Origin of the sequence: Paracoccus ravus, from assembly GCF_004522175.1 — a bacterium.
Classification (GTDB): Bacteria; Pseudomonadota; Alphaproteobacteria; order Rhodobacterales; family Rhodobacteraceae; genus Paracoccus; species Paracoccus ravus.
In genome coordinates this window covers 1-226,702 of sequence record NZ_SDEB01000003.1, presented here as the reverse complement: position 1 = coordinate 226,702, position 226,702 = coordinate 1, and the positions used below count along the sequence as shown (strand labels likewise).

211 protein-coding genes and 2 pseudogenes (1 of these 213 cut by a window edge) are annotated in these 226,702 nt (G+C 63.5%); 103 read left to right on the top strand and 110 right to left on the bottom strand.

Going from position 1 to position 226,702, the window contains the following annotated elements; all coding sequences use genetic code 11:
• The 6 genes from ESZ60_RS04445 to ESZ60_RS04420 all read left to right on the top strand — a co-directional run.
• Window positions 1-282, top strand: the end of a protein-coding gene (locus ESZ60_RS04445) for an FAD-binding oxidoreductase (protein ID WP_134679208.1). The gene continues 1,149 nt to the left of window position 1, outside the view; 282 of the gene's 1,431 nt are visible here — the last part of the coding sequence; its start codon lies beyond the left edge, outside the window; the stop codon is at window positions 280-282.
• Window positions 283-314: 32 nt separating this feature from the next.
• Window positions 315-1,031, top strand: coding sequence for a FadR/GntR family transcriptional regulator (locus tag ESZ60_RS04440; protein WP_134679207.1), 717 nt, complete (start codon window positions 315-317; stop codon window positions 1,029-1,031).
• 133 nt (window positions 1,032-1,164) lie between these two features.
• Window positions 1,165-2,331, top strand: coding sequence for a fumarylacetoacetate hydrolase family protein (locus ESZ60_RS04435; RefSeq protein WP_134679206.1), 1,167 nt, complete (start codon window positions 1,165-1,167; stop codon window positions 2,329-2,331).
• Window positions 2,332-2,333: 2 nt separating this feature from the next.
• Entirely contained in the window at window positions 2,334-2,873 is a 540-nt protein-coding gene (locus ESZ60_RS04430; RefSeq protein ID WP_134679205.1) for a TRAP transporter small permease, read from the top strand.
• A complete protein-coding gene (locus ESZ60_RS04425) occupies window positions 2,870-4,147 on the top strand; it encodes a TRAP transporter large permease (RefSeq protein ID WP_134679204.1) in 1,278 nt (425 codons plus the stop codon). The genes ESZ60_RS04430 and ESZ60_RS04425 overlap by 4 nt, the downstream gene beginning before the upstream one ends.
• 33 nt (window positions 4,148-4,180) lie before the next feature.
• Window positions 4,181-5,194, top strand: a complete 1,014-nt coding sequence (locus ESZ60_RS04420; protein WP_134679203.1) for a TRAP transporter substrate-binding protein — start codon at window positions 4,181-4,183, stop codon at window positions 5,192-5,194.
• Window positions 5,195-6,069: 875 nt separating this feature from the next.
• Here ESZ60_RS04420 and minE read toward each other — a convergent pair.
• From minE to ESZ60_RS04400, 4 genes are all read right to left on the bottom strand, one after another.
• Entirely contained in the window at window positions 6,070-6,345 is a 276-nt protein-coding gene (gene minE / locus ESZ60_RS04415; protein ID WP_134679228.1) for a cell division topological specificity factor MinE, read from the bottom strand.
• A gap of 2 nt (window positions 6,346-6,347) precedes the next feature.
• The gene (minD, locus tag ESZ60_RS04410; RefSeq protein WP_134679202.1) at window positions 6,348-7,166 is read right to left on the bottom strand and encodes a septum site-determining protein MinD; all 819 of its coding nucleotides are present in this window, start codon (window positions 7,164-7,166) and stop codon (window positions 6,348-6,350) included.
• A gap of 23 nt (window positions 7,167-7,189) precedes the next feature.
• Window positions 7,190-7,948, bottom strand: coding sequence for a septum site-determining protein MinC (gene minC / locus ESZ60_RS04405; RefSeq protein ID WP_134679201.1), 759 nt, complete (start codon window positions 7,946-7,948; stop codon window positions 7,190-7,192).
• A 72-nt stretch (window positions 7,949-8,020) separates the two neighbouring features.
• Entirely contained in the window at window positions 8,021-8,704 is a 684-nt protein-coding gene (locus ESZ60_RS04400) for a TetR/AcrR family transcriptional regulator (RefSeq protein ID WP_134679200.1), read from the bottom strand.
• Window positions 8,705-8,817: 113 nt separating this feature from the next.
• On the opposite strand from ESZ60_RS04400, the gene ESZ60_RS04395 reads away from it, so the two are divergent.
• Genes ESZ60_RS04395 through ESZ60_RS04375 form a run of 5 tightly spaced genes read left to right on the top strand, consistent with a single transcriptional unit; the run spans window position 8,818 to window position 13,253 of the window.
• On the top strand, window positions 8,818-9,870 hold the full coding sequence (locus tag ESZ60_RS04395) for an ABC transporter substrate-binding protein (RefSeq protein WP_134679199.1): 1,053 nt from the start codon (window positions 8,818-8,820) through the stop codon (window positions 9,868-9,870).
• A 5-nt stretch (window positions 9,871-9,875) separates the two neighbouring features.
• Entirely contained in the window at window positions 9,876-10,730 is an 855-nt protein-coding gene (locus tag ESZ60_RS04390) for an ABC transporter permease (RefSeq protein WP_134679198.1), read from the top strand.
• Window positions 10,730-11,500 carry an ABC transporter permease gene (locus tag ESZ60_RS04385; RefSeq protein ID WP_134679197.1) on the top strand — a complete coding sequence of 257 codons (771 nt, stop codon included), beginning with the start codon at window positions 10,730-10,732 and terminating at the stop codon, window positions 11,498-11,500. Before ESZ60_RS04390 ends, ESZ60_RS04385 begins: the two co-directional genes overlap by 1 nt.
• Window positions 11,497-12,528, top strand: a complete 1,032-nt coding sequence (locus ESZ60_RS21815; RefSeq protein WP_134679196.1) for an ABC transporter ATP-binding protein — start codon at window positions 11,497-11,499, stop codon at window positions 12,526-12,528. Before ESZ60_RS04385 ends, ESZ60_RS21815 begins: the two co-directional genes overlap by 4 nt.
• Window positions 12,525-13,253, top strand: a complete 729-nt coding sequence (locus ESZ60_RS04375) for an MBL fold metallo-hydrolase (RefSeq protein WP_134679195.1) — start codon at window positions 12,525-12,527, stop codon at window positions 13,251-13,253. The genes ESZ60_RS21815 and ESZ60_RS04375 overlap by 4 nt, the downstream gene beginning before the upstream one ends.
• Here ESZ60_RS04375 and ESZ60_RS04370 read toward each other — a convergent pair.
• From ESZ60_RS04370 to ESZ60_RS04340, 7 genes are all read right to left on the bottom strand, one after another.
• Complete coding sequence (locus ESZ60_RS04370) at window positions 13,222-14,049, bottom strand: hypothetical protein (protein WP_134679194.1); 828 nt, start codon at window positions 14,047-14,049, stop codon at window positions 13,222-13,224. The two genes, ESZ60_RS04375 and ESZ60_RS04370, sit on opposite strands and share 32 nt — an antisense overlap.
• Window positions 14,050-14,576: 527 nt before the next feature.
• On the bottom strand, window positions 14,577-15,722 hold the full coding sequence (locus ESZ60_RS04365) for an iron-containing alcohol dehydrogenase (RefSeq protein WP_134679193.1): 1,146 nt from the start codon (window positions 15,720-15,722) through the stop codon (window positions 14,577-14,579).
• Entirely contained in the window at window positions 15,719-17,107 is a 1,389-nt protein-coding gene (locus tag ESZ60_RS04360) for an aldehyde dehydrogenase family protein (RefSeq protein ID WP_134679192.1), read from the bottom strand. Before ESZ60_RS04360 ends, ESZ60_RS04365 begins: the two co-directional genes overlap by 4 nt.
• Window positions 17,108-17,118: 11 nt before the next feature.
• On the bottom strand, window positions 17,119-18,477 hold the full coding sequence (locus ESZ60_RS04355) for a glutamine synthetase family protein (RefSeq protein ID WP_134679191.1): 1,359 nt from the start codon (window positions 18,475-18,477) through the stop codon (window positions 17,119-17,121).
• 51 nt (window positions 18,478-18,528) lie between these two features.
• Window positions 18,529-19,566 (bottom strand): TRAP transporter substrate-binding protein, encoded by a 1,038-nt coding sequence (locus tag ESZ60_RS04350; RefSeq protein ID WP_134679190.1) that lies wholly within the window; start codon window positions 19,564-19,566, stop codon window positions 18,529-18,531.
• A 20-nt stretch (window positions 19,567-19,586) separates the two neighbouring features.
• Complete coding sequence (locus tag ESZ60_RS04345; RefSeq protein ID WP_134679189.1) at window positions 19,587-20,912, bottom strand: TRAP transporter large permease; 1,326 nt, start codon at window positions 20,910-20,912, stop codon at window positions 19,587-19,589.
• Entirely contained in the window at window positions 20,909-21,445 is a 537-nt protein-coding gene (locus ESZ60_RS04340) for a TRAP transporter small permease subunit (protein WP_134679227.1), read from the bottom strand. The genes ESZ60_RS04345 and ESZ60_RS04340 overlap by 4 nt, the downstream gene beginning before the upstream one ends.
• 201 nt (window positions 21,446-21,646) lie before the next feature.
• On the opposite strand from ESZ60_RS04340, the gene ESZ60_RS04335 reads away from it, so the two are divergent.
• The 4 genes from ESZ60_RS04335 to ESZ60_RS04320 all read left to right on the top strand — a co-directional run bounded on the left by ESZ60_RS04335 (window position 21,647) and on the right by ESZ60_RS04320 (window position 28,382).
• Complete coding sequence (locus tag ESZ60_RS04335) at window positions 21,647-22,540, top strand: MurR/RpiR family transcriptional regulator (protein ID WP_134679188.1); 894 nt, start codon at window positions 21,647-21,649, stop codon at window positions 22,538-22,540.
• 109 nt (window positions 22,541-22,649) lie between these two features.
• A complete protein-coding gene (locus ESZ60_RS04330; protein WP_245155572.1) occupies window positions 22,650-25,721 on the top strand; it encodes a response regulator in 3,072 nt (1,023 codons plus the stop codon).
• Window positions 25,718-26,581, top strand: a complete 864-nt coding sequence (locus tag ESZ60_RS04325) for a CheR family methyltransferase (protein WP_134679186.1) — start codon at window positions 25,718-25,720, stop codon at window positions 26,579-26,581. The genes ESZ60_RS04330 and ESZ60_RS04325 overlap by 4 nt, the downstream gene beginning before the upstream one ends.
• Window positions 26,571-28,382 (top strand): response regulator, encoded by a 1,812-nt coding sequence (locus ESZ60_RS04320; protein WP_134679185.1) that lies wholly within the window; start codon window positions 26,571-26,573, stop codon window positions 28,380-28,382. The genes ESZ60_RS04325 and ESZ60_RS04320 overlap by 11 nt, the downstream gene beginning before the upstream one ends.
• Before the next feature lie 13 nt (window positions 28,383-28,395).
• On the opposite strand, the gene ESZ60_RS21225 is transcribed toward ESZ60_RS04320, so the two are convergent.
• Window positions 28,396-29,511, bottom strand: coding sequence for a Hint domain-containing protein (locus ESZ60_RS21225; protein ID WP_245155571.1), 1,116 nt, complete (start codon window positions 29,509-29,511; stop codon window positions 28,396-28,398).
• A gap of 391 nt (window positions 29,512-29,902) precedes the next feature.
• On the opposite strand from ESZ60_RS21225, the gene ESZ60_RS04310 reads away from it, so the two are divergent.
• Window positions 29,903-31,549, top strand: a complete 1,647-nt coding sequence (locus tag ESZ60_RS04310; RefSeq protein ID WP_134679184.1) for an OpgD/OpgG family glucan biosynthesis protein — start codon at window positions 29,903-29,905, stop codon at window positions 31,547-31,549.
• 90 nt (window positions 31,550-31,639) lie between these two features.
• Window positions 31,640-33,151: a phospholipase D-like domain-containing protein gene (locus tag ESZ60_RS04305; RefSeq protein WP_134679183.1), complete on the top strand. Its 1,512-nt coding sequence runs from the start codon at window positions 31,640-31,642 to the stop codon at window positions 33,149-33,151.
• Here ESZ60_RS04305 and ESZ60_RS04300 read toward each other — a convergent pair.
• From ESZ60_RS04300 to ESZ60_RS04280, 5 genes are read right to left on the bottom strand one after another with little or no spacing between them, the layout of a single operon-like run.
• Complete coding sequence (locus ESZ60_RS04300) at window positions 33,138-33,827, bottom strand: fumarylacetoacetate hydrolase family protein (RefSeq protein ID WP_134679225.1); 690 nt, start codon at window positions 33,825-33,827, stop codon at window positions 33,138-33,140. The two genes, ESZ60_RS04305 and ESZ60_RS04300, sit on opposite strands and share 14 nt — an antisense overlap.
• Before the next feature lie 17 nt (window positions 33,828-33,844).
• Complete coding sequence (locus ESZ60_RS04295; protein WP_134679182.1) at window positions 33,845-34,597, bottom strand: ABC transporter permease; 753 nt, start codon at window positions 34,595-34,597, stop codon at window positions 33,845-33,847.
• Window positions 34,598-34,603: 6 nt separating this feature from the next.
• On the bottom strand, window positions 34,604-35,416 hold the full coding sequence (locus ESZ60_RS04290) for an ABC transporter ATP-binding protein (protein ID WP_134679181.1): 813 nt from the start codon (window positions 35,414-35,416) through the stop codon (window positions 34,604-34,606).
• Window position 35,417: 1 nt separating this feature from the next.
• A complete protein-coding gene (locus ESZ60_RS04285; RefSeq protein WP_209021231.1) occupies window positions 35,418-36,239 on the bottom strand; it encodes an ABC transporter permease in 822 nt (273 codons plus the stop codon).
• A 10-nt stretch (window positions 36,240-36,249) separates the two neighbouring features.
• Window positions 36,250-37,239 (bottom strand): ABC transporter substrate-binding protein, encoded by a 990-nt coding sequence (locus ESZ60_RS04280; protein WP_134679179.1) that lies wholly within the window; start codon window positions 37,237-37,239, stop codon window positions 36,250-36,252.
• Between the two features lie 198 nt (window positions 37,240-37,437).
• Between ESZ60_RS04280 and ESZ60_RS04275 the strand changes: the two genes are divergently transcribed.
• A complete protein-coding gene (locus ESZ60_RS04275) occupies window positions 37,438-38,109 on the top strand; it encodes a FadR/GntR family transcriptional regulator (protein WP_209021230.1) in 672 nt (223 codons plus the stop codon).
• A 133-nt stretch (window positions 38,110-38,242) separates the two neighbouring features.
• Window positions 38,243-38,980, top strand: a complete 738-nt coding sequence (locus tag ESZ60_RS04270; RefSeq protein ID WP_134679177.1) for a calcium-binding protein — start codon at window positions 38,243-38,245, stop codon at window positions 38,978-38,980.
• Between the two features lie 129 nt (window positions 38,981-39,109).
• Here the strand turns inward: ESZ60_RS04270 and ESZ60_RS04265 are convergent, their stop codons facing one another.
• The 9 genes from ESZ60_RS04265 to paaN form a co-directional block, all read right to left on the bottom strand.
• Window positions 39,110-40,516, bottom strand: a complete 1,407-nt coding sequence (locus ESZ60_RS04265; protein ID WP_134679176.1) for an aldehyde dehydrogenase family protein — start codon at window positions 40,514-40,516, stop codon at window positions 39,110-39,112.
• A gap of 117 nt (window positions 40,517-40,633) precedes the next feature.
• On the bottom strand, window positions 40,634-41,563 hold the full coding sequence (locus ESZ60_RS04260; RefSeq protein ID WP_134679175.1) for a helix-turn-helix domain-containing protein: 930 nt from the start codon (window positions 41,561-41,563) through the stop codon (window positions 40,634-40,636).
• Between the two features lie 69 nt (window positions 41,564-41,632).
• Window positions 41,633-43,576, bottom strand: a complete 1,944-nt coding sequence (locus tag ESZ60_RS04255) for a 3-hydroxyacyl-CoA dehydrogenase NAD-binding domain-containing protein (RefSeq protein ID WP_134679174.1) — start codon at window positions 43,574-43,576, stop codon at window positions 41,633-41,635.
• 2 nt (window positions 43,577-43,578) lie between these two features.
• Entirely contained in the window at window positions 43,579-44,280 is a 702-nt protein-coding gene (locus ESZ60_RS04250) for an ABC transporter ATP-binding protein (RefSeq protein WP_134679173.1), read from the bottom strand.
• Window positions 44,267-45,043, bottom strand: coding sequence for an ABC transporter ATP-binding protein (locus ESZ60_RS04245; protein ID WP_134679172.1), 777 nt, complete (start codon window positions 45,041-45,043; stop codon window positions 44,267-44,269). The genes ESZ60_RS04250 and ESZ60_RS04245 overlap by 14 nt, the downstream gene beginning before the upstream one ends.
• Window positions 45,040-45,996, bottom strand: coding sequence for a branched-chain amino acid ABC transporter permease (locus ESZ60_RS04240; RefSeq protein ID WP_134679171.1), 957 nt, complete (start codon window positions 45,994-45,996; stop codon window positions 45,040-45,042). The genes ESZ60_RS04245 and ESZ60_RS04240 overlap by 4 nt, the downstream gene beginning before the upstream one ends.
• A gap of 1 nt (window position 45,997) precedes the next feature.
• On the bottom strand, window positions 45,998-46,870 hold the full coding sequence (locus ESZ60_RS04235; RefSeq protein ID WP_134679170.1) for a branched-chain amino acid ABC transporter permease: 873 nt from the start codon (window positions 46,868-46,870) through the stop codon (window positions 45,998-46,000).
• 63 nt (window positions 46,871-46,933) lie between these two features.
• A complete protein-coding gene (locus ESZ60_RS04230) occupies window positions 46,934-48,079 on the bottom strand; it encodes an ABC transporter substrate-binding protein (protein WP_134679169.1) in 1,146 nt (381 codons plus the stop codon).
• A 27-nt stretch (window positions 48,080-48,106) separates the two neighbouring features.
• Window positions 48,107-49,756, bottom strand: coding sequence for a phenylacetic acid degradation protein PaaN (gene paaN / locus ESZ60_RS04225; protein WP_134679168.1), 1,650 nt, complete (start codon window positions 49,754-49,756; stop codon window positions 48,107-48,109).
• 101 nt (window positions 49,757-49,857) lie between these two features.
• On the opposite strand from paaN, the gene paaG reads away from it, so the two are divergent.
• From paaG to ESZ60_RS04205, 4 genes are all read left to right on the top strand, one after another.
• Window positions 49,858-50,646 carry a 2-(1,2-epoxy-1,2-dihydrophenyl)acetyl-CoA isomerase PaaG gene (gene paaG / locus ESZ60_RS04220; protein WP_134679167.1) on the top strand — a complete coding sequence of 263 codons (789 nt, stop codon included), beginning with the start codon at window positions 49,858-49,860 and terminating at the stop codon, window positions 50,644-50,646.
• Between the two features lie 14 nt (window positions 50,647-50,660).
• On the top strand, window positions 50,661-51,092 hold the full coding sequence (gene paaI / locus ESZ60_RS04215; RefSeq protein ID WP_209021240.1) for a hydroxyphenylacetyl-CoA thioesterase PaaI: 432 nt from the start codon (window positions 50,661-50,663) through the stop codon (window positions 51,090-51,092).
• 30 nt (window positions 51,093-51,122) lie between these two features.
• On the top strand, window positions 51,123-52,433 hold the full coding sequence (gene paaK, locus ESZ60_RS04210) for a phenylacetate--CoA ligase PaaK (protein WP_134679165.1): 1,311 nt from the start codon (window positions 51,123-51,125) through the stop codon (window positions 52,431-52,433).
• Between the two features lie 112 nt (window positions 52,434-52,545).
• Entirely contained in the window at window positions 52,546-53,145 is a 600-nt protein-coding gene (locus tag ESZ60_RS04205; RefSeq protein ID WP_134679164.1) for a TetR/AcrR family transcriptional regulator, read from the top strand.
• On the opposite strand, the gene ESZ60_RS04200 is transcribed toward ESZ60_RS04205, so the two are convergent.
• From ESZ60_RS04200 to ESZ60_RS04120, 17 genes are all read right to left on the bottom strand, one after another.
• Complete coding sequence (locus tag ESZ60_RS04200; protein ID WP_134679163.1) at window positions 53,129-53,749, bottom strand: acyltransferase; 621 nt, start codon at window positions 53,747-53,749, stop codon at window positions 53,129-53,131. The genes ESZ60_RS04205 and ESZ60_RS04200 overlap by 17 nt on opposite strands.
• On the bottom strand, window positions 53,746-55,809 hold the full coding sequence (gene paaZ, locus ESZ60_RS04195; protein ID WP_134679162.1) for a phenylacetic acid degradation bifunctional protein PaaZ: 2,064 nt from the start codon (window positions 55,807-55,809) through the stop codon (window positions 53,746-53,748). The genes ESZ60_RS04200 and paaZ overlap by 4 nt, the downstream gene beginning before the upstream one ends.
• Before the next feature lie 39 nt (window positions 55,810-55,848).
• Complete coding sequence (locus ESZ60_RS04190) at window positions 55,849-56,595, bottom strand: Phenylacetic acid catabolic protein (RefSeq protein ID WP_134679161.1); 747 nt, start codon at window positions 56,593-56,595, stop codon at window positions 55,849-55,851.
• Window positions 56,596-56,612: 17 nt separating this feature from the next.
• Window positions 56,613-57,689 (bottom strand): 1,2-phenylacetyl-CoA epoxidase subunit PaaE, encoded by a 1,077-nt coding sequence (gene paaE, locus ESZ60_RS04185; protein WP_134679160.1) that lies wholly within the window; start codon window positions 57,687-57,689, stop codon window positions 56,613-56,615.
• A gap of 34 nt (window positions 57,690-57,723) precedes the next feature.
• Entirely contained in the window at window positions 57,724-58,248 is a 525-nt protein-coding gene (gene paaD, locus ESZ60_RS04180) for a 1,2-phenylacetyl-CoA epoxidase subunit PaaD (RefSeq protein ID WP_134679159.1), read from the bottom strand.
• Window positions 58,249-58,253: 5 nt separating this feature from the next.
• Window positions 58,254-59,027 (bottom strand): 1,2-phenylacetyl-CoA epoxidase subunit PaaC, encoded by a 774-nt coding sequence (paaC, locus tag ESZ60_RS04175; RefSeq protein ID WP_134679158.1) that lies wholly within the window; start codon window positions 59,025-59,027, stop codon window positions 58,254-58,256.
• Window positions 59,027-59,314, bottom strand: a complete 288-nt coding sequence (gene paaB / locus ESZ60_RS04170) for a 1,2-phenylacetyl-CoA epoxidase subunit PaaB (protein WP_134679157.1) — start codon at window positions 59,312-59,314, stop codon at window positions 59,027-59,029. The genes paaC and paaB overlap by 1 nt, the downstream gene beginning before the upstream one ends.
• Before the next feature lie 39 nt (window positions 59,315-59,353).
• Complete coding sequence (locus ESZ60_RS04165) at window positions 59,354-60,796, bottom strand: amidase family protein (protein WP_209021229.1); 1,443 nt, start codon at window positions 60,794-60,796, stop codon at window positions 59,354-59,356.
• A gap of 2 nt (window positions 60,797-60,798) precedes the next feature.
• Window positions 60,799-61,785, bottom strand: a complete 987-nt coding sequence (gene paaA / locus ESZ60_RS04160; protein ID WP_134679155.1) for a 1,2-phenylacetyl-CoA epoxidase subunit PaaA — start codon at window positions 61,783-61,785, stop codon at window positions 60,799-60,801.
• A gap of 14 nt (window positions 61,786-61,799) precedes the next feature.
• Window positions 61,800-63,005 (bottom strand): 3-oxoadipyl-CoA thiolase, encoded by a 1,206-nt coding sequence (gene pcaF, locus ESZ60_RS04155; RefSeq protein WP_134679154.1) that lies wholly within the window; start codon window positions 63,003-63,005, stop codon window positions 61,800-61,802.
• A 158-nt stretch (window positions 63,006-63,163) separates the two neighbouring features.
• Window positions 63,164-64,144, bottom strand: coding sequence for a PaaX family transcriptional regulator C-terminal domain-containing protein (locus ESZ60_RS04150; RefSeq protein ID WP_245155570.1), 981 nt, complete (start codon window positions 64,142-64,144; stop codon window positions 63,164-63,166).
• Window positions 64,095-64,538 carry a cytochrome c family protein gene (locus ESZ60_RS04145; RefSeq protein ID WP_134679153.1) on the bottom strand — a complete coding sequence of 148 codons (444 nt, stop codon included), beginning with the start codon at window positions 64,536-64,538 and terminating at the stop codon, window positions 64,095-64,097. The genes ESZ60_RS04150 and ESZ60_RS04145 overlap by 50 nt, the downstream gene beginning before the upstream one ends.
• A complete protein-coding gene (locus ESZ60_RS04140; protein ID WP_167620056.1) occupies window positions 64,538-64,987 on the bottom strand; it encodes a c-type cytochrome in 450 nt (149 codons plus the stop codon). Before ESZ60_RS04140 ends, ESZ60_RS04145 begins: the two co-directional genes overlap by 1 nt.
• A gap of 11 nt (window positions 64,988-64,998) precedes the next feature.
• The gene (locus ESZ60_RS04135; protein WP_134679151.1) at window positions 64,999-65,529 is read right to left on the bottom strand and encodes a methylamine dehydrogenase light chain; all 531 of its coding nucleotides are present in this window, start codon (window positions 65,527-65,529) and stop codon (window positions 64,999-65,001) included.
• 24 nt (window positions 65,530-65,553) lie between these two features.
• Complete coding sequence (locus ESZ60_RS04130) at window positions 65,554-66,144, bottom strand: thioredoxin domain-containing protein (RefSeq protein WP_134679150.1); 591 nt, start codon at window positions 66,142-66,144, stop codon at window positions 65,554-65,556.
• A complete protein-coding gene (locus ESZ60_RS04125) occupies window positions 66,144-66,695 on the bottom strand; it encodes a MauE/DoxX family redox-associated membrane protein (RefSeq protein WP_134679149.1) in 552 nt (183 codons plus the stop codon). Before ESZ60_RS04125 ends, ESZ60_RS04130 begins: the two co-directional genes overlap by 1 nt.
• Window position 66,696: 1 nt before the next feature.
• Window positions 66,697-67,827, bottom strand: a complete 1,131-nt coding sequence (locus ESZ60_RS04120) for an amine dehydrogenase large subunit (RefSeq protein ID WP_134679148.1) — start codon at window positions 67,825-67,827, stop codon at window positions 66,697-66,699.
• Window positions 67,828-67,977: 150 nt separating this feature from the next.
• Here ESZ60_RS04120 and ESZ60_RS04115 point away from each other — a divergent pair, with 150 nt between their 5' ends.
• On the top strand, window positions 67,978-68,916 hold the full coding sequence (locus tag ESZ60_RS04115; RefSeq protein ID WP_134679147.1) for a helix-turn-helix transcriptional regulator: 939 nt from the start codon (window positions 67,978-67,980) through the stop codon (window positions 68,914-68,916).
• On the opposite strand, the gene ESZ60_RS04110 is transcribed toward ESZ60_RS04115, so the two are convergent.
• From ESZ60_RS04110 to ESZ60_RS04080, 7 genes are all read right to left on the bottom strand, one after another.
• Complete coding sequence (locus ESZ60_RS04110) at window positions 68,913-69,236, bottom strand: hypothetical protein (protein ID WP_134679146.1); 324 nt, start codon at window positions 69,234-69,236, stop codon at window positions 68,913-68,915. The genes ESZ60_RS04115 and ESZ60_RS04110 overlap by 4 nt on opposite strands.
• Window positions 69,237-69,291: 55 nt before the next feature.
• On the bottom strand, window positions 69,292-70,578 hold the full coding sequence (locus ESZ60_RS04105; RefSeq protein ID WP_134679145.1) for an amidohydrolase family protein: 1,287 nt from the start codon (window positions 70,576-70,578) through the stop codon (window positions 69,292-69,294).
• Window positions 70,579-70,588: 10 nt separating this feature from the next.
• On the bottom strand, window positions 70,589-71,536 hold the full coding sequence (locus tag ESZ60_RS04100; protein WP_134679144.1) for an ABC transporter permease: 948 nt from the start codon (window positions 71,534-71,536) through the stop codon (window positions 70,589-70,591).
• Entirely contained in the window at window positions 71,533-72,582 is a 1,050-nt protein-coding gene (locus tag ESZ60_RS04095; protein ID WP_134679143.1) for an ABC transporter permease, read from the bottom strand. Before ESZ60_RS04095 ends, ESZ60_RS04100 begins: the two co-directional genes overlap by 4 nt.
• A complete protein-coding gene (locus tag ESZ60_RS04090; RefSeq protein ID WP_134679142.1) occupies window positions 72,572-74,095 on the bottom strand; it encodes an ABC transporter ATP-binding protein in 1,524 nt (507 codons plus the stop codon). Before ESZ60_RS04090 ends, ESZ60_RS04095 begins: the two co-directional genes overlap by 11 nt.
• A gap of 8 nt (window positions 74,096-74,103) precedes the next feature.
• On the bottom strand, window positions 74,104-75,114 hold the full coding sequence (locus ESZ60_RS04085) for a BMP family protein (RefSeq protein WP_245155569.1): 1,011 nt from the start codon (window positions 75,112-75,114) through the stop codon (window positions 74,104-74,106).
• Between the two features lie 189 nt (window positions 75,115-75,303).
• Entirely contained in the window at window positions 75,304-77,220 is a 1,917-nt protein-coding gene (locus ESZ60_RS04080) for a multiheme c-type cytochrome (protein WP_245155568.1), read from the bottom strand.
• Between the two features lie 166 nt (window positions 77,221-77,386).
• Between ESZ60_RS04080 and ESZ60_RS04075 the strand changes: the two genes are divergently transcribed.
• Window positions 77,387-77,770, top strand: coding sequence for a DUF6152 family protein (locus tag ESZ60_RS04075; RefSeq protein ID WP_134679139.1), 384 nt, complete (start codon window positions 77,387-77,389; stop codon window positions 77,768-77,770).
• Between the two features lie 3 nt (window positions 77,771-77,773).
• On the top strand, window positions 77,774-78,244 hold the full coding sequence (locus tag ESZ60_RS04070) for a DUF2214 domain-containing protein (RefSeq protein ID WP_134679138.1): 471 nt from the start codon (window positions 77,774-77,776) through the stop codon (window positions 78,242-78,244).
• Between the two features lie 17 nt (window positions 78,245-78,261).
• On the opposite strand, the gene ESZ60_RS04065 is transcribed toward ESZ60_RS04070, so the two are convergent.
• From ESZ60_RS04065 to ESZ60_RS04020, 10 genes and pseudogenes are all read right to left on the bottom strand, one after another.
• A complete protein-coding gene (locus tag ESZ60_RS04065) occupies window positions 78,262-78,672 on the bottom strand; it encodes a hypothetical protein (RefSeq protein ID WP_134679137.1) in 411 nt (136 codons plus the stop codon).
• Between the two features lie 80 nt (window positions 78,673-78,752).
• Entirely contained in the window at window positions 78,753-78,914 is a 162-nt protein-coding gene (locus ESZ60_RS20685; RefSeq protein WP_167620055.1) for a hypothetical protein, read from the bottom strand.
• Between the two features lie 22 nt (window positions 78,915-78,936).
• On the bottom strand, window positions 78,937-80,358 hold the full coding sequence (locus ESZ60_RS04060; protein WP_134679136.1) for a TRAP transporter large permease: 1,422 nt from the start codon (window positions 80,356-80,358) through the stop codon (window positions 78,937-78,939).
• 33 nt (window positions 80,359-80,391) lie between these two features.
• Window positions 80,392-80,970, bottom strand: a complete 579-nt coding sequence (locus tag ESZ60_RS04055; RefSeq protein WP_134679135.1) for a TRAP transporter small permease subunit — start codon at window positions 80,968-80,970, stop codon at window positions 80,392-80,394.
• A gap of 61 nt (window positions 80,971-81,031) precedes the next feature.
• On the bottom strand, window positions 81,032-82,174 hold the full coding sequence (locus ESZ60_RS04050; RefSeq protein WP_134679134.1) for a TRAP transporter substrate-binding protein: 1,143 nt from the start codon (window positions 82,172-82,174) through the stop codon (window positions 81,032-81,034).
• Window positions 82,175-82,287: 113 nt separating this feature from the next.
• Complete coding sequence (locus ESZ60_RS04045) at window positions 82,288-82,863, bottom strand: c-type cytochrome (RefSeq protein ID WP_134679133.1); 576 nt, start codon at window positions 82,861-82,863, stop codon at window positions 82,288-82,290.
• On the bottom strand, window positions 82,860-84,110 hold the full coding sequence (locus tag ESZ60_RS04040) for a PQQ-dependent sugar dehydrogenase (protein ID WP_134679132.1): 1,251 nt from the start codon (window positions 84,108-84,110) through the stop codon (window positions 82,860-82,862). The genes ESZ60_RS04045 and ESZ60_RS04040 overlap by 4 nt, the downstream gene beginning before the upstream one ends.
• A 360-nt stretch (window positions 84,111-84,470) precedes the next feature.
• Window positions 84,471-85,114, bottom strand: a pseudogene (locus tag ESZ60_RS04035) (transposase); the annotation flags it as partial.
• A 230-nt stretch (window positions 85,115-85,344) separates the two neighbouring features.
• Window positions 85,345-86,217: pseudogene (locus ESZ60_RS04030) on the bottom strand (IS110 family RNA-guided transposase).
• A 642-nt stretch (window positions 86,218-86,859) separates the two neighbouring features.
• Window positions 86,860-87,066, bottom strand: coding sequence for a hypothetical protein (locus ESZ60_RS04020; RefSeq protein WP_134679129.1), 207 nt, complete (start codon window positions 87,064-87,066; stop codon window positions 86,860-86,862).
• Between the two features lie 242 nt (window positions 87,067-87,308).
• Here ESZ60_RS04020 and ESZ60_RS20680 point away from each other — a divergent pair, with 242 nt between their 5' ends.
• The 3 genes from ESZ60_RS20680 (at window position 87,309) to ESZ60_RS04010 (ending at window position 88,707) form a co-directional block, all read left to right on the top strand.
• Complete coding sequence (locus tag ESZ60_RS20680) at window positions 87,309-87,458, top strand: hypothetical protein (protein WP_167620053.1); 150 nt, start codon at window positions 87,309-87,311, stop codon at window positions 87,456-87,458.
• A gap of 209 nt (window positions 87,459-87,667) precedes the next feature.
• Window positions 87,668-87,985 carry a hypothetical protein gene (locus ESZ60_RS04015; protein WP_134679128.1) on the top strand — a complete coding sequence of 106 codons (318 nt, stop codon included), beginning with the start codon at window positions 87,668-87,670 and terminating at the stop codon, window positions 87,983-87,985.
• Between the two features lie 245 nt (window positions 87,986-88,230).
• Window positions 88,231-88,707 carry a hypothetical protein gene (locus tag ESZ60_RS04010; protein WP_134679127.1) on the top strand — a complete coding sequence of 159 codons (477 nt, stop codon included), beginning with the start codon at window positions 88,231-88,233 and terminating at the stop codon, window positions 88,705-88,707.
• Window positions 88,708-88,916: 209 nt separating this feature from the next.
• Here ESZ60_RS04010 and ESZ60_RS04005 read toward each other — a convergent pair whose 3' ends face one another.
• Entirely contained in the window at window positions 88,917-89,969 is a 1,053-nt protein-coding gene (locus ESZ60_RS04005) for a ParB/RepB/Spo0J family partition protein (protein ID WP_134679126.1), read from the bottom strand.
• Window positions 89,966-91,276 (bottom strand): AAA family ATPase, encoded by a 1,311-nt coding sequence (locus ESZ60_RS04000; RefSeq protein WP_134679125.1) that lies wholly within the window; start codon window positions 91,274-91,276, stop codon window positions 89,966-89,968. The genes ESZ60_RS04005 and ESZ60_RS04000 overlap by 4 nt, the downstream gene beginning before the upstream one ends.
• Before the next feature lie 370 nt (window positions 91,277-91,646).
• Between ESZ60_RS04000 and ESZ60_RS03995 the strand changes: the two genes are divergently transcribed.
• The 3 genes from ESZ60_RS03995 to ESZ60_RS03985 all read left to right on the top strand — a co-directional run bounded on the left by ESZ60_RS03995 (window position 91,647) and on the right by ESZ60_RS03985 (window position 95,881).
• On the top strand, window positions 91,647-92,339 hold the full coding sequence (locus ESZ60_RS03995) for a DnaA N-terminal domain-containing protein (protein ID WP_134679124.1): 693 nt from the start codon (window positions 91,647-91,649) through the stop codon (window positions 92,337-92,339).
• Between the two features lie 70 nt (window positions 92,340-92,409).
• The gene (locus tag ESZ60_RS03990) at window positions 92,410-93,462 is read left to right on the top strand and encodes a patatin-like phospholipase family protein (protein ID WP_245155566.1); all 1,053 of its coding nucleotides are present in this window, start codon (window positions 92,410-92,412) and stop codon (window positions 93,460-93,462) included.
• Window positions 93,463-93,595: 133 nt separating this feature from the next.
• Complete coding sequence (locus ESZ60_RS03985; RefSeq protein WP_134679123.1) at window positions 93,596-95,881, top strand: arginine/lysine/ornithine decarboxylase; 2,286 nt, start codon at window positions 93,596-93,598, stop codon at window positions 95,879-95,881.
• A 33-nt stretch (window positions 95,882-95,914) separates the two neighbouring features.
• On the opposite strand, the gene ESZ60_RS03980 is transcribed toward ESZ60_RS03985, so the two are convergent.
• From ESZ60_RS03980 to ESZ60_RS03960, 5 genes are all read right to left on the bottom strand, one after another.
• Window positions 95,915-96,742 carry a metal ABC transporter permease gene (locus ESZ60_RS03980; RefSeq protein ID WP_134679122.1) on the bottom strand — a complete coding sequence of 276 codons (828 nt, stop codon included), beginning with the start codon at window positions 96,740-96,742 and terminating at the stop codon, window positions 95,915-95,917.
• Entirely contained in the window at window positions 96,739-97,602 is an 864-nt protein-coding gene (locus tag ESZ60_RS03975; RefSeq protein WP_134679121.1) for a metal ABC transporter permease, read from the bottom strand. The genes ESZ60_RS03980 and ESZ60_RS03975 overlap by 4 nt, the downstream gene beginning before the upstream one ends.
• A complete protein-coding gene (locus ESZ60_RS03970; protein ID WP_134679120.1) occupies window positions 97,599-98,471 on the bottom strand; it encodes a manganese/iron ABC transporter ATP-binding protein in 873 nt (290 codons plus the stop codon). Before ESZ60_RS03970 ends, ESZ60_RS03975 begins: the two co-directional genes overlap by 4 nt.
• On the bottom strand, window positions 98,468-99,376 hold the full coding sequence (locus ESZ60_RS03965; protein WP_134679119.1) for a metal ABC transporter substrate-binding protein: 909 nt from the start codon (window positions 99,374-99,376) through the stop codon (window positions 98,468-98,470). Before ESZ60_RS03965 ends, ESZ60_RS03970 begins: the two co-directional genes overlap by 4 nt.
• 1,010 nt (window positions 99,377-100,386) lie before the next feature.
• Window positions 100,387-101,166 carry an IclR family transcriptional regulator gene (locus ESZ60_RS03960; RefSeq protein WP_134679118.1) on the bottom strand — a complete coding sequence of 260 codons (780 nt, stop codon included), beginning with the start codon at window positions 101,164-101,166 and terminating at the stop codon, window positions 100,387-100,389.
• 98 nt (window positions 101,167-101,264) lie between these two features.
• Here ESZ60_RS03960 and ESZ60_RS03955 point away from each other — a divergent pair, with 98 nt between their 5' ends.
• The 6 genes from ESZ60_RS03955 (at window position 101,265) to ESZ60_RS03930 (ending at window position 107,664) form a co-directional block, all read left to right on the top strand.
• Window positions 101,265-102,002 carry an SDR family oxidoreductase gene (locus ESZ60_RS03955; protein WP_134679117.1) on the top strand — a complete coding sequence of 246 codons (738 nt, stop codon included), beginning with the start codon at window positions 101,265-101,267 and terminating at the stop codon, window positions 102,000-102,002.
• Window positions 102,003-102,046: 44 nt separating this feature from the next.
• Window positions 102,047-103,552, top strand: coding sequence for a sugar ABC transporter ATP-binding protein (locus ESZ60_RS03950; RefSeq protein ID WP_134679116.1), 1,506 nt, complete (start codon window positions 102,047-102,049; stop codon window positions 103,550-103,552).
• Entirely contained in the window at window positions 103,549-104,550 is a 1,002-nt protein-coding gene (locus ESZ60_RS03945; RefSeq protein WP_134679115.1) for an ABC transporter permease, read from the top strand. Before ESZ60_RS03950 ends, ESZ60_RS03945 begins: the two co-directional genes overlap by 4 nt.
• Window positions 104,551-104,582: 32 nt before the next feature.
• Window positions 104,583-105,527 (top strand): ABC transporter substrate-binding protein, encoded by a 945-nt coding sequence (locus tag ESZ60_RS03940; RefSeq protein WP_134679114.1) that lies wholly within the window; start codon window positions 104,583-104,585, stop codon window positions 105,525-105,527.
• Window positions 105,528-105,622: 95 nt separating this feature from the next.
• Window positions 105,623-106,900, top strand: a complete 1,278-nt coding sequence (locus ESZ60_RS03935; protein ID WP_134679113.1) for an L-fuconate dehydratase — start codon at window positions 105,623-105,625, stop codon at window positions 106,898-106,900.
• Window positions 106,900-107,664: an L-fucose dehydrogenase gene (locus ESZ60_RS03930; protein WP_134679112.1), complete on the top strand. Its 765-nt coding sequence runs from the start codon at window positions 106,900-106,902 to the stop codon at window positions 107,662-107,664. Before ESZ60_RS03935 ends, ESZ60_RS03930 begins: the two co-directional genes overlap by 1 nt.
• 3 nt (window positions 107,665-107,667) lie before the next feature.
• Here ESZ60_RS03930 and ESZ60_RS03925 read toward each other — a convergent pair whose 3' ends face one another.
• Window positions 107,668-109,170 (bottom strand): NCS1 family transporter, encoded by a 1,503-nt coding sequence (locus tag ESZ60_RS03925; RefSeq protein ID WP_134679111.1) that lies wholly within the window; start codon window positions 109,168-109,170, stop codon window positions 107,668-107,670.
• A 190-nt stretch (window positions 109,171-109,360) separates the two neighbouring features.
• Here ESZ60_RS03925 and ESZ60_RS03920 point away from each other — a divergent pair, with 190 nt between their 5' ends.
• Window positions 109,361-110,362, top strand: coding sequence for a Fic family protein (locus ESZ60_RS03920; RefSeq protein ID WP_134679110.1), 1,002 nt, complete (start codon window positions 109,361-109,363; stop codon window positions 110,360-110,362).
• Window positions 110,363-110,365: 3 nt separating this feature from the next.
• Here the strand turns inward: ESZ60_RS03920 and ESZ60_RS03915 are convergent, their stop codons facing one another.
• The 8 genes from ESZ60_RS03915 to ESZ60_RS03880 all read right to left on the bottom strand — a co-directional run bounded on the left by ESZ60_RS03915 (window position 110,366) and on the right by ESZ60_RS03880 (window position 118,122).
• The gene (locus tag ESZ60_RS03915) at window positions 110,366-111,271 is read right to left on the bottom strand and encodes a nucleoside hydrolase (RefSeq protein WP_134679109.1); all 906 of its coding nucleotides are present in this window, start codon (window positions 111,269-111,271) and stop codon (window positions 110,366-110,368) included.
• Window positions 111,272-111,334: 63 nt separating this feature from the next.
• Window positions 111,335-112,081 (bottom strand): glucosamine-6-phosphate deaminase, encoded by a 747-nt coding sequence (locus ESZ60_RS03910; RefSeq protein ID WP_134679108.1) that lies wholly within the window; start codon window positions 112,079-112,081, stop codon window positions 111,335-111,337.
• 8 nt (window positions 112,082-112,089) lie between these two features.
• A complete protein-coding gene (locus ESZ60_RS03905; RefSeq protein WP_134679107.1) occupies window positions 112,090-113,211 on the bottom strand; it encodes an ABC transporter ATP-binding protein in 1,122 nt (373 codons plus the stop codon).
• Between the two features lie 51 nt (window positions 113,212-113,262).
• Window positions 113,263-114,471, bottom strand: a complete 1,209-nt coding sequence (locus tag ESZ60_RS03900; RefSeq protein WP_134679106.1) for an extracellular solute-binding protein — start codon at window positions 114,469-114,471, stop codon at window positions 113,263-113,265.
• 33 nt (window positions 114,472-114,504) lie between these two features.
• Window positions 114,505-115,347 (bottom strand): carbohydrate ABC transporter permease, encoded by an 843-nt coding sequence (locus ESZ60_RS03895; RefSeq protein WP_134679105.1) that lies wholly within the window; start codon window positions 115,345-115,347, stop codon window positions 114,505-114,507.
• Window positions 115,344-116,222 carry a carbohydrate ABC transporter permease gene (locus ESZ60_RS03890; protein ID WP_134679104.1) on the bottom strand — a complete coding sequence of 293 codons (879 nt, stop codon included), beginning with the start codon at window positions 116,220-116,222 and terminating at the stop codon, window positions 115,344-115,346. The genes ESZ60_RS03895 and ESZ60_RS03890 overlap by 4 nt, the downstream gene beginning before the upstream one ends.
• A complete protein-coding gene (locus tag ESZ60_RS03885) occupies window positions 116,219-117,370 on the bottom strand; it encodes a Gfo/Idh/MocA family protein (protein WP_134679222.1) in 1,152 nt (383 codons plus the stop codon). Before ESZ60_RS03885 ends, ESZ60_RS03890 begins: the two co-directional genes overlap by 4 nt.
• A gap of 8 nt (window positions 117,371-117,378) precedes the next feature.
• Complete coding sequence (locus ESZ60_RS03880; RefSeq protein WP_134679103.1) at window positions 117,379-118,122, bottom strand: copper homeostasis protein CutC; 744 nt, start codon at window positions 118,120-118,122, stop codon at window positions 117,379-117,381.
• 162 nt (window positions 118,123-118,284) lie between these two features.
• Between ESZ60_RS03880 and ESZ60_RS03875 the strand changes: the two genes are divergently transcribed.
• From ESZ60_RS03875 to ESZ60_RS03815, 13 genes are all read left to right on the top strand, one after another.
• The gene (locus tag ESZ60_RS03875; RefSeq protein ID WP_134679102.1) at window positions 118,285-119,181 is read left to right on the top strand and encodes a DeoR/GlpR family DNA-binding transcription regulator; all 897 of its coding nucleotides are present in this window, start codon (window positions 118,285-118,287) and stop codon (window positions 119,179-119,181) included.
• The gene (locus ESZ60_RS03870) at window positions 119,178-120,236 is read left to right on the top strand and encodes an AgaS family sugar isomerase (RefSeq protein ID WP_134679101.1); all 1,059 of its coding nucleotides are present in this window, start codon (window positions 119,178-119,180) and stop codon (window positions 120,234-120,236) included. The genes ESZ60_RS03875 and ESZ60_RS03870 overlap by 4 nt, the downstream gene beginning before the upstream one ends.
• Window positions 120,233-121,144 carry an ROK family protein gene (locus tag ESZ60_RS03865; RefSeq protein WP_134679221.1) on the top strand — a complete coding sequence of 304 codons (912 nt, stop codon included), beginning with the start codon at window positions 120,233-120,235 and terminating at the stop codon, window positions 121,142-121,144. Before ESZ60_RS03870 ends, ESZ60_RS03865 begins: the two co-directional genes overlap by 4 nt.
• The gene (locus ESZ60_RS03860) at window positions 121,141-122,394 is read left to right on the top strand and encodes a class II D-tagatose-bisphosphate aldolase non-catalytic subunit (RefSeq protein WP_134679100.1); all 1,254 of its coding nucleotides are present in this window, start codon (window positions 121,141-121,143) and stop codon (window positions 122,392-122,394) included. Before ESZ60_RS03865 ends, ESZ60_RS03860 begins: the two co-directional genes overlap by 4 nt.
• On the top strand, window positions 122,388-123,482 hold the full coding sequence (locus tag ESZ60_RS03855) for an N-acetylglucosamine-6-phosphate deacetylase (RefSeq protein ID WP_134679099.1): 1,095 nt from the start codon (window positions 122,388-122,390) through the stop codon (window positions 123,480-123,482). Before ESZ60_RS03860 ends, ESZ60_RS03855 begins: the two co-directional genes overlap by 7 nt.
• Window positions 123,479-125,359, top strand: coding sequence for a beta-N-acetylhexosaminidase (locus ESZ60_RS03850; protein WP_134679098.1), 1,881 nt, complete (start codon window positions 123,479-123,481; stop codon window positions 125,357-125,359). Before ESZ60_RS03855 ends, ESZ60_RS03850 begins: the two co-directional genes overlap by 4 nt.
• A 9-nt stretch (window positions 125,360-125,368) precedes the next feature.
• Window positions 125,369-126,739, top strand: coding sequence for a M81 family metallopeptidase (locus tag ESZ60_RS03845; RefSeq protein WP_134679097.1), 1,371 nt, complete (start codon window positions 125,369-125,371; stop codon window positions 126,737-126,739).
• 117 nt (window positions 126,740-126,856) lie between these two features.
• Window positions 126,857-127,816, top strand: a complete 960-nt coding sequence (gene ytfQ, locus ESZ60_RS03840; RefSeq protein WP_134679096.1) for a galactofuranose ABC transporter, galactofuranose-binding protein YtfQ — start codon at window positions 126,857-126,859, stop codon at window positions 127,814-127,816.
• A gap of 54 nt (window positions 127,817-127,870) precedes the next feature.
• Window positions 127,871-129,382: a sugar ABC transporter ATP-binding protein gene (locus ESZ60_RS03835; protein WP_134679095.1), complete on the top strand. Its 1,512-nt coding sequence runs from the start codon at window positions 127,871-127,873 to the stop codon at window positions 129,380-129,382.
• Window positions 129,379-130,377 carry an ABC transporter permease gene (locus ESZ60_RS03830; RefSeq protein WP_134679094.1) on the top strand — a complete coding sequence of 333 codons (999 nt, stop codon included), beginning with the start codon at window positions 129,379-129,381 and terminating at the stop codon, window positions 130,375-130,377. The genes ESZ60_RS03835 and ESZ60_RS03830 overlap by 4 nt, the downstream gene beginning before the upstream one ends.
• Window positions 130,374-131,357 carry a galactofuranose ABC transporter, permease protein YjfF gene (gene yjfF / locus ESZ60_RS03825; RefSeq protein WP_134679093.1) on the top strand — a complete coding sequence of 328 codons (984 nt, stop codon included), beginning with the start codon at window positions 130,374-130,376 and terminating at the stop codon, window positions 131,355-131,357. Before ESZ60_RS03830 ends, yjfF begins: the two co-directional genes overlap by 4 nt.
• Before the next feature lie 2 nt (window positions 131,358-131,359).
• Window positions 131,360-132,103, top strand: coding sequence for a FadR/GntR family transcriptional regulator (locus tag ESZ60_RS03820; RefSeq protein WP_134679092.1), 744 nt, complete (start codon window positions 131,360-131,362; stop codon window positions 132,101-132,103).
• Between the two features lie 56 nt (window positions 132,104-132,159).
• Entirely contained in the window at window positions 132,160-133,440 is a 1,281-nt protein-coding gene (locus tag ESZ60_RS03815) for a lytic murein transglycosylase (protein WP_134679091.1), read from the top strand.
• Between the two features lie 91 nt (window positions 133,441-133,531).
• On the opposite strand, the gene ESZ60_RS03810 is transcribed toward ESZ60_RS03815, so the two are convergent.
• The 3 genes from ESZ60_RS03810 to ESZ60_RS03800 all read right to left on the bottom strand — a co-directional run bounded on the left by ESZ60_RS03810 (window position 133,532) and on the right by ESZ60_RS03800 (window position 135,552).
• A complete protein-coding gene (locus ESZ60_RS03810; RefSeq protein ID WP_134679090.1) occupies window positions 133,532-133,948 on the bottom strand; it encodes a type II toxin-antitoxin system VapC family toxin in 417 nt (138 codons plus the stop codon).
• 3 nt (window positions 133,949-133,951) lie between these two features.
• On the bottom strand, window positions 133,952-134,194 hold the full coding sequence (locus tag ESZ60_RS03805; RefSeq protein ID WP_134679089.1) for a type II toxin-antitoxin system Phd/YefM family antitoxin: 243 nt from the start codon (window positions 134,192-134,194) through the stop codon (window positions 133,952-133,954).
• 110 nt (window positions 134,195-134,304) lie between these two features.
• On the bottom strand, window positions 134,305-135,552 hold the full coding sequence (locus ESZ60_RS03800; protein WP_245155565.1) for an MFS transporter: 1,248 nt from the start codon (window positions 135,550-135,552) through the stop codon (window positions 134,305-134,307).
• A gap of 271 nt (window positions 135,553-135,823) precedes the next feature.
• Between ESZ60_RS03800 and cyoA the strand changes: the two genes are divergently transcribed.
• From cyoA to ESZ60_RS03775, 5 genes are read left to right on the top strand one after another with little or no spacing between them, the layout of a single operon-like run.
• Window positions 135,824-137,032 carry a ubiquinol oxidase subunit II gene (cyoA, locus tag ESZ60_RS03795; protein WP_134679087.1) on the top strand — a complete coding sequence of 403 codons (1,209 nt, stop codon included), beginning with the start codon at window positions 135,824-135,826 and terminating at the stop codon, window positions 137,030-137,032.
• A gap of 13 nt (window positions 137,033-137,045) precedes the next feature.
• Window positions 137,046-139,055: a cytochrome o ubiquinol oxidase subunit I gene (gene cyoB, locus ESZ60_RS03790; RefSeq protein ID WP_134679086.1), complete on the top strand. Its 2,010-nt coding sequence runs from the start codon at window positions 137,046-137,048 to the stop codon at window positions 139,053-139,055.
• Between the two features lie 4 nt (window positions 139,056-139,059).
• Window positions 139,060-139,680, top strand: coding sequence for a cytochrome o ubiquinol oxidase subunit III (cyoC, locus tag ESZ60_RS03785; protein ID WP_134679085.1), 621 nt, complete (start codon window positions 139,060-139,062; stop codon window positions 139,678-139,680).
• On the top strand, window positions 139,680-140,072 hold the full coding sequence (gene cyoD, locus ESZ60_RS03780) for a cytochrome o ubiquinol oxidase subunit IV (RefSeq protein ID WP_134679084.1): 393 nt from the start codon (window positions 139,680-139,682) through the stop codon (window positions 140,070-140,072). The genes cyoC and cyoD overlap by 1 nt, the downstream gene beginning before the upstream one ends.
• Window positions 140,069-140,812, top strand: a complete 744-nt coding sequence (locus ESZ60_RS03775; RefSeq protein WP_245155564.1) for an SURF1 family protein — start codon at window positions 140,069-140,071, stop codon at window positions 140,810-140,812. Before cyoD ends, ESZ60_RS03775 begins: the two co-directional genes overlap by 4 nt.
• Here the strand turns inward: ESZ60_RS03775 and ESZ60_RS03770 are convergent.
• Genes ESZ60_RS03770 through otsB form a run of 3 tightly spaced genes read right to left on the bottom strand, consistent with a single transcriptional unit; the run spans window position 140,787 to window position 144,702 of the window.
• Window positions 140,787-142,175 carry an alpha,alpha-trehalose-phosphate synthase (UDP-forming) gene (locus ESZ60_RS03770; protein WP_134679083.1) on the bottom strand — a complete coding sequence of 463 codons (1,389 nt, stop codon included), beginning with the start codon at window positions 142,173-142,175 and terminating at the stop codon, window positions 140,787-140,789. The genes ESZ60_RS03775 and ESZ60_RS03770 overlap by 26 nt on opposite strands.
• Window positions 142,172-143,968 carry a glycoside hydrolase family 15 protein gene (locus ESZ60_RS03765; protein WP_134679082.1) on the bottom strand — a complete coding sequence of 599 codons (1,797 nt, stop codon included), beginning with the start codon at window positions 143,966-143,968 and terminating at the stop codon, window positions 142,172-142,174. Before ESZ60_RS03765 ends, ESZ60_RS03770 begins: the two co-directional genes overlap by 4 nt.
• A complete protein-coding gene (gene otsB, locus ESZ60_RS03760; protein WP_167620051.1) occupies window positions 143,965-144,702 on the bottom strand; it encodes a trehalose-phosphatase in 738 nt (245 codons plus the stop codon). The genes ESZ60_RS03765 and otsB overlap by 4 nt, the downstream gene beginning before the upstream one ends.
• 261 nt (window positions 144,703-144,963) lie before the next feature.
• Here otsB and ada point away from each other — a divergent pair, with 261 nt between their 5' ends.
• Window positions 144,964-146,028, top strand: coding sequence for a bifunctional DNA-binding transcriptional regulator/O6-methylguanine-DNA methyltransferase Ada (gene ada, locus ESZ60_RS03755; RefSeq protein ID WP_134679080.1), 1,065 nt, complete (start codon window positions 144,964-144,966; stop codon window positions 146,026-146,028).
• Between the two features lies 1 nt (window position 146,029).
• On the opposite strand, the gene ESZ60_RS03750 is transcribed toward ada, so the two are convergent.
• Window positions 146,030-146,209: a hypothetical protein gene (locus ESZ60_RS03750; protein ID WP_134679079.1), complete on the bottom strand. Its 180-nt coding sequence runs from the start codon at window positions 146,207-146,209 to the stop codon at window positions 146,030-146,032.
• 130 nt (window positions 146,210-146,339) lie between these two features.
• Here ESZ60_RS03750 and menC point away from each other — a divergent pair, with 130 nt between their 5' ends.
• Genes menC through ESZ60_RS03735 form a run of 3 tightly spaced genes read left to right on the top strand, consistent with a single transcriptional unit; the run spans window position 146,340 to window position 149,702 of the window.
• Window positions 146,340-147,470: an o-succinylbenzoate synthase gene (gene menC / locus ESZ60_RS03745; protein ID WP_134679078.1), complete on the top strand. Its 1,131-nt coding sequence runs from the start codon at window positions 146,340-146,342 to the stop codon at window positions 147,468-147,470.
• Window positions 147,467-148,198, top strand: a complete 732-nt coding sequence (locus ESZ60_RS03740) for a GNAT family N-acetyltransferase (RefSeq protein WP_134679077.1) — start codon at window positions 147,467-147,469, stop codon at window positions 148,196-148,198. The genes menC and ESZ60_RS03740 overlap by 4 nt, the downstream gene beginning before the upstream one ends.
• Window positions 148,199-148,241: 43 nt before the next feature.
• A complete protein-coding gene (locus tag ESZ60_RS03735; RefSeq protein WP_134679076.1) occupies window positions 148,242-149,702 on the top strand; it encodes an APC family permease in 1,461 nt (486 codons plus the stop codon).
• Between the two features lie 10 nt (window positions 149,703-149,712).
• Here the strand turns inward: ESZ60_RS03735 and ESZ60_RS03730 are convergent, their stop codons facing one another.
• Window positions 149,713-150,822: an alpha/beta hydrolase gene (locus ESZ60_RS03730; protein ID WP_245155563.1), complete on the bottom strand. Its 1,110-nt coding sequence runs from the start codon at window positions 150,820-150,822 to the stop codon at window positions 149,713-149,715.
• A gap of 245 nt (window positions 150,823-151,067) precedes the next feature.
• On the opposite strand from ESZ60_RS03730, the gene ESZ60_RS03725 reads away from it, so the two are divergent.
• Window positions 151,068-153,014, top strand: coding sequence for a DEAD/DEAH box helicase (locus ESZ60_RS03725; RefSeq protein ID WP_134679075.1), 1,947 nt, complete (start codon window positions 151,068-151,070; stop codon window positions 153,012-153,014).
• Between the two features lie 40 nt (window positions 153,015-153,054).
• Here ESZ60_RS03725 and pobA read toward each other — a convergent pair whose 3' ends face one another.
• The 4 genes from pobA to ESZ60_RS03705 all read right to left on the bottom strand — a co-directional run bounded on the left by pobA (window position 153,055) and on the right by ESZ60_RS03705 (window position 157,579).
• Complete coding sequence (gene pobA, locus ESZ60_RS03720) at window positions 153,055-154,221, bottom strand: 4-hydroxybenzoate 3-monooxygenase (RefSeq protein WP_134679218.1); 1,167 nt, start codon at window positions 154,219-154,221, stop codon at window positions 153,055-153,057.
• 111 nt (window positions 154,222-154,332) lie between these two features.
• Window positions 154,333-155,223: a helix-turn-helix domain-containing protein gene (locus ESZ60_RS03715; protein ID WP_134679074.1), complete on the bottom strand. Its 891-nt coding sequence runs from the start codon at window positions 155,221-155,223 to the stop codon at window positions 154,333-154,335.
• Between the two features lie 51 nt (window positions 155,224-155,274).
• Window positions 155,275-156,552, bottom strand: a complete 1,278-nt coding sequence (locus ESZ60_RS03710) for an MFS transporter (RefSeq protein WP_134679073.1) — start codon at window positions 156,550-156,552, stop codon at window positions 155,275-155,277.
• A 112-nt stretch (window positions 156,553-156,664) separates the two neighbouring features.
• Window positions 156,665-157,579 (bottom strand): LysR substrate-binding domain-containing protein, encoded by a 915-nt coding sequence (locus ESZ60_RS03705; RefSeq protein WP_167620050.1) that lies wholly within the window; start codon window positions 157,577-157,579, stop codon window positions 156,665-156,667.
• Window positions 157,580-157,645: 66 nt separating this feature from the next.
• On the opposite strand from ESZ60_RS03705, the gene pcaD reads away from it, so the two are divergent.
• The 5 genes from pcaD to ESZ60_RS03680 all read left to right on the top strand — a co-directional run bounded on the left by pcaD (window position 157,646) and on the right by ESZ60_RS03680 (window position 161,545).
• Window positions 157,646-158,425: a 3-oxoadipate enol-lactonase gene (gene pcaD / locus ESZ60_RS03700; protein WP_134679071.1), complete on the top strand. Its 780-nt coding sequence runs from the start codon at window positions 157,646-157,648 to the stop codon at window positions 158,423-158,425.
• Window positions 158,422-158,802: a 4-carboxymuconolactone decarboxylase gene (pcaC, locus tag ESZ60_RS03695; protein ID WP_134679070.1), complete on the top strand. Its 381-nt coding sequence runs from the start codon at window positions 158,422-158,424 to the stop codon at window positions 158,800-158,802. The genes pcaD and pcaC overlap by 4 nt, the downstream gene beginning before the upstream one ends.
• Window positions 158,799-159,530, top strand: a complete 732-nt coding sequence (pcaH, locus tag ESZ60_RS03690) for a protocatechuate 3,4-dioxygenase subunit beta (protein WP_134679069.1) — start codon at window positions 158,799-158,801, stop codon at window positions 159,528-159,530. Before pcaC ends, pcaH begins: the two co-directional genes overlap by 4 nt.
• On the top strand, window positions 159,530-160,135 hold the full coding sequence (gene pcaG / locus ESZ60_RS03685) for a protocatechuate 3,4-dioxygenase subunit alpha (RefSeq protein ID WP_134679068.1): 606 nt from the start codon (window positions 159,530-159,532) through the stop codon (window positions 160,133-160,135). The genes pcaH and pcaG overlap by 1 nt, the downstream gene beginning before the upstream one ends.
• Before the next feature lie 99 nt (window positions 160,136-160,234).
• Window positions 160,235-161,545, top strand: a complete 1,311-nt coding sequence (locus ESZ60_RS03680; protein WP_134679067.1) for a class-II fumarase/aspartase family protein — start codon at window positions 160,235-160,237, stop codon at window positions 161,543-161,545.
• Here the strand turns inward: ESZ60_RS03680 and ESZ60_RS03675 are convergent.
• The gene (locus tag ESZ60_RS03675) at window positions 161,542-162,369 is read right to left on the bottom strand and encodes a DUF6635 family protein (protein ID WP_134679066.1); all 828 of its coding nucleotides are present in this window, start codon (window positions 162,367-162,369) and stop codon (window positions 161,542-161,544) included. The two genes, ESZ60_RS03680 and ESZ60_RS03675, sit on opposite strands and share 4 nt — an antisense overlap.
• A 233-nt stretch (window positions 162,370-162,602) precedes the next feature.
• Here ESZ60_RS03675 and ESZ60_RS03670 point away from each other — a divergent pair, with 233 nt between their 5' ends.
• The 3 genes from ESZ60_RS03670 (at window position 162,603) to ESZ60_RS03660 (ending at window position 165,641) form a co-directional block, all read left to right on the top strand.
• On the top strand, window positions 162,603-163,193 hold the full coding sequence (locus tag ESZ60_RS03670) for an ANTAR domain-containing response regulator (RefSeq protein ID WP_134679217.1): 591 nt from the start codon (window positions 162,603-162,605) through the stop codon (window positions 163,191-163,193).
• Entirely contained in the window at window positions 163,184-164,359 is a 1,176-nt protein-coding gene (locus ESZ60_RS03665) for a CmpA/NrtA family ABC transporter substrate-binding protein (protein WP_134679065.1), read from the top strand. Before ESZ60_RS03670 ends, ESZ60_RS03665 begins: the two co-directional genes overlap by 10 nt.
• A gap of 319 nt (window positions 164,360-164,678) precedes the next feature.
• Window positions 164,679-165,641, top strand: a complete 963-nt coding sequence (locus ESZ60_RS03660; RefSeq protein WP_134679064.1) for a SphA family protein — start codon at window positions 164,679-164,681, stop codon at window positions 165,639-165,641.
• Window positions 165,642-165,673: 32 nt separating this feature from the next.
• Here ESZ60_RS03660 and ESZ60_RS03655 read toward each other — a convergent pair whose 3' ends face one another.
• From ESZ60_RS03655 to ESZ60_RS03630, 6 genes are all read right to left on the bottom strand, one after another.
• A complete protein-coding gene (locus ESZ60_RS03655) occupies window positions 165,674-167,098 on the bottom strand; it encodes a gamma-aminobutyraldehyde dehydrogenase (RefSeq protein WP_134679063.1) in 1,425 nt (474 codons plus the stop codon).
• Between the two features lie 21 nt (window positions 167,099-167,119).
• On the bottom strand, window positions 167,120-167,929 hold the full coding sequence (locus ESZ60_RS03650) for an ABC transporter permease (RefSeq protein WP_134679062.1): 810 nt from the start codon (window positions 167,927-167,929) through the stop codon (window positions 167,120-167,122).
• Window positions 167,919-168,860, bottom strand: a complete 942-nt coding sequence (locus ESZ60_RS03645; RefSeq protein WP_134679061.1) for an ABC transporter permease — start codon at window positions 168,858-168,860, stop codon at window positions 167,919-167,921. The genes ESZ60_RS03650 and ESZ60_RS03645 overlap by 11 nt, the downstream gene beginning before the upstream one ends.
• Entirely contained in the window at window positions 168,857-169,840 is a 984-nt protein-coding gene (locus ESZ60_RS03640; protein ID WP_134679060.1) for an ABC transporter ATP-binding protein, read from the bottom strand. The genes ESZ60_RS03645 and ESZ60_RS03640 overlap by 4 nt, the downstream gene beginning before the upstream one ends.
• A gap of 53 nt (window positions 169,841-169,893) precedes the next feature.
• Window positions 169,894-171,048, bottom strand: coding sequence for an ABC transporter substrate-binding protein (locus tag ESZ60_RS03635; protein WP_134679059.1), 1,155 nt, complete (start codon window positions 171,046-171,048; stop codon window positions 169,894-169,896).
• 120 nt (window positions 171,049-171,168) lie between these two features.
• Complete coding sequence (locus tag ESZ60_RS03630) at window positions 171,169-172,071, bottom strand: LysR family transcriptional regulator (RefSeq protein ID WP_134679058.1); 903 nt, start codon at window positions 172,069-172,071, stop codon at window positions 171,169-171,171.
• Between the two features lie 173 nt (window positions 172,072-172,244).
• On the opposite strand from ESZ60_RS03630, the gene ilvD reads away from it, so the two are divergent.
• On the top strand, window positions 172,245-174,080 hold the full coding sequence (ilvD, locus tag ESZ60_RS03625) for a dihydroxy-acid dehydratase (protein ID WP_134679057.1): 1,836 nt from the start codon (window positions 172,245-172,247) through the stop codon (window positions 174,078-174,080).
• 41 nt (window positions 174,081-174,121) lie between these two features.
• On the opposite strand, the gene ESZ60_RS03620 is transcribed toward ilvD, so the two are convergent.
• Window positions 174,122-174,577, bottom strand: coding sequence for an Lrp/AsnC family transcriptional regulator (locus ESZ60_RS03620; RefSeq protein ID WP_134679056.1), 456 nt, complete (start codon window positions 174,575-174,577; stop codon window positions 174,122-174,124).
• 134 nt (window positions 174,578-174,711) lie between these two features.
• Here ESZ60_RS03620 and hppD point away from each other — a divergent pair, with 134 nt between their 5' ends.
• Window positions 174,712-175,809, top strand: coding sequence for a 4-hydroxyphenylpyruvate dioxygenase (gene hppD / locus ESZ60_RS03615; RefSeq protein WP_134679055.1), 1,098 nt, complete (start codon window positions 174,712-174,714; stop codon window positions 175,807-175,809).
• A 3-nt stretch (window positions 175,810-175,812) separates the two neighbouring features.
• On the opposite strand, the gene fahA is transcribed toward hppD, so the two are convergent.
• On the bottom strand, window positions 175,813-177,066 hold the full coding sequence (gene fahA, locus ESZ60_RS03610; RefSeq protein ID WP_134679054.1) for a fumarylacetoacetase: 1,254 nt from the start codon (window positions 177,064-177,066) through the stop codon (window positions 175,813-175,815).
• A 101-nt stretch (window positions 177,067-177,167) separates the two neighbouring features.
• Entirely contained in the window at window positions 177,168-178,529 is a 1,362-nt protein-coding gene (gene hmgA, locus ESZ60_RS03605) for a homogentisate 1,2-dioxygenase (protein ID WP_134679053.1), read from the bottom strand.
• A gap of 89 nt (window positions 178,530-178,618) precedes the next feature.
• Between hmgA and ESZ60_RS03600 the strand changes: the two genes are divergently transcribed.
• Both ESZ60_RS03600 and ESZ60_RS03595 read left to right on the top strand, forming a co-directional pair.
• Window positions 178,619-179,047: a MarR family winged helix-turn-helix transcriptional regulator gene (locus ESZ60_RS03600; protein WP_134679052.1), complete on the top strand. Its 429-nt coding sequence runs from the start codon at window positions 178,619-178,621 to the stop codon at window positions 179,045-179,047.
• Window positions 179,048-179,140: 93 nt separating this feature from the next.
• Window positions 179,141-180,631 (top strand): alanine/glycine:cation symporter family protein, encoded by a 1,491-nt coding sequence (locus ESZ60_RS03595; protein ID WP_245155562.1) that lies wholly within the window; start codon window positions 179,141-179,143, stop codon window positions 180,629-180,631.
• Between the two features lie 65 nt (window positions 180,632-180,696).
• On the opposite strand, the gene ESZ60_RS03590 is transcribed toward ESZ60_RS03595, so the two are convergent.
• Window positions 180,697-181,404, bottom strand: a complete 708-nt coding sequence (locus ESZ60_RS03590) for a GntR family transcriptional regulator (protein WP_134679051.1) — start codon at window positions 181,402-181,404, stop codon at window positions 180,697-180,699.
• Window positions 181,405-181,559: 155 nt separating this feature from the next.
• On the opposite strand from ESZ60_RS03590, the gene araD reads away from it, so the two are divergent.
• From araD to ESZ60_RS03525, 13 genes are all read left to right on the top strand, one after another.
• On the top strand, window positions 181,560-183,296 hold the full coding sequence (gene araD, locus ESZ60_RS03585; protein ID WP_134679050.1) for an L-arabinonate dehydratase: 1,737 nt from the start codon (window positions 181,560-181,562) through the stop codon (window positions 183,294-183,296).
• A gap of 10 nt (window positions 183,297-183,306) precedes the next feature.
• Window positions 183,307-184,497 (top strand): L-talarate/galactarate dehydratase, encoded by a 1,191-nt coding sequence (locus ESZ60_RS03580; protein ID WP_134679049.1) that lies wholly within the window; start codon window positions 183,307-183,309, stop codon window positions 184,495-184,497.
• Window positions 184,498-184,499: 2 nt separating this feature from the next.
• Window positions 184,500-185,210 (top strand): ribonuclease activity regulator RraA, encoded by a 711-nt coding sequence (locus ESZ60_RS03575; protein WP_134679048.1) that lies wholly within the window; start codon window positions 184,500-184,502, stop codon window positions 185,208-185,210.
• 49 nt (window positions 185,211-185,259) lie between these two features.
• Window positions 185,260-186,333 (top strand): Ldh family oxidoreductase, encoded by a 1,074-nt coding sequence (locus ESZ60_RS03570; RefSeq protein ID WP_134679047.1) that lies wholly within the window; start codon window positions 185,260-185,262, stop codon window positions 186,331-186,333.
• A 143-nt stretch (window positions 186,334-186,476) separates the two neighbouring features.
• Window positions 186,477-187,379, top strand: a complete 903-nt coding sequence (locus tag ESZ60_RS03565) for a DMT family transporter (protein ID WP_245155561.1) — start codon at window positions 186,477-186,479, stop codon at window positions 187,377-187,379.
• 87 nt (window positions 187,380-187,466) lie between these two features.
• Entirely contained in the window at window positions 187,467-188,969 is a 1,503-nt protein-coding gene (locus ESZ60_RS03560; RefSeq protein WP_134679046.1) for an ABC transporter substrate-binding protein, read from the top strand.
• Between the two features lie 79 nt (window positions 188,970-189,048).
• Entirely contained in the window at window positions 189,049-189,963 is a 915-nt protein-coding gene (locus ESZ60_RS03555; RefSeq protein WP_134679045.1) for an ABC transporter permease, read from the top strand.
• Between the two features lie 9 nt (window positions 189,964-189,972).
• A complete protein-coding gene (locus ESZ60_RS03550) occupies window positions 189,973-190,890 on the top strand; it encodes an ABC transporter permease (protein WP_209021227.1) in 918 nt (305 codons plus the stop codon).
• Complete coding sequence (locus ESZ60_RS03545; protein WP_134679043.1) at window positions 190,883-192,514, top strand: ABC transporter ATP-binding protein; 1,632 nt, start codon at window positions 190,883-190,885, stop codon at window positions 192,512-192,514. The genes ESZ60_RS03550 and ESZ60_RS03545 overlap by 8 nt, the downstream gene beginning before the upstream one ends.
• Window positions 192,511-193,461 carry a 2-hydroxyacid dehydrogenase gene (locus tag ESZ60_RS03540; RefSeq protein ID WP_134679042.1) on the top strand — a complete coding sequence of 317 codons (951 nt, stop codon included), beginning with the start codon at window positions 192,511-192,513 and terminating at the stop codon, window positions 193,459-193,461. Before ESZ60_RS03545 ends, ESZ60_RS03540 begins: the two co-directional genes overlap by 4 nt.
• 11 nt (window positions 193,462-193,472) lie before the next feature.
• Window positions 193,473-194,207: an SDR family oxidoreductase gene (locus ESZ60_RS03535; RefSeq protein ID WP_134679041.1), complete on the top strand. Its 735-nt coding sequence runs from the start codon at window positions 193,473-193,475 to the stop codon at window positions 194,205-194,207.
• An 83-nt stretch (window positions 194,208-194,290) separates the two neighbouring features.
• The gene (locus ESZ60_RS03530; RefSeq protein WP_134679040.1) at window positions 194,291-195,313 is read left to right on the top strand and encodes a four-carbon acid sugar kinase family protein; all 1,023 of its coding nucleotides are present in this window, start codon (window positions 194,291-194,293) and stop codon (window positions 195,311-195,313) included.
• The gene (locus tag ESZ60_RS03525; RefSeq protein WP_134679039.1) at window positions 195,310-196,017 is read left to right on the top strand and encodes a FadR/GntR family transcriptional regulator; all 708 of its coding nucleotides are present in this window, start codon (window positions 195,310-195,312) and stop codon (window positions 196,015-196,017) included. Before ESZ60_RS03530 ends, ESZ60_RS03525 begins: the two co-directional genes overlap by 4 nt.
• A 9-nt stretch (window positions 196,018-196,026) precedes the next feature.
• Here the strand turns inward: ESZ60_RS03525 and ESZ60_RS03520 are convergent, their stop codons facing one another.
• Genes ESZ60_RS03520 through ESZ60_RS03510 form a run of 3 tightly spaced genes read right to left on the bottom strand, consistent with a single transcriptional unit; the run spans window position 196,027 to window position 199,275 of the window.
• Window positions 196,027-197,133 carry an iron-containing alcohol dehydrogenase gene (locus tag ESZ60_RS03520; protein WP_134679038.1) on the bottom strand — a complete coding sequence of 369 codons (1,107 nt, stop codon included), beginning with the start codon at window positions 197,131-197,133 and terminating at the stop codon, window positions 196,027-196,029.
• Window positions 197,130-198,086 carry a 4-hydroxythreonine-4-phosphate dehydrogenase PdxA gene (pdxA, locus tag ESZ60_RS03515; protein ID WP_134679037.1) on the bottom strand — a complete coding sequence of 319 codons (957 nt, stop codon included), beginning with the start codon at window positions 198,084-198,086 and terminating at the stop codon, window positions 197,130-197,132. Before pdxA ends, ESZ60_RS03520 begins: the two co-directional genes overlap by 4 nt.
• Before the next feature lie 10 nt (window positions 198,087-198,096).
• Window positions 198,097-199,275, bottom strand: coding sequence for a sialidase family protein (locus tag ESZ60_RS03510; protein ID WP_134679036.1), 1,179 nt, complete (start codon window positions 199,273-199,275; stop codon window positions 198,097-198,099).
• A 319-nt stretch (window positions 199,276-199,594) separates the two neighbouring features.
• Here ESZ60_RS03510 and ESZ60_RS03505 point away from each other — a divergent pair, with 319 nt between their 5' ends.
• The gene (locus tag ESZ60_RS03505) at window positions 199,595-201,109 is read left to right on the top strand and encodes an ABC transporter substrate-binding protein (RefSeq protein WP_245155560.1); all 1,515 of its coding nucleotides are present in this window, start codon (window positions 199,595-199,597) and stop codon (window positions 201,107-201,109) included.
• A gap of 60 nt (window positions 201,110-201,169) precedes the next feature.
• Window positions 201,170-202,075, top strand: a complete 906-nt coding sequence (locus ESZ60_RS03500) for a dihydrodipicolinate synthase family protein (protein ID WP_134679035.1) — start codon at window positions 201,170-201,172, stop codon at window positions 202,073-202,075.
• 29 nt (window positions 202,076-202,104) lie between these two features.
• Here ESZ60_RS03500 and ESZ60_RS03495 read toward each other — a convergent pair whose 3' ends face one another.
• Entirely contained in the window at window positions 202,105-202,842 is a 738-nt protein-coding gene (locus ESZ60_RS03495; protein WP_167620049.1) for a FadR/GntR family transcriptional regulator, read from the bottom strand.
• Between the two features lie 326 nt (window positions 202,843-203,168).
• Here ESZ60_RS03495 and ESZ60_RS03490 point away from each other — a divergent pair, with 326 nt between their 5' ends.
• The 10 genes from ESZ60_RS03490 to ESZ60_RS03445 all read left to right on the top strand — a co-directional run bounded on the left by ESZ60_RS03490 (window position 203,169) and on the right by ESZ60_RS03445 (window position 215,404).
• On the top strand, window positions 203,169-204,506 hold the full coding sequence (locus tag ESZ60_RS03490; RefSeq protein ID WP_280633992.1) for an MFS transporter: 1,338 nt from the start codon (window positions 203,169-203,171) through the stop codon (window positions 204,504-204,506).
• A gap of 78 nt (window positions 204,507-204,584) precedes the next feature.
• Window positions 204,585-206,135 carry a galactarate dehydratase gene (gene garD, locus ESZ60_RS03485; protein WP_134679033.1) on the top strand — a complete coding sequence of 517 codons (1,551 nt, stop codon included), beginning with the start codon at window positions 204,585-204,587 and terminating at the stop codon, window positions 206,133-206,135.
• 351 nt (window positions 206,136-206,486) lie between these two features.
• Complete coding sequence (locus tag ESZ60_RS03480) at window positions 206,487-208,064, top strand: arylsulfatase (RefSeq protein ID WP_134679032.1); 1,578 nt, start codon at window positions 206,487-206,489, stop codon at window positions 208,062-208,064.
• Window positions 208,065-208,185: 121 nt separating this feature from the next.
• Window positions 208,186-209,172: an HAD family hydrolase gene (locus tag ESZ60_RS03475; RefSeq protein ID WP_134679031.1), complete on the top strand. Its 987-nt coding sequence runs from the start codon at window positions 208,186-208,188 to the stop codon at window positions 209,170-209,172.
• A gap of 13 nt (window positions 209,173-209,185) precedes the next feature.
• Window positions 209,186-210,190 (top strand): AAA family ATPase, encoded by a 1,005-nt coding sequence (locus tag ESZ60_RS03470; protein ID WP_134679030.1) that lies wholly within the window; start codon window positions 209,186-209,188, stop codon window positions 210,188-210,190.
• A gap of 7 nt (window positions 210,191-210,197) precedes the next feature.
• On the top strand, window positions 210,198-211,184 hold the full coding sequence (locus ESZ60_RS03465) for a DUF58 domain-containing protein (protein ID WP_134679029.1): 987 nt from the start codon (window positions 210,198-210,200) through the stop codon (window positions 211,182-211,184).
• Window positions 211,184-211,660, top strand: a complete 477-nt coding sequence (locus ESZ60_RS03460) for a DUF4381 domain-containing protein (protein ID WP_134679028.1) — start codon at window positions 211,184-211,186, stop codon at window positions 211,658-211,660. Before ESZ60_RS03465 ends, ESZ60_RS03460 begins: the two co-directional genes overlap by 1 nt.
• Window positions 211,657-212,643 carry a VWA domain-containing protein gene (locus ESZ60_RS03455; protein WP_134679027.1) on the top strand — a complete coding sequence of 329 codons (987 nt, stop codon included), beginning with the start codon at window positions 211,657-211,659 and terminating at the stop codon, window positions 212,641-212,643. The genes ESZ60_RS03460 and ESZ60_RS03455 overlap by 4 nt, the downstream gene beginning before the upstream one ends.
• Entirely contained in the window at window positions 212,640-214,151 is a 1,512-nt protein-coding gene (locus ESZ60_RS03450; protein WP_134679026.1) for a VWA domain-containing protein, read from the top strand. Before ESZ60_RS03455 ends, ESZ60_RS03450 begins: the two co-directional genes overlap by 4 nt.
• Window positions 214,148-215,404: a BatD family protein gene (locus ESZ60_RS03445; protein ID WP_167620048.1), complete on the top strand. Its 1,257-nt coding sequence runs from the start codon at window positions 214,148-214,150 to the stop codon at window positions 215,402-215,404. The genes ESZ60_RS03450 and ESZ60_RS03445 overlap by 4 nt, the downstream gene beginning before the upstream one ends.
• Here ESZ60_RS03445 and brnQ read toward each other — a convergent pair.
• The gene (brnQ, locus tag ESZ60_RS03440; protein ID WP_167620047.1) at window positions 215,401-216,780 is read right to left on the bottom strand and encodes a branched-chain amino acid transport system II carrier protein; all 1,380 of its coding nucleotides are present in this window, start codon (window positions 216,778-216,780) and stop codon (window positions 215,401-215,403) included. The two genes, ESZ60_RS03445 and brnQ, sit on opposite strands and share 4 nt — an antisense overlap.
• A gap of 283 nt (window positions 216,781-217,063) precedes the next feature.
• On the opposite strand from brnQ, the gene ESZ60_RS03435 reads away from it, so the two are divergent.
• From ESZ60_RS03435 to ESZ60_RS03425, 3 genes are all read left to right on the top strand, one after another.
• Window positions 217,064-217,558, top strand: a complete 495-nt coding sequence (locus ESZ60_RS03435; protein WP_134679023.1) for a DMT family transporter — start codon at window positions 217,064-217,066, stop codon at window positions 217,556-217,558.
• Window positions 217,558-217,977: a DMT family transporter gene (locus ESZ60_RS03430; RefSeq protein ID WP_134679022.1), complete on the top strand. Its 420-nt coding sequence runs from the start codon at window positions 217,558-217,560 to the stop codon at window positions 217,975-217,977. Before ESZ60_RS03435 ends, ESZ60_RS03430 begins: the two co-directional genes overlap by 1 nt.
• Before the next feature lie 174 nt (window positions 217,978-218,151).
• Window positions 218,152-219,366 (top strand): CAP domain-containing protein, encoded by a 1,215-nt coding sequence (locus ESZ60_RS03425; RefSeq protein ID WP_245155559.1) that lies wholly within the window; start codon window positions 218,152-218,154, stop codon window positions 219,364-219,366.
• Window positions 219,367-219,693: 327 nt separating this feature from the next.
• Here ESZ60_RS03425 and ESZ60_RS03420 read toward each other — a convergent pair whose 3' ends face one another.
• The 4 genes from ESZ60_RS03420 to ESZ60_RS03405 all read right to left on the bottom strand — a co-directional run bounded on the left by ESZ60_RS03420 (window position 219,694) and on the right by ESZ60_RS03405 (window position 224,141).
• Window positions 219,694-220,296 carry a PRC-barrel domain-containing protein gene (locus tag ESZ60_RS03420; RefSeq protein ID WP_134679021.1) on the bottom strand — a complete coding sequence of 201 codons (603 nt, stop codon included), beginning with the start codon at window positions 220,294-220,296 and terminating at the stop codon, window positions 219,694-219,696.
• A 304-nt stretch (window positions 220,297-220,600) separates the two neighbouring features.
• Window positions 220,601-221,473, bottom strand: coding sequence for an alpha/beta hydrolase (locus tag ESZ60_RS03415; protein WP_134679020.1), 873 nt, complete (start codon window positions 221,471-221,473; stop codon window positions 220,601-220,603).
• Between the two features lie 268 nt (window positions 221,474-221,741).
• On the bottom strand, window positions 221,742-223,058 hold the full coding sequence (locus ESZ60_RS03410; protein ID WP_134679019.1) for an MFS transporter: 1,317 nt from the start codon (window positions 223,056-223,058) through the stop codon (window positions 221,742-221,744).
• 48 nt (window positions 223,059-223,106) lie between these two features.
• A complete protein-coding gene (locus ESZ60_RS03405; RefSeq protein WP_245155558.1) occupies window positions 223,107-224,141 on the bottom strand; it encodes an Ldh family oxidoreductase in 1,035 nt (344 codons plus the stop codon).
• 322 nt (window positions 224,142-224,463) lie between these two features.
• Here ESZ60_RS03405 and ESZ60_RS03400 point away from each other — a divergent pair, with 322 nt between their 5' ends.
• Window positions 224,464-225,072: a helix-turn-helix domain-containing protein gene (locus ESZ60_RS03400; RefSeq protein WP_134679017.1), complete on the top strand. Its 609-nt coding sequence runs from the start codon at window positions 224,464-224,466 to the stop codon at window positions 225,070-225,072.
• Between the two features lie 194 nt (window positions 225,073-225,266).
• On the opposite strand, the gene ESZ60_RS03395 is transcribed toward ESZ60_RS03400, so the two are convergent.
• Together ESZ60_RS03395 and ESZ60_RS20675 are read right to left on the bottom strand one after the other, a co-directional pair.
• A complete protein-coding gene (locus ESZ60_RS03395; protein WP_134679016.1) occupies window positions 225,267-225,926 on the bottom strand; it encodes a hypothetical protein in 660 nt (219 codons plus the stop codon).
• 302 nt (window positions 225,927-226,228) lie between these two features.
• Complete coding sequence (locus tag ESZ60_RS20675; protein WP_167620046.1) at window positions 226,229-226,387, bottom strand: hypothetical protein; 159 nt, start codon at window positions 226,385-226,387, stop codon at window positions 226,229-226,231.
• Window positions 226,388-226,702 lie beyond the last annotated feature (315 nt).

Sequence of the window (226,702 nt, the reverse complement as noted above, 5' to 3'; positions counted from 1 at the left end):
GGCCATGTCGGCGACGGCAACGTGCATTTGAACGTGCTGCCCGATCCCTCGCTGGGTCAGGACAGTTTCGATGCTCAGATCCTGAAATCCAAGAAGATCGTGAACGCGGTTCTGGACCGTTTCAACGGCTCGATCAGCGCCGAGCATGGCATCGGTCGGCTTAAGAAACTTGATTTCGAGCAGCGCCTGCCCGAGACGCGGCGTCGGCTTCTGCTGGCAATCAAGAATGCCATCGATCCGCGCTGGACCATGAATCCCGGTTGCCAGATCGACCGGACCTGACGAGGCTCAGGATGGAAACCAAGGGAGGAACCATGGTTCAGGGATTCCGGCAGATCGCTCGCAATGAGCATTTGCCCGCGCGCATCGCCGCGCAATTCGCCGAGCGCATCCATCGCGGCGACATCAAGCCGGGCGACAAGCTTCCGACCGAAAACGCCCTGTCGCAGACCTTCGGGGTCAGCCGCACGGTCATCCGTGAGGCCATCGCGCAACTGCGCAATGAGGGCCTTGTCGAGACCCGGCAGGGCGTCGGCGCCTTCGTCATCGAACGTCAGGCACGCCATATCCGGCTGGGCGATGGCGGCCAGATGGACAAGCATGCCTTCACCGACCTCTACCAGCTGCGCGTTCCGCTGGAAATCGAGGCCGCGGGGTTAGCCGCCCTGCACCGCTCGGACGAAGAGATGCAGCGGCTGGACGCGGCACTCGCCAAGATGAACTCGTCGATCGACTGGAACACCGAAGGCGTGGCGGCGGATCTGGAGTTTCACCGCATCATCGCACTGGCGACCGGCAACCATTATTTCGACCAGTTCATCAGCGCCGTCGCCGACCGGGTCGGCCATGCCATCGTGACCGCGCGTGAGCAGATCATGTTCGACGAGATCATGGCGATCACCATCGACGAGCACAGCGCGATCCGCGACGCGATTCTGGCACGTGACCCCCTCGCGGCACGCGATGCAATGCGCCGTCACCTGAAAGGCTCGGCCAACCGCGTCGGATTGGAACTGGAATTCTTCGGCTAGTTTCTTGTGCGATCTTCCGATTGACGGTGGACATAAAAGAAGCCTGCGGATAATCATCTGGTCATAATGTTGTCTGACACCATTGTGTGTCTGCGTGACGCGTGGAGGTGTCACGGAAGAATGGGAGGTTGCGATGTTGGCAACTCAATTGTTGAAGGCCGAGGGCATTCTGCCCGTCGACGCGGAAAGCGCAGTCCTTATCGGCCGCGTCTGGTCGAATGTGGCAAACGGCCCCTGCCCCGTCACCCTTCGCAATGGCCGCGTTCTGGATCTGAGCCAGATCGCCGCGACGGTCTCAAGTCTGCTGGAACGTGATGATCTGCTGGGGCTTGTCGCCTCGGGCGACCTGCCCGATCTTGGCGCGCTGGATGATTTCCTGAACGGCTCGGCCGGTCGTCTTCTGGCTCCGATCGACTTGCAGGCCGTCAAGGCGGCAGGCGTGACCTTTGCCGACAGCATGTTGGAACGCGTGATCGAGGAACAGGCCCGCGGCGACAGCGCCCGCGCCAATGAGATCCGCGCCCGCCTTGCGCCCGTGATCGGCGAAAGCCTGCGCGGCGTCGCCGCCGGGTCCGAGAAAGCCGCTCAGGTGAAAGCGCTGCTGCAGGAAATGAACCTGTGGTCGCAATATCTCGAAGTCGGCATCGGGCCGGACGCCGAGATCTTCACCAAGGCTCAGCCGATGTCCTCGGTCGGATGCGGCGACAAGGTCGGACTGCATCCGATCTCGGAATGGAACAACCCCGAGCCGGAAGTGGTCATGGTCACCCGCTCGGATGGCACCATCCTTGGCGCGACCTTGGGCAATGACGTGAACCTGCGCGATGTCGAGGGCCGCTCGGCGCTGCTCTTGGGCAAGGCCAAGGACAACAACGCCTCCTGTTCGATCGGTCCGTTCATCCGTCTGTTCGACGGCAGCTTCACCCTTGCCACGGTCGAGCAGGCCGTTGTCACCCTGCTGGTGCAGGGCGAGGACGGGTTCGAGATGACCGGCGAAAGCCCGCTCGCCGCGATCAGCCGCAAGCCCGCCGACCTCGTCGGGCAGATGCGCAACCGCTCGCATCAATATCCGGATGGTGCGGTTCTGTTCCTCGGCACCATGTTCGCGCCCGTCAAGGATCGTCGCGGCGCGGGACAGGGTTTCACCCATGAAATCGGCGACCGGGTCGAGATTTATGCCCCTTCGCTCGGCCGCCTCGTGAACTGGGTCGATCGTTCCGACGTTTGCCCGGAATGGGTCTTCGGGACCCGCGAACTGCTGCGCAACCTGGTGGCGCGCGGCCTGGGGGAGAAGGTCTGACAATGGTCAAATCCGCGATCGACCTGTTCTATCGCCTGCTCGACATCATCCTCGTCGTCCTGATCGGCGGCATGGCCCTGATGGTCTTTGTCAATGTCGTCATGCGCTACAGCATGAATTCGGGCATCCCGGTGACCGAGGAGCTGTCGCGCTTCTTCTTCGTCTGGCTGACCTTCATCGGCGCGGTCGTCGCCCATCGCCACAACTTGCATATGGGAATGGAGACCTTTGTCTCCATGCTCGGCAAGGGCGGGCGCAAGCTGATGATGGGTCTGTCGGACCTGATGATCATCGGCTGTTCGGCGGTGCTGTTCGTCGGCACATGGAAGCAGCTTCCGATCAACAATTCGATGACGGCGCCGGTTTCGGGAATCCCGATGTCCTGGGTCTATGGCACGGGCCTGTTCACCGCGACCTGCATCATCCTGATCACTCTTGAGCGCGTGATCCGTCTTCTGACCGGCAAGGTCAGCGACGCCGAGGTCGCCGCCTTCGCGGGCGAACGTCACAGCGCCGAAGAACTGGCGGAGCGCGCCCTATGACCCTTGTCGTCTTTATCGTCTCGCTCATCGGCGCGATGGCCATCGGCGTGCCCGTCGCCTTTGCCCTGATCTTCTGCGGCGTCATGCTCATGACCTATATGGGCATGTTCAACACGCAGATCATCGCCCAGAACATGATGATCGGCGCGGATACGTTCACGCTGCTCGCCATTCCCTTCTTCGTCCTTGCGGGGGAGTTGATGAATGCGGGCGGGCTGTCGAAACGCATCATCGACTTTTCGATCGCCTGCGTCGGCCATATCCGGGGCGGTCTGGGTTTCGTGGCGATCTTTGCCGCGATCATCATGGCCTCGATCTCGGGCTCTGCGGCGGCGGATACCGCAGCTTTGGCCGCGATCCTGATCCCGATGATGGCGAAGGCGGGCTATAACGTGCCGCGCTCGGCCGGGTTGATCGCCGCGGGCGGCGTCATCGCCCCCGTCATTCCGCCCTCGATGGCCTTCATCGTCTTCGGCGTCGCCGCGAATGTCTCGATCTCGAAACTGTTCATGGCGGGCGTGGTTCCGGGCATCCTGATGGGCCTGGTCCTGATGGCAACCTGGTCGATCGTCGCGGGCAAGGACAATGTCGAGACATTGCCGAAGGCTGGCTGGGCCGAGCGTGGCCGCGCTGCGTCCAAAGCGGTCTGGGCGCTTGGCATGCCGGTCATCATCCTTGGCGGAATCAAGCTGGGTGTGGTCACGCCGACCGAGGCCGCCGTCGTCGCCGCCTTCTACGCATTGTTCGTCGGCCTGTTCGTCTATCGTGAATTGAAGCTGAAGGACCTGCCCGCCGTGCTGCTTTCCGCAGGCCGGACCACGGCAGCGATCATGTTCCTCGTCTGTGCGGCGCTGGTTTCCGCCTGGCTCATCACCGCGGCGAACATCCCGAACGAGATCTCGTCCTATATCGAACCGCTGATCGACCGTCCCAAACTGCTGATGGCCGCGATCATGGTGCTGATCCTGATCGTGGGCACGGCTCTGGACCTGACGCCGACCATCCTGATCCTGACGCCAGTGCTCTTGCCGATCGTCGTCAAGGCCGGGATCGACCCGATCTATTTCGGCGTGATGTTCATCATGAATTGCTGCATCGGCCTCTTGACCCCGCCCGTGGGCGTCGTCCTGAACGTGGTCAGCGGCGTCGGCAAGATCCCCTTGGGACGTGTCATCACCGGCGTCTGGCCCTTCCTGATCGCCGAGGTGCTGGTGCTATTCCTGTTCGTCCTGTTCCCCGAGCTGATCACCATCCCGGCGAACTGGCTCTACTAATTACCGCTTTTCCATCACTTGGGAGGAAACCAAATGAAAAGCTCTGCACTCAAGGCCGTCCTGTTGGTCTCGACCGTTCTTGGCGCGGCGACCCCCGCCATGGCCGAGTTCCAGGACCGCAACTTCCGCGTTTCGAACGGCATCAACGAGGATCACCCGGTCAATAACGGCATGAAGGCCATGCAGGTCTGTCTGGACGAAAAGACCGGCGGCAAGATGAAGATGACCGGCTTCTGGGGCGGCGCGCTTGGCGGCGACCTGCAAGCAACCCAAGCGCTGCGCTCGGGCGTGCAAGAGGCCGTCGTGACCTCGTCTTCGCCGCTGGTCGGCATCGTTCCCGCACTCGGCGTCTTCGATCTGCCTTTCCTCTTCCGCAGCAACGAGGAAGCCTATGCCGTCATGGATGGCGAATTCGGCAACTTCCTGAACGAGAAGCTGGACGAGGCGGGCCTCGTGAACCTCGCCTATTGGGAAAACGGCTTCCGCAACGTCTCGAACTCGAAACAGCCGATCACCAAATGGGAAGACTTCGAGGGTCTGAAACTGCGCGTGATGCAGAACAACATCTTCCTCGACACCTTCTCGAACTTCGGCGCGAACGCGACGCCGATGGCTTTCGGCGAGGTCTTCTCGGCGCTGGAAACCAAGGCGATCGACGCGCAGGAAAACCCCTATGTCACGCTCGACACCTCGAAATTCTACGAGGTGCAAAGCTATGTCAGCGAGACCAAGCACGCCTATACGCCGTTCCTGTTCCTGTTCTCGAAAGCGATCTTCAACACCTACTCGCCCGAGGAACAGCAGGCCCTGCGTGACTGCGCCGCGGTCGGCCGTGACGAAGAGCGCAAGGTCATTCAGGACCTGAACAAGGCATCGCTGGCCAAGGTCGAGGCCGCCGGTCTGAAGTTCAACACCGTCGCCCCGGAAGAACAGGCCCGCATGCTGGAAAAATCGCAGGTCGTCTACGAGAAGCACAAGGCAGCGATCGGCGAGGATGTCGTCGATCAGGTCCAGAAAGCTCTGGAAGAGATCCGCGCCAAGAACTGAGGCCGGTACTGAGCCACTTCGCCGCGCTGTCTTTCTGGCAGCACGGCTCTCTTCCGGCGCCGTCCTTGTGACGGCGCCGTTTTCTGATCTGCGACAAAATGTGGCGCGTCATGCTCGGCAGGCGGAACAGGTCGATGCGGCGCTGAAGGGTCGCAGACACCAGACTTCATGCCCTTGCCGTTCTCGATCTCCCGCAGGGAGACGTCTTCTCGGCGGCGGTCGCAGATGGCCGAGCGGCGCGCCTCGGCCGGGCATGGGGACATTTATCGACAATGGGTCCATGATGGGGCGGGATTCACGGCCCACATTGCGCATCAAGACTATCTTGCAGCCCTTCTTTTGATCAGCTTCGCGACATTGGCGTCGCCCGGAGCACGCCTCCGCAGCTTGCCAGCAGAGCGGGGTCCGTTCCGGGAGAAGCCCTGCCAGTTCGGCGGCCCGGCCGGAGCCGGGATACACGATACTGGTAGATCGTTTCACGGCTGAGCTTGTGCGGAGCGATCAAGGACCAGCTTCGCTCAGATCCGGAAGCGGTTCGAATATGCGCCGCCAGCACTTGCGCACTGAAATGCCAGTAACCGTCCGATTGCGGCACATCGCAATCGTGCCACCAGTTGCACTTGAACTCAGGCCGTATCGCCGAACGATCTCGGCGTCTAGCCTGCCGAAGAGTGGCAATCCTGCGCCGCTCGTCAGGCGGCAAGTTTCTGAAGGCGCGCATCATGGCAGGCTCCTGAACTGCATCAGGACATCATGCCAAGGGCATTCCAGAGAAACTGCCAGTTAAATCCAGTAAGATCGGTACTTGCGTCACCGGCGTATCGGTCAAGGCCGACAAGCTGCCCAGCCCGCAAGAACCGTCAAAGGCTCCGCAATCAGGTGGCTGGCCTCCCGCGAAGTTTGCTGGCTCCGGGCAATTCGATGTTGATTTCGAGGCTGCTCAGTTCCTCACCGCGTTCCAGGGTGACTTCGACGGAATCCTGGCTGATCTCCATATGCCGGCGAACGACTTCGAGAATGTCGCGCTGCAGCAGCGGCAGAAAATCGGAACTCGTCCCGCCGGCGCGCTCATGCGCGAGCAGGATTTGCAACCGCTCCTTGGCGGTCTGGGCCGGGCTGGCCTTGCGAGGGCGGAAACTGATGCCGAACATGGTCATGCCGTCCGTTTCAAGAGACGCTGAAGGAAGCCCCGCTTTTCGGCCGGGTTGATCCGCATCTCGATCTGCTCGCCGACAAGGCGGCCAACTGCGTCCTCATAGGCCCGACCGGCAGGAGATTTGTCGTCCAGCACGACCGGCATGCCGACATTCGAGGCGCGCAAAACCGTGGTGCTTTCCGGGATGATGCCCAATAGCGGAATTGCCAGGATCTCGAGCACGTCCTCGACGCTCATCATCTCGCCGCCAGCGACGCGCTGAGGATCAAAGCGCGTCAGCAGCAATTGCGCCTTGACCGCGCGCCCATCCGCCTTTTCGGCAAGATAGGTCTTGCTGTTCAACAGCCCCAGAACCCGGTCGCTGTCGCGGACCGACGACACTTCGGGATTGGTGACGACGACGGCCTCATCGGCAAAATACATCGCCAGATGCGCGCCGCGCTCGATACCTGCCGGGCTGTCGCAGATGATGTAGTCGAATTCCTGGCGCAACTCGTCGAGCACGGCCTTGACGCCATCCTGCGTGAGAGCGTCCTTGTCGCGGGTCTGCGAGGTCGGCAGCACGAAGAGATTCTCGAGCCGCCGGTCCTTGATCAGCGCCTGTTTCAGCTTGGCGTCGCCCTGGATCACATTGATGAAATCGAACACGACCCGGCGCTCGCAACCCATGATCATGTCGAGATTGCGCAGCCCCACGTCGAAATCGACGACGACCGTCTTATGCCCGCGCATCGCGAGCCCGGCGCTGATTGCGGCAGAAGAGGTGGTCTTGCCCACACCGCCCTTGCCGGAAGTGACTACGATGACCTTGCTCACGAACGCTTCCTTTCGATGTGACGTTACTTCAGGGATTCCACGCAGAGCTTCTCGCCTTCGAGATAGATCTGCACGTTCTGCCTTGGGGTATCGGGACCCAATGTTTCACTGGTGCGGTAAAGCCCCGCGATCGCCAGCAACTCCGCATCAAGCGCATGGCAAAAGATCCGCGCCGCGCCATCGCCATTCACGCCAGCGAGCGCGCGGCCGCGCAGTCGGCCATAGATATGGATATTGCCGGTGGCGATGACCTCTGCCCCCGAACTGACCGAGCCGATCACCACCAGATCGCCGCGATCGGCAAAGACGGTCTGGCCGGAACGCACGGGCTGGGTGATCAGCTTAGTAGCAGCAGGCGGCGGCTCGGGTTCGGCTGCGAGCAGCTTGACCGGGCGAGCGGATCTGGCCGGAGACCGGCTCACACGTTCGATCGGGACATCCCGCCCTCCGGGCAGGACGATCAGGCCCGCAGCAAGTGCCGCCGATGCCTGCTCTGCGGTGGCATTCTGCGCGGCAAAGACCGACAGACGCCGCCGGCGCAATTCGGCGACCAGCGCGGAAATCGCCTCGGGGCTGGCGACCGAACTGTGTTCAAGATCGATGACCAGCGGCGCATTCTCGAAAAACAGCGGCGTTTGCCGCAGCTTCGCATCCAGCGCATTGTAGAAATTGGCATCCGCCGCGCCCTCCAGATGCAGCGCAACCGCTGTCAACGAGCGGCCTCGGATCTGGATCGGCTTGACCGTCGCGCCTTCGCGCTCATCCGCTTTTGGTGCCTGCACGCCCTGTTCCTGCTCGGTTTCTTGGCGCACGCTTCTGTGGCGCGCGTCTGGCTCTGAGACATTTAATATGTCTCAGCCCCGGGGCGCAATTACAATCCCGGCTTGCATGCCTTCGGCGGGTTCATGCCGCCGCTCTGGTTCTTCACTGGCGATCAGGCTGGTGACGGTGACGAGTTGGGCGCGAAGCCGCTGGTGCAACCTTTCCAGGCTCTGCCCTTCGTCCAGCGCAAATTCGGTGAAAAGCGCGTTCAGGTCGTTGAAGACCAAGCCCCCCAACGCCGCGCTGTCCAGCGATGGGCGGATATCGCCCCGCGCCTGGAGCACGGCGATGAGACGGCGAACCTGCGACGCCAGCGCCGCGTCAAGTTCACGATAGCGCCGCGAGAACGGTGCCTCGGGCTGCTGGATCGAGATGGCCATCGCCTGCCGCCACATGCGCTTGGTCAGATAGATCAGCGAGTGGTCATAGTAGCCGTGGATCAATGTTTCGAAAGCCCCAAGCGCGGTTTCCGGCGGGGCAATTAGCACCTCTTCGCCCTGCGCAAGCACTTCTTCGACCTCCATCGAGACGATTGCCAGAAGCAGATCGGCCTTGTTCTCAAAGTAATTGTAGAAGGTTCCGACCGAAACCTCGGCACGTTGCGCAATCGCATCGATCCGCGCGGCATCGAATCCCATCTGCCCAAAGAGTGCGCTGGCGGCCGCGAGAATTCGCCTTTTTCGATCCGCCTTCTGCCTTTCGCGCAGCCCTGCCATCCCGACCCCGTCTTTCCGTTAAATTATCATTGACTGTAAAAATGAACTCATTCAACTTTTTTCCAAGGCCCCCGCAGAGGTTGCCCTTTTTCCCGACAGGAGAGTTGACGACGATGAAGAAAACCGCCCGCGCCGCCATCTTGCTTGCGACCGCGCTCGTCCCCGTCTCGGCCCAGGCCGCCCAAGAACTCAATGCTCTGATCTGGTGCGATCATGGCGATCCCGCCTTGCTCGAACCCTTTGAAAAAGCCCATGATGTCAAGGTCAACATCAAGGAATACCAGGGTACGGCCGAGGCTCTGACGATCCTCGAGCAGTCCCGCCCCGGAGATTGGGACGTGATGGTGATCGACGCCGTCGATGTCGGGCGTGCGGTCGACCGGGGCATTTTGGCCCCCCTGCCCGCTGACGCGCTTCCGACGGCCGATTTCTTTCCCGAACTGGTCATGGAATCGCATAACAGCCGCGACAGCGTCATCTATGCCGTGACCGACAAGTTCGGCTATAACACCATTGCCTATGACAAGACCAAGGTAGAACCCGCCGACATGGCCAGCCTGAAGGCCTTGTGGTCGGAGAAATATGCCGGTCGCATAGGTCTTTATGATTATTACCTGCCGATGCTGGGGCTGGTCGGGATCGCGCAGGGTGTTCCGACCAGCGCACTTGGCGCGGAGAAGATCGAGACGCTGCGCGATCCGCTGATGGCGCTGAAAAAGAACACCAAGCTGGTCGCCGATGTCGTCGGCAGCCAGACCGCTTTGGCCACGGGCGAGGTCGATATCCTGCTGGGCGGCGGCGAGTTTCTGACCGCGACGCTGCATGCCGAGAACCCCAATCTGGACTGGACCATCCCGACCGAGGGCGCGGCGCTCTGGGCGCAATCCCTTGCCGTGTTGAAGGATTCCGGACAGCCGGAACTGGCGCTGGAATTCGTGAAATACGTGACCTCGCCCGAGGGGCAGGCGCGGCTCGCGACCTCGTCCTGCTACTGGGGCATGCCCGCGAATGCCAAGGCCGGCGAGCACCTGAGCGCCGAGCAGAAGGCGGTGCTGCGCTGGGACGAGCAGGCCGAATACCTGAAGCGCGCCCAGCTCTACCCGATCCCCAGCGCCGAGGATGACGCGGCAATGCAGGATCTCTGGACCGACATGCTGCAGAACTAAGCGCCATGAGCATCGAGCGTATCGAACGCAGACAGGGGGCGGCCTTGGTCGCCCCCGCAATGCTCTGGACCCTCGCGTTTTTCCTGCTGCCCTTCCTCGCGATGATCTGGATGAGCCTCTCGCATCTCGAAGGCCGCGAGGTGGTCAGCGGGCCGGGGCTCGAGAATTACCAGCGCATCTTCACCGATCCCTCGCTGCGGCGCGGGATCTGGGTCTCGCTGCAGATCTCGGCGGTGGTCACGGTGATCTCGGTGATCCTAGCCTGGCCGCTGGCCTGGATCATCGCGACCCGCGTCCCCGAGAAATGGCGCAGGCTGGCGCTGCTGCTGGCCGTCCTGCCCTTCTGGACCTCATATGTCGTGCGCTCCTATTCTTGGGCGCTGGTGCTGGGCGAGAACGGGCTGATCATGCAAAGCCTGATCGGCGCGGGCCTGCTGGAGGCGCCGATCCAGATCATGGCGACGCGCAGCGCCACGATCATCGGCTTCGTGCATTTCTTCACCATGCTGCTGACGCTGACGATCTATTCGAACCTCGTGCAACTTCCGCCGAACTATGCCCGCGCGGCAGAGGATCTGGGCGCGTCGCGCTGGCAGGTGATCCGGCTGGTCATCCTGCCCCTGACCCTGCCCGGCATGGTCACGGGGGCCTTCCTGACCTTCGTCCTGTGCATCGGCGACTACATCACCCCGCAGATCCTCGGCGGGAATTCGGAACTGACCCTGCCGCAGCTCATCATGCTGCAACTGGGGCGGCGCGGGGATTACCCGATGGCCTCGGCGCTCGCGGTGGTGCTGATGGTGCTGGTCACGCTGGCCTATGCCGCCTGCGCGCGCTGGCTCAGGATGGAGCGGGTCTGATGCGTTTTCTTTCATGGGCCTATCTCGGCCTGATGTTTCTTTTCATCCTGCTGCCGGTGCTGGCACTGGTGGCCTTCTCGTTTCAGGACGGTCGCCTGCCGGTCCCGCCCCTCAAGGGCGTCACGCTAGAATGGTATGCCAAGGTTCTGGCCGACCGCGATTTGATGGCCGCCTTGTGGCACAGCTTCCTCGTGGCCTTCGGTTCTTCTGCCATGGCCTTGCTCTTGGGCTTCCTCGCGGCCTCGGGTCTGGCGCGGGCGGTTCTGCCCGGCTCGGCTTTGATGCGCGGCCTGCTGATCGCCCCGCTGACGGTCAGCTACCTCATCATCGCGCTGGGGCTCTTGCAGGTCTTCAATGCGACCGGGGTGCGGCCCTCGCTTTTCGCGACCGGGATCGGGCATGTGGTGATCAACCTGCCGCTCTGCTTCTCGATCATCTATGCCGCGATGGGCGAGCACCAGCGCAGCGCCCTGCGCGCCGCGCGCGATCTCGGCGCGCGGGAATGGCAGGTACTGGCGCTGGTCTCGGCGCCGACGCTGGCCCCGGCGCTGGCCGCGGCCTTCTTCCTGTCGGTGACCTTCAGCTGGGACGAGTTCATCATCGCCTTCCTGCTGACCCGCTTCGAGGTCACCTTGCCGGTCGAGATCTGGTCCATGCTGCGCTCGGGCCTCTCGCCCGCGACCAATGCCATCGGCTCGCTGGTGTTCCTCGTCTCGGTCGCCATCCTGCTGGCGCTTGAATTCACCCTGTTCAGAAAGTCCCGGCCATGACCGCCGATGTCCATTTCGATTCCGTCCGTCACCGTTTCGGCAAGTTCACCGCGCTGCATCAGATAGACCTGAAGATCGCGGCGGGCGAGTTCATCGTGCTGCTCGGTCCCTCGGGCTGCGGCAAGACCACGCTGCTCTCGATCCTCGGCGGTTTCGTCACCCCGACCGAGGGGCGGATTCTGATCGGCGGCAAGGACATGACCCATGTCCCGCCGCGCGAGCGCCCGACCACGACCATGTTCCAGGATTACGCGCTGTTTCCGCATATGAGCCTGCTCGACAATGTGGGCTTCGGCCTCAGGATGCGCGGAATCGGGCGCGGCCCCCGCCGCGACCGCGCGCAGGAGATGCTCGACATGGTCGGCCTTGGCGACAAGGCCGCGCGCCGCCCGCATGAATTGTCGGGCGGCCAACGGCAGCGGGTGGCGCTGGCCCGTGCGCTTGCCGTCTCGCCCGAGGTGCTGCTGCTCGACGAGCCGCTCGGCGCGCTCGACCTGAAGCTGCGCCGCCAGATGCAGGAGGAGTTGAAGGCGATCCAGCGCCGCCTCGGCACGACCTTCGTCCATGTCACCCATGATCAGGAAGAGGCCATGGCCGTCGCCGACCGTATCGTGGTGATGAATCACGGCAGGATCGAGCATTGCGGCACGCCAGAAGAGGTCTATCTGCGCCCACAAAGCCTGTTCTCAGCCGGTTTCATGGGCGAGATGAACCGCATTCCGGCCCGCGCCGGGGCGCAGGGCGTCGAGACCCCCCTCGGCCCCCTGCCGCTTGCGATGGAGGGCGCGCGCGGCGTCCTGTGCCTGCGTCCCGAAAGCATCGGGCTTGCCGGGGAATTGCCGCTCGGCCCGGCGCGGCTGGTGGAATCCGCCTTTTTCGGCATGCATCACCGCTGCCATTTCCAGCCGCTGGCCGCGCCCGATCTGCGGCTGGTCGCGCATCTGGCGCAGGGCGCGCAGCCGCAACCCGGCGCAGAACTGCCGCTTTATGCCAGCAATGCCGTGATCCTGCCCGAGGAACCCGCATGAGACGCATCCCGCCGCAGGACTGGTATCGGACCCGGCGGGTCGGCGACGATATCACTTGGATCGACGAGCCCCATATCCGCGAATTCTATCGCTGCAATATATGGCATGTGCGCGGCCGCGACCGCGACATGCTGGTCGATAGCGGCATGGGCGTGGTCAGCCTGCGGCAATGGGTGCCGCTGGTCACCGAAAAGCCCCTGGACGCCGTGGCCAGCCATACCCATTTCGACCATGTCGGCTGCCATCATGAATTCGACTGCCGCCTCTGCCACGCGGCCGAGGCCGATATCCTCGCCGCACCCTCGCGGGCCGCAACGCTGGCCGATCCCTACGTGACCGATAACATATTCGACGCCCTGCCGCCCGCGCCCTACTGCTCGCAAAGCTATGGCGTCACGCCCGCCCCCGCGACGCGGCTTCTGGCCGATGGCGATCTCATCGATCTGGGCGACCGCAGCTTCGAGGTGATCCACACGCCCGGCCATTCCCCCGGCGGTATTGCGCTTTGGGAAGAGTCCAGCGGAGTGCTGATCTCGGGCGATATCCTCTATGACGGGCCGCTGATCGAGGATTGTTACCATTCCGACGCCGCCGATTATATCGCGTCGATGCGGCGGTTGCTGGCCTTGCCGGTGCGGGTCGTCCATGGCGGGCATTTTCCGTCCTTTGACGGCGCACGTCACCGCGAGCTCATCACGGATTGGCTGGTCTTACGGAATCGGTGACGACTGGCTGATCTGCGATGTCGAACCCCTCCATCGCCCAGACATAGGCCCGCGCATCGGTGCGAAAGGTCCAGATCCGGCCGGACCCGATATCAATGATCGCCGTCACGATCGTGGACCATAAAATCGACAGCACGATTCCCGCCAACTGGCCCTTGCGATTGGTCAGACCGAATTGATAGCCGACCGTCGCGCCGCCCAATATGCTCATCACCAGCAGCAGCAGAACCAGCTGCGCGGGCAGCTTGTAGCCCATCGCAAGCCGCACCCGCGTCGTCGCGTCGAAGGCATTGTTCAACGCATTCATCAATGAAGTGACCGGTGGCGTCGGACTTTCCGCGACTCGCTGTTCCAGACTGGTCCAGATCCGTGCCTGCAATTGGTCCGTAGCCGCCGTCACCTCGGCCAGTTCTGCCGAATGAGGCTCGGCGCGGATGAAGCGATAACGCAGGGCAAGATAAGCCTTGAGGTCCTCGGTGATGGGACCGGCCTGCGCGCCGCCAACGGCTTCGGCCTGCATCAGGGCGGTGCCGATGGCATTGACCTCTTCGAGGCCGGAATTCATCCGTGTCTCTTGCCGGGATGTCGCATTCGAGAGGTTCAGAGCCAGCACGAAGGCCAGCAGGCTCAGCACGCTGCCGACGACAAGCGTCGCACCCTCATCCGCGCCCTCGCCGATGATTTTGCGACGGTGCCGACCGATCAGCAGCCCCAATTCAAAGAAGACGATCAGCCCCAGCAACAATCCGCCGACAAAGATCAACGGATTGCGTTCAATAATTGAAAGCAGGGTCACTTCGACCTCATCCCGAGCCTGTTCCTGCGGCCAAGATAGCGGCCCTTTGGCAAACGGCAAGTGGGCGGGCAGGCTCTGAGAGCCCGGTTAGCGTCCGACCTTTTCAAGACCCATGCGGTTTGGGGTCGGCATGGCTGCCATCGGCAAGGACCTAGCGCGATTTGCGAGAGGCCACTGGGATGGCTTTCAGCAGGTCTGCCCGCGCCCCGTAACCCTGAATATCCGCGTCGTGCACGGAAATGGGGCGACAAAAAAACGGCGGTTCCGGCCCGTGATCCGCTTGCCGGCGTCATCGCGACGTATTTCATCTCGCCGAGAAAAGCGAAGGGGAGCGCTCGGCAGCAGACGCCACTCTCATCCACCTGTCGCGCCATAGAGGACTGCATCGAGCATGTCGCGCAGATCGTCTCGCGCCGACCAATCTTCCGACCGGTCGGCTACGGGGTCGTCATCAGACCCCATGCGCCTTGCTCACATCGCTTGCGCGACCAATGCGCTGACCTTGTTCACCGAATTTTGGTTCCGCCTCAGAGGCAGAGTTCGAACAAGGCGCGGGTATTCTCGCGCGTCATCTCGACGGGATTGCCGCCGCAGGACGGGTCCTCCAGCGCCATCTCGGTCAGTTCATCCAGCCGATCCGCCGTCACGCCAAGCGCGGTGAGGCTTGCCGGGATGCCGAGTTCATCTCGAAGCTCCATCACCCGCGCGCGGAACCCGTCAAAGCCTCCCGCAATGCCCAGATAGGCGGCGGCCTGAGCAAGTCGAGAGTCGATGGCCGAACGGTTGAAATCCAGCACCATGGGCATGACGACCGCATTTGTGGTGCCGTGATGCGTGCCGTAAACCGCACCGACCGGATGGCTCAGGCTATGGATCGCGCCAAGTCCCTTCTGGAAGGCGACCGCGCCCATCGCGGCGGCGGCCATCATCTGGGCGCGTGCCTCAAGATCATCCGGTTTGGCATAGGCGCGGGGCAGGTATTCATTGACGAGACGCATTCCCTCCAGCGCGATGCCCTGGCTCATCGGGTGGAAGAACGGGCTGCAATAGGCCTCGAGGCAATGGGCAAATGCGTCCATCCCGGTTCCGGCGGTGATCGCGCCAGGCATGCCCACGGTCAGTTCCGGGTCGCAGATCGTGACCGAGGGCATCAGTTTGGGGTGGAAGATGATCTTTTTCTTATGGGTCGCGGAATTGGTCAGGACCCCTGCCCGCCCCACCTCGGAGCCCGTCCCCGCCGTCGTCGGCACGGCTATGATCGGCGCGACTTTCGACGCATCGGCGCGGGTCCACCAGTCGCCGATATCCTCGAGATCCCAGACCGGGATGCTTTGCCCTACCATCAGGGCGACCAGCTTGCCCAGATCCAGAGCCGAGCCGCCGCCAAAGCAGACCACCCCGTCATGCCCGCCCGCCTTATAGGCCGCGATGCCCGCCGCAAGGTTGTGCTCGTTCGGGTTGGGATCGACCTCGCTGAAGATCGCGCGACCAAGCCCTGCGCCCTCCAGCACATCCAGAGCCGCCGCCGTGATCGGCAGCGCGGCCAGCGCCTTGTCGGTGACGAGCAAAGGGCGCGCAATGCCCGTGGCCCTGCACTGCTCGGCAAGTTCCGCGATGCGGCCCGCCCCGAATTTGACTGCGGTCGGATAGGACCAATTGGCGCGCAAGCTCATGTCGTGACCTTTTTCAGATGGTAGGATTTCGGCCGCGTCACCGAGAGGTAACCGAGCGCCGAGAGCGCGGCCCCCCGCCCGGTATCCTTGCAGCCCGTCCAGCAAAGCGCCGGGTCGAGATAGTCGCAGCGGTTCATGAAAACGGTGCCGGTCTCGAGCCGCGCGCCAATCTCCGAGGCCGCCTCGGGATCGGCGGTCCAGATCGAGGCCGTCAGCCCGTAATCGCAGTCATTCATCAGCGCGATGGCCTCATCGTCACCCGAAACGGGCATGATGCCGACCACGGGGCCGAAGCTTTCCTCGCGCATCACCCGCATATCGTGATGCACATTCACGAGGATCTGCGGCGCAAGATAGGCCCCGCCATCGTCCGCCGGGAAAGCCTCCGGATCGATGAGCGGTATCGCGCCATCGGCAATGGCGTCCGCGATCTGGCTGCGGACGACCTCGGCAAAGCGGCGATGCGCCATCGGACCCATCGTCGTCTCGGGGTCGAAGGGATTGCCAAGCCGCTGCGCCTTGACCCAAGTGACCGCCTTTTCGACAAAGGCGTCATATAGGGTCTCATGGACATAGATGCGCTCGATGCCACAGCAGCATTGGCCGCTATTGAACATCGCGCCATCCATCAGCCCATCGACCGCCGCATCCAGATCAGCATCGGCGCGAACATAGCCGGGGTCTTTACCCCCCAGTTCCAGCCCGGTCGCGGTGAATGTCCCTGCCGCCGCGCGCTCGATCGCCTGCCCGCCTTTGACCGAGCCGGTGAAATTCACGAAACCGAAGCTGCGGGATGCGATCAGCTCTTCGGTCGTATCGTGATCCAGAACCACATTCTGGAACACGCCCTCTGGGATTCCGACCTGCGCCATAGCTTCGGCGATGCGTTCACCAGCCAGAAGGGTCTGGCTGGCATGTTTCAGGATCACCGTATTTCCCGCGATCAGCGCCGGAACGATCGTGTTGAGCGCGGTCAGAAACGGATAATTCCAAGGCGCAATGACAAAGACGACCCCGACAGGTTCGCGCCGGATTTCGCGGCGGAAGCGGTCACTCTCTTCGACCACGGTCGGAGCAAGGGTGTCTTCGGCGATGCTTGCCATATAGTCCGCGCGCTCGTTTACACCCCCGAATTCGCCACCATAGCGGATGGGGCGACCGATCTGCCCGGCAAGTTCCTGTACGATGTCAGCTTTCATGCGATTGAGAGTCTCGATGCCGGCTTGGACCAGCCCGATGCGCTCCGCCAAGGGCCGCGCCGCCCATTCGCTTTGTGCGGCGCGCGCGCGGGCGACGGCATCCTGCGCCTCGATGGCGGACAGGACCGGGCGCTCGGCATAGACCTCGCCATTGACGGGGGAAATCAGCTTGATTGTCTGGGTCATCTCATCCTCGTTCAGGCGCGCTCGAAGCCACGGGAAACCTCCCAATCGGTCACGACGCGGTTCTGTTCCTCAAGCTCCCAATGGGCGGCATGCAGATAATGCTCGACCACCTCATCGCCGAATGCCGCGCGCAGCATGGCCGAGCCGTTCAGCGTCTCGGCGGCTGCGCCAAGGGTTTTGGGAATCTCGCGGGCGGCCTGCGCGCCATAGATGTCGCCCGAGACGGCGGACTCCAATTCCATACCCTTTTCGATCCCATCGAGACCCGCCGCCAGAAGCGCGGCGCAGGCCAGATAGGGGTTCAGGTCCGAGCCGCCGATGCGGCATTCGACGCGGATCGCGCGGCTCTCCTCGCCGCAGACGCGGAAACCGGCGGTGCGGTTGTCGATGGACCAGACCGCGCGGGTCGGCGCGAAAAGCCCGGTCACGAAGCGCTTGTAACTGTTGACATATGGCGCAAGGAAATAGGTCAACTCGCGCGCACGGGTCAGTTGTCCGGCGAGGTAGCTTTGCATCAGCCTGGACATGCCATGTGGCGCGTCCGGGTCATGAAAGGCATTCGCCCCGTCCCGGAACAGCGACTGGTGGACATGGCTCGACGAGCCCGCCTTGCCATGGGCGTATTTCGCCATGAAGGTCGCGGATTGGCCGTGAAGTTGCGCGATTTCCTTGGTGGCCGATTTGACGATGACATGCATGTCTGCCGTATCCATCGCGTCGGAATATTTGACATTGACCTCGTGCTGCCCGGCCTCAGCCTCGCCCTTGGTATTCTCGACCGGGATGCCCGCGCCATAAAGCCCATTGCGCAAGGCGCGCATCAAGGGTTCCTCGGCAAAGGTCCCTGTCAGCCCGTAATCGACATTGAAGCGGGCGGTCGGGACAAGGCCGCGATAGCCGTCGTCGAAAAGCTCCTTGTAGCCCTTGGTGAAAAGGAAGAACTCCAGCTCGGTCGCCATCATCGGCGTGAAGCCCATGGCCTCGGCGCGATCAATCTGGCGGCGCAGGATATTGCGCGGGGCATGAGGGACGGGCGCGCCGTGATGGTCGTAAAGATCGGCCAGACAAAGCGCCGTACCCGGAGACCAAGGCACGCGGCGCAGCGTCGCAAGATCGGGCTTCATCACGTAATCGCCATAGCCCGAGGCCCAGCTGGTCGCCTTGTACCCCTGCACCGTCTCCATTTCGAGATCGGTCGCCAGAAGGTAATTGCAGCAATGAGTCTCATGCGGGTTTTCGATGAAATGCTGGGCATGGAAGCGCTTACCCATCAGGCGGCCCTGCATGTCGATCAGGGCAACCACGACGGTATCCACCTCGCCACTGGCAACAGCGGCTTTCAGGGCATCGAAATCAAGATTGGCAGGCATTCTTCACCTTTGAATTCGGGCGCGCCAAAGCGGCGCGTCCCTTGGGCCAGGTCACGCGTCACGATAGGGCGGACCGGCCTTGGTCATCGAGTCGTTATATTCCTTGATCTTGGCGACGACTTTCGCCTTGATCTCTGATTCTGCGGCGATTTCGTCCCAGAATTCCTTGGCTGCTGCCTCGACCGTCGCCCATTCGGCGGCGGGGATGGTGGTCAGCTTCATCTTGTCGCCGGTGACGCGCAACTTGGCCTCTCCGGCCCAATACCAGTGTTGGCGGTAGTAGTGCGACTGGTCGAAGACCGCCTTCATCAGTTCCTTGAGGTGATCGGGCACCTCGTCCCAGCGTTTCTGATTGGCGAAGAAATGCCCGATCCACGCGCCCGAGATGCTGTTCGTCAGGAAATGCCCGGTCGCCTCGGCCCAGCCGACGGTGTAATCCTCGGTGATGCCGGACCATGCAACGCCGTCAAGCTCGCCGGTCTGCAGGGCGACCTCGATATCCTCCCAGGGCAGGGTGACAGGCACGACGCCGAATTTTGCAAGGAAGCGCCCGGCTGTCGGGAAGGTAAAGACGCGCTTGCCCTTGAGATCTTCGAGGCTGTTGATCGGCTGCTTGGTCGCGAAGTTGCAGGGGTCCCACGACCCGGCCGAGATATGCTGGATGCCCTGCTTGGCATATTCCTCCTTCCAGATCTCATCGAGCCCGTAATGGTTGAAGAGCGCCGGCACATCGAGCGAGTAGCGCAGCGCGAAGGGGAAATAGCCGCCAAAGACGGTGACCTCGGTCGGGCTCGCCATGCTGTCATCGTCGGATTGCACCGCGTCGATCGTGCCGTTCTGCATGGCGCGGAACAGTTCGGCCGTGGGCACGAGCTGGTCGGCATAGAAGAGCTCGATCTCCATCTGGCCATTGGCGATCTTGTTGAAGGCGTCGATCGCGGGCTTGCAGACATGCGCGCCGAGCGTCGCCCCGGCATAGGTCTGCATCCGCCATTTCAGGGGCGCGCCCTGTGCGATGGCAGGCGCGGCAAGCGCGCTGGCACCGGCCGCAAGCGCGCCCGAGGTCAGGAAAACTCGTCTGGTCGTCATCTTCATTCTCCCTGTTGGTTTTATTGTCCGTAGATCGAATGCGGCAGCCACATGGCGATGCCGGGAAAGGCGATGACCAGCACCAAGGTCAGCAGCATGATCATCACGAAGGGCAGGACCGAGCGGTAGATCACGCCCAAGGTGAAATCGCTCGGGGCCATGGCGCGCATCAGGAACAGGTTATAGCCGAAGGGCGGCGTCAGATAGGCGATCTGGCAGGTGATGGTATAAAGGATGCCGTACCAGACCAGATCGAATCCTAGGCTGCGCGCCAAGGTCACATAGATCGGCGCGACGATGACCAGCATGGCGGTATCGTCAAGGAACATCCCCATGATCAGGAACGAGGCCTGCATCAGCAGCAGCACCTGCAGCGGCGTCAGGTGCATTTCCTGCAGGAACAGGTTCTCGATGGCCCGGCCCGCGCCCAAGCCGTCAAAGACCGCGCCGAAGCTCAGCGCCGCCATGATGATCAGCATGAACATGCAGGTGATGGCGAGGGTCTGGCGCGTGGCGACCTCGAAGACCTGCTTTGTGAAGCGGCCCTTGATGATGGCGGCGGCGACAGCGGCAAGCGCGCCGATCACGCTGCTTTCGGTAAGCGATGTCCAGCCCTTGACGAAGGGGATCATCATCGCGGCAAAGATGACCAGTGGCAGAATGCCCGACCGCAGCAGCGCGAAGCGCTCGGGCCAGGTGATTGCGGCGCGCTCCTCGGCGGGCAAGGGAGGGGCAAGCGCCGGGTTAAGCTTGGTGCGGATCAGGATATAGACGATGAACAGCGCGGCCATCAGCAGTCCCGGACCGATGCCTGCCAACCAAAGCTGGCTGACGGGTTGGCGCGCGATCAGCGAATAAAGCACCAAGACGACCGAGGGCGGGATCAGGATGCCAAGGCTCGACCCGGCCTGGATCACCCCCGAGATCATCGGCTTGTCATAGCGCTGCTTGACCAGTTCGGGCAGAGCGATGGTGGCACCTATCGCCATGCCCGCGACGGAAAGCCCGTTCATCGCCGAGATCATCACCATCAGAAGGATCGTCCCGATGGCAAGCCCCCCCGGCAAGGGACCGAACCAGACATGGAACATCCGGTAGAGATCCTCGGCGAGGCGCGATTCCGACATGACATAGCCCATGAAGACGAACATCGGCAGCGTCAGCAGCGCGTTCCACTTCATCACCTTCATCACGGCGGAAAAGCCCATATCCGTCCCGCCCGGCCCCCAAAGCGCCAGCGCCGCGACCACCGCGACAAAGCCGATCGCGCCAAAGACCCGCTGCCCCGTGATCATCATCAGGAGCATGGTCGAGAACATCAGCGTGGCGATCAATTCGTAGCTCAACGACCGACCCCGCCCTTGAACGGCAGGGGAATATCGACACCCCGGATGATCGCGACGTCCCGGATCAGATGCGCAACCGCCTGCAAGAGCAGCAGGAAGAAGGCCAAAGAGATCACCAGCTTGATCGGCCAAAGCGGCGGCCGCCATGCGCTGGGGGCGCGTTCGCCGATGCTCAGGCTATAGGCGGTGGAATCGACCGCCCCCCAGAGCATCACCCCAAGATAGAAGATCAGGCAAAACACGGTGAACATGTCACAGACCGCCTGCCGCCGCACCGGCATCCGCGCATAAAGCAGGTCCATTCGCACATTCGCGCCCATCTGCATCGAATAGGGCGCACCCAGCAGATAATAGGCGACGAGCGTGAACTGAGCCATTTCCAGCGTCCAGAGCGACGGAACCTTCAGGATCTTCGTCACCGAGGACCACAGCAAAATCCCCATGATGACAAACAGCAGATACATCGCCAGCCGACCGACGCGATAATTCAGCGCCTCGATGCGCCTGACATAGGCGATGGCCCAGCCCGGCATCATGCCTCTCCCGAACGGGCCGGCACGGACAGACCGCGACTCCCGAACCATGAAATCCCGAAAAATGACGCAAGATCAGACATTCGGCGCTCCCCAGCGGGTTCAGGCTGGCGCAGGGCCGCAGGCTCTGTCAATATTTTTTCAGAGTTCGCCAGTGCTGTTACGATCTTAACCACCAGCGCGGCCGGAGGGACAAGCGCGATGCCTCAGGATGCGGCCGGTTCCGAACAGATCGAGCAGCGCATCACCGCGCGCTATGACCTGCTCAGCCCGGCCGAGCGGCTGTTGGCCGACCACCTCATGCGCCATTATCCGGTTGCGGGCCTTTTCTCGATGCCGCATCTGGCCAAGGAGGCTGGCATTTCGACCCCGACCGTTCTGCGGCTTGTCCAGAAACTGGGCTTCCGCGGCTATCCCGATTTCCAGAGCCAGTTGCGTCACGAGGTCGAGACAAGGCTGGAATCCCCCCTCGCCAAGCATGAGCGCTGGACCCAAGGCGTGCCGGGCAGCCATATCCTCAACCGTTTTGCGGATGCGGTTCTGGCCAATCTGACCTCCACGCTGGGCCGGATCGACCATGCCGAATTCGATGCCTGCGCCGATCTTCTCGCCGATCCGCAACGCCAGCTGCGGGTCACCGGCGGGCGGATCACCCATGCGCTCGCGGATTATCTGGTGCGCCAGCTTGGCATCGTGCGGCCGGGGGTGGCGGCGCTCCCGGCACTGTCCTCGGCCTGGCCCCCGGCGCTTCTGGATCTCAGGCGCGGTGACGTGCTGATCGTCTTTGACATCCGACGCTACGAATCCGGGGTCCTGCAAATCTGCGAGCTCGCCGCCGATTGCGGGGCCGAGATCGTGCTGTTCACCGACCCCTGGACCAGCCCCGTAGCGGATCTGGCCCGCTTTCGGTTTTCGGCCCAGATCGAGGTTCCCTCGGCCTGGGACAGCACCGTGGCGCTGCTGGTTCTCGTCGAGACCTTTCTGGCCGCCGTGCAAGAGCGCAACTGGCCCACGACTCGCGACCGGATGGAGCGCCTGGAAGTGCTCTATGCACAGGCCCGGCTCTTCCGGCGCGGGCGCGGCAGCCGGGGATGACCTAGGGTCAGTTTGGAACTTCCTGACGAAATGTCGCGTTTGGTCGGGTTGCCATATAATGGTGATCGGTTCATTCAGAAGACCGAATATTCGACAGGAGCAGAACAGCGTGAACCCGATCGCCGAGCGAGCCCTTTATCCCGTCATCATCGCGGGAACCATTCTGGTGTTTACGCTCGACGTCATGTTGCCGCTCGGCACGGCGATCTGGCTCATCTACCTGTTCCCGCTGGTGCTGTCTTTTGCCTCGCGCCGTGCTTGGGTTCCTGTCGCCGTCGCACTGACCTTGATTGTGCTCACGACGATCGGCTTTTTTCAGGCCCGGGACGGGATCGACCCGACCGTGGCCGCGCTGAACCGGCTGCTGGCCAGCGTCATCATCCTGCTTCTCGGTGCCGCGGGGCGGGCACTGATCCTGAGCCGCACGGCATTGGCCGAAGCCTCATGGATCCAGCGCGGACAGGTCGAGACGGCGCGCCTGCTACAGGGCGATCATGACATTCCCGAGCTTGGCAGCCGGGTGCTGCGCGACCTTGCCAACCGCTTCGAGGCCCGGGCCGCCGTCGCCTATGCCGATTGTGGTCACGGGTTCAGCCGCATCGCCGATTGGGGCGCGGATCAGTCGCGCCTGCCCGAGGTGCTTTCCCGCTCCGACGGCCACCTGCAGCGCGCCATCGACGAGAACCGCATCTTGACCATCCAGGGCACCGCCGAAGAGGCGCTGGGATGGACCAGCGGCCTGATGCGCGGCAAGGCCGCCTATTCCATCCTGTTGCCGCTTCACGAATCCGGCAAGGTGAATGGTGTCATCGAGCTTGGGCTGGACCAGCCGCCCGGAGCGCGGCACCTGGAATTGCTGGAACGCGTCGGCGAAAAGATCGGAATCGCGCTGCGCTCGGCGCGGTATCGCGAAGAACTGGGCGAACTGCTCGAAGAAAGCCGTCGTCAGGCCGAAGAGCTTGCGGCCACGAATGAAGAACTCGAAGAGCAGACCCATGCCTTGCAGGAAAGCGAAAGCCGCCTCTCCCTGCAGCAGGCCGAACTCGAGCAGCAGAACGCCCAGCTTGAAAACCAGACCCAGCAGCTTGAGGAACAGCGCGACGCGCTTGCCCAATCGCGTCGGCAACTGGTCGTGCAGGCCGAGCGCCTGGAACGCGAAAGCCGCTACAAGTCCGAATTCGTCGCCAATATGTCGCATGAGTTGCGCACGCCGCTGAACGCGCTGCTGATCATGGCCAGGCTTCTGGGCGAAAACCGCAGCCGCAACCTGACCGACGAACAGGTTCGCTGGGCCGATACGATCGAAAGCGCGGGACAGGATCTGCTGACGCTGATCAATGACATTCTCGACCTGGCCAAGATCGAGGCCGGTCGTCTGGATGTGAGCCTCGAGGCTGTTTCGCCCAGTGACATGATCTTGCGGCTCGTGCGCAAGTTCGAGGCCCAAGCCCGCGAGAAAGGGCTTGAGCTGAAGGTCGAGATCGAACCCGGCCTGAGCGAGATCCAGACCGACCCCGCACGCCTGGACCAGATCCTGCGCAATTTCATGTCGAACGCGTTGAAATTCACCGATCATGGCGGCATCACGCTGCGCGCCAACCGTCAGGGCGACGACCTGACCTTTGCCGTGAGCGATACGGGCATCGGCATCGCCCAGGCAGAGCAGGACAGCGTCTTCGAAGCTTTCCATCAGGCCGATGGAACGATCTCGCGCAAATATGGCGGAACCGGGCTCGGGCTTTCGATCTCGCGCGAGTTGGCGGGGCTGCTGGGCGGACGGATCAGCCTGGAGAGTCAGCCGGGCAAGGGCAGCACCTTCGCAATTTCGGTGCCCCGCGATCCGGCGGGAGCGGCTGAGCGTGCGGCGCCACCCTCGCCCCCTGCTCCGAGACCTGCCCCGCGACCTGCGACGACAATGCCCGCGCCGGTCAACCTGCAGGCCGAACCCGCCGCGATCGAGGGGATCGAGGATGACCGGACCAATCCCGATGCCGGTCGGACGATCCTTATCGTCGAGGACGACGCGCGCTTTGCCCGTCTGGTTCTGGACGTGATCCGCGAACTGGGCTTCAGCGGCATCGTCGTGGGAACGGCGGATGACGCGGTGCGCGCGGCCCATCGCTATCTGCCGCTTGGCATCGTTCTGGACATGGGCCTGCCCGATCACACCGGCCTGTCGGTTCTGGACCGTCTGAAACGGGATGTCGCGACAAGGCATATCCCCGTCCATGTCGTCTCGGCCAATGACTTCACCCGAGATGCGCTTTCGCAAGGCGCGGTGAGCTACCTCGTAAAGCCGGTCGAGCGGGCCGCGCTCAGCCGGATGATCCGCGATCTGGGCGAACAGAATGCCCGGCCGATGCGTCGGGTGCTGATCGTCGAGGACGACCCCGCCCAGCTGGACGGGCTGAAATCCCTTCTGGGCAATGAGCATGTCGAAACCATCGGCGCGACGACCGCGGCCGAGGCGCTGGCGGCCTGCCGGGAATCCAGCTTCGACTGCATCGTTCTGGACATGACGCTGCCCGATGCCTCTGGCTTCGACCTGTTGGAGCAGTTGCATGCCGACGAGAACAGCGCCTTTCCGCCGGTGATCGTCTATACCGCCCGGGCACTGGACGGCGATGAGGAATTGCGCCTGCGCCGCTATTCGCAATCCATCATCATCAAGGGGGCGAAATCCCCCGAGCGGTTGATCGACGAGGTGACGCTGTTCCTGCATCAGGTGGTCTCGGACCTGCCGCCGCGCCAGCGCGAGATGCTGACGACCTCGCTCAGCCGCGACAACCTGCTCGAGGGACGCCGCATCCTTGTCGTCGAGGATGACATCCGCAATGTCTATGCCCTGACGGGGATCTTCGAGCCGCATGGCACCGAGGTCCAGATCGCCCGCAACGGACGCGAGGCGCTCGAGATTCTGGGCCGTGTGGCCGATGGGGGCGCGCCCCCGATCGACCTCGTGCTGATGGACGTCATGATGCCCGAGATGGACGGGCTGACCGCGACCCGCGAGATCCGCAAGATCGAGCGCTGGCGTTCCCTGCCGATCATCATGCTGACCGCCAAGGCGATGGCGGATGATCAGGCCCAATGCCTTGCGGCAGGTGCAAACGACTATCTTTCGAAGCCCATCGAAATCGGCAAGCTGTTGTCGCTTGCCCGTGTCTGGATGCCGCGATGAACACGATGCCGGTCCCGACCCAATCGGTCGATCAGATCGAAATGGACCTGTTCCTCGAGGCGCTCCATCGACGTTACCATTACGATTTCCGGTCCTACTCCCGCGCTTCGCTGGTGCGTCGCGCCGAGGTCGTGCGGGAAAGGCTGGGATGCGAAACGCTTTCGCAGGTCCAATCCCGGCTGCTGCACGATCCCGCGGTTCTGCCCGAAGTGATCGACGCCATGACGGTGCAGGTCAGCGAATTTTTCCGCGACCCGGCCTATTACCGCGCGCTGCGCCATGACGTGCTGCCGCATCTGCGAACCTTTTCTTCGCTCAAGGTCTGGGTCGCGGGCTGCGCCAATGGCGAAGAGCTTTACTCCATGGCGATCCTCTTTCGCGAAGAGGGGCTTCTGGACCGCACGATCTTCTATGCCACCGAGATCAACCGCCGCGCGCTCGCCAAGGCGGCTGCCGGCATATACGAGATCGACCGGCTTCCGGGATTCTCGGCGAACTACCAGAAGGCGGGGGGTCGGGCCTCGCTCTCTGATCATTACACCGCCGCCTACGGTCACGCCGCTTTCGACCGCAGCTTGCGAAATCGCGTGGTTTTCAGCGAGCATGATCTGGCGACCGACGAGGTGTTTTCAGAGGTTCACCTCGTCTCCTGCCGCAACGTACTGATTTATTTTGACGACAAGTTGCAGAACCGCGCGCTTCGGCTATTTTCGGACTCGCTGGTGCGGGGCGGCTTCCTGGGACTTGGCGCGCATGAGACGCTGCGCTTCTCGGATCATTCGGCCGCCTTCTCGGCCTTCAACGAGAGGGAACGTATTTGGCGTCGCAGCGCCCATCAAGAGGTTCAACATGCCACATAATCCGATCCGCTTTCTCATCGTCGACGACATCCGCGAGAACATGATCGCGCTAGAGGCCCTGCTGCGCCGCGATGGGCTGGTAATGGATTTCGCGTCTTCGGCCGCCGAGGCCCTGGAACTGATGCTGGTGCATGATTACGCGCTGGCCTTTCTGGACGTGCAGATGCCCGAGACGGATGGATATGAGCTGGCCGAACTGATGCGCGGCGCCGAGCGGACCCGGGGGATACCGATCATTTTCGTGACCGCCGCGGATCGCGACGAAAGGCGGCATTTCCGCGGCTATGAGGCGGGCGCGGTCGATTATATCTTCAAACCGCTGGACCCCCTCGTGCTGAAATCCAAGGCCGAGGTGTTTTTCCGCATCGGCCAGCAGGCCCGCGAGCTTGCCCGCCAGCGTGACGAATTGCGGGTCATTGCGCATCACCGCGATATCGCCATCTCGCGCCTCAAGGCCCATGCCGATAATTCTCCGCTTGCGCTGGTCGAATGCGATCCCGGCCTGACCATCCGGGCCTGGTCCAAGGGTGCCGAGCGGATGTTCGGGCTCGACGCCCCGCAGATGCTGGGACGCAGAATTGGTGCCTGCAACTGGCTCGACCCCGATGCGGCGGCCATGCTTGAAAGCTGGCTCAACAGCGACAGCCCCGCCCCGCGTCACAGCGCCGAAGTTCTTGCCGTGACCGCCGATGGCGACAGCCTGAATTGCGAACTCCACGGCTCGATCCTGCAGGACCCCGTCGATGGCAATCTGTCGCTGTCGCTCCAGATCCTCGACATCACCCAGCGGCGCCGCGCCGAAGAGGTCCGCAACCTGCTGGTCGGCGAGTTGAACCATCGCATCAAGAACACCTTGGCCAATGTTCAGGCCATCGCGCGTCAGACCCTGCGGCAATCCGCGGATCTGGCCGGGTTCGAGCGCGGTTTTACTGGTCGGCTGCTGGCATTGTCGCGCGCCCATTCGATCCTGTCGGATATCAACTGGACCAGCGCGCCGCTGGATCAGCTGATCGATGAACTGGTGCGCAGCGGCACGCTTGATGCCGCGAGACTGCACCGCAAGGGTCCGGCGGTGCAGCTTTCCCCCGAAAACACGCTCAGGCTCGCCCTGAGCCTGCATGAATTGGGCACGAATGCTGCTAAATACGGCGCGCTTTCTGTCCCCGAGGGCGAGGTCCGCCTGCAATGGGAAATCAGACAGGGCCGGTTGGTCCTGACCTGGCGGGAATCGGGCGGGCCGACGGTGGTTCCTCCCTCGCGCAGCGGCTTTGGCTCGACGCTGATTCAGGCCAGCGCCGGAGGCGATGCCGATACAGTCCAGGTTGAATGGCGTCCCGAAGGGGTGGTCTGGACCATCACCCTGCCGCATGGTTTTTCGACCACGACCAGCACCTGCACCGCCGCAGCGGAAAGCTCGGCCCGCCCGCAGGCGGGATCACGCGAACTGGGCGGACAAAACGTTCTGGTGGTCGAGGACGAGCCCCTGGTCGCGCTTGATATCAGTCACGAGTTGAAAGCCGCCGGGGCAGGCCGCATCGATATCGCCCGGACCATCGGTCAGGCCTTGAGCGCCATTGAAACCGGACCCCAGATCGATCTTGCCCTGCTCGATGGCAACCTTTCCGGCGAGCCGGTGGACCGTGTCGCCAGCGCCTTGAGCAGTCGGCAGATCCCTTTCTGCTTCGTCTCGGGCTATGGACGTCAGCATCTACCGCCGGATTACCCGAATGCGCCAGTGATCGAGAAACCGTTTCGCGCGGATACCTTGGTGCCCGTGTTGACGGGCCTGATCCGAGGCTGAAGGGATCGCGGCGTCAGGCCAGAAGCGGCTCGGCCCGGCGGGCATGGCGCGCGGCAAGATTGCGCCCATGTCTGCCCGCCAGGATCATCCGCGCGGCCTGAGGCAAGAAACCCGGCTCGCGCAATGCAGGAAAGAGCGCGTGGATTTCGGCCAGCGCCGCAGGCCCAACCGCGCGCAGGGCCGCACCGCCCGGATAAAGCGATTCCGTGGCCGCCCCATTCGAGGTCACGATCTCGTGCCGGTCGAACAGCAGGTGAAAATACTCGACTTCGGGAATATCCGTGGCAATCGTCACGCCCCCGAGGGCAAGCAATTGCTTGGCGGCGACCAGAACCTCGCATGCGCCGAAAAGCTTTTGCGCAAGGCGCGAGCGCAGCAGGATGCGATGCTGCGGCGAAACCACGAGATCCCGTGCCGGGCTGTTCAAGCCAAGCGCGCCGGCGGCAATCCGGATCGGCTGCATGTTCGGCATCGCGCGCAGATCCGCCGCGCCAATCTGCACGGATCCGATCCAGCGGATCGCCTGAAGCCCATGATCCTGCGTCAGCACCAGATCTCCCGCCCGCAGATTTTCGATGGCGACCTCTCCGCGAGGGGTCGCGATCATCACGCCGCGGGCAAAGCAGGGTGCCGGCAACGACGGCGCGACGGGTTGCGGCATTTCCTGATAATCACTGTCGCCCGTGCCGGTATAGTTCGGGTATAGCGCGACGCCCTCGGGCGGCCATTCGCCTTGAAAGGTATAGCCCGCGATCTTGCCGTCATTCACGCCCAGGGCAACAAGGCGGTATTCCCGGCTCTCGCCATCGACGGTCGCCCGCAGCGCTATCTCGAACTCATCCTCAATGACAGTCCCTGCGGGGTATCCCAAAAAGGACGAGACCAGTCTCTGGGTGGTTTCGCCATGGTCATAATCATCCAGCGTCATGCCGTTTTTGTCCGTGTCATCGACGGTAACGGATACGAGCAAATCGCGGGAATAGGTAAAAAAGCCATTTGCATATTGCCAACCCGATCCGCTTGGCGAAATGTAGCTGTCGTGAAAGGGCTGATAGGAGGTCTGCCATTCAGACAGTTTCCCGGAGGTGAATGCCGAAGGAGGAAGTGCATCAAAACTATAGATTGCCATGCTTTTTCCAATCGAACATGAGCTATCGGACGCCCGTGAAAGCACGAGCGCCTGCTATAGATGGACATGTCCGGAAAGGTCAGCGTGCGGCCAGAACGCACTTACCAAACATATGTGACCACCCGCCGGCGTCCCAGTCGCTCAGCGTAGTGTAGTCGTATTATATGTTTTACTCTCCAAACAGTTGTCGAATTGGACAGTGTCGAATTGGACAGGGTGGCGGCTGCTCTGCGCGCGTGCAGATCCGCCGGAACATGCCGGTCGCGAAATGGAAAACGCGCGAGTTTTCGCGGCTCGGCTCGTGAAACACTTGCCACGGACCCGGTGATCCAATTAGCGATGGCGCATCGAATTTCCGTCCCTTCCGGGGCCGCTTCCACGGAGACCTTCCTTGCGCCTTCGCTCATATGTCCTGACCGGCATCGCGGGCCTCGCCCTGCTTCTCGGCCAACCCTTGCTGCCCGGATCTGGCGCCAGGCTGGCTGCGCAGGAGGCAACCTCGGCATTCAAAGCCACCTTGGGTCCGTCGCAACCTTTCAGCTTCGACCTTCTTGCGGATGAGGCACGAAATCTGGCCGCGACACCTTATGTCGCCCCCGTCGTGGCCCAGCCCGAAGTCCTGGAGCGGATCGACTATGATGCGCATTGGAAGATCCGTTTCCGCCCCGAGACGACCGTTCGGGTCGGGGACGTTCCGGTCCAGTTCTTTCATCTGGGAACCTATTTCCGCAACCCGATCACCGTCGGCGTCGTGGAAAACGGCAAGGCCCGTCGCATCGGCTATGATCCGCGCTTTTTCGAGATCCCCCCGGGCAGTCCCGCCCATGACCTGACCGAAGGAACCGGCTTTGCTGGTTTCCGGCTGATGGACCCCGATCTCAAGACCGACTGGATCAGCTTTCTGGGCGCATCCTATTTCCGCACCTCGGGGCCGGTCGGGCAATATGGGATGTCAGCCCGTGGCCTAGCGATCAATTCGGGCATGTCCACGCCCGAAGAGTTTCCCCTGTTCACCAAGTTCCTCATCGAAAAGCCCAAGGACGGCGAGGCCGATGTCACGATCTATGCCTTGATGGACAGCCCCTCGGTCGCGGGGGCTTACCGCATGGACATCACGCGGGGCCAGCCGGGCATCGGTCAAACGATGCGGATTTCCTCGCGCCTGTTCTTCCGAAATCCCGTCGAGCGCCTGGGGATTGGCCCGCTGACCTCGATGTATTGGTATTCGGAGACCAATCGCGTGCTGGGTTTCGACTGGCGGCCCGAAGTTCATGACGCGGACGGGTTGATGATGGTGATGGGAAATGGCGAACAGGTCTGGCGGCCGCTGATGAACCCGCCCCGCGTCGTTACTTCTAGCTTCATGACCGAAAACCCCAAGGGTTTCGGCCTGATGCAGCGCGATCGGCGCTTCGAGAATTACGAGGATGACGGCGTGTTCTACGAAAAGCGCGCCTCGGTCTGGATCGCCCCTCGCGGCGATTGGGGTCCGGGACAGATCCAGCTTGTCGAGATCCCGACCGATGACGAGATCTATGACAATATCGTGGCTTTCTGGAATCCCGCCGAACAGCCTGTCGCGGGACAGGAGAGGCGCTTTGATTACGATCTGACCTGGATGGAGGATGCCCCGGTGCCGCAGCCTCTGGCTAAGACGGTCGCGACGCGGATCGGGGCTGGCGGCGTGCCCGGTCATCCGCGACCCGCGGGCCATCTCAAGCTCGCGATCGACTTCGAGGGGCCGGCCCTGGCCGGCTTGGGCCAGACGGATGGGGTCACGCCGAACATCTCGGTGCCCGAGGGCGTGCGCCTGGTGCAATCCTATGCCCTTCCCGTCGTGGGAACCCATCGCTGGCGGCTGATCTTCGATATCGCCGCCGAAGGCGTCGAAACCGCCGATCTGCGCGCCTATCTGGCCCGTGACGGCAAGCCCCTGACGGAAACCTGGCTGGGTCAGGTCCACCCCACCCAGTTCGATCGCGCCCGGGCCGGGCATGGCACCGGCACGCCCGCAAACGGATCGGCCGAGGCGAATTGATGCGGGGGATGCCCAAAGGCATCCCTTTCCGCTTGGAACCCGCTTGATCCCGGCGTGTTGGGAAACACCAAAGGTCAAGCGGATTGGACAATGTCTGAACTTTCCTTCCGGCCGGGCCGGAACTGTTGGCGCGTTGCAGATGCGCGTTGTTTTTCCTTCATCATCGACGGGCAGGACTATTTCCGCGCGCTGCGACAGGCCTTTCTGGGGGCGGAACGCTTCGCGCTCATGGTCGGATGGGATTTCGATTTCGAGATCGAGATGCTGCCGGGCGAAAGCGACGACGAGGGCCTTGCGCCGGACGGTTTTCCCAACCGGGTGGGACCTTTCCTCGAGGCACTCGTCGAAGCCCGCGAGGGGCTCGACATCTATCTGTTGAAATGGAGCGGCGGGGCGCTGGTCGCGCCCGGGCGGGTTCTGCCCGGCGCAAAGATGAAGTTGCTTGCGCCCGGCCAGATCCATCTCGCCTTTGACGGCCGGCATCCTATCGGGGCCTGCCATCATCAGAAGATCGCGGTTTTTGACGACTCGCTGGCCTTTTGCGGGGGCATAGACATGACCGACGGGCGCTGGGACCGGCCGGCGCATCGCCATGAGGATCCGCGGCGACTGTCGCGCGATGGCACGCCTGCACCGCCCTGGCACGATGCCTCGGCGGTGATCTCTGGACCGGCGGCCGCGGAACTGAGCCGTCTGGCGCGCGAGCGCTGGCTGCGGGCCAATGACGAGCCCCTGCGCGAGACGTTCAGCCCGGGCGCGGACCTCTGGCCCAAGAGTATTTCGCCGGACCTTTCCGACGTCCCGCTTGCGATTGCGCGCACCGAACCACCCCAGAGCGATCAGCCGACGATTGCCGAAATCGAGCAGCTTTATCTGGACGCGATCGCCTCGGCCAAAGAACATATCTATTTGGAATCTCAGTATTTCTGCGCCGACAGCATCGCACGGGCCATCGCGCGGCGGCTATCCGAGCCAGACGGTCCCGAGATTGTCCTGGTGAATCCCATCGCGGCCTATGGCGCGATAGAGGATCAGGCCATGCATATCACCCGATCGCGCATGGTGCGCGCCATGCGCGAACTGGACCGGCATGATCGGTTCCGCATCCTTTATCCGATGAACGAAGCAGAGGATCCGATCTATGTCCATGCCAAGATCTGCATCGTGGATGACCGGCTGCTGCGCGTGGGCTCAAGCAATCTTGACCGCAGATCGATGGGTTTCGACACGGAATGCGACGTGGCGATCGCGGGGGATACGCCCCGGTCCCGCGATTTCATAGCAACTCTGCGCAATCGTCTGCTTGCCGAACATCTTGGCAGCGAGCCTTCCAAAGTCGCCGATGTGCTGGCCAAAACCGGCTCGCTGATCGAGGTGATCGAGACGCTGAACCCGCGCGAGGGGCGCGGGTTGCGCGAACTGCCCTTGCGTCGGGAAAATCTGATTGGAGCTTTGCTGGCCGATACCCGGTTCTTCGATCCGCGATATCGGCGTAGCGCGAGGGCAAGGCTGGGCCTGACCTCGCGCCATGTCATGCTGGGGGCCGCCGCCGTCGTCCTGGCGGGCGGCCTTTTTCTGCGCCGCCGCGTCAGACGACCTTGACCGAGATGCTGTCCACCCCGTCAACGCTGCCCTCGATCAGATCGCCACGTTCGACCTGACCCACCCCGGCGGGGGTTCCGGCAAAGATCACGTCGCCGGGTTTCAGCTCGAACAGGCGCGACAGATAGGCGATCATTTCCGGCACTTTCCAGATCATCTGGTTCAGATCCCCGGTCTGGCGCGTCTCGCCATTGACGGCGACACGCAGCCCGCCTTCGGTCGGATGGCCGATCTCGGAAACCGGATGGATGGCGCTGCAGGGGGCCGAGGCCTCGAAGGATTTCGCGATCTCCCATGGCCGGCCCATCTTCTTGGCCACCGCCTGCAGGTCGCGCCGGGTCATGTCCAGGCCGACGCCATAGCCAAAGACGCAATCCAGCGCGGCTTCGACCGGGATGTCCACGCCGCCGGATTTCAGCGCGACGACCAGTTCGATCTCGTGATGGACGTCGCTGGATTCCGAGGGATAGGGAAAATCACCGCCCGGAGGCACGATGGAATCGGGGTTTTTCTGGAAGAAGAAGGGCGGCTCCTTGTCCGGATCATGGCCCATCTCGATCGCATGCTCGGCGAAATTGCGGCCGACACAATAGATCCGGCGCACCGGGAACAGCGCGTCGCTGCCCGCGACCGGAATGGTCGGCGTGGGTTCCGGCGCGAAGGCATAATTCGCCACCTGGGTCATGTCGTTCATCATCTTGCTCCTGCGTAATATTCGATGCGTTTTTCGGCTCGTTCGACGATCGCGGAGAGCAGCATGGCCGCCGCGAACAGAACGATGGTCAGTGCCCAGAAGCGCTCCATGTCGAAGCTTCTGGAGTAAAGTTCGAACAATTCGCCATAGCCGATCACGGCCACGAGGATCTGTCCGATCACGACGCCCTTGACCCCCCGGATCAGTCCGATGCGGATGCCGGCAAGGATTTCGGGAAGGGCGGAGAGAAGGATGATCTTGCGCAGGATCACCCCGCGCGACGCGCCGTAAGAGCGCGCCATTTCGATCAGAGATTGCGGGACCTGCATCACCCCTGCCCGCGCGTCCAGGACGATGATCCAGACCGCGAAGAGGAAGACGGTGACGACGATGGTCGTCTCGCCCATGCCGAACAGGATCATCAGCACCGGGACCAGCGCGGAAAGCGGCGCGCTGACGAACATGTTCACCCAGAGGCCGCAGATATTGTCGATGATCCGGAACCGGCCCATCAGCACGCCCAAGGGCACGCCGATCGCGATGGCCAGCGACATGCCGATGACAAAGGATTTCACGGTGATCCAGGTCGCATTCTGCCAGGAGGCGGTCTGCACAAGACCCAGCCCCGCAGAAAAGATCGAACTCATCGGCGGGATCAGGAAGATCAGATCAAGCTGGCCGACGATTTCCCACAGCAGGGCCCAGACGAGCAGCGAGGCCATCATCGGAATGCGGAAACCAAAGACTGTCATGGCCGCTCACTCCGCATAATGGCGCAGGCTCTGCCAGATATCCTCGACGACATCGAGATAGGCCGCATCGCGGCGGATCTCGTCGGGGCTGGCCGAGCGGTCGATCCGGGGTTCGATGATGCGCGCAAGCCGTCCCGGACGCGGCGACAAGAGCACGATCCGGTCCGAGACATAGACCGCCTCTTCGATCGAATGGGTCACGAAGATGAAGGTCTTGCGCTCGATCTCGACCAGTCGGAGCAGATCCTCCTGGAACTTGCGACGGTTCTGTTCGTCCACGGCCGAGAAGGGCTCGTCCAGCAGCAGCACATCGGCATTGACCGCGAAGGCCCGCGCAATGCCGACCCTCTGGCGCATGCCGCCCGACAATTCATGCGGGAATTTGTCCTCAAAGCCCTGCAACCCGACCTGCTCGATGTAATTGCGGGCAATGCGGTTGCGTTCGCCCTCGGCCACGCCCTTCAACTCGAGCCCGAAGCCCACATTGCGCAGCACCGTGGCCCAGGGCATCAGCGCGAAATCCTGAAAGACGAAGGCGCGCTCAGGGCCGGGACCGGTCACCACGCGGTCATTGATGACGATCTGTCCCGATGTTGCGGGGATCAGCCCGGCGATGATCTTCAATAGCGTGGTCTTGCCGCAGCCCGAGGGACCAAGCAGCGTGGTCAGCTTGCCGCGCTCGAATTGCAGGTCGATCCCGCGCAGCGCCTCGACAGCGCCATAGCGTTTGCAGATCCCCTCGACCCGGACGACAGAATCATCGGTGGTGACGCTTTCGGGGTCGAATTGCGCAGCGGCAGTGCTGGCTTGGATGGTCATGTCACTTCCTCCTCTTTTCGGGGCGGAGAATATTCGTCTCGAACCATTGCAGCCCGGCCAGCGTCAGGGTCGAGACCGCGATGATCGAGGCGACGGCTGCGTACATATGCGCGTAATTCGCGACCGAGCGGTGATAGGTGATCAGATCGCCGATCCCGGTTGGCGTGATCAGCAATTCCGCGAGCATCACCCCGATGAAGCCCGCCGCCACGCCCAGCCGCAGCCCGGCGAAAAGGACGGGCGAGGCATCGGGGATGATGATCTTGAAGATCTGCTGTCTGCGCGAGCCCTGAAACGAGCGGCACATATCCACGAGAGAGGGGTTCACATGCCGCACGGCCTTATAGGAATTCAGCACGATCACCGGCAAGGCCAGCATGATTACCGCGAGCGTCTTGGCCGTCAGCCCGATGCCATAGATGAAGGTCACCAGCGGCACCAAGGCGGCCATGGGTGCGGCCTGCAAGACGATGAAGACGGGGGCGAGCAGCCATTCCGCCTTGTCCGAGAGTCCCATCAGGATGCCGATCCCGATCCCGCACAGGGCCGAGATGACCACACCCAGAACCAAGGGCTGCAATGTCAGGAAATAGGCCCGGATCATCGTGCCGTCGCCGACCATCTCGAAAAAGGCCGCGACCGTGTCCGAAAATGTCGGAAAGGCATAGCTGATCGGAATGCGGCCTGCGATCTCCCATGCGGTGAACAGGCAGGCAAGCGACAGGACGACCCAGAAGGATCGCCGCCTCTCGGCGAAAAGCCGGATCGCCTCGAGGGTGGTTGGCGCCTCACGGGGAAGCGCCAGCTTGGTTTCCTGTGACATCAAAGCCATCTCACATGGTCCCGATGCGGCCGACCACCGTGTTCAGGATGCCGAGATCCCAGAAATCCTCGACCTTCAATTCCTTGGGATCACCCGTCAGCGCGCCGGATACGGTATAGAAGTCGAAATCGCTTTTCGCCGCGGCCTCACCGCCGCCATTCAATGGCAGCGCGTCCTTGAGTCCCGCGAAATAGGGCTCGATCTCGGCCACCATCTCGGGCGTCGCATCTGGCAAGAGCTTGTATTGGTCGCGTAGTTTGGTCACGACGGCAGGATCGGCGGCGATCTCGCGCCAGGTCGTCAGGATCGAGTCGACGAGGATCTCGGCATCCTTGGCATTCTTTTCGAGATACTCGGTATTGGCGAAAAGCGCCTCATCGGTCGCTGCGATATCTCCCAGAGGCAGGAAGGTGAACTTGTCCGGCGCCTCTGCCTCAAGCACGCGCTTGCCCGAGGAATCCACGATGGTCGCCTTGACATTGCCCTGAAGCAGCGCGCCGGTCCGGACCTCGGCCCCCGGAACATAGGCGACGCTGGAATATTTGATGCCGTTCTTTTGCGCCATCATCTGCATGATGGCCTCGGTTCCCGAGCCACGGGAATGGACAGCGATCTCTTGCCCGTCCAGATCGGCCCAATCCTTGTAAAACTCGGAATTGACGACCGGATACATCTGCAATTCACTGAGTTGCAGGAACATCCGGATCGGTGCCTTGACCTTTTGCAGCAGCGCATAGGGTCCGCCGATGCCGATATCGGCCTGACCGCTGACCACGGCCTGCGCCGCGATATCCTCGCTTTTCAGGAAGACCGTCTCGACCTCGACGCCCTGCTCCTTGGCGCGCTCGAGTGCAATCAAGAGGCCCAATGTCTCGACCGTCGCAATATCGCCGAAGGCGACGCGCATCGGATCAGCAATGGCCGTCGCCGGAATGGCGACCGTCAGGCTGAGTGTCGAGATGACGGCGGCAGTCCTGATCCGTTCAGCAAGATAACCCATTTCTTCCTCCCCATCGCTCGGGCTCTCCTCAAAGCCCAATGCAAACCAATGTTGCATTCGATTCGGAATGATTGTCAACGAATTGCTTTCTACTTGGCCTAAACTTAAGAAATATCCTTAAATCACTGACGTATTGACACGCAGAACGGGCCGAGCAATTATACAACCAATCTTACATTGGTTTCGCAAATGCAGAATATGATGCCCCTCTCTCCGGTCGAAAAGCTGCGTGGCTTTCTGGAATCAGCCGAGCTTGGCGAAGACGGCCGCTTGCCGCCCGAACGTGAACTGGCCGAGACGCTGGACATGGGCCGTACTGCTCTGCGCAAGGCGATGGCGGTGCTTCAGGGACAGGGTGTGGTCTGGCGACATGTCGGCAAGGGCACGTTCATGGGCGATCGCCCGGTCGAGACGCCGACGGACCTCAACGCGATGATCCGTCGCACCAATCCCCTTGAGGTGATGGCGGCCCGCGTCGCCTTCGAGCCCGAGATCGCCCGTCTTGCCGCCGTGAACGCCACGGCGGCGCAGGTGTCAGAACTGCGCAATTGCGCCCAGAAATGCCGCCTTGCGACGAGCTGGAGGCTATATGAGCAATGGGACAACCGGCTGCATCGCAGTTTCGGCGAGGCCGCGCAGAACAGCCTGCTCCTGGGCCTGCTGGATACGATGACGGCGGTGCGCCGCGCGGTCACCTGGGGCCGTCGGCGCGTGCATCCCGAGCGCCCCCCGCGCGAACATCACAGCTTCGAAGAGCATGACCGGATCGTCGAGGCCATCGCCGAGCGCGACGGCCCCGGCGCCGCCGAGGCCATGCGCCGTCATCTGCGCAGCGTCGAGATTAAGCTGCGTGAAACATTGGGATATTGACCGGCATGTCGGCGGTTTCATGCCGGGGCCCGGAAGTTTTTCGTCCGACCGTGGAATGAACCATCTTCGGGCTTCGTCTGTCTGATGGGGGCAAGTCAAAAGCCGCCCGCGAACCGACATGATGGAGAATCCCATGGCGATCATCCGAGGCAATGACGACGACAACCGCATCAACGGCACCAGCGCGGCCGACAGCCTGTACGGCATGTCCGGTGACGACACGATTTACGGCTATGATGGAAATGATCTGGTCGATGGCGGCGAAGGCAATGACCGGCTGGATGCCGGATCGGGCAGCAACCGTGTCCTTGGACGCAGTGGCAATGACCAGATCTGGGCAGGCAATGGCACGGATACGATCGACGCGGGCGAGGGCAATGACGATGTTCGCGCCGGAAACGGGCATAACAGCATCACTCTGGGATCGGGAAACGACCGCTCATGGTCCGGAAATGGCCGCGACACGATCAATGCGGGCGAGGGCAATGACATCGTCTATGCCGGAGGCGGCTGGGACGTGCTCATCGGCGGCGAAGGCGACGACCTGCTGTCGGGTCAGGGCGGAGCAGATCGCATCACCGCCGCAGACGGCAACGACACCCTCAATGGCGGCACCGGCAATGACACCATGACCGGCGGTGAGGGGGCGGATGATTTTTATTTCAACGGCGGAGTCGATCGCATCACCGATTTCGAGAATGGCGACGACGAGATCGACGTCTCGTATTACGCCCGTTTCGACAGCTATGCGGATATCCGCGCGGCAGCGAGCCAAAGCGGCAGCGACGTGGTGATCAGGGCCGGAACCGACCGCCTCGTGATCGAGGGTATTTCGATCAACCAGCTCAGCAGCGACGATTTCAACTGGTGAAGCCGCTTCACCCCTGAACAAGACCGCCGCCGGCCTCCCAACCGGCGGCGTCCCGGCCCTTTCCCGACGAGCGGGCGGCCATGGGTTGCGCAGGGTCAGCGCCTAGGCGCAAGACCCCTGCGCAGGTCATCAGCTGAACACGACCTGAATGTCGGTATATTCCGCCAACCCCTCTTCGGTGAACTCGACGCCCAGACCCGAGGATTTCACCCCGCCAAAGGGCGCGTTCGGCTGGATCATGCCATGCTTGTTGATCCAGACCGAGCCGCATTCCATGCGCGCGGCGAGCTTGCGGCCAGCCTCGATATCCGAGGTCCAGATCGAACCGCCCAGCCCGTTCTCGCTGTCATTCGCCGCGGCGATGACTTCATCGAGATCGGTATAGCGGATCACCGGCAGGACCGGGCCGAACTGCTCTTCATCGACCAGCGGATCGCCATTCTTCAGGCCCGAGATGATCGTGGGCTTGAAGAACAGTTCCTCGCCCGCCTCGCCGCCCAGCAGCACCTGCCCGCGGGTTTTTGCGTCCGCGACAAGGCCTGCCACCTTGTCGAACTGCATCTTGTTCTGGATCGGACCAAGGACCGAACCCTCTTCCAGCCCGTTCCCGACCGGGATCTGCGCGGCATAGGCGACGAGTTCCTTGCAGACCTCGTCATGGATGCTGTCATGGACGTAAAGACGCTTCATCGCGGCGCAGGTCTGGCCGTTATTGATGAAGGCGCCCCAGAACAGACCCTCGGCGATGGTCTTGGGATCGGCATCGGGCAGGACAATGCCCGCATCATTGCCGCCCAGTTCCAGCGTCAGGCGCTTCATCGTGGCGGCGGCGGATTGCATCACGCGCTTGCCCGTCCCGGTCGAGCCCGTAAAGACGATCTTGCGAATGTCCGGATGGCTGGACATCGCCGCGCCAAGATTGACCTCGCGATCCTCGCCAGTGACGATATTGACCACCCCTGCGGGCAGAACCTCGTTCATCAGCTCGACCAGACGCAGCGTCGCAAGCGGTGTGTAGGGCGAGGGCTTGATCACCACCGTATTGCCGGTGCGCAAGGCGGGCAGGACATGCCAGATCGCGATCATCAGAGGGAAGTTCCAGGGCGTGATCGAGCCGACGACACCCAGCGGCTTGCGGTGCATTTCGACGCGGCCGGCATTGTCATCCTGCAAGACCTTCACGGGCAGCGACAGGCCCGCTGTATATCCGGCCCAGGCCTGTGCCCCGCCTACCTCCCAGCGCGATCCAAGGCCATTCAGCGGCTTGCCTTGTTCGAGCGTGATCAGACGGGCAAGCTCCTCGGCATGCTCGCCGATCTTGGCAGTGACCGCCTCGCAGGCGGCCTGCAATTCGGCATCGGATTTCTGCGACCAGGTCACGAAAGCCGTCTTGGCCGCGGCGACCGCCAGATCCAGATCGGCCAGCGTGGCATTCGGCGCGGTGCCCGCAACCTCGCCCGTCGCCGGGTTGATCACGTCGAAACGCGCCGCGACCGAATGGGTCTTGCCGTCGATAGTCAGGTTCAATTCGCTCATGTGTTTTTCCTCCCGTCCGATGACTGCCGGATCGTTTCGCGCCAATTTGCCCGATTTCGGGCCATGGGTCTTGGGCGCGCGCGCCACCGGACTTGGCCCGATGCGCCAGAAGCGGCCCTAGTGGCGCGCCTGTCCCGGCGGCATCCCGAAGCGCGAGCGGAACGCCCGGTAGAAATGCGACAGGTCGTTGAAGCCGCAATCATAGGCGATGGCCGCAATGCCGCCCCGATCCCGATCATTCAGCGCGACCAGGCGCGAGCGCGCCAGATCCAGCCGTGCCGCGAGGAGCGCCCCTGTGACCGAGCCGCCCTGCCGCGTGAAGGCGCGCTGCAAGGTCCGGCGCGAGACCCCCAGATCGCCCGCCAAGGCATCCAGATCCAGCGCCGCGTCCCCTGCCCGCGCCGCGATGCGCGCGAGCGCGCGCTGATGCAAGAGCGCGGTGCGGTCCGCCTCGCCGGTCGCGCGGGAATGGCAATATGCGGTGAGGATGTTCATAAGCGCCTCGGACAAGGCCGCCCCGCCGCAATCGTCGATCATCATGCGCGTGATAATGCCCTGAATCGCGGGCAAGAGGGGGTCCATCCGGTCAATCGCCAACCCGCCGGTGCAGAGCGGCCCCAGTCGCCGGACCGCCTCGCCGCGCGGCAGATGCAGCGAAATCTGCCTAGACTGCGCAGTTTCATAGAGAAATTCCGAAGGGATGGAGGAATCCGCGATATAAACATCGCCGGCCCTCAAGACGGTCTGGCAGTCGCGCTGCACGATCCGGCTGGTTCCGGCATGCTGCAGCAGCAGAAACAGGTGTTCTCCCGGATCGCGGCGGATCATCGCCTGATCCCGCTCGACCCGTAGGGCGTCGAGCGAAATCACTGCCGCCTCGAAGCGCGCAAGCCTGCGCGCCTCGACAAAGCCCCGGATGCGACCCACCTTGCCTTCGCGCGCATGGATGCGGAAACTGCCGCAGACCTCCTCGATCCGGCGGGAATATTCCTCGAGGCTGCTGACCCGGTCGCAGTCAAGGCCGAGCGTCACAGTCTGATGCAGCATGGCAGCCCTTTCTCAGCCCCGGCCTCAGCCCCGATTAACCGATCCGCCCGATGCCCGGCAAGCGTCCGGTCACAACCGCGCACGGGTCGCGAACATCGGCCCACCCCGCCAGCGCGGGAAGCCATAGCCATGGATCTTGACCAGATCGATATCGGTGGGGCTGGCAGCAATGCCCTCGTCGAGGATGGCCTGCCCCTCGGCCGCCATCTCGCCGACCAGCGCGGCGGCAATCTCGGGCTCGGTCATTGCCGAGGGCGGCGCGATCTCGGCGGCGAGCAGTTCCGCCACCTGATCCGAGACCAGCGGCTTGCGCTCGCCGGCCGCGTAATCATACCAGCCGCCGCCGGTCTTCTGGCCCTTGCGGCCGGCGCGGACAAGGATGTCGCCCAGCGTCTCGGGCACGTCCTGACCCGCCGCCCGCGCGCCCTCGCGCTGCAGATAGGCGATGTCGAGCCCGCCGAGATCCTGCGCCTCGAACGGCCCCATGGCGAGGCCATGCCCGCGCATCGCGGCATCGATCCGCGCGATCGGCACGCCCTTGCGCACCAGCCCCTCGGCGGCGGCGCGGTAGCGCTTGAGGATGCGATTGCCGATGAAGCCCTCGCAGATGCCCGATTGGACCGGGATCTTCTTCAGCAGCCGGCCAAGCGCGAAACCGGTCGCGAGAGTCGCGGACGAGGTCTCGGGGGTCGGCACGATTTCCAGCAATTTCATCACATTGGCCGGGCTGAAGAAATGCAGCCCGATGAAGCGCGCGGGGTTCGGCAGGCCCTCGGCGATGGCGCGGGGGTCAAGATACGAAGTATTCGTCGCCAGCACCGCGTCCGGGCGGCAGACCGCGCCGAGTTGGGCAAAGACCGCGCGCTTGACGCCGATTTCCTCGAAGACGGCCTCGATCACCATGTCGGCATCGGCCAACGCGGCGTAATCGGTGGTGCCGGTGACGCCGTCCTTCAGCGCCCGGGCATGGGCCTCGGACAGCTTGCCGCGCTTGACCCCGCCGTCAAAGACCTTGGCGACATTGGCGAGGCCGCGCGCGACGGCCTCGTCGTCGCGCTCGATCAGGATGACCGGCAGCCCGGCATCGCGCAGCGCGGCGATGATGCCCGCGCCCATCGTGCCGCCGCCGATCACCGCGACCGTCTTCAGCGGCAGGGGCGCGACATCGCGCAGGGCGGCGGGACGCGGCGCGGCGCGCTCGGCGAAGAAGACCGCGCGCAGGGCGGCCGCCTGTTCGGTGCCGCGCAGTTCGAGGAAGGTCTCGCGCTCGAAGCCCATCGCCTCGTCGAAGGACGCCTCGGCGGCCTTGCGGATCGCGGCCAGCGCGCGCAGCGGCGCGACAGCGCCCTTGGCGGATTTGGCGACGGATGCCTCGGCCTCGGCCCAGAAGCCTGCCTCGGGGGCCGCGGTCCCGCGCTGCGAGACCGGCAGCGGCAAGGGTTGCGCGATCGCCGCGCGGGCGAATTCGACCGCGCCGGCCAGTAGATCGCCCTCGATCACCGCGTCGATCAGACCGGCGGCCAGCGCCTTCGGCGCGCGCACGGGTTTGCCGGTCGTCGCCATGTCGACCGCCGTTTCGACGCCGCACAAGCGCGGCGTGCGCACCGTGCCGCCCGCGCCGGGGATGATGCCTAAGGTCACCTCGGGCAGGCCGACCGAGGCCTCGGGCAGGGCGACGCGGAAGCGGCATCCCAGCGCGACCTCGAAGCCGCCGCCAAGCGCCGAGCCGTGGATCGCCGCGATCCAGGGCTTTTCGGCCGCCTCGATCCGGGCCACGAGGTCGGGCAGGTGCGGCTCGACCGGGGGCTTGCCGAATTCGGTGACATCCGCCCCGGCGATGAAGGTGCGGCCGGCGCAGATCAGCACGACGGCGCGCACCGCCGGATCGGCGTCGAGCGTTGCGACCGCGTCCCACAGCCCCTGGCGCAGCGCCAGACCCAGCGCGTTGACGGGCGGGTTGTCCACGGTGACGGTGGCGATATCCCCTTGGCGGGCAATGGTGACGACGGACATGTTCAAATTCCCAGGTAAGCTTCGCGAATGCGGGGATCGGCGATGAGTTCCGCCGCCGCGCCCTGCATGGTAATTTGGCCGGTTTCCATGACATAGCCACGGTCGGCGATCTTGAGCGCCCCGAAGGCGTTCTGTTCGACCAGCAGCACGGTGACGCCAAGCGCCTTCAGGCCGCTGACCACATCGAAGATCTGCTGCACGATGATCGGCGCAAGCCCCATCGAGGGCTCATCAAGCAGAAGGCAGCTTGGCCGCCCCATCAGCGCGCGGGCCATGGCCAGCATCTGCTGCTGGCCGCCCGACAGGCCGCCCGCCGCCAGATTGCGCTTCTCGCGCAGGATCGGGAACATCTGGAAGGCGTCTTCCATGTCCTTGTCCACGCGCGCATCGCTGTAAAGGAAGGCCCCGAGCCGCAGGTTTTCCTCGACCGAGAGATTGGTGAAGATCTGCCGCCCCTCGGGCGATTGCGCCAGCCCCCGCGACAGCCGCTTGTAGGCGGGGACGGTGGTCAGCGCCTCGCCGCGGAAGGTGATCTTGCCGCCCGAGACCGGCTGCACCCCGGACAGGCAGCGCAGAAGCGTGGTCTTTCCCGCGCCATTCGCCCCGACAACGGTGACGATCTCGCCGCTGTCGACATGCAGGTCCAGCCCGTGCAGCACCTCGATGCGCCCGTAGCGCGAGCGCAGTCCCTCAACGGTCAGCATCGGCGGCCTCCGTGCCCAGATAGGCGGCGATCACCGCCGGGTTGCGGCTGACCGCCTCGGGCGGGCCTTCGGCGATCTTCTCGCCGTGATCCAGCACGACGACATGATTCGAGATGCGCATGACCATCTTCATGTCATGCTCGACCAGCAGGATGGCGACGCCGGATTTCGCGACCTCGGCGATCAGGTGGTCGATTTCCTCGGTCTCGACGGCATTGCAGCCGGCGGCCGGCTCATCGAGCAGCAGGACGGCGGGATTCATCGCCAGCGCGCGGGCGATCTCCAGCCGCTTGAGCGAGCCATAGGAGAGGTTCCCGGCCTCGCGGTCGGCGGCGCGCTCAAGACCCACGCGGGCGAGAAGCGCGCGCGCCCCCTCCTCGGCCATGCGGGTGCGCTTGCGCGACGAGGGCAGGTTCAGCAGGTCCGCGAGCACGGGGCCGCGCTCCTGCAGGTGGAACCCGGCCATGGCGTTTTCCAGCACGGTCATGTTCTGGAAGATCTGGAGGTTCTGGAAGGTCCGGGACATGCCGCGGGCGGCCAGCAGGAACGGCTCCATCCCGGTCACGTCCTCGCCCTTCAGGCGCACCTTGCCCGAACCGGGGCGATAGACCCCCGAGATCATGTTGAAAAGCGTGGTCTTGCCCGCGCCGTTCGGGCCGATGACCGAGACGATCTCGCCCGGCTCGACGGAAAAGCTGACGTCATGGACAGCGCGCAGCCCGCCAAAGGCGATGCCGAGGCGCTCGATCTGCAACAGGCTCATTCGCCCCTCCCCCGGATCTTGCGCAGGATAGACGGAACCAACCCCTCGCGCAGGAAGATCATCACCAGCATCATGACAAGCCCAAGGATCAGCTGCTCATATTCGGCAAAGACCGTCAGCACCTGCGGCAGCAGCGTCAGGATGCCCGCGCCGAGGATCGCGCCCGGCACCGAGCCGACCCCACCCAGCACGGCCATGGTGACCATCTCGACCGAATGCATGAAGCCCGCAATGTCGGGCGTCACGAACTTGTTCTGCAAGGCCGTCAGCGAGCCCGCGACCGAGGCATAAACCGCCGATATCACGAAGGCCTGCAGCTTGACCCGCGCCACGTCGATGCCGACGGTTCCGGCGGCGATCTCGGAGCCGTGCAGGGCGCGCAAAGCGCGTCCGCTCGGGCTGTTGAAGAGGTTCAGCGCGATCCATGCCCCGATGACGAGGCAGAGGCCGGTAAAGGCATACCAGAACTCGCCGTTCGAAAGGTTCAGCCCCCAGTCCTTCAGCAGCCCGCGCAGACCGAGATCGGCGACCTCGATCCCGTCCGGACCCTTGGTCAGTTCGCGCTCATTGTTCAGGACCATGGCGACGAGGATGCCGAAACCCAGCGAGGCGACGCCGAGGTAATAGCCCTTGAGCCGCAGGATCGGCCGCCCGACCAGGTAGGCGAGCGCCGCCGAAACCGCCGCGCCCAGCACCACGGCCAGCGCCGGGGGCAGGCCCCAATGCACCGGGGCGAGCGCGCAGGCATAGCCGCCGATCCCGGCGAAACCGGCATGGCCAAGGCTGATCTGCCCGGCATAGCCGGTCAGGATGACGATGCCGGTGACCGCCAGCGCATTGACGAAGATCAACGCGCCGACGCGGAAGTAATAGCCCGAAGGAAAGAAGAACGGGGCCGCCACGATCAGCGCGGCCATGATGATCAGGGTCAGGTGCTTACTGGACAGTCGCATCTTACACCCGATCCGTCGATTTGGACCCGAAGAGGCCCTGCGGCATGAAGAACAGCACCGCGAGGATGACGACGAAGGCCGCGGCCTCCTTGTATTGCGAGGACAGGTAGCCCGCCGTCATCGCCTCGAAAAGGCCGAGCAGCAGCCCGCCCGCGAAGGCGCCCTTGGGATTGCCCATGCCGCCCAGCATCGCGCCCGCGAAGCCCTTCAGCGCAAGGCCGAGGCCGACATCATACGAGGTCATCGTGATCGGCGTGATCAGCACGCCTGCAAAGGCCCCAATGGCGGCGGAGAGCGCAAAGGACAGCGTCATCACGAAATCCGTGTTGATGCCCACAAGCTGCGCCGCGAGGCGGTTGTTCGAGGTCGCCAGCACCGCGCGGCCAAGGATCGTACGGGTGAAGAACAGCCACAGCCCAACAAAGACCGCGAAGGCCCCACCGATCGCCCAGAGGCTTTGCGTGAGGATCGTCGCGCCCAGAACATGGATCGGATCGTCACCGGAAAAGGCCGGGAAGCTGTGGATCTGCTTGTCGAAGATCAGCTGCGCCGCGCCCCGGATGAAGATCGACGCGCCGATGGTGATGATGATGAGCGAGACGACCGGCGCGCCGCGCGCGGGCTCGATCGCGAGCTTGTTCAGCGCGACACCGACGGCCGCCGTGGCCGCGATGGCGGCAAGGGCGGCCAGCGGCAGCGGCAGACCGGCTGCATGGGCAAAGACGGTGATCATGCCGCCCAGCATGACGAATTCGCCCTGCGCGAAGTTCACCACGCCCGAGGCGTTGTAGATGATGGTGAAGCCAAGCGCGACAAGCGCATAGACCGCACCCACGGTCAGTCCCGAGAACAGGAACTGCAGGAACTCGGACATGCTGGGGTCCTTCTCTTCAGGGCTCCGGGCGGAAGGCGGCCCCTTGCGGGGCCACCTCGACGATCACTCGACGATGGTCCAGCCGCCGTCCTTGATCTCGAGCATCCGGAAGGCCGACAGGTCGAGCCCCAGGTGGTCCTCGGCGGACATGGCATAGACGCCGGTGGTCCCGGCAAGGCCGGTGATGCCTTCGAGCGCGTCGCGGATTGCCTCGGGTTCGCTGCTGCCGGCCTTGGTGATCGCCTCGACCATCAGGGCGAAGCCGTCATGGGCATAGCCGCCGAAGGTGCTGACCGGCATCTTGTATTTCGCTTCATAGGCCGCCTTGTAGGCCGCGACGACCGACTTTTGCGCATCGCCATCGGCCAGCAGGTCCGCGACCAGAAGCGCCGTGCCCGGCAGGCGCACGCCCTCGGCGGCGTCCTTGCCTGCGAGCTCGATGAAGCCGTCCGAGGCGACGCCATGCGACTGGTAGAGCGGCAGGTCGATCGCCAGCTGCTTGTAGTTCCGGGTCACGATCGACGGGCCCTGGCCGAAGCCGGGGTTCAGCACGGCCTGAATGCCCGCCGCGTTCTTGATCTTGGTCAGCTGCGCCGTCATGTCGGCGTCTTTCGGATCATAGGTCTCGTCGGCGACGATCTCGATGCCATATTCACCGACCACGTCCTTGCACTGTGCGTGCATCGAGGCGCCGAAACCGTCGGTCCCCGAGATCAGGCCGACCTTGGCGATGCCCTGCTTCTTCATGTCCTCGAAGATCTTCTGGCAGGCCATGCGGTCGGTATGCGGGGTCTTGAACGTATAGGGCTTGACCGGCTGGATGATGTCGATCGCCCCGGCCAGCGAGATGAAGGGGATCTCGGCATCCTCGGCCACGGCGAGGATCGACATCGAGGCGCCGGTGGTGGTGCCGCCGATGATCGCATTGACCTCGTCATCCTCGATCAGGCGGGTGGCGAAGGTGCGCGCCTTGTTGGCGTCGCCGCCATCGTCATAGAGCACCAGTTCGACCTTCTCGCCATTGATGCCGCCCTTGGCGTTCAGCTCTTTGACCAGCATTTCGAGGGTCTTGGCCTCGGGATCGCCAAGGAAGGCCGCCGGGCCGGTGGCCGAGATCGAGGCGCCGATCTTGATGTCGGCATGGGCCGCCGCAGCAAGGCCGAGCGCGATCAGCGCGGCGGGAACGGTCGTGGTCAGGGTCTTGATCATGGGTTCCTCCTCCCAGATGTAAACGGTTCAGGCGGCCGCGGGGCGGCGCCACATCACCCGCCGGAAACGGCTGGCGACGAAAGCAGTATCGGTCAGGCTGGCATTTCCGGCCGGGTTGGCCCCGGTGACGTGGAAATCGCTGAAGGCCGCCGATTGATTGACGAAGATATTGCCGGTCAAGTTGATCGACAGGTTCACCCCGGCCTGCGCGAAGGCGCGGACAGCGCGGGTGATCCGCGCCTCATCCGTGTCGTAAAGCGCCGCCGTGATCGCGCCCTTATGCCGCGCAATACCAGAAGCGCGGGTGATGCCGGTGTCAGCATCGTCAACTGCGATCAGGAAGGCGATGGGGCCGAAGCATTCCTCCTCGGCACTCGCATCGCCATCCTCAAGCGCCAGCAGCAGTGGGCTTGCGGAGCGCCCCTCGCCCACGGGAGCGGAGTCGCGGATGATGCGGCCCGTGGCGCGGGCGGTTTGCACACGCTCCAGCGTCGCCGGGTTGGCGATGGCCCCGCAGACCCCTGCCGCGCGGGCCGCGTCCGAGAGCAGCGCGTCAATGGCCGAGGCGATGCCCACCGCGACTTCATCAAAGCTTTTCGGCCCCTGATCGGTCGTGATCCCGCCGCGCGGGATATAGATATTCTGCGGCGCGGTGCACATCTGGCCCGAATAGAGCGCCAACGAAAACGCAAGATTCGCACACATGCCCGCAAAGTCATCGGTCGCGGCGATGGTGACGGTGTTCACTCCCGCCTCTTCCGAGAAAATCTGCGCCTGCGAGGCATTGGCTCGCAGCCAATCCCCGAAGCCCGAGGAGCCGGTATAGTCAATCAACCGTACCGCCGGATTGGTCGCCAAATCCTTGGTGATCTCGGCCCCCGCTTGGTCCACGGCCAGCAGGATGGAATCGGCGGGCAGACCGGCCTCGGTCAGAACCTCGCGCAGCACGCGCACGGTCAGCGCCAAGGGCAGGATCGCCGCAGGATGCGGCTTCACGATGACCGGATTGCCGGATGCGAGGCTCGCAAGGATGCCGGAATAGGAGTTCCACGTCGGGAAAGTATTGCAGCCGATCGCCAGCGAAATACCGGTCGGAATCACGGCCCAGTTCTTTTCCAGCACGATGGGCGCGGATTTGCCCTGCGGCTTTTCCCAACGCGCGGAACCGGCAAAGCGGGTCATCTCGTCAAATGCGACGGCGACGGCTTCCAGCCCACGATCCTGCGCGTGAGGGCCGCCCGCCTGAAAGGCCATCGCAAAAGCCTGCCCTGTCGTGTGCATGGTCGCATTGCCGATCAGGAAGCTCATCCGGTTCAGACGGACCAGTGCCTCAAGGCAGACGCCCACACGCGCCTCGATCCCGGCCTCGGCCAAAGCCGGGGCGGCGGCATCAGACGCGGCAATCAGCGTCGCCGCGCTGGCTGCCGGATAGGTGATTCCCAAGACCGGGCCAAAGGGTGATTCCTCGCGGCCCAGATGGGTTTCCTCGGGGTGACCGGGGATTGCGAAAGCTGCCCCGCACAGTTCGGCAAAAGCAGCCTCGCCGTCGGAACGCGCGGTTTCTCCATAGATCTTACCGCTGGGAACCTCGGGGAAAGGTGTCCAGAATTCGCGCGTGCGAAGCGCCTGCAAAGCAGCCTCAAGCATCGGCCGATGGCGTTCGAACAAATCTGACATGAACCCCTCCCAAGATTTGAACATTATCATTGACCGACCGGTCGGTTTATGCAACACAAATCTTCAATAGCCTCGGGGAGAGCGAGGCTGGGGAGTTCCAAATGACAGAAACGGTCCTGACCACGCTGGTCGATGGCGTCCTGACGCTGACGCTCAACCGCCCGGAAAAGCTCAATTCCTTCAACGAGGAAATGCATCTGGCCCTGCGCGCGGGAATCGAGCGCGCCCATTCCGACGCCGCCGTCCGCGCAGTCCTTCTGACCGGCTCGGGGCGCGGCTTCTGCGCGGGCCAAGACCTCGGCGACCGCGATCCGAGGAAGGGTGGACCCGCCCCGGATCTAGGCCACACGCTGGAGACCTTCTACAATCCGACGCTGCGCCTGATCCGCAACCTGCAAAAGCCGGTGATCTGCGCGGTGAATGGCGTGGCGGCGGGCGCGGGTGCGAACCTCGCATTTGCCTGCGATATCGTGCTGGCCGCGAAATCCGCGAAATTCATTCAAGCCTTTGCCAAGATCGGACTGGTTCCCGATGCCGGTGGCACTTGGAGCCTTGCCCGCATTCTGGGCGAGCCGCGCGCCAAGGCGCTGGCCATGACCGCCGAGCCGCTTATGGCCGAAAAGGCCGCCGATTGGGGTCTGATCTGGAAAGCCGTCGAGGACGAGGCGCTTCTGGCCGAAGCCACCGCACTGGCCTCCCAGCTTGCTGCTGGTCCGACCTTGGGCCTCGGCCTGACCAAGCAGCTGATCCAGGCCGCCGCGACCAACAGCCTGGACGAGCAGCTTGACCTTGAACGCGACTGCCAGCGCAAGGCAGGCCGCTCGCGCGACTATGCCGAAGGCGTCACCGCCTTCCTCGAAAAGCGCAAGGCGGAGTTCATCGGCGAATGAAACATGTCCGCGAGATGAGCCCGCAGGAACTGGCCGAGGCCTCGGCCGCGGCGATGTGGAACGACGATTCCGCCAGCCAGCGCCTTGGCATGAGCCTCGATCACATCGCGCCGGGCGAAGCTGATCTGGCCATGACCATCACGGCAGACATGTCCAACGGCCACGGCAATTGCCATGGCGGCTACATGTTCACGCTGGCCGACAGCGCCTTTGCCTTTGCCTGCAACAGCTACAACCAGATGGCGGTCGCGCAGCATTGCGCGATCACCTATCTCATCCCCGGCCGGATCGGAGACCGGCTGACGGCGCAGGCGCGCGAAGTCTCGCGCCGTGGCCGCTCGGGGATCTACGACATTCGCATCACCAACCAGGACGGCGCCCATGTGGCCGAATTCCGCGGCCATTCGCGCACCGTCAAGGGCACCCACCTGCCGGTCGAAGACTGACCGGACCGCATTTTGCATAGGGAGGAAACCATGCAAGACCTGTCCCCGATCAATGCCGGCCTTGAGCCGATTGAAACCGCCTCGCGCGATGAAATCGCCGAGCTTCAGTTCCACCGCATGCAATGGTCGCTGCGCCATGCCTATGAGAACTCGCCCTTCTACCGCAAGCGCTTCGACGAGAACGGCGCCCATCCCGAGGACCTGAAAACCCTCGCCGATATCGCCAAGTTCCCCTTCACCGTGAAGCAGGACCTGCGCGAGACCTATCCCTTCGGCATGTTCGCCACCCCGCGCGAGAAGCTGGTGCGCATCCACGGCTCGTCGGGCACCACCGGCAAGCCCACGGTCGTCGGCTATACCCAGCGCGACATCGACACCTGGGCCAACCTGATCGCGCGCTCGATCCGCGCGGCGGGTGGCCGTCCGGGCGACATGCTGCACAACTCCTATGGCTACGGGCTGTTCACCGGCGGCCTCGGCGCGCATTACGGCGCCGAGAAGCTCGGCTGCACCGTGGTCCCGATGTCGGGCGGCATGACCGAGCGTCAGGTGACGCTGATCAACGACTTCAAGCCGCGCATCATCATGGTGACGCCGAGCTACATGCTGTCGATCCTGGACGAGTTCCGCCGTCAGGGTCTCGATCCGCGCGAAAGCTCGCTGGAGATCGGCATCTTCGGGGCCGAGCCCTGGACCAACTCGATGCGCGAAGAAATCGAGGAAGCCTTCAACATGCATGCCGTGGACATCTACGGCCTGTCGGAAATCATGGGCCCCGGCGTCGCGCAGGAATGCGTCGAGACCAAGGACGGGCTGCATGTCTGGGAAGACCACTTCTATCCCGAGATCATCGACCCGGTCACCGGCGAGGTCCTGCCCGACGGCCAACTTGGTGAACTGGTGTTCACCACGCTGACCAAGGAAGGCCTGCCGATGGTGCGCTACCGCACCCGCGACCTGACCCGCCTGCTGCCCGGCACCGCCCGCAGCATGCGCCGGATCGAGAAGATCACCGGCCGCAGCGACGACATGATCATCCTGCGCGGCGTCAACGTCTTCCCGACCCAGATCGAGGAGCAGATCCTGAAATGTCAGGGCCTCGCGCCGCATTTCCAAATCGAGCTTTCCCGCTCGGGCCGGATGGACAACATGACCGTCCATGTCGAATGCACGCCCGCGATGTGCGACGAGAGCGCCCGCGCCCATTCGGCCAAGGAACTCGCGCATCACATCAAGTCGGTGGTCGGCGTCTCGACCAAGATCAATGTCACCGATCCGAACGGCGTCGCCCGCTCGGAAGGCAAGGCGAAACGCGTCGTCGACAATCGCCCCAAGGAATAGGAACACGAAGCGGCGCGGGCATGACAGCCCGCGCCGAAACCAATAGAGAAGGTCGGGGGTTGGCCCCCGTCCCATTGACCCGACGCTGAACAGGGCGGTCGAAAGGAATTTCATGGCTCGGACACGGGCAGTCGATTTCGATGAGAAGCGGCGCGGTTTGCTCGACAGCGCAGCCGCCGTTTTTGCCGAACAGGGCATGGAAAAAGCCTCGATGGCGCAGATCGCCGCGCATGGCCAAGTTTCCAAGGCGCTGCTTTACCATTATTATCCCAGCAAGGGCGAATTGATCTTCGAGATCATCATCACCCATCTGGAAGAGGTCGAAGAGGCTATCGAGGCCGCCGACGACCCCGCTTTGCCGCCACAGCAACGCCTGCGCAAACTGGTCGGCACGGTGCTTGATGCCTATAAGGGCGCGGATAACCAGCACAAGGTGCAGTTGAACGCAAGTGCGGCCCTGACTGATGAGCAAAAGGCCGAAATCCTCGGCATTGAAAAGCGCATCGTGCGGCATTTCGCGGTGGTTCTGCGCGAGATCAATCCCGATCTGGACAATCCCGAGCGCCCCCTGCTGACCCCGGTCACCATGTCTTTGTTCGGTATGATGAACTGGGTCTATATGTGGTTCCGCGAGGGTGGCCGCATCTCGCGCGAAGATTATGCCGATGTGGCGACAACCCTGATCCTCGAAGGGATCAAGGCCGTTCGCTGAAACCTCGGCGCTCCAACAGCAAAGGATCGTAGCGCGGGGCCTCGGCCCTGCGCCGATCCGTTTCCGGCTCCGATAGCGGCTCTGCCGGTTTCAGCTTGTCCCGCGCCTCCAGCGCAAGCTGCTGATAGACGCCCGTGCCGCGCCGTTTCCAGTCGATTTCCTCGGCAGACAGTTCCCGTACCACGCGCGCGGGCGAGCCAACGGCCAAGCTGTTCGCCGGGATCCACGCTCCCGCCTTCACGAAGGCCATAGCGGCGACGATGGTATTCTCGCCGATCACCGCTTCATCCATCACCACGGCATTCATGCCGACCATCGCATTGCGCCCGATTTGGCAGCCATGCAGCACGGCGCCGTGGCCGATATGGCCCAGTTCCTCGACCACGACATCCTTGCCGGGGAAGGCATGGATGACGCAGGTCTCCTGTACATTGCAGCCCGCCTGCAGGATGATGCGCCCGAAATCGCCGCGCAAAACGGCACCCGGCCCGACATAAACTGTCGGGCCGATGATTACGTCGCCGATCACCACCGCCTCGGGATGCACGAAGGCGGCGGGATCGATCACCGGGACGATGCCGTCCCAGGCATAGGTTCGGCTCATTCCGCAGCCTGGGCGACGGCGGGCCAAGTCTTGGCGACCATGGTCAGCACGTCATATTGCGCGACCACCGCCCCGTTCTGGTTGGAGACTTGGCAATCCCAGCGCACCTCGCCATGCTCGGCATTGGCGCGCGGGTTGATCTCCTTGCAGGTCAGGCGGACCTGCAGCGTGTCGCCGAAATAGACCGGGGTCAGGAAGCGCAGGTTGTCGACGCCGTAATTCGCCAGCACCGGGCCGGGATTGGGCTCGACGAAGAGGCCCGCCGCGAAGGAGGCGATCAGGTAGCCATGCGCCACGCGGTCGTCGAAGAACGGGTTCGCCTTGGCCGCCACCTCGTCCATATGGGCATAGAAGGTGTCGCCGGTGAAATGGGCGAAATGCTCGACATCCTCGCGGGTGATGGTGCGGGTCGCGGTCACCAGCTGGTCGCCGATGCTGAGCTCGGCCAGGGACTTGCGGAACGGATGCACGCCCTGCTGCGCCGGCGCGCCCTCGATCCAGCGCCCGGTCACTGCCGAAAGCAGGCGCGGCACGCCCTGCACGGCAGTGCGCTGCATGTAATGCTTGACGCCGCGCATGCCACCCATTTCCTCGCCGCCACCGGCACGGCCCGGACCGCCATGGACCAGCGCCGCCAGAGGCGAGCCATGCCCGGTCGAGGTCTTGGCCGAGGCGCGGTTGCCGATCATGACGCGGCCATGGAAGGGCGCGGCCCCGATCACCACCTCTTCGGCGACCTTGGGATCATCGGTGAAGACCGAGGAAACCAGCGAGCCCTTGCCCATCCGCGCCAGCTCGACCGCCTCGCCCAGATCGTCATAGGGCATCAGGGTCGAGACGGGACCGAAGGCCTCGACATCGTGGATATTCTTCGCGGCGAAAGGCTTGTCGGCGTAAAGCAGAACCGGGTTCAGGAAGGCACCGGCCTCGGCATCGCCCGAGGACAGGCGGACCTCGTCGGGATTGCCCGCGACGATCTCGGCATCGGCTTGCAATTCGCGGATGCGCTCGCGCACCTCGTCGCGCTGCTCGAAGCTCGCCAGCGGGCCCATGCGGGTCGCCTCATCCCCCGGCAGGCCGACGGCGGTCTTTTCCAGCCGTACGCGCAGCGCCTCGACCAGCGCCTCGACCTGCGCGCGGGGCGCGATGACGCGGCGGATGGCGGTGCATTTCTGCCCGGCCTTGGTGGTCATCTCGCGCGCCACCTCCTTCACGAAAAGGTCGAATTCCGGCGTGCCCGCGACCGCGTCGGGGCCGAGGATGGCGGCGTTCAGGCTGTCCGCCTCCATGGTGAAGCGCACCGAGTTCTCGACGATCGCCTTGTGCGATTTCAGCTTGCGCCCGGTCCAGGCCGAGCCGGTGAAGGTCACCGCGTCCTGCCCCGTGACATGGTCCAGCAGGTCGCCGACCGAGCCGCAGATCAGCTGCAGCGCGCCTTCGGGCAGGATGCCGGTCTCGATGATGCGGCGCACCATCAGTTCGGTCAGGTAGGCGGTCTGCGAGGCCGGCTTGACGAGGCAGGGCACGCCCGCCAGCAGCGTCGGCGCGATCTTCTCGAGCATCCCCCAGATCGGGAAGTTGAAGGCGTTGATATGGACCGCGACGCCCTGCAGCGGCGTCAGGATATGCTGGGCGCTGAAGGTCGAATCCTTGCTGAGCGTCTCGACATCCCCATCGGTCAGCACGCGGGTATTGGGCAGTTCGCGGCGGCCTTTCGAGGCGAAGGTCAGCATCGTGCCGATGCCGCCCTCGATGTCGATCCAGCCATCGGTGCGGGTCGCGCCGGTTTTCAGGCTTTCGGCGTAGAATTCCTCTTTCATGCCCATCAGCGCCAGACCCAGCGCCTTGAGCATGGCGGCGCGGTCATGGAAGGTCATGGCGCGCAGCTTTGCTCCGGCAACCTCACGACCGTAAGCCAGCGTCGCAGCAAAATCGACACCGGTTGAATCGATCAGGGCGACGGGCTGACCGGTCGCTGCATCCAGAAGGGTCTGCCCGTCCTTCGCGCCGGGGGTCCAGCTGCCACAGACATAGCTTTCAAGCCGACGCAGAGTGGTCATGTGTCAATTCCTCGATCAGTTCTTGGGGGCCACGGCCAGTCAAAGGCCGATTGCGGCCAGACGTTCGGTGACAAGCGCCTGCCAGCGGGCAAGCAATGTTTCGTTAGGGGTATGGCGCAGCCCGAACCGCGCCAGAATGTCGTAGCGGGTGGATGCAAGGCAGCCAAAGCCCACCGCCACCCGGAGTTGCCAATAGGCAATGGACGCGCGGGCGGCGTCTGGGTCGTTCGCGGCGATGCGTTCCAGCCCTTCAAGACCCAGTTCCGCGTGGCGCGCCTCGCGCGGGGCGATATCGCGGAAAACCTCGGCCAAGGGCGCATAGGAAACGCGGGTCAATTCCGTCATCTGCACGCCGGTCGCAAGGCCCTGAAGCACGTTCAGGACGACCGCATCGATCCAGCCGGTGATCGGGTAATGCAGCACCGAAAGGCGCATGTCGCCGCCGGTCCGAGTGCCACCCAAATCCTCGTCGCGACCGACCCGCGCAGCCCAGTCATGCTGGGTTTCATATCGCGCCGTATCCGTACCAAAATCGGCCATCACGCTCAGAACACGCTCGGCGTGGTCGGCTTTTTCCAACGTGATCCGGCTGGCGGCAATGCGTTCCTTGATACCCGGCGCGTAATTGATCGAGGCGGCAAATCCGGCAGATGCTGCCAGTTCGCTGTCGACAAAGCTCGACATCAGCCGCAAAAGCTCGCCACGATAGCGGGCCGGCACGTTTTCCGGCGCGGTCAGAACACCGCCTTGCGCCAGATATTCCTCGATATTCATCGTTTCGGACATGTCGGCCCCCTTCGGGTTCATTCGTCGTAGCTGACGACCACGCGTTCGCTCAGCGGATAGGCCTGACAACTCAGGACATAGCCCGCGCGGACCTCGTAATCTTCCAGCGCGTGGTTCACGGCCATTTCCACCTCGCCCTCGATCACCTTGCAACGGCAGGTCGAGCAGACGCCCGCCTTGCAGGAATAGGGCGCGTCCATGTTATTGGCGATGGCGGCGTCAAGGATCGTCTCGCCCTGCCGCGCCATTTCAAAGCTACGGGTCGCGCCGTCCAGCGTGACGGTGGCGGCAGTCCCTGCCCCCGGGACGATGGCGTCACGCGAGACGGCGCGGGCCTTGGCGCGTCCATGCTGGCCGCTGGCGAACAGTTCAAACTTGATCTGTGCTTCCGTCAGGCCGTGCTCTTTCAGCGATCCGGCAATCGCCAGCATCATCGGCTCGGGACCGCAGATAAAGGCAGTGTCGATGGACTTGGCATCCAACCAGTGCTGGAACAAAGCCGTCATCTTGTCGGCGTCGATCCGACCGGTGAACAGGTCGATTTCCTGCCCTTCCTGCTCAAGGACATGGATGACCGAGAAGCGGCCCAGATAAAGGTTCTTCAGATCGTCCAGTTCCTCGCGGAACATGATCGTGTTGATCTGGCGGTTGGCATAGACCAGCGTGAATTGCGAGCCCGGCTCGCGCGCCAGCACCGTCTTGATGATCGAAAGAAGCGGCGTGATGCCCGAACCGCCGGCGAAGCCCAGATATTGCTTTTCCGCCCCCGCCTCGATCGGGGTATAGAACTTGCCCATCGGCGGCATGGCGTCGATTTCATCGCCGGGGGCGAGGTTTTCGTTGGCCCAGGTCGAGAAGGCGCCGCCATCGACGCGCTTGATCCCGACCTTGAGGCAGCCCTCGTCGAGGCCGGCGCAGATCGAATAGCTGCGGCGCAACTCCTCGCCGTCGAAATCGCGGCGGAAGGTCAGGTATTGGCCTTGGGTGAAGTCGAAGAGCGCGCGATCCTCGTCGCGCGGGGCAAGGGTCACGACCACGGCATCGCGAGTCTCGCGGCGCACATCGGTGACCTTCAGCGGGTGGAAGCGTGCCATTTGGGTATCCTTCCTGAAGAAGCGGGATGCATCCTCAGATGCATTTGAAATAGTCGAAGGGTTCCAGACAGTCGGTGCAACGATAGCTTGCCTTGCAAGGCGTCGAGCCAAACTGGCTGAGTTTCTCGGTCTTGGTCGAGCCGCAGCGCGGGCAGGCGATGGTCAGGTTCGAGGATCCGGCCAGCCGCGCGATCCGCCCGGCCAGCCTGCCATCGGCGGCGGTGCCGTCGATGGGCGGCGCGATGCCATAGGCGCGCAGCTTCTCGCGGCCTTCCTCGGTGATCCAATCCGTCGTCCAAGCGGGCGAAAGCTGACGCTCCAGCCGCAGCTTGTCGATGCCGTGGCCGCGGAGCGCCGTCTCGATATCAAGGTTGATGATCGAGGTCGCCGGGCAGCCGGAATAAGTCGGCGTGACGGTAACGACCAGCGTGTCATCAGCCCAAGCAACATCGCGGATAATGCCGAGGTCGGTCAAGCTGATGACCGGGATCTCGGGGTCCGGGACCTGCGAGAGCCAGTCCCAGACCTGATCCGTGCCGGGGTGCTGCGCGGCGTTCATCGCACTTACCAGCTTGCGCCCGGATAGGCGCGCTGCAGGAACTGCATCTCGGCCAAAAGGAAGCCCAGATGTTCCGAATGGATGCCCTGCTTGCCACCTTTGTGCTGCCAAGCCTGACCCGGATTTTCCAAAGTCGCCTCGGCCAGAACGGCGTTCACGGTCGCCTCCCAAGCGGCTTTCAGGCTGGAGGGCAGCGGCGCGATGCCTGCCTCGGCCACGGCCTGATCGGTCGCGTCGTCAAGGAACATCTCGCCGGTATAGACCCAAAGCGATTTCAGCGCCTTGGCCATACGCTCATGGCTTTCCGCCGAGCCGTCGCCCAGACGGATCACCAGATCGGCCGACCGTTCGAGGTGGTAAGCCACCTCTTTCTCGGCCTTGGCGGCAATCTCGGCGACGCGGCTGTCGGTGGATTTCGCCAGAGCGCGCAGCAGTTCGATATGGAAGGCGTCAAACAGGAATTGGCGCATCAGCGTCACGCCGAAATCGCCATTCGGGCGCTCGACCAGCAGAAGGTTGCGGAAACCGCCCGCGTCACGCAGGAAAGCCAATTGGTCGGCGGTGCGACCTTTGTCCTCGACCTCGGCGGCAAGGCCGAGCCAAAGCTGGCACTGCCCGATCAGGTCGAGCGCGGTATTCGCCAGCGCAATGTCCTCTTCCAGCGCGGGCGCATGGCCGCACCATTCCGAGACCCGGTGGCCAAGGATCAGGGCATTGTCCCCGACCCGCAGCAGCCATTCCGCGAAAGCGGTCCGGTCGATGCTTGCAACATCCGCCATCACATATGCCCCACAACGTCCGGGATGTCGAAGAAGGTCGGGTGGCGATAGACCTTGGAATTCGCCGGCTCGAAGAGCGGGCCTTTTTCCGAAGGCGAGGACGCGGTGATCGCGTTCGACGGCACGACCCAGATCGAGACACCCTCATTGCGACGGGTATAGACGTCGCGAGCGTTGCGGATCGCCATTTCAGCGTCGGGCGCGTGCAGGCTGCCGACATGACGGTGGTTCAGGCCATGCTGACCACGGATGAAAATTTCCCACAGGGGCCATTCATTCTTGGACATGTTTGGGTCCTCCCTCGAGTGCCAATAAGGCGCGTTCATTCATTTGCGGACGGGCAGCGAGGTGCGCCCGAGCAGGGATTCAATTGCCATCCCGATCGCGATCAGCGCGCGATCGGAACCGGCAGGGCCGTCGAGTTCGATGCCGACCGGCAGGCCGGTGACAGGACCAAGGCCAGCGGCCACGGAAAGACCGGGGATGCCGGCATTGGAACTCGGATCAGCATTGCGGATGAAGCTGCCAAAGACTTCGGGCGCGCTGGCCTCGGGGCCTTGCTTGGCGGCAACCTGCGGCGTGGTCGGGAAGACCACCGCCGCGACGCCGCTTTGCGCGAAAAGCTTGGCGTAAGCCTCGATCAACGCCGGGCGCGCGACCTCGATTGCGTGGCGATAGATCGGCGCGGTCTCGACCAATTGGCCATCCGGCGTCGGCATCTTGCCGGGCAGGACAAAGACCTCATAGGTGGCGCTTACATCGGGGCTGGCTATGGCTGCCACGACATCTTCGATGGTCTTGCCGGGGACTTCCGCCGCGAGGTAGTCGCGCAGGTGATCCCCGGCCTCGCCGAAGCAGAGCGGGAAGCTGACCTGATGGTTCAACTCAAAAATCTGCGCGACATCCAGCGTCACAAACTCAACGCCAGCCGCTTCCAATTGGGCTTTCACGCCGTCCCAGACCGCCTGCACATCCCCATCGAGACCCGCCAGAAACTCAGCGCCAAGGCCAAGTTTCAGCCCGGACAAGGCAGCGGGGGTGATTTCCGCATCGCCCGTGATCACACGGTCAAGAAGTTCGATATCGGTGACCGTCGCAGCAATCGCGCCCGCCGTGTCGCGGGTCTTGGAGATCGGGATCAGCCCCTGCCCCGGATAGCGACCGATGCTCGGACGCAGGCCCGAAATGCCATTGATCGCCGCCGGAAGGCGAACCGAACCGCCGGTATCCGTGCCAAGACCAACTGTGACCGCACCAGAACCGACCAAAGCGCCGGAGCCGCTGGAAGAACCTGCCGCGAAACGGGTCAGATCATAGGGGTTGCGCACGCCCGTCTCCGCGCCGGTCTGGTAGGTCGGGTTGTAGCCCGAGATGCCAAAGGCCAGTTCGTGCATATTGGTCGTGGCGACGACAATCGCCCCGGCCTCGACCAGCTTCGCCAGAACCGGCGCGTCAGACTGGGCAATGGCGTCCTGAAGCCCCGGAGTTCCGCCAGCCGCAGGCAAACCGGCGACCTGAATATTGTCCTTGACCACGATCGGCAGCCCGGCCAGCGGGCCGCTGATCTCACCCGCATCGACGGCGCGGGCGGCTTGCAGCGCGACATCAGCATTCAGATGCGCGACGGCATTCAGGCCCGACCAAGCCGCGATCTCGTCAAGCGCGGCCTCGACCGCCGCGACTGCCGAAACCTCTCCCGCGCGGATCGCGGCGAGGCATTCCCCCGCCGATCGGCGTTGAACCGACTGAGAGACGGATGCGCCGTCCATAGTCATTCCGCCGCGTGACGGCGCGAGGCCGCTTTTTCGGCATGGGCCATCAGCCCGTCGCGGAACCATGCGCCGTCGTCCCAAGCCTTGACGCGAGCACCAAGGCGCTCCTCGTTGCAGGGGCCATTGCCGGCGATCACGGCGAAGAATTCGGACCAATCCGGCTCGCTGAAATCATGGCCGCCCTTTTCCTCGTTCCATTTCAGGTTCGGGTCAGGGATGGTCAGGCCCAGATATTCGGCCTGAGGAACGGTCTGGTCGACAAACTTCTGGCGCAGTTCGTCATTGGTGTTGATCTTGATCTTCCACGCCATGGACTGGGCCGAGTGAACCGAGTCCTTGTCCGAGGGGCCGAACATCATCAGAGACGGATACCAGAAGCGGTTCAGCGCATCCTGAGCCATCGCTTTCTGCTCGGGCGTGCCCGCGGCCATCTTCATCATGATGTCGTAGCCCTGCCGCTGATGGAAGCTTTCTTCCTTGCAGATGCGGACCATCGCGCGGGCATAGGGACCGTACGAGGTCCGCTGCAACGGCACCTGGTTCATGATCGCCGCGCCGTCGACCAGCCAGCCCACCGCGCCGATATCGGCCCAAGTCAGCGTCGGATAGTTGAAGATCGAGGAATACTTCATCTTGCCGCTATGAAGCTGCTCCAGCAGTTCATCGCGCGAGATGCCCAGTGTCTCAGCCGCCGAGTACAGGTACAACCCGTGGCCCGCCTCGTCTTGCACCTTGGCGAGCAGGATCGCCTTTCGTTCCAGCGTCGGCGCGCGGGTGATCCAATTGCCTTCGGGAAGCTGGCCGACGATCTCGCTATGCGCGTGCTGGCCCATCTGGCGGATCAGGGTCTTGCGATAGCCTTCAGGCATCCATTCCTTGGGCTCGATGCGTTCGCCGCGGTCGATGCGCTCCTGGAAGGCGATTTCCTCGGGCGTCATCTCGTCGCGGGTTTTCGACCCTTCGGATTTCACGAGCTGTGCATACATGGCTGGCCTCCCTGTCAGACGCGTTCGATGATCATGGCGATACCCTGCCCCACGCCGATGCACATGGTGCAAAGGGCATAGCGCCCGCCGGTCCGGTGAAGCTGATACATCGCGGTGGTCACAAGCCGGGCGCCCGACATGCCCAGCGGATGGCCAAGCGCAATGGCCCCTCCGTTCGGGTTAACATGGGGTGCGTCATCCGGCAGTCCAAGATCGCGCAGCGTCGCAAGTGCTTGACTGGCGAAAGCTTCGTTGAGTTCGATCACATCCATCCGGTCGATGGTCAGACCGGCGCGTTCCAGCACCTTGCGGGCGGCGGGCGCGGGACCGATGCCCATGATGCGCGGCTCGACCCCGGCAGCGGCCATGGCGACGATGCGGGCCTTCGGCACGAGGCCGTGTTTCTCGGCAGCGGCGCCCGACAGGATCGCCAGCGCGGCCGCGCCGTCATTCACGCCCGAGGCATTGCCGGCGGTGACGGACAGATCGGGGCCGTTCACGCCCTTGAGCTTGGCCAGCTGCTCGGCGGTGGTGCCGGGACGGGGATGCTCATCGGTCGAAACGATGATCGGGTCGCCCTTGCGCTGCGCGACGCTGACCGGGACGATCTCGGCGGCGAAGATGCCGGCCTCCTGCGCGGCGGCCCAGCGGGCCTGACTGCGCGCGGCGAAAGCGTCCTGATCCTCGCGCGAGATCCCGAAATCTGCGGCGACATTATCGGCGGTCTGCGGCATCGTATCGACGCCGAATTGCTTCTTCAGCGCCGGGTTGACGAAGCGCCAGCCGATCGTGGTGTCATAGACCGCATTGCTGCGCGAGAAGGCGCTTTCCGCCTTGGGCATGACGAAGGGCGCGCGGGACATCGACTCGACCCCGCCCGCGAGGACGAAATCGCAATCGCCCGCGCGGATCGCACGCGCGGCCATGCCGACCGCATCCATGCCCGAGCCGCAGAGGCGGTTGATCGTCGTCGCCGGAACCCCGATGGGCATGCCCGCCAACAGGACCGCCATGCGGCCCACGTTGCGGTTGTCCTCGCCGGCCTGGTTGGCGCAGCCGAAGATCAGGTCATCGACGGCGGACCAGTCGACGCCCGGATTGCGCTCCATCAGCGCTTTCAGCGGCAGCGCCGCCAGATCGTCCGCCCGGACCGAGGCAAGCGCCCCGCCGTAACGCCCGATGGGCGTCCGTACCGCGTCGCAGATGAAGGCGTCGTTCATGCCTCACTCCCTTGAAGTCTGGAAAGATCGGCAAACCTCCAATTCACCGACCGCTTGGTCAGCTTATACGCGACAAAACATCACAGGGAAATAGGAAATATGAATATGTCTGTGATGTTTTCAGGCGCGCAATTCATCGCATTGAATTTGCTATACTTTCAGGAAAGGCCCGCGAGGCGTTTCGCGGTTTCCGGGGTGGTCTCGGCCAGGAAGCCCTCGACCCCCTCGAATCGCGCGGCGATGTGGCGGTCGGCCGCGGGGCTGAGATCGCGGTAGAGCGCGCGAAACAGCGCCCGCGCCTCTAGCCCCTTCCAGTTCTCGGGCAGGGCCTGGGCCGGCAGGCGCGGATCGCGCAGCAGGACGCCGCGATAGACATGGACGAGCAGCAGCCGCGCGACCAGCGCCACGCCGTCCGACAGCCCGCCCTTGCGCGCCGCCTGTGCAAGGGCATCGAAACGCGCGAGCATGTCGAGATAGCGCGCCTGCAGGGCCGAGAGATCCCAGTAGCCCGCGAGATCATTCACCGCCTCGGGATCGCTTGCGCGAAACAGCACGGCACCGGGCGGCGGGATCTGCCCGCGGTCGGGGCGGATGAAGACCTGTCCCCCCATATGGCCCATGCGCAGATGGCGGGCCTCATCCTCGGACAGGCCCGGCGCGTGCAGGATCTGCCAGCCTTGCGCGGGAATGTCGGGGGCGTAGAGCAGGGCCGCGGCCTCGGAGAATTCCTTCTGCGCCGAGGCATCGAGCCGGTAATAGCTGCGCCGCCCGGCCCTTTCCCCCGCCAGCCGCTTGGCCGCGACCAGGCGTGAGACGGCGGTGCGCACCAGCGATTCATTGATGCCGACGCGCTCGCAAATTTCGATCAGCGTGCCGGTCCAGAGAACCCCGCCGCGCGGCACGACGACATCGCCATAGACAGTCACGATGAAGGCGGCCGAGCGCAAAGGCAGCCCGTCCAATATTCCGGCAATCAACCCGTTCTCGGCCATCATCCCCCCGCGCGACAGAAAGACGCGGGCCGAGATCTCGGCCCGCGCGTCGGGATTGATTACGATGCGGACGGGAATTCCGCCATAGGCGGCGGGATTACGGCCAGGGATAAGGCGCGATCTCGACGCCCTGATCCTGCATCTCATAGGTCAACTCGCGGCGCTCGACGACGATGTCGGGGATCACGGCCATGCGGCGCTCGGTGACTTCCTCGGCGGTAAAGGGCTTGGCCCCTTCCTCGGATGCCCAGGTGTCGAGGATATAGTTCATCACCGCCGCGATTTCGGCATTGCTCATCGAATTCGACACGACGCCCGGCACATGCATCATGTAAGTCCGGCCACGGTCCGAATGGGCGATCTTGCCGACAGAGCCGGGAAAGGTGGGAACCCCACCCTGCTCACTGCCCTGACCCGAGACATTGTGGCATCCCGAACAGAGCAGCACATAATTGGCATGGGCCGAGCGCTCTTGCCCATGCGCCGCTGTCGCGAGGACAAGGGCCAAGGCTGCCGTGGCAATCCCGCACCGCATCGGCATCACTCGGTTTTCGGGCGCATGGCGCGAAGATCGGCGGCGCTGATCTTCTGAGCCTTGGCCGCGGCAATGTCCTCGGCGGTCACGACCTTGTCGGTTTCGCCAAGCGTGCCCAGAACCCAGCTGTTGATCGCGGCCATTTCCTCATCCGAGGGCCCCTCGATCCCCGGCATGGCGAGACCGATATATTTCTCGCCCGCGGCCGTGATGGTGCCGTTCAGCCCATGGGTGGTCACGGCCGAGATATAGGTCGTAGCCTGATCACCCAGACCGGCCCAGAAGCCCGGACGGTTCAAGGGCGGGGCAAAGCCGGGCGTGCCGATCCCGCCTTCGTTGTGGCAAGCGGCGCAGTTTTCCGAGAACAATGCCTCGGCCTGCGCCGGGTCGGCCGCGAAGGCAGCGCCCGATCCCGAAAGGATCAGGCCTGCGGCAGCGGCGAGAAGCTTCAACAATGCCATGCTCCTTACTCCGCCAGACCGACGACGACCGAAACGGTGCAGTGATAGCCCTTGGCGTCATTGGCCATGCACCAGTTCACGTCGTTATAAAGGCCCATGCGGTAGCCCGGACGCTCGCCCTTCGAATTGTAGCAGAAGGTGGTCGAGGGGATCAGCGGCTTGCCGCAGCAATCGTTGTAGCTGACCAGATAGTCCTTGTTGTCCTCGGGATTGGTGCAGGTGCCGACCCAGGAGACAGCCGAGACCGACGAGCCCGGCGGGCAGGAGGTCAGCGAGCCGCCCGCTTCCTGGCACAGGAAGCCGTCGATGGCGCATTGCCGCCAATAGCCGCAGGCATCCTCGGCGGCGGCGGCAGAACCCGCCGCATTGGCCCGACGGTCGAAGGGCAGGATCGGCGCAAGAGCCACGCCGCCGACAATGGCCCCGCCCGCACGGGCGAGAAAACTGCGGCGGCCGTGGCGGCGGGCAGCCCCGCGCGCCTTTTCCTCGGTCATCCGGTCAAGGCCCGAGAGCAGGCGGTCCAGAAGTTTCGTCATGTTCATCTTCCCTGTTTTATTTGGTTATGCCGCAGTCAGGCCTTGGGCCGCCTGCAGCGAAGCCACACCAGTTTCGGAAGCCGTCAGCAGGCTTTCGAGTTGTTCACGATTGTTGACGAGGCCCTTGCCGATCACGACCCCATCCGCGCCGATCAGCACGCCGAAGGGCAGTTTCGAGACCTTGAAGGCCATCCCCAGTTCCGACGAAAGCGTATAGGGGAAGGATTCCAGCCCCTCGGCCTCGATCAGGTGGCGATGAAGCGGCTCGCGCCCATCCGAGGCCAGCACGACATCGAGCCAGCGCCCCTCATCGGCCCGGATCGATTTCAGCGCCGGCAGCAGCGCCTTGCAGATCGGGCAGGTCGTGGACAGGAAGAACACCAGCCGCGCCTTGTCCTGCTTGGCCCCCAAGGAAAGCTGCGGCCCGTTCAGGTTCGGCAGCATCAGGTCAGGGGCACGCGCGCCGATTTCCGGCCCGGCATGCGAGATCATCGCGCCGACCGGGGCCACGCGCTCGAACAAGACGCCGATCTGGCGGGCAAGGACATAGATCACCGCGAATTGGATCAGCACGACGACCCAAAGCGCGACAAGGGCGAAGATCAGGTATTCCATCACATGGATCCTTTCGACAGATCGCGCCGGAGCTGCCGAATGTTCGGCAGGTATGACGCGAATTTTTCGAGCAGGCCGTAGCTTGCAAACAGCGTGAGCCCGGCACAAAGGCCAAGGATCGCGCCCGCAATGCCAATCGCATTCACCGGCAGAAGCGCCACCGCCAGAGACAGGCCGACCAGCACTGCATTACGCAGCAGGCTAAGGCCCGAGACCGGGGTGGGCGCACCACCGCAACCGCAATCGATCTCGACCTTGCCCTGCCGCAGGGCGCGGGCCATCAACAGCCCGTAACCTGCAAACAAGACCGCCGCGACCAGACCGGCCATGGGCCGCACGGGCGCAATCAGCAGTGCCAGCGCGGTGCCTGCCTCGATCAGGGCCAGAACCCGGACAAGACGTGGCACCCAAGCCTCGGGGGCGGCACCGTAATCAAGCGCCGCGCCGACCGTGCGGTAGAAATCCGTCAGCTTGTGCAGGCTCGCCCGGGCCAGCACGAAGGCCAGCACCCAGGCAAGACCGTTTGCGGCAAGCGACAGCCCGGTCTCCATCTTAGTAATCCGCCTGCATCAGCGCCGGGAAAATCGCAGCGCCTTCGCGTTCGGCGGCCTTGGTCAGCGCAACCTCATCGCCCAGAGCGACAGCATATTTCACAAGCGTTCCCATATGGGTCACGCCGTACAGATCGGGCGCGTCCCCCTTGGTGACCATGATGCCGGTCTCGCCATTGGCGGCCGAGCGGCCCTTGACCTTGAAGGTCGAGGCGTCAACCGCCCAGATCTCCTCGGCCGGGTTCTTATGCGAGCCGTCGAAGGGTCCCTTGTGCATCATCACGAAGATCGTGTTCGACGCAGCGTGATAGGTCATCACCTCGGAGCCGCTTGGAGCCCATTCGCCGCCTTCGATGCTGACGGTGTTTTCCAGCTTCGCAGCCTCGCCGCTGTCATCGACAACATGGAAATTGCCGCCGAAGGACAGGTAGACCAGCTTGCCGCCGACGCGCAGCGGATTGGCGAAAAGCGGATCCTTGTCTGCATCAAAAATCTGCTCGGATTTCACCGGTTTCGAGAAAGTGCCGTCGGCCTCGTAAGTGAAGCTCGCGAATTTGCCATCGCCGCAGATCGTGCTGAAACGGCGGCCTTCGATGGCCGGAATGGCGGTCCAGCAACCGGGCGTGGGGATCTCGGCGATATCCGCGCCCTTTGCCAGATCGACCACCGTGACCGATGTCGCTGGCGTCGCATTCTGCACCAGCAGGAAGTTTTCGCCATCGCCAAGGGTCAGCGTGCCGGTTTGGCTTTCGACATGGGCGAATTTGTCATTGATTTCGAATTCGCGCTTGGCTGTCATGGTCTGGAGGTCCCATTCATGCACCACGGCATGGATCGGGCCATAGACATAACGCTCAAGATAGGCCGAGACGGTATAAAGCGTCTTGCCGTCCTTGCTCAGGATCATCTGACCGAACGAGCCGGTGCCGATATTGCCCTTGAGCTTCAGGTCCTCATTGCCAAAGACATAGACCGGCGACGAGCCGACCATGCCGAAATCCATCACCAGCACATTCGGGCCGGGGGCGATCTTTTCTTCGATGGTCAGGGTCTCGGGTTGGATCTCGTCGGCGGCATGAGCCGTCCCGGCAAGGGCCATCAAAGTCATCGTCAGGGCAGTGGTCAGTTTCACTTTGCCATCTCCTGTTGGAATTTTTCAGCGAGGATAAACTGACCGCTCGGTCGAATTTATACAGATTGTAACTTTTTTTTTGCTCCAAGATCGGGCAAACGGCATCGCGGTCGGGATGAGGAGAGTGCCCGCCGCCAAGGAGGTCCAGCCATGCCGCAGCAATTGCGCAAAGCCACGGATGTCACGCTGACGGGTGCGGATGACAGCTGGAGCTACATGTCCCGGCGCTATGATGATTTCACCGCGCAGGAGCAGGGACTCGACGGCTTCGAGCAGCGCTATCGCCAGATCGGCAAGGGGGCCTATCAGGGCCATATCGAGAGCCTGAGGATAGGCGGAACCTGCCTCTCGCGCGAGCGTGCCAATCTTGCGATGGAAAATGAATTCCGTTTTCCCGACAATGTGATGTGCCTGGCCTTCCCGACCTCGGCGGCCAGCCAGGGCACGGGGTCCTTCGGCGAAGTGGTGCCGGGCCGCGCCGTCATGCCACCCTCGGGCCGCGACAACCTTTTCTATGCCGGAAGGATGATGGATCTGGTGATCCTGACCTTGCCTGTGGATGCCGAAATCCGCGAGCTTTGCACGGGTCATTCGCTGGTCGGCGCAAGCTTCACCGGCTGGCTTTGCACCGTTCTCGACATCGTCCGCAATGGCTATGGGCGTGCCGAACTGATTCGCCTGCTGCCCGACCTGATTCGCGATCACCTCGCGCTTCTGCAGCCCGAAAGCGCCCGGCCCGGCCCTGCCACGCAAAAAGAGCGGGCGATTTTCGACGAGATCAATCAGGCCTGCGCCATGATGATGCCCGAGGACATGACGGTGACCGGCCTCGCCGCGCGACTCGACCGCCCGCGGGCCGATCTGCGCCGCGCCAGCCTCGCCATATCGGGCCAACGCCTCGACGATTTGTTGGCGGCGCGGCGGATGAACGATGTCTATCGCGCGCTGCGCCACGATAAATGCGACCGCTCGATCGGCGAAACCGCTCTCGACCACGGCTTCATGCATGGCGGGCGCTTCTCGATCGCCTTCCGCGAGATGTTCGGCATCCGGCCTAAAGACGCCCGCAGATTGGGCCGCGAGACCTAATGCGCCCCGCGCGAGGGGTCCAGCACACAGCGTTCGGGATGGCGCGGATCGACCAGAAGATTGACGTGATCGCCCGGATGCAGCGCCTCGGGGTCCAATCCCTCGGTCCCCAGATGCCGCGATGAGCCTTCGTCTGCGGGCAAGGTCACATCCAGCATGGGCACCGCATTCTTGCCCAGAACCTCGTAGCCCGCGCGTGCGACCACGGCATCGACATGATGCCAGCGCGCACGCCTGTGGCGCAAGATCAGCCGCGGGGCAAGATAGGCCAGCCCGCAAAGACCCAGAAGCACCAGCGTGACGATTGCGAGTTCCCGCAAAGCCTGCCTCCCATCGCGTCCGTCCCTCGATCATCGCATGAAATCCCGGACTGCGTCACGCCTTCGGCGCGCGCCGTCGGAACTGGTCCGGGCGACCGGGCAGGTTAAGCGTCGCGTCCCCCCGCGGGCTGCGCGCAATCACCTTGCCTTTCGAAATCACCGCCAGTCGCGCCGGGCGCAGGCGCAAGGCCTCGATCGCGCTGCCGGCATCGAGCACCACCAGCGAGGCGCGCCTGCCGACCGCGATTCCCAGATCGTCCAGCCCCATGATCGCGGCATTGGTCGCGGTCACCATCTCGAAGCAACGCGCCATCTCTGCCGGCGAGGACATCTGCGCGACATGCAGCCCCATGAAGGCCACGTCGAGCATGTCGCCGGTTCCCAGCGAATACCACGGGTCCAAGACGCAATCCTGCCCCCAGCCGACACGGATGCCATGCGCCTGCATCTCGCGCACACGCGTCAGGCCACGCCGCTTCGGGAAACTGTCATGCCGCCCTTGCAGCATGATGTTGATCAGCGGATTGGGGATGGCCGAGACCCCGGCCTCGGCGATCAGCGGCAGCAGTTTCGAGACGTAGTAATTGTCCATCGAATGCATCGAGGTCAGGTGGCTGCCCGCGACCCGGCCCTGCAGCCCGAAACGCTGCGCCTCATAGGCCAGCGTCTCGATATGGCGCGACAGCGGATCATCGGTCTCGTCGCAATGGATATCGACCATCAGCCCGCGATCCGCCGCGATCCGGCACAGATCGGCAAGCGAATCCGCGCCGTCCTGCATGGTGCGCTCGAAATGCGGGATGCCGCCGACCACGTCGACGCCCATGTCCAGCGCCCGGATCGTATTCGCCCGCGCCGTCGGGTCGCGATAAAGTCCGTCCTGCGGAAAGGCCACCAATTGCAGGTCGATATAGCCGCCGACCCTGTCGCGCAGTTCCAGCATCGCCTGCACGCCGAGAAGCCGGTCGTCGCAGGTATCGACATGGCTGCGGATCGCCAGCAGGCCCATCGAGGCCGCCCAGTCGCAATAGGCAAGGCCACGCGCCACCATCTCATCGACGGTGACGATCTGTTTCAATTCACCCCAAAGCGCGATCCCCTCGAGCAGCGTGCCCGAGGCATTGATCCGCGGCAGCCCGTAGCTCAGCGTCGCATCCATGTGAAAATGCGGATCGACAAAGGGCGGGCTGACCAGATCGCCCGTGGCATCGATGATTTCCCTTGCCTCCATGCCTTCGGGCAGGATCTCGACGGCGGCGATACGATCGCCGGAGATGCCGATATCGGCGCGGGTTCCATCGGGCAGAGTGCCGCCCTTTACGATCAGGTCGAACGCGGACATCTTTTCCCTTTCATCTTTCGCCCTTGCGGAAGGGCCGCATCAAGGCGGCAGGCACGGACGCGCGGCGCGAGGACAGAACCAGCGCGAGGATCGACAGCAGATAGGGCAGCATCAGAAAGATCTGGTAGGGCAGATCCGCCCCGAGCGTCGTCTGTTGCAGTCGGATCTGCAGCGCATCGAAACCGGCGAAAAGCAATGCCCCGGCAAGGGCCTTGCCCGGGCGCCACGCGCCAAAGACGACCAGAGCGATGCAGATCCAGCCGCGTCCGTTGACCATCCCGAAGAAAAAGGAATTGAACGCGGATAGCGTCAGAAAGGCCCCGCCCATCGCCATCAGCCCAGAGCCGGCTATGACCGCCCCGCTCCGCAGCCAGGCGACCGACAGGCCCTGCGCGTCGACCGCGGCGGGGTTTTCGCCCACCGCCCTCAGGGCCAGTCCCAGAGGCGTGCGGGCCAGAAGCCAGCTCACCAGCCCGGCAAGTCCAAATGCCAGATAGGTCATCGGTGTCTGGTCGAAAAAGGCCGGTCCGATCAGCGTGATCTGCGACAGAACCGGCACGGGCCAGTTCTGGAATGCCTCGATCTTGGGCGGCGAGGCCACTTCAGGCAGCGCGACGCGATAGGCAAAATAGCTCGATGAGGTGGCAAGCAGCGTGATCCCGATGCCGACGACATGCTGCGACAGACCGAAAAGCACCGTCAAACCGGCATGAAGCAGACCAAAGCCCATCCCGGTCAGGCAAGCCACCGCGACCGCAGGCCAGAGCCCCATGCCGGCATAGGCCGCGAGCCAGCCAGAAAATGCGCCGGCCACCATGATCCCCTCGATCCCGAGGTTCAGCACGCCGGCCCTTTCGCAGATCAACTCGCCCAAAGTGGCGAAAATCAGCGGCGAGGCGATCCGCACCATCGCGATCCACAGGCTGGCCGAGGCCAGGATCTCGACGATCTCGCTCATGCCCGGCGCAGCCTGTAGCGGGTCATGGTCAGGGCCAGAACCATCGCCAGCAACGCAAAGGCCAGAAGCATGTCGGCGATATAGGTCGGCACGCCCGCCGCGCGGCTCATGCTGTCCGCTCCGACAAAGACCGCGGCCACGAACAGCGCGGCCAGCACCACACCAAAAGGGTTCAGTGCCGCCAGCATGGCGACGACGATGCCGGTATAGCCATAGCCAGGCGAGAGGTCCAAGGTCAGGTTTCCCTTGAGGCCCGCGACCTCGGAGAATCCCGCCAGCGCCGCCAGGCCGCCCGAAAGCGCCGCGGTGCGCAGCACCACGCGCGGCACGCGGATCCCCGCGAAACGCGCGGCTGCCTCGCCCGCGCCGACGGCCCGCATCTCGAAACCGGCCACCGTCCGGCGGTCGATGATCCAGACCGCAAATGCCGCGATCACTGCAAGTCCAAATCCCCAATGCAGCCTGAGGCCCGGCAGGATGCGTGGCAGCCGCGCCTCATGCACAAGCGGCGCGGATTTCGGCCAGCCCATGCCCATCGGGTCCTTAAGCGGCCCCTCGAGCAGCATCGAGACGATGAGAAGCATGATGAAATTCACCAGCAAGGTCGTCACCACCTCATCAACGCCGAGGCGCAGTTTCAGCATTGCCGGGACAATCAGCAAAACGGCCCCCGCCAAGATCGCGGCCAGTGCCAGAACGGGGATCAGGAGCGGGGACGGCAAGGGCAATATGCCTGTCCCCAACAGGACCGTCACCAGTGCGCCCGCGTAAAGCTGGGCCTCGGCCCCGATATTCCAGAGCCGGGCACGAAAGGCCACCGCGACAGACAGGCCCGCGAAGATAAGCGGCGTCGCGCGGTTCAGCGTTTCCATCAGGGCAAATTTGGTGCCAAGCGCGCCCTTGGCGATCAGGCCAAGCGCCGCGAAAGCATCCGCCCCCGCGAACCGGGCCAATGCCGCGCCTGCAAGCGTCGTCGCGCCAAGCGCGACCAGCGGCGGAAGGACCCGACGTGCGAAGCCCGGCGCGGCGATCGGTTCAAGCCGCATCGTCGAAGCCCCTGCCCGCCATCCACAAGCCCAGATCCGTACTGCGCATGGTCCCGCGCGCAAAACCGGGCGACAAACGACCCTTCGAGATCACATGGATCACATCAGAAAGTGCCATGATCTCTTCGAGATCCTCCGAGATCAGCAGGATTGCGGCGCCACGCCTCCGGGCTGCCAGCAGTTTTTCCTGCACGAAGCGCAGCGCGCCGATATCGAGGCCCCGGACTGGCTGGTTGGCAAGGATCACCGCCGGCGCTTCCTCGAGCACCCGGCCAAGGATCAGCTTTTGCATATTGCCGCCCGACAAAAGGCGGATCCGCGCATCAGGGCCGGGGCAGCGGATGTCATAGCCTGCGATCAGCGTTCGGGCATGGGCGCGTGCGGCATGCCAGTCGATCCAGCCGCTTCGCGAGAAACGCGGCTCGCGGATCCGTTCGAGCACCGCGTTCTCGGTCAGGGTGAAATCGCCGATGGTACCGGCATGATGGCGATCCTCGGGGATGCGGGCGATACCCTGCGCGATCGCGGCGGCGGGGGACCAGTCGCGGATCTCGCGGCCCGCGATCTCGATCCGGCCCGAGCACGGCACGGCCAAGCCCGCGATCAGGGCAGCGAGCGCCGCCTGCCCGTTTCCAGAAACCCCGGCAAGCCCCGTGATCCGCCCCGCGACCAGCTCCAGGCTGAGCCCGCGCAGATCGGGCCTCTGCCCCGAGGTCTCGACATCGCGCAGGCGCAGGGCGACATCGCCTTCGCGGGTTTTCTGCACGACGGGCACCGGCACGTCATTTCCGACCATCATCGCCGCTAGTTCGGCGGGATTGGTCTGGCTGATGGCAAGCGCGCCAGCGACGCGGCCCTGGCGCAGCACCACAACCCGATCGGCAATGGCCATGACTTCGTTCAGTTTGTGAGAGATGAAGATGATGGACAATCCACGCTTCACGGCGCGACGCAGCGTGGCAAAAAGCCCTTCGGCCTCCTGCGGCGTGAGAACGGCCGTGGGCTCGTCCAGGATCAGGATCCGGGCCTCGCGGTAAAGCGCCTTGAGGATCTCGACCCGCTGCCGCTCGCCCACCGAAAGCGCGGCAACCGGCATATCGGGATCGATCCGCAGCCCGTATTCCTCGGCCAGAGACAGAACCCGCTTGCGCCCGGCAGCCCTGCCCGAGCGCAGGGCGAAGAGCGGCCGCGTGCCCAGCAGAAGGTTGTCCAGAACCGTCATATTCTCGGCCAGGGTGAAATGCTGATGCACCATGCCCAATCCCCGCGCCAAGGCAGAACGGGGCTGGCCAAAAGGCAGGGGCGCACCGAACACCTCAATGCGGCCTTCATCCGCAGTGTAATGACCGAAGACGATATTCATCAGCGTGGTCTTGCCCGCGCCGTTTTCACCCAGAAGCGCCAAGACTTCGCCCTGCGCGACCTCCAGCGAGACCCGGTCATTGGCAAGGACCGGGCCAAAGCGCTTGGTGATGTTGGAAAGCCGCAAGGCAACGGTGGAAGCACGGGACATGACGCGGCTCAGGCGGGCTTGGGCTCGCTGTCCACGACCTCGACCTCGAAGCTGCCATCCTTGATTGCAGCTTCCTTGGCGGCAATCAGCGCGAGCGCGGCCTGCGGGATCTTGCCGTCAAAAGTCCCAAAGGGCGCCAAGGACGCGCCGCCTTTGCTCATATAGGAATAAAGCCCGTAATTCTCGGCGGCAAAGCTGCCGGACTTGATCTTTGCAAGCGCGGCCGCGAGCGTCGGCTCGAAATGCCACAGGGCCGAGGCGACCACCGTGTCAGGATAATCCGGCTGCGTGTCGATGACATTGCCGATCGCGAGAACGCCTTTTTCCTTGGCCGCGTCCGAAACACCGAATCGTTCGGCATACATCACATCCGCGCCGCCCTCGATCATCGCGAGTGCCGTTTCCTTGGCCTTGGGCGGATCGAACCACGAGCCGATGAAGCTGACCTGGAATGTCGCATCGGGTCGGCTCTCGCGGACCCCTGCCATGAATGCATGCATCAGCCGGTTGACCTCGGGGATCGGAAATCCGCCGACCATGCCGATATTGCCGGTCTTGGTCATGGAACCAGCGACGATCCCGGTCAGGTAGCTGGCGTCCTGAATGTAATTGTCGAAAACGGAAAAATTCGGCAGCGCGCCGTCGGGCATGAAGCTTGAGCCCATCAGGAAGGCGGTTTCGGGATAATCCACCGCGACCTCGCGCGCCTCCTGCTCGACACCGAAAACCTCGCCCAGGACCAGCTTGGCCCCCCCTTCGACATATTCGCGCATGACACGCGGATAATCCGTGTTCGAGACGTTTTCAGAGAAGACATATTCGATCTCGCCCGCTGCCTTGGCGGCTTCCGCCGCCTTGTGGATCCGGCTGACCCATTGCTGCTCGACCGGCACGGTATAGATCCCCGCGACCTTGATCGGTGCGCCTTGGGCACGCAGCGGAATGGCGCTGGCCAAGAGCCCCGCCGCACCGGTTGCAAGCAGACGGCGGCGGTTGAGGTAAAGTGAATCGCGCATCATTTCCCCATATCGTGTCATGGGCTGATACTGGAACCAAGCGTCGGAAAAGACAGGATTCGGGACAGAAAAATCGCCCGAAAACCGCATCTGCCCAACCCGCAGGCAATCCGCCGCCCTGCCCGGATCTTCTGTGTGGCGGATGCGCTGGCCGGTCGTGGCCGCACGGCGCGTGGTAATCCCCGAGCGCGCCTAGCCGCCCAGCCGAAGTGCCAGATCGAGCAAGGCCACCTCGCCGGGATTGGCCTCTAGCGCTTCGTCCAGAGCGGTTCGGGCGGCTTCGGGGCCCTCGGTCGCGTCCTTGATGCGAACGATCATGACCCAGGCGTCCACGAGTTGGGGATCCAAGCGCACCGCCTCGCGGAAGGCGCCCTCGGCAGCCGAAAAATTCCGCATCGTCAAAGCCGTCCCCGCGAGCACCAGATGGGTTTCGGGGAAATCTGTCCGGTTGGCGAGGGAATCGCGCCATTCGCGCGTAACGCGCTGCATGGATTGCGCGATGGCCTTCGGCATATGCGCCATCGGAACTGCGAGCAGTTCCTGCGCCGTGGAAATCCGAACCAGACGCGCCGGATCGTCCAGAAGGCCTAACAGGTCCTGAACTTTCTGAAGCGGGGACGCAGCGCGGTAAAGCCGGGCCGTCGCCGTCCGGATCATGGCACTGTCATCCGCAAGAAGCGGCGCGGTATCGGTCACCGCCTGCTCGTCCGCCGCGGGCTCCATCAGGTAAAGCGCGGTGGCGCGGACCAGATCGGGCTGAGCCGTATCGCGCGCGATCCGCAGCAACTCGGGCAATGCCGCGGCGGGATCAGTCGCCGCCTTGGCAAAGCTTGTTCCGAAATGCGTGCCGCGATGCGTGGAATCGGGATACCAGGCGGCGATGGTCTCGGCCGCCCAGTCAGCGGTCCTGTCCTTGTGACAGCTGGTGCAGGCATCCGGCGCGCCGGTTGCCTTGGCAAGGTCGGGACGCGGGATGCGAAAGCTATGATCCGCCCGCTCGTCATTGCCCATATAGGTCTGCTCGGTCATGTGGCAGTTGCGGCATTCTGCGCCCGCCGAGCCTTCCATGTGAAAGTGATGCTCCGGCCCGTCGAACACCTTGAGCGGCAAGCTGGGGAAATCGGGATTTCCGGCCTCGGAATGGCATTGCGTGCAGATGGCGTTGCCTTCTGCTTTCAGCTTGGCCTCGTGCGGGTCATGGCAATTCGTGCATCCGACGCCCTTGGCATACATCTTGGATTGCAGGAAAGAGCCGTAGACATAGACTTCTTCCTTGATCTGCCCATCGGCGTGATAATTCTGGGGCGTCAGAAGGGCGAGGCGGTAGCTGTCGTGATACGGCGTTCCGGGCAGAGGATTGCCGTCGCCAAACGCCTCGCGGCGGGAATGGCAATTTGCGCATTGCTGGATCCAGCCCTCGGTGCCCGCCTTGACGGACATGGTAAATCCATAGGCATCCAGACCGGGCCGCTCGATCGGCTTCTTGTCCTCGGCCCAGTGCAGATGGGCCGAGCCGGGGCCGTGACATGCCTCGCAGCCGACGCCGATCTCGGCCTGCATCGAGGCATAGGTTCGGGTCGCGGGATCATAGCGCTTGCGATAGCCGGTCGCATGGCATTCAGCGCAGCGCGCGTTCCAGTTCTTGTAGGGACCGCTCCAATGCAGACCATCCGTGGGGGCCAGCATGTCGTCGGGGTAAAGGTGAAACCATTCCTTGCGGTCGACGTCCCAGACCACGTCAAAGCTTTGCAGCCGCCCCGGCTCGGTTTCGAAAAGATACTGCTGCAAAGGTTTCACGCCCACCACCGAATGGACGTCATATTCCGTGGTCTTGCCATCCATCTCGGTGACGCTGGCATGGAATTTCTCGCCACGGCGCGAAAACTGGACCGATGTGCCGCTGCCTGAAAAACTGGTCCCGTCGAAATCGGCAAGGACGTTTTCCGGCACAGGCTCTGTCCAGGCCAGCCCGTGATCCGAATTTTTCCAGGATTGCGCCTCATCGGCATGACAGGACGCGCAGGTCTGCGAGCCGACATAGACCGGATGGTCCTGCGCGATCGACATAGATGCGGAAGCCAGAAACAGCATGGCTGCAAGTTTAAGCATCACCTCGACATCCCATCGCATCAACGCATCCATCCCATGCTGAGCAGGTTTCGCACGGCATTTCCAGTGCCATTCCCAAAGGCATGCGCGCATCGTGATAACGTCATTGTCAGCCCGCGACAGGTCAAACGGCGCTAAGCTGGGGCACATGGCCAGGGGATTTGACATGCCTTTTCGCCGCCGGGAACTGCTTTGCGTCGCCGCGACCTTGCCGGTTCTGATCCGCCCGGCGCTCGCCCATCACGGCTGGTCATGGGCCGAAGAGGACCAGTCCCGCCTTGAAGGCAGGATCGACTCCGTCTCGATGAACCCGCCCCATCCCTCGCTGCGGGTGCGCGCGGCCGATGGCACGGTCTGGGATATCGATCTGGGCAATCCGAACCAGACCGCGCGGTCCGGGTTTACCGCCGAAGCCGCGCCCGTGGGTGCCGCTATCATCGTCATCGGCAATCGCAATCAGGACAGGGACAAGGCCCATATGAAGGCGGTCCAGATCCTGATCGGAGGCAAGCAATTCGATATCTATCCCGACCGCATCCGCAGGGATTGACGCTTGGACACGCTGTTGGACTGGCTTGCCCAGATGCCTCAGGCGCGGGCGATGCGCGGCTCGGGCCATCTCTACATGCTGGTCAACGCGCTGCATATTCTGGGGATCGGGTTGCTTCTCGGGGCGATCCTGCCCTTGGATCTGCGACTGATCGGGCTTGGCCGGACCGATATCCGCGTCCTCGGGCCGTTTCTCGTCCGCGCCGCTGCGCTGGGTTTGGGAATTGCGGTCGCCAGCGGCTTTGCGCTCTGGTCAATCAAACCGCAGGAATATCTGTCCAACGCCGCCTTTCGTTGGAAGGCCGCGATCATCGTTCTGGGTTTGATCAATGTGACGCTTCAGCATCGCTCGGCGGGATGGCGGCAAACGATGCGGACCGGCCATCCCGCGCCTTCGACGCGGGTTCTGGCCCTGGTCTCGGCGCTGATATGGTGCGCGGCGCTGCTTGCCGGACGATGGATCGGATTTCTCTAGGGGGGGCGCGGGGCGGCCTACTGCCAATGACGCGCCTCGACAGTCAGGGGGTGGCCCGGAAATCGCCGAAGAAACTCGGCCCAGCCCGTGGCGGTCCCGCGCAACCGGGCGGCGTCGAAGGCCGCGATCGCTGCGGCATCCGGGTCTTCGGGGTTTGCGTCCGCCGGATCCGGACCTGTCCTGGCCGACAAAGCCGCACGAATACGCGGTGCAGAGGGATCCGTGGGATGACGGGCCAGAAACCGGATCAGCGCGGCATTGGTCCCCGCGGCAATGGCGGCCTCGGCCTCCTGGCGCTCCGTATGGCCTGCGGGCGCGGGCGGCGGAAGCGGCTCGGAACGGCCCGTCTGCGCCGCAAGCGGCGCGGCGATGAATGCCGCGAGTAGAGAGGCCGCGAGGATACAGCTTGGGCGGGCAGCCTTGGACATGGCCTTTCTCCCTGTGCGGGGCCTTGCCAGTATATCACGGCCGGGCTGTCGATTGGATCAGAAAGCCCGTGCCCGGCGTTTTAGTCCCGGTGCTCCCGCAGGGTCAGGATCGTGTCCCATAGCGCCAGCAAGAGCGTGATCCCCACGAGACAAAAGAGGTCCAGCCGCGGGACGCCCGCCAGAAGGACCGCAAGAAAGCCGATGAGCGTCGCAAAGGACAGAAAGGCCAGAAAGAACTTCATCGGAGTCGCTCCGGGTCAGGGGTCATCGTGAACCATAGATGGCGTCCGGCAGGGCAAATACGATCGAGGGAAACTGATACATCAGCACCATCGCGATCAACACCATGCCGCAATAGGGCAGTACGCCTTTGAAGATCTGGGTCAGAGAGATCTGCGGCGGCGCGATCCCCTTGAGGTAATAGGCGCTCATCGCCATGGGTGGGGTCAGGAAGCTCGTTTGCAGGTTCAGCGCGACCAGAACCCCGAAGAACAGCGGATCTATTCCGAAAAGCGGAAGCAAGGGCAGGAAGATCGGGACAAAGATGATGATGATCTCGGACCATTCCAGCGGCCAGCCGAGCAGAAAGATGATCAACTGGGCGATCAGCAGGAACTGCACCGGCGTCAGATCCAACCCTTGCACGAATTCGGCAATCACCGCCTCACCACCAAGATAGCTGAAAACAGCCGAGAAGGTGTAGGAGCCGACGAAGAGCCAGCAGACCATCGCGGTGGTCCTGACCGTCAGATAGACGGATTCGCGCAACCGCTGAAAGGTCATGGCCCGATAGGCCACCGCCAGAACCATGCCGCCAAGCGCCCCGATCGAGGCGGCCTCGGTCGGCGTCGCCAGCCCGAAGAGGATCGAGCCCAGCACGGCAAGGATCAGCACCGCCAGCGGCAGAAAGCTTGTCAGCAGCATCCAGACCATCTGGCCAAAGGGAACCTCGGGAAGTTCCTCCTTGCTCGGCTTTGGCGCGAGGCTGGGATTCACCATGACCCGCACGAGAATATAGGTCAGGTAAAGCGCGACCAAGGTGAAGCCGGGCAGCAGCGCCGCCGCGTACAGCCTCACGATCGACACACCCGACGATGCCGCATAGACGATGAGCATGATCGAGGGCGGGATCAGGATCCCCAGCGTGCCGCCGGCGCAGATGATGCCGCTGGCAAAGGAGTTGTCGTAGCGGCTCTTGATCATCTGCGGCAGGGCGAGCAGGCCCATCAGCGTCACGACCGCACCGACGATGCCGGTCGCTGTGGCGAATAATGCGCAAGTCAGCAGCGCCGCGACGCCCATCGAGCCGGGAATATTTCGTGTGGCCAAGGCCAGGGTCGAGAACAGCTTGTCCACGATATTCGCGCGCTCGACGACATAGCCCATGAACAGGAAAAGCGGGATCGCGGTCAGAACCTCGTTCGAGATCACCGTATAGGTCTGGTTCACGAAAAGATCGAAGATCCGGTTGTTGTAGAAGCCCTCGATCCACAAACTCAGGCTGTCCCACCAACTGGCGGTCTCGTCGAGCCGATTGAAGCTGCGCCACATGCGGCCTGGGTCGAAATAGGCGTAATAGCCAAAGCCGATGCCCAGAGCCATGAGGGTGAAGGCAATCGGAAAGCCCAGGAACACACAGCCGATGAAAATGGCCAGCATCAAAAGGGCGATCTGCGGGTCAGTCAATTTGATCTCTCCGTGCCGGGCGCATGTCGCGGCTCATTTGTGCTGCGCGTGCTGCGCGGCTTCCTTGATGAGAACCTGGTCCGTCTCCTCGACATCGGCCTCGGCTTCGAGCCAGCGGCCCATGCGGATGCACAGGATGCAGCGGCACACCTGCGCGATGCCCTGGATCAGCAGCAAGAGCCCCGCGACAACAATGACGGTCTTGAACTGATAGATCGGGATGCCGGCCGGACTGTTGACCGAAACCTCTCCGTAGCGCCAGGAGCGCGCGGCATATTTCCAGCCGGCAAAGACCAGCGCGAGGATTCCCGGAAAGAAGAACAGGAAATACAGGATCAGGTCGACCGTGGCCTGAACGCGGGGCGACCAGGTGCGATAAACGAAATCGCCCCGTACATGGCCATTGCGGGACAGGGTATATGCGCCCCCCATCATGAAGAGCGTGCCATAGGTGATGAAGCTGATATCCAGCGCCCATGGCGTCGGCGCATTGAAGAAATAGCGCACCAGCACCTCATAGCTCATCCCGAATGTCATCAGGATGATCAGCCAGCCGAAGGTCTTGCCGAACCATGCCGACAGACCATCTGCGAAATGAATGAAACCCAGCATCCGATCCCGTCCGTAAGTGCCCCGCAGATGCGAGGGCGCCCGACCAGGGCGCCCACCAAAGTCACAGTTTCAGTTTGCCGGGAAAATAATGCTCATAGGCAAGCGCAAGGTCCGCGCCGGCCATCAATTCGTAATAGCCCACTTTCTCGACCCAGGCGCGCTGGCTCTCTAGGACCTTCTTGTTGAACTCGTCCTCTTCCAGCGAGGCGATGACCTTGTCCCAGGCCTCGATCTGGCCGTTGAGGATCTCCTTCGAGGTCCGGTGGACGGTCACCCCGGCATCCGCCTGCAGCTTCTGCAGGTCGTTGGAATATTCCTTCATCGCGAGCGCAAGGTTCGCCGTGGCCGAGGCCTCGACGCCATAGCGCAGGATGGCCTGCAGATCGGGCGGCAGATCCTCCATGAAGTCGCGGTTGAAGAGGAATTCGAAGGCTTCGGATGCCTGATGATACGAGGACAGGTAGTAATGCTTGGCCACATCCTGCGCGCCGAAGCGACTGTCCGAGGACGGGTTGTTGAACTCGAAGGCGTCGATCACGCCGCGCTCCATGGCGGGGACGATCTCGCCGCCGGGAAGCTGGGCCACGGACATGCCCATGCTTTGCAGCAGATCCGCCGCCAGCCCCACGGTGCGATATTTGAAGCCCTGAATATCGGCGATGCCATTGACCTCAGTCTTGAACCAGCCAAAGGGCTGGGCGGGCATGGGCATTCCCATATAGCCCGTGACGTTCAGGCCCAGAACGGTCTGGGTCAATTCATCGTAGAGCTCCTTGCCGCCACCCTGATAGAACCAGCCCAGCATGGTCGAGGCATTGCCGCCAAAGACCGGTCCAGTGCCAAAGAAGGACGCGGCCTTGTGCTTACCGTACCAATAGGCCGAGACCGAATGCGCCGCATCGATCACCCCGTCGCTGACGCCGTCCATGACCTGAAAGGCGCCCACGACCGCGCCCGCCGGCAAGAGATCGACCTTGAGCCTTCCCCCAGACATTTCCTCGACGCGGGTCACATATTGCCGCGCAAAATCCATCCAGATATCCGAGGCAGGCCAAGAGGTCTGCATCTTCATGACAAGGGGGGCCTGCGCCAGCACCGCCGGGGCGGAAAGCGCCGAGGCCGCAGCTGCCGCCGAGCCTCCGACCACACCCTTGCGCAGGAACGAGCGGCGCGTGTGCCGCTTGGAATCATTGCTGTCAGTCATGTTGTCCTCCCAGACGATGACGGCCTGATTGTTATGGCTCTGTTGTGTTGAAACCGGTGGTTCCTTTGCAGTGGCATTCCATGGCCAGGGCGCGGCAAGCGCGCCCTGCCCCGTCATTCGGTCAGCGTGATCTCGGTCTTGATCGCGCCGTACCAATCGGCAATCGCCCTTATCTGCGCGTCAGTCAGTTCCGCGGCGATGGGCGACATGATGTCGTTCTTGCGGGTCCCGTTGCGGAACGCCTTGAGCTGTGTGTCGATATAGATATTCGTCTCACCCGCGAGGTTCGGAGCGTCTTCCATCTGGCGAATGCCCTCGGCCCCGTGGCAGGCGACGCATTCCTGGGGCGCCTGGGTGGGATCGGCCGAAAGCGTCGCCGTGATCTTATGCCCGGAATACCATGCGGCCAGATCGGCGATGTGCTGATCGCTGAGATTTCTTGCGACAATCGTCATCATCTCATGCTCGCGCGTCCCGTCGCGAAAGGCCGTCAGCTGGTTGCGGATATAGGCTTCGGATTCCCCTCCGATCGTCGGCGCGACCGGCATCTGCGCGTCTCCGTCCAATCCGTGGCAGGTGCGGCATTGTCCGGCGAGCTTTCGACCTTCGGCGCGATTTCCGACTTCTGCCAAAGCGCTCTCGGCGAGGATCAGCCCGCCGAGAGCAATTGCTGTCATCACTGTCCTCATTTCTTCGCGGCAATGCGCCAGATCGCTCCGGCAAAATCATCCGAGACAAGCATCGAGCCGTCCGGCAGGAAAGCGATATCCATCGGCCGCCCGCGATACTCGCCGGTTTCCTCGTTCAGCCAACCCTCGGCAAAAACTTCAGTGGCCCCGGCATTACCTTCGGCGTCGACGGGCGTGAACATCACCCGCGCCCCAACCGGCGTGGTACGGTTCCATGAACCATGCTGGGCCGAGAATATCCCGCCGTGGTATTTGGCCGGAAAGGATTTGCCTGTATAAAAGCGCATTCCCAGATCGGCGGCATGGGCCTGCATCTCGACAGCGGGAGGGACGAACTCTACACCCTCAGGCCGCGCAACATCCTTATAGTCCGGGATCTCGATCGCGCCGTTCACCCAGGGAAATCCGAAATGCTGTCCGGCCTCGGTCTGGCGGTTCAACTCGCCCGGCGGGATGTCATCGCCCATCCCGTCGACCTGGTTGTCGGTGAACCACAACTCGCCATTCGCCGGATTGAAATCATGCCCGACCGAGTTGCGCACCCCGCGGGTATAGACCTCGCGTCCGGTGCCATCCTTATTGATCCGGATGATCCCGCCGATGCCGATCTCGTCATACGTCTCGTGCTTGTCGACCGGCTGGATGTTATGGGGCTGGCCAAGAGAAATATACAGCTTCCCATCCGGCCCGACGCGGCACACCCGGGCGGTGTGGTTGAAGCTTTCTTCTTCTTCTGGAATGAGTTTGCCTTTTTCGACCACCACACCGACGGCCGGATCGGGCCCTTCGAAAAAGAACTCGGCTGCCGGGAAGGTCAGGACCCGGTTGCGCTCGGCGATGAACAGGAACCCATCGGGCGAGAAACACGGCCCGTTCGGGATGTCGAAGGTGACCGAGGGCGCAAAATCCTTGACCTCATCCGCGAGGCGGTTCCGGTCGCGGTCGACAACGGACCAGACCTTGTCCTTGCGCGTTCCGACGAAGGTCACGGTGCCTTGCGGAGCGACCGCCATGGACCGGGCATCCGGCACCACGGCATAGAGGCTTGCCTCAAACCCCTCGGGCAACTTGATATATTGCAGGATGTCTTTCAGCGCGGCGGCGCGCTCATCGTCTTGCGGCACGGTGGTGAATACCGCGTCGGTACGCTGCATACTGGTGAGCTTGTCCATGTTGTCCTGGGCCATGAGTGGCCCGGCCAGGCAACAGGTCAATCCCAGCCCGACACGTAGGCTAGTGCGGATCATCAGATATCCTCCCCTAAGAATTTCCGCCGCGCTCTCCCCTTCGCGCGGAAATCCAGGACAGGGTGGGGCAAGGCTCACAATTCTGTCAACATGGCTAAGCTCAGCCTTTAGTCGCAGGTGATATTGGGAAGGACTGTGCCGAGTTTCACGGGCTGGGTCATTAGAGGTCTTGGGCGGCTCTCAGCGACGCCGTTTCTTGGTGGATCATAAAACGGGGCAGATTTCCGTGCACAGACGTGCGTTTCCGATCAGGGGAAGATTCAAGATGGTATGAACCTGCGGCCGGACGAAGCCTCTGAGTTGCCGAGCGCCGATACCTTGCCTCGGCTCGTGGTTGATCGTTGGTGGCCTCTGTTGCGCCTCTGTAATCGGGATGCCGAGCGCGGTGTATCCGTTCAGAACGGCGAAATGGACTTAAGCTCGGCGACCTTTCGGTCGAAGTCTCGTGCCTTGAGGCGCTGCCCTAGCAGTTTCACACAATGCATCCGGTCGTCGGTGAAACGATCCCCCGGATCGTTTTCCGATCCTCCTTATATCTCGACGCGGCTTCGGCGGTGAAATCCGCTCCATCCTCGCCAGAGGGCACGGCCGAGGTATTTTGATGCCCGCTGTGCCCCGCAGTGCTTCGTTTCGTGCGGCCGCGCCGGCGGAGGCTGTCTTCCACGGTTTGGCGTTTCTGCGAGGCGCCATGACAGCGTGGGTGTCGCGATGTGCGCTGGCATCGGGGCATTTGCGGGTGCCCAGGGCACCGTCGGCGGTGACGCTGCCGATCTGCTCCTGCGCCGGGTTCTGTTTGTGCAGGTCGGGCAACACCGGGGCATCGTCGAAATAGCTTCCTGTGATCTCCACGGTCCGAACCTCCAGCGTTTTCTCATCAATTCCCAGATGGATCTTGCACCGTGCGCCATGTCGCGGCATCGCTCCGGGCGACCATGGCGAACGCGCCGATTCGCGCCGCCATCCCTGCGGGCGTGCCATTCGCCTTCGCCCTCAAGTTTGATCCCCTTTTGGAGCAATTTGGCGCGGTGTCGGGTGCTGACATGTATCCGGCTTCGTGATGCGGCCATCATCATGCCGCGGGCCCGCATGGTGTTCGCGGGTCGGAACCAAATCAAAGCCGCGTGCTCGAAGGCACTCTGTTGCGCTCTGGTTTTCCAACCCTGTCTTGCGACCGTTGCGCCAAGCTGCTCTCAGCCCTCCGCCGCTCCGACGACCTCGCGACCGCTGGCGAGCCTTATACCGCCATGGCCGGAGCCCGATAGATCTCTCCGTTCTTCATCAGCGCCCAGACAATCCGCGCCATCTTGTTCGCTGGGGCCACGCGGACCAGCATCGTCGGCTTCCGCTCCAGCATTCCCGCCAGCCAAGTGCCCGGGCGCGCCGACGCGTGGCAATGGCGCTCGATGATGACGCTGTTGGCACCGATGATCAGCAGACGCCTCAGCGAGCGCTCGCCCATCTTTGTCGTGACCCCGAGCCTCTGCTTGCCGCGGGCGCGGCGGCCGATCTCGGCGTCCAGCGTCTCGATTTGCTCGTCGAGCTGGGCAAGCGTTGCAGTCAGGACCGTCAGGGAGGCCCGTGCCGAGGCGGGCAGGCCCGTTTCCTCGTCCGCGACAAGGGCAACCAGGTGCCGGGTATTTGTCGCACCCTGAGGCACGACCCCGCCCTATTCGGTGAGCTGTCCGCGAAGCGCGTTGATGGCTTGGGTGCGCTGCCGGATGGGCAATTCTAGGACGCGGAAGACGCTGGCCGCCCCTTGCGTTTCCTCGCTTTTCACGGGCACGAAGCGCATGTTCGGTCTCTGCGCTGCCTCGCAGATTGCCTCGGCGTCGGCCGCATCATTTTTTTGCCGCTTGATGAAGGGCTTCACATAGGCGGGCGGAATGAGCTTAATGTCGTGGCCGAGCTTGGCCAGCTCCGGACCTCAGAAATGCGCGCCGCCGCAGGCTTCCATCGCCACCGGGCAGGGCGACAACTTGGCGAAAAACTCAAGCACCTGAGCCCTTCCGAGCTGCTTGCGCAAGAGCGCACTGCCTTTGCTGTCAGCACCGGGGACCTGAAACACATTCTTCGCCAGATCCACTCCGACCGTGACAATCTCCGACATGACCGCCTCCCAATATGGATTGTTGCGATCCCACCTTGGCACGTCGATGCCGGCGGGAGGCGGTTACACCATCAGAGCCCTGCGGAGGTGGCGTCAACCGCTCGAAGAGCAGGTGACCCAACTGGGCGATCAGCTGACGTCAGCCGAGTTGGAACGGGCCGCCCTCAGGCCGAGAACCAAGATCCGCGTGACGAGATCGAGCGGCTGAAGAACCTGCCGCCGCAACCTCCATTCAAACCCTCCGGCATGGAGCAGGTCGCCGAAAAGCAAGCTTGCAAGAGCAGCGGTTCAGGGCGGTGGCGTGGCTAAGCAGATTGCTTTCGCTCGCCCCACGGTGGCAGTAGTGATTTCCGGCTTTCAAACGGTGCCGCTGACTCTGGAGGGTTGGATGGCTCAGGTCTTCGGGGTACGAGAGGATACCGTTCGGCAATGGCGCAGCGAGTTCATGCCGCGCGGGGTCGATACGTTGAGGGCATGTTAGGCCGCTGGCCTGCCTCCGGTGAAGACCGAGGCTGCATTGCGTGTCACCGCGCCGCTGTTCGACGCGCCGGAAGCGGACGGCCCAACTGGGCCCTGTCGCTGCTGGCGGAGATCGGGCGCTCGACGGGCTGTCGATCAACCAATCGCAACTGTCCAAGGCGCTCAAAAATGGGATCTGTCCATGAAATGCAGCACCACAGGCTGAAGGAACGGCAGGACGCGCAGTCGGTCCACCGCTCCGGATTGCGGCTGAAGCTGATGAAATAGCAGGCGGGGGCCGGGAATATCCGATTGCTCTTTGCTGATGAACACGAGGCGCGGTGCCGACCTGCGTGTTCCAGCGCCTGGGCCGTCGAAGAAGATTTCCATGAAGGCCGCACTGGATCTGGCGAGCGGTCAACTGACCGTGACGACCTCCCGCAGCAAAGGCTTTGTCGATTTCATCGACCTGCTGACCGAAGTCGCCCGGATTTAACGACCTCAGCCGGGCAAGCTGCATCTGCCGGTTCTTTACAACGGGCCGGTTCACACCCAGCAAGCGCGCACGCACCGCGCTCGCCGACCGCGCCCACAGGCCCACAATCGAGTGATTGCCGAAATACGTCCCGGAAATGAATGATATCGAACCGGCATGGAAGGCGCTCAAGCAGACCGAACTGGCCCATCTGACCTTTCAAGACGACGGTGTCCTCAAGAAGGCGATCCAAATGGCGTGTGGAACCGGAATCGCGAAAAGAACCAGCATCCGTGGGGAAATGTGAGAATCTCTGCTTAGATGCGCAACAAGAACTGCGTCACCCGGCCAGGCGGAACTGTCGGTCAATATGCCCTCTGGATCGCGCTTCAAGGGCAATGAGACCATTCTGGTTGGCAATCTGGCGATCTCGGCGGACCTCACCCGCTGTCGCCGGGATCGCTGGCTGACGTAGGAGGGCAACCGGCTCATCGCGCCCCTGCCCGAGGGGTTGCTGTGCGGATCGGCATCCACCTGCGCCGGTTCTGTCTCGCGCTCCATGCCCATGCCCAGGTCACGACGCAGCGGCTGACCTCGATCCTGAACGGGATCGGAATGGAGGTCTCAAAACTCCAGGTGGTGCGCATCCTGACTACGGGCCTCGATGGATTCTTTGCGAAGGGTCGGGAAATCCTGCGTACAGGCCTGACGACGGCGCGCTATGTCAGCGTCGATGACGCTTGTGAGCAACATGCCCATCGGGACGGAATCACCTCCAGATCGGCAGCGCGTGGGTCAGCAGCATCCACACCGGCCGGTCGAAGTCGCGGCTGAACGTCCTGTCGCTTTTGCGGTCTGGGCACGAGGATCACGCCTCAACGATGCGGCGCTGTCGTTTGGCTCGCAAATGGTCCGTCTCGTGGCGCTGCCCATGAATGTGTTCCACCGGCACGTGCTGCTCGATGTCAGAAGCCGCCCTTCTGGGGCGCGATGCGCCGTCACGGGCTGATGGGACATAGCGGGGACCTTTCAGACGATGTCGGGCAGTTCCGCATTCCCATTCACGCGCTGCTGGGTTCATGCCGAGCGCCTGCGCAAAAGTGAAGCCCAAGGTGCTGCAACAGGTCCGCAAGCTGAAGGCGATGAGGGATCAGGTCTGGGCCCTCTACCCGGACCTGAATCTCAGGGCGCTCACCCACGGCAAGAGCAATCGGCCTGCCCTCGCCATGCACGTCGACGATATCTTCGGGCAGCACACCGACTCCAATCTGCTGGATCATTTGCTGCAGGGCATTGATCTACGCAAGGGGGATCGGCTGACTTTGCTGAAACAGTCTCGGATCCCACTTCACTCAAATGCCCCAGAAAAACCGCATCACCAAGCGCTGGATCTCCGGCGGCACGATGGGCGAGAAGGGTCGGCTCGCGCGAGGTCATGCTCCAGTGTCGCAAAACTCGGCATCTCCATCTTCTATCTCGGCTATTGCCTTGGCTTAACTGGGACGGGTCTGCGAATCTCCTCCCTGCCCGATCTGGTTGGCGCGCAATCAGCCTAAACTCACGCCGTCTTAGACCTGCCCCCGTTATGTGGAGCTGCCATTTCCCGCACGACAGTGCCGTCATGAGATTTTTTTTGTCAGTCTTCAATACATTATATCCGCACTAAATAGACAGTATGCGGATTACCGTTGAAGCGCAGCACCTTGAACAAAAAAGGGGTAACCCACGGGTTACCCCTTTGGCGCAATCGCCAGTAACCCGCGGGTTACTGATCTCGCAGCGCCGCGTGGAACGCCTCGATCGCCCTTTGCAAGCGCCGTCGGTCGACCGCGAGATAGTCGATCTCGGAAAGGATGCGGCATTCCCCCTTGCGGGCGGTCACCTTGGCGCTGCCGACGTGAAACTCGTATTTGACGCTCTTGGCCGCGGGCTGGCGCGCATCGCTGGGCTGGCGCTCTGCCGATCCGTCCAGAAACCGACGCAGAACCTCGGCCTGCTCATCCGCATTCGAGGCTGCGGTGAGTTGCTCGCGCAAGGAGTCGATCAAGCCTGAGTCGCCCTGAAGCTTGCGCGCCACGTCCGCTCCCAGATTGCGGGACAGCGATTTCGGAAACTTCAGCGCCGGCCCCAATGCGGTCATGAGAAAGACGAAGCTGCGGATATACGAGCGCTTCATCTTATGCAGCGACGCGTAGATCCGCCCGACAAGGTCATCCGCCCCCTGCCCTTCCATCGCCGCGTCGCTCGCGGCCGAGATTGCGACCTGGGCCATCTCGGCAAAGCTCAGATCCTCGCGGATGACGTTCTCTTCCACCATGTCGATATAGAGATCGATGCGGCTTCCCGGCCCATCCGCAATACGCGCCACGACGGTCGAAAACCGCGAGTCACCGCTTTCCTGCCGCAATTGCTGCAACGCGTTCAGTCGCCGCCAGCCTTTCTTCAGCTGGTAGCCTGTCTCGCTGCGATAGACCTCGATCGGTTCCTTCTGGCCACGTTCGCGGATCGATGCCTTGAGTTCCTCCATCTCGTCCGAAGCCGCCACTTGGCTCAGGTCGATGCGGTCCCGAGGCAAACCGTCGGTCCGGATCTCATCGAGCGGGATCGACTCGAGCACCCGCCGCTCTTCCTGAGCCTTGCGAAACGCCTTGGCATCCGCCGCATTCTGCCGCCGCTGCTCGATCAGGTTTTCGGTGCTCTCGGTCATGCTGCCGGCCGCTTCGCGCACGGCAACGCCCATTGGTCCGACGTCGCGTTTGCGCGTCGGCGGCAATGGTGCATCCAGCGGTCCGAAACCGAACTTGTTCTTCCCGCTCATTCCGCTGCCTCATCCCTCAGGTCACGCTGCTCCCAGGCACGCAGGACGGTTTCCTTGAACTCGCCATAGGCGGCGTCAAAGCTCTGCCGGGCCCTTTTCCAGGTCTCACGCGTCATCTGCCGATAGTCCTGCTCATAGACCGATTGCTGGAACCGGCCGGATTGCTCGACCGCCCGGGTCATCTCGATTGCGTTTCTGCAGACATCCGCGCCAAAGACGTTGCGGAAGGCATCCATCATCGCGAGATGCAGCGAGTTGGACGCCTCGAAACGCGTCATGAGCAGACGAATGTCGTCGAACCGCTTGGGCAGGCGGATCCCCGCATCTTCGGCAATGCGTGCGAACCCGTCCGAGATATCCTCGAGCGCATCCCCGAGCTGACCGAGGAAACTCGTCGTCGAGTCATATTCCCAATAACCGGGACCGGAGGGAATATAGAGGATGTCCGCAGCGAAAGCTGCGTTCAACGACTGGTAGCCTATGGCCGGCGGGCAGTCGAAGATGATGAGGTCATACTGGTCCTCGGGCAGTTCATCCAGGTAGCGCGCGACACAGCCAAAGAAGCTCCATGCCTTGTGCATGGCGCGATACTGCGCGCTGGCAAATTCGACGAAGGCGGCATTGGCGCAGCTCGGGATGATATCGATCGTCGACCAGGCGGTCCGATGAATGAAGTCCTGCACGCGTTGCGCGCCGATCGACTGGACATCCTCGGGTAATTCGTCAGAGGTGGGATAGGGGCAATCGGCGGGGTCATCATAGGCCGAGGCAATCCGGTCCGCCTCGCGGCACAGGTCGCGGCACATGATCCCCCAGACCGTGTTCCACTCCTTTACCTCGACCAGGCCCATGGAATGGGTCAGAGTCGCTTGGGGATCGAAGTCGATCACGAGCACGCGGTAGCCATCGAGCGCGGCCGCATTCGCCAAATGATGGGCGACGACGCTTTTCCCAACCCCACCTTTGAAATTGGAAACAGCGATCCGCATGGCGCGGCCCGCCGGGCGATGCGGCAGCAAGGACTTGCCTCTGAAGCGCAGACGTCGGCGCAATTCATTGATCTCGGCGAGCGAAAACCAACGCTGACGCCCATCGTCCTCGACACTGCCCTGGGGCAGGGATGGGTCATCCGCGAGTTTCTTTCGCAATGTATCAGCCGGGACATTGAACATGAACTGGCTGATCTCCCAGATGGAAAAGGGTCGAAGCTCCTTCTTCTCGGCCGGCGAGAAAGTCGCCTTCCGCACGGCCGCCTGCTGGGCAAGGCTTCGGGCATTCATGGATTGGAGGTCTGAATGGTCGCGCATGACACTGCTCTTGTTTTCCGCTACAACCACTTCAATAACGCGAAACCTTCGAAACGCAAAACGAAGAAGGTCTAAAATCGTGTTTTTCGCGACGACAAGGGAAAAACACGATGTTGGAAGACAACAGCCCCAGAATCAGGGACAGGCAAGACAGTGAAAGACTAAATAAGGTGTCAAACCACGTTCAATACGGTGACACCAGTCTGTCACCCATAACCTATTAAACCAAAAAATCCTTATTTTCCTGATTTCGTGTCGCCGTCCCGTAATTAAGAAGTCGTTGACAAACGACGCGAATACCTCCCAATCTCGTGAAAGAAGCGGAATCGGTCGAAGAAGCCGGTCCCAATGAGGTAACGGATGGCAGAACATGGATCTGAAGCGCTTCACCGGTCCACAGGCCGGGTCGCAGAAATACGACCTGCTGACCGCTTTGGCGGTGGCCGGTCTGAACGGCACCGCCGGTTTTCAGACCTCGATGCTCCGGCTGATCGCCTTGGTGACCGCACGCTACAACTGGAAATCGGATGAGGTGACAGTGGGCCAGCGAGATCTTGCGCGTCTCTGGGCGGTCGATGAGCGAACCGTGAAGCGCGAAGTCAAACGGTTGACGGAAATGCGGATCCTGCTCCAACTGCGGCCGGGCGTGCGGGGCAGGGTGGCCGCCTACCGGCTGAACAAGCCCGAAATTCATCGAATCTCAGCCGATTATTGGGAAATGATCGGACCGGATTTCTCCGTTCGCATGGTTCAGCAAGAGACCAAGCCCCAGCACGAGGGGGAAAAGATCGTCCGCGTCGATTTTCGTCATCGGTCGGGCGAAGCCGATCCTTTGTCGCGGCAATGGCAGCGCACGCTCGAGCGGCTTGCCCAAAGCGATCCCGGGTTGCATCAGAACTGGTTCGGACTGCTTGCATTCGAGGCTTTCGAGGATGGCCTGCTGCGCCTCGGAGCTCCGTCGGCATTCGTCGCGCAATATGTCCGCACGCATCACCAGCGTCGCCTACAGGACATCGCGGCACTTGAATTCACGAACCTGCGCCGGATCGAAGTCACGCCCTGAGATTGCAATCCCTTGCGATTCGATTGATGCTGCACTGCGGAATATGTCCTGAGCACCCAGATGGGAGTGAATGATGGCAGAAGCCCCGGTTCCGGTGAATCTGGCCCTGCAGGGCGGCGGCGCACATGGCGCACTGGCCTGGGGCGTGCTCGATCGGCTTCTCGAGGAACCCAAGCTCGAAATTCGCGAGATCAGCGGCACGAGCGCGGGCGCGATGAACGCGGTCGTTCTGGCCCAGGGTTTGGCCAGAGGCGGGGCTGAGGGCGGGCGCGAGGCGCTGTCAAGCTTCTGGAAGGCGGTCAGCGACGCGGCCCGGTTCTCGCCCATCCAGCGCACGCCGTGGGACAAGCTCAAGGGTGAGTTCTCGCTCGACAATTCACCGGGCTATCTGATGGCCGAAACACTCAGTCGTCTTTTTTCGCCCTATCAACTCAATCCGCTCGATTTCAATCCATTGCGCGATCTGCTGAACTCGATGATCGATTTTGACGAACTCAATCGTTCGACAAAGAACCGGCTGCATCTGACGGCGACCAATGTCCGAACGGGACGGTCCAAGGTCTTTTCGACCGGCGAACTGAGTTGCGAGGCGGTGCTCGCCTCGGCCTGCCTGCCGCTCATGTATCAAGCGGTCGAGATCGACGGCGAGGCCTATTGGGATGGCGGTTTCTCGGCCAATCCCACGCTGACGCCGCTTATTCTCGACAGCGAGGTGGTCGATCTGCTGATCGTGCAGTTGAACCCGCAGCGTCGCGAGGAACTGCCGCGCTCGGCCCGGGACATCATCAATCGCATCAATGAGATCAGCTTCAATACCAGCTTGGTCAAGGAATTGCGCGCCCTCGCCATCCTGAGCCGGATGGTGCAAGAAGGAACGGTAAGCCTGCCCGAGCACACTGAGTTGCGTCTGCATCTCATCCATGGTGATGCGGATTTGCAGGAACTTTCTGCCTCGAGCAAACTTAACGCAGAATGGGACTATCTTACTTTCCTTTTCGGGCGCGGGCGGCTCTGGGCAGAGGACTGGCTGGAAAAGCATCTGACCGATCTCGGCAAGCAGTCATCCTTCTGGGTCGAAGACATGTTTGGCGAGGAAATCGGAGTCGGTCGCCTCAAGAGCTGACCGGTGGGGCAGGGGGCTCATTGTCGTAGATCTTTCACATGACCATTGCCACTTGACGCTGCGGTCCGCAGGGACAAGAAGCGCGCAAGATTGACACCCCGGCCCTCCGGTCTGCACCCGCAGGAGAATGCCCATGAAATTCCGCTTTCCCATCGTCATCATCGACGAGGATTTCCGTTCCGAGAACTCTTCGGGTCTGGGGATCCGCGCCATGGCCGAGGCCATCGAGAAAGAGGGTTTCGAAGTCCTCGGCGTGACGAGCTATGGCGATCTCTCGCAATTCGCTCAGCAGCAATCCCGCGCCAGCGCTTTCGTGCTGTCCATCGACGACGAGGAATTCAGCAACGGTCCCGATGACGACCCGGTGATCGAGGACCTGCGCAGCTTCATCCACGAGGTGCGGCGCAAGAACGAGGACGTGCCGATCTATGTCTATGGCGAGACCAAGACCAGCCGGCATATCCCGAACGACATCCTGCGCGAGCTGCATGGCTTCATCCACATGTTCGAGGACACGCCGGAATTCGTCGCGCGCCACATCATCCGCGAAGCCAAGACCTATCTGGAAGGCATCCAGCCGCCCTTCTTCAAGGCGCTGCTCGACTATGCCGAGGACGGCTCCTATTCCTGGCACTGCCCGGGCCATTCCGGCGGCGTCGCCTTCCTGAAAAGCCCGATCGGGCAGATGTATCACCAGTTCTATGGCGAGAACATGCTGCGGGCGGATGTCTGCAACGCGGTCGAGGAACTGGGCCAGCTTCTGGACCACAACGGCGCCATCGGCGCCTCCGAGCGCAATGCGGCGCGCATCTTCAATGCCGACCATTGCTTCTTCGTGACCAATGGCACCTCGACCTCGAACAAGATGGTCTGGCACCACACCGTCGCGCCGGGCGATGTCGTGGTCGTGGACCGCAACTGCCACAAGTCCATCCTGCATTCGATCATCATGACCGGGGCAGTGCCGGTCTTCCTGCGCCCGACGCGCAACCATTTCGGCATTATCGGCCCGATCCCGCATAGCGAGTTCGAGATCGAGACCATCAAGGCCAAGATCCGCGCCAACCCGCTTCTGGACGGCGTCGATGCCGAGCAGGTCAAGCCGCGCATCATGACGCTGACCCAGTCGACCTATGACGGCGTGCTCTACAATACCGAGACGATCAAGGGGATGCTCGACGGCTATGTCGAGAACCTGCATTTCGACGAGGCCTGGCTGCCCCACGCCGCCTTCCACCCGTTCTACGGCCATTTCCACTCGATGGGCCGCAAGCGGCCGCGCACCCGGCATTCGGTGACCTACGCGACGCAGTCGATCCACAAGCTGCTCGCCGGGATCAGCCAGGCGAGCCACGTCCTCGTGCAGGATTCGCAGGACACCAAGCTCGACCGGCATCTCTTCAACGAAGCCTACCTGATGCACACCTCGACCAGCCCGCAATATTCGATCATCGCGAGCTGCGATGTCGCGGCGGCGATGATGGAACCGCCCTCGGGCACGGCGCTGGTCGAGGAAAGCATCGCCGAGGCGATGGATTTCCGCCGCGCCATGAGCAAGGTCGATGCCGAGTTCGGCGAGGATGACTGGTGGTTCCAGGTCTGGGGTCCGGACGCCCCCGAGGAAGAGGGCATCGGCCGCGCCAAGGACTGGATCCTGCGCCGCACCGATGCCGAGGGCGTCCAGCGCGACGGCGAGGATGCCTGGCACGGGTTCGGCGACATGGCGCCGGGCTTCAACATGCTCGACCCGATCAAGACGACGATCATCACCCCCGGCCTCAATCTCGACGGACGCTTCGAAGAGACCGGCATCCCGGCCTCGATCGTCACCAAGTATCTCGCCGAGCATGGCGTCGTGGTCGAGAAGACCGGGCTCTACAGCTTCTTCATCATGTTCACCATCGGCATCACCAAGGGCCGCTGGAACACGCTCCTGACGGCGCTGCAGCAGTTCAAGGACGATTACGCCAAGAACCAGCCGATGTGGCGCACCATGCCGGAATTCTGCGCCAAGCATCCGCGCTACGAACGCATGGGCCTGCGCGACCTCTGCCAGCATGTCCATGCGCTCTATGCGAAATACGATGTCGCGGTGCTCTCGACCGACATGTATCTGAGCGAGCTGACCCCGGCGATGAAGCCCAGCGACGCTTTCGCCCATATCGCGCAGCGCACCACCCAGCGCGTGCCGATCGACGAGCTGGAGGGGCGCATCACCACGAGCCTCGTGACGCCCTATCCGCCGGGCATCCCGCTGCTGATCCCGGGCGAGGTCTTCAACCGCAAGATCGTCGAGTATCTGAAGTTCAACCGCGAATTCGCCCGCGAATGCCCGGGCTTCGAGACCGACATCCACGGTCTCGTGCAGGAGACCGGCGCGGATGGCCAGATCCACTATTTCGCGGATTGCGTGGTCTGACGAAAACGGCTTCGGGCGGTCGCGCCCGAAGCCTCAGACCGCCGCGCGGCGGCTCTGCCAGGTGCGGCGCAGGAAGGCCGCGACGAAGATCGCGGTCAGGATCAGGATGACCGTCGGGGCAGGGGCGCTGTCGAGGAAGAAGCTGGCATAGACCCCGGCCAGCATGGCGCCGAGACAGACCAGCACGGCCGTGACCAGCATGACGGGAAAACTCCGGACCAGCAGGAAGGCGATTGCCCCCGGCGCGATCAGCAGGCCCACGGCGAGGATCAGCCCGGTCGCGGAGAGCGTCGCGACGATGGTCAGCGAGATCAGCGCGAGCAGGCCGTAATGTAGCAGCCTCACCGGCAGGCCGCTCGCCCGCGCCTGCGCGGGGTCGAAGGCATGCAGCATCAGGTCCTTCCATTTCAGCAGCAGCGCCGCCGAGACCAGCGCCGAGATGCTGCCCGCCGTCCACAGATCCGCCGCGCCGATGCCCAGCATGTTGCCGAACAGGATGTAGTCGAGATGCGCATCCGAGGTGATCGCGGTGTAAAGAACGATCCCCAGCCCGAACATCCCCGAGAAGATCACCCCCAGCACGGTATCGGGCTTCACCCGGCTGTTCTCGGTGACGAAGCCCGCCGCGACCGAGGTCACCATGCCGGCCAGGAACGCCCCGAGGATCAGCGGCAGGCCGAGGATATAGGCCAGCACGATCCCCGGCAGCACGGCATGGCTCACCGCGTCGCCCATCAGCGCCCAGCCCTTGAGGACGAGGAAGCAGGAGAGCAGCGCCGTCGGCACCGCGACCAGGGCCGCGATCAGGAAAGCGTTCTGCATGAAGGGAAACTGGAAGGGCTGCAGCAGCGTCTCGATCATGGCCTGACCTCCTCGCGCATGGCCGCGGCGGCCTTGCGCCGCGCCGCCAGAAGCCCGTGCTTCGGGGCCCAGACGAAGACCGCCAGGAAGATCAGCGTCTGCAGGCAGACGATGATGCCCCCGGTCGCGCCGTCGAGGAAATAGCTCAGATAGGCGCCGAAGAAGCTCGTCAGCGTGCCGATCGCGACCGACAGCGCGATCAGGCGCGGGAAGCGGTCGCAGATCAGGTAGGCGGTCGCGCCGGGGGTGATGACCATGGCGACCACGAGGAAGGCCCCGACCGTCTGCATCGCCGCCACCACGCAGGCCGAGAGCAGGGCGAAGAACACCGCCTTGAGCGCGCCCGCCCGCAGCCCGATCGAGCGGGCATGGCTCTCGTCGAAGAACACCACCATCAGGTCCTTCCATTTCGCGACGAGCACCGCCAGCGAGACGAAGCCGATGATCGCGAGCTGCAGCGTGTCCTCGGGGGTGATGGCAAGGATATTGCCCATCGTGATGGTCTGGACCGAGATCGCCATGGGATTGATCGAAACCATGAAGAGCCCGAGCCCGAAGAAGGCGGTGAAGATCATCCCGATCACCACGTCGATCTTCAGTCCCGAACGATCCGACAGGAAGAGCATGGCGAGCGCCGCGAGCCCGCCCGAGAGGAAGGCCCCCAGCGCGAAGGGCAGGCCCAGCATGTAGGCCCCCGCGACTCCCGGCACGACGGAATGGGACAAGGCATCCCCGATCAGCGACCAGCCCTTGAGGACCAGATAGGCGGAGAGGAAGGCGCAGACCCCGCCGACCAGCGCCGAGACCCACATGGCATTGGTCATGTAGCCATAGGTGAAAGGCTCGAGAAGCACGCTCATGCGCCGGGCTCGTTCACGCGGGTGCGCTCGCCATATTGCACGAGCGGGCGTTCGTCATCGGTCAGGATCGAGACCCGGCGCGGATCGTCGTCGTCATGCAGCGCCTCGCCGCCGAGGGTGAAATTCCGCAGCACGCCGCCGAAGGCCGCCTCGAGATTGGCGCGGGTGAAGGTCGTCTCGGTCGGGCCATGCGCCAGCACCGTGCCCTTGACCAGCACCACGCGGTCGCAGAATTCCGGCACCGAGCCGAGATTGTGGGTCGAGACCAGCATCACCCGCCCCTCGTCGCGCAATTCGCGCAGCAGGCGGATGATCTGCTCCTCGGTGCGGACATCGACGCCGGTGAAGGGCTCGTCGAGCAGGATGACCCGGCCGTCCTGCGCCAGCGCCCGCGCCAGGAAGACCCGTTTCTTCTGGCCGCCGGAGAGCTCGCCGATCTGGCGGTGGCGGAAATCCAGCATGTCGACCCGCGCCAGCGCGGCCTCGACCGCGGCACGGTCGGCGGCGCGCGGGCGGCGCAGGAAGCCCATATGGCCATAGCGGCCCATCATCACGACATCCTCGACAAGGACCGGGAAGCTCCAGTCCACCTCCTCGGATTGCGGGACATAGGCGACCAGGTTGCGCTTCAGGGCCTCGGGGACGCTCATGCCGAGGACGCTGATCTGGCCGCCGGCGGCGGGCACGAAGCCCATGATCGCCTTGAAGAGCGTCGACTTGCCCGCGCCGTTCACCCCGACCAGCGCGGTGATCGTGCCTTGCGGGATGGCGAAGCTCGCGTGGCGCAGGGCGGTGTGGCCGTTGCGATAGGCGACGGTGACGTCCCGCGCCTCGATGCCGGGGCCGGCCTGCCTCGATGCTGCGTTCATGGCTGGGCCTTCGCCTCGGTCAGGTTCTTGCTCAGCCCGTCGGCGATGGTCTGCGAGGTGACGCGCAGCAGGTCGAGGTAGGTCGGGACCGGGCCATCCGGCTCGGAGAGGCTGTCGACATAGAGCACGCCGCCGAACTTCGCCCCGGTCTCGCGCGCCACCTGCTCGGCCGGGGCGGTATTGACCGTGCTTTCGCAGAAGACGGTGGGGATGTGGTTCTCGCGCACGCCGTCGATGACGCCGCGGATCTGGCGCGGCGTGCCCATCTGGTCGGCATTGATCGGCCAGAGATACAGCTCCTTCATGCCGAAATCCCGCGCCAGATAGCTGAAGGCGCCCTCGCAGGTCACCAGCCAGCGCTGCTGCTCGGGGATCTCGGCGATGCGGGCGCGCAGGGGGTCGATCGCGGCGCGCAATTCCTTGCCGTAGCTTTCGGCATTCCGGGCATAGGTCTCGGCATGGGCCGGGTCATGCTCGGACAGCGCCTTGCGGATGTTCTCGACATAGATCAGCGCATTGTCGAGGCCCATCCAGGCATGCGGGTTGGCCTTGCCCTGGTAGCTGCCCGAGCTGATCGGCAAGGGCGTGATGCCGTCGCTGAGCGTGGCCGAGGGCACGTCGCCGAGGTTGCGCAGGAACTGCTCGAACCAGCGTTCGAGGTTCAGCCCGTTCCACAGGATCAGGTCGGCATCCTGCGCGCCGACGATGTCGCGGGGCGTCGGCTCATAGCCGTGGATCTCGGCCCCCGGCTTGGTGATCGAGACCACGTCCGCGGCATCCCCGGCCACGTGCTGCGCCATGTCCTGCAGGACGGTGAAGGTGGTGACGACCTTGAGCCTGTCCTGCGCAACTGCCGGGCCGGACCAGATCGCACCCAATGCCGCGATCGCGGCCAGTTTCGTCATTGCACCCGTCATCCTTGAACCCTCTCGGTCGAAAACCTGTCGGGTTCATGTAAATGCGAAGCATTCTCATCTGTCAAGGTACTCTCTCCGGTCAAGGTTAGGCGGCGGGCGTCGTGGATGAGGCGACCGAAGCTGCCGTCTGCCAAGGGAGAAGCGTCGAAGCCGCCTGCCGATGTGCGACCGGAACTTTGGCCGGAGACGATCGTCGAGCGCCGCGCGGGCGGCCTTCGAGGATTTCGAGAAGATCGCATCGCTCGGATGATGTCAGGTCGGCGTGAACCCGGTTAGCGAGAATGAGAAGTTCGGTCCGGACCAGCAGCTTGAGCGTCCCGCATGCCCCCCGTCACACCGGGCAATGGCCAGCGCCTTAAAGGCACGCGGTACCCGATGAGAGGCGACCAAGCGCCCATCACGGACCTTGTGACCGTGAGCGCAGGACAGCCAACTGTCCCAAGGCCGGTCGGGTCGGTGACGACAGGTTTATCGTGACGGGCAAGCCCGCCCGATCGATCTTAAGCGGCGTGCGCAGCGCAAGCGGCCTCGCCGCAGTCGGCCCGGCGCAGTGCCGCGAACTTCGGCTGGGCAAGTAAACATTTTACGTGGTGTTTGACGGCCTCGTGGTCGAGGAGCGGACCGGTTTCCCGAAGGTGAGGCTATCGAAGGCTGATCCCGCGCCCTGGCAATGCCGACGCCCAGAAGCCGAACCGAGGGTCAACACGATGTCAATGATAATAGTCCTGGCCGCGACTGTTGGGGTGAAGCTGAGAAGGCTGCCTGGTCTTCACGAGGGAGCGAATGGAAGCGGTGCAGCGCGCGCGGATCGAAAACCCACGTCGGCAATTGGCATCAAGGCGATTCCGATTATTGCAGGGCCCACCATTGGCACCGGGTGTGCCGAGGACATGTGCTCGGTGCGGCGCATCCGGCCTATGGGCAAACTGTTGGTTCAACCTCCCCACGATCACTTGGAACACGCAGGTCAAGGTGATGCTCCATAGAGTTAAGGCCGGTCAGCGGCTTTCGGGGCAGGAAAGTTCCGCCGCCAAGCGGATCAGCGCGGTAAGTGCAAGATCGCGGCTTTCCGTCCCGCGATCCTCGGGATGTTCGATATAGGCGCAGGTCAGGGCGGCGCAGGCATTCCCGTTCGGCCCCAGAACCGGCGCGCTCATGTCCGTAACGCCGACCAAATACCGCGACGGCTGGATGCGGTAGCCCATGCGCCGCGTCTCGGCCAGATGCGGAAATGCCTCGGCCAGACGTGTCGTGGCGTCGGCGACACCCCATTGCCCCAGGATCTCGGCGGCCTGATCCTGCGGCTGAAAGGCCAGAAGCGTCAGGCCGGAGCCGGTGGTGAAAATATCAAGCTGCCCGCCGAGACGCGCGCGAAATTCCCAGTGACCCATAGGGCTCGCCTGTGCGACGATGATACCACAGCCCTGTTCGGGACTGACCAGATGGCAGGACTGGCGATGCGCGCGCGCGAAATCATCCATCAGGGGCTGGGCCTGCGCCACCAGCCGCCGCAAGGGCGGATGCCGCGTCGCGAGCAGAAACAGCTTCATCGTCAGCGCGTAGCGATCGCCGCCCTCGATTCGCGTGACATAGCCGCGCGCGACCAGTCGTTCGAGCATCCGGTAGATCTGCGAGGGGCTCAGTCCCATTTCCTTGACGATCTCTGCTCGAGTCAAGCCGCGCGCCTGATCGGCCAGCACCTCCAGAATATCCAGACCCTTGTCCAATGCGGGCGCGCGATAGCGGTCCACCTCTTGGTCCTGCGTGTTCTCGGTCATGGTCTTCCTCCTCCCGCCAAGAAAATACTTGCCACATTAATTCATATGTGAATAGCATGTTCATATAAGAACAGAAGCGGACGGCTGGGGAGGGTCCGATGCGGCTGAAGGACAAGGTCATTCTGGTGACCGCCGCCGGGCAGGGCATTGGCCGGGCAAGCGCTCAGGCCTTGGCCGCAGAGGGTGCGAAAGTGATCGCCACCGATCGCGACGGCGCGCTTCTGGCAGGCCTTGGCGGGATCGAGACCGCCGTGCTGGACGTGACCGATCCGCAGGCGATTGCCGAGATCGCCGCCAAGGTCGGGCCGCTCGACGGGCTCTTCAATTGCGCGGGCGTGGTTCATAATGGCACGCTTCTCGATATCGACGACAGGGATTGGGACTTCGCCTTCGCGCTGAACGTCACGGCAATGATGCGGCTCTGCCGCGCCGTCCTGCCGGGGATGCTGCAGCGTGCGGGCCAGACCGGCACCGCCTCGATCGTGAATATGGCGTCAATGGCAAGCTCGGTGAAAGGCTTCCAGAACCGCTGCGCCTACGGCGCTTCGAAGGCCGCCGTGATCGGCCTGACCAAGGCCATCGCTGCCGATTACGTCAAGGCGGGCATCCGCTGCAATGCGCTTTGCCCCGGCACGGTGGATACGCCGTCCTTACGCGGGCGCATCGCCGCCGCCGCCGATCCGGTTCAGGCGGAAAAGGATTTCATCGCGCGTCAGCCGATGGGGCGTCTCGCCTTGGTCGAGGATATCGCGCCGATGGTGGTCTATCTTCTGTCGGATGAAAGCCGCTTCGTTTCGGGGCAGGCGCTGCTGGTCGATGGCGGCGTGATGATCTGATCGCGCCGAAAACGGCGGATCGCGGGCTGGGGGAGGGGAGGACCATGGCCGAACTGGTGCAGATGGAGGGGATCGACAAGCGTTTCCCCGGCGTGCATGCCCTGAAATCGGTGAGCTTCGACCTCCGCGCCGGAGAGGTCCATGCCCTGATGGGCGAGAACGGCGCGGGCAAATCGACGCTGATGAAGATCCTCAGCGGGGTCTATCATCCCGATGATGGCCGCATCTTGATCGACGGGGCCGAGGTCGCGCTGCCAACGCCGCGCGCCGCGCAGGAACTAGGCATCGGAATTATCCATCAGGAACTTGCGCTGATGCGCGACCTGACCGTGGCGCAGAATATCTTCATCGGACGCGAGCCGCGGCTATCCTTCGGGCGTCTGGACGAGGACAGGCTCAACGCCGATGCCGCCGCGATTTTTACCGCGATGCATATCCCCATGGACCCGCGCACTCCGGTCGAAGGGTTGACCATTGCCCGCCAGCAGATGGTCGAGATCGCCAAGGCGTTGTCGCACCGCTCGCGCGTGCTGATCATGGACGAGCCGACCGCCGCGCTGAACGACGCCGAAATCGCCGAACTTTTCACCATCATCCGCAAGCTGAAGGCCGAGGGCGTCGGCATCATCTATATCAGCCACAAGATGGATGAGATCAAACGCATCTCGGATCGCGTGACCGTGATGCGCGACGGCGCCTATGTCGGCACGGTCGAGGCCGCCGACACGCCGATCTCGAAGATCATCTCGATGATGGTGGGCCGCGAACTGACCGATGAAGTTGCGGCGATCCCCGACCTTTCCGGCGCAGAAATCGCGCTTGAGGTCAGCCATCTCTCGCGCGGACACGAGCTGAAAGACATCAGCTTCTCGCTGAAAAAGGGCGAGATCCTTGGCTTTGCCGGGTTGATGGGCGCGGGCCGCACCGAACTTGCGCGCGCGATCTTTGGCGCGGAACCCGCCGATCATTGCGAGATCCGCATCCACGGCAAGCCTGTCCAAATCCGCACGCCCGCCGATGCGGTGCGCGAGGGGATCGGTTATCTCTCCGAAGATCGCAAGCATTTTGGCCTTGCTCTTGGCATGGATGTCCGCGCCAATATCGCAATGGCGAGCCTGCCGCGCTATGCCGACCGCTTGGGTCGCATCAACGAGGCCGAACTGGGCCGGGTCGCGCAAGATTATATCCAGACGCTCAGCATCCGCACCCCCGGCGACGCACAGGAAGTTCGCCTGCTCTCGGGTGGCAACCAGCAAAAAGTTGTCGTCGCGAAATGGCTTCTGCGGGATTGCGACATCCTGATCTTCGACGAGCCGACCCGCGGCATCGATGTCGGCGCCAAGGCCGAGATCTATCGCTTGCTCAATGAGCTTGCCGCCTCGGGTAAGGCGATCATCGTGATTTCCAGCGAATTGCCCGAGGTTCTGCGGCTGTCGCAACGCATCGCCGTGATGTGCGAGGGGCGGCTGACCGGCATTCTGCCCGGCGGCGCCTCGCAGGAGGACATCATGGCGCTCGCCACAAAACGAGAAGGGATGGCTGCCGAATGATGGCTGAAGGGGGGATGAAAATGGGCGCGAAACAGGCCCGACGGGGGGCAGCCCAACAGAAGCTTCTGGCCTTTGCCAGCCTGATCGTGCTGGTCGTAGGCTTTTCGCTGGCCAGTCCGCGCTTTTTCCAGATCGACAATATCATGTCGATCCTGCAGGCGACCTCGGTCAACGGGGTTCTGGCGGTCGGCGTGACGATGATCATCATCACCGGGGGGATCGACCTCTCGATCGGGACGCTGATGACCTTCTGCGCGGTGATGACCGGGGTCGTTCTGACATGGATGGGCGCGCCGCTGTTTTTGGGTGTCGTCACCGGCCTTGGGACGGGGGCGCTGTGCGGCCTGATTTCGGGGACACTGGTCGCCAAGGCCAAAATACCGCCCTTTATCGCCACGCTCGGGATGATGCTGGTGCTAAAGGGCATGTCGCTGATCGTGACCGGAACCAAGCCGATCTATTTCAACGATACCGAGGGCTATACCGAGATTTCGCAGGGCTCGCTCGTCGGCCTGATCATCCCTCAATTCCCGCTGCCAAACGGGGTTCTGATCCTGTTCGTGGTGGCTGGCGTCATCGCATGGGTGCTCAGCCGCACCGTCTTGGGCCGCTATACCTTCGCGCTGGGGTCCAATGAAGAGGCCGTGCGGCTTTCCGGTGTAAACACCGACCGCTGGAAGATGGCGATCTATGCGCTGGCCGGGGCGATCTGCGGCATTGCGGGCATTCTCATGTCGTCGCGCCTGAATTCGGCGCAGCCCTCCTTGGGTCTGGGCTATGAACTTGAGGCGATCGCGGCAGTCGTCATCGGCGGGACCTCGCTTTCGGGTGGGCGGGGCACGATCACCGGAACACTGATCGGCGCGCTGATCATGTCGGTCCTGACCAACGGCCTGCGTGTGCTTTCGGTCGCGCCGGAATGGCAGACCGTCGTCACCGGCATCATCATTATCGTCGCGGTTTATGCCGACCAGCTTCGGCGCCGTTCTGCCAATTGAGTTGAGAAGAAGTGAACATCAGGGAGGAAAACATGTTCACCAGACGAGGACTGATCGGCGCGGCCACCGCGCTTGGACTTCTGGCCGGGGCGGGTGCCGCCACGGCTCAGGACAAGCTCTATATCCCGCTGATCTCGAAAGGGTTCCAGCACCAGTTCTGGCAGGCCGTGAAGCTCGGCGCCGACAAGGCGGGGGCGGAATTCGGGGTCGATGTGACCTTCGAGGGGCCGGATAACGAAACCCAGGTAGACAAGCAGATCGACATGCTGGCCGCAGCCCTCGCCAAGCAGCCTGCCGCCGTCGGCATCGCGGCGCTCGACAGCCAAGCCGTGATCCCGCTGCTGAAAAAGGCGCAAGCGGCGAACATCCCCGTCATCGCCTTCGACTCGGGCGTGGAGAGTGACATCCCGCTTTCGACAGCTTCGACGGACAACACGGCTGCTGCTGCTCTGGCCGCCGACAAAATGGCCGAACTGATCGGCAGCGAGGGTAAGATCGCCGTTGTCGGCCATAGCCAGACTTCGCTGACCGGCATCCATCGCCGCGATGGTTTCGTGAACGGGATCAAGGAAAAATACCCCAACATCGAAATCGTCGCGTTGGAGTATGGCGATGGCGACCAACTGAAATCGACCGAGATCACCAAGGCCATTCTGGCGGCGAACCCGGATATCAAGGGCATCTTCGGCACCAATGAAGGCTCGGCCATCGGCGTCTTGAACGGCGTGCGCGAGATGGGTGCAAAAGCGGTCGTCATCGGTTTCGACTCGGGCAAGGTCCAGAAAGAGGCGATCCGTAGCGGCGCTATGGCTGGTGCGATCACCCAGAATCCGGTCGGCATCGGTTATGAAACCGTGAAAGCTGCCGTCGCCGTCTCGAAGGGCGAAAAGGTCGAAAAGAACGTCGATACCGGCTTTTACTGGTATGACAAGTCGAACATCGACGCGCCCGAAATCGCGGCGGTCCTTTACGACTGATCCCTTTACGCCGGGGGCGTCCCGCCCCCGGCCTCATTCCATGAGGACAAGATGAAGTTTCCGAGCAACGGCCCCTTTGGCCGAAAGGTGAAGGCATGACCAGGATCACCGGCCTGCGCACCGTCGATGTGCGTTTCCCGACCAGCCAGCATCTGGACGGCTCGGATGCGATGAATCCCGATCCCGATTACTCGGCGGCCTATGTCATCCTTGAAACCGACGGCCCGCATAAGGGCCACGGCCTGACCTTCACCATCGGGCGCGGAAATGAAATCTGCGTGGCCGCGATCGAGGCATTGCGCCCGATCGTCACCGGTCTTGATCTGGGCTGGATCGCCGAAGATATGGGGCGGTTCTGGCGGCACATCACCTCGGACAGCCAGTTGCGCTGGATCGGCCCGGACAAGGGCGCGATCCATCTCGCGACCGGGGCGGTCGTCAATGCGGTCTGGGATCTCTGGGCTAAATCCGAGGGTAAACCGGTCTGGCAATTAGTTGCGGATATGTCGCCTGCCGAACTCGTCCGCTGCATCGACTTCCGCTACCTGACCGATTGCATCACCCCGGAATGGGCGCTGGATTTCCTGACCGAACAGGCCAAGGGCAAGGCCGAGCGCATCGCCACCCTCAAGGCCGAGGGCTATCCCTGCTACACGACCAGCGCGGGCTGGCTCGGCTATGATGACGAGAAGCTGCGCCGTCTTTGCCGCGAGGCGGTTGATGCCGGGTTCCGCCATATCAAGATGAAGGTAGGCCGCGATCTCGACGACGATATCCGCCGCCTGACCATCGCCCGCGATGAAGTTGGTCCCGATGTCAACCTGATGATCGACGCGAACCAAGTTTGGGAGGTCGATCAGGCCATCGATTGGGTCGGTAAGCTCGCCTTCGTGAAGCCCTGGTTCATCGAGGAACCGACCAGCCCCGACGATGTTGAGGGCCACCGCAAGATCCGCGAGGGCGTCGCCCCGGTGCAGGTCGCGACCGGCGAGATGTGCCAGAACCGGATCATGTTCAAGCAATTCATCATGCGCGGCGCGATCGACGTGGTGCAGATCGACAGTTGCCGCATGGGGGGCCTGAACGAGGTGCTGGCGGTGATGCTGATGGCCGCGAAATACGGGCTGAAAGTCTGCCCTCATGCGGGCGGTGTGGGGCTTTGCGAATATGTCCAGCACATGTCGATGATCGACTATCTTTGCATCGCGGGCACGCGCGAGGGGCGGGTCATCGAATATGTCGATCACCTGCACGAGCATTTCCTTGACCCCTGCAATATCTGCGACGCGGCCTATATGCCGCCGACGATGCCGGGCTTTTCGATCGAGATGAAACCGGAAAGCCTTGAGACTTACCGCTTCAAGGGGGCGTGATGGACCTGCATCTGCAAGACAAGCTGGTCGTCGTGACCGGTGGCGGCTCGGGGATCGGCGCGGGCATCACCGAGGTTCTGCGCGAGGAAGGGGCAAGGGTTGTCGTCCTTGCCCGCCGCGCGCCGGATGCCGACTGGCTGGCCAAAACGGGCGCGGATTTCGTGCAGGCGGAACTGTCGGACGACGCCGCCTGCATCGCGGCGGTCCAAACGATCCACGCCCGCCACGGGCAGGTTTACGGCCTTGTCAACAATGCGGGCGCGAATGATGGGGTCGGCCTTGACAAGGGGCCAGCCGCCTTCCGCGCCAGCCTCGACCAGAACCTGATCCATTATTACATGATGCTCCACCTGTTGGCCGAGGACATCAAGGCGGCGAAGGGATCGGTGGTCAATATCAGTTCCAAGACCGCGCTGACCGGGCAGGGGGGCACTTCAGCCTATGTCGCGGCCAAGGCGGCGCAATTGGGTCTGACCCGCGAATGGGCAGTAGAATTCCTGCCGCATGGCGCGCGGGTCAACGCCATCGTCGTGGCCGAGGTGATGACGCCGCTTTATCGCCGCTGGCTCGACACCATGTCCGATCCCGATTCCCGTTTGGCCGAGATCACCCGCAATATCCCCTTGGGGCAGCGGATGACCACGGCGCGCGAGATCGCGGATTGCTGCGCCTTCCTTCTGTCGGATCGCGCCAGCCACATGACCGGGCAATGGCTGCACCCGGACGGAGGCTATCTCCATCTCGACCGGGCACTGTCGCGTTAGCGGCTACAGATCCTCGCGGCGCTTGTCCGAGGATTTCAGCTCCTCAAGGGTCTGGCGGGTGAAACGCCCGGCCCCCTCATAGACCCAGCTCAGGCCGAGCGAGGTGGCAAGGAAATCATCGGCGAAACCGCTGGTGATTTCCGCCTGCGGATAGCGGGCCAGCACCATCAGCTTCATCAGCAGGATGTAAAGCACGAGGCCCAGCGGGAAGCCGATGACGATGGCATGCTGCGGATAGAAGGCCGCGATGCCCCCCGCGACCAGCCATGCGATCAGGCCCGCCGGGTTGAACCCGCCCGCATAGCGGAACTGCCCGTCGAGATGGAAAAGCTCAGGCACATTCAGCCGGCGGCGGCGCAGCAGGTAGTAATCCGCGATCATGATCCCGCCGATGGCCGAGAGGAACGCTCCGCAATAGCCAAGGAAGACGAACAGATTGTCGAGCAACGCCCAAGGCGCGCATAGCGTGCCGACAATGCCCGCGATGACCAGCGCGATGCGGTAATCGATGACCCGCGGCGCGAGGTTCACGAAGGTCAGCGCCGAAGGAATCAGGTTCGCCGAATTGTTGGTAGACCATTGCGCCAGCACCACCAGCGCCAGCAGCACCAGAAGCGACAGGCCATGGCCCTGCGACTGGATGACCTCGACCGGGTTCCAGTTGCCGGTGGCGATGAAACTGACCGCGCCAATCCCGGCGATCAGCGCCTGGGTGACCGGCAAGGCCAGCAATTGCGCGATGAAGATCGCCCGGTTGCGCTTGAGGAAGCTGCGGCTGCCCGCGCCGACCTCGATGAAGCGGGTCAGGTTCGGGATGTCGATGGCCATGGTCGACCAGAAGGCCATGTTCGAGATGAACAGCACCGCCACGCTGACCTGACCCGTGCCCTGGAAGGTCCAGATATTGATGCCCTTGGTCTGGGCCACGCCTTCGAGCGTGAAATACATCCAGACCGAAATTGCAATGATAGCAGGCGCGGCCAAGGCGGCGAGCCGCTCGACCGAGCGGATCCCCATGGCGGTATTGGCGATCTGCAGCACCGCAAAGACGAAATACCACAGGACCCAATTGTCGAAGCCAAGGAAATATTGCCCGATCCCGTTCAGCGCCAAGGCTCCGAGATAGGTCTGGATGCCGAACCACATGGCCGCGACCACGCCGCGCGTGACGGCCGGGAAATGCGTGCCATGCACGCCGAAAGGCGCGCGCAGATAGACCGCGAAGGACAGGCCATGCTCGGTGCCGATATCGGCGGTCAGCAGCATGAAGGCCCCGATCACGAGGTTGGCCAGCGCGATGATGGCGATGACCTCGGACAGGGACATGCCGCCCTCGACCCCGCCCGCGCCCAGGGAATAGGTCGCGATGATGACGGCGATACCGATCCAGATCCACGTATAGCCGAAGCGACTGATCGGGCGCTGGTCGAGATGGGTGGGCAGGATCGATTCCTCGATCAGCGAGTCGCGCGGCGCGTGCTGCGTCGGGGCCTGAGATGATGGCATGTCGATTATCCTTGGTTTTCACCGCTGTCCTTACGGTCCTGCGCCGATATTCTCAACATTGCGATGCAATCTTCCATGCTTCTGCGGCGCTACGTCGCGCGGGATGCGCAGGGGCCACGCTTTGGCCGGAATTGACGCAGCCGTGGCAATTCCGGCTGCCGATTCGACCGAAATGCCCTAGGCTTGCGCCATGAGCCCGATTGACCAGATCCTGACCGAACTGCCCCGTCCCGAAACGGATGAGGCCCCCGCCATTTCCGCGCCGCGCCCCGAGGATTGGGCCAAGGCGCAAGCCGCGTGCTCGGGCCTGCTGTCGCGCGCGGCCATGGCCGTGGGTCGGCTCGACGGGATGCTGGCCGAGCTTTCGCCCGAAGCGCAGGCAGGCGCGATGCGCCGCCTCGCCATGATCGAGCTGGAATCGATGCTCTGGGCGCAGGGCACGCCCCTGCAGCGCGAAGAGATCGGGCGCGAGCTGATGGATGCCCGCGCCGGCACCGACCTGGACGCGATGCGGCTGGCGCGCTGGGGGCTGCGGCGGCTGGAGGGGCAGAGCAAGCTCGACGATCTGCGCGGTTTCCTCGGGCTTTACCGCAGCGACGGCCAGGACCTGCCGGAACCGCTGGCGACCCGGCCCGTCGGCGCGGCCTTCGACGCCGGAGCGATGGAATATCTGGCGGGCCATGCCGCGCTGGCGGAACTCGACCCGCTGGCCCGCGCGCCCGGTTTGCGCGTGGCATGGCGGCTGGCCGATCTCTCGGCGCCGGAATGCCTGACCGAGCCCGCCTGCTGGACCGGGCGCGACATGGCGTCGGACTGCGAGGTGCTGCGTTTCGTGCCGCTGGGCCGGGCGGGCCGCCGGGTCTGGATCGATGGCGGTCCCGCGCCCGAGCGGATGCAGCGCCATCTCGACGCGGTCTGCCAAGGCGCGAGCGAGGCACGACGCGAATTGCGTCGCATCTCGGACTGGGCCGAACGGGCCCGCAAGGCCACGGCCAGCATCAAAGGCGACAATGCCGCCCGCATCATCGCGGCGCTTGCCGCCCATCCGGTGATGAGCACGGCCATGGTCGAGACCAGCAGCGATATCAGCCGCGACACCGCCGAGCGCATGCTGGCGCGGATGCAGGGCATGGGCCTCCTGCGCGAGATCACCGGCGGTCGGCGCTTCCGGCTCTGGACCGCCGGAAGCTAGGCGTCACGCCCCGCTGATCACGTCGAGGAACAACGCCCGGACCCGCGCCGCGTCGCAATCGAGGGCCGCGGCGCTCTGAGCCGGCTCGGCATGGCGCAGGGTGCGGCCGGTTTCCTCGCCCTCGACGATGCAGGTCAGGCCGATCCTTTCGATCTCGAAAAGATCAGGCTCGAGGCAGGCAATCACCGCCATCGGATCGTGCAGCGCGCAGCCCTCCTGCCCGATCGAGCGGTAGAATTCGAGGTAAAGCCCCGCCATCCCGTCCAAGAGGCCGCCATCATGCGGCGCGGCCTCGGCAAGCGCGGCAAAATCGGCGGCCTGCAATTGCACCCGCATGGTGACGTCGAGGCCGATCATCAGGATCTCGGCCTGCGAGCGCAGCACGACCTCCAGCGCATGGGGGTCGTGATAGCTGTTGGCCTCGGCAAAGGGCGAGATGTTGCCCGGCGCGTCCAATGCCCCGCCCATGAAGACGATGCGCTTCAGGTTTCCGGCGAATTCCGGGTCGAGCCGGATCGCTTCGGCGATATTGGTGATCGGGCCGATCGGGCAAAGGGTGATCTCGCCCGGATGTTCGCGGGCCAGCCGGGTCATGAATTCGGCGGCGCTTTCGGTGACCGCTTGCCGTGCCGGGGTGAAGGCGGGCAGGTGGCCGAAGCCCTCGACCCCGTGAATATGCGCGGGCGGCACGAAGGGCGGCAATTCCAGCGGCTGGCCCGCGCCTTGCGCCACGGGGATGGCGAGGCCGCAATGCTCGACCAGGGCCAGCGCATTGCGGGTCGCGATCTCGACCGGGACATTGCCGAAGACCGTGGTCAGCCCGACCAGCTCGATTTCGGGATGACGGGCGGCAAAAAGGATCGCCATGGCATCGTCGATGCCGGGATCGGTGTCGATGAGAAGTTTCATGCCCGGGGCCTTTAGACTGTTTTGCCGGACATAGCCCAGCCGGGCCGCGCTGTCACCTCGCGCTCAGGCGCAAAGCCGCATCAGTCCCGCCCCCGCCGCGTGATCGGCGAAAACCGTGCAATCGGGATGCAGCCGCAGATAGGAGGCCGGGCATTCCGGTGAGATCGGGCCGTCGAAAGCGGTGGCCAGCGCCTCGCGTTTGGCCTCGCCGGTTGCCAGAACGAGGATGCTCTGCGCCGACAGGATCGCGGCTGTGCCCATCGTCACGGCGCGCGAAGGAACCTCTCTGTCCGGCGCGAAAAAACGCGCATTCGAGGCGATGGTCAGCGGCGCGAGATCGACGACGCGGGTCGGCGCGTCGAGCGGCGTGCCGGGTTCGTTGAAGCCGATATGACCGTTCTCGCCGACCCCCAGAAGCTGCAGGTCGATCCGCCCCAGCCGGTCCAGCACGCCCGCATATTCCGCCGCCGCCCGCATCGGCTCGAGATCGCCGCGCGGGATGAAGGCGTTTTCGGGCGGCAGGTCGACATGATCGAGGAAATGCCGTGCCATGTAGCTGTGATAGGAGTTCGGGTCCTCGGGCGCGAGGCCGAGATATTCGTCGAGATTGACCGTGCGCAGCCGCGCGAAGCTCAGGCCCGCGCGATGGGCCGCGACGAGATCGGCGTAAAGCGGCTCCATCGTGCCGCCGGTCGCGAGGCCCAGCACCGCATCGGGCCTTGCCGCGACGAAATCGATGATCCGCCGCGCGGCCTGGGCGATGGCCTCGCGCTTTTCGGACAGGGGCATGAGCTTCATGGCGCGCAGCATCCCCTGCCTCAGGCCGTGCGCGCGGTCGGCAGGCGCGCCAGATCGACCGGCACATGGCGGCGCGGCAGGGCCAGACCTTCGGCGGTGAAAAGATGCGCGGCGGCGGGATCGAAGCCCAGCCCGATCACCTCGCCGGGGGCGGCCTTGGTCGTGCCCGAGGTCACGGCACAAATCTGCTGGCCCGCTTCTGTCAGGCAATAAAGCACGGTGCTGTTGCCAAGCCTTTCGACCACATCGACGCGGCAGGGCAGGCCAGCGGGATCGGGGCGCAGGTCGTCCGGGCGAATGCCAAGCGTCAGTGCCGCGCCCGAGACCGCTGTGCCTTCAACGAGAATGGTCAGTTCCGGCCCGTCTTGCAGGCGCAGCAGAATGCCCTCGGGTGCGGTCGAAAGCGCCGTGGCGGGCAGGAAATTCATGTTGGGATTGCCAAGAAAGCCCGCGACGAAGCGGTTCACCGGGCGGTGGAACAGTTCGAGAGGCGATCCGACCTGCTCGACCCGGCCTGCGTTCAGGACGACGATGCGGTCGGCCATGGTCATGGCCTCGATCTGGTCATGGGTGACATAGATCATCGTGTTGCCCAGCCGCGCATGAAGGCGCGACAGCTCGACCCGCATCTCGCCGCGCAAAGCCGCGTCGAGGTTCGAGAGCGGCTCGTCGAAAAGGAAGACCGAAGGCTCGCGCACGATGGCGCGGCCGATGGCGACGCGCTGGCGCTGGCCGCCCGACAGTTCACCGGGCTTGTGCTGCAGGCGCTCGGTGAGCTTCAGGACCTCGGCGGCGGCACCGACTTTCTGGCGGACCTCGGCTTCCGGGCGGCGGTCGACGCGCAGCGGAAAGGCGATGTTTTCGTAGACGTTCAGATGCGGGTAAAGCGCGTAGCTTTGGAACACCATGGCGATGCCGCGCTTCGCAGGGGCCAGATCGTTGACCACGCGGCCGTCGATTTCCAGCGTGCCTGCCGAGATATCCTCAAGCCCCGCGATCATGCGCAGCATGGTGGACTTGCCGCAGCCCGAGGGGCCGACGAAGACGGTGAACTCGCCGTCGCGGATCTGCAGGTCGGTCGGGTGGATGACGCGGGCCGTGCCGAAATCCTTGGTCACGCCGGTCAGTTTCAGATCGCCCATCGGCTGCTCCTGGATTGGGGAAGGGGGCGGCGGACCGCCCCCCTTTGGTCGTCAGCTCAGGCCGGCGAGGCCGTCATTGATCTGCTTGGCGCCTTCCTCGGGGGTGACCTCATCCGAGATCACCGCCTGGATGCCCTCGATCGCGGCGTCCTGCATGCCGATATAGTCCTGCATCAGGGGCTCGGGGCCACCGGTCGGGACGGCGTCGATAAAGGGCTTCCAGTTCGGGTCCTTGGCGATCAGCGCATCAGCGCCTGCACCGGCGCGGATCGGGGTCCAACCGCCAGCCTCGTCAAAGGCCGACTGGCGTTCCGGCGCCGTCAGGAACTTGATCAGGTTTTGGGTGGCCTCTTCCTGACCGGTGCCCTTGAAGACCACGAGGCTGTCGGTGATCAGCAGCGTCGAATGCTTGCCCGAGGGGCCCGCCGGGATCTGCGCCACGCCGAAATTGACGCCCTCGGCCTTGCCGCGACCCCAGGCGCCCGAGGTGTACATCGCGATCTGGCCTTCCTTGAACAGCGGCTCAAGCTTGCCGCGATCATAGGCGACGGGGCCTTCCTGCGAGTATTTGGCAAGTTCCTGATAGAATTTCAGCGTCTCGACATTGTTCGGGCTGTCAAACGCGACCTTGCCATCGCCGTCCACGACCTGCCCGCCATTCGAATAGAGGAAATTCAGGAATTCGTGGAAGGTGTTGTCCATGTCGGCGGCGGGCATGCCGAAGCCTGCGGCCTTGGTCTTTTCCTTGATCGCCTTGGCGGCGGTCAGCATTTCCTCGAAGGTCTGCGGGCCGTTCGGCATGTCCAGACCCGCTTCCTTGAACAGGTCCTTGTTCCAGTAGAGCGCCTTGGTCGAGAAGGCGCGCGGCAGGCCCCAGACCTGACCGTCGAACTGCACGGTCGAGATGACCGAGGGCTCATAGGTCTTGAGCTCGTCATCCGTCAGCCCGATCGGGACGATCTGGCCAGCGGCGGACAGCTGCTTCAGAACGCGCGAGCCCATATAGGCGGCGGCGGGCGGCGTGCCCGCGGCGGCCAGGGTCAGGGTCTTCTCCTGGCACTGCTCCCAGGGCAGGAATTCCACGCGGACGGTATAGTCGGGGTTCGCCTTGACCCATTCGTCGATATGGGTCTGCTGGACCGGGGCTTGCGGCTCGTTATCCGCACCGCAGTTAATCAGGTAGAGTTCAGTCGCGGCTTGTGCTGCGCTCGACAGGGCGAAAACCGCCGTCGAGGCCAGAATGAAGGATCGGATCTTCAATTTTTTACTCCCTGTTTTATGCGACCGAAGGCGTCACTCCTTCACCGCGCCGGCGGTCAACCCGGCAACGATGTATCTTTGCAGGAAGACGTAGAGCACAAGCACCGGCAGCACGCCGACGATGCTGGCGGCCATCAGTTCGTTCCAGCGAACCTCCTGATGACCGAAGAACTGGTAAAGGCCGACCGGCAGCGGGTTCAGGTGGTTCTTCGAGTTGAAGGTCAGCGCAAACAGGAACTGCTGGGCATAGGCCGTGATGAAGGTGGTGATGGCGACGACGACCATGCCCGGCGCCGCGATCGGCAGGATCACCCGGCGCATCGTATAGAGCCGCGAGGCGCCGTCGACATAGGCGGCTTCCTCAAGCTCGGCGGGGATGCGCATGAAATAGCTGCGCATGAGGAAGATGCCGGTCGGCACGGTGAAGGCCGCGCCCGGGATGATCATCGCCGCATAGGTGTTCAGAAGCCCCAGCGCCAGCATCAGCTTGTAAAGCGGGATGATCAGCACCGCCGCCCCCACCATCGAGACGGCAAGGAAGACCGACAGCAGCCCGTCGCGCAGTTTGAACTTGAAGCGGGCGAAGGCATAGGCGGCGGGGATCGAGCAGGCCATGGACAGGGCCGTCACCGCCACCGCGATGCCAAAGCTGTTGATGATCCAGCGCCCCAGCATCGGCTGCGAAATCCAGATCTGGTGGTAATTCGCAAAGCTCATCCCTTCGGCGAAGAAGCGATAGGGGATGCGGAAGACCTCTGCCAAGGGACGCAGCGAGACCATGAAGGCCTCGACAAAGGGGGCCAGCATGAAGGTCAGGAACAGTGCCATGCCGGCATAGATCAGGACGAGTTCCCACCAGCGATAGCGGTTGATCATTTTGTGCGCCCTTTTCGGGTCAGGCGGTTCAGAAGCGCCAGATAGATCGCCGAGAGCACCATCAGGCAGATCAGGATCATCACCGCCCGCGCCGCGCCCTCGCCGTAGCGGAAGCGCGAGATCGCGGTGCGATAGGTGTCGATGATCATGGTCGTGGTCGAGCCGCGTGGCCCGCCCTCGGTCAGGATCCAGATGATCTCGAAGCTGTTGAAGGTCCAGATCGTGGACAGCAGCGCCATCGTGGTGATCGAGGGCATCAGCAGCGGCAGCGTCACCCGGCGGAAGCGGTAGAAGCGCCCCGCGCCATCGGTCCATGCGGCCTCGTAAAGGTCCTTCGGGATCGTCTGCATCGCCGCCAGAAGGTAAAGCGAGACCAGCGGCGTGCCGATCCAGACATCGGTGACGACCGTGGCGATAAAGGCCGCCTGCTTGTAGGCGAGAAACTCGAACGGCCCCGAGAACAGCTCGAAACGCTGGCCAAGGCCGGAAATCATCCCGAACTGGCCATTATACATCCATGCCCACATGAAGCAGCCGACTGCAACCGGCACGACCCATGGCGGCATGATCAGGATGCGGAACAGCGCCCGTCCCGGCACGGCGGCATTCAGCAGCACCGCGCCCAGCAGACCCATGACCAGTTTCAGGCTGACCGAGAGCGAAGTCCAAACCAGCGTCCGGCCAAGGATCGGCCAGAAATCGCGCTGGAAGAATTTGGCATAATTTTCAAAGCCGACATAGCTTTGGGTTTGCTTCATGGAGGCATCGGTGAAGGACAGGCGGAAGGTCTCGACCAAGGGCCATGCGGCGATGGTACCGACCAGAAGAAGGGCGGGGATCAGAAGCAGATAGGGAAAGGCATCTACCCGCTTCATGCAGCCGCCTTGCCCGACAGGGCGGCGTCGAATTCGGCCCAGAAGGCGACGAGGTCCACCACCCGACCCTCGCGTCGGGCCTGATCCATGGCAAGGGCCGTGACGCCCGCTTCAAGCGCATCCGTCACGGTCAGCGGCAGTTCGGGCAGTTCCCCGCGCCAGAAGGCGGCGAGATCGCGGCACATGGCCTCATCCGCGCCATAATGATGTGTCATGTCGCCCGCCTTGCCGATTTCGGGATCGTCAATCAGCACGGCGCTGTCATGGGCGCGGGTCAACTTGAAGTAATTGCGGATGAAATCGCCCTCGGCCATGCCCTCGGTGCCGATGACGGCAAAGCGGCGGAACTCGTCGGGCGTGTTCATATTGGTGTGAAACGCCATGGTCGCGCCGTTCTGATATTCGACCAGCGCGGTCTGGTAGTCGATTAGATCGCCCTGTCCAGAATAGGCATCCGGCGCGCCGCCCCAGCGTGGAGACATCACTTTCAGGTAGCTTGGCGTGTCTACCGGGCGATGCGTGGGCAGATATTTCTTGCGCCCGCCAAAGCTAGCGACCCGCGCGGGCCGCGCGCCGACCGTGCCTTGGTATAGGTCGATATCATGGCAGCATTTCTCCAGCATGAAGCCGCCCGACAGCGCGGAATCGCGTCGCCAGTCGCGCATGAAGAAGCTGCCATGATAGGGGGCGATATGCTCGGAGGCCTCGATGGACATGACCTCGCCGATTTGCGGCGCGGCGGCGCGCAGCGCGCGGTAAAGCGCGGAATAGCGCAGCACCATTCCGACCGCGACGCGGTTCACGCCGTCATGGGCCGCAAGCAGCCGCGCCAGTTCCAGCGTCTCCTCAAGCGAGATCACAACTGGTTTTTCGGCAAAGATATGGGGCGTGTCGCTGGCCAGAGCCTGCCGCAGATGGGCCAGATGCAGGTGATTGGGCGAGCCGATCAGCAGCAGGTCGAAGCGGTGCTTGGCCAGCATCTCAGCGGGATTGGTATAGGAATGGGCGGGTGCGGCCTCGTTCAGACGATCCTCATGCGCGGGGCCGGGATCGGCCACGGCGACGAGCTCCAGATCGGGGCAGGTCTCGCGCAGAAAGGGCAGGATCGCGGCGATGCGATTGCCAAGGCCGATAATGCCGGTCTTCATCCCGTTCTTCATTGCGCGGCCTCCGTGGCGCGTTCCATCGCTTCGCGGAGCGCGCGGACATTCTCGGCCAAGGTTTGCGGCCTGCTTGCCGGAATATTGATGCGGGTCGCGGGATAGGGGTCCTCGACCATGCTGGTGCAGGAGGCATGCAGGTCATGCACCCCCGCCGCCAGCAGGCGGGCCGCGTTCTCGGGCAGCACGCCGCCGCCCGCCATGATGGTGATGCGGTCCCCGGCCTGCGCGGAAAGCCGGGCCAGGGCCTCGATCCCCTCGGGCGCGGCGCGGGTTCCGCCTGCGGTCAGGATGCGGCACGCTCCCAGTTCGATCGCCTGCTCCAGCGCCTCGTCCAGATCGGGGGAGAGGTCGAAGGCGCGGTGGATCACCAGTTCCAACCCATCTGCCGCATCACGCAGCCGCGTCATGGTGTCCAGATCCATCCGCCCGTCGGGCAGGGTCGCGCCGGTCACGATGCCCGCAAGCCCCGCCGCCCTGACCGCCCGGATGTCTTGGAAAGCCGCGTCGAGTTCCTCGGGCGAATAGATGAAACCGCCGGGCCGGGGGCGGATCATGGCGCAGACCGGGATCGCCGCCTCAGTCGCCTGCGCGATCAGACCCGGCGACGGCGTCAGCCCGCTGACCGCCAGCGCCGCGCACAGCTCGATCCGGTCGGCACCACCTGCGATCGCCGCCGCAAGCCCGGCCGGATCGTCCACGCAGACTTCGAGAAGCGGGGGATTGGGACGGGCAGGCATCGGACCTCCGGGTCGGGTGATGAAGGGAAGGCAACACCAATTCAAAGCTTCTGTAAACATTTTTTTCAGTCACCCTAAAATCGAACTGTATGGATTTTAGTTTGACAAACATTTTGCGTTGGAAAACATTGTGCCCAGCACAGCAGGCCAATGGGGCGCGGGATGCAGCAGGCGCATGACGACAAGCCGCTTCACGGCGCTGCCCTTTGGGCGGCGGTGCTGTCGGCGCGCGACATGATGCCCGCGAAACTGCGTGCCATTGCGGCCTTCGTGTCGGATGACCCGTCCGAATTCATCCGCATGACCTCGCGCGAGATTTGCGCCCGGCTGGGTACATCCGAACCCACGCTGATCCGCTTCTGCCGCAGCCTCGGTTTTGCCGGTCTGGCCGATTTCCGCATCGAACTGGCCTTGGCGCTGGCGGCGCAAAGCGCGGGGGCAGCGGTGCATCCGCAGGCCGCCGACCGCCGCCTTGCCAATCCCGAGGCCAAGCGCCGCATTGCCGCCGCCGCGTTCGAGTTGCTGACGGACGACCGGGCGCTTTTGATCGACAATGGCTCGACCGTCGAGATCGTGGCGGATTTGCTGGGCCATAGCGACGATCATCCGCCCACGACGGTGATGACCTCGGGGCTGATGGTGGCGCAGAACGCGATGCGCAATGGCCGCCATACGGTGATGCTGACCGGAGGGGTGATCCGCCCCTCGACCGGATCGCTGACCGGACGGCTGGCGGAATCGAGCCTTGCGGGGATGAATTTCGACACATTCGTCATGGGCGCGGACAGCATCGATCCCGAGGGCGGTCTTTCTACCTATTCCGAGGATGAGGCCCATGTCACCCGCGCCATGGTCGAAGCAGCATCCCGTGTCATCGTTCTGGCCGACCATACGAAATTCCGCGGCTCGCGCCTGCATCGCATCTGCGGGCTGGCGCGGGTGGCGATCCTGATCACCGACCGCCCTCCCACCCCCGAGATCACCGCGGCGCTGGAGGCCGCGGGCGTCAGGCTGATCGTCGCCGCGCCCGCCGAAACCGAGGACAAGGACGAGGCATGACCACATTCACCGCCCAGGAAATCAACGCGCAACCCGAGATCTGGCGCGATTGGGCGCAGCCTTTGGCCGATCGCGCGGCGGACTTGCGCGCATGGATTGCGGCACGCGCGCCGGATGAGGTTTGGCTCTCGGGGGCGGGAACATCGGCCTATATCGGCGAGGTTCTGGCGCGGCAATTGGGGGGCAATCTGCGCCCATGGCCCACGACCGATCTGGTTTCGGCCCCCGGACTGGCCCTTGGGACCAAGGGGCGGGTGCTGTCGGTCCAGTTCGGCCGCAGCGGTAACAGTTCGGAATCCCTTGGTCTGCTGGACCTTCTCGACGCGCATCGCCCCGATATCGACCGCCTGCAGATCACCTGCAATGCGACCAGTGCGATGGCGACGCGAGAGGGGCCGGGACCGGGCGAGACCCGCGCCCTGATTCTGCCGCCCGTGACCCATGACCGCGGCTTCGCGATGACCTCGAGCTTCACGACCATGTATCTGAGCGCCTTGGCCTGTCTGGATCCGGGTTTCGATCCTGTCGAGACTCTGCCGAGGCTGGCGGATGCCGCGCAGGCGCTGCTGCCGCAGCTTTGGAGCATCGAGCGCGCCGTGCCTGAACGGGCGATTTTTCTGGGCTCGGGTGCTCTGACCGGCATCGCGCGGGAATCGGCGCTGAAGGTTCTGGAACTGACCGGCGGGCGGACTATAACGCAATGGGACAGCACGCTGGGTTTCCGTCACGGTCCCAAGGCGGCAGCCGATTCGTTCCGCGTAATGATCTTTGTCATGGTCTCGCCGGACCCCCAGACAGCGCGCTACGATCTGGACCTTGCAAAAGAGGTACGCAGACAGTTCGGCACCAATACCGTGGTGACCATCGGAAAGGGTTGTGACATCGATCTGTCCCCCACCGGGACCCCGGCCGATCCCGCGCTTTATGTCCTGCCCGCGCAGATTCTCGCGCATCGCTGGTCCGAGGCGTTGCACAGGAATGTCGACGATCCCTTCTTCGGCGATAAACTGACCCGCGTGGTCTCGGGCGTGAAGCTCTACGCGTGGCAGCCATGATCAGCGGCGCGATCGACCTCGGCGGCACCAAGATCGAGGCGCGGCTCTTCGATGCCGATATGGCCACCCTTCAGACCCACCGCGTCCCGACCCCGCGCGAGGATTTCGCGCAATTCCTTGCCGCGCTGGTGGGCCAGATCCGCTGGCTCGAACAGGCGGCGGCAGATCCTGCCCTGCCCATCGCCATTTCCATCGCCGGGCTGATCGACCCGCAGACGGGAATCGCCACGGCCTCGAATATTCCGACCTCGGGGCGCAGTCTCGGGCGCGAGCTTGGCTTGGCGCTGGGGCGGGAACTGCCCTTGATCAACGACTGCATGGCCTTCGCCTATTCCGAGGCGCATGGCGGCGCGGGCGAGGGGGCGGATTCGGTCTATGGCCTGATCCTTGGCACCGGGGTCGGCTCGGGCCTCGTGATACGGGGCGATCTGCCGCCGCGCCATGCGGGGCTTGCGGTCGAGATCGGCCATCTTGGCATGCCCGCCCGCGCGCTGGCCCGCCACGGCCTGCCGATCTGGCTCTGCGGCTGCGGGCGCGACGCTTGCAATGAGAACTACATTTCGGGCACAGGATTGCGGCGGATCGCGGAATGGGCGGGGCTCAGCGATCCCGACCCGGTTAGCGTCGCGGCGCGGGCCGAGAGCGACCCCGAGGCCGCGCGGGTCATGTCGATCTGGGCCGATCTGACCGGAGAGATGCTTTATTCTGCGCAGCTGATGCTTGACCCGCAGGTGATCGTGCTGGGCGGCGGGCTCTCGAACATCCCCGGCCTGCCCGCGCGCCTGACCTCGGCGCTGGAACGGTTGCGGCTGGGGCAGGTGCGCCTGCCCGATATCCGCGTGGCGCAACATGGCGACAGTTCCGGCGCGCGGGGCGCGGCATTGATGGCAAAGGCGGGCAAGGCATGAGCGATCTTCTGACCCCTTTGATCCGCGCCATGCGCAAGGGAATGGGACCGGCCATCCCATCGGTCTGCTCGGCCCATCCAGATGTGATCGCGGCGGGTCTGCGGCAGGCGCGCGACCACGACATGCCCGCGCTGATCGAGGCGACCTCGAACCAGGTCAACCAGTTCGGCGGCTATACCGGCATGACGCCCGCCGATTTTGTCCGCTTCGTGCGCGGCATCGCCAAGGCGCATGGGCTGGAGGATGTGCCGCTGATCCTCGGCGGCGACCATCTGGGCCCTCAGGCATGGCGCAACCTCTCCGCCGAGGCGGCGATGGCCCATGCCGAGGTGATGATCGCCGATTACGTCCGCGCCGGTTTCACCAAGATCCATCTCGACTGCTCCGAGGGGTGCATGGGCGAACCCGCGCAACTGGGCGATGCCATGGCCGCCGCCCGCGCCGCGCGCCTTGCCGCCGTGGCCGAGGCCGCCGCACCCAACCCCGAAGCGCTGGCCTATATCGTCGGGACCGAGGTTCCGCCTCCGGGCGGTGCGCGCCATGACGGCGAGGGGATCACGCCGACGCCTGCGGCAAATGCCACCGCGACCCTTGCCGCGCATGAGACGGCCTTTGCCGCCGCCGGGGTGTCTGAGGCATGGCTCAGGGTGCGCGGGCTGGTGGTCCAGCCGGGTCTTGAATTCGCGCCCGCGACGATCCACCGTTTCGACCGTTCCCGGCCCGATCTGCTTTCCCCCGTGCTGGCCGAAAACGACAGGCTCTGCTTCGAGGCCCATTCGACCGATTACCAGTCGCCCGAGGTCTATGCCGACCTGACCCGGCGCAATTTCGGCATCCTCAAGGTCGGACCGGCGCTGACCTTTGCGTGGCGAGAGGCGCTTTATGCGCTTTCCCATGTCCAGATCTGGATCGATGGCAGCCCGCATATCTCGGAGCGGCTCGAGGCCTTGATGCTCGAACAGCCGCAATATTGGCAGGGCCATTATCACGGCGATGCGGCGGACCAGCGCTTGATGCGGCATTTCGGCTATGCCGACCGGATCCGCTACTATTGGCCCCGCGCCGAGGCCGAGGTTCAGGCGCTATGCGCTGCACTTGAGGGCCCGCTGCCCATGCCGCTTTTGCAACAATATCTGCCCCCCGCCACGCTGAGCCGCGCAGCCCGGCTGGCGCTGCCTGCGCCCCGCGCGATATTGCAGGCCCATGTCGAGGAAACCCTCGCCGCCTATTACCCGGAGGATGCATGCTGATCGCCGCCGACAGGCTCTGGACCGGGGGTCGGCTGGCCGAGGGCCTCGCCGTCGAAATCGCGGATGGCCGGATCACCGCCCTGCGCCCGCTGGGTGCGGAGACGCCCGACCTGACCGTGCCGATCCTGATGCCCGGCTGCACCGACCTGCAAGTGAACGGCGGAGGCGGCGTGCTCTTCAACGCCGATCCGACGCCCGAGGGCATCGCCGCCATCGCCGCTGCGCATCATCGCCTTGGCACCGCGCAGATCCTGCCCACGGTCATCACCGACGCGCCCGAAATCATGGAGGCCGCTGCGGACGCGGTCATCGCGGCGATGGGCCATCCCGGCATCGCGGGCATCCATATAGAGGGGCCGCATATCGCCCCCGAGCGCAAGGGCACGCATGACGCGCGCTTCATCCGCCCTCTGGATGCGCGCACGATGCAGGTCCTGCGCCGACTGCGCGAGGCGGGGGCACCGACGCTTCTGACGCTGGCCCCCGAGCTTGCCGATCCGGCGCTTTTGCGCGAGGCGGCGGCGATGGGCGTGGTCCTTTCGGCGGGGCACACGATGGCCAGTGCCGAAGAGGCCCGGCAGGGGATGGCGGATGGCGTCAGCATGTTTACCCATCTTTACAACGCCATGCCGCAGATGTCTTCGCGCGCGCCGGGGGTGATCGCGGCCGCGATCCTGTCCGAGGGCTGGTGCGGGCTGATCGCGGATGGCATCCATGTCTCGCCCGAGATGCTGTCGATTGCGCTGAATGCGCGCCCGCGTCCGGATCGCTGCTTTCTCGTCTCGGATGCCATGCCGACGGTAGGCGGGCCGGGTCGCTTCTCGCTTTACGGCGGCGAGATCCATGTGGAAAACGGGGCTCTGGTCAATGCGCAAGGTTCGCTCGCCGGGGCGCATATCGACATGCTGGAATCGCTGCGCCGTCTGATCGCAATGACCGGGCTGCCGCTGGAACGCGCGATTGCCATGGCGACTGACCTGCCGCGTCAGGCGATGCACCTGCCCGCGCTGGAGATTGCCGCCGGAACCGCCCTGCGCGATCTGGTCGCCTTGGATGAGGGGCTGCGCTTGATGGACCTGCCGCAGTGACCTTGGTCCTTGAGCAAAGCTGGTCGCCCGACGGCGCGCCGCAGAGCAAAGGCGGGATGTTCCGCCTGACCATCCATAACCACGGTCCTGCACCGATCCACCCGCATGCGCTCTGCCTCTCGTCGATGACCCGCATCGCGTCCGATACGGGCATGGAGGGCGCGCGGCTGGACCGGCGTTTCGGCAATTTCCACCGGCTGATCGCGCCCAAGGATCTGCTGATCGCGGCGGGTGGGGTGTGGGTGATCCGGATCATGGACCTGACCCATGAACCGAAAAACCGCAGCCAAGGGATCATGGCGGCTTGGCTCGAAACCGATACCGGCGAAATCCCCATCCTGACCGGCGATCTCGAGCCGCCGCCCGGCGCGCCGCGCGAAGCCTTGGCCGCTCTGCCCGAGGGCCGGATCGAGCAGCCTCTGGGCCTGCTGCCTTGGCCGCAGCAGGTCGAAATTTCCGAATGGGCCGCGCCGCGCGGGCTGGCATTTTCCGCCGATCTGGCCGAGATCGCCGCGCTGCATCAAAGGCTCTTTCCCTTCGCGCGCAGCGTTCTTTCGCGCGATGGCCGTCCCGTCACCTGCCAGAGGGCCGCGCTACCGCCCGAGGGCTATGCTCTTGATTTCACGCCCGAGCGCATCACCCTGACCCATGCGGACGCGGCGGGGCGCAGGCATGGGCTGATCGCTCTGGCCCAAATCAGCCACGCGGCGCTGACCGATCCGCGCTTCCGCGAGCCATTGCGCGGGCGGATCTCGGATCATCCGCGCTTTGCGTGGCGCGGGATGCATATGGATGTGGCGCGGAACTTCCGGACGATCGACGAGGTCCGCCGCGCCGTCGATATCCTCGCATGGCATCGGATGAACCGTTTCCATTGGCATCTGACCGATGACGAGGGCTGGCGGATCGAGATTCCCGCGCTGCCCGCTTTGACCGGAATCGGCGCGCGTCGCGGGACGGGCCTGCCTTTGCTGCCGCAATATGCCGATCCGTCTTCGGGGCAGGCGGGGCATTATTCCATGGCCGAGGCGCGCGCGCTGGTCGCCCATGCAGCAAGCCTTGGCATCGAGGTCCTGCCCGAGATCGACATGCCGGGGCATCTGACCTCGCTTCTGGCGGCGATCCCCGGTCTCACCGACCCGGATGAGGTTCCCGACAGCTATCGCTCGATCCAAGGCTATCCGAACAATGCCGTGAACCCGGCCATGCCTGCGGTTTATGAGGTGCTGGGCACGGTGCTCGATACGGTTTGCGAGATTTTCCCCTCGCGGCTGGTCCATCTGGGTGGGGATGAGGTCGATCCCCGGTCCTGGCAGCAAAGCCCCGCCGCGATGCGGCTGGCCGAGGCCGAAGGGATCGCGGGCGAGGGCGTCACCCACCGGCTGCAGGCGCTTTTCATGCGCCGGATGCATCAGATGCTGAAGGCGCGGGGCCGCGAACTGGCGGGCTGGGACGAATGCGCGGATGGCGGCGGCGTCAGCCCCGAGGGCACGCTGCTTTTCGCATGGCGCTCGGTTGAGAAAACCGCTGAATTGATGCGGGCGGGCTATGACGTGATCGCGACGCCGGGGCAGGCCTATTACATGGACATGACGGCTTCGGACAGTTGGGACGCGATCGGGCTGAGCTGGGCAGGCACGGCAACTGTGGAAAAGACCTATGGATTCGAGCCTGCCGAGGGCCTGCCCGAGGATGCCTCCGGGCGGCTCATCGGCATACAGGCCGGAGTCTGGTCCGAGATGCTTTCGAGCCGCGCGCGCTGGAATGCGATGGTCTTTCCCCGGCTTTCCGCCGTCGCCGAAAGCGCGTGGACCGAACCCGCCGCCAAGGATTGGCTGCGTTTCGTCGCGCTTTCCCCTCTCATGCCGCAACTCTGAGGACAAATCATGCGCGTCGCCATCGGAGGCATCCATACCGAATGCTCGACCTATTCGCCGCTCCTGCAGGTCGCGGGCGATTTCACCCGGACCGAGGGGCAGGCGCTGCTGGATATGGCCGGGGTCGGGCAGGAATGGCACGGAGTTGAGGCGGTTCCGATCTTTCACGACCGCTCGATCCCCGGCGGGCCGGTTTCGCCAGAGGTTTTTGCCGCGCAATGCGATGAGTTCTGCGCGCGGCTTCGCGCGGCGCTGCCGCTGGACGGGGTGCTTCTGATCATGCACGGCGCCTATTTCGTGCCCGGAATCGACGATCCCGAGGGGGATTTCGTCCGGGCCGTCCGCGAGGTGGTCGGGCCGCAGGCAATCATCTCCTCGGCCTGGGATCTGCATGGTCAGATCACCGAAACCATTGTGCGGACTGTCGATGCCTTTGCCGCCTATCGCACCGCGCCACATGTCGACCAGCCCCAGACCCGCGCCCGCGCCGCGCGGATGCTTCTGGAGGCCCTGCGGGGCGGGCCGCGTCCGATGGTGGTGAGGCGGGCGATCCCGCTCCTGGTCTCGGGCGAGATGTCCTCGACATTTGTCGAGCCCTGCCAAAGCCTTTACGCTTCCCTGCCAGGCTATGACGCAAGGCCGGGAATCAGCGACGCGAATCTGATGATCGGCTATGTCTGGGCCGACAGCCCGCGCGCGACGGCTGCTGCGGTCGTGACCTGCACCGAGCGCGAGGCGGGTGAGGCCGCCGCCGATGAGATCGCCGCTGCCTATTGGGCCAGACGCGATGAATTGCGGCCCGACATGTATTCCGCGCCGCTCGATACCTTGCTGGACGGGCTTTCCGGTCCGACCATCCTGGCCGATAGCGGTGACAATCCGACCGCCGGGGCGGTGGGCGACAGGGCCGACGTGCTGGAGGCATTGCTCGCGCGGGGCTGGTGCGAGACGAGCGCCAAGCGGGCAATGATCGTCGGCATCGCCGCGCCCCGGGCGGTGGCGGACTTGCGCCGCGATGGGACCGGGCTGACTGTGGGCGGCGAACTGGGCGGAGGCGGACCGCGTGTCACCCTGCGTCCCGACTCGGTGCGCTTTGCGAGAGAAACCGCGATCGTCACCTGCGGCGGCATCACCCTGGTTCTGACCGAAAAGCGCAGACCCTTCCACGACCTTGCCGATTTCGCAGCGCTTGATCTTGACCCGCTGGCGGCGGATCTGCTGGTCGTGAAGTCGGGCTATCTTTCGCCCGATCTCCGGCAGCTTTCGATGCGGCAGGTCATGGCCCTTACCGAAGGTGCGGTGTCGCAGGATCTGACCGGGCTCGAAAACGCCCATCGCCCCCGCCCGACATGGCCGTTCAAAAGCTTCGATTTCATCTGACTATTGCGACGGATCTTGCCGGAAAAACTTCATGAACTGATCTGTTGACGGGTGATAAATCATATTTTATCCCTATTCCTTGAAGGTTGGAGGACCTTTCCAGGGAGAGTAAAAATCATGAAACGCAAGCTTCTTGCGGCCAGTTCGGTCGCCTGTCTGATGCTGTGCGGCGCGGCTTTTGCGGCCGATCTGACGGTTGGTTTCTCGCAGATCGGCTCGGAATCGGGCTGGCGCGCGGCGGAAACCACCGTGACCCAGCAGCAGGCCAAGGAACGCGGCATCGATCTGAAATTTGCCGACGCCCAGCAAAAGCAGGAAAACCAGATCAAGGCGGTGCGCGGCTTCATCGCGCAGGGCGTTGACGCGATCCTGATCGCCCCCGTTGTCGCCACCGGCTGGGACGAGGTTCTGACCGAGGCCAAGGATGCCGAGATCCCGGTGATCCTCCTGGACCGCCAGATCGACGCGCCCGAGGATCTTTACCTGACGGCCGTCACTTCCGATCAGGTCTATGAGGGCAAGGTCGCCGGCGAATGGCTGGTCAAAGAGATCGGGGATCAGGCCTGCAAGGTCGTCGAGCTTCAGGGCACCACCGGCTCGTCGCCTGCGATCAACCGCAAGAAGGGCTTCGAAGAGGCCATCGCTGCCAAGTCGAACATCACCATCGCCCGCAGCCAGACCGGCGACTTTACCCGCACCAAGGGCAAGGAAGTGATGGAAAGCTTCATCAAGGCCGAGAATGGCGGCAAGGATATCTGCGCCGTTTACGCCCATAATGACGACATGGCGGTCGGCGCAATCCAGGCCATCAAGGAAGCCGGGCTGAAGCCGGGCACCGACATCAAGGTCGTCTCGATCGACGCCGTGCCGGACATCTTCCTGGCCATGGCCGAGGGCGAGGCCAATGCCACGGTGGAACTGACCCCGAACATGGCGGGCCCGGCCTTCGACGTTCTGGAAAAGTTCAAGGCAGACGGCACGGTTCCGCCGAAATGGATCCAGACCGAGTCGAAACTTTTCACTCAGGCCGACGACCCCAAGGGCGTCTACGAGTCCAAGAAGGACCTCGGCTACTGAGTGTTTGAGGGCGGGGGCCATAACCCCGCCCGACCTCCCTTTTGGGGAATACCGATGACAGAAAATGCGCTGCTTCAGGCGCAGGGGATCGAAAAGTCGTTCTTTGGCGTGAAAGTGCTGGACGGCGTGGATTTCTCCCTGCGTGGCGGAGAGATTCATGCCCTTCTGGGCGAAAACGGGGCCGGGAAATCCACGCTGGTCAAGATCCTGACCGGGGCCTATCGCCGCGACGCGGGGGTGATGCGTCTGGCAGGCCGCGAGGTCGAGCCGCGCTCGGTCGCCGAGGCGCAGGATCTGGGCATCGGGACGGTCTATCAAGAGGTCAATCTGCTCGACAATCTGACCGTCGCCGAGAATGTCTATCTGGGCCGCCAGCCACGTCGCGCGGGGCTGGTGGATCGTCGCCGGATGCGGGCCGATGCACGCGATTTGCTGGCACGCTATGGCGTCAAGGCGGATCCCGACGAGACTTTGGCGCATTATCCCGTCGCGGTGCGCCAGATCATTGCGATCGCCCGTGCGGTGGATCTGTCGGGCAAGGTGCTCTTTCTCGACGAGCCGACCGCGAGCCTTGATGCCCGCGAAGTGCAGGCCCTGTTCGATGTGCTGCGCCAGTTGCGCGCACAGGGCCTGGGCATCGTCATCATCACCCATTTCCTCGATCAGGTCTATCAGATCGCCGATCGCGTCACCGTCCTGCGCAATGGCCGAATGGTTGGAAGCCGCGCGCTCTCGGATCTGCCGCGTCGCGATCTGGTCGCCATGATGCTGGGCCGCGAACTGGCCGAGGTGACCGCGCATAGGGATCCGGGCGCAGTCCTATCGGACAGCCCGGCAGCCTTCAGCTTCAAGGATTATGGCAAGCGCGGGGCGATTGCGCCTTTTGACCTCGATATCCGGGCGGGCGAGGTCGTCGGGATCGCGGGCCTGCTCGGCTCGGGCCGGACCGAGACTGCGCGGCTGCTCTTCGGGATCGACCGACCCGATAGCGGCGAGGCCAGGGTCGATGGTGCAACGGTCACGCTGCATTCGCCCCAGGATGCCATCGCACGCGGTTTCGGCATGTGCCCCGAGGAGCGAAAATCGGATGGCATCATCGGCGACCTCTCGGTGCGCCAGAACATTCTGCTTGCGCTGCAGGCCAGCCGGGGCTGGTCCCGCCCGATCGCCCGGCGCGAGGCTGACGCCCTGGCCGAGCGCTATATCAAGGCGCTGGATATCCGCCCCCCGGACCCGAACCGCCCGATCAAGTTCCTGTCGGGAGGCAATCAGCAAAAGGTGATCCTTGCCCGCTGGCTGGCCACCGATCCAAGGCTGCTGATCCTCGACGAGCCGACGCGCGGCATCGACATCGGTGCCCATGCCGAGATCATCACCCTGATCGAAAAACTGCGCGAGGACGGGATGGCGCTGGTCGTGATCTCGTCCGAAATCGAAGAGCTCGTGACCTTTTCCACCCGGGTCATCGTGCTCTCGGACCGTCACCATGTCCGCGAGCTTCGCGGTGCCGAAATCACCGCCGAGGCCATTGTCGAGGCCATGGCCGTTCCCGGAGATGCCGCATGACCCGGCTGCGCCAGCTTTACCCCCAGCTTCTGGCCCTTGGGGTCGTCCTGCTTCTCATCGGGTTGATCTCGCCCGGCTTCTTCTCGGTCACGGTGCAGAATGGGCGGCTTTACGGCAGCCTGATCGATGTCGGCGTAAGGGTCGCGCCGGTGGCGCTGCTCGCGGTCGGGATGACGCTGGTCATCGCGACGAAGGGGATCGACCTTTCGGTCGGCGCGGTCATGGCGATCACAGGCGCGATCGCGGCGACGCTGGTGGCCGATGGTCACCCGGTTCCCGTGGTTCTGCTGGTGGCGCTGAGCCTGGGTCTGGTCTGCGGATTGTGGAATGGCGTTCTCGTGGCCTTTCTGGACATTCAGCCGATCATTGCCACGCTGATCCTGATGGTCGCGGGGCGCGGCATCGCGCAGCTGATCACCGGGGGAGTGATCCTGACCTTCAACGATCCCGCGTTTTCGTTCCTCGGTTCGGGCGCGGTCATGGGGGTTCCGACGCCGATCCTGATCTGGCTTGCGATGGGACTGGTGGTCGGATTGCTGGTCCGCCGCACGGCGCTTGGCCTTTTGATCGAGGCGGTCGGGATCAACCGCCGCGCCTCGATGCTGGTCGGTGTCAGGGCCCGGTTCCTCATTCTGGCGACCTATGCGATTTCCGGCCTTTGTGCGGCCATGGCGGGGATGATCGTGACAGCCGACATTCACGGGGCCGATGCCAACAATGCGGGCCTGTGGCTGGAGTTGGACGCGATTCTTGCCGTCGTGATCGGAGGGACATCGCTCGCGGGCGGAAGGTTTTCGATCACCGCTTCGCTGATCGGGGCGCTGATCATTCAGTCGCTGAACACCGGTATCCTGATCTCGGGCTGGCCGCCGGAATTCAACCTGATCGTCAAGGCGGTGGTGATCGTCGCGATCCTCACGCTGCAATCGCCCGCCGTGGCCGAGGAACTGGGTGTGCTGCGCGACCTGCTGCGGCGGAAAGGAGCCAAGCCATGATCCGCGCCCGCCATCTGCCCTTTCTGGCCACGGTTCTGATCTTTGTCCTGGCCTATGCCCTTTGCGTGCTGCAATTCCCGAATATGCTGTCCTTTCGGGTGCTTGGGAACCTGCTGACCGACAATGCGTTTCTGGGCATCGCGGCGGTGGGCATGACCTTTGTCATCCTGTCGGGGGGCATCGATCTGTCGATGGGATCGGTGATCGCCTTTACCTCGGTCCTTGTCGCGGTGCTGGTGCGAGCCGGGGTACATCCGGCGCTGGCCTTTGCGCTGGCGCTGATGGTCTCGACCGGGTTTGGCGCGCTGATGGGGCTGACGATCCACGCCTTGAAGATGCCGGCCTTTGTCGTGACGCTGGCGGGCATGTTTCTGGCGCGTGGCGCGGCCTTTCTTCTGTCCACCGATTCCGTGCCGATCAGCCATGATTTCATCAAGCTGCTCAAGGGCCTGTTCATCCGCCTGCCGGACAAAGGCAAGCTGAGCTTTCTGGCCATCCTGATGCTTCTGGCCTTTGTCATTGGCGTGATCCTCGCCCATCGCACGCGGTTCGGCGCGAATGTCTATGCCATTGGCGGCTCCGAGCAATCGGCCGAGCTTATGGGCGTGCCACTGCGCAAGACCATGGTCCAGCTTTACGCGTTTTCGGGTTTCATGGCGGGGTTGGCGGGGCTGGCCTATACGCTTTATACCTCGGCCGGCTATTCGCTGGCGACCGTCGGGGTCGAACTTGATGCGATTGCCGCAGTCGTCGTCGGGGGCACGCTTCTGACCGGAGGCTCGGGTCTGGTGCTGGGAACCTTGTTCGGCGTGCTGATTCAGGGCCTGATCCAGACCTATATCGTCTTTGACGGCACACTCTCATCATGGTGGACCAAGATCGTCATCGGCCTGCTGCTCTTTGCCTTCATCGTGCTGCAAAGGCTGATCCTGCTGGTCTCGGAGCGCCGCGCGGCGATCCGCTCGGCCGCGGGGGGGTGAGCATGGGGGTGCTGCGGCAACGCATGTTCGGCAGTCAGCCCCGCTCGAGCCATGCCCGGGTGGTGGACGAGCTGGGCCGCGCGATCGTCACCGGCGAATTTCCCGAAGGCGTGACCCTGCCGGGCGATCCGCAATTGCTCGAGCGTTTTGGCGTCTCGCGCAGCGTGCTTCGCGAGGCGATGAAGACTCTTGCGGCCAAGGGGCTGGTTCGCGCCAAGTCACGGGTCGGCACGCGAGTCAATCCGCGCGACATCTGGAATTTCGTCGATTCAGACGTGATCACATGGAAGATGCAATCCGGGATGGACCCGGAATTCGTCGATCACCTTCGGGACATGCGACTGGCCTTTGAGCCCGCCGCCGCCCGCCTTGCGGCGCTGAATGCCACGGCAGACGAGATCGTCACCCTGTTCAGCATTGCTGCCCGGATAGACAATCCAAAGCACAGCCGTGAATCCGTCGCACAAGAGGATCTGAATTTCCATCTCGCCGTCGCGGCCATGTCGCGCAATCCCTTCATGCGCTCGGTCACGACCCTGATCGAGGCGGCGCTGGCGGTGTCGTTCCAGATTTCCTCGCCCGCGCTCAGTCCCGAAGGGATCTCGCGCTGCGCCTCGCAGCATTTGCGGATCGCCAGCGCCATCGCATCCCGAGACCCCGAAGCGGCCGCCAATGCCATGCGCGAGGTCGTGCTGGAAGGCGCCGACCGCGCCCGCGAGGCATTGGCGCAGGGCCCGTCGCATTAGGGGTTTCGAGCCGGGCCGCGCCGGGTTAGGATTCCCGAAAACAATCGGGGGCAGCGATGGGCATTTCACTCAGGAACACGGTCGGATTCATGGCGCTGGCCTTGGTGCTGGCGTCCTGCGGCGGCGGCTACGATCCGGGCGGGCGTGGCGTTGCCCAGCAAAGCCAGGAAATCAAATGGGGCCGCAACCAGAACCCGCCCGCCGCCAAGGTCGCCGGGCTGAATGCCTGGGTCGAGGGGTTCAAGGGGCAGGCCCGCGCGCAGGGCATCAGCGACGCAACCCTGTCGCTCGCGTTCCGCGATGTTGTCTATAACCCCGAGGTGGTGCGTCGCAGCCAGAACCAGGCCGAGTTCAAGAAATCCCTTTGGGAATATCTGGAAAACGCGGTGTCGGAAAAACGCCAGACCAATGGCCGGGCCGCGCTGGCTCAGTATAATGGTGTGCTCAGCCGGGTCGAGGCGAGTTATGGCGTGGATAAAGAGGTTGTCACCGCCGTCTGGGGCATGGAATCGACCTATGGCGAGCGGCGCGGTGACCTGCCGCTGATCGAGGCGCTTTCGACCCTCAGCTATGAAGGTTATCGCGGCGGGTTTTTCCGCAGCCAATTGATGGCCGCGCTGCGCATCCTGCAATCCGGCGATATCGACCCCGGCCATATGACCGGAAGCTGGGCGGGCGCGATGGGCCATACCCAGTTCATCCCGACCACATATCTTGCCTATGCGGCCGATTTCACCGGTGACGGTCGGCGCGACATCTGGTCGAACGATCCGAGCGACTCGCTGGCCTCGACGGCGAATTACCTCTCGAAATCGGGCTGGCAGCGTGGTTTGCCCGCCGCGGTCGAGGTGACCTTGCCCGCAGGCTTCAATACCGGGCTTTCGGGCAAGGGCAAGCGGCGCTCTGTGGCGGAATGGCAATCGCTGGGGATCCGTCAGGCGACGTCGCGCCCGCTTCCCCCGGCCGGCGCCTCGGCGGAATTGCTGCTTCCCGGTGGCGCGCAAGGCGCGGCCTTCCTGATCACGCGCAATTTCCATGCCATTCTGCGCTACAACAATGCCGACAGCTACGCATTGGCCGTCGCGCATCTGGCGGACCGGATCGCGGGCTATCCCGGGCTCGCGAATCCCTGGCCCGCCAATCATCCTGGCCTTCGACTTGAGCAGCGCAAGGAAATGCAGAGCCTGCTGACGGCGCGCGGCTTCGATACGCAGGGGGTCGATGGCAATGTCGGCTCGAACACGACGAATGCCATCCGGGCCTATCAGCAATCGCGCGGCTTGCCGGTCACCGGCGAACCCAGCGCGGCGCTGATCGAACAGTTGCGTCGCGGCTGAGGATATTCTGGGCCGGGCGGGGGAAAAACCTCGCCCGCCTCTCGGTCCTTGGTGGCTTTGTCCAAACCCTCCCAAGGCGGGCGTGCCGCCTTCAGCCCGTCATCGCGGTAAACGGATCCAGAATTCGGCAACCTGTCGGGCGGAAATCCGAGACGTTTCCAGTCACCACCACGGCGTCATGGGCCAGCGCGGTCGCCGCGATCAAAAGGTCGGCCCCATCATGTCCGATCCGGGCCGAAAGCCTGCCCCAGATCAGCGCCTCGTCCGGCCCGAAGGGCAAAAGCCGGTCGGCGAACAAGGTCACCGTGCGCGCGATCCAGTCGCGCAGATCTCGGGCAAAAGACGGGTTGATCTCATCCTGGCGGGTGATGCCGCGCTCGATTTCTCCCAGGCTGACAACCGACAGGAAAAGCACGGTCTCGTCCTGGCGGGTCAGCCATGCCGCGACCTCGGGATTGCGCTCTGGGCGACGCAGCGCCGAAAGCACATTCGTGTCAAGAATCAGCATGGATCAGAAATTCACCTCGCGCGGGCGGATGCCGGCACGGGGCGAAGGCTCGGCGGGAAAATCCAGCAGATGGGCGATGAACGAGCCGCGTTTCTCGGCGGCGGCCGCCCGCATCCGTTGATATTCTGCGGCTGAGAGTACGACGACCGCCGGTTTCCCGCGGCGGGTGACCTGCTGCGGCTGGCCGGCAAGCGCGGCATCGACCACGGCGGAAAAGCGGTTCTTAGCGTCCTGAAGGGTCCACATGGCGACCTCGCTGTCTAGCTACCTGTCTAGATAGGGCCTGACCAATCCGATTTCAATGCAAAACGCCCGCTGCGCGGAGCAGCGGGCGTTGGGACCTTGATGGGATCGGTTCAGCGCAGGCGCAATTGCCGCGCAAACCACAAGGCGGCCATGGTGCAGAGCGCACCGGACAGCAGATAGAGACCCGCGGCAGGCAGACCGAGCCAGGCCGAGAGCGCGAGCGCCGCCAACGGCGCAAAGCCCGCACCGAACAGCCAGGCCATGTCCGAGACGATGGCCGATCCGGTATAGCGGCGGCGCGGCTCGAACAGCGAGGCCACGGCGCCCGAGCTTTGCCCGAAGCTGAGGCCCAGGATGACAAAGCCGATGATCATGTAGACCGCCTCGCCGATCTGGCTGCCCGACAAGAGCATGGGCGCGAACAGGCTGAAGATCGCGATGGCAACCGCGCAGCGGAACAAGAGCTTGCGATGGCCGATCTGGTCCGCGATCACCCCCGACAGGATGATGGCGAGGAAACCGCAGCTTGCCGCAAGCGCCTCGATCACGAGGAAGTTGGCCAGCGTCTCGTCGGTATAGAGATAGATCCAGGACAGCGGGAACACGGTCACCATATGGAACAGGGCAAAGCTGGCCAGCGGCACGAAGGCACCTGCAAGGATGGTCTTGCCGTCCTCCGCGAAAGCCTTGCGGTAGCTGGTCGGCTCAAGCTCCTGCTGCTCGAAGGCTTCGGTATATTCGGGCGTAACGACGATGCGCAGGCGCGCAAACAGCGCCACGACGTTGATCGCGAAGGCCACGAAGAACGGGTAGCGCCAGCCCCAGTTCAGGAAATCCGCCTGCGACATGTTGGAAAGCAGATAGGCGAAAAGCAGGCTCGCAACGATCAGGCCGACGGGCGCGCCAAGCTGCGGGGCCATGACATAAAGCCCGCGGCGATTCTCGGGGGCATTCATGTTGAGCAGGGCGGGCAGACCGTCCCAGGCGCCGCCAAGGGCAAAGCCCTGGCCGATACGCAACAGGCACAGGATGACGATGGCCGATGCGCCGATCTGATCATAGGAGGGGATAAGCCCCATGCCGACCGTGGCCGTGCCGAGAATCAGCATGGCCAGTGTCAGCTTGGTGCTCTTGCCGTATCGGCGATCGACCACCGTGAAGAACGCGGTGCCGAGCGGGCGCGCGATGAAGGCGAGGGCAAAGATCGAAAACGACCACAGCGTCGCCGTCAGCGGATGCTCAAAGGAAAAATACCGCTGCGGGAAGACGATGACCGAGGCGATCGCAAAAACGAAAAAGTCGAAGAACTCCGAAGAACGACCGATGATGACGCCCACCGCGATATCGGAGGGGGACACATCATGACCGGGCGTCGCTTCGCGGGGCAGGTTGGAGGAGGAGGTATTTGCTGCGCACATGTCTAGCTGACCTATCAGGGGCACCCGACATCGAGAGGGGCGAGGGGACTTGAAAGCGATTGTGGGCGCGTTCTTCGACCGGTCAAGGCGGATTTTCAACCCGGGCGGGGTGTGGCAAATTGTCCTATGTCTGTCGCGGGGATCATCCCTTAGGGGGTGGCCCACCTAAACCCCTCCCAATGCCCCCCTCTCAGGCGAGGTTACGGCTTTCATGCGTATACTCCCCCGCTTGGCGCGCTTTCTCGCGCTTGCACCCGCTATTCTGGCTTTGGCTGCCTGCAAGATGGAGGTTCTGAAACCCTCCGGCGATATTGCGGAACGTCAAAAAGATCTGCTTCTGGCCTCGACGGGCCTGATGCTGATCATCATCATTCCCGTCATGGCGCTGGTCGTCCTGTTCGCCTGGCGCTATCGCGCCTCGAACAAGAATGCGCCCTACAATCCCGACTGGGACCATTCGACAAAGTTTGAACTGATCATCTGGGCTGCGCCTTTGCTGATCATCATCTGCCTTGGCGCGCTGACCTGGGTCGGCACCCATCTTCTGGACCCCTATCGTCCGCTGGATCGTCTGAGCGCCAGCGAACCGGTGACGGAACAGGAGCCTTTCCGCGTCGAAGTCGTCGCGCTGGACTGGAAATGGCTCTTTATCTATCCCGAACAGGGCGTCGCCTCGGTCAACGAATTGGCGGTTCCCGTCAATCGCGAGATCGAGTTCAGCCTGACCTCCTCGTCGGTGATGAACGCCTTCTACATCCCGGCGATGGCCGGCATGATCTATGCCATGCCCGGCATGGAGACCAAGCTGCACGGCGTCTTCAACAATGGCGGCGAATATCAGGGCCTGGCCTCGCATTATTCGGGCCACGGCTTCTCGGGCATGCGGTTCAAGACCCATGCTCTGGAGCAGTCGGATTTCGATGCCTGGGTTGACGAGGCCCGCGCGCATGGTGGCGTGCTGGACCGTCCGGCCTATCTCGAATTGGAAGCCCCCAGCGAGAACGTGAAGCCCATGACCTTTGCCGAGGTGGATCCAGAGCTCTTCGACCGCGCCGTGAACATGTGCGTCGAACAGAACAAGATCTGCATGGCCGAGATGATGGCCTTGGATGCGCAGGGCGGAACCGGTCTGGCCGGCACCATCAACATGGCGCAGCTGACTTATGACAAGGAGATCCGCCGCGGGCTGGCTCGCCCCGTCTTTGGTCAAGAGCCGTTCATGGTCACCAGCTTCTGCACGCCCGCCGATTCGGCCCGCATGTTCGCCGATCTGCGCGAAACGCAGCCGGTCGTCCGTGTCGATCAGACGCCGATGCGCGGCATGGCGCTGCCCCGCCCCGAAAACCGTCTGGGCCTTGGCATGAACATGCCGCGGCTCATCCAGGATGCGCGGCGTCCCGCCGCGGAAAACCAACTCTGAGCCGGAGTCCCAGATGGCCATTCCAACCAATGTCGAAACAACCTTCCTTCTGGGGCGTCTGAATTTTGACGCCATCCCGAAGGAGCCGATCGTCCTGGCGACTTTTGTCGTCGTCGCGATCGGCGGCGTGGCGCTGGTCGCCGCGCTGACCAAATTCAAGCTCTGGGGGTATCTCTGGAACGAGTGGTTCACCTCGGTGGACCACAAGAAGATCGGGATCATGTACATGATCCTTGGCCTCATCATGTTCGTGCGCGGCTTTGCCGATGCCATCATGATGCGCGCCCAGCAAGCCATCGCCTTCAACGGCTCGGAAGGCTATCTGAACGCGCACCACTACGACCAGATCTTCACGGCGCATGGCGTCATCATGATCTTCTTCGTGGCGATGCCCTTCGTCACCGGTCTGATGAACTATGTCGTGCCGCTGCAGATTGGTGCCCGCGACGTGTCCTTCCCCTTCCTGAACAACTTCTCGTTCTGGATGACGGTGGGCGGTGCGGTCATCGTCATGGCCTCGCTTTTCGTCGGCGAATTCGCGCAGACCGGCTGGCTCGCCTTCCCGCCGCTCTCGGGCATCGCCTATAGCCCATGGGTCGGCGTCGATTATTACATCTGGGGCCTGCAGATCGCGGGTGTCGGCACGACGCTTTCGGGGATCAACCTGATGGTGACGATCCTCAAGATGCGCGCGCCCGGCATGACCATGATGAAGATGCCGGTCTTTACCTGGACTTCGTTCTGCACGAACATCCTGATCGTCGCGTCCTTCCCGGTCCTGACGATGACACTGATCCTGCTGACGCTGGACCGCTATCTGGGCACGAACTTCTTCACCAATGACCTTGGTGGCAGCCCGATGATGTATATCAACCTCATCTGGATCTGGGGCCACCCCGAGGTTTACATCCTCATCCTGCCGCTGTTCGGCGTGTTCTCGGAGGTCACCTCGACCTTCTCGGGCAAGCGTCTGTTCGGCTATACCTCGATGGTCTATGCGACCGTCTGCATCACGGTCCTGTCCTACCTCGTGTGGTTGCACCACTTCTTCACGATGGGTTCGGGCGCGTCGGTGAACTCGTTCTTCGGGATCACCACGATGATCATCTCGATCCCGACCGGGGCGAAGCTGTTCAACTGGCTGTTCACCATGTATCACGGCCGCGTCCGCTTCGAGTTGCCGATGATGTGGACCATCGCGTTCATGCTGACCTTTACCATCGGTGGCATGACCGGCGTTCTGCTGGCTGTTCCGCCTGCCGATTTCGTGCTGCACAACTCGTTGTTCCTGATCGCGCATTTCCATAACGTGATCATCGGGGGCGTGCTGTTCGGTCTGTTCGCGGCGATCAACTTCTGGTGGCCCAAGGCCTTTGGCTTCAAGCTGAACGTTTTCTGGGGCAAGGTCAGCTTCTGGTGCTGGGTGATCGGCTTCTGGCTGGCCTTCATGCCGCTGTATATTCTCGGCCTGATGGGCGTGACCCGCCGGATGCGCGTCTTTGACGATCCGAGCCTGCAGATCTGGTTCATCATCGCGGCCCTTGGCGCGGTGCTGATCGCGGCGGGTATCGGAGCGATGTTCGTCCAGTTCGGTATCTCGATCTGGAAGCGCAACGAGCCGGAATATCGCGACGTGACGGGTGATCCCTGGAACGGCCGCACGCTGGAATGGGCGACCTCGTCGCCGCCGCCCTCCTATAACTTCGCCTTCACTCCGGTCGTTCACGGCCTGGACGCATGGGCCGAGATGAAAGAGGCAGGCGCCGCACGTCCGAAGGCAGATTACATCCCGATCCACATGCCGCGTTACACCGGCACGGGCGTGATCCTTGCTGGCCTCAGCACGATCTGCGGCATGGCCCTGATCTGGTATATCTGGTGGCTTGCCATCGTCTCGTTCCTCGGGATCATCGCCTACTCGATCTACCACACCTTCAACTACGACCGGGATTACTACGTCCCCGCCGAGGAAGTGAGCGCGGTCGAGAAGGCCCGTGACCTTCAGCTGGCACAGGGAGCATGATGCGATGAGCACCGTTACCCAACTCCAGAACCCTGCCGCCTATTGGGAAACCGAGCCGCATCACCACCCGGAGGGAGCCTCGACCAATATCGGCTTCTGGGTCTATCTGATGAGCGACTGCCTGATGTTCGCGGTGCTTTTCGCGACCTATGGCGTGCTTCACGGAAACCTTGCGGCCGGTCCCGGCCCCAAGGATCTCTTCGACCTCGAACTGGTGGCGGTGAACACCGCCATGCTGCTCTTCTCGTCGATCACCTATGGCTTCGCGATGCTGCGCATGGTCAAGGGCGACAAGGCGGGTACGCTGAAATGGCTGGCGATCACGCTGTTCTTCGGCCTCTGCTTCCTGGCGATCGAACTCTACGAGTTCCATCACATGATCCATGTGGGCGCGGGTCCGCAGCGCTCGGCCTTCCTCTCGGCCTTCTTCACGCTGGTGGGCACGCACGGGTTGCACGTCACCTTCGGCTCGATCTGGCTGATCACGCTGATGGTTCAGGTGTCGAAATTCGGCCTGACCTCGGCCAATCAGCGCCGCCTGATGTGCCTGAGCCTGTTCTGGCACTTCCTTGACCTGATCTGGATCGGGGTCTTCACCGTCGTCTATCTCATGGGGGTGATCTGATGGCACATTCGCATAATCATGACGCGCATCACGGCGCAGGTCATGGGCATGAGGATCACCACGATCATGGCAGTTTCAAAAGCTACATGACCGGCTTCGTGCTGGCGGTGATCCTGACCGTGATCCCCTTTGGCGTGGTCATGGGCGGAGGTTTCGACAGCCGCCTGATGACCGTGGGGCTGGTGGTACTTTGCGCCATCGCGCAGGTTCTGGTTCACATGATCTATTTCCTGCACATGAACAGTTCGGCCGAAGAGGGCTGGACGCTGCTCTCGGCGCTTTTCACCATCGTCATCGTGGGCATCATGATCGCAGGTTCGCTTTGGGTCATGTTCCATCTGAACACGAACATGATGCCGCAGATGAACCACGAATTGCAGGTCATGCCGTGACGGATCGCGCGACCCAAGGGTCGCGCGGCCCCCGGTCCAAGCTGGCCTGGGCATTGATGACGCTCGCCTCAGCGGTGGGCGTCATCGTGCTTTTGAGCCTCGGGATCTGGCAGGTCCAGCGGCTGAACTGGAAACTGGATTTGATCGACCGCGTCGAGTCGCGGCTCGAGGCCCCGGCCGTTCCGGCCCCCGGTCCGCAGGACTGGGCGGCGATCACCCCCGCGGGCGACGAATATCGCCGGGTCTCGCTGTCCGGTATCTACGCCTATGACAGCGAAGTTCTGGTCAAGGCGGTAACAGGCCGGGGTGCGGGCTTTTGGGTGATGACGCCCTTGACCCTGCCCGAGGGCTGGTCCGTCTGGATCAATCGCGGCTTCGTTCCGAGTGACCGGCGTGAGTCTGCCGCGCGCGCCCGTCCCGAAGGGCTACAGGACGTGACCGGGCTCTTGCGCATCACGCAACCGGGCGGGGCCTTCCTGCGCGAGAACGATCCGCAAGGCGGGATGTGGTATTCCCGCGATGTGTCGGCCTTGTCCCGCAGCTACGGCCTGACCGATGCCGCGCCCTATTTCGTCGATGCCGGGATGGGACCGGATGCCACGGCCCTGCCGGTGGGAGGGCTGACCGTGGTGAGTTTCCGCAACAATCACCTGAGCTATGCATTGACCTGGTTCGCCATGGCCGCGGGTCTTGCGGCCGGCGCCTGGTATGTCCTCAGCCGAGATCGCTCGGCTGCCTGACCGCGTCGCGCGTTCTGGCGGGCTGCAGATCCGAGAGAAAGGACTTGGCCCAGACCGCTACGGGCCAGGCCTCGAGCCGCCGCATGATCGCGGAATGCCGGTCTCGTCGCTCCTCGACGGACATCGTGAGTGCGCGGGCCATCGCGCCCGCCACCTCTTCGACATCATGGGGATTTACGATCAGCGCCGCCTCCATCTCGGCGGCGGCGCCCGCGAATTGCGACAGTACGAGGACGCCGGGATCCTCGGGATCCTGAGCCGCGACATATTCCTTGGCGACGAGGTTCATCCCGTCCCGCAGGGGCGTGACCAGCCCGACCTTTGACAGCCGGTAGAGCCCCGCCAGCAGGCTATGGCTGAAGGCGCGGTTGATATAGCGCACCGGCACCCAATCGAGCGTGCCATAGGCGGCATTCAACCGCCCGGCGCGCTCGGCGACCTCCTGCTGGATTCGGTCATAGCCCTCGATCCCGCTGCGCGAGGCCGGCGTGATCTGAAGAAAACTGACACGGTCATGCAGGCCGGAATGGTTCTCGAGCAATTGCTCGATCGCCCGCAGCCGCTCGGGCAGGCCCTTGGAATAATCCAGCCGGTCCACCCCGATCACCATGTCGCGCGGCCCGAACCGCCGGTGCAGTTCACGGATCCGGGGCAGATCGCGCGCACGCTTGGCCCGTGCCGCGAAGGCCGCCGTGTCGATCGAGATGGGATAGGCACCGATCCGTGTTCCCCGTGGCGGGGTCGAGGCTTCCAGGTCGTGGCGTGTCGCGTCCAGGGCCTCGCGCAGGTTGCGCGCGTCGGCACGGGTCTGAAGTCCGACGACATCATAGGCAAGGATCGCCGACAGAAAAACCGCCGCGCGGGGCAGGGCGCGGAAAAGATCCTGCGCTGGCCAGGGAATATGGTGGAAATAGCCGATGCGGTTCTTGACCCCCATCTCGCGCAGCGCGGCGGCGAGCGGGATCAGGTGATAATCATGCACCCAGATCAGGTCATCGGGCCGCAGCATCGGCACCAGCGCCTCGGCGAATTTGCGGTTCACCGACAGATAGCTTTCCATATCGGCGCGGTTGAATTCCAGAAGATCGGCCCGGTAATGGCACAAGGGCCAAAGCACGCTGTTCGAGATCCCCTCGTAATAGCCCGCGACATCCGCCGCCGTCAGGTCAAGCGCGGCATAGCGCACCGCGCCCTCTTCCTGCACGTCCGGCGGTCCGGGCTCTTCGGCTGTCTTGCCCGACCAGCCCAGCCACAGTCCGCCCTTGTCCTTGAGCGCGGCTTCGAGGGCAACGGCCAATCCGCCTGCTGCCACCCCCTTGCCCAGGGCGGGCAGGCGGTTGGACACCACGATAAGACGGCTCAAACGACCTCCTCCCATGTGCGGGACAGCTTTGTAGCCGCATTGATCAGCCCGACCATCGAGTAGGTCTGCGGGAAATTGCCCCAAAGCGTCCGGCTGCCGACATGCACGCCCTCGGACAGCAGGCCAAGGGAATTGCGCTGTTCGAGGACCTCGGCAAAGATCTCGCGCGCTTCCTCTTGGCGGCCCAGACGGCAGAGCGCGTCGATCAGCCAGAAGGTGCAGGCCGTGAAGGCGGTTTCAGGCGCGCCGAAATCATCCGGTGCCTTGTAGCGGAACAGATGATGGCCCTGCCGCAACTCGGCCTCGATCGCGGCGACCGTGGCCTGATAGCGCGGATCCTTGCCGCTGGTGAATCCGATCTCGGTCATCAAAAGCAGGCTTGCGTCCAGATCTTCGCTGCCAAAGGCCATGACATAGCTTTGTCGGGTCTCGCTCCAGCCATAGGCCTCGACTGCTTCGCGGATCTTGGCGGCCTGCGCCCCCCAATAGGCGGCGCGGTCGGGCAGGCTCAGATGCGCGGCGATCCGGGCCAGGCGGTCGCAAGCCCCCCAGCACATCATGGCCGAATGGGTATGGATGCTTTCGCGGGTGCGGAATTCCCACAGGCCGGCATCGGGCGTGTTCCAGCGCGCCACGGCCTGCTCGCCCAGAACTTCAAGGCGCTGGAAGAGGTCATGCCCCCCCAGCCTCGGCAGGCGCTGGTCGAAGAAACATTGGCTGACCGCAAGGATCACCGAGCCATAGCCATCGTTCTGGACCTGCATATAGGCGGCATTGCCGCGCCGAACCGGGCTATTGCCGCGGTAACCCGCGAGTTCGTCGCAGCTTTCCTCGACGATGACCCGCTCATGACCCAGCCCGAAAAGCGGCTGCATATAGCCATCATGCGATCCGGTCGCGATGTTCAGGACATATTCGACATAATCCTCCATCGTCTTGGTCACGCCCAGACCGTTCAGCGCCTTGACGGTGAAGAAACTGTCCCGCAGCCAGCAGAAACGATAATCCCAGTTCCGTCCGGTATCCTGATATTCCGGGATCGAGGTGGTCAGCGCCGCCACGATTCCGCCGGTTTCCTCGTATTCGCAAAGCTTCAGGGTGATCGCGGCCCGGATCACCGCATCCTGATAATCCGGCGGGATCGACAGGGCGCGCACCCAGTCCGACCAATAGGCCTCGGTCCTTTCGAGGAAATTCGCTGCGATGGCCTCGGGCGCGTCGCTCAGGGGCTCGTCAGGGCCCAAAAGGAAAACGCGCGGCCGATCGAGCAGAAACGGTGTCTCCTGCAGCACGAACTCAACCGGGGCCGAGGTCGTCAGGCGCAGCGTTTCCTCGCCCAGTTCATAGCGCAGATGGTTCGAGCCGCGCCGCACCTCGGCGGGATAGGCGCCGTAAGCGTGACGCGGCCGCAGCCGCACGGTGACGCGCGGCATGCCGACGAGCGGCTCGATGATGCGCAGGATCGTGCGGCCGCGGAACATCCGTCCCCGCTCGCGGAATCGCGGCATGAAATCGGTGATCTTGAGCCGGTTGCCCTTGGCGTCGGTCTGGATGGTTTCCAGGATGGCGCTATTGCGGCGATAGCTTTGGCTGGTCTCGACAAGATCGTCGCAGCGGATCGACCAGATGCCTTCCTCCGCTCCGGCCTTGGGTTCGAGAAGCCCGCAAAAGACCGGATCTCCGTCGAAACGCGGCAGGCACATCCACACCATGTCGCCCTGACGATTCACGAGGGCCGCGGTCGTCGCATTGCCGATGATCCCCAGTTCCAGCGATTGTATGCCTCGGTTCATGCCTCGAGCCTCCGTTCCAGCCAGTCGCCCAGTTCCGCAGGGCCGGAAAGGCGGATGTCGGCGGGCAGGTCGCGCTCGCCCAGAGCCACGGCCAGACCACCCGCCGAGCGCGCTGCCGCGAGCATAGGAAGATCGTTCAGGTCATCGCCAAAGGCCACGGGCCGGCGCCCCAGAAACGGGTCGATCGTCATGAAGCGGCGCAGCGCCCCGCCCTTGTCGTCCCCCACGGGCCGAATTTCTGCCACGCATTTGCCGGGCTGGATCTGCCAACCCGCCCCGAGCGTCGCAAGGGTCTCATGCGCGGCTTCCACCATCGCACCCTCGGCCGAGGGCGCGGCGCGCCAATGCAAGGCAAGTCCCTGGCCCTTGTCCTCGAGCACCGCGCCGGGATGGCGCACCACCAGACGCGCAAGTGGGGGCAAGAGAGGCCGGATCGCGTTGATGCGATCCGCCACCGCGACATCGGCGCGGCCCGGAAAATCCACCCCATGCAGGGCCGCGACGGGGATCTCGCTGTCCAGATGCGGGGTGATTTCGGCGCGGTTGCGCCCGGTAATGATGGCCACCGCACCGCCGGTCCTCAGACTGAGCCGCGTAATATTCTGGCGCATCACCTCGCCCAGCGTCACATCCTGCGGTCTTGGGGCGATCTCGGCCAGAGTTCCGTCGAAATCAAAGAAAAAAGCATGCCGATCCAGATCCAGCGATCCGAATTCCCTGACGTTATCCTTCAAGTCTTCCGTCCTTTTCCAGTGGCGCGATACGCTCGCGTTCCCAGCGGTTCGGTTTGCCGACCCTGTGCCGGCGCATTCTAAAGACCGCAGTCACGAAGCGGGTTCCGCGAAAGCAGCGTGTTTCGCGCTGCTCGCGGCTCTGCCCGTACCATGGTCGGGATGCCGCGACCTCTGCCCCCGGATTTGGCAGCAAGCGTCGGAGCGCATTCACGACCGCAGTTCAGCATGATATGCCCCTCACGACCAGGAAGGTGCTATAACATGTTCATGTCTCCGGATCAAAACACCACCCCCGACCCGCGCTGGACGGCGGTTATCGCACGCGATTCCTCGGCCGATGGGCGCTTCGTCTTTGCCGTGCGCACGACCGGCATCTATTGTCGGCCGTCCTGCTCGTCGCGGCGCGCCCGGCCCGAGAATGTCGCATTTTTCGCCTCGCCCGACGAGGCCGAGGCCGCGGGTTTCCGGCCCTGTCTGCGCTGTCATCCGCGCGGCCTTTCGGCGGCCCAAGCCAATGACGCGCTGGTGGCCGAGGCCTGCCGGATCATCGAGAATGCCGAGGATATTCCCGATATCGCCGCCCTGGCCGACAAAATCGGCCTGAGCCGGTTCCATTTTCACCGGGAGTTCAAGGCGAGAACCGGAATGACGCCCGCCGCCTATGCCCGCGCCCGCCGCGCCGAGCGGTTTCGCGCTGCCCTCACAGAAACCGAAAGCGTCACCGAGGCGGTGCAGGCGGCGGGCTACGGCTCGACCAGCCGCGTCTATGAGGACGCGGCGCAGGTCCTTGGGATGCGGCCCTCGGATTATCGGCGGGGTGGGCGGGATGCCGTGATCCGCTATGCCGTCGCGCCCTCTGCGTTGGGGATGGTGCTGGTCGCCGCGACCAAGACGGGCCTCTGCGCGATTTCGCTGGGGGACGAGGCGCAACCCCTTGTGCAGGAATTGCGCGCCCGCTTTCCCAAGGCGGAACTGGCCGAAGGTGCGGCGGATTTCGCGCAGATCGTCAGGCGCGTCGTGGCTTTTGTCGAGGCACCGGGCACGGGGCTGGACCTGCCGCTGGATATCCGCGGGACGGCCTTTCAGCGCCGGGTCTGGCAGGCCTTGCAAGATCTGCGCGCGGGCGAGACCGTCAGCTATGCCGAATTGGCCGCCCGACTGGGCGAGCCGCGCGCCGTCCGTGCCGTTGCGGGCGCCTGCGCGGCGAATACGCTTGCGGTGGCGATCCCCTGTCACCGTGTGCTGCGCAGCGACGGGTCGATCTCGGGTTATCGCTGGGGCGTGCCCCGCAAGCGCGAGTTGCTGCGCCGCGAGACCGAGGGATGATTCAGCGTCCGCGTTGCCAGAACAGCGCGTAAGCCAGATACAGGCCGGCAGCCCCAAAGGCAGCCGCCCAGAGATGGGCGCCCTGCGAAAATTCCATGGCGGCCCAGCCCAAGGGGGCCACCACGCAGAGCAGCCTGACCCAGAGACGGTCGAAAAACGGGTTGTTTGGATCCACGAGCATGGCGTCTTCTAGCCCAGGCCGTCACAAGGATGAAGGGGTGACGCACCGGATCGGGCAATTAAGCCAAGGCGCGCTTGCGCTGTCGTCGTTTTCGCATCAGTTTGCGCGCGCCTTTCCTGCGAGATTTCACATGACCCAGACCCAGTTCCCCGGTATCCGCATCGACGCGGCGGAATTGCGCATCCTGCGCCTGCCGCTTCTGACCCCTTTCGTGATCTCGACCGGCACCATGACCGAAAAGGTCTTTCCGCTGCTGACCCTGCGTGGCGAAGGGCTCGAGGGCTATGCCGAGGGGGTCATGGATACACTCCCGGACTATCTTGAGGAAACTCAGGCAGGCGCGCTGCATTTCCTGCGTGAGGCGGTGCTGCCGCAACTCATCGGTCGGCGCTTCTCCAACCCCGCCGAGATCGACGCATTGCTGGCCCCCTGGCGCGGGCATCGCATGGCAAAGGCCATGGTCGAAATGGCGGCATGGGATCTCTGGGCCAAGGCGCTGAACCAGCCGCTCTCGGCGCTTCTGGGCGGGACGCGGGACGCGGTCGAGGTCGGCGTCAGCCTTGGCATCGCCGATATACCCACGACGCTCGAGCGCGTCGCGGCTTCGGTCGAGGCGGGTTATCGCAGGGTCAAGCTCAAGATCAAGCGCGGCCATGATCTGGCGATGCTCGAGGCGGTGCGGGCGGCATTCCCCAAGACCAAGCTGACGGTTGATGCCAATACGGATTACCGCCTGGGTGATCTGCCACTGCTGGCCGAGATGGATGGCTTTGGGCTGGATTATATCGAACAGCCCTTGGCATTCGACGATATCCACGACCACGCGGTGGTGCAGGCGCGTCTGCGGACGGCGATCTGTCTGGATGAAAGCATCCGCAGCGCGGTCGATGCCCGCAAGGCGCTGGTGGCGGGTGCGGCGCGTGTTATCAATATCAAGGTGGGACGTGTCGGGGGGTTCCGTTCGGCACAGGCGATCCATGACCTCTGCGCGGCCTTCGACGTTCCGGTCTGGTGCGGCGGGATGCTCGAATCGGGGATCGGGCGGGCGCATAACATTCATCTCGCGAGCCTGCCCAACTTCTCGAAACCGGGTGACACATCCTCGGCAAGCCGCTATTTTGCAAGGGATATCACCGAGCAGAGCCTTGAGGCCAAGTCCGGGCTGATGGCAGTTCCCAAATTCGGTCCGGGCCTGGGCGTGACACTGGATCGCGGCTTTCTCGACAGCGTGACCGGCGCGCGCGAAGAGGTCCGGCCATGAGCGGCCCGATCATCCGCGAGCTTGGTTCCCTGACGGAACTGAAGGCGTCGGAAGATCTGCAACGCGCCGTCTGGGGGCAGGATGATCCGGCCGACAACGCCGATCTGATGCTGGCGATCCAGCACGAGGGCGGTCTGGTCGCGGGGGCCTTCGACGGCGACAGGATGCTGGGCTTTCTCTTCGCCTTTCCCAGTGCCACTCCCGGCGTGCAGCATTCGCACCGCCTTGCCGTCCTGCCCGAGGCGCGCGGTCTGCGTCTGGGCGCGCGCCTGAAATGGTTCCAGCGCGATTGGTGTTTGGCGCGGGGCATAGGGCTGGTGCGATGGACCTACGATCCCCTGCGCGCGGTGAATGCGGGGCTGAATATCGCCGGGCTTGGCGGCACTTCCGGGACTTACCTGGAAAACTATTATGGCCAGATGGAGGGCATCAATGCCGGCCTGCCCTCGGACCGGCTGATCGTGGACTGGGCGCTTGACAGCCCCGAGGTCGCGGCACGCGCCGGGGGGCAAGTGCTGGTCCCGCCGGATCAGGGCCTGCGCATCTCGATTCCAAGGGATATCGACGCCCTGCTGCGCGACGACCCTCGGGCGGCTCTGGCCGCGCGGCTGACGCTGCGCGAGGACTTGACCAAGGCCTTCGCCCTCGGCCAAAGGATCCACGGATTTGACAGCCGTGAGGCAGCCTATCTGCTTTCCGGCCCCGAGCCGGGAGCCGAGGCCGGCTGAGCGGCGCGCCGGCCTGTCCGGATAACGAAAAGACAGACAGTATATGACCAGTTCGCCATCGCTTTTTCAGCGCATCTCTCGCACGAAACCTATCGACCTTGCCGCGCGGCAAGGCGGCATGGCGGGCGGATCGAGCATGCGGCGCAGCATGTCGCTGTTCCAGCTGACCATGCTGGGCGTTGGTGCGACGGTCGGGACGGGCATTTTCTTCGTGCTGGCCGAGCAGGTCCCGACGGCGGGACCGGCAGTTCTGGTCTCGTTCCTGATCGCGGGCTTTGCGGCAGGCCTGACGGCGCTGTGCTACGCTGAAATGAGCTCCATGATCCCGGTCTCGGGCTCCAGCTATTCCTATGCCTATGCCACGATGGGAGAGGGGATCGCCTTCATGGTCGCGGCCTGCCTGGTCCTGGAATATGGCGTCTCGGCGGGCGCGGTCGCGGTCGGCTGGAGCGAATATCTGCATGACCTGCTGCTGACCACGACCGGGGTCGAATTGCCCCGCGCCTTGTTGCACGCGCCGCTGGTTGCCGATGGCTACCGCCTGCATTTCGGAGGCGACGGACTGATCAACCTGCCTGCCGCCGTCCTGGTCTTTTTGTGCTGCATGTTGCTGGCGCGGGGAACGCGCGAGTCCGCGCGGGCCAATGCGATCATGGTGGTGCTGAAGCTGGCGGTTCTTGCGCTTTTCATCGCGCTGGCCTTCACCGCTTTCGATCCCGACAACCTTGCGCCCTTCGCGCCCCATGGCATGGGTGGCATCAGCGCCGCCGCCGGGTCGATCTTTTTCACCTTCATCGGCCTTGATGCGGTCTCGACGGCCGGAGATGAGGTCGAAAATCCGCGCCGCAACCTGCCGCTCGCGATCATTCTCGCCTTGGTGATTGTCATTGGCTTTTACCTGCTCGTGGCATTGGCCGCGCTTGGCGCGCAGCCGCAATCCCTGTTCGAGGGGCAGGAGGCCGGGCTTTCGGTCATCCTTCGCAATGTCACCGGCTCGGCCGTTCCCGCCGTCATCCTGTCGGCCGGGGCGGTGATCTCGGTCTTTTCGGTGACGCTGGTCGTAATCTATGGCCAGAGCCGGATCCTTTATGCCATGTCCCGCGACGGGATGCTGCCGCCGATCTTCAGCCGGCTGAATCCCGTGACCCAGACACCGACCGCGAATACGCTCATCGTCTCGTGCTTTGTCGCCACGATCGCGGCCTTTCTGCCGTCGGACGTGCTGTGGGATCTGACCAGCATGGGGACCCTCACGGCATTCAGCGTGGTCTCGATGGGCGTCATCATCCTGCGCTATCGCCGCCCGGATGCCGAGCGCGGCTTCAAGGTGCCCTTCTTCCCGGTGCTGCCGGTCCTGAGCATCCTGTGCTGCCTTTACCTGATTTCGAGCCTACCGGGGATCGTTTTCCGGCTCACGGCCATCTGGCTGATCTGCGCCGCCGCGTTCTACCTGTTCTACTCGTCGCGCAATTCGGCGCTTGAGCCGAAAACCACCGGAGAATAGGCTGAGCGCCTCAGCGCCCGGTCACGCTGATCGGGATTGCGGTCAGCATGTCGCTGAGCGCGGGGGTGCGTCCCGCCCTCAGCCCGCCCGGCTGATTGAGCCCCGCTCCGATCAGCCGGACGACCTCGGGCGAGCCTGCGAATTTCGAATGGCTGCCCGAGCTGGAATCGCTGATCCGCGACAGGTCGATCACGGTGACGCCCAGCCCCTCGAATTCGGCCGCATGTGCCGCCCCCACCCTTGGCACACCTCCGGCGATGCGCCGCGACGCCAGAAGCGCACGGTCGTCGCGCGAGACGAGCAGATAGATCTTGCTTCGGATTTCGGGGGGCAGCATCGCGATCTGGGTGCGAAACAGGTCGATGTCGATATCGGGAGAGGCCAGGATGATCGTATTGATCATGTGCCGTCGACCCAGAGTGCCGCGCTGCTGGCTGTCCACGAGCCCCTCCATAGTCAGCAGCGTTCCCATGGAATGGGCAAAGATATCGACGCTTTCCGCGCGCGTGCCTGCCAGAAGTCCCGCGATATCGTCCAGCTTGCTGCGCGCAATCAAGGCGCTGTTCATGTCATAGACATAGCGCGGCGCGCGCGCGGCAGATGCCCATGCCAGCAGGACGGGAACCCCGTCATAGCCGGTATCCTCGACGAATTGCGCGAGCCGCAGGATCGCGTCGCTGGTGGTGTTGTTATAGCCGTGAACAAAGAGCAGGATCCGGCGTCGGCCGGGGGGACGCCGCGCCAATTCTCGGTCGATTTCGCCCGCAAAGGACCTTGCGCTGGCATAGACGACCGGATCGATGATCGAGAATTCGGTTCTTGGGTCGGGCGGCAGCTTCTCGGGCCGTTCCAGCGCGCCGACCTTATGCGTCGGCGGCACGGTGGCGACCACGGATGCCAGACCCAGTTCCGGCGCGCGTTCGGCAGAGTAGAACGCGCCCACGACTTCGGAGGCCTGCCGTGTCGTCGCGATGAACATCTTGTGCCGCCGCAACTGAGCGATGCTTTCGTCCGGAAGGGCCGGATTCTCGATTCCGACCAGTTCCGGCGGACGGCTGCATCCCGCCAGCAAGGGCGCAGCCAGAAGCAGACCCAGAATATCGCGTTTCTGCATGTTCATGATAGATTTCACCATAACCGTCCCATGTCCCGCCATTTTTTCCCCAGAGCTTGGACAAGACGGCCGTTTCAGGCAATGGATTTTCGAGGGCATGGTCAAATAGTGCCTTTACTTGTCGATGCTTGAGGTCTAAGGGGCCAGTCTTTGGCTCCGCAACCACGGAGCGGCGGTGCTTTTGGCATGACCGTCGCGAGGGTTCTGGTGCCGCTCATCGGGTGTTCGGCACCCCCTTTTCTGGCGAAAACATGACAGAACTGAATATTGCTGCGCCTTTGGCCGCGGCGCTGGCAGCCAAAGGCTATGCCAGCCTGACCTCCGTGCAAGAAGCCGTTATCGGCGCTGATGCGGATGGCCGCGACATGCTGGTCTCGGCGCAGACGGGTTCGGGCAAGACGGTGGCCTTTGGTCTGGCCGTGGCTCCCGATATCCTTGGCGGCTCGCTGTCCTTGCTGCCCGCGGATGTCCCGCTGGGTCTGGCGATTGCGCCGACGCGCGAATTGGCGCTACAGGTCGCACGCGAGCTGGAATGGCTTTATGGCGAAACCGGCGCGCAGATCGCCACCTGCGTCGGCGGCATGGATTACCGCAGCGAGCGCCGGGCGCTTGCGCAAGGCGCGCATATCGTCGTCGGCACTCCGGGTCGCCTGCGCGACCATATCGACCGCGGCAGCCTCGACCTGTCGGGCCTGCGCGCCGCCGTCCTCGACGAGGCCGACGAGATGCTGGATCTGGGCTTCCGCGAAGATCTGGAATTCATTCTGGAATCCGCTCCGGATACCCGCCGCACCCTGATGTTCTCGGCGACGGTTCCGCCGGCGATCGAGAAACTCGCCAAGGACTTCCAGAAAGACGCTTTGCGCATCGTCGCCGGTGGCGAGGCCCGCCAGCATGGCGATATCGAATATCGCGGCATCAGCGTCGGTCCGCGCGACCGCGAGCCCGCGATTTTCAACCTGCTGCGCCTTTACGAGGCCCGCACCGCGATCATCTTCTGCAAGACCCGCGCCAATGTGAACCACCTGCTGGCCCGCATGGGCAATCGCGGCTTCAAGGTCGTGGCGCTGTCGGGTGAGCTGAGCCAAGCCGAGCGCAGCCATGCGCTGCAAGCTTTGCGCGATGGCCGTGCCCAAGTCTGCATCGCGACTGACGTTGCCGCGCGCGGCATCGACCTTCCCGGTCTGGAACTGGTGATCCATGCCGATCTGCCGTCGAATGCCGAAACTCTGCTTCACCGTTCGGGCCGTACTGGCCGTGCAGGTTCCAAGGGCGTTTCGGCCCTGATCGTGCCGCCGTCGGATTACAAAAAGGCGCAGCGCCTGCTGAAATTCGCCAAGGTCGAAGCGGCTTGGTCCGGTGCGCCTTCGGCGGATGATGTCCGCGCCAAGGACGATCTGCGGATGCTCGAACATCCGACGCTGCTGAACAAATCCGAGGACGATGCCGCCCAAGCCGCCGATCTGATTGCGCGCTTTGGTGCTGAACAGGTCGCCTCGGCCTTCATCCGTCTGTGGCGCGAAGGCCGTCCCTCGCCCGAGGAACTGGCGGTCGTGAACGAGCGTCCCGCGCCTTCCGCTCCGCGTGAGCAGCGTGATTTCAACAACTCGGTCTGGTACTCGCTGTCGGTCGGCTATTCGGGCCGCGCCGAAGCGCGCTGGCTGTTGCCGAAAATCTGTGAAGCCGGGAACGTCAATAAGGACGTGATCGGCGCGATCAAAATCCGCGAAGACGAGAGCTTCGTGCAGATCGCTGGCGAAGCCGCCGATAAGTTCGGCGAAGCCATCGAGCTGGAAGAAGGCCTGATGATGCTGCGCCAGCAAGGCATGCCGAATTTCGAGCGTGCCGGTGCTGCTCCCGGTGCGCGTCGCGCGCCCGCCGAGAAAAAGGGCTATCCGAAGAAAAAGCCGGAAGGCGCTTACGAGTCGCGCAAGCGCGATGAGGGTCGCGACGATTGGCGTGAAGAGCGTCGCGATGACCGTCCGCGCAGCGAAGATGCCGCCGCGCCGCGCAAAAAAGAGCGTTGGAGCACCGCCGATAAAGCCGCGAAACGCGGCTCGGATGCCGCACCCTATGCCAAAAGCAAGCCGGGCGCGAAACCCGCTGCGGGCGGCAAGGCTGGCTGGGCCAAGCCCGCGCCCAAGCGCAAGGCCGATGCCTATAAGGGCAGCCACGCCCCGAAATCCCGCAAGGGCTGAGAATAAGGAAACGCCCGGTCAGTGACCGGGCGTTTTCATTTCAATAGGGCAGGCCAACGTAGTTCTCGGCCAAGGCAGTTTGCGCGGCCTCGGAATGGGCGAGGTAATCGACCTCGGCGGCCTGCATCCGGGCAAGGAATTCGCCCTCGGCCGGGAATTCGTGCAGCATCCGCGTCATCGACCATGAGAAACGCGAGGCTTTCCAAACCCTTGCCAATGCTGTCGCGGAGTAATCCTGTAACAGTTGCCCATCACCCGCGAATTGCGCGATCAGCGCGCGGGACAGATACCAGACATCGGAGGCAGCAAGGTTCAGCCCCTTTGCCCCGGTCGGCGGGACGATATGGGCGGCGTCTCCGGCAAGATAAATCCGCCCCCAGCTCATCGGTTCGGAAATGAAGCTGCGCAGCGGCGCGATGCTTTTCTCGATCGAAGGGCCGGTTACAAGTATCTCGGCCAGATGCGGCGGCAGGCGGCGCTTGAGTTCGGCCCAGAATGCCTCATCGCTCCAATCCTCGACCTTGTCGGTCAGAGGGACCTGCAGATAATGGCGGCTCAGATTGGCATTGCGCATCGAGCAAAGCGCGAAACCGCGCTCATGGCCGGAATAGACCAGCTCATCGGCGACCGGGGGCGTATGGGCTAAAATCCCAAGCCAACCAAAGGGATAGACATGCTCGAACTCGCGACGGACAGATTCCGGGATCGAGCGGCGGCTCACGCCGTGAAAGCCATCGCAACCCGCGATATAGTCGCAATCGACGCGGCGGGTCTGGCCTTGATGCGAGAAGGTCACATAGGGCGCGTCGGTATCGGCATCGTGGATCGCGACATCTTCGGCCTCATGAAAAATCGGGGCGCCGATCCGGTCAAGCTCGTCGTAAAGGTCATGGGTGACCTCGGTCTGGCCATAGATCATCACCGACTTGCCGGTGAGCTTCTTGAAGTCGATGTGAACGGTCGTGCCATGCGCGGTGATGATGGTTCCGTCATGGACGAATCCTTCGCGATCCATTCGCGTGCCGACGCCCGCCTGCCGCAGGATGTCGCAAAGGCCTTGTTCCAGAACCCCGGCCCGGATGCGGGACAGCACATAGTCGCGTGAGCGGCGTTCCAGCACGACGGCATCTACACCCGCGCGGCGCAAAAGCAATGACAGCAGCAGCCCGGAGGGGCCGCCGCCAATGATGCAGACCTGATGGCGCATGATCTTTTCCTCCTCGGGCGGCGCAGAGATGCCGCCCATGATCCGCGTCAAATTGGCGCATCTCATCTTGTCATGAAATGGACCCCGCGTCGGAAAGATTGGACAGTTCGTCTAGTCGCTTCGGCCGTGCTTGCGGAACGCGCCGGGCGACATTCCCGCGCGGCGTGCGAAGAAGCGGTTGAAATAGGCCGGGTCGTCGAAGCCTGCCAGATGGGCGATCTGGGCTACGCTGCTTTCGGTATAAAGCAGGTAACGCTTGGCCTCGAGCAAGATACGCTCATACAGGATTTCGCTGGCGGTACGATCCGCACGGGCCCTGCAGGCGGCGTTTAACCGGGCCGTCGTCACGGCAAGTGCCGCCGCATAGGCCGATGGCGCTCGTTCGGTGCGAAAATCGCGTTCGATCAGCGCGCGATAACGCATCACGAGGTCCTGATCTTTGTCGGGGACGGTCGTTTCGGTTCCGGATTGTGCCATGCCAAGGCGAAGAACGATGACAAGGATGCGCAGAAACAGCGCCGTGATTGCTGTACGGCGTCCCGGCGCGGACCATACGAATTCGCGCAAGAGCCAATCAAACGTATCCACCGTCGCGGGCAGGTCCACGCCTGAACCCGTGATTTTCAGCACCGCCGGGCGCGCAATGGCTTGCGCTAAGCGCGGATCGCCCGAGGTAACACTGCTCAGAAATCCCAAAGCGGCGGTCACGACATGGCCGTCCGTGCCGGGGTCGAACTCGAATTGATGGACGCAGCCAGCGGGCAGCACGAGAATGCAGGGGGCGGGGATCGCAAGGGTCGCATCCTCGATCCGGATCGTGCCACCGCCGCGATGAACCAGCAGAACCTGAATATGCTCGGGATGGGCATGGGCTTTGATCTGCCAGGCATTCGGGCCACTGCGATCCAGAATCGGCTCGACATGTAGGAAGTCGCGTTCGACATCGCGGTCCCGGTCCCCGTAGAGGTAATATTGGGGGATGATGTCTGGCGCGCGGCGCATGTCGCAGTCCTGTGGTCAGGCCCGGCGCGAGGGCGCGCCGGGCGGATCGGGTCAAGCCTGTTGGCGCATCACCTTGGTGGTCGTGATCGCGATGGCGGCGAAAAGGCCCACAATCGCAAAGACATAGAAGCCCCACGGATGTCCCACACCCAGTGAAACGAGAGTTCCGCCCAGAAGCGGACCCGAGATCGCGCCCAACCGCCCGATGCCCGCTGCCATGCCAAGGGCGGTGGCGCGAACGGCGGGCGGATGGTTCGCCGCCGTATAGGCATAAACCAGCACCTGCGCCGAAAAGACGAAGCAGCCGGTGACAAAGACCAGCGGATAAAGCGCCGCCGTCGGAACCTTGACCGACAGCGCGGCCAAAAGCGCGCAGCTTGCGAGGAACCACAGGATCGTCGCGGTCCTCAGGCCGATCCGGTCACCCACCGCACCGGCCACGAGCAGGCCGCAAATCGCGCCGGCATTCATCAGAAGCAGGAAGAACAGGCCCTTTTGCAGCCCGTAACCCGCCTCGATCATCAGCGTCGGCAGCCAGGTGTTCAGCGCATAGACCAGAAGCAGCCCCATGAAGGACGTGACCCAGATGCCGAGACTATTGCGCAGGAAAGGCGCTCGGAACAGCACGCCGCTCGAAAGCGCGGGCGCTTCCTCGGTCGCCACGGGGGCAAGGGTCAGGCCATTCGCACGGGCGATTTCTTCGGCCTCGGCATGGCGGCCCTTGGCCAGCAGGAAGGCAGGCGATTCGGGCAGGTGGCGCATCATCGCTGGGACCAGCGCGAAACCGGGCAAGGCACCTGCCACGAACATCGAGCGCCAGCCCAGCAGCGGCAGCAGCGCAAGACCCAGCAGCGCGGTCGCGACCGCACCGACATGATAGCCGGTCATCACCCGCGTCGAGGCCTTGCCCGCGCGTCCTTGCGAGAATTCCGTGACCATGGCGATGGCCGTCGGCAGACAGCCGCCCAAGCCGAAGCCGGCAAGAAAGCGGAACAGCGACAGCTGTATCCAGTCCTGCGAAAAGGCGCAGGCCAGCGTCGTGACCGAAAAGGCCGCGACGGACCAGATCATCGACTTGCGCCGCCCAACCCGGTCGGTCAGCGCGCCGATCATCAGTGCGCCGAAAGTCATGCCGACCAGGCTGATGGTCGAAACAAAAGTCGCCTCGGGCTTGGTCATGAAGGGCATATCCCCGCCCGTCAGGGTCGGGATCAAAGCGCCCAGCACCACCAGGTCAAAGCCGTCCAGCACCACGGCAATCCAGCACAGGCTGGCCACCCAACCGGTGGCCGCCAGTCCGCGCGTCACATTCTGCGTTGCCAAAGTCATGGTTCTCCTCGCATCTCGGGAATCGGGCCCCATCCGCCCGTCCGATTTGCGCGCCCCCTAGCAATGCCTGATGCGCTCTGTAAATGGACAAATTTCGTGGCGGCCTGCGCCATCACGCCTTGTCTCGGGCCAGTTCGCGGGCAATTTCCTCAAATTCGGACAGTCCCGACACGGAAATGGCCTGACGTCGGGTCATGCCGATCGCGCCCGACAAAAACCGTGCGCCGGTCGGCAATTCGACCAATTCGCCGCGCTCAAGCTCGTGGATGACCACCCCATGCGAGATGAACCACATGGCGTCCGAGCCAAGGCAAAGCCCACGTCCCAGGGCCAGAGAGACGGTCTCGAAGGCAGGTCGCAATCCGCTCAGCCCATGGGCCGAAAGGTAATCCGTCACGGCCGGCCTGATCAGCGCCGTGGCCGGGGGCAGGACCAGCGGCGATGCCGCGAGGGCTTCCGGCGCGGGGCGGTCGCGCAGCGGATGGTCGGCGCGGGCGACCAGGATGACGCCGTCCTCGTAGAGATGGTCGAACCGCAGCCCGGCCATTTCCGAAGATCCCGGCAGGCGGCCGACCACCATGTCGACGGCCCCGTCGCGCAAGAGCCGCATCAGGTGGAAATGCGGCCCGGTCTCGGCCGCCAGAAGGATGGCGGGATGCAATTCCCGAAAGCGCAGCATGACCTGCGGCAGGAACCGGGTCGCGACGCTGGGCAGAACGCCGATCCGCAACACGCCGCTGCCGCCCGGCTTCACGGCCCTGGCCGCAGCCTCGAGCGCCTGCATCGCGGCCATGGCGTGACGTCGAAACAATGTCCCCGCCTCGGTCAGGACCATCCGCCGCCCCTGCCGCAGGAACATGGCCTGGCCGAGCAGGGTCTCCAATTCCGCCAGGGTGCGCGACAAGGCGGGCTGGGTAATGCCCTGCGCGCGGGCGACCGAGGACAGCCCGCCTTCGGCGGCGATCTCCAGAAAGGCCCTGATATGGCGCAGCTTGACGCCGGGATGCATAGCAGATTGGTTATTCATTTTGGCTGATTTTGCATTATTCACGCCGGAACTGTTGTGACAGATTATGGAAAGAGGGAGAGCACCATGCAAGTTCTGACCCGCCCCTGGGGCGCGATGCATTACCGGATCGACGGCCCGGCCACTGGGCCCGTCGTCGTTTTCGCCAATTCTCTGGGGACGGATCTGCGGCTTTGGGACCAATTGCTGGCCGAGATGCCCGAAATCCGCGCCATTCGTTTCGACAAGCGCGGCCATGGCCTCTCCGACGAGGGCGGCAATTTCACGGTCGATGATCTGGCCGATGATGCCGCGGCCCTGATCGAGCATCTGGGCCTTGGCCCGGTCATCTTCGTCGGCCTTTCGATCGGGGGCATGATTGCGCAATTGATCTCGGCCCGGCGGCCCGAGTTGATCCGCGCGGCGGTCCTGTCGAACACCGCGGTTCAGATGGGCAATGCGCAAGGCTGGTCCGAGCGTGTCGCCGCGATCCGCGCGGGCGGGATCGATTCCATCGCCGATGTCATTATGCAGCGCTGGTTCGCACCTGCATTTCGCGCCCGAGCCGAACTCGCGGCATGGCGCAATATGGTCGTGCGGACCTCGGCCGAGGGCTATATCGGCGCCTGCCATGCGCTCGCGGCAGCCGATCTGACCGAGACGACGCGCGGGTTGACCCTGCCGGTCGCGGTGATCGCTGGCGATCAGGACGGCTCTTCGCCCGCCGAACTTGTCAAGGCGACCGCCGATCTGATCCCCGACGCGGCATTCCATATCATTCCCGAGGCGGGCCATCTGCCCTGCGTCGAGCAGCCCGCGGCATTTGCGGCGATCCTGCGGGATTTTCTTGAGGAACATTCGAAATGAGCGACAGATTCGATCAGGGCATGGCCACGCGCCGCCGCGTGCTGGGCAATGCCCATGTCGATCGGGCCGAGGCGGCGAAGACCGATTTCGACGCGCCCTTCCAGACCCTGATCACCGAGGCGGCATGGGGCTCGGTCTGGTCGCGCGATACGATTTCCCCGCGCGAACGCTCGATGCTGACCATCGCGCTGCTCGCGGGTCTGGGCAATGACCATGAGCTTGCCATGCATATCCGCGCCACTGCCAATACCGGCGCGACGCAGGATGACGTTCTGGAAGCCCTGCTGCATGTCGCGATCTATGCGGGCGTGCCGCGCGCGAACCACGCCATCAAGATCGCCAAGGAAACCTTCGCCAGCATGGAGAGCCAGCGATGAAAAACGACATCGACCGGGGGCCGCTGTTTTTCCGCGACCGCGACTGGCATCCGGCGGCATATACGCCCGGATACAAGACCTCGATGACCCGTGCGCCATTCCGGCCTCTGGTCGCGCTGGGGTCCACGCTCAGCGAGGAAACCGGCCCGGCCTTCGGTCATACCATGATCGGCGCGCTCGATAACAACTTGATCCTGAATTTCACCGGCCAGCCCGCCATCGGCGAGCGCATCATCATGCATGGCCGTGTCTTGGACGAGAACGGGCGCGGTATCCCGAATGTGCTGGTCGAGATCTGGCAGGCCAATGCCGGAGGCCGCTACCGCCATAAAAAGGACAACTACGCCGCCCCGCTTGATCCGAATTTCGGCGGTTGCGGACGCACCATCAGCGGGCCGGACGGGTCCTACGAATTCCTGACCGTGCGCCCCGGTGCCTATCCCTGGCCGAACCACGTCAACAACTGGCGGCCGATGCATATCCATATCTCGGTCTTTGGCTCCGGCTTCGGCCAGCGCCTGATCACCCAGATGTATTTCGAGGGCGACCCGCTGATCGCGAAATGTCCCATCGTCAAGACCATCGGGCAGGAAAAGGCGATCCAGGCTCTGGTGGCGCCCCTCGACATGAACCGCGCGATCCCGATGGATTGCCTGGCCTACAAGTTCGACATCGTGCTGCGCGGCCGCCGCCAGTCATTCTTCGAGAACCGCAAGGAGGGGCTGTGATGCAGAAGCTCGACTATCTCAAGGAATCCCCCTCGCAAACCGCAGGCCCCTATGTTCATATCGGCCTGACCCCGAACAAGCTGGGCATCCCTGGCATCTACCCCACCGATCTGGGCGAAAGCCCGATCCGCGAGGGGGCCAAGGGCGAGCAGATCACCATTGTTGGCACGGTTCAGGACGGTGCGGGCATGATCCTGCGCGATGCGCTGATCGAAAGCTGGCAGGCCGATGCCGAGGGCATCTATCCCGGCAACGACCCGCGCGGTGCTGCGGACCCGAACGTGACGGGCTGGGCGCGCATCATCGCCGATTTCGACAGCGGAGAATGGACGCTTTCGACCATCAAGCCGGGACGCGTGCCCTTCCCCGACGGGCGCATGATGGCCCCGCATATCGCGCTTTGGGTCGTTGCGCGAGGCGTCAACCTGGGCCTGCAGACCCGGATCTATTTCGAGGATGAGGACAATGAGTCCTGCCCCGTCCTGCAAAGGATCGAGCATCGCCCCCGCGTGAACACGCTGATCGCCAAGAAGACCGCAGACGGCACATATCGCTTCGACATCGTCCTGCAGGGCGAAAACGAGACCGTCTTCTTCGACATCTGAAGGGCACGCCCCCTCGCATCTTTCTTGGTAGATAAATATCCTCGGGGGGCCCGGGGGGCAGACAGCCCCCCGGCCTTTCCACAATCAGAAGGCCCGACCATGCCCGCATCCGCCGCCGACAGCGCGATCTACCGCAATCTTTTCAGCGATGACGCTACTGCCGCACTGTTTTCCGACAGTGCCGAGATCCGGGCCATGTTGCTGGTCGAGGGGATGTTGGCCCGCGTCCAGGGCGAACTGGGCCTGATCCCCGAAACCGCCGCTGCCTATATCGAGCGTGCCTCGCGCGAGACGCAGATCGACCCTTCGGCCCTCGCCGCCGAGACCGCGACGAATGGCGTGCCGATCCCGGCGCTGGTCGCGGCCTTCCGCAAGGAGATGAAAGCCCCCGAATATGCGCAATTTCTGCATTGGGGCGCGACCAGTCAGGATATCATGGAGACCGGCCTCGCGCTGCGCCTGCGCCGCGTGACCGAGATCTGGGACGAGCGTCTGGGTGCACTCGTCGCGACCTTGGGCAAGCTCGCCGCCGCCCATGCCGACCTGCCGATGGCAGCCCGAACCTATGGTCAGGCCGCGACGCCCACCAGTTTCGGTGCGCTGGTCTCAGGCTGGGGCCATCCGCTTTTGCGCCATCGCGCAAGGCTCGCGGCGCTGCGCCCGGAGCTTGCGACGGTTTCGCTCGGCGGTGCGGCGGGCACGCTCTCGGCCATGGGTCCCGAGGGTCCGGCGGTGCGCGCGGGCCTTGCGAAGGCGCTCGGTCTGTCCGATCCCGGCCATAGCTGGCATGCCGAGCGCGACCGGATCGGCGCCTTCTCGGCATGGATGGCGGGGCTGATGGCCAGCCTTGGCAAGATCGGCGAAGACCTGATCCTGATGACCCAATCCGGCATCGACGAGATCCGGCTCGAAGGCGCGGGCGGATCTTCGACCATGCCGCAAAAGCAGAATCCGGTCGGCCCTTCCGTTCTGGTCGCGCTGGCGCGGCATTCGGTGGCGCTGGCTTCCGCCATGCAGGGCGCGGGGCTGCATCGCCAGCAGCGCGACGGATCGGCATGGTTCGTCGAATGGCTGAGCCTGCCGCAGCTTTGCATCTCGACCGGGCGCGCGCTGGCCTTGGCCGAGCAGGTGATCGCAAGCCTTTCGCCCGATGCCGACGCGATGGCGCGCAATCTGAATGCCGGGGGCGGGTTGATCCATGCCGAGGCGCTGAGCTTTGCTTTGGCACGTCACATGCCACGCCCCGAGGCGCAGGCCCGGATCAAGGAACTTTGCGCCGAGGCGATCCGGGCGGGTGGCTCTCTCCCGGATCTGGTCCGGCGCGATTTTCCCGATCTAGATCTCGCCATCGGCAGCCTCGGGACCGCGCCCTCCGAAGCCCGAGACTTTGCCGCGCAGGCCGCAGTCTAGCGCCAGCCGCGCCAGAGCGAGGCCGCCAGATCGCCGATATCCCCCAACCGGGCGAGCAGATGTTCGCCCGAAAGCGCAGGCTCGGGCCGGTTCCGGTCGAGCCGCGCCATCATTCGCATCAAGCGCCGCTGGTGAATCCCGGCCCAAAGCTGGACCGGATCGGCCAAGAGCCCGGCAAAGGCGGTGACAAGCGCCGCCAGAAGCGCCAGCGCAAGTCCGGTCAGAACCAGTTCGGACAGCGAATGCTGGGCCGGAAACCAGCCATACCAAACCCCTCCGGCCCAATCGCCCAAGGCGAAATCCCGGATCGCCTGCGTCTGCGCCCGCAGATGGGCCAAAGGCTCGGCCAGTGTCACGATGCCGGGCGTCGCGCGTCGAAACAGCGCGATCCCCGCCAGCAGGACCAGAGCCGAGGTGGTCAATTCGGCCACCGCATTGCGCGCCTCGGCATGGGCTTCGATAGCTGCCTCGATCCGCTCGGCCGAGGCATCGGGCGCGACGCCTTTCGCGGCGAGAGCCCCGAAAAGCCCATGCAGATCGGATTTCAACTGCCGCGCCAGATCGGTGGTGAGAAAGATCTTGCGCTGCGACAACCACGCCGCCGCCCGCCGCGCTCCCAGAAGCCGCAGGATCAGCGCCCAGAGCCGCAGCAGCAGAAAGACCGGCGACAGCATCACGTTCAGCGGCGCGCGCAGAAGGTCAGTTCCGAGTGAGGCGCGATGCAGCCGCAAGGTGCCGCGCAGCCCGTAGCGGGCGCGGGCAAAGCGGCGAATCTCGCTCTCGCGCAGGGTCATCGGCCTTGGATCGGCGGGCAGGGGCGGCATCGTTTGTCCTTCGTGACCGGCTCGGGCCAGAGACTTGGCAATGGGGTTCGCGCGCGCGTTGTTCAAGACCCCAACCCTCCTACAGCGCCGGGCATGCGCCCGAAATTACGGCAATGCGGAAAAGGTTGCATAATATCGCGGCAGGTCTGACGCCGCTCGCGGGGTCTTTGGCGGGGCGTCATTGCCTTGCCGTACCGGGCAATGTCAGGGCAGGGGAAACCACCGGGCAGGGCATGGAAAAACGTCTCTCTATCGTCATTGTCGAGCCTGACAAGGAACGCGCCCTTCCCATCGTCGACGGCCTGCGCGAAGTGGGCGATCACGATATCCGCATCATCTCGGAAGAGACCGGCCTTGCGCGCCAGATCGCGGAATATCGCCCCGATGTCGTGCTGATCGACCTTGCCAATCCCTCGCGCGACATCCTCGAGGAACTGGCCTTGGCCTCGGGCCCGACCGAGCGTCCCGTGGCGATGTTCGTGGACCGCTCGGACGAGCAACTGACCCGAGCGGCGATCGAGGCCGGCGTCTCGGCCTATGTCGTGGATGGCCTGCGTCCCGACCGGATCAAGCCCATCCTCGATGCGGCCATCGCGCGCTTCCACATGTTTCAGCGCATGCGCAGCGAACTGGCCGCCACCCGCGCCGCGCTCGAGGAACGCAAGATCATCGACCGGGCCAAGGCCGTGCTGATGAAGGCGCGCGGCATTGACGAAGAGGCCGCCTATGCGCTCTTGCGCAAGACCGCGATGGATCAGGGCAAGCGTGTCGCCGATATCGCCCAGCAGCTGGTCATGGCGGCGGGGCTGCTGACATGGCGCTGACGCGGATGCGCCTCGGCTATGTGCCGCTCATCGACGCGGCGCCGCTGGTCATCGCGCGCGAGATGGGTTTTGCCGCCGAAGAGGGGCTGGAATTCGACCTATTGCGCCTGACCGCCTGGGCGCAGAGCCGCGACATGCTGGGCGCGGGGGTGATCGACGCTGCGCATATGCTGGTGCCCATGCCGATCGGGCAGGCTTTGGGCCTTGGGCCGCGATTGCCGGAATTCGACTTGCTGATGTTCCTGTCCCATGGCGGCGAGGCGATTGCAGTCAGCAACGAGATCGCGGCCAGACTGCGCGCCGAGGGCCATGAGTTCGATTTCAGCGATGCCCGCGCGGCGGGCGAGGCCTTGGGCAAGGTCGTCCCGGACCGGCTGCGTGTCGGTGTCCCCTTTGCCTTTTCGACCCATCTGGAACTGGTCGGGCATTGGCTTGAAACCTGCGGATTCGCGTCCGAGAGGCTGGATCTGGTCACTGTCCCGCCGCCACAGATGGCCGATGCGATGGCAGCGGGCGAGTTGGACGCGTTTTGCGTGGGCGAGCCCTGGGCCTCTTTCGCGGTCGAGCGCGGCATCGCCACGCTGATCCTGCCGGGCACGGCGATCTGGGCCGCGCCGCCCGAGAAGGGGCTGGTCCTGCGCCGCGACATGGCCGAGGCGCGGCCGGATGAAACCGGGGCCTTGATGCGTGCCCTCTGGCGCGCGGGCCGATGGCTCGATGAGCCGGGACATCGCAGCACCGCGGCCGAAATCCTGTCGCGTGGGGAATATCTGGATCTTCCCTCGGAATTGGCCGAGCGCGGGCTGAGCGGCAAGATGATGGTGACGCCCTCGGGCGACCTTCGCGAGGCGCCGGATTTCATCGCCTTCAACGCCGGTGGGGCAAGTTTTCCGTGGAAGAGCCTCGCCGCCCTGATCGCGGCAAAGATCGCGTCGCGGCGCGGATTGCCGCTCGGTCCCGCCATGGAAAGGGCGATGGGGCATTTCCGCACCGATCTTTACCGCCAGCATTTGCGCCCTGCCGGCGCGCCGCTGCCCGGCGCGTCGATGCGCCTCGAAGGCAGCTTGGCGCAGGACCGCACGGTTCCGGCCGAGAAGGGCCAGATGGTGCTGCGGGCAGACGCGTTTTTCGATGGCTTTACATTCGAGCCGCCCGAGGCGACTTGAACCGGCCGCGGGTCGCCGAAAGCCCGCGTCGGAAGCATCGCAGCCCCCGATTCCTTTGCCCGGGGGCCATGCGAATGGACGATCCCGGCATTCGGACCCCGGCACGATCATAGGCGAATGATGCCCCGCCGCCTGCGCCTTTTCGTCCGTTTCCGGCGGAAGAAAGGAGGCCTTTCGCAAGTCCCCGCGATCGGATCGGTATTTTCCAGTAGGTGCAGCAAGGTGACAGTAGATGCTTCTTTGCTGCTGTTCAAATTGACAGCCACGCTCGGCGCATCAATGCTTTCAACATCCGATCCTGTCAGCGCGGGGACTCGCCATGCGTAGGTTACAACGGAATTCACTCACATATCTTCTGGCCGCGGGCGCGCTTGCCGGGTTCGGCGGACAGGCTTGGGCCGTCGAAGGCGGGGCGGGGATGTATATCCTTGGCTCCAAGACCACGATGGCGGGCGCGGTGCCGCCGCCCGGCACCTATACCCAGCAGACCTTCTATTATTACTCCGGTGAAAACGGCGGCTCGATCCCGCAGGGCGGCAGGCTGGAAGTCGGGATCGACGGTGAGGCCTTTATCGGCCTGTCCTCGGTGATCTGGTCAGGCGATGGATCGGCCATGGGAGGGCGGCCCTTTTTCGGCCTGACGCTTCCCTGGGGCTATAAGGAAAGCAATGTCGACGCGACCCTGACCGCGCCCAATGGTGCGGTGTTGAGCGCGAATAAATCCCAGGACAGCTTCACCTTTGGCGACCCGGTGCTGAGTGGCGGCCTCGGCTGGGGGCAGGGGCCGGTCATGGGCTCGCTCACGCTGATGGTGAACGTGCCGGTCGGGGATTACGATCAGGCGCGCAGCACCAATGTTGCCTTCAATCACTGGGCCTATGACCTGACCGGGGCGGTGACCTGGATGAATCCCGATACCGGCTGGCAGGCGAACCTCGCCGCGGGCGTCACCTTCAACGACGAGAATGACGATACCGAATATGAATCCGGCGACGAGTTCCACCTCGAGGCCGCGGTCGGCAAGACCCTCGCCAATGGCGTGATGCTGGGGCTGCAGGGCTATTACTACAAGCAGATCAGCGACGATACCGGCGCGGGCACATTCGGGCCCTTCCGCGGCGAGGTCACGGCGCTGGGTCCGGCGGTTTCGTGGCAGGGCAATTGGTGGGAAACCCCGGTCACGCTGGAGGCCCGCTGGTTCCATGAATTCGACGCCACGAACCGCCTTGAGGGCGATGCCATCCTGTTCAACATGACGATCCCGCTGGGCGGCAAATCGTAAAAAGGCGGCGGGTTTCCCCGCCGCCCCAAGCCTCAATGCGCGATCATCACATGGCGGACCGCCGAGTAATCCTCGAGCGCATAGACCGACATGTCCTTGCCATAGCCCGATTGTTTCAGACCACCATGCGGCATTTCATTGGTCAGCATGAAATGGGTGTTGATCCATGTGCAGCCATATTGCAGCTGCGCCGCCATCGCGAGGCCCTTCGACACGTCGCGCGTCCAGACCGATGAGGCAAGGCCGTATTGCGAATCGTTCGCCCAGCCCACGACCTGCTCGGCTTCGTCGAAGCGGGTGACCGAGACGACCGGACCAAAGACCTCGCGCTGCACGATCTCATCGGTCTGCAAGGCCCCGGCAATAACTGTGGGCTTGTAGAAGAAACCCGGACCATCATGCAGTTCACCGCCAGTGGTGACCTCGATATGGTTGGATTCCCGTGCGCGCGCGACGAAACTGGCGACGCGGTCGCGCTGGCGCGGCGAGATCAGCGGACCCATCTCGTTCAGACTGTCATCCTCATTGGCATAGCCGATCGTGGACACGGCATCCGTCAGCCCCGCGACGAAACGATCATAGACCGAGGAATGCGCATAGACGCGACATGCGGCGGTGCAATCCTGCCCGGCATTGTAATAGCCGAAGGCGCGCAGGCCCGCGACCGTGGCCTCGATATCGGCATCCTCCATGATGATGACCGGGGCCTTGCCGCCCAGTTCCAGATGGGTGCGCTTGATGGTCTTGGTCGCGGCTTCAAGGATTTTGCGGCCCGTCGCGATATCGCCGGTCAGCGAGATCATCGCCACCGAAGGATGCCCGATCAGCGCCGAGCCGACGGTATCGCCACGGCCCAGCACGATATTGACGACGCCCTCGGGAAGGATTTCGGCAAAGATCTCGGCCATTTTCAGGGCGGTCAGCGGGGTCTGTTCCGAGGGCTTAAAGACCACGGTATTGCCCGCCGCAATCGCCGGGGCGATCTTCCATGCCATCATCATCAGCGGATAGTTCCACGGCGCGATCGAGGCCACGACCCCAACCGGATCGCGGCGGATCATCGAGGTATGGCCGGGCAAATACTCGCCTGCCACCGGGCCGGACATATTGCGCACCGCGCCGGCAAAGAAGCGGTAGCAGTCCACAATCGCGGGCAACTCGTCATTCAGCGCAAGATGGCCGGGTTTGCCGCAGTTCAGCGCCTCAAGCGAGGCGAACTCGGCGGCCTTGGCCTCAATCCGGTCGGCGATCTTCAGAAGATAGCCCGAGCGTTGTGCCGGAGTGGTGCGCGACCAGCTGGTGAATGCCTTGCTTGCGGCGGTGACAGCAGCTTCGACCTGTGCAATCGACGCTTCTGGAAGGGTCAGGATCACCTCACCGGTGCGAGGGTTGAGGACCTGCTCTTCGGTTTCCGTGCCCGCGACAAGCGAGCCTCCGATCAGCATCTGGGTTTGCATGATATAACTCCCTGAATTTCGTTATTTCTCGGCGCCTTCGGTATGCTCGCCCTCTTTGGTCAGCCAATAGGCCGCGAGGATCGGGAACACCGTGACGAGCACGACAAGCATGGCGACGACATTGGTGACGGGGCGCTGGCGGGGACGGATCAACTCCTCCAGCATCCAGATCGGCAGGGTGGATTGGTTCCCTGCAGTGAAGGTGGTAACGATGACCTCGTCGAAGCTGAGCGCAAAGGCCAGCATTCCGCCCGCAAGCAGCGCGGTCCCGATATTCGGCAGGATCACCAGACGGAAGGTCTGAAGCCCGTCCGCACCCAGATCCATCGCCGCCTCGATCAGCGCGCCCGAGGTGCGGCGGAACCGCGCGACCGCATTGTTATAGACGACGACGATACAGAAGGTCGCGTGACCCAGCACGATGGTCCAAGTGCTGAAGGGAATATCCAGCAGCGAGAATGCCGAGCGCAGCGAGATCCCGGTGATGATCCCCGGAAGCGCGATCGGCAGGATGACCAGCAGCGAGATGGTTTCGCGGCCGAAGAAGCGCGAGCGCGCCACCGCCGCCGCCGTCATCGTGCCCAGAACCAGCGCGATACAGGTCGAAATCGCCGCGACTTTGACAGATAGGGCAAGCGCCGCCCAGACATCCGCCCGGCCCATAGTGACTCCGAACCATTTCAGCGTCAGGCCCGGCGGTGGCCATTGGAAGCTTTTCTCCTCGGTGGTGAAGGCATAGACGAAAATCAGCGCGATGGGGGCCAGCAGAAAGACCAATCCACCGATTGCGGCGATCTTCAGGGGCAAAGGTGCGCGGGTATCAGAGTGCATCAAAGGCCCCCATTTTGCGTGCGCCCCACAGGTAGACGCCCATGATGACGATGGGGACGACGGTAAAAGCTGCGGCGAGCGGGATATTGCCGGCCGTGCCCTGCTGGACATAGACGGCCTGCCCGATGAACAGCCGGCCCGAGCCGATGATCTGCGGGATGATGTAATCGCCCAGCGTCAGCGAGAAGGTGAAGATCGACCCCGCGATCACCCCCGGCAACGCCAAGGGGAACAGCACCATGCGGAAGCTTTGCCCCGGATTTGCGCCAAGGTCAGACGCCGCCTCCATCATCGCGCCCGGCACGCGTTCGAGCGCGGCTTGGACGGGGATGATCATATAGGGCAGCCAGATATAGACGAAGACGATGAAGGTCCCCAGATAGCTGACCGAAAGCGAGTTGCCGCCCACGACCGGCAAAGCCAGCAGGCCGTCCAATAGCCATGTCAGATGCAGCTTCTCGAAGACCCAAGTCAGGATGCCTTCCTTGGCAAGGACCAGCTTCCATGCATAGACCTTGACGAGGTAGCTCGACCACAAGGGCAGCATGACGCCGATATAGAACAGCGCCTTCCACTTCCCCTTGGCGTAGCGCGCGGCGAAATAGGCGATGGGGAATGCAATCGCCGCCGAGGCCAGCGTCACCGAAGCGGCCATCAGGATCGTCCGCAGGATGATGTCGAAATTCGCCGGACGCAGCAGTTCGGCATAAGTCGACAGGGTGAATTCCTGCTTCACCACGCCCGAGAACTCGTCGATGGAAAAGAAGCTTTGCATCAGCAGCGCGATCAGCGAGCCGATATAGACGATGCCCAGCCACAAAACGATCGGCAGCACCATCAGAAAGGTGAACATCGCCGGGTGGCGCATCATCCAGTCTATGGCGCGGGCGGCAATGCCGCCACGGGCCGGAAGGATGGCGGGCAGGGTCATGCGCCGCTCTCCATCATATGGACGCGGGCGCGGTCCCAGCCGACGCGGACTTTTTCGCCCGGTTGAGGCAGGTCTTCGGTCGCGGGCATCAGCGCGTTCAGGTGCTGCGCGCCCAGTTTCAAGCCCAGCTTAACGACGCGGCCATGATAGGCGCGCGAGGTGACCACGGCCTCATGGCCCAGCGGGTCAAGGCGGATATCTTCGGGGCGCAGGCTGGCCCAGCGGCCATTCGGACCGGCGCCGACGAAATCGGCAGGAAGCACGTTCGAAGAGCCCACGAAATCCGCGACGAAACGAGTGTTCGGGCGGCGATAGATGTCCTCGGCGGTGCCGACCTGCTGCATCTTGCCATCGGCAAAGACGGCGACGCGGTCGGCCATCGAAAGCGCCTCGTCCTGATCATGGGTGACGAAGACGAAGGTCAGGCCAAGCGCGCGTTGCAGGCTGCGCAGTTCCTCTTGCATCTGCTCGCGCAGCTTCAGGTCTAGCGCACCAAGCGGTTCGTCCAGCAGCAGCACTTTCGGTTTGTTGACCAGCGCACGGGCCAGCGCCACGCGCTGACGCTGGCCGCCCGACAGCTCACCGGCGCGGCGGTCGCCGAAACCGGCAAGTTCCACCATGGCCAGCGCCTCTTCGGCGGCCTTGTGGCGCTCGGCCTTGCCGGTGCCCTTGACGCGCAGGCCAAAGGCCACGTTGTCGCGCACATTCATATGCGGGAACAGCGCATAGCTTTGGAACACGGTATTCACGTTGCGGCGATAGGGGGGCACGCCCGCAGCCTGTTCGCCATAAATCCGTATCTCGCCGCCGGTCGGCTGTTCAAAGCCCGCGATCAGGCGCAGGCAGGTGGTCTTGCCGGACCCCGAGGGGCCCAGCATGGCGAAGAATTCGCCGTCGCGGATATCGAGATCGACGCCATCGACGGCACGGACATGCCCGAAATAGCGCGACACGCCGCGAAAGCTCACAGCTTCTGTCATTTGAATTGTCCTGAGAAAGGGTTGCCCGGACCCGAGGTCCGGGCAGAAGGGTATCAGCTGCCCATCACGGCGATGTAGTCGGAAACCCAGCGGTGATAGGGAACGCAGCCGCCAGCCTCGCATTTCGAGGTCGGCGTGCGCCAGAACCAGATCTTGTCGAAGTCTTCGTAACCGTTGGTCTTGCAGCCCTCGGCGGTCTGCTGGCCACGGCCATCGGTGCAGGCGGCGGGAACCGAAGGCACCGCGCCGAACCACACGGACAGGTCCGATTGCAGGTTCGAGGACAGCGAGTGCTCCATCCACAGATAGGCACAGGTCTGGTGCTTCGAATCCGCGTGCAGCATCAGCGTGTCGGCCCAGCCAGTCGCGCCTTCCTCGGGGATGGTGCTGGCGACGGGGGCCTTGTCGGCGGCCAGAAGGTTCACCTGGAAGGGCCAAGTGCTGGAAGCCACGACGCCTTCGTTCTTGAAGTCGTCGATCTGCACCATGGCGTCATGCCAATAGCGCGAGACCAATTGGCGTTGGCCTTTCAGCAGTTCCAGCGCAGCGGCATACTGGTCCTCGTTCAGTTCGAACGGGTTCTTGATGCCCAGTTCCGGCTGGTGTTTCATCAGATACATCGCGGCATCGGCGATATAGATCGGGCCATCATAAGCCTGAACACGGCCCTTGTTCGATTTGCCATCGGGCAGGGTCTGCTCGTTGAAGACCACGTCCCAGCTTTTCGGCGCTTCCTTGAAGACCTCGGTGCTATACATCAGTACGTTCGGACCCCACATGAAGGGCGTGCCGTAATGCGTGCCGTCGACCGTGTGCCAAGGCGCATCCTTCAGGCGGTCATCGACGGTGTTCCAGCTTGGGATCAGGTCGATGTTGATCGGCTGGACCTTCTCGCCCGCGATCAGGCGCAGCGAGGCGTCGCCCGAGGCCGTGACCAGATCGAAGCCGCCTTGATTCATCAGCGAGACCATCTCATCCGAGGTTCCCGCGGTTTTGACCTCGACCTTGCAGCCGGTCTTTTCCTCGAACTTGGTGACCCAGTCGAAGGCCTTGTCGGTTTCGCCGCGCTCGATATAGCCCGGCCATGCAACGATCGAGAGCGCGCCCTCGGGCGTGCCCAAGGCCGTCGGCATCTCGGCGGCGACCGGCAATGCGCCAGCGGCAACCAGCGCTAACCCCGAGGCCAGCGCGTTCAGCACCTTGTTCATGTTGTTTTCCCTGTTGGACCGAGGCTTCGCACGCCCCTTGCCAACAGACTGAGCCGAGAATGCCGATTTCGCAAATTCAATTGTCAGAATGCCGCTATCGGAAAAACCGATAGCTAGGTTTCAGCGTCGGAAACGCTGTGACTGGGCGGTGCGGATGAATTCGCGTACCGCAGGCGAAAGCGGCGCGCCCTTGCGCCAGACCACGCCCACCTGCACCACCGGCAGCGAACCCGAGACATCGCGCGACACGATCGGGTCGCCCTCCAGCGACCAGCGGCGATAGATCAGCGCGGGCAAAAGCGCGATCCCCGCCCCGGTGGCGACCAGCGAGCGGACGGCCTCGACAGAGCGGGTGCGGAAGGCGATGCGGGGCCGTGCGCCAAACGCATCGAGAAGCCGCCGCGTCGGCTGCTCGGTCTCGTCAAGGCGCAGCATGATCATCGGCTCTTGTGCCAGATCGCTGATCGCAACCGAGGGCTGCGCGGCCAGCGGATGCCCATTGGGCAGCCAAAGCTGATAGGGCGAAACCTCAAGGATTTCCGCTTGCAAGGCCAGCCGGTCGCGCAGGTTCGAGGTTACCATCACCGCCGCGTCGAGCTCGCCCCCGATCAGCAGGTGCTCGAGATATTCGCCGCTATCCTCCAGCGCCGCGACCTCGACCGCCGGGTTGGCGCGGCGGAAGCGCGCCAGCACGTCCGAGATGACATAGCCCGCGACCAGCGAGGTCACGCCGATGTTCAGCCGCCCCGAGAGATGCTCGGCCTCGACCTTCATGGCCTGCCTTGCATCCGATACGCTGGACAGGATCTGCTGGGCATGGCGCAGGAACTGATGCCCGCGCGGCGTGATTTCCAGCCCACGGGGATGGCGCTCGAACAACGGCACGCCCAGATCGGCCTCGAGCTCGCGGATGGCCTCGGTCACGGCGGATTGCGAGATCGCCAGCGCCTGCGCCGCCCCCGAGACGGTCCGATTCTCGGCCGTCGCCAGAAAATAGCGCAACTGCCTGAGCGTGAAGGCCATATTCCCGTCTTTCCCCGATCCGCGATGATTTGAATTGCCCGGCTGCGCAGGATTGCGCAACATCTTTAATGGTTCAGGCGTCAAGTTGAACTGGAAGTGTCGCGCCCATCGCGGTAACCAAGGCCCCGAACTATGCCGGGCCCTTGCTCCGGCCCGATCCGGAAGGACAGAATATGCCAGCCTATCGCTCTCGCACCTCGACGCATGGCCGCAATATGGCAGGGGCCCGTGGCCTCTGGCGCGCGACCGGGATGAAGGACGGGGACTTCGGCAAGCCGATTATCGCCGTGGTGAACTCCTTCACGCAATTCGTCCCCGGCCATGTCCATTTGAAGGACCTTGGCCAGCTCGTCGCGCGCGAGATCGAGGCTGCGGGCGGCGTCGCTAAGGAATTCAACACCATCGCGGTCGATGACGGCATCGCCATGGGCCATGACGGCATGCTCTATTCGCTGCCCTCGCGCGAGATCATCGCCGACAGCGTCGAATACATGGTCAACGCGCATTGCGCCGATGCCATGGTCTGCATCTCGAATTGCGACAAGATCACGCCCGGTATGCTGAACGCGGCGATGCGGCTGAACATTCCGGCGGTCTTCGTCTCGGGCGGCCCGATGGAGGCCGGCAAGGTCGTCCTGAACGGCAAGACCCATGCGCTGGACCTTGTCGATGCCATGGTCGCCGCGGCGGATGAAAGCGTCTCGGACGAGGATGTTCAGGCCATCGAGCGATCGGCCTGCCCGACCTGCGGGTCCTGCTCGGGCATGTTCACTGCGAACTCGATGAACTGCCTGACCGAGGCTCTGGGCCTGTCGCTGCCGGGGAACGGCTCGACCTTGGCGACACATGCCGACCGCAAGCGGCTTTTCGTCGAGGCGGGCCATCTCGTCGTCGATTTGGCGCGGCGCTATTACGAGCAGGACGATACCTCGATCCTGCCGCGCAATGTCGCCAACAAGAAGGCCTTCGAGAACGCCATGTCGCTGGATATCGCGATGGGTGGCTCGACCAATACCGTGCTGCATATCCTCGCCGCCGCGCATGAGGGCGGCATTGATTTCGACATGGCCGATATCGACCGGCTGTCGCGCAAGGTTCCGTGCCTTTCGAAAGTCGCGCCCGCCAAGCAGGATGTCCATATGGAGGATGTCCACCGCGCCGGCGGCATCATGGCGATCCTCGGCCAGCTTGAGCGTGGCGGGTTGATCCATCGCGACACGCCGACCGTGCACACGCCCACCTTGGGTGAGGCCATCGACCGCTGGGATATCAGCCGCACCGAAAGTGAGACGGTGCACAAGTTCTTCAGCGCCGCCCCGGGTGGCATCCCGACGCAGGTCGCCTTCTCGCAGGAGGCGCGCTGGGACACGCTGGATCTCGACCGCCAGAACGGGGTGATCCGCTCGGTCAATGCGCCGTTCTCGGCGGATGGCGGGCTTGCGGTGCTGAAGGGCAATATCGCGCTGGACGGCTGCATCGTGAAGACGGCGGGCGTGGACGATTCCATCCTGAAATTCACCGGTCCCGCCGTGGTCTATGAAAGCCAGGACGCGGCGGTCAGCGGCATCCTGACCGGCAAGGTCAAGGCGGGCGACGTGGTGGTGATCCGCTACGAGGGCCCGAAAGGCGGGCCGGGGATGCAGGAAATGCTCTACCCGACGAGCTACCTGAAGTCGAAGGGTCTCGGCAAAGCCTGTGCGCTGGTCACCGATGGCCGCTTCTCGGGCGGAACCTCGGGCCTGTCGATCGGCCATGCCTCGCCGGAAGCGGCGCAGGGCGGGATCATCGGCCTTGTTCGCGATGGCGATGTGATCGAGATCGACATTCCGAACCGCACGATCAACCTTGCCGTGCCGGAAGCCGAATTGGCCACCCGCCGCGCCGAGCAGGACAAACTGGGCTGGAAACCCGCCCAGACGCGCAAGCGCAATGTCACGACGGCGCTGAAGGCTTATGCCGCTTTCGCCTCGTCCGCCGACAAGGGCGCCGTGCGCATTCTGCCGGAATAAGGCGAAAAATGCCGGGGCGCGTGCATGCGGCCCGGCATTGATCACAGCGGCAGGCCTGCATCGGGTTTCGGCTGGTCCATGACGATCTGGCTTTGCACCCGCGCCACTGCAGGATGCGGCAAAAGCCGGTGATGGATCAGCGTATTCAGCGCTGGCAAATCGGGGCACCAGACCCGCAGCAGGTAATCGGCTTCTCCGGTCAGGGTCCAGCAACTGACAACCTCGGGCAAGGTCGCGACGAGGCGGGCGAAGCCCTGCGCATTATCGGCATTGTGCGCGGCCATCTGCACCTGCACGAAAGCCTGCACGGTCAGGCCCAGACGCGCCGGGTCAAGCCGCGCGCCATAGCCGTGGATCACGCCTTCATCCTCCAGCCGCGCACGGCGACGGGCCGCCTGCGAGGGCGAGAGGTTCAAGACCTCGCCCAATTCCTGAGCGGTGATATCGGCCCGGCGCTGGACCGCGGCGAGGAGGCGGGAATCAATCGGATCGATCATGCGTGAAATCCGCGTCGAATTGGTATCTTGCGTAAATTTGGCGCATGTCTTTGGCAAATGAAACTGAATTTTGCGCGCAATCTTCTTCGGCCTGGTGCGATCCTGACTTAAAGGACTATCTGACGGAGGATCACATGGGCCCCTTTCCGCATGACGCCCCGCGCGCGACGATTTCAGAGGCAAACCCAGCAGGAACCGACGGGTTCGAATTCGTCGAATTCGCCCATCCCCAGCCCGAGGAATTGCGCGCGATTTTCACCCGCATGGGTTATGCGCTGACGGCTCGTCATCGCGAAAAGGCGATCGAGCTTTGGCAGCAGGGTGATATCACCTATGTGCTCAATGACGAGCCGGGCAGCCATGCCCGCGACTTCGTCGAGCAACACGGCCCCTGCGCGCCCTCGATGGCATGGCGGGTGGTCGATGCGCAGCATGCTTTCGAACACGCCGTCCGCAACGGCGCGACCGCATATGAGGGGCCGGGCAAAACGCTCGATTGGCCCGCGATTGTCGGGATCGGTGGCTCGCTTATCTATTTCACCGACGAATATGGCGGCGCGGCCAATCCCTATGCGGCGGAATTCGACTTCGTCGCCGCCACCAAACCTGCGGGCGTGGGCTTCCATTATCTCGACCACCTGACCCATAACGTCCATCGCGGCAATATGGACAAGTGGTTCGACTTCTACGGCAAGCTGTTCAATTTCCGCCAGATCCGCTTCTTCGATATCGAGGGGAAATTTACCGGCCTTTTCAGCCGCGCTTTGACCAGCCCCTGCGGCCGCATCCGCATCCCGATCAATGAGGATCGTGGCGAGACGGGTCAGATCGTCGAATATCTGCGCCGCTACAATGGCGAGGGCATCCAGCATATCGCCGTCGGCACCGAGGATATCTATGCCGCCACCGATGCGATTGCCGGGCGCGGGTTGAAGTTCATGCCCAAGCCGCCGATGGCCTATTACGATTTCTCGCGCGAGCGCGTGAAGGACCATGCCGAACCGATCGATCTGATGGCGAAGCATGGCATTCTGATTGACGGCGAAGGGGTGGTCGATGGCGGCGAGACCCGCATCCTGTTGCAGATTTTCTCGAAGACAGTGATCGGGCCAATCTTCTTCGAATTCATCCAGCGCAAGGGCGATGATGGCTTTGGCGAAGGCAATTTCCGCGCCCTGTTCGAAAGCATCGAACAGGACCAGATCGAGCGCGGCGTGCTGAAAGCTTCGTGAGGCTCAGCGCGCATAGGGGTCGGGCAAGGCGGGCAAAATCCTGCCGCTGCAGTCCCCGAAACCGATGAGATAGCCGTCGCCCTGCGCCGCGCCGCGCAGAGTGACGGTATCGCCATCTTCAAGAAAGCACCGCGTGCCGCCCTCAATGGCAAGCGGCTCGGAACCGCCCCAGCTAAGCTCCAGAAGGCTGCCGCGGCTGGCTTTTCCAGGCCCCGAAATCGTCCCCGAACCGAGCAGATCGCCGCAATTCATCGCGCAGCCGGAACTCGTGTGATGGGCGAGTTGCTGCGCCGCCGAATAGTAAAGCTCGCTCGCATTTGTGCGGCAAATCACGGTCTCGTCGCCGCCTTCAGGGCGCAAAGCGATTTCCAACCCGATATCGTAATTCATCGGCCCGGGCTCGCACAGATAGGGCAGAAGCGGGCGCTCTCGCGGCGGTGCAGGGCTACGAAAAGGTTCTAACGCCGCCCGAGTCACGATCCAGGGCGAGATCGTTGTGGCCGTCGCCTTGGCCTGAAACGGGCCGAGCGGTTGGTATTCCCAAGCTTGAATGTCGCGCGCCGACCAGTCGTTCAAGAGCACATAGCCAAAGATCATCGTATCCGCCTCGGCTACCGTCACCGGCTGGCCCGGATGGGAGGGCGTGCCGACCACCGCGCCCAGTTCCAGCTCGAAATCGAAGCGTTCCGAAGGGGCGAAACGCGGTGTGGCCTCGTCGGGCTGCTTCACCTGCCCCCAAGGTCGGCGAAGATCAGCCCCTGAGACCATGACCGAGGACGCCCTGCCGTTATAGCCGATGGGAATATGCAGCCAATTTGGCGGCAGGGCGTTTTCCGGTCCGCGAAACATCGTGCCGACATTCTCGGCATGATGCTTTCCGGCATAGAAATCGGTGAATTCGGCGATCTGGAAGGGCATATGCAGCACGGCCCCCGCCATGGGATGCAGATGCGGCGCAACCCGCTCGCGAACCGCCCCCTCGCCCAGCAAATCCAGCAACTGACGCCGGAGCTTCGTCCAAAGGTCGGGTCCCCCCGCCATGACCTTGTTCCAATATGGGACATCGAAAAGCGGTCCGGCAAGGCCCGGTAGCCCCGCTTTCTCGAGGCCCGCCATGTCAAGGATCATGTCCCCGATCGCGACGCCGCAGCGTGGGGCCTCGGCCCCATGCGAGAACACACCGCAGGGCAAATTGTTCAGCGGAAAGGGGCAGTCCGGCGTGTTTGCCGCGGCCAACCAAGAGCGGATCAGTGGCATCTTGCCCTCTTTCTTCGGTACTTAAATATCCTTGGGGGGAGCGTTCGCCGCACCCCATTGAGGGATGCGGCGAACGCGGGGGGCAAAGCCCCCCTGTGGCGTCATTTCAAACCGGGCGTGCCGTCGAATTTTTTCTCAAGGCTCGCCCAGCAATCGATGTAATCCTCTTGCAGCTGCCCCGAATGGGCCGCGAAGGGGGTCAGGTGCTGTGGGAACCGGGTCTCGAACATGAAGGACATGGTCTCGTCCAGTTTCTCGGGCTTCAATGCGGCATTCGAGGCCCCCTCGAAGGCATGGCGATCCGGCCCATGCGGCAGCATGCAGTTATGCAGGCTCATGCCGCCGGGCACGAAGCCCTTGGGCTTGGCGTCATAGATGCCGTAGATGTTGCCCATCAGCTCGGACATGACGTTCTTATGGTACCAAGGCGGGCGGAAGGTGTTTTCGGCCACCATCCAGCGCTCGCGGAACAGCACAAAATCGATATTCGCCGTCCCCTCGACGCCGGAAGGCGCGGTCAGCACGGTGAAGATCGAGGGGTCGGGATGGTCGAACAGCACCGCGCCGACCGGGCAATAGCTGCTGAGGTCGTATTTTACCGGGGCGTAATTGCCATGCCATGCGACCACGTCCAAAGGCGAATGCCCGATCCGTGAGCGGTGGAACTGGCCGCACCATTTCACCGTCACGGTCGAGGGCGTCTCGCGATCCTCGAAGGCTGCGACCGGCGTCTTGAAATCGCGCCTGTTCGCCATGCAATTCGCGCCGATGGGGCCACGGCCGGGCAGGGCGAATTTCTGGCCGTAATTCTCGCAGACGAAGCCACGCGCCGGGCCTTCCAGCACTTCCACGCGATAGACAAGGCCGCGCGGGATCAGCGCGATTTCCTTGGGCTCGAGGTCGATCACGCCGAGCTCGGTGCAGAAGCGCAGCCGCCCCTCCTGCGGGACCACCAGCAATTCGCCATCGGCCGAGTAGAAATAGGCGTCGCGCATCGATTTCGTGACCAGATAGACATGGCTGGCCATGCCGGTCTGGATATTCACATCGCCCGCCGTGGTCATCGTCCGCATCCCGCTGATCCAGTCGAGCGGCACATCTGGCACCGGGATCGGGTCCCAGCGATATTGCCCCAGGCTGACGATGTCGGGATCGATGCAAGGGGCGCTGCGCCAATGCGGGACCTCGATCTTCTCGAAGCGGTGGGTGTGGCGCACGCTGGGCCGGATCCGGTAGCACCATGTCCGCTCGTTCTGGTGGCTGGGCGCGGTGAACGCGGTGCCGGAAAGCTGCTCACCGTATAGGCCGTAATTGCATTTCTGGGGCGAGTTCATGCCCTGGGGCAGCGCGCCGGGCAGGGCCTCGGTCTCGAAATCATTGCCGAAGCCGGGCATGTAGCCCTCATGCGGGCCGGCCATGCTGAGGGCGCGGATCATGCCCTGCGGCAGGTCTAAATGGGTCATGGAGATATTCCTCCGAATCCTTGCCGCTCCATGGTTGTTGCATTTGCAATGAAGTCAAGCTTGAATGGGCGAAACAGGAAAGGCCCTCCATGACCGGATTCGCATTGGATGAATTCCTGCCCTATCGGCTGGCCGTCGCAGCCGGGCGGGTCAGTCGCGCCTTCGAGCGGCGCTACCGGGCCGAGGCCGGGATCTCGGTTCCGGAATGGCGGGTGCTGGCGCATCTCTCTCAGCAAGGCGAGGTGTCCGTTCGCGAGATCGAGGCCCGCGCCGATATGGAAAAGTCGAAGGTCAGCCGTGCAGCGGCGCGGTTAGAGCAGCAGGGGCTGATCGAAAAGCGCGACCATCCCGGCGATGGCAGGCTGGTTTCGCTCTCTTTGACCGAAGAAGGGCGGGCCGTCATGGCGCGGCTTGCGCCCCTTGCGATCGCATTTCAGGCCGAATTGCAGGCCCTTCTGGGCGAGGGCTCAACTGGCTTTGAGCACAGCCTGTCTGTGCTTTCCAAGAGCCGCTTCTGATGACTAGATGACAGGCAATGGCTGGAAATCCGGGCAAATATCCAATCATATGTCTTGACATTATTGACTGGCTTTGCCTCTGAAATCGCAACCATGACGAACAAGGGGAAACCGAATATGGGTCTGGACTGGTTGGAGAGTTTTCTGGGAGAGATCGGAGGGATCATCTGGGGTCCCTATATGCTCATCCCCCTTTTGCTGGGCACCGGCCTGATCCTGACGGTGCGGCTTGGCGGCGTCCAAATCTTCCGTCTTGGGGCTGCGTTGCGTCTTGGCCTCTTGAAGCGCAAGGATGACGATGCCGAAGGCGATATTTCGCAGTTCCAAGCCCTGACCACCGCCTTGGCCGCCACAGTCGGGACCGGCAATATCGTCGGCGTTGCCACCGCTATCGGCGTTGGTGGCCCCGGTGCGCTGTTCTGGATGTGGGTGACCGCGATCCTCGGCATGGCGTCGAAATATTCCGAGGCGTTCCTTGCCGTGCGCTTCCGGACCACCGACGAGGTCGGCGAGAAAAACGGCGGCCCGCAATATTACCTCGAGCGCGCCATTCCCGGTACCTTCGGCAAGTTCCTCGCTTTGTCATTCGCGATTTTCGCGGTCTGTGCTTGCTTCGGCATCGGCAATATGACGCAGGGCAACTCGATCGCCTCGAATCTCGATAATAGCTTCGCCATTCCGCACTGGATCACCGGCGCGATTCTGGCGGCGCTGACGCTGGTCGTTCTGGTCGGCGGCATCAAGTCGATCGGCAAGGTCACCGCGGGCCTCGTTCCGGTGATGATCGTCTTCTATGTGCTGGGTGCGCTCTATATCCTGCTCGTGAACATCACGGCGGTTCCGGCGGCCTTTGCCGAGGTTTTCCGCGAGGCATTTACCGGTACGTCAGCGGTTGGCGGCTTCCTTGGCTCGACCATCATGCTTGCGGTGCGCTACGGCGTGGCGCGCGGCATCTTCTCGAATGAATCCGGCATGGGTTCGGCGGCGATCGCAGCTGCTTCGGCCCAGACGACCCATCCGGTGCGTCAGGGTCTGGTTTCGATGACCCAGACTTTCATCGACACGATCATCGTCGTTTCCTGCACCGGTCTTGTGATCATCACCACCGGCGTCTGGAAAGAGATCGACCCGGCCACCGGGCAGCAGATCTCGGCCTCGATCATGACGGGTCAGGCCTTCAGCCATGGCTTGCCGGGTCAATGGGGCCATTGGATCGTGACCGTGGGTCTGGTGATGTTCGCCTATTCGACCATTCTCGGCTGGGCCTATTACGGCGAGCGCAATGTCGAGCGCCTGTTCGGCCATCGCGCCGTGATGCCTTTCCGCGTGCTCTTCTCGCTCGTGGTCTATTTCGGCTGTACCGTGCAACTCGGCGTGGTCTGGAACTTCTCGGATGTGATGAACGGGCTGATGGCGATTCCGAACTTGATCGGACTTCTGATCCTTTCGGGTCTGATCGCCCGCGAGACGAAACATTACCTGAAGCACGATCCCAAGCTCGAGGCGAACCGCGCCCAGATCGAAGCCTTCATGAAAGGCGAGCCGGGCTGGGCCGAATGGCAGGCCAGCGAGCGCGTCAGGTAAGCGCCGCTAACCAAAAGGATGGGGCGGGGCCGATGGCCTCGCCCTCTTTGTTTTCAGAGAGCCAATCAGGCGAAATAGTCGGGATATTCCCCGCGCAGTGCCTCGAGATGCGAGATTGTGCCGCCCAGATGCGCCCGCATTGCCTGCGTGGCGGCCTCGGCGTTGCCTGCCTCGATGGCATCGACGACAGCCATATGGCCTGCGATGATCGAACTGACCCGGCCCTGCGCATTGTGCAGCCGCCTCGCACGTTCGAGATGGCCCGAACGTTCCCGGATGAGCCGATGCAGCGGGCTGCGGCCCAGTCCCGAGAACAGGGTGTTGTGAAACACCTCGTCGAGTTCCTGAAACATCGAGACCTGATTGGGGTCCTGCGCCACCACCTCCTGCATCCGGATGATCGAGCGTGCCCGCGTGACCAATTCGGGGTCCGAGGCCAGCGCCAATCCGCGCGCGACCTCGCATTCGAGCGCGACGCGCAGGAAATGCGCCTCATAGATCTGCGGAATGTCGATCCGCGTCACGACGGTGCGCGATTGCGGATAGATCCTGACCAACCCTTCGGCATGCAGTTTTTGCAAGGCCTCGCGCAAAGGCGTCTGGCTGATTCCATAGGCCTCGGTCAGATCGTTGCGCGCCAGCGTCATCTCGGGCGGCAGGTCGAAATCGATGATTCTCTGTCGCAGATCCTCATAAATGCGCTGGACCGTGCTGCCGCTGCCGGAGGCTGAGCCGTCTGCCGGGCTGAGTGCTGAAATCAATGTGCGTGTCATGCCGTTTCTTCCGTCCCTTCAGCGGGTATAGCAGCCGCCCGCGATTTGGCATTGATATTCTTATATAGCTAATATATCAGTTCCGCATCCCCGCTCAAGCGTGACGTGACGCGCTGGCCCTCATGCGGTGCCAAGCGGGGTAGGGGAGGACAGGAATGCAGAAGAAAAAGGAATATGCGAATCTGCGCTCGGCGCGCTGGATGGTGCCCGATGACCAGCGGTCGTTCGGACATCGCTCGCGGACCATGCAGATGGGCTATGCCCCGGAAGATTGGGAAGGGAAGCCCATTGTCGCGATCATCAATACATGGTCGGACGCGCAGCCCTGCCATATGCATTTCAAGGACCGCGTGGATTGGGTGAAGCGCGGCATCCTGCAGGCGGGTGGCTTCCCGATGGAGCTTCCGGCGCTGTCGCTCTCCGAGAATTTCGTCAAGCCGACGACCATGCTTTATCGCAACATGCTGGCGATGGAGACCGAGGAACTGTTGCGCTCGCACCCGATCGACGGCGCGGTGCTGATGGGCGGCTGCGACAAGACCACTCCGGGTCTGGTCATGGGCGCGCTGAGTATGGGTGTTCCATTCATCTACCTGCCCGCAGGTCCGATGCTGCGCGGGAACTATGCGGGCAAGTATCTGGGTTCCGGCACGGATGGATTCAAATATTGGGATGAGCGCCGCGCGGGCACGATTTCCAAGGAAGAATGGCAGGGGATCGAGGGCGGCATCGCGCGTTCCTATGGCCATTGCATGACCATGGGTACGGCCTCGACCATGACGGCGATTGCCGATGCGATGGGGCTTACCTTGCCGGGGGCGTCTTCGATCCCGGCGGCGGATGCGAACCACCAGCGCATGTCGGCCTCCTGCGGGCGACGCATTGTCGAGATGATCTGGGAGGATCTGACCCCCGATCAGATCGTGACTCCGGCTGCCGTGAACAATGCGGTGACGGTCGCTATGGCCACGGGCTGTTCGACCAATGCGATCATCCACCTGATCGCAATGGCGCGCCGCGCCGGTGTGCCGCTGGAGCTGGACGATCTGGACCGCATTGGCCGTACGACGCCGGTCATCGCCAATATCCGCCCCTCGGGTTCGACCTATCTGATGGAAGATTTCTACTATGCCGGCGGCCTGCGCGCGTTGATGAAACAGTTGGGCGATAAGCTCGACAGTTCCGCCATCACCGTCACTGGAAAGCCGCTGACCGAAGGCCTCGAGGATGTAAAGATCTGGAACGATGACGTCATCCGTCCGCTTTCCAATCCCGTCTATCACGAAGGCTCGCTGGCGGTGCTCAAGGGCAACCTTTGCCCCGATGGGGCGGTGATCAAGCCCGCCGCTTGTGATCCGAAATTCCATCGCCATACCGGCCCCGCGCTGGTCGCCGATAGCTATGCCGAGATGAAGGCGATCATCGACGATCCCGATTATCCGCTGACACCCGAAACAGTGCTGGTCCTGCGCAATGCGGGGCCGCAGGGCGGGCCGGGGATGCCGGAATGGGGCATGATCCCGATGCCCAAGGCGCTGTTGAAGCTGGGCCTGCGCGACATGGTGCGGATCTCGGATGCGCGGATGTCCGGGACCAGCTTCGGGGCCTGCGTGCTGCATGTCTCGCCCGAGGCCTTCGTGGGCGGGCCGCTGGCGCTGCTGAAAACCGGCGACATGGTCGAGTTGGATATTCCGGCGCGGTCCCTGAATATGCTGGTGGATGAGGCCGAGTTGGAGGCCCGCCGTGCCGCTTGGGAAGCCCCCGAACCCCGCTATCAACGCGGCTATGGGCTGATGTTCTCAAAGCATATCGAGCAGGCCGACAAGGGCTGCGACTTCGATTTCCTGAAAACCGAATACGGCGGCAAAACGCCGGAACCCGCCATCAACTGAGGTGCATGTCATGCTGGATATCTCTCAACGCCTGATCCCCGCGCAGCCGCCGAAAGCAGGCTTTGCGGTCGGTCCCGCGACGCAAGACGCGATCAAGGCGGTCAAGCTCTCGCTGGCCTACCTGCCGCTGGCCCGCCCGATCAGCGACGCCAAGGTGCTGACCGGGCGACAGAAGCCGCTGACGCAGGTCGCCTTCCTTTTCTGCGAGATCGAAACCGAAGCGGGCTTCTCGGGCCTTGGCTTCAGCTACTCGAAACGCGCGGGCGGCCCGGCACTTTACGCCCATGCCTGCGAGATCGCGGACAATTTTCTGGGTGAAGACCCGAACGATATCGCGCGGCTTTGGGACAAGCTTTGCTGGGCCGGAGCCTCGGTCGGGCGCTCTGGCGTGGCGACGCAGGCGATTGCCGCGATGGATATCTGCCTGTGGGATCTGAAAGCCAAGCGCGCAGGTCTGCCGCTGGCAAAACTGCTGGGCGCGCATCGCGATGGCGTCGCCTGCTATAATACCTCGGGCGGATTCTTGTCCTCCTCCATCGATGAGGTGAAAGCCGCAATCGACAAGTCGCTGGAATCGGGCATTGGCGGGATCAAGATCAAGGTCGGCCAGCCCGACCCGATGGAGGACTTGCGCCGTCTGGATGCCGTGACCGCGCATCTGAATGGTCGCGTGCCGCTGATGGTGGATGCGAACCAGCAATGGGACCGCGTGACTGCCCTGCGTTTCGGGCGTCTGGTGGAACCCCTGAACCTCGAATGGATCGAAGAACCGCTGGACGCCTATGATGCCGAGGGTCATGCGCTTCTGGCCCGTGAACTCGCGACTCCGATTGCCACTGGCGAGATGCTGGCATCCGCCGACGAGCACATGGCCTTGATCCGCGCCGATGCTGTTGACTTCATCCAGCCCGACGCGCCGCGCGTCGGCGGCATCACGCAATTCCTGAAGATCTGCGCACAGGCCGAGGTCAAGCGGATGCGTCTCGCGCCGCATTTCGCGATGGAGATCCACCTGCATCTGGCCGCTGCCTATCCGCATGAGCCCTGGGTCGAGCATTTCGACTGGCTCGCGCCGCTCTTTAATGAGGAACTGAAAATCCGCGACGGCCGCATGATCGTGCCCGCGCGCCCGGGTCTGGGCTGCTCGCTGACCGGCAAGGCCCGCGACTGGACTGTCGAAACGACCACTTTCGGAGGCTGAACTTGAATCCCTCGACCCGTGAAAAACTGATGGGCGTCTCGGTCGCCACGCTCTGCTCGGCGCTCTACAAGCGCGGATTACGCAACCAGACCATTCAGGACGTGCGCCCGGTTGAGCGCAAGGGCCGCAATATGGTCGGTCCGGCCTTCACCCTGCGCTACATGCCCGCGCGCGAGGACCGCAACCCGATGTCGGTCTTTCGCAACCCCAACCACCCGCAGCGCGCCGCCATCGAGCAATGCCCCGAGGGCCATGTCATGGTCATGGACAGCCGCAAGGATGCCCGCGCGGCCTCGGCCGGCGATATCCTGATCACGCGCCTGATGGTGCGCGGCGGCGCGGGCGTGGTGACCGATGGCGGCTTCCGCGACTCGATGTCGATCGGCGCGCTGGAGATCCCGGCCTATCACCACCGCGCCTCCTCGCCGACCAACCTGACGCTGCACGAGGCCATCGACATCAACGTGCCGATCGGCTGCGGCGATGTCGCGGTTTTCCCCGGCGATATCGTGGTGGGCGACGATGACAGCGTCATCATCATCCCGGCCGAGATCGCCGACGAGATCGCCGATGAGGCGGTTGAGATGACGGCCTATGAGGATTTCGTCACTGAACGCGTCAAGGGCGGGGCCACGATCATCGGTCTTTACCCGGCGACGGATGAGAAGAACCTCGTGCTTTTCGCCGAATGGCGCAAGGCCAACGGCCGCTGAGCCTGCCGGGGGCGGCGATCCGCCCCCGCTGACCGACCGAGGAGAGACCATGCCCCTGATCCCCCGCGAAACGCTGACCGAATTCGCCCGAACCCTGCTTTCCGCCGCCGGAATGGAGACCGACAAGGCCGAGGTCACCGCCCGAGTTCTGGTCGAGGGCGACATGATCGGCCATGAGACCCATGGCGTCGGCCTGCTGCCGTGGTATCTGGACGCGCTGGCGGATGGCTCGCTCAATGGCGCGGGCGATTACGAGATCGTCCGCGACAAGGGCGCGAGCTTCGTCTGGGACGGGCGGCTTCTGCCCGGCGCTTGGCTTTTGACCCGTGCGCTGGAACAGGCGGCCGAGCGGGTCGCCGATCATGGCACCGTCACCGCCGCGATCCGCAACACCCATCACACCTGCGCGTTGTCGGCCTATATGCGCGAGCTGACGGATCGCGGGCTGATCGTGCAGATTTCCTGCTCGAACCCGGCGGCCTCGCGCGTGGCGCCCTATGGCGGGACCAAGCCGCTCTTGACGCCGAACCCGATCGCGGCGGGCTTTCCGACCTCGGGCGATCCGGTGGTGATCGATGTCTCGTCCTCGATCACTACCACCACGATGACCCAGACATTGGCTAAGGCGGGTGAGCGCTTCCCCGAGGCTTGGGCCCTGACCGCCACGGGCGAGCCGACCGATGATCCGCGCGAGGTGACCGAGCGCGGCGGCTCACTGCTGCCGCTGGGCGGCGCACTCAAGGGACACAAGGGTTACGGGCTTGGGTTGATGGTCGAATTGCTGGGGCAGGGGCTTTCCGGCAAGGGTCGCGCCAATACGCCCCCCGGTCCGCTGGCGCAAAGCGTCTTCCTGCAGGTCATCGACCCCGAGGCCTTTGCGGGTATCGACGCCTTCCGTGAGCAATCCGACTGGCTGGCCAATGCCTGCCGCACGAATCCGCCCGGTCCAGCGACGCGGGGCGCGGTGCGCGTGCCGGGCGATTCCGCCTCGCGCCAGCGCAGGCAGGCGCTGCAACAAGGCGTGCAGGTCGCGGAAGGGGTCTGGACCAGCCTTGCGGCGCGGGCCGACGGCTTGGGGCTTGCGCTGCCGGAAACCCTCGCGCTTGCTGCGAATGCAAGCTGATCCTTGCCGAAATGGCGGTCTAAGCGGACTTGTCACATCAATAAGGTTAATTTTGGTTTGATTTCGCGCGACTCATAAGGCAAGTGAGTGATGCGTTTGGGAGGGCGTCTCAACATGTCATACAAGCTATCCGGGTTCCCCGCATGACCCCCAGTGACAGCCCATCGCTTTCGACTGGGCGTCCTGTGCTTGTCGCCGCCGCGGGCATGATGCTGGCGGCGACTGTGTTGAACGCCTGCGACGGCGTCATCGTGCGCCTGCTCGCGGGCGAGGTGCATCCTTTCGTCATCGGCTTCTTTCGCGCCGCGTTCGGCTTGCTCTTTTTTCTGCCCTGGATTCTGCGGCGCGGCGACCTAATGGGCTCGCCCTATCGCTGGATGCATGTTTTGCGCGCCGGGCTGAAACTCGCCTCGCTGCTCGCGCTTTTCGTGGCCTTCGCCAATGCGCCTTTGTCGGATGTGACCGCGATCAGTTTCACCACGCCGCTTTTCCTGCTGCTCGGAGCCTGCCTGTTTCTGGGCGAGAGCCTGACTCTGGCGCGCATCGCCTCGGTCGTCGCGGGTTTTGCGGGCATGCTCATCATCCTGCGCCCCGGTGCCGGAGGCTTCGATTCCGCGCTGCTCTTCGCCCTGGTGGGCGCGGTGCTGACCGCGACGATCCAGTTGATCCTCAAGGGTATGTCGGCCCATGACCGGCCGGACCGGCTGGTCGCATGGAACCTGATCGCCATGGTGCCGCTGGCCTTGGTCCTTGCTCTGACCGTCTGGGAGACGCCCAGCCCGCGCGCGCTTGGCCTGATGGCGGTGCAGGGGGCCTTGGGCGCAGGCAGCCAGGCGCTGGTGACGCGGGCCTTCTCGCTGGCCGATGCCTCTTTCCTTGCGCCTCTGGACTTTCTGCGCCTTCCGGTGATCGCCTTGATGGCATTCGTCTTTTTCGGAGAGATCGCAGGCTTCTCGACTTGGATCGGCGCTGCGATCATCATCTTGGCGGTGAGCCTCGGGGCGATCTCGAAAGGAGGCCAGAAACAGGGTTCTCAAAGATTGTAGTTGTACTAATATATCAATTAAACAAGGGTTGATTCGAAGCGCCGAGGAGGGCGCCAGCCCACAGAAAAATCCATGGGAGGAGTTGCCATGAAGACGACCCTGATCGGCGCATTGCTGGCCAGCACCATCGCGGCCGGTGCCGCTTATGCGCAGGACAAGACCGATGTCACGATCGTGCTGAGCGAAGAGCTTGAGTTGATCGATCCCTGCATGTCCTCGCAATCGAATATCGGTCGCGTGCTGCTGGGTAATATCAGCGAGACGCTGACCGTCTATGAACCCGCCACCGCCACGCTGAAGCCGCTGCTCGCGGAAAGCTGGGAAGAGACCCAGCCCGGCACCTGGCGCTTCAAGCTGCGTCAGGGCGTGAAGTTTTCGGACGGGACGGATTTCAAGGCGCAGGACGTGATCCATTCGCTGGAGCGCACGATCAGCGACAAGATGACTTGCGAGGTCGGCGGCAAGTATTTCGGCGGCTTCAAGATCAACGCGACCAAGGTCGACGACAATACCGTCGACATCACCACCGATCCGGCCCAGCCGATCCTGCCGCTGCTGATGTCCTCGCTGACCATCGTCCCCGAGGAAACTCCGCTGGAGATGGTTCAGCAACCCATCGGCACCGGCCCCTATGCCATGACCGAGCGCAATATCGGCACCAATATCGTCCTGACTCAGCGCGCGGATTACTGGGGCGACAAGCCCAAGGTGACCAAGGCCACCTATGTCTTCCGCGATGACAGCGCCGTTCGCGCCGCGATGGTCGAAGTCGGCGAAGCCGATATCGCACCGGTCATCAGCGAGCTTGATGCCACCAACCCGGATACGGACTTCTCGTATCCGAACTCGGAAACCACCTATCTGCGCGTCGATCATGCGACCGCGCCGCTGAACGACCGCCGCGTGCGCGAGGCGATGAACCTTGCCATCGACCGCGACGCCTTTATCGGCACGCTGGTCGGCAAGGACTCGGCCAAGGCCACCGCCGTCGTGCCGCCGACCACCTTGGGTTATAACAAAGACCTGACCCCCTATCCCTTCGATCTTGAGCGTGCCAAGGCGCTATTGGCCGAGGCCAAGGCCGATGGCGTTCCCGTGGATCAGGAGATCCTGATCGTGGGCCGTCTGGGCATGTTCCCGAACATCTCCGAGATCCTCGAAGCCATGTCGCAAATGCTGAACGATGCGGGCTTCAACACCAAGCTCGAGATGAAAGAAGTCGCGGACTATAACACCTACTACAACCGCCCCTTCGCCGAGGGCCGTGGTCCGCAACTGGTCGCCGCCCAGCATGACAATGCCAAGGGCGACCCGGTCTTCTCGATGTATTTCAAATACGGCACCGAGGGGCTGCAATCGGGTCTGGTCTATCCCGAACTCGACGCCAAGATCTCGAAGGCGACCGAGGCCAGTGGCGACGACCGTGCGGCCCTGTGGTCGGACGTGATGAAGGACATCCATGAAAACATCATCGGCGATGTCGAGATGTTCCACATGGTCGGCTTCAGCCGGGTGAACCCGCGCCTCGACTTCACGCCGACGATTTCGACGAACAGCGAGTTGCGCCTGTCGGAAATCGGCTTCAAGTAAACTGACTGCGGGGGACGGCTCACACTGTCCCCCTTGCCTCACGCGACTGGCCACATGGCCCCCGGTCGAGGAACCCAATATGAAAAAATTCATCGGCAAAAGGGCCATTGCGAGTGCAATCTCGCTTGTGGGCCTTGTCATTCTGGTCTTCTTCCTGTCGCGTCTGACCGGCGATCCCACCGATCTTTACCTGCCGATCGACGCCACGCAGGAAATGCGCGACAAGTTCCGCGAGCTGCATGGGCTGAACGATCCGCTGATCGTCCAATTCGGGCGCTATGTCTGGGATCTGCTGCATTTCGACTTTGGCGAGTCGATCCGTCAGGCTCGCCCCGCAATGGATGTCGTGCTGGAAGGTTTCCGCTGGACCCTGACGCTGGCCGTGGTGACCATGACGCTGGTCACGGTCGCGGCCATCGTCATCGGCTCGCTCGCCGCCTTCAAGGTCGGCGGGGTCTTTGACCGGATCACCAGCTTCTTCTCACTGATCGGGGCCTCGGCGCCGGATTTCTGGATCGCCATTGTCGGCATCGTGATCTTTGCGGTGCAGTTGCGCTGGCTGCCGACCTCGGGGACGGGGACGATCTGGCATTGGATCCTGCCGATCTCGGTCCTGTTCATCCGCCCCTTCGGCCTGATCCTGCAAGTCGTCCGCGGCTCGATGATCACGGCGCTGTCCTCGGCCTATGTGAAAACCGCCAAGGCCAAGGGCGTGCCGCCGCGCCCGATCATCTTCGTCCACGGTTTGCGCAATGCCATGCTGCCGGTCATCACCGTGATCGGCGATCAGGCGGCGGGCATCCTGAATGGCGCGGTGGTTGTCGAGACGATTTTCGGCTTCCCCGGCATCGGCAAATTGATGATCGACGCCATCCTGCAGCGCGATTTCGCCGTGATCCTTGCCGCGATCATGGTTTCCGCCGTGGCCATCTTCATCATGAATCTCTTGATCGATCTCGCCTATGCGATGCTTGATCCTCGCATCCGGTATTGAGACATGACCATGAGCCAAACCAACACAACCACAGTGAAAGAACGCGGTCGCGTCGGAACCTTCATCCGACTGCTCTGGGCCGATAAATTCGCCTTTTTCGCCGCGCTGTTCCTGCTGGTCGTCGTGCTTTGCGCGATCTTCGGGCCTATCTGGCTGTCGGATGAGGCGACGCGTCAGAACCTGCGCGGCCGCAACGCGCCGCCATTCGAGCTGTCGCGAGGCTTCCTCTATATCCTTGGTGCGGACCAGTTGGGCCGCCCGCTGCTGCCGCGCATCATCGTGGCGGCGCAAAACACCATGGCCGTCGCGGCTGGCGCGGTGATCTGCTCGATGATTATCGGCTCGGCGCTGGGGCTGGTCGCGGGCTATTCTCGCAGCCGCTGGTCCGGGGCGATCATGCGCCTGGGCGACGTGATCATGTCCTTCCCCTCGCTGCTGCTGGCGGTGATCGTGCTTTACATGCTCGAACCCTCGGTCGCGAATATCGTGCTGGTTCTGGCGATCACCCGCATCCCGATCTATCTGCGCACCACCCGCGCCGAGGTTCTGGAAGTGCGCGAGCGCATGTTCATCTCGGCTGCGCGCGTCATGGGAACCTCGGATCGGCGCATCGTCTTTCGCCATATCCTGCCGGTGGTGATGCCGACGCTGATCACCATCGCGACGCTGGATTTCGCCTTCGTCATGCTGGCGGAAAGCTCGCTTTCCTTCCTTGGCATCGGCATCCAGCCGCCCGAGATCACCTGGGGCTTGATGGTCAGCCAAGGTCGGCCTTACCTCACGAACGCATGGTGGCTGTCCTTCTGGCCGGGGCTGGCGATCATCCTGACCACGCTTTCCTTGAACCTTCTGTCGGCATGGATGCGGATCGCGCTTGATCCGGTGCAGCGCTGGCGCCTTGAAATGGGAGGCCGCAAGAATGGCTGAACATCTGCTTGAGGTCAGGAACCTCTCGGTCGATTTCCACACCGCCGCCGGGACCGTCAGCGCAGTGCGCAATGTCAGCTGGCATCTGGACCGGGGCGAGACGCTGGCGATCCTTGGCGAATCCGGTTCGGGCAAGTCGGTTTCGGCCTCGACCATCATGAACCTGATCGACATGCCGCCGGGCGAGATCAAATCGGGCGAGGTGCTGTTCGAAGGCCGCGACCTGCTGAAAATGACCGACGAGCAGCGCCGCGAATTGAACGGCTGCCGCATTGCGATGATCTTTCAGGACCCGCTGAGCCATCTGAACCCGGTCTATACCGTCGGCTGGCAGATCTGCGAGATGATGACCGTGCATGACGTTCCCGGCGATGAGGCCAAGGCCCGCACGCTGGAACTGCTGAAGCGCGTCGGTATCCCCAACCCGGAAGCGGCGATGGGGAAGTATCCGCATGAGTTCTCGGGCGGGCAGCGGCAGCGTCTGATGATCGCGATGGCGCTGGCCTTGAAGCCCGACATCCTGATCGCGGATGAGCCGACCACCGCGTTGGACGTGACGGTTCAGGCGCAGGTTCTGGCGCTTCTCGAAGAACTCCAGCGCGAGACCGGCATGGGCCTTTTGCTCATCACCCACGACCTTGGCGTCGTGGCCGAGATCGCCGACCGCGTCGTGGTGATGAATAAGGGCGAGATTGTCGAGACTGGCGATGCCGCGGAAGTCTATCGCAATCCCAAACACCCTTATACCAAGCGTCTGATCGACGCCGCACCCGGCAAGGGCGAAACCCGCGACGAAGAAGACCGTCTGGGCGAGCCTCTGCTGCGCGTCGACCGCCTGCAACAGCATTACGGCGGTTTCCACGCGCTGAAAGGCGCGAGCTTCTCGATCATGCCGGGCGAGACGGTGGCCATTGTCGGCGAATCCGGCTCGGGCAAATCGACCATGGCGCGGGCGATCCTGCGGCTGGACGAACCCAGCGGCGGCAAGGTCATCTGGAAGGGCCGCGATCTGCTGCAAATGACGTCCAAGGAACTGTTCGCGATCCGCCGCGATATCCAGATGGTGTTTCAGGACCCGACGCAATCGCTGAACCCGCGCATGACGGTCTATCAGATCATCTCGGAAGCGTGGATCGTCCATCCCGACATCCTGCCGAAAGCCCGCTGGAAGGACCGCGTCGCGGAACTGCTGGTGCAGGTCGGCCTTAGCCCCGAAATGGCCAAGCGTTATCCGCACCAGTTCTCGGGTGGCCAGCGCCAGCGCATCGCCATCGCCCGGGCGCTGGCCTTGGAGCCAAAGCTCATCATCTGCGACGAGGCAGTCTCGGCGCTGGACGTGTCGATCCAGGCGCAGGTGATCGAACTCCTCGACGGGCTGCGCCGCGATCTGGGCCTGAGCTATCTGTTCATCGCCCATGACCTGCCGGTGGTCCGCGACTTTGCCGACCGCGTCATCGTGATGAAATCCGGCGAGATCGTCGAAGAAGGCCATGTCGGCCAGATCTTTGATGCCCCCCGGATGCCCTATACCAAGGCGCTGCTCGCGGCCTCACTCGACCCCGATCCCGAGGTTCAGGCTGCCCGCCGCAATGCCCGCAAGTCAGAAGGACTCGTCCCCGCATGAAGCAAGATGTGCTGGTCTGCACCCCGATCCGCCCCGAGAAACTGGCGATCCTTGAAGAAACCTACAATGTCTTTCCGCTCTACAAGCTGACGGATGACGCTGAACGCGAAGCCTTGATCGACAAGGCCGGGGAAAGCTGCGTGGCGATGGTCAGCAACGGCCATTTCCCCGCCGACGAGAACTTCCTCAAGCGCCTGCCCAAGTTGCAAATCGCCGCCTGTTCCTCGGTCGGCTATGAGACATTGGACGTGGACGCCATGACCCGGCGCGGCATCCGTTTCACCCATACGCCCGACGTTCTGACCGACGATGTGGCCGATATCGCGATCCTTTTGATGCTGGCGGTGCGGCGCAATCTGGTCGCGGGCGACGCCTATGTCCGCTCGGGCGATTGGGGCCGCAAGGGGATGCTGCCGTTGACCCGTACCACCTCTGGGCGCAAAGTTGGCATCGTCGGCCTTGGCCGCATCGGTGCCGCCATCGCCAAACGCTGCGAGGCGCTGGGGATGGAGATCGGCTATTATGGCCGTAAGGCGAAACCCGGCGTGGCTTACCAGTATTTCGGCGACGTGGCCGAGATGGCGGGCTGGGCCGATGTGCTTATCGCCGCCGCCTCGGGCGGGCCGGAAACCGCGCATCTGGTGTCCGCAGAGGCGCTGGCGGCGCTCGGCCCCGAGGGCAGCTTCATCAATATCTCGCGCGGTTCGGTCGTCGATGAGGCGGCTTTGCTCGACGCGCTGGAAAGCGGGCGGCTCGGCTCGGCGGGTCTGGATGTGTTCCTGAACGAGCCGAACCCCGATCCGCGCTTTGGCAAGCTGCCGAATGTGGTCCTGTATCCCCACCATGCCAGCGGTACCATCGAAACGCGGGACAAGATGTCCCAACTGGTCGTCGATAACCTCGCCGCACATTTCGCGGGTGAACCCCTGCTGACCCCGGTCAACTGAAAGGAAATCACATGCCTGTCGCCATCATCACCGGTGCCGGCAGCGGCATCGGGCGGGCCGTTGCTGTCGAATTGGCCGGTCGCGGCTGGGACATCGTCCTTGCCGGTCGCCGTGCCGAGGGACTTGAGGAAACCGCGCGTCTCGCCGGTCGCGGGCTGGCTGTCCCGACCGATGTGTCGAACGCCGCTTCCGTCGCGGCGCTCTTTGCCGCCGCCAAGGCCGAATATGGCCGCATCGACATGCTCTTCAACAATGCGGGCACCAATACTCCTGCCGTGCCCTTCGAAACCCTGACCGCCGAGGCCCTGTCGGAAGTCATTGCCGTGAACCTGACCGGGCCGCTGCTTTGCGCCCGCGAGGCAGTTGCCGCGATGAAGGCGCAGGAACCACAAGGTGGGCGCATCATCAACAATGGCTCGGTCTCGGCTTACGGCCCGCGGCCGCATAGCGTGGCCTATACGGCCTCGAAACACGGCATCACCGGGCTGACGAAAAGCCTGATCCTCGATTGCCGCTATTTCGGGATATCGGTCTGTCAGGTCGATATCGGCAATGCCGCGACCGCCCGCACCGACCGGATGTCTCAGGGCGTGCCGCAGGCCAATGGCACCACCGCGATCGAACCGCGTATGGATGTCGAGATGCTGGCCCGCCATATCGCCGGTCTGGCCGATCTGCCCGCCGAGGTGATGGTACCGTTTTCGACGATCATGCCGACGACCATGCCGCTTTACGGTCGCGGCTGACGCCAGGAAGTTGTGAGATGTTGTTGCGATAATCCGGCCAAGGCCCTAATCTGAATGGCAGGATAAGTTTACAACATCTTTACATGCCGCTCTCGCTTGCCATTATCGCCGATGATCTGACCGGGGCGCTGGACAGTGCAGCGCCCTTTGCTGCCCGTGGCCTCAAGGTTGCGGTGGCGCTCGCGCCGCGCCACGTGGCCGCCGCGCTGGCGACCGGGCCCGATATCCTTGCCGTCACCACCGACAGTCGCGAGATCCCGCCCGAGGCCGCTCGCCTTGCGACCGCTGAGGTCATCGCGGCGCTGCCGCCGGTGCGTATCTTCAAGAAGGTCGATTCCCGGCTCAAGGGCAATATCGAGGCCGAGCTTTCCGCGCTTGATTTCGAGGCAGGTCTGGCCGCGCCCGCCATCCCGGAATTCGGACGGATCGTGCAGGGGGGCGCAGTGACGGGCTTCGGCGTGGATAGGCCCATCATGGTCGCCGATTGCCTTGGCCGCCATGCTGCCCGCGTGGAGATCCCCGATGTGACGACGACCGGTGAGATGCGCGCCGTGCTGGAGCGGGCGGGCAACGCCCTGCTGATCGGGGCGCGCGGTCTGGCCGAGGCTTTGGCCGCGCAGATGTCCGCGACTGCGCCGCGGATGATCGAAAGCCTGCCCGGTCGGCACGGGCTTTTTGTCTTGGGCTCGCGCGATCCGATTACGCTGGCGCAGGTGGAGTTGTTGCGTGACATGCCGGGCGTGCTCTGGCGCGGAGCGGAAAATGGCCGCCTCTCTGCCGCGCTGCCCGAGGCGCGCCGCTTGGTCTTGCAGGCGCTACCCGGCACCAGCCCCGCCAGTTCGGAGGAGGTTTCCGCTGCGCTGGCCGAGGCAGTGGCGCCCCTGCTACAACCCGGCTTCGGTACTGCGCTGCTGAGCGGCGGGGCGACCGCCATTGCCTGCTTGCGGGCGCGGGGGGCCGAGGTCCTGAAAGTCCGCGGCGAATGCCTGCCGGGCCTCGTCGTGGCCGATTGGCAGGGCGTGACCGTCATCACCAAATCCGGCGGCTTCGGCGATCCGGCCTGCCTGACCAAGCTCTCTGCCATGATCGAGGATAAGGCGTTATGAATACCGAGCGCCCAAATGCCCGCAAGAGCCTTGGCGATTTGGTCTTTGAACGGATGCTGCGCTCGATCAAATCGGGGGCTTTCGCGCCGGATGAGCGTCTGCCGACCGAGCATGATCTTGCCGCTGAATTCGAGGTGTCGCGCCCGATCATCCGCGAGGCGTTGCAGCGCCTGCGTGAGCAGGGCCTGATCTATTCGCGGCGCGGTGCGGGCAGTTTCGTCCGCTCGGTCGGCCTTAAGCAGCCTTTGGGCTTCGGGCAGCTCGAAAATGTCGCGGATCTGCTGAATTGCTACGAGTTCCGCATCACCATGGAGCCGGTCGCCGCCGCCTGCGCCGCCGAGCGCCATGATGCGCAATCCTTGGACCGCATCGCTGCCGCCTTGGAATTGATGCGGGACGCGACCAACCGGCAATCGCATCGCGAGGATGCCGATTTCCAATTCCACCTCGCCATCGCGCAGGCCAGCGAGAACAGCTATTTCGCCACCGCCATGGAGGCGCTGAAGGATCATATCGCGGTGGGCATGCGCTTCCACGGGGCCTCGGTCAAGCGCGAGACGATGGGGTTGGCGCGGGTTTTTGACGAGCATGACCGCATCTTCCGCGCCATCAAGGAAGGCGAGGCGGCGCTGGCGCAGCAATTGATGCAAGAGCATCTGATCGGCTCGCGCGAGCGCCTGTTCGAGCGTAAAAAGCCCGCCTGACCGCGCCGCTCAGAAGGCGGCGCGATAGATCTCGCGGACCTGATCCAGCGACATGTCGCGGGGATTGTTGTCCATCAACCGGCGGATCGCATGGGCGTCGCTGGCGAAACGGTCCAACTGATCCTCGGTTGCGCCATGAGCCGAAAGCCGCATCTCAACGCCCAAACCCTCACAGAAACGATGCGCCGCAGGCAGAAGATCGCCCGACAGGCCTAGCGCGCGGGTGACCTCGGCGGTTTTGGCCTCGGCCACGCTTTCGTTGAAGGCCAGCACATGCGGGAAGATGATCGCATTGGCCAAACCATGCGGCAGATGCAGCAGCGTGCCCAGCGGATAGGCTAGCGCATGGCCTGCGGCGGTATTGACCGGGCCAAGGCAAATCCCGCCATAGAACGAGGCCAGCATCATCCCCTCGCGCGCCTCGGTATCAGTACCATCAGCAACCGCGCGGGCGAGGTAGCGGCCAACCAGATCAATCCCCATGCGGGCATAGTCGTCGATCACCGGATGGGCGTTCTTGTTGGTAAAGGCCTCGACGCAATGCGCCATCGCGTCGATCCCCGTCGCAGCGGTGACGGCGGGGGGAACGGTAAAGGTCAGCTCCGGGTCCAGCACCGCCAGATCGGCCAGAAGATACGGGCTTTCGACCGCGATCTTGGCCCCTTTTCCGGGATCGGTGATGAGCGCGCGGATACCGGCCTCGGACCCCGTGCCCGCCGTCGTGGCGATTTGTGCCAGAAGGGTGCGGCGGCCTGCAACGCGGTTCGGCCCGGCGATCTGCTCCAATGTCTCGCCGCTGTCCCAGATCGCGGCAACGAGCTTCGCCAGATCCATGACCGAGCCGCCGCCGAGGCCCACGACCAGATCGGGCTGCGCCTCGCGGGCAGCCGCAAGCGCGGCATCGAGGCAGGCGATATCCGGCTCTCCCGGCACGGCGTCGAAAATGCTGACCTTGCCCGAAAGCCCCAGCCGATCCGCGAAACCCGAAGTCTGCGGCGAAGCGATAATCAGAACCCGCTGGGCATCCCCGGCCCATGCACCGGTCCGGGCAATCGCACCCGCGCCGATTTCCAGACGCTTGGGCAGATGCAGGGTGATATTGCGAGCGAGCGTCATGCGTTGACCTTCTTTCCTGCGACCAGCTTGCGGGCATAGGCAATGGCCGAGTTCATGTTGCCGTGATCCGCGATGCCCTTGCCCGCGATATCGAAGGCGGTTCCGTGATCGACCGAGGTGCGGTCGATCGGCAATTCGACCGAGACATTCACCGCCGTATCAAAAGCCACCAGCTTGATCGGGATATGGCCCTGATCGTGATATTGCGCGACCACGAGATCGAAGGCTCCGGAATAGGCGCGGTGGAACACCGTATCGGCCGAGATCGGGCCTTGCACATCGATCCCCTCGGCGCGGGCCTGCGCGACTGCGGGGGCGATCTGGTCGTCATCCTCGGTCCCGAACAGCCCGTTCTCGCCGCAATGCGGGTTGATCCCGGCCACGGCGATGCGGGGGCTCGCATACCCGATGCGTTGCAGATGGGCATGGCCCGCGCGGATCGTGGCCAAAACACGCTCGGTCGTGGCGCGGCGGATCGCGTCCTGCAGCGACACATGGGTCGAGACATGGATGACCTTCAGCCGCTCGCTTGCGAGCAGCATATAAGCGGCCTGCGAGCCGGTCAGCGAACGCAGCATTCCGGTATGGCCATCGTAATGGTGACCAGCGAGGTTCAGGGCCTCTTTGTTGATGGGCGCGGTGACGATGCAGCCGATGCGGCCCGCTTCGGCATCGCGCACGGCGGCTTCGATGAAGCGGAAGGCCGCATCGCCCGCGACCGGGGACAGCTTGCCCCACGGCAAAGGCGCGCCCTCGACGGGCAGATCGACCACCGCGCCCTCAAGGTCCACGTCAGCGCCGATGGCGGCTTTAGCCGCCTCAAGCGTGGCGCGATTGCCGTAGATGCGGGTGCGGGTGCGGTCCTCGGGCGACATTTCCGCAAGGGCTTTGACGCTGATCTCGGGTCCGACGCCAGCCGGGTCGCCCATGGTGATGCCGATGATTTCGCTCATGTCATTCTCGTCATTCGGTTGCGGCCCAGCCCGGCGCGAGCCGGACATATTTGATGGCGCGGCGGTGATAGGTATAGGCGATATGCAGGCTGCCATCCGGACCCTCCAGAAGCCACGGATAGGACAATTCCCGATTATGCCCATCGGTCGAGTTGTTCGAAAGACAGGTGCCTGGACCGTCCTCGATAATGATGCGCTGCGGGAAGGTCTGTCCGCCATCCGCCGAAAGGCACACCGCCAGAGGCGCGCGCGACACGCCCCAGACTGGCTGACAGCCGCCCTGCGCATCGGGGCGATCATCGGGCCCGTCCAGCTCATCGTAAAGCGATTGGCGGCGCGCAGTGGAATCAGCCGCCGAAGCGAGATTGCAGATCACCGCGACGCGGCCATCCGCAATCCGTGTGGCGGCAATCGAGGAGTTGTTGTTCGGCAAATCGGTCGGTTCCGGCGCGGACCAGTGATAGCCGCCATCGGTCGAGACGCTGCGATGGACCGCATCGGCCTGCCTGCGGCGATAGAATGCGGCGCGGGTCCCGTCCGGCAGGGTCACCGGGCTCATATGCACCGAGCCGAGCGATTCCGGCACGGCTTCGATCTGCCAGTTGCGGCCTTGATTGGTCGAGACGGCGATTGCGGCGAGGTCATGGCTGCCGTTCCATCGCTGGCCGGGCTGCGGCACACAAAGGAACAGCGGCAAGAGCCAAGCCCCATCGGTGCGCAACGTCACCGGCCCGCGCACGAAACAGCCGCGCGGCAATTCATCGAGATAGCGCGCCTCGCCTTCGGTCAGGCTTGTGGGATCGGCAGGGTCGCGGGCAAGTGCCACCATGCGGATTCGGCACTGGTCCTGATTTCCTGCCGGTTGCGAGGTGTGGAACAGGAAAAGCCCACCTTCGGGCGCGGCAAAGATCACCGGGTTCTGCTCGGAGTGATCGGGATCGTGGCTAAGGCGTTGCGGCGCGCCCCAACCCTGCGCGTCCGGTGCGAGTATCGAGGCATGGATCGAGATGTCGGATTTGCCCTCCAGAGAACCCGCGAACCATGTACAGAGAAGCGCCCCGTCCTCGAAAAGATGCAGGAAGGCGGCGTGATTTTGGACCATGAGCGAGGGCAGGAAGGCCTCGGCGCGGGTCGCAGAAACCTGCGCAATCCGGCCCGTCATGCTGTTGGCGATGTCCTCGGGTGACATGGGTATTCCTTGTTGCGGCAATCCGGTTTTGCCTGTGAAGTGACATCAGTTGTTCTTTCAGTTGTCAAGTTGATGGGAGCATATAATTATCAAAACTTTCTCTTAATTAAAGTGTAATTAACTGAAATAAAACGATTATATAATTTAGTGACGGACAATACGTGAAGTTACCTCGTAATATGTTGACAACTTAATACGCTGCTTCCATCCTGCGATCTGCCGATAGGGTAAGCGCACGTAGGGGCGTGGGAACATTTCGGTAAAGCGGGCGACCCGGAGGAGGGTCGCTTTTTATTCGTCACCTGCGGGGAGGTTCTGGATGATGACGAAGGTTTTGCGGCTGGGGGCAGTAGTCCTTGCGGCGGGTATGGCATTCAGCGCGACATCCGCGCTGGCGGCGGATTCCGACATCAAGATCGTGCTGAGCGAAGAGCTGGATCTGCTCGAACCCTGCATGGCGACGCGCTCGAATATCGGGCGGGTGATCCTTGAGAATGTCAACGAAACGCTGACCGAATATGACACGCGCAATGGCAAAGGGCTGATGCCCCGCCTTGCCGAAAGTTGGGAGCAGAAGGCGGATGGTTCGTGGCGCTTTAAGCTGCGTCCGGGCGTCAAGTTCTCGGATGGGTCGGGCTTTGACGCGAAGGACGTGAAGCACTCATTCGACCGCGCTATGAGCGACAAGCTGACCTGCGAGTCGCAGCGCTATTTCGGCGGCATGAAGGTGACTGCCGAGGTCGTTGACGACCAGACCATCGATTTCATCGCCGACCCGGTCCAGCCGATCCTGCCGCTGCTGCTGTCGCTGATCACCATCGTGCCGGAAGAAACCCCGATGGAGTTTGTGCGCGAGCCGGTCGGCACGGGGCCCTACAAGGTCAGCGAATGGACGCCGGGTCATCAGATCGTGCTGTCGCGTCGCGACGATTACTGGGGTACCGCGCCCAAAGTCACCTCGGCGACCTATCTCTTCCGCACCGACCCGGCGGTCCGCGCGGCCATGGTCGAGACCGGCGAGGCAGATCTGGCCCCTTCGATCGCGCGCGAGGATGCGACCAATCCGGCGACCGATTTCACCTATCTGGATTCGGAAACCGTCTATATCCGCCTGGATAATGCGGTCGCGCCGATCAGCGACATCCGGGTGCGCAAGGCGCTGAACATGGCGATCGACCGCGAAGCCTTTATCGGCACGCTTCTGCCCGAAGGGACCGAACTGGCCGTGGCGCTATTCCCGCCGACGACCACGGGCTGGAACCCGGATGTGAAACTGCCCGCCTTTGACCCGGAAGCGGCCAAGCAGCTGCTCGCCGAGGCCAAGTCCGATGGCGTTCCGGTCGATACCGAGATCCGCCTGATTGCCCGGACGGCGAATTTCCCCAAGGTCACCGAGGTGATGGAGGCGCTTCAGCAGATGCTGACGGATGTCGGCTTCAACGTGAAGCTGGAATTCGTCGAGGTCGCCCAGCACGAGGAATATTATTCCAAACCCTACCCGACGGATCAGGGCGTCTACATGCTGGCCGCCATGCATGACAACAACAAGGGCGACCCGATCTTCACCATGTATTTCAAATACGCCAGTGACGGTCGCCAGTCGGGCATCAACGATCCGAAAGTCGATGACCTGATCAAACGCGCCTCGGCGGCGACCGGCGAGGAACGCGCCAAGCTCTGGTCGGAACTGGTGGCCTATGTCCATGACGATGTCGTGGCCGATATCCCGCTGTTCCATATGGTCAGCTATAGCCGGGTGGCCGAACGGCTCGATTTCAAGCCGACGATCGCCACCAACGGGCAGCTTCAGCTTTCCGAGATCGGTTTCAAGTGATCCCTCCCTGCCGGTCCCCGCTTGTCGGGGGCCGGATTTTTTCCTGCCTCCGGAGCCCGCATGACCAAGGAAGCCTTTGTCGCCCTCGTCACCTGTTTCAACAATGACGAGACGATCAATTTCGACGCCACGCGTGCGCAGGTGCGCCGCCAGATCCGCGCCGGGAACAATATCATGTGCGCGGGCACCAATGGCGATTTTACCGCCCTGACCTTTGACGAGAAAGTCGCCCTGACCGAAGCCGTGGTCGATGAGGTCGCGGGCGCGGCCAAGGTCATCGTCAATGCCGGAATGCCGGCGACATTCGAGACGATCAAGCTTGCCCGCGAGTTCGACCGGATCGGCGTCGATGGCATTGCCGTGATCACGCCCTTTTTCATCGCCTGTACCCAGGACGGGCTGATCCGGCATTTCAGCGCCGTGGCGGATGCCGCGCGGAGCCCGGTCTATCTCTATGACATTCCGGCCCGGACCCAGAACCATATCGACCCCGCGACCGCCCGCGCCCTTGCCCGTCACGGCAATATCGCCGGGATCAAGGATTCGGGCGGCGGGCAGGACACGCTTGAGGAATATCTGGCGGTCAGCCGCGAAACGGTGGGTTTCTCGGTCTATTCCGGCCCCGACCATCTGGTGCATTGGTCCCTGTTGCAGGGTGCCGCGGGATGCATTTCGGGACTGGGAAATGTCATGCCGGACGTGCTGGCGGCGCTGTTTCGCGCGCATAATGCGGGCGACGAGAAGGAAGCCGCGCGGCAGCAAGAGATCTTTGGCAATTTCCGCAAGGATCTTTACGGGCTCGGCTATCCGCCCGCGCTGGTCAAGCGCGCGCTGTTTCTGATGGATCCCTCGGTCGGGCCCAGCCGCCAGCCGGCCTTGCTGCCGGATCCGGATCAGGACCGCAAGATTTCCGAAATTCTATCGGCCTATGACCTGCTGGGTCGTACTGTCGCCGCGCCGGGCTGACGCGCCTCGGCGCCGACGGCCGCGCCAAATCATTCCTCCAGAAAGACGCGGCTGCGGGTCTGGGTCAGATGCGCGGCCATTGCCGCACGGGCGGCATCGGCGTCGCGGGCGCGAATCGCTTGGACAATGTCGCGATGTTCGGCGCAGACATGTGCGATCCGCTCTGGCCCGGGCGGTCCCGAGAGGCTGCGCGCGAATTCGATGCTCTTGATGAATTGCGGCCCCGCCGATGACAGCGCCGCCAGCAAAAACCCGTTATGCGCAGCTTCCGCTATGGCCAGATGAAACAGCCGATCTTCTTCGATGCCGGGATCGCCCGCGCGAAGGGCCTGCTCGACGGCGTGATGAGCCTCTTCGATACGGGCCATTTCCTCGCTGCTGTGGCGGGTCGCGGCGAAGGGTGCGATTTCGGCCTCGATCACCTGCCGGAATTCGAACAGTCGCTGCATGGTGGCGATGCTCCCGATCTCGGGATAGTCCAGAACGCCCGCATTGGGCCGGCGCAGCACCATGCTGCCCTGACCCTGGCGAGAAGTCACGATGCCGTCGATCTTGAGACGTGACAGCGCTTCGCGGACCACCGTGCGGGACACCGAATAGAGTTGGCAGAATTGCGCCTCGGTCGGCAAGCGGCTGCCCTCGGGCAGGGGCTTGCTGAGGATCAGATGCACGATCTCGTCGTAGATCTGATCCGCCAGCGTCGGCGTTGCGCCGTTGCGGGCGCTGTCCTCCGGGTCATTGCGTCCGCTTCTGAAAATGCTGTCCAAACTCTTCCTCCGTGCCGCGACGGCAACACTTCTCCCGTGAGGAGTACATAGAGGCTTTCCAGAAATTCCGACAGAGGCAGCCCGAACGAACAACTTGTATTATTTGTATTGCCAAACTGTCGCGCAATCGACTAGTTGTATGACATGTAAGAGACATCGGCCCTATAAATATGCGGGATCAATGACTTACGCGGGTCGGCGATTCCGCTCTATCCTGCAAGTCGGATGAGACCGCTGATCCGCCCGGCCGGGTTGTCTGGAACGAATATCAGGCTCGGGAGGAACAGCCTTTGGATATGTCAACTCACATGGGCACTGCTGCGGCAGTGACCAGGCGCACGAATGCCCGCTGGGGCATTCTCGCCATGCTCTTCATCGCCACCACGATCAACTATGCCGACCGGGCCACCATGTCGATGGCCGGCAAGGACATGAGCGCGGCCCTCGGCCTGTCCTCGGTCCAGATGGGCTATGTCCTGTCGGCATTCGCCTGGTCCTATGTGCTGGCACAGCTGCCCATGGGCACGATGCTGGACAAATACGGCTCGCGCCGCGTTTACTTCTGGGGCCTGCTGCTGTGGTCGCTCTTCACCGTTCTGCAAGGCACGGTGGGTTTTCTGACCGGCGGTGCTGCCGTCTTCATGCTGTTTGCGCTGCGTCTTGCCGTCGGCGCTGCGGAAGCGCCCTGCTTCCCCGGTAACGCCCGCCTGACCTCGGCTTGGTTCCCCAAGCAGGAGCGCGGCTTTGCCTCGGCGATCTTCAACTCGTCGCAATATTTCGCCACGGCAGCATTTGCGCCGTTGATGGGGGCGATCGTCCACACCTTCGGCTGGCAGGCCGTGTTCTATATCATCGGCGGCCTTGGTATCGTTCTGGCGGCGATCTGGGGCAAGGTCATCTTCCCGCCGCGTCTGCATCCGCGCGCCAACCAGGCCGAGCTGGACTATATCCGCGAGGGCGGTGCGCTGGTCGATCTGGATTACGTCCAGTCCGAGGCGAAGCCCAAGCAGGTCGACACGATGAAATGTGTCAAGGAACTGCTGTCCAGCCGGATGCTGCTCGGGGTGTATAGCTTCCAGTTCTGCATCAATATCCTGACCTATTTCTTCCTGACCTGGTTCCCGATCTATCTGGTCAAGGAACGCGGCATGTCGATCCTGAAGGCCGGTTTCGTCGCATCGATGCCCGCGCTTTGCGGCTTTGCCGGCGCGATCCTCGGCGGCTACATCTCGGACATGCTGCTCAAGCGCGGCTATTCGCTGACCTTCGCGCGCAAGGCCCCGGTCGTGGTCGGCATGTTCCTCGCCATGTCGATGCTGGCTTGCGAATATGTCGAATCCGATGCGCTGGTCGTGTTCTTCATGTCGCTGTCCTTCTTCGGCAAGGGCATCGGTTCGCTGGGCTGGGCCATCGTCTCGGATACGTCGCCGAAAGAGGCGGGCGGCATCTCGGGCGGCCTGTTCAACACCTTCGGCAATTGCGCAGGCATCGTGACGCCGATCGTCATCGGCTATCTCGTGCAGGCCAGCGGCGGCTCATTCGCAAGCGCCCTCGTCTTTGTGGGGCTGAGCGCCGCGGTCGCCCTGTTCATGATGCTCTTCGTGGTCGGAAGGATCGAGCGCGTCGAGTTGAAGAATGCGTTGATCGCCCAACCCGCGCGCTGAGCATCCCGGCGGCGGCTTCACGGCCGCCGCCTTTCCGCGATAGTCTTGCGCCCGCATGCGGCGCAGCGAGGAGACCCCATGACCATTCAGCAGGCAGCCCCTGAAGCCCCCCGTTCGATCCGTCTGAACCCCGCCGACAATGTCGCCATCGTCGTGAATTCAGGCGGCCTGCCCGCAGGGACGGAAATGGACGGCATCACCCTGATCGATCACGTCCCGCAGGCCCATAAGGTCACGTTGGTCGATGTGCCCGAGGGCGGCGAGATCGTGCGTTACGGCGAAGTCATCGGCTATGCGCTGAAGGCTCTGCCGCGCGGGTCGTGGGTGAACGAGCTTCTGCTGGAACTGCCGCAGCCCCCCGAACTGGAAAGCCTGCCGCTGGCGACCAAGGTTCCCGAGGACCTGCCGCCGCTCGAGGGCTACACCTTCGAGGGTTACCGCAACGCGGATGGCTCGGTCGGCACGCGCAACGTGCTGGGCATCTCGACCTCGGTGCATTGCGTGGCGGGCGTGGTCGATCACGCCGTCCGCATCATCAAAGAGCGCCTGCTGCCGAAATATCCCAATGTCGATGACGTTGTGGGCCTCAACCACCTTTACGGCTGCGGCGTGGCGATCAACGCCCCCGAGGCCGTTGTGCCGATCCGCACCCTGCAGAACCTTGCCAAGAACCCGAATTTCGGCGGCGAGATCCTTGTCGTCGGCCTCGGCTGCGAGAAGCTGCGCCCCGAAACCCTGATGCCCGAACTGCCCTCGGACCAGGCCATGCGCAATATCATGAGCCTGCAGGATGAAAGCTTCACCGGTTTTCAGGCGATGATCGACCGCATTCTGGCGATGGCCGAAGAGCGCCTTGAGCAGCTGAACCGCCGCAAGCGCGAGACGGTCCCGGCCTCGGAACTGGTCGTCGGTCTGCAATGCGGCGGCTCGGATGCGTTCTCGGGCGTGACCGCGAACCCCGCGCTTGGCATCGCCGCCGACCTGATCGTGCGGGCAGGGGGCACTGTCATGTTCTCGGAAGTGACCGAGGTGCGTGACGCCGTCCATCTGCTGACCCCGCGCTGCATCGACGAGGAAACCGGCCGCGCCATGCTGCGCGAGATGAAATGGTATGACGATTATCTGGCGCAGGGCCGCACCGACCGCAGCGCCAACCCCTCGCCTGGCAACAAGAAAGGCGGCCTCTCGAACATCGTTGAGAAAGCTCTTGGTTCGATTGCGAAATCCGGCAGCAGCAAGATCTCGCAGGTGCTGTCGCCCGGTGAGCGGGTCTCGAAAAAGGGCCTGATCTTTGCGGCGACCCCGGCCTCGGATTTCGTCTGCGGCACGCAGCAACTGGCTTCGGGCATGACGCTGCAGGTCTTCACGACCGGGCGCGGCACGCCCTACGGTCTTGCCGCCGCACCCGTGGTCAAGGTCGCGACCCGCACCGATCTGGCGAAACGCTGGCACGACCTGATGGATTTCGACGCGGGCCCGGTTGCGACCGGCGAGGCGACGCTTGAGGAAGTCGGCCAGAAATTGTTCGAATTGATTCTCGATGTCGCGAGCGGGCGCAAGAAGCCGTGGTCCGATGTCTGGGGCATCCATAACGCGCTGGCGGTCTTCAACCCGGCACCGGTCACCTGATTCCCCTGCGCGGGCAAGTCTGCGCTGCATTCGCAAATCGGAAATGCCGCCCGGGTGACCGTGGCGGCATTTTGCGTCGCATCGGCGGAAGTTCACATATTTCAATAATTACCCCACGAGAACTTGACCTTCCGTGAGACACATCGCAACCTTCGCTTGTCCGAAGGACCGCAGACCACTTGGAATCGCACGGAGGAAAAGCTGGAAAGGGATCACGCCTTGGGAATGCCCCCCGCCGGTTTCAGGCCATGTGACCTCTTTGCGGCCTCTCCCACCCAAGTTTCCGCCGACCAAGTGTGAAATGGCAGGATTGGACTGAACGTTCAGTTTCAATAATCAGGAGAGACGATCATGTTTCGACTATTGGGCTGCACTCTGGCGCTGGTGACAGCCTCAGGGTTTGCCATGGCGCAGGATGCGCCAGCCGCTTCGACTGATGCCTCAGGCAAACCGAATATCCTTGTGATCTTTGGAGATGATATCGGGCAGGGCAACCTGTCGGTCTTCACGAAGGGCCTGATGGGCTACACCACGCCCAATATCGACAGCATCGCCAATGAGGGTTTGATCTTTACCGACTATTACGCCGAGCAGAGCTGTACCGCGGGTCGCTCGACCTTCCTGACCGGCCAGTCGACCTTCCGTACCGGCCTGTCCAAAGTGGGTCTGCCCGGCGCGAATGCTGGCTTGCAGGCATCGGATGTGACGCTGGCCTCGGCGCTGAAGGATCAGGGCTATGCCACCGGCCAGTTCGGCAAGAACCATCTTGGCGACAAGGACGAGTTCCTGCCGACCAACCACGGCTTCGACGAGTTCTTGGGCAATCTCTATCACCTGAATGCCGAGGAAGAGCCCGAACAATTTAACTATCCGCAAGATCCGGCTTTCCGCGAACGCTTCGGCCCGCGCGGCGTCCTCAAGGCCACCGCGGACGGCCAGATCGAGGATACCGGTCCGCTGACCCGCAAGCGCATGGAAACCGTGGACGAAGAGACCGCGGCGGCGGCTATCGACTTCATGAAACGTCAGGTGGAAGCGGGCAAGCCCTTCTTCACCTGGTACAACACGACCCGCATGCACTACAAAACGCATGTAAAGGCCGAAAACCGCAGTGCTCCGGCTCTGGATGCGCTGACCGAATATGCAGATGGCATGCGCGAGCATGACGCGCTGATCGGTACGGTCCTCAAGGCGGTGGACGATCTGGGCGTCGCCGACAATACCATCGTGATCTACACGACTGATAACGGCCCGCACCAGAATACCTGGCCGGATGCCGGCACGACGCCCTTCCGCTCTGAGAAGAATACCAACTGGGAAGGTGCATTCCGCGTTCCGGCGATGATCAAATGGCCGGGCCATATCGAGCCGGGATCGGTCGCCAATGACATTTTCTCGGGGCTCGATTGGTTCCCGACCATCATGGCCGCCGTGGGCGATACCGATATCAAGGATCGTCTGCTGACCGGCACGACCATCAACGGCAAGGAATATAAGAACCACCTCGATGGATATAACCAACTGCCCTACCTGACTGGCGAAACCGACGAGGGTGCTCGGAACGAGTTCTTCTACTTCAACGACGATGGTGAAATCGTCGCCCTGCGCTACGAGAACTGGAAAGTCGTCTTCGCCGAACAGCGTGCCCAGGGCACGATGCAGGTCTGGGCTGAGCCCTTCGTTAAGCTGCGTGTGCCTTACCTGTTCGACCTGCGCGCAGACCCTTACGAGCGGGCGCAGATTACTTCGAACACCTATTGGGACTGGATCAGCGACCATGCCTATCTGGTCGGCCCGGCCAGCGCAGAGGTGGGCAAGTTCCTGCAGACCTTCAAGGAATTCCCGCCGGCGCAGAAGCCCGACAGTTTCTCGATCGACCAGGTCCAAGAAGAAATTAACGACGCCTTGGCCAATATGGGCGGAAACTGACAATCGTTGGAAAGGCCGGTATTTACCGGCCTTTCTTTCAACGCCGCGGATTTCCGAAAGCCCATCGGGTGGCGGGCTTTCGATAATCCGGGACCGATCGTCCCCTGCCGGAGGAGACAGGATGTTGAAGACATGCAATCTTGCCGCCGCAACCGCCATGCTGGTCGCGTTCGCCGCGCCGGTCCTGGCCGATCCGCTGCCTTCGTGGAATGAGGGCGAGAGCAAATCCGCGATCATCGCCTTTGTCGAGGACGTGACCGATCCCGCCTCGGAGAAGTTCGTGCCACAACAGGACCGGATCGCGGCCTTCGACAATGACGGCACGCTCTGGGCCGAGCAGCCGGTCTATTTTCAGGGCCTCTATGCGCTGGATGTGCTGAAGGTCAAATCGGTGGCCGATCCCTCGATCTTGTCCTCGGATGTGCTCAAGGGCGCAGCCAATGGCGACATGGAGGCCGCCATGTCCAAGGGCGTCGAGGGGCTGCTGGAGATTATCAACATCTCGCATTCCGGCATGAGCGTGGACCAGTTCCAATCCGAGACCCATGAATGGGTCAGCACCGCGACCCATCCGACCACCGGCATGCATTACGTCGACATGACCTACCAGCCGATGGTCGAGTTGCTGAGCTATCTGCGCGACGAGGGGTTCTCGACCTATATCGTCTCGGGCGGCGGGGCGCATTTCATCCGCGCCTTCGCCGAAGAGGCCTATGGAATCCCGCCGGAAAACGTCGTCGGCACCGAGGGCGAGACAAAATACGAAGAGCAGGATGGCAAGCCCGTGCTGATGAAGCATGGCGGCGTGACCTTCATCGACGACAAGGAGGGCAAGCCCGTCGGTATCGACCGCCATATAGGCAAGCGGCCGATCTTCGTGGCCGGGAACTCAGATGGCGATTTCGCCATGCTGGAATATGCGACCTCGGGCGAGGGCCCAGCCTTCGGCCTGATCGTCCATCACACCGATGCGGAACGCGAATTCGCCTATGACCGCGAGGGCCATATCGGTGTCTTGAGCAAGGGGATCGACGAGGCCGAAAAGCGTGGCTGGCTGCTGGTCGATATGAAAAATGACTGGTCGCGCATCTGGACCGGCAAGAAATAGGTTCCCGCAACACATGAATCAGACAGTCACCTCTGCCCGCGAGCAGATCGAGGATCTGAGAGCCCGCATGGGACAGGCGATCATCGGCCAGCGCGACGTGATCGAGCGGCTCATCATCGGCCTGCTCGCCAATGGCAACCTGCTGGTCGAGGGGCTGCCCGGTCTGGCAAAGACCCGCGCGATCAAGGCCTTGGCCAAGAACATGGATGCGAAATTCAGCCGTATCCAGTTCACGCCGGACCTGCTGCCCTCGGATGTGACCGGCACCGAGGTGCTTTACAAGTCAGGGGATGAAACCGAGTTCCGTTTCGACCCCGGCCCGATCTTTGCCAATATCGTCCTTGCCGATGAGATCAACCGCGCCCCGGCCAAGGTCCAGGCGGCGCTGCTGGAAGCGATGGAGGAAAGGCAGGTCACCGTCGCGGGGACGACCCATAAGATGGAGCCGCTCTTCATGGTCATGGCGACCCAGAACCCGGTCGAGCAAGAGGGGACCTATCCGCTGCCCGAGGCGCAGATGGACCGCTTCCTCATGCATGTGAACATCACCTATCCCCCGGTCGGGGATGAGGTCGAGGTGATCCGCCTCGTCCGTGGCGAGGAAATCGCCGCCATGCAAGAACAGCAGGGCGCAGCCCCAGCCGCCAAGCCTGTTCCGATCCCGCAGGACGCCGTCTTTGCCGCCCGGCGCGAAATCGGCGCCATTGCCGTGGCCGAGGCGGTCGAACGCTACATGGCCGATCTGGTGAATGCGACCCGTATTCCGGCCGAGTTCGGTGAAGATCTGAAACGCTGGATCGAAGTTGGCTGTTCGCCGCGCGCCTCGCTGGCGCTGGACCGTTGCGCCCGCACCCATGCCTGGTTGAACGGTCGTGACTATGTGGATCCCGAGGATGTCCGCGCCATCCTGCCCGATGTCTTTCGCCACCGGCTGGGGCTGAGCTTCGAGGCCCAGGGCGAGGGCGTGACCCCCGACAAGGTCAGCGCCGAGATCGTGAGGCAGGTCGCCCTGACCTGAGCCCGCGATGAAAGACCAGGCTGCCCGCATCCGCACCGGAACCCTTGCCCCGCCTCCCGCGCCGGGCGTCGCGGACCCTCGGATCGGCGTGGATCTGGCGCATCTGCGCGGGCTCGAGCCGCAGGCCCGGCGCATCAGCTTCCTGCCACGGCAGCCCTCGGGTTCAGTGCTGAATGGCCGCCATGCCTCTCGGTTGCGCGGGCGCGGGCTGAACTTCGAGGAATTGCGCGACTATCTGCCCTCGGACGATATCCGCAGCATCGACTGGAAGGTCACGGCCCGCACCGGCACCCCCCATGTCCGGGTCTATACCGAAGAGCGCGACCGGCCGACGCTGATCGTCGTGGATCAGCGCATGTCGATGTTCTTTGGCTCGGTCCTGAACATGAAATCCGTGACGGCGGCGGAATGCGCGGCGCTTGCGGCCTTTCGCATCTTCGATCAGGGAGACCGGGTCGGCGGCATCGTCTTTGGCGACGAGATGCTGGCCGAGATCCGGCCCGCCCGCTCGCGCCATGCGCTGACCTCGTTCCTGACCGCGCTGGCCGATGCAAACGGGCTCTTGCATGCGGATGCTCCGCCCGTCGCGCCGATCAGCATGAATCGCGTCCTGGAATCGGTCGCCCGCCTTGCGCGGAGAAATCATCTGGTTCTGGTCTTCAGCGATTTCGACATCGTGGACGACACGACAGAGCGGCTGATCGCGGGACTGGCGCGGCGAAATGACATCGTGCTGGGTCTGGTCTGGGACCCGTTCTCGCAGCAGCTTCCCCCGGGCCATCGGCTGGTCGTATCGGACGGGGTATTGCAGGCTGAAATCGATACCGCAAACCCGCAGGCCCATAGCGCCCTGCGCGACTTCGCCTCGGGGCGGCTGGCACAGATCCAGGATTGGCAAAGGCGGTTCGGCATCCCCGTCCTGCCGCTGAGTGCGGCGGAAGGAAGCATCGCCCAGATGCGCCGTCTCATGGGCGTCGCGGGGGCGCGGCGCTGATGGAGCAAGAGACCCCGCCCGGAAATGACAGCCTGATAGGCCTGATTGATCAACTCGTGGAACCTGCGGCTCCAGCCCCCATCTCGATGATGCCGCAGACTTGGGGATGGGCGGTCGTCGCATTCCTGTTTCTGGCGGCGCTGGCCTATGGCGCTTGGCGTTTCCGCCGTTATCGCCTGGCCAGTGCCTATCGCCGCGACGCAATGGCGCTGCTGAGACAGGCGGGCGACGACCCCGCGATGATCGCGGAAGTTCTGCGGCGCACGGCACTTGCCGCCTATCCGCGCGACGCGGTCGCATCGCTTTCCGGTGCGGATTGGCTGGCCTTCCTGGACCGGCAGATCGGCGGCGAGGCATTTTCTCAGGGTCCCGGACGGATCGTGGCAACTGCCCCCTATCGTCCGGCGCGTCCAGATCCGGGACTTTCCCGACTTGCCGCGCATTGGATCACGCAGCATCGCGCAGGTGCGACATGATCTCGCTGGGCAATCCCTGGGCCCTTTTGGCGCTGCCCTTGCCCTTGCTGGTCTGGTGGCTGGTGCCGCCCTATCGCCAGAATGTGCCCGCTCTGCGCTTTCCGTTCTTTCGCAGGATCGTGGATGCCGCCGGGTCGGACGCCTCGGAAGGGGCGGTGGTCATGCGGCGATCGCTTCTGCAGATGCTCACCGCGGCTTTGGTCTGGCTGCTGCTGGTCCTTGCCATGGCCCGGCCCGAGCGGGTCGGCGCACCGATCGAGCAGCAACGCGCCGCCCGCGATGTCGTGCTGGCCATAGATATTTCCGGGTCGATGGACGCGCGTGACTTCAACGCGCCCGATGGCAGCGTCGAACAGCGCCTGCAAGGCGTGCGCGAGGTGGTGGACAGCTTTATCGCGGGCCGGGACGGAGACCGCATGGCGCTGATCGTCTTTGGCTCGCAGGCCTATGTGCAATCGCCCTTAACCGAAGATTTGCAGACCATCCGCGACCTGCTCGCCCAGACCGAGGTGGGCATGGCCGGCCCCCACACCGCGCTTGGCGATTCCATCGGACTTGCGATCCGCACCTTCGAGGCCAGCGAGATCCAGCAACGCCTGCTGATCCTGCTTTCGGACGGCACGGATACGGTCAGCCGGATGAGCCCGGTCAATGCCGCCGAGATCGCGCGGGATCGCCAGATCGAGATCTACACGATCGGTGTGGGCAATCCTGAGGCCACGGGCGAGGAAAAGGTCGATCTCAAGACGCTTCAGGACATCGCGGCCCGCACCGGGGGGCAGTATTTCTACGCCGAGGATGGGGCGGGCCTGCGCCAGGTTTATGAGCGCATCGACCAGCTCGCGCCGCGCCAGACCGAGACCTTGTCCTATCGCCCAAGACAGGCGCTGGCATGGCTGCCTTTGCTCTTGGCGGCGCTGATCGGCATCGCCTCGACCGTCTTTCTGGCCCTGACGCGCGGTCCTGCGGGGAAAGCGGCATGAGCGATGTGAGCTTGTTTCTTGAGCTTTTCCATTTCATCCGGCCGTGGCTTTTGGTGCTTTTGCCGCTGGTCGCGCTGCTGTGGTGGCGGGTGCGACGCCGCCTGGGCAAGAGCCGATTGCCCGAGGCGCATATCTCGCCCCATCTCGCGCGGGCCCTGACGGTGGGTCAGGATGGCGCGAGCCGGCTTCTTCCCATCGACGGGGTGGCGCTGGGGCTTATTCTGATCTGCCTGGGTGCAGCCGGCCCGACATGGTCGCGCGTCCCGGACCCATTCGTGGCGCAGACCGCGCCTTTGGTGATCGCGCTCAAGGTCACGCCCTCGATGCAAAATCGCGATCTCGCCCCGACACGGCTTGAGCGCGCCAAGCAGAAGGTGCGCGATCTTCTCGCCTTGCGGTCGGGCGCGCGCTCGGCCCTGGTCGCCTATGCAGGCACGGCCCATGCCGTGGTGCCGATGACCGAAGATCCGAATGTGCTGCAACCCTATCTCGAGGGGTTGCAGGTCGATGTCATGCCCGATGAGGGGAACGCGACCGCCGCTGCGCTTGAGCTTGCCCGCGCGATCATGGAAAAAGAGACGGCCGCCGGTGGCATCCTGTTCGTGACGGATGATATTTCCGGGGCCGATGTCGCGGCGCTGAACGGTTATCAGGGCGCGAGCCTCGCGGTCCTCGCGACCTTGCCCCAAGGGACGGGCAGCGCGGGGCTTGACGCCTTGACCATTCCCGTCGAGCAGGTAAGCGTCGACGACAGCGATATCATCCGTCTCGACCGCAGGCTCAATGCCGCCTATCGCCGCGCCTTGGCCGAGGACGGCGACCAGCCCTGGGACGATCGGGGTTGGCTGCTCGCCTGGCCCGCGGCGCTTTTGGCACTGATCTGGTTTCGTCGTGGCTGGACCATGCGCTGGGGCGCCGTGGCGCTGGCCGGGCTGCTGCTGCCTGCCCAGCCAAGCCGGGCCGAGGGCATCGCCGACTGGTTTCTGACCCCCGATCAACAGGGTCAGATCGCCTATGGCAGACGTCATTTCGACCGTGCGGGCGAGCTGTACCTCGAGCCGATGCACAAGGCCTATGCGCTTTATCGCGACGGCCAATATCCAGCGGTGACCGAAGCCCTGGCCGGGCTCGACAGTGCCGACGCGGCCTTTCTGTCCGGCATGGCGCATATCAAGAACCGCGACTATCGCGATGCGATCGAGGATTTCCAGACTGCGCTGGAGCGTGACCCCGATTTTCCGGGGGCGGCTGGAAATCTGGAAGTGGCGCGAAAGATCGTCGATTATGTCGAAGAGGCGCGCGAGCAGTCCGATACCGGCGAGAATACCGGAGAAGGGGCCGATGATGTCGTTTTCGACAATGAGGACGCGCGGGGAGCAGACACCCAGATCCAGGGCGGGGATGACGCCGCCGAATTGCTGACCGCCGATCAATGGATGAACACCGTGGACACGAATACCGGCGATTTCCTGCGCCAGCGCTTTGCCATAGAGGCGGCCCGAAGATGAGGAAACTCGTGTTCGGACTGTTTCTGCTGTTCGCGGCTCCGTTGGTCGCGCAAGAGGCGGCCACGCCCATCGTCGAAACCACGCTTGAGCAGAACGAGGTGGTACCGGGTCAGTCCGTTACCCTGCGGCTGACGGTCCTTGTTCCAAGCTGGATGCCCGACCCGCCCGAATTGCCGAGCTTTGAGGCGCCGAACCTGAGGGTGCGCCAGCCGCCCAAGTCGTCGACGGCCGTCAGTCGGCAGGTCGATGGCGCGACATGGTCGGGCGTGTCGCGGCGTTATCTGCTGACGCCCATGGTTCCGGGGCAGTTCGCATTGCCGCCGCAGACGGTAGAGGTGACCTATATCGGCCCTGATGGCACAAGTCCCGTCAGGGCTTCGTTGCAGACCGAGGCACTGATCCTGACCGGCATCCTTCCGCCGGGCGCAGAGGATCTCGACCCGTTTATCGCCGCTGACGGGCTAAGCCTCACGCAGGAATTGTCCGGGCCGACCACCGGGCTCGAGCCGGGCGCAAGCGTCATCCGCACGGTCACGGCTCGGATCGACGGGGCATCTCCGATCGTCCTGCCGTCGATGCTGCCGCAGGTTCAGATCCCCGCGATCAAGGTCTATCCCTCATCCCCGCAGGTGACCGAAGAAAGCGGAACCGACCGGCTTGCAGGGACGCGGGTCGAAAGCGAAACGCTGATGGCCCTGGGAGGTGGAGAGGGCACGGTGCCGCCGGTTCGGATCGACTGGTTCAATCTGGCCTCGGGTAAGGTGGAAAGCGCCGCGCTTCCCGGCTTCGAGATTTCGGTGTCCGGCCCTCCTCCGGCCAGCACCACGCCCCGCAACCCGCCGGATTGGCGGATCATGGCGGCACTGGCGACCGGAGCCGTCCTGACCTTTGCCCTGCTGCGCTGGATCTGGCCCCGCGCGAGACGCAGCTATCTGTCCTGGCGTGAGACCTGGCGCGCAAGCGAGGGCTATGCGCGCAAAAAGCTGCTCGAGGCGATTTCCAGTCGGGATTACCCGGCCAGTTCGCATTGGCTGAGCGAATGGCGGGCGCGCGATCCGGCGCTGAGCTCTCGGGCAATGGCCGAGATATCGAACCGGATGGCAAGCGTCGGGGCGACGATCTATCGCGACCCTGCGGGTTCCGACCGGGACGCGGCGTGGCGTGATCTGGCGACGGCAGTGCGCTCTGCCGGAGGCAGGCGGCGCGCGGCGGGGCCAAGCCTGCCTGCGCTCAATCCGCAATCGCCGCGCTAGATCTCGGAAAGCGTGGTGGTCTCGACATTCGGATGGCCTGACGCCCGCCACAGCGCGCCGCCGACCACGCCTCCGAGGATCGCGGGAAGAAGCCAGGCAAAACCGACCGAAGCCAGAGGGATGAGATCATAGGCCTGCTGAAACTGCGCGGGCAGGTTCAGGCCCAGCATGCCGGAAACGCCAAGCACCAGATCATATGCCCCCATCAGGAAGGACATAAGCGTGGCGCCCTTCCAGACCCCGTCATTCGAAAAGAATGGCGCGGCAAGGCCCAGCAGAACGATCGTGATCCCGACCGGGTAGAGCAGGCGGAAGAACGGGTCCGCCAGAGCGACGATGTAATCGACGCCACCAAAGGCCTGAAGCAGCGACGTCAGGGAAACGATAAGGACGGCCGTTCGATAGCTGATGCGGCTACCGCTCCATTTGCGCAGATATTCCCCCAGGACGGCGGTGGCCCCTACCGCCGTCGTCAGGCAGGCCAGGATGACGGCCACGGCCAGCGCATTGGCCCCGAGCGTTCCCGCAAGCGCGCCCACGAGACGCGTCAGCAGTTCGGATTGCGTGACATCCCCGTTCAGTGCTGCGGTTCCGGTCGCGCCCAGATATTCCAGCCCGCCATAGACGACAAAGAGACCGATGAAGGTCACGAGCGCGGCGCCACATAGCACGGCGCGGTAACCATTCTCGGCGGTATAACCGCGATCACGGATGGCCTCGATGAAGATGATGCCGAACATCAGCCCGCCAAAGACGTCGCCGGTCTGGTAGCCCGTGATCAGGCCCAGACGAAAGGGCGCCCCAACCCCGGTATCGACGGGGGTGCCCAGAGGGGCCAGGATCGACCAAAGCACGATGATCCCCAGAAGCGCCAGCAGCAAAGGCGTCAGGAACCGGCCGATCCTGTCGATGACATTCGAGCGGTCCAGCGCGAAATAGGTCGAGACCGCGATGAAAAGCGGGATGAAGACCCAAATCCACCTGTCCCGATCAAGCGAGGGCGCAAGGGTGAGGAAACCCGATTCATAAGCGACGCTTGCGGTCCGGGGGATGGCGATCATCCAGGCCAGAAAGATCATGGACACGAAAAGCAGCGCCGAGCCGAACCAGGGGGCGATCGGGGCGGTCAGCCGCTCGACGCTGCCGCCGCGCAAACCCAGTGCGATCACCGTCAGCACGGGCAAGAGCATCCCGGTCAAGAGCAGCCCGCCAAGTGCCTCGGCCCAACCCGAGCCGCTGAGAAAGCCGATCTGAGGCGGAAAGATCAGGTTGCCTGCGCCGAAAAACACCGCGAACATCGCAAAACCCACAATCAGCGAGTCGCGAAGAATCCGGTTCTGCCCGGTGAATTGCGTCATCATGACCTCATCAATCATTACCGCCTTCGAGCGGTCCATTCGACCGTCAAAAACCAGGGAGGCCTCGGGAACATTCCCGAAACCGCCAGTTCCATTTTGCCCGTTATGTCCGGCATCCATCCCGTGGGGGCTTTGCGGTCGCGCGGGGCAAGACCGGGGGGCACGCGGACAGATGCAGGGCACATGCCGCCGCTTTCGTCGGAATTGAACCCAATTCACGGGAAGTTGTAGTGCTGACGTGGGGACAATAACCGCTTTCTCCTGCATCGATCCGGATGGTCAGCCCAGCCAAGGAGCCGATATGCCGCCTTTGCCGTCTCAATCCCCCTCGAGGCGAAACGCGCCGCTCGAAATTGTCGCGGCTCTGGCGACGGGCGGGTTACTGACCTTGATGCTCTTGTCAAACAGCGCCATGGCGGCTCATACCAGTCCGCTTTTCTCATCCCTGACGGCGCATGGAACGGGTTCCGTCGTCGCCGCGCTTGCCCTGTTGGCGATCCGCCAGCGGCGCTTGGCGGGGACGCGGCCGACGCGCCGCGCGCCGCTTTGGGCCTATCTGGGCGGCGTATCGGGCGCATTGACGGTGATGCTGACCTCGCAGGCGGCGAATTCCAGTCTTGCCCTGACTGGGACGCTGGCGATCGGACTTGCCGGCCAGGTTGTGCTGGCCTTGGCCTTTGACTGTTTCGGTGCCTTGGGCATCCAGAAGCGCCTGCCCAGACGGAAAGACCTGATCGCCCTGGGTGCCATTCTGGCGGGAACCTTGCTGATTATCCGGGCTCGGGGGATGGGGTGATGCCTTACATGATCCTGATCGCCTTCGTCGCGGGGATGCTGGTCACGCTGTCGCGCCAGATCAACGGCAGGCTGGCCCTTGAAAGCTCGGCGATGCAATCCTCGTTCTGGAACCATCTCGTCGGCTTTTGCGTGCTGGCTGTGGCGGCGCAACTCTCGATCGGCTTCTGGCCCCCGGGCGCATCGGCCGCGCCCTGGCTCGCCTGGATCGGCGGCCCCTTGGGCGTCGCCTTTGTCGCCAGTGGCAGCTGGCTGATCGCGCGACTGGGTGCGACCATGACCGGCGGGCTCATGGTCGCGGGGCAGATGCTGTCCGGCGTCGCGCTGGATCTGGCGCAGGGGAGGGACGCCGTTCTATGGATGCAGCTTCTTGGGGTGCTGCTGATCCTGTGGGGCGTCTGGGCCAGTATCCGGCAGTGACGCGACCTGCCTTCTGGCCGGGACGTGGGTGGTTTTCCGCCAAGACGAGATGCGATTTTGCGCGACATCAAGCCTGCCGCATAAGCCAAGATGGCCGGACACTTGGATCGGGGCCTGCATCTTGCGACGCTCGCCCTTATCCTCGAAACGTACCGAACTGGATAATGAGCCGCCATGTCGTTTGCTTCTGCCAATGAGCGTTACTTCGTCGGTCTGGTCAATCAGGCCCGCGCTTCTGCGGGATTGCCGTCACTAGCGATCGAAAAGCGCCTCAACGATTCCGCCCAGGCCCATAGCAACTGGATGCTCGCGAGCGACGTCTTTTCTCATACCGGACGGGGCGGGTCCTCTGCCCGAGAGCGGATCGAGGCGGCGGGCTTTGATCTCTCCGGAGACTGGATGACGGCCGAGAACATCGCCTATGTCAGCATTTCGGGGGAATCCGATCTGCGGGACGAGATCCGCAGCCTGCATCAGCACCTGATGAACAGTCCCGGACATCGGGGCAATATTTTGGACGAAGATGCGGGCTTCATCGGGATAGGGCTTCAACTCGGGACGCTGCGCGTCGAGGGGCGCGATGTCCGGGTACTGATGGCGACGCAGAATTTTGCCGATACGGATGGCTCCGTTCGCATCGATATCGGCAGGTTCGGCGCGGTTTCCGACCCCTCGACGCAACTGGGGCAATTGCAAAGCCGGGCAGACTGGGCGGCAGACTTCAATGGCCGGACCTATGTCCTTCCGGGAGCGACCGAGAGCACCGGGCTGAACGACGATTACGGGCTGACGGCCCGGAATGACCGCGCCTATGGCGGTGGCGGGAATGATTGGATGAGCGGCGGGGCAGGACATGACAGTCTGTCCGGGGGGACCGGAAACGATCGGGTGATCGGCGGAGAGGGCTTCGATCAACTGGTCGGCGGCCTCGGCAATGACAGCCTGCAGGGCAGCGACGGGAACGACACCCTGTCGGGTCATGACGGACATGACCGTCTGCATGGAGACGGCGGCAATGACTCGCTGGTCGGTTCGACGGGGAATGACTGGCTGACCGGAAGTGCGGGTTTCGACAGATTGTCGGGCGGCGCGGGCAATGACACCCTGCAGGGCGGAACCGGCAATGACGCGCTGAACGGTGGTGCCGGAGCGGATGTGTTCATCTTTCAGCGCTGGCATGGCAGCGACACGATCGGCGGCTATCAGCAGGGGATCGACAAGCTGTTCATCGATGCGGATCTGCTGGATGCCCCGGCAGCATTCATCCGCGACCACATGCGCCAAGGCGAGCACGGCGTCGTTATCGACTTTGAGGATGAGGGCCGGATGATCCTGCCTGGCGACGATCTGACCGTGGCCCGCGTGGCTGATGACATCTTTTCAGTCTAGGGGCGTCGAAGACAGGACCTTCGATAAGAGGGCGACGCGCGTCACGTCGCGGGGCTGACCCTGAAAGCGCAGAAAACCGAGCCGGTTTTATAGCTTCTCAACCAGCGCCTGAGCCCGAATGTGCCCTTTTACGCCGCGAGCCTTGTAGCGGGCCAAGTCGATGGGGAAGTCGATCAGCGCGAATTTGAAGTCGGGGACGCCGGCCACGCTGCGCCATAACCGAATTCCGTGGTGGGGCGGCGTTGAAACATGAATGTCCGGACTCTCAGACGAACAAAAGAGGACGCGCCCGCATGGGGCGCGTCGCAATCATTCTGCGGTTCCGGTTCAGTCCGCCAGTTCGAAGCCCGGCGCGTTTTCAAGTGCCGCGCGATCGGCCTTGAACACGATGAAGTAGTCGTTTTCCGAATCTCCGTCGCGGATCACCATCAGCTGATCCATCGCCACCGAAACGGATTTCTCACCCATGCCGAGGAAGCCGCCGATATCCACCAGGACGGCCTTGACCTGACCATCCTTGCTGATCACGAGGTCGCTGATTTCGCCGACATCATCCCAGTTCTCGTCCACCTCGTTCATGGCGGCGGAGCCATCCACATCGGCCTCGGAGACATAGAGGCGCTTGCCGATAAAGGTCTCGGCCAGCATGTCGTCCGCCATCGCGGTATAGCCGAAATCGGTCGCCGCAACCGGGGCCGCCGCGGTCGCAGTGCCGTCAGCGGCGGTCGTGGCCGGAGTCGTGGCCGGGTCGGTAGTTGCCGGGGCAGCGGTTGCGGGGGCAGTGGTGGCGTCCGGGGCGGGCATTGCATCCGTTGCCGGGGCTTGGGTCGTCATCGGCTCGGTCGTGGTCGCCGGTTCGGTCGCGGTCTGCGCAAAGGCAGGAGCAGCGAGCGAGACGATCAGAGCGGTCGAAGCGAGAAGCTTGGTCATGGTACAATCTCCAGTGTGTTACTGGTAGGAAAAGTCAGAAAAATATGTATTTGTTCCGAACAAAAACTTAATGTGAAGGCCCCTAAAATTTGGGAACCGGACGGGCGCGCGTGAACCCGGCGCTGCCCGGAGGAACAGAGGCGCCGACTTCCAAATGACCTCGCCGAGGCGGGTGAGCGGCTCTTTCTCGAGACTCCCGCCGAGGAAGAGGGACCAGAGCCACATCCGCATCTTGCAAATGGTGGGCGCCCCGAAACTGTGCGGGATCCGACCTTGCCGCGCTGCCTTTGGCGGCGCTCTTCGATCAGGCGGGACCTGCTGCCGTCGAATGGGCGGGTTCGGTCTGCGCCTCGGCTGGCAGACGCGCCTTTATCCAGGCGAGGATATCCGCCAGAACCTCTTCCTTGCCCAGGTCATTGAGCAGGTCGTGGTAATGACCCTCGTAGATCTGGAGGGTCTTGTCTGTCGCGCCAGCATGGGCGTGGAAAAATTCGCTGCCCTTACAGACGGTCGCGCGATCCTCGCTGCCATGCAGGATCAGCAATGGCAGGGTGATCCTGTCGAAGGACCGGGCAAGCACCTCATCTGCCCGCACCAGCGCCGCCACCGTGGCGGCAGGCTGGGTCTCGCCCTTGGTCAGGGGATCTGCCTCAAGCCGGGCAAGGGCCTCGGGATCACGGGTGAAATCCTTCATCTGCAGGGTCAGCACGCCCAGACGCGGGGCCAGATGACTCAGCCCCTTGATGGCGGAGAGCACGAAGCCCGGCGCGGGAACCTGAAAGGCGAAGCTTTCGCAGATCAGCCCGTCGATCTGATCCTGTTGTTGCAGCGCATAGCTGCAGGACACGACACCGCCCGCGCTGTGTCCCAGCAGATAGACCGGCAGGCCGGGATGGCGCTCTTTGGCGATCTCGATCATGCCCGCGAGATCCGCGACGTAATCAGCGACATCCTCGACATAAAAGCGCTCACCCTCGGACTGGCCGCGCCCGCGCAGATCCAGCGCGTAGACGGCAAGGCCATGCCGCGCCATTTGCTCGGCGGTCCAGCCATGCTGCCCACCATGCGAATTGACGCCGTGACAGATGACGACCACGGCCCGAGCCGGGCCCTCAGGGCTCCAGCCGCGCATATGGATCCTGACGCCACCGGAACTGGTATAATCTTCTTCGATCATCGCGCCGCCTCCTCAATGGGGTTGCTGTCCTGCGCGCCGCTCGATCGTCCCTGCCAGGGCAGCAGGGCCTTGTGCGAACTGGACGCCGTTCATCCCAGAGAGCATAGCCGACCCGGTGCAGGGCCGTCTTGCACGTTCCTGCACCGGATTGTTCATTCGTCGGCGACCCGCGACCCTTCGCTGCGGCGCCCGTTGCATGCCCTCCGCGGGTCTGGAATGCAGAACGGCGCCCCACGGGGCGCCGTTCGTTTCATCCATGAGGAGCCGCTTACTCGGCGGGTTGCGCGACCTTGCCGCCGATATGGACGGTGCGGTTGCGGATCGCAAAGGCGCTGGCCAGAGAGATCGCCGCAAGCAGCATGATATAGAGCGCCACCGGCTGCCAGGCGTCATATTTGCCGATCAGCCAGGTCGCGATCAGCGGTGCGGTCCCGCCCGCGAGAGCCGCGCCGATCTGGTAGCCCAGGGTAATCCCGGTGTAACGCACCTTCGTCGCGAAGATCTCCGAGCAGAGCGTGCCCAGCACGGCAGTGATCGGCGACCACATCAAGCCGAAGATGATGATCGTGGCAAGCGACAGGTAGAAGGTGTTGCCGCTATTCACCATGTTGAAATACGGGAAGGCAAAGAGCCCCATCGCCAGCGCGCCCAGCACGAAGAGCAGGCGTCGGCCGATCAGGTCACCGACAAGCCCCATGACCGGGATCATCACCGAGGACACCGCCGCACCCATCATCACCGCCGTTAGGATGCTTTCGCGGGCAAAGCCGAGATTGGTCACGGCATAGCTCACGATGAAGGTCGTGAAGATGTAGAACGGCGCGGTTTCGACGACTTTCAGACCGGCCGCGATCAGCACCTCGCGCCATTGCGTGCTCAGCGTTTCGGCCAGCGGCATGCGCGAAACCTTGCCAGAGGATTTTGCTTCCTTGAAATCCGGGGTTTCGTCGATGCCATTGCGGATCCAAAGACCCAGGAAGACCAGACAGGCGCTGAGCAGGAAGGGCAGGCGCCAGCCCCATGACAGGAAGCTTTCCTCGGGCAGCAGCACCAGGATGCTGGTGATCGACAGGGTCGCAAGCAGCATGCCGATCGGCGCGCCCATCTGCGGGACCGAGCCGAAGAAGCCCTTGCGGTTCTCGGGCGCATATTCATAGGCCAGAAGCAGTGCACCGCCCCATTCGCCGCCGATGCCCAGACCCTGGATGATGCGCAGGCCGACCAGCAGGATCGGCGCCCAGATGCCGATGGATTCATAGCTCGGAAGCAGGCCGATCCCGACCGTCGCCGTGCCCATCAGCGAAAGCGTGATCACGAGCGTCTTCTTGCGGCCGATGCGGTCACCGATATGGGCGAAGATCACCCCGCCGATCGGACGGATGAAGAAGGTCAGCGAGAAGGAAAGATAGGATAGCAACAAGGCCATCGTCGGGTCTTCGCTGACGAAAAACAGCTTGTTGAACACCAGCGCCGCCGCGGTGCCATACAGAAAATAGTCGAACCATTCGATAGAGCTGCCGATCAGGCTGGCGATCAGAGCCTTGCGCCGATGGGCTGCACTGGGGACATGTGTCGTCAATGCCATCTCCTCCTGAGGATGGGTTGATTGGGCTGATCCGTTGATCAGAATGCTTTAGGCTTGGACGGCCTCGGCCGGGGCCTTCAGCGCAAGGATGGCGTCCCATTGGGCCGCGTCGACCGCGATGCCTTCCTTGGCCGCGATTTCCCGCGCCGGATATCTTTCCTCGCTCGGCAGGCGGACCGGACCACCCGAGAGAACTTCCTGAATGAGCGCCTCGACGCGCGCGGCAAAGGGCGCAAGGCTGCCCGCACCCGCCGTGGGGTCGATCACGATCAGCGTCTGGCCGGTGCGCGGGGTATGCGCGCCGGGATGCTCGCTCCAATCGACCTCATACGAGAATTGTCCGCCGACAAGGGCCGCGCAGAGGATCTCGACCATCATGGCCAGCGCCATGCCCTTGTGACCGCCAAAGGGCAGCAGCGCGCCACCGGACAGGATCGCATTCGGGTCCTGCGTCGGCTGGCCCTCGGCATCGACGCCGGTGCCGGGCAGAAGCTGGCGGCCCTGCTGGGCCGCGACCTGTACATCGCCATGCGCCATGGCCGAAGTGGCGAAATCGAACAGAAGCGGCCCGGCTTCGGCGCGGGGCGTCGCAAAGGCGATGGGGTTGGTGCCATAGACCGGCTTGGTCGAGCCGGGATGCACCACCACCGCCATGGAATTGATGACCGAGAGCGCGATCAGGCCCTTTTCCGCATAGGGTTCGACATCCAGATAAAGCGCGCCCAGATGGTGCGAATTGCGGATCGCAAGCGCGGCGATACCATTCTGGCGGGCCTTTTCCTCGACCAGAGCGCGGGCGGCGTCATGGGCCGGAAGGGTAAAGCCGTTCTGCGCATCGACGCGCACAAAACCGGGGGCGGCATCCTCGACGACCGGCCGGGCGTGACCATCCACCCAGCCCGAACGCAGGGTCGAGACATAGCCCGCCATACGAAAGAGCCCGTGGCTCTTGCTGCCGTCACGCTCGGCCGAGGCACAATTCGTCGCAAGCGCTTGCGCCACATCGTGCGAGCAGCCATTCGCGCGCAGCACTTCGCCAAGCGCGACGATCATGTCGTCAAGCGCCAAATGTCGTTTTGTCACGTCTTTCCTCCCGGTCATTCTTGACCGATTTCATGCCGGCAAGATCGATTGAATTTCGGTGGGCCGGAGCCCGCACATCCGATAAACAACTTGTATCGGATAGGCATCTTGTTTCTTATAGTGAACAGAAATCACGCCGAGCGTCAAACGAAAAGTTGATATGTCTAGACCATTTGCCGCAGGGGCACCCGAGGCAGGAAGAACCTGAGATTGCCTTTCGGGCGGATCGGATGCTAGGTGGCAAGGATCGCCCCTGGACCCGTGACCTGCGGCTAGGCCTTTAGGCCGAAAAGATAAAATGATCACCCAAGGGGCGTGAACCATGCCGACAGATGATGAAATTCGCCAGCGCATCCGGGGTTTCGGCCCGCGCATCAAGGCGCTGCGACAGGAACGGGACCTGACCGTCCGCGAACTCGCAGCCAAATGCGGGCTGGCCTCATCGACGATCTCCAAGATCGAAAACGACCGCATGTCTCCGACTTACGACAGCATTGTCCGGCTGGCGGCGGGGCTTGAAATGGGGCTTGAGACCCTTATCGACGAGCGCGCCTCGCAAATGGGGGCGGGGCGTCGCAGCGTGACGCGCGCCGGCAAGGGCATCCCTGTCCAGACCGAGCGCTACGGCTACGAACTGCTTTCGGCCGATATCTCGAACAAGCATTTCTTTCCGATAGTCGCGACCATCCCGCCCGGTCCAGCGACCGACCAGATCCGCCATCGCGGAGAGGAATTCATCTATGTCCTGTCGGGTGCGGTTCAGCTTCTGACCGAGCTTTACGCCCCCCTGATCCTGAAGCCAGGCGACAGTTGCTATTTCGACAGTTCGATGGGCCATCGTCTTGTTGCGGTCGGCGATGAAGAGGCCAGGATCCTATGGGTCGCATCCGAGCTCAGCGTCCAGCTTGCCAATCAGGTCGCGCAGCCGTAGCTGCGGCTTGCGCAGGAGAGCGGGGTGAGCGTCTCGGCCGTGGCCCCGCCTTGCCCTGAGTGCGCGTAAAAACATCCCCCGCGCAGGCGCGGATCGGCCAGAATTGCGAATGAAACGCAGGACCCTACGACCATCTGCGACCGGCGTGATTGGTATGCAGCACCTAAGTTCCGATAGAAATCCTCACCGACTTCCTATTCATCCTCGCGGGAATGGTGCAGGCCCATACCCATGCCCATCCCGCCGCCGCCTCCCGCGCCGCCCATTCCGCCGCCCGCCTTCGAGCCAGCCCCCGCGCTCTCCTTTCCGCCGGCACGGCTTGAACTGCTGTTGGGACGCGCGGGGCCCTGGCTCGGGATCTCGGCATCGGCGGGCACGGCGGCAAGACCCAGCGCCTCGCGGATGAAGTCGCGCAGCGATACGACCAACTCGGCGGTGTGGATCGGCCGTCCGGCGACCATTTCAGCAGCGGCGCGGCTGGCAAGACGCACCTGTTCCTCGGTGCCAAGCAGGATGATGTCCGAGAGCGCCGCCTCGACCGCGTCGCGGATCCGGCGCGCCCGGTCCGAGCCCGGGACAGGAAGTTCGATCCCCTCGTCAGCCTGCCTCTGGCGCAACTCGCGCATATGGCTCGGATCCACCCGCAATTCACCGGTAAAGGAGCCCCCGAGCGCTTTATAGGCCGCGATCAGAACGCGCAGGCGCTCGTTGATCTGTCGGTTCATGCGTTGCTGGCGCTGCTGGATGGTGAGCAGCATCAGGACGCGGATCCCGACGCCCACAAGGGTAAAGACCGCGAGCCCCAAAAGCGTCGTGAACACCCCGTGCCACGAACTGAAATCGAAATAGCGCATGGCTGCCTCCCGAGCCGACCGAGGAAAGACTGCGGGCCATCGCCCGATCCGTCAACCGCCCGGCGCGGATCGGTACCGTCAGGAGCAGCTGTCAGAAGCCCATCGAGCAGATCAGCTTGAAGGTCTGGGCGCGGCGATGGCCATCGATGCCGTCGTCGTATAGGCCGCGTTTAAATACACCCCACTCCCGCGCTTGCTGCCAAGGGCGATCTGGCTCTAGAGGTCGTTTGCGTCGTCCATGAACTCGCCGACCAAGTTCTCGAACTCGTGTTTCATACCCAGTTCGAATTGGCAACCAGTCGCTAGGCTTGAAGCTTGGCATCTCGATCCGCGCGATGGCAATCGATCTCGGCCTCGGAGACAGTCGCACCTTTGCTGTTGGTGCGCTCGTCAGGGGTGATGTGCTGGGCGACGACACCGAGACGCGGATGCAAGACCCATCTCTTGCGGAGTGTCGTCATGTCGCGATTCGTCACGACGAGATCTCCCTGTGCCGCATGGCGTCGGCATCTCGGCGTCGCCCCGCCTCGCGATGAGCCGATGCGCCATCGCCCAATTCTCACTGATGATGTAGAGCAAGCCGCCGCGCAGCCCGGCAGAGGTCGAGACGATTTCCGCGCCATTTTGCTGTGTTGGTTTCGGCCTGCTGGGCTCCGGCCTGGCGCTATGGCGCGCGGGACTATTGGCGGATCGAGACGCATGAAGGCCCGCGGCTCTGGCTGTATCGCACCCCGCAAGCGGCCTCAAAGGACTGGTATGCGCAGGGGGTGTTCCTG

Excerpts from the sequence above, each read along its gene's own strand:
- ESZ60_RS04440 (WP_134679207.1), top strand. The coding sequence starts at position 315 with ATGGTTCAGGGATTCCGGCAGATCGCTCGCAATGAGCATTTGCCCGCG.
- ESZ60_RS04435 (WP_134679206.1), top strand. The coding sequence starts at position 1,165 with ATGTTGGCAACTCAATTGTTGAAGGCCGAGGGCATTCTGCCCGTCGAC.
- ESZ60_RS04430 (WP_134679205.1), top strand. The coding sequence starts at position 2,334 with ATGGTCAAATCCGCGATCGACCTGTTCTATCGCCTGCTCGACATCATC.
- ESZ60_RS04425 (WP_134679204.1), top strand. The coding sequence starts at position 2,870 with ATGACCCTTGTCGTCTTTATCGTCTCGCTCATCGGCGCGATGGCCATC.
- ESZ60_RS04420 (WP_134679203.1), top strand. The coding sequence starts at position 4,181 with ATGAAAAGCTCTGCACTCAAGGCCGTCCTGTTGGTCTCGACCGTTCTT.
- minE (WP_134679228.1), bottom strand. The coding sequence starts at position 6,345 with ATGTTCGGCATCAGTTTCCGCCCTCGCAAGGCCAGCCCGGCCCAGACC.
- ESZ60_RS04400 (WP_134679200.1), bottom strand. The coding sequence starts at position 8,704 with ATGGCAGGGCTGCGCGAAAGGCAGAAGGCGGATCGAAAAAGGCGAATT.
- ESZ60_RS04395 (WP_134679199.1), top strand. The coding sequence starts at position 8,818 with ATGAAGAAAACCGCCCGCGCCGCCATCTTGCTTGCGACCGCGCTCGTC.
- ESZ60_RS04390 (WP_134679198.1), top strand. The coding sequence starts at position 9,876 with ATGAGCATCGAGCGTATCGAACGCAGACAGGGGGCGGCCTTGGTCGCC.
- ESZ60_RS04385 (WP_134679197.1), top strand. The coding sequence starts at position 10,730 with ATGCGTTTTCTTTCATGGGCCTATCTCGGCCTGATGTTTCTTTTCATC.
- ESZ60_RS21815 (WP_134679196.1), top strand. The coding sequence starts at position 11,497 with ATGACCGCCGATGTCCATTTCGATTCCGTCCGTCACCGTTTCGGCAAG.
- ESZ60_RS04375 (WP_134679195.1), top strand. The coding sequence starts at position 12,525 with ATGAGACGCATCCCGCCGCAGGACTGGTATCGGACCCGGCGGGTCGGC.
- ESZ60_RS04365 (WP_134679193.1), bottom strand. The coding sequence starts at position 15,722 with ATGAGCTTGCGCGCCAATTGGTCCTATCCGACCGCAGTCAAATTCGGG.
- ESZ60_RS04360 (WP_134679192.1), bottom strand. The coding sequence starts at position 17,107 with ATGACCCAGACAATCAAGCTGATTTCCCCCGTCAATGGCGAGGTCTAT.
- ESZ60_RS04355 (WP_134679191.1), bottom strand. The coding sequence starts at position 18,477 with ATGCCTGCCAATCTTGATTTCGATGCCCTGAAAGCCGCTGTTGCCAGT.
- ESZ60_RS04350 (WP_134679190.1), bottom strand. The coding sequence starts at position 19,566 with ATGACGACCAGACGAGTTTTCCTGACCTCGGGCGCGCTTGCGGCCGGT.
- ESZ60_RS04340 (WP_134679227.1), bottom strand. The coding sequence starts at position 21,445 with ATGCCGGGCTGGGCCATCGCCTATGTCAGGCGCATCGAGGCGCTGAAT.
- ESZ60_RS04335 (WP_134679188.1), top strand. The coding sequence starts at position 21,647 with ATGCCTCAGGATGCGGCCGGTTCCGAACAGATCGAGCAGCGCATCACC.
- ESZ60_RS04325 (WP_134679186.1), top strand. The coding sequence starts at position 25,718 with ATGAACACGATGCCGGTCCCGACCCAATCGGTCGATCAGATCGAAATG.
- ESZ60_RS04320 (WP_134679185.1), top strand. The coding sequence starts at position 26,571 with ATGCCACATAATCCGATCCGCTTTCTCATCGTCGACGACATCCGCGAG.
- ESZ60_RS21225 (WP_245155571.1), bottom strand. The coding sequence starts at position 29,511 with ATGGCAATCTATAGTTTTGATGCACTTCCTCCTTCGGCATTCACCTCC.
- ESZ60_RS04305 (WP_134679183.1), top strand. The coding sequence starts at position 31,640 with ATGTCTGAACTTTCCTTCCGGCCGGGCCGGAACTGTTGGCGCGTTGCA.
- ESZ60_RS04295 (WP_134679182.1), bottom strand. The coding sequence starts at position 34,597 with ATGACAGTCTTTGGTTTCCGCATTCCGATGATGGCCTCGCTGCTCGTC.
- ESZ60_RS04290 (WP_134679181.1), bottom strand. The coding sequence starts at position 35,416 with ATGACCATCCAAGCCAGCACTGCCGCTGCGCAATTCGACCCCGAAAGC.
- ESZ60_RS04285 (WP_209021231.1), bottom strand. The coding sequence starts at position 36,239 with ATGTCACAGGAAACCAAGCTGGCGCTTCCCCGTGAGGCGCCAACCACC.
- ESZ60_RS04280 (WP_134679179.1), bottom strand. The coding sequence starts at position 37,239 with ATGGGTTATCTTGCTGAACGGATCAGGACTGCCGCCGTCATCTCGACA.
- ESZ60_RS04275 (WP_209021230.1), top strand. The coding sequence starts at position 37,438 with ATGATGCCCCTCTCTCCGGTCGAAAAGCTGCGTGGCTTTCTGGAATCA.
- ESZ60_RS04270 (WP_134679177.1), top strand. The coding sequence starts at position 38,243 with ATGGCGATCATCCGAGGCAATGACGACGACAACCGCATCAACGGCACC.
- ESZ60_RS04265 (WP_134679176.1), bottom strand. The coding sequence starts at position 40,516 with ATGAGCGAATTGAACCTGACTATCGACGGCAAGACCCATTCGGTCGCG.
- ESZ60_RS04260 (WP_134679175.1), bottom strand. The coding sequence starts at position 41,563 with ATGCTGCATCAGACTGTGACGCTCGGCCTTGACTGCGACCGGGTCAGC.
- ESZ60_RS04255 (WP_134679174.1), bottom strand. The coding sequence starts at position 43,576 with ATGTCCGTCGTCACCATTGCCCGCCAAGGGGATATCGCCACCGTCACC.
- ESZ60_RS04250 (WP_134679173.1), bottom strand. The coding sequence starts at position 44,280 with ATGCTGACCGTTGAGGGACTGCGCTCGCGCTACGGGCGCATCGAGGTG.
- ESZ60_RS04245 (WP_134679172.1), bottom strand. The coding sequence starts at position 45,043 with ATGAGCCTGTTGCAGATCGAGCGCCTCGGCATCGCCTTTGGCGGGCTG.
- ESZ60_RS04240 (WP_134679171.1), bottom strand. The coding sequence starts at position 45,996 with ATGCGACTGTCCAGTAAGCACCTGACCCTGATCATCATGGCCGCGCTG.
- ESZ60_RS04235 (WP_134679170.1), bottom strand. The coding sequence starts at position 46,870 with ATGTCCGAGTTCCTGCAGTTCCTGTTCTCGGGACTGACCGTGGGTGCG.
- ESZ60_RS04230 (WP_134679169.1), bottom strand. The coding sequence starts at position 48,079 with ATGATCAAGACCCTGACCACGACCGTTCCCGCCGCGCTGATCGCGCTC.
- paaN (WP_134679168.1), bottom strand. The coding sequence starts at position 49,756 with ATGTCAGATTTGTTCGAACGCCATCGGCCGATGCTTGAGGCTGCTTTG.
- paaG (WP_134679167.1), top strand. The coding sequence starts at position 49,858 with ATGACAGAAACGGTCCTGACCACGCTGGTCGATGGCGTCCTGACGCTG.
- paaI (WP_209021240.1), top strand. The coding sequence starts at position 50,661 with ATGAGCCCGCAGGAACTGGCCGAGGCCTCGGCCGCGGCGATGTGGAAC.
- paaK (WP_134679165.1), top strand. The coding sequence starts at position 51,123 with ATGCAAGACCTGTCCCCGATCAATGCCGGCCTTGAGCCGATTGAAACC.
- ESZ60_RS04205 (WP_134679164.1), top strand. The coding sequence starts at position 52,546 with ATGGCTCGGACACGGGCAGTCGATTTCGATGAGAAGCGGCGCGGTTTG.
- ESZ60_RS04200 (WP_134679163.1), bottom strand. The coding sequence starts at position 53,749 with ATGAGCCGAACCTATGCCTGGGACGGCATCGTCCCGGTGATCGATCCC.
- paaZ (WP_134679162.1), bottom strand. The coding sequence starts at position 55,809 with ATGACCACTCTGCGTCGGCTTGAAAGCTATGTCTGTGGCAGCTGGACC.
- ESZ60_RS04190 (WP_134679161.1), bottom strand. The coding sequence starts at position 56,595 with ATGTCCGAAACGATGAATATCGAGGAATATCTGGCGCAAGGCGGTGTT.
- paaE (WP_134679160.1), bottom strand. The coding sequence starts at position 57,689 with ATGGCACGCTTCCACCCGCTGAAGGTCACCGATGTGCGCCGCGAGACT.
- paaD (WP_134679159.1), bottom strand. The coding sequence starts at position 58,248 with ATGAACGCCGCGCAGCACCCCGGCACGGATCAGGTCTGGGACTGGCTC.
- paaC (WP_134679158.1), bottom strand. The coding sequence starts at position 59,027 with ATGGCGGATGTTGCAAGCATCGACCGGACCGCTTTCGCGGAATGGCTG.
- paaB (WP_134679157.1), bottom strand. The coding sequence starts at position 59,314 with ATGTCCAAGAATGAATGGCCCCTGTGGGAAATTTTCATCCGTGGTCAG.
- ESZ60_RS04165 (WP_209021229.1), bottom strand. The coding sequence starts at position 60,796 with ATGGACGGCGCATCCGTCTCTCAGTCGGTTCAACGCCGATCGGCGGGG.
- paaA (WP_134679155.1), bottom strand. The coding sequence starts at position 61,785 with ATGTATGCACAGCTCGTGAAATCCGAAGGGTCGAAAACCCGCGACGAG.
- pcaF (WP_134679154.1), bottom strand. The coding sequence starts at position 63,005 with ATGAACGACGCCTTCATCTGCGACGCGGTACGGACGCCCATCGGGCGT.
- ESZ60_RS04150 (WP_245155570.1), bottom strand. The coding sequence starts at position 64,144 with ATGAGATGCAGGATCAGGGCGTCGAGATCGCGCCTTATCCCTGGCCGT.
- ESZ60_RS04145 (WP_134679153.1), bottom strand. The coding sequence starts at position 64,538 with ATGCCGATGCGGTGCGGGATTGCCACGGCAGCCTTGGCCCTTGTCCTC.
- ESZ60_RS04135 (WP_134679151.1), bottom strand. The coding sequence starts at position 65,529 with ATGACGAAACTTCTGGACCGCCTGCTCTCGGGCCTTGACCGGATGACC.
- ESZ60_RS04130 (WP_134679150.1), bottom strand. The coding sequence starts at position 66,144 with ATGGAATACCTGATCTTCGCCCTTGTCGCGCTTTGGGTCGTCGTGCTG.
- ESZ60_RS04125 (WP_134679149.1), bottom strand. The coding sequence starts at position 66,695 with ATGGAGACCGGGCTGTCGCTTGCCGCAAACGGTCTTGCCTGGGTGCTG.
- ESZ60_RS04115 (WP_134679147.1), top strand. The coding sequence starts at position 67,978 with ATGCCGCAGCAATTGCGCAAAGCCACGGATGTCACGCTGACGGGTGCG.
- ESZ60_RS04105 (WP_134679145.1), bottom strand. The coding sequence starts at position 70,578 with ATGTCCGCGTTCGACCTGATCGTAAAGGGCGGCACTCTGCCCGATGGA.
- ESZ60_RS04100 (WP_134679144.1), bottom strand. The coding sequence starts at position 71,536 with ATGAGCGAGATCGTCGAGATCCTGGCCTCGGCCAGCCTGTGGATCGCG.
- ESZ60_RS04095 (WP_134679143.1), bottom strand. The coding sequence starts at position 72,582 with ATGCGGCTTGAACCGATCGCCGCGCCGGGCTTCGCACGTCGGGTCCTT.
- ESZ60_RS04090 (WP_134679142.1), bottom strand. The coding sequence starts at position 74,095 with ATGTCCCGTGCTTCCACCGTTGCCTTGCGGCTTTCCAACATCACCAAG.
- ESZ60_RS04085 (WP_245155569.1), bottom strand. The coding sequence starts at position 75,114 with ATGATGCGCGATTCACTTTACCTCAACCGCCGCCGTCTGCTTGCAACC.
- ESZ60_RS04080 (WP_245155568.1), bottom strand. The coding sequence starts at position 77,220 with ATGCTTAAACTTGCAGCCATGCTGTTTCTGGCTTCCGCATCTATGTCG.
- ESZ60_RS04075 (WP_134679139.1), top strand. The coding sequence starts at position 77,387 with ATGCCTTTTCGCCGCCGGGAACTGCTTTGCGTCGCCGCGACCTTGCCG.
- ESZ60_RS04065 (WP_134679137.1), bottom strand. The coding sequence starts at position 78,672 with ATGTCCAAGGCTGCCCGCCCAAGCTGTATCCTCGCGGCCTCTCTACTC.
- ESZ60_RS20685 (WP_167620055.1), bottom strand. The coding sequence starts at position 78,914 with ATGAAGTTCTTTCTGGCCTTTCTGTCCTTTGCGACGCTCATCGGCTTT.
- ESZ60_RS04055 (WP_134679135.1), bottom strand. The coding sequence starts at position 80,970 with ATGCTGGGTTTCATTCATTTCGCAGATGGTCTGTCGGCATGGTTCGGC.
- ESZ60_RS04050 (WP_134679134.1), bottom strand. The coding sequence starts at position 82,174 with ATGACTGACAGCAATGATTCCAAGCGGCACACGCGCCGCTCGTTCCTG.
- ESZ60_RS04045 (WP_134679133.1), bottom strand. The coding sequence starts at position 82,863 with ATGAGGACAGTGATGACAGCAATTGCTCTCGGCGGGCTGATCCTCGCC.
- ESZ60_RS04040 (WP_134679132.1), bottom strand. The coding sequence starts at position 84,110 with ATGATCCGCACTAGCCTACGTGTCGGGCTGGGATTGACCTGTTGCCTG.
- ESZ60_RS04020 (WP_134679129.1), bottom strand. The coding sequence starts at position 87,066 with ATGGAAATCTTCTTCGACGGCCCAGGCGCTGGAACACGCAGGTCGGCA.
- ESZ60_RS20680 (WP_167620053.1), top strand. The coding sequence starts at position 87,309 with ATGAATGATATCGAACCGGCATGGAAGGCGCTCAAGCAGACCGAACTG.
- ESZ60_RS04010 (WP_134679127.1), top strand. The coding sequence starts at position 88,231 with ATGCCGAGCGCCTGCGCAAAAGTGAAGCCCAAGGTGCTGCAACAGGTC.
- ESZ60_RS04005 (WP_134679126.1), bottom strand. The coding sequence starts at position 89,969 with ATGAGCGGGAAGAACAAGTTCGGTTTCGGACCGCTGGATGCACCATTG.
- ESZ60_RS04000 (WP_134679125.1), bottom strand. The coding sequence starts at position 91,276 with ATGCGCGACCATTCAGACCTCCAATCCATGAATGCCCGAAGCCTTGCC.
- ESZ60_RS03995 (WP_134679124.1), top strand. The coding sequence starts at position 91,647 with ATGGATCTGAAGCGCTTCACCGGTCCACAGGCCGGGTCGCAGAAATAC.
- ESZ60_RS03990 (WP_245155566.1), top strand. The coding sequence starts at position 92,410 with ATGATGGCAGAAGCCCCGGTTCCGGTGAATCTGGCCCTGCAGGGCGGC.
- ESZ60_RS03985 (WP_134679123.1), top strand. The coding sequence starts at position 93,596 with ATGAAATTCCGCTTTCCCATCGTCATCATCGACGAGGATTTCCGTTCC.
- ESZ60_RS03980 (WP_134679122.1), bottom strand. The coding sequence starts at position 96,742 with ATGATCGAGACGCTGCTGCAGCCCTTCCAGTTTCCCTTCATGCAGAAC.
- ESZ60_RS03975 (WP_134679121.1), bottom strand. The coding sequence starts at position 97,602 with ATGAGCGTGCTTCTCGAGCCTTTCACCTATGGCTACATGACCAATGCC.
- ESZ60_RS03970 (WP_134679120.1), bottom strand. The coding sequence starts at position 98,471 with ATGAACGCAGCATCGAGGCAGGCCGGCCCCGGCATCGAGGCGCGGGAC.
- ESZ60_RS03965 (WP_134679119.1), bottom strand. The coding sequence starts at position 99,376 with ATGACGAAACTGGCCGCGATCGCGGCATTGGGTGCGATCTGGTCCGGC.
- ESZ60_RS03960 (WP_134679118.1), bottom strand. The coding sequence starts at position 101,166 with ATGACCGAGAACACGCAGGACCAAGAGGTGGACCGCTATCGCGCGCCC.
- ESZ60_RS03955 (WP_134679117.1), top strand. The coding sequence starts at position 101,265 with ATGCGGCTGAAGGACAAGGTCATTCTGGTGACCGCCGCCGGGCAGGGC.
- ESZ60_RS03950 (WP_134679116.1), top strand. The coding sequence starts at position 102,047 with ATGGCCGAACTGGTGCAGATGGAGGGGATCGACAAGCGTTTCCCCGGC.
- ESZ60_RS03945 (WP_134679115.1), top strand. The coding sequence starts at position 103,549 with ATGATGGCTGAAGGGGGGATGAAAATGGGCGCGAAACAGGCCCGACGG.
- ESZ60_RS03940 (WP_134679114.1), top strand. The coding sequence starts at position 104,583 with ATGTTCACCAGACGAGGACTGATCGGCGCGGCCACCGCGCTTGGACTT.
- ESZ60_RS03935 (WP_134679113.1), top strand. The coding sequence starts at position 105,623 with ATGACCAGGATCACCGGCCTGCGCACCGTCGATGTGCGTTTCCCGACC.
- ESZ60_RS03930 (WP_134679112.1), top strand. The coding sequence starts at position 106,900 with ATGGACCTGCATCTGCAAGACAAGCTGGTCGTCGTGACCGGTGGCGGC.
- ESZ60_RS03925 (WP_134679111.1), bottom strand. The coding sequence starts at position 109,170 with ATGCCATCATCTCAGGCCCCGACGCAGCACGCGCCGCGCGACTCGCTG.
- ESZ60_RS03920 (WP_134679110.1), top strand. The coding sequence starts at position 109,361 with ATGAGCCCGATTGACCAGATCCTGACCGAACTGCCCCGTCCCGAAACG.
- ESZ60_RS03915 (WP_134679109.1), bottom strand. The coding sequence starts at position 111,271 with ATGAAACTTCTCATCGACACCGATCCCGGCATCGACGATGCCATGGCG.
- ESZ60_RS03910 (WP_134679108.1), bottom strand. The coding sequence starts at position 112,081 with ATGCTGCGCGCCATGAAGCTCATGCCCCTGTCCGAAAAGCGCGAGGCC.
- ESZ60_RS03905 (WP_134679107.1), bottom strand. The coding sequence starts at position 113,211 with ATGGGCGATCTGAAACTGACCGGCGTGACCAAGGATTTCGGCACGGCC.
- ESZ60_RS03895 (WP_134679105.1), bottom strand. The coding sequence starts at position 115,347 with ATGATCAACCGCTATCGCTGGTGGGAACTCGTCCTGATCTATGCCGGC.
- ESZ60_RS03890 (WP_134679104.1), bottom strand. The coding sequence starts at position 116,222 with ATGAAGCGGGTAGATGCCTTTCCCTATCTGCTTCTGATCCCCGCCCTT.
- ESZ60_RS03885 (WP_134679222.1), bottom strand. The coding sequence starts at position 117,370 with ATGAAGACCGGCATTATCGGCCTTGGCAATCGCATCGCCGCGATCCTG.
- ESZ60_RS03880 (WP_134679103.1), bottom strand. The coding sequence starts at position 118,122 with ATGCCTGCCCGTCCCAATCCCCCGCTTCTCGAAGTCTGCGTGGACGAT.
- ESZ60_RS03875 (WP_134679102.1), top strand. The coding sequence starts at position 118,285 with ATGCAGCAGGCGCATGACGACAAGCCGCTTCACGGCGCTGCCCTTTGG.
- ESZ60_RS03870 (WP_134679101.1), top strand. The coding sequence starts at position 119,178 with ATGACCACATTCACCGCCCAGGAAATCAACGCGCAACCCGAGATCTGG.
- ESZ60_RS03865 (WP_134679221.1), top strand. The coding sequence starts at position 120,233 with ATGATCAGCGGCGCGATCGACCTCGGCGGCACCAAGATCGAGGCGCGG.
- ESZ60_RS03860 (WP_134679100.1), top strand. The coding sequence starts at position 121,141 with ATGAGCGATCTTCTGACCCCTTTGATCCGCGCCATGCGCAAGGGAATG.
- ESZ60_RS03855 (WP_134679099.1), top strand. The coding sequence starts at position 122,388 with ATGCTGATCGCCGCCGACAGGCTCTGGACCGGGGGTCGGCTGGCCGAG.
- ESZ60_RS03845 (WP_134679097.1), top strand. The coding sequence starts at position 125,369 with ATGCGCGTCGCCATCGGAGGCATCCATACCGAATGCTCGACCTATTCG.
- ytfQ (WP_134679096.1), top strand. The coding sequence starts at position 126,857 with ATGAAACGCAAGCTTCTTGCGGCCAGTTCGGTCGCCTGTCTGATGCTG.
- ESZ60_RS03835 (WP_134679095.1), top strand. The coding sequence starts at position 127,871 with ATGACAGAAAATGCGCTGCTTCAGGCGCAGGGGATCGAAAAGTCGTTC.
- ESZ60_RS03830 (WP_134679094.1), top strand. The coding sequence starts at position 129,379 with ATGACCCGGCTGCGCCAGCTTTACCCCCAGCTTCTGGCCCTTGGGGTC.
- yjfF (WP_134679093.1), top strand. The coding sequence starts at position 130,374 with ATGATCCGCGCCCGCCATCTGCCCTTTCTGGCCACGGTTCTGATCTTT.
- ESZ60_RS03820 (WP_134679092.1), top strand. The coding sequence starts at position 131,360 with ATGGGGGTGCTGCGGCAACGCATGTTCGGCAGTCAGCCCCGCTCGAGC.
- ESZ60_RS03815 (WP_134679091.1), top strand. The coding sequence starts at position 132,160 with ATGGGCATTTCACTCAGGAACACGGTCGGATTCATGGCGCTGGCCTTG.
- ESZ60_RS03810 (WP_134679090.1), bottom strand. The coding sequence starts at position 133,948 with ATGCTGATTCTTGACACGAATGTGCTTTCGGCGCTGCGTCGCCCAGAG.
- ESZ60_RS03805 (WP_134679089.1), bottom strand. The coding sequence starts at position 134,194 with ATGTGGACCCTTCAGGACGCTAAGAACCGCTTTTCCGCCGTGGTCGAT.
- cyoA (WP_134679087.1), top strand. The coding sequence starts at position 135,824 with ATGCGTATACTCCCCCGCTTGGCGCGCTTTCTCGCGCTTGCACCCGCT.
- cyoB (WP_134679086.1), top strand. The coding sequence starts at position 137,046 with ATGGCCATTCCAACCAATGTCGAAACAACCTTCCTTCTGGGGCGTCTG.
- cyoC (WP_134679085.1), top strand. The coding sequence starts at position 139,060 with ATGAGCACCGTTACCCAACTCCAGAACCCTGCCGCCTATTGGGAAACC.
- cyoD (WP_134679084.1), top strand. The coding sequence starts at position 139,680 with ATGGCACATTCGCATAATCATGACGCGCATCACGGCGCAGGTCATGGG.
- ESZ60_RS03765 (WP_134679082.1), bottom strand. The coding sequence starts at position 143,968 with ATGAACCGAGGCATACAATCGCTGGAACTGGGGATCATCGGCAATGCG.
- ada (WP_134679080.1), top strand. The coding sequence starts at position 144,964 with ATGTTCATGTCTCCGGATCAAAACACCACCCCCGACCCGCGCTGGACG.
- ESZ60_RS03750 (WP_134679079.1), bottom strand. The coding sequence starts at position 146,209 with ATGCTCGTGGATCCAAACAACCCGTTTTTCGACCGTCTCTGGGTCAGG.
- menC (WP_134679078.1), top strand. The coding sequence starts at position 146,340 with ATGACCCAGACCCAGTTCCCCGGTATCCGCATCGACGCGGCGGAATTG.
- ESZ60_RS03740 (WP_134679077.1), top strand. The coding sequence starts at position 147,467 with ATGAGCGGCCCGATCATCCGCGAGCTTGGTTCCCTGACGGAACTGAAG.
- ESZ60_RS03735 (WP_134679076.1), top strand. The coding sequence starts at position 148,242 with ATGACCAGTTCGCCATCGCTTTTTCAGCGCATCTCTCGCACGAAACCT.
- ESZ60_RS03730 (WP_245155563.1), bottom strand. The coding sequence starts at position 150,822 with ATGAACATGCAGAAACGCGATATTCTGGGTCTGCTTCTGGCTGCGCCC.
- ESZ60_RS03725 (WP_134679075.1), top strand. The coding sequence starts at position 151,068 with ATGACAGAACTGAATATTGCTGCGCCTTTGGCCGCGGCGCTGGCAGCC.
- pobA (WP_134679218.1), bottom strand. The coding sequence starts at position 154,221 with ATGCGCCATCAGGTCTGCATCATTGGCGGCGGCCCCTCCGGGCTGCTG.
- ESZ60_RS03715 (WP_134679074.1), bottom strand. The coding sequence starts at position 155,223 with ATGCGCCGCGCGCCAGACATCATCCCCCAATATTACCTCTACGGGGAC.
- ESZ60_RS03710 (WP_134679073.1), bottom strand. The coding sequence starts at position 156,552 with ATGACTTTGGCAACGCAGAATGTGACGCGCGGACTGGCGGCCACCGGT.
- ESZ60_RS03705 (WP_167620050.1), bottom strand. The coding sequence starts at position 157,579 with ATGAATAACCAATCTGCTATGCATCCCGGCGTCAAGCTGCGCCATATC.
- pcaD (WP_134679071.1), top strand. The coding sequence starts at position 157,646 with ATGCAAGTTCTGACCCGCCCCTGGGGCGCGATGCATTACCGGATCGAC.
- pcaC (WP_134679070.1), top strand. The coding sequence starts at position 158,422 with ATGAGCGACAGATTCGATCAGGGCATGGCCACGCGCCGCCGCGTGCTG.
- pcaH (WP_134679069.1), top strand. The coding sequence starts at position 158,799 with ATGAAAAACGACATCGACCGGGGGCCGCTGTTTTTCCGCGACCGCGAC.
- pcaG (WP_134679068.1), top strand. The coding sequence starts at position 159,530 with ATGCAGAAGCTCGACTATCTCAAGGAATCCCCCTCGCAAACCGCAGGC.
- ESZ60_RS03680 (WP_134679067.1), top strand. The coding sequence starts at position 160,235 with ATGCCCGCATCCGCCGCCGACAGCGCGATCTACCGCAATCTTTTCAGC.
- ESZ60_RS03675 (WP_134679066.1), bottom strand. The coding sequence starts at position 162,369 with ATGCCGCCCCTGCCCGCCGATCCAAGGCCGATGACCCTGCGCGAGAGC.
- ESZ60_RS03670 (WP_134679217.1), top strand. The coding sequence starts at position 162,603 with ATGGAAAAACGTCTCTCTATCGTCATTGTCGAGCCTGACAAGGAACGC.
- ESZ60_RS03665 (WP_134679065.1), top strand. The coding sequence starts at position 163,184 with ATGGCGCTGACGCGGATGCGCCTCGGCTATGTGCCGCTCATCGACGCG.
- ESZ60_RS03660 (WP_134679064.1), top strand. The coding sequence starts at position 164,679 with ATGCGTAGGTTACAACGGAATTCACTCACATATCTTCTGGCCGCGGGC.
- ESZ60_RS03655 (WP_134679063.1), bottom strand. The coding sequence starts at position 167,098 with ATGCAAACCCAGATGCTGATCGGAGGCTCGCTTGTCGCGGGCACGGAA.
- ESZ60_RS03650 (WP_134679062.1), bottom strand. The coding sequence starts at position 167,929 with ATGCACTCTGATACCCGCGCACCTTTGCCCCTGAAGATCGCCGCAATC.
- ESZ60_RS03645 (WP_134679061.1), bottom strand. The coding sequence starts at position 168,860 with ATGACCCTGCCCGCCATCCTTCCGGCCCGTGGCGGCATTGCCGCCCGC.
- ESZ60_RS03640 (WP_134679060.1), bottom strand. The coding sequence starts at position 169,840 with ATGACAGAAGCTGTGAGCTTTCGCGGCGTGTCGCGCTATTTCGGGCAT.
- ESZ60_RS03635 (WP_134679059.1), bottom strand. The coding sequence starts at position 171,048 with ATGAACAAGGTGCTGAACGCGCTGGCCTCGGGGTTAGCGCTGGTTGCC.
- ESZ60_RS03630 (WP_134679058.1), bottom strand. The coding sequence starts at position 172,071 with ATGGCCTTCACGCTCAGGCAGTTGCGCTATTTTCTGGCGACGGCCGAG.
- ilvD (WP_134679057.1), top strand. The coding sequence starts at position 172,245 with ATGCCAGCCTATCGCTCTCGCACCTCGACGCATGGCCGCAATATGGCA.
- ESZ60_RS03620 (WP_134679056.1), bottom strand. The coding sequence starts at position 174,577 with ATGATCGATCCGATTGATTCCCGCCTCCTCGCCGCGGTCCAGCGCCGG.
- hppD (WP_134679055.1), top strand. The coding sequence starts at position 174,712 with ATGGGCCCCTTTCCGCATGACGCCCCGCGCGCGACGATTTCAGAGGCA.
- fahA (WP_134679054.1), bottom strand. The coding sequence starts at position 177,066 with ATGCCACTGATCCGCTCTTGGTTGGCCGCGGCAAACACGCCGGACTGC.
- hmgA (WP_134679053.1), bottom strand. The coding sequence starts at position 178,529 with ATGACCCATTTAGACCTGCCGCAGGGCATGATCCGCGCCCTCAGCATG.
- ESZ60_RS03600 (WP_134679052.1), top strand. The coding sequence starts at position 178,619 with ATGACCGGATTCGCATTGGATGAATTCCTGCCCTATCGGCTGGCCGTC.
- ESZ60_RS03595 (WP_245155562.1), top strand. The coding sequence starts at position 179,141 with ATGACGAACAAGGGGAAACCGAATATGGGTCTGGACTGGTTGGAGAGT.
- ESZ60_RS03590 (WP_134679051.1), bottom strand. The coding sequence starts at position 181,404 with ATGACACGCACATTGATTTCAGCACTCAGCCCGGCAGACGGCTCAGCC.
- araD (WP_134679050.1), top strand. The coding sequence starts at position 181,560 with ATGCAGAAGAAAAAGGAATATGCGAATCTGCGCTCGGCGCGCTGGATG.
- ESZ60_RS03580 (WP_134679049.1), top strand. The coding sequence starts at position 183,307 with ATGCTGGATATCTCTCAACGCCTGATCCCCGCGCAGCCGCCGAAAGCA.
- ESZ60_RS03570 (WP_134679047.1), top strand. The coding sequence starts at position 185,260 with ATGCCCCTGATCCCCCGCGAAACGCTGACCGAATTCGCCCGAACCCTG.
- ESZ60_RS03565 (WP_245155561.1), top strand. The coding sequence starts at position 186,477 with ATGACCCCCAGTGACAGCCCATCGCTTTCGACTGGGCGTCCTGTGCTT.
- ESZ60_RS03560 (WP_134679046.1), top strand. The coding sequence starts at position 187,467 with ATGAAGACGACCCTGATCGGCGCATTGCTGGCCAGCACCATCGCGGCC.
- ESZ60_RS03555 (WP_134679045.1), top strand. The coding sequence starts at position 189,049 with ATGAAAAAATTCATCGGCAAAAGGGCCATTGCGAGTGCAATCTCGCTT.
- ESZ60_RS03550 (WP_209021227.1), top strand. The coding sequence starts at position 189,973 with ATGAGCCAAACCAACACAACCACAGTGAAAGAACGCGGTCGCGTCGGA.
- ESZ60_RS03545 (WP_134679043.1), top strand. The coding sequence starts at position 190,883 with ATGGCTGAACATCTGCTTGAGGTCAGGAACCTCTCGGTCGATTTCCAC.
- ESZ60_RS03540 (WP_134679042.1), top strand. The coding sequence starts at position 192,511 with ATGAAGCAAGATGTGCTGGTCTGCACCCCGATCCGCCCCGAGAAACTG.
- ESZ60_RS03535 (WP_134679041.1), top strand. The coding sequence starts at position 193,473 with ATGCCTGTCGCCATCATCACCGGTGCCGGCAGCGGCATCGGGCGGGCC.
- ESZ60_RS03530 (WP_134679040.1), top strand. The coding sequence starts at position 194,291 with ATGCCGCTCTCGCTTGCCATTATCGCCGATGATCTGACCGGGGCGCTG.
- ESZ60_RS03525 (WP_134679039.1), top strand. The coding sequence starts at position 195,310 with ATGAATACCGAGCGCCCAAATGCCCGCAAGAGCCTTGGCGATTTGGTC.
- ESZ60_RS03520 (WP_134679038.1), bottom strand. The coding sequence starts at position 197,133 with ATGACGCTCGCTCGCAATATCACCCTGCATCTGCCCAAGCGTCTGGAA.
- pdxA (WP_134679037.1), bottom strand. The coding sequence starts at position 198,086 with ATGAGCGAAATCATCGGCATCACCATGGGCGACCCGGCTGGCGTCGGA.
- ESZ60_RS03510 (WP_134679036.1), bottom strand. The coding sequence starts at position 199,275 with ATGTCACCCGAGGACATCGCCAACAGCATGACGGGCCGGATTGCGCAG.
- ESZ60_RS03505 (WP_245155560.1), top strand. The coding sequence starts at position 199,595 with ATGATGACGAAGGTTTTGCGGCTGGGGGCAGTAGTCCTTGCGGCGGGT.
- ESZ60_RS03500 (WP_134679035.1), top strand. The coding sequence starts at position 201,170 with ATGACCAAGGAAGCCTTTGTCGCCCTCGTCACCTGTTTCAACAATGAC.
- garD (WP_134679033.1), top strand. The coding sequence starts at position 204,585 with ATGACCATTCAGCAGGCAGCCCCTGAAGCCCCCCGTTCGATCCGTCTG.
- ESZ60_RS03480 (WP_134679032.1), top strand. The coding sequence starts at position 206,487 with ATGTTTCGACTATTGGGCTGCACTCTGGCGCTGGTGACAGCCTCAGGG.
- ESZ60_RS03475 (WP_134679031.1), top strand. The coding sequence starts at position 208,186 with ATGTTGAAGACATGCAATCTTGCCGCCGCAACCGCCATGCTGGTCGCG.
- ESZ60_RS03470 (WP_134679030.1), top strand. The coding sequence starts at position 209,186 with ATGAATCAGACAGTCACCTCTGCCCGCGAGCAGATCGAGGATCTGAGA.
- ESZ60_RS03465 (WP_134679029.1), top strand. The coding sequence starts at position 210,198 with ATGAAAGACCAGGCTGCCCGCATCCGCACCGGAACCCTTGCCCCGCCT.
- ESZ60_RS03460 (WP_134679028.1), top strand. The coding sequence starts at position 211,184 with ATGGAGCAAGAGACCCCGCCCGGAAATGACAGCCTGATAGGCCTGATT.
- ESZ60_RS03455 (WP_134679027.1), top strand. The coding sequence starts at position 211,657 with ATGATCTCGCTGGGCAATCCCTGGGCCCTTTTGGCGCTGCCCTTGCCC.
- ESZ60_RS03450 (WP_134679026.1), top strand. The coding sequence starts at position 212,640 with ATGAGCGATGTGAGCTTGTTTCTTGAGCTTTTCCATTTCATCCGGCCG.
- ESZ60_RS03445 (WP_167620048.1), top strand. The coding sequence starts at position 214,148 with ATGAGGAAACTCGTGTTCGGACTGTTTCTGCTGTTCGCGGCTCCGTTG.
- brnQ (WP_167620047.1), bottom strand. The coding sequence starts at position 216,780 with ATGATTGATGAGGTCATGATGACGCAATTCACCGGGCAGAACCGGATT.
- ESZ60_RS03435 (WP_134679023.1), top strand. The coding sequence starts at position 217,064 with ATGCCGCCTTTGCCGTCTCAATCCCCCTCGAGGCGAAACGCGCCGCTC.
- ESZ60_RS03430 (WP_134679022.1), top strand. The coding sequence starts at position 217,558 with ATGCCTTACATGATCCTGATCGCCTTCGTCGCGGGGATGCTGGTCACG.
- ESZ60_RS03425 (WP_245155559.1), top strand. The coding sequence starts at position 218,152 with ATGTCGTTTGCTTCTGCCAATGAGCGTTACTTCGTCGGTCTGGTCAAT.
- ESZ60_RS03420 (WP_134679021.1), bottom strand. The coding sequence starts at position 220,296 with ATGACCAAGCTTCTCGCTTCGACCGCTCTGATCGTCTCGCTCGCTGCT.
- ESZ60_RS03415 (WP_134679020.1), bottom strand. The coding sequence starts at position 221,473 with ATGATCGAAGAAGATTATACCAGTTCCGGTGGCGTCAGGATCCATATG.
- ESZ60_RS03410 (WP_134679019.1), bottom strand. The coding sequence starts at position 223,058 with ATGGCATTGACGACACATGTCCCCAGTGCAGCCCATCGGCGCAAGGCT.
- ESZ60_RS03400 (WP_134679017.1), top strand. The coding sequence starts at position 224,464 with ATGCCGACAGATGATGAAATTCGCCAGCGCATCCGGGGTTTCGGCCCG.
- ESZ60_RS03395 (WP_134679016.1), bottom strand. The coding sequence starts at position 225,926 with ATGCGCTATTTCGATTTCAGTTCGTGGCACGGGGTGTTCACGACGCTT.
- ESZ60_RS20675 (WP_167620046.1), bottom strand. The coding sequence starts at position 226,387 with ATGACGACACTCCGCAAGAGATGGGTCTTGCATCCGCGTCTCGGTGTC.